The sequence below is a fragment of the Desulfomicrobium apsheronum genome (genome assembly GCF_900114115.1).
GTDB lineage: Bacteria > Desulfobacterota > Desulfovibrionia > Desulfovibrionales > Desulfomicrobiaceae > Desulfomicrobium > Desulfomicrobium apsheronum.
In genome coordinates this window covers 57672-284968 of record NZ_FORX01000003.1, presented here as the reverse complement: position 1 = coordinate 284968, position 227297 = coordinate 57672, and the positions used below count along the sequence as shown (strand labels likewise).

At 60.7% G+C, this 227297-nt stretch carries 204 protein-coding genes and 4 tRNA genes (2 of these 208 cut by a window edge); 95 read left to right on the top strand and 113 right to left on the bottom strand.

Annotated elements, in window-relative coordinates; translation table 11 throughout:
• Together BMZ40_RS05440 and BMZ40_RS05435 are read right to left on the bottom strand one after the other, a co-directional pair.
• Positions 1-725, bottom strand: partial view of a ribonuclease catalytic domain-containing protein gene (locus tag BMZ40_RS05440; RefSeq protein WP_177193030.1) — the beginning only. The gene continues 1282 nt to the left of window position 1, outside the view; only the first 725 of its 2007 coding nucleotides appear in the window; its start codon is at positions 723-725; its stop codon lies beyond the left edge, outside the window.
• A 105-nt stretch (positions 726-830) separates the two neighbouring features.
• Positions 831-2105, bottom strand: a complete 1275-nt coding sequence (locus BMZ40_RS05435) for an IMP cyclohydrolase (RefSeq protein WP_092373098.1) — start codon at positions 2103-2105, stop codon at positions 831-833.
• 271 nt (positions 2106-2376) lie between these two features.
• Here BMZ40_RS05435 and BMZ40_RS05430 point away from each other — a divergent pair, with 271 nt between their 5' ends.
• The 6 genes from BMZ40_RS05430 to pyk all read left to right on the top strand — a co-directional run bounded on the left by BMZ40_RS05430 (position 2377) and on the right by pyk (position 9558).
• A complete protein-coding gene (locus tag BMZ40_RS05430) occupies positions 2377-3651 on the top strand; it encodes an adenylosuccinate synthase (RefSeq protein WP_092373097.1) in 1275 nt (424 codons plus the stop codon).
• Positions 3652-3682: 31 nt separating this feature from the next.
• Positions 3683-4528, top strand: a complete 846-nt coding sequence (locus tag BMZ40_RS05425; protein ID WP_092373096.1) for a hypothetical protein — start codon at positions 3683-3685, stop codon at positions 4526-4528.
• Positions 4529-4532: 4 nt separating this feature from the next.
• Complete coding sequence (gene serB / locus BMZ40_RS05420; RefSeq protein ID WP_092373095.1) at positions 4533-5768, top strand: phosphoserine phosphatase SerB; 1236 nt, start codon at positions 4533-4535, stop codon at positions 5766-5768.
• The gene (locus BMZ40_RS05415; RefSeq protein WP_092373094.1) at positions 5768-6163 is read left to right on the top strand and encodes an FxsA family protein; all 396 of its coding nucleotides are present in this window, start codon (positions 5768-5770) and stop codon (positions 6161-6163) included. The genes serB and BMZ40_RS05415 overlap by 1 nt, the downstream gene beginning before the upstream one ends.
• A gap of 109 nt (positions 6164-6272) precedes the next feature.
• Positions 6273-8105: a UbiD family decarboxylase gene (locus BMZ40_RS05410; protein ID WP_092373093.1), complete on the top strand. Its 1833-nt coding sequence runs from the start codon at positions 6273-6275 to the stop codon at positions 8103-8105.
• A 31-nt stretch (positions 8106-8136) separates the two neighbouring features.
• On the top strand, positions 8137-9558 hold the full coding sequence (pyk, locus tag BMZ40_RS05405; protein ID WP_092373139.1) for a pyruvate kinase: 1422 nt from the start codon (positions 8137-8139) through the stop codon (positions 9556-9558).
• A gap of 175 nt (positions 9559-9733) precedes the next feature.
• On the opposite strand, the gene BMZ40_RS05400 is transcribed toward pyk, so the two are convergent.
• The 12 genes from BMZ40_RS05400 to ahbB all read right to left on the bottom strand — a co-directional run bounded on the left by BMZ40_RS05400 (position 9734) and on the right by ahbB (position 24305).
• Positions 9734-12715, bottom strand: coding sequence for an AIR synthase-related protein (locus BMZ40_RS05400; protein WP_092373092.1), 2982 nt, complete (start codon positions 12713-12715; stop codon positions 9734-9736).
• A 21-nt stretch (positions 12716-12736) separates the two neighbouring features.
• Positions 12737-15244 carry a sensor domain-containing diguanylate cyclase gene (locus BMZ40_RS05395; RefSeq protein ID WP_092373091.1) on the bottom strand — a complete coding sequence of 836 codons (2508 nt, stop codon included), beginning with the start codon at positions 15242-15244 and terminating at the stop codon, positions 12737-12739.
• Between the two features lie 2 nt (positions 15245-15246).
• The gene (locus BMZ40_RS05390; protein WP_092373090.1) at positions 15247-16227 is read right to left on the bottom strand and encodes a polyprenyl synthetase family protein; all 981 of its coding nucleotides are present in this window, start codon (positions 16225-16227) and stop codon (positions 15247-15249) included.
• Complete coding sequence (locus tag BMZ40_RS05385; RefSeq protein WP_092373089.1) at positions 16224-17015, bottom strand: 1,4-dihydroxy-6-naphtoate synthase; 792 nt, start codon at positions 17013-17015, stop codon at positions 16224-16226. Before BMZ40_RS05385 ends, BMZ40_RS05390 begins: the two co-directional genes overlap by 4 nt.
• Positions 17012-17707, bottom strand: a complete 696-nt coding sequence (mqnB, locus tag BMZ40_RS05380) for a futalosine hydrolase (protein ID WP_092373088.1) — start codon at positions 17705-17707, stop codon at positions 17012-17014. Before mqnB ends, BMZ40_RS05385 begins: the two co-directional genes overlap by 4 nt.
• Before the next feature lie 15 nt (positions 17708-17722).
• On the bottom strand, positions 17723-19033 hold the full coding sequence (locus tag BMZ40_RS05375; protein ID WP_092373087.1) for a nucleotide sugar dehydrogenase: 1311 nt from the start codon (positions 19031-19033) through the stop codon (positions 17723-17725).
• Positions 19034-19100: 67 nt separating this feature from the next.
• Entirely contained in the window at positions 19101-19802 is a 702-nt protein-coding gene (locus BMZ40_RS05370) for a ubiquinone/menaquinone biosynthesis methyltransferase (RefSeq protein WP_092373086.1), read from the bottom strand.
• Positions 19789-19980, bottom strand: coding sequence for a hypothetical protein (locus tag BMZ40_RS05365; protein WP_092373085.1), 192 nt, complete (start codon positions 19978-19980; stop codon positions 19789-19791). Before BMZ40_RS05365 ends, BMZ40_RS05370 begins: the two co-directional genes overlap by 14 nt.
• 189 nt (positions 19981-20169) lie before the next feature.
• The gene (locus tag BMZ40_RS05360; RefSeq protein ID WP_092373084.1) at positions 20170-21852 is read right to left on the bottom strand and encodes a hypothetical protein; all 1683 of its coding nucleotides are present in this window, start codon (positions 21850-21852) and stop codon (positions 20170-20172) included.
• A 154-nt stretch (positions 21853-22006) separates the two neighbouring features.
• A complete protein-coding gene (locus BMZ40_RS05355; RefSeq protein ID WP_092373083.1) occupies positions 22007-22435 on the bottom strand; it encodes a cytochrome c3 family protein in 429 nt (142 codons plus the stop codon).
• A 110-nt stretch (positions 22436-22545) separates the two neighbouring features.
• The gene (gene hemL, locus BMZ40_RS05350) at positions 22546-23814 is read right to left on the bottom strand and encodes a glutamate-1-semialdehyde 2,1-aminomutase (RefSeq protein ID WP_092373082.1); all 1269 of its coding nucleotides are present in this window, start codon (positions 23812-23814) and stop codon (positions 22546-22548) included.
• 20 nt (positions 23815-23834) lie between these two features.
• On the bottom strand, positions 23835-24305 hold the full coding sequence (ahbB, locus tag BMZ40_RS05345) for a siroheme decarboxylase subunit beta (RefSeq protein WP_092373081.1): 471 nt from the start codon (positions 24303-24305) through the stop codon (positions 23835-23837).
• Between the two features lie 150 nt (positions 24306-24455).
• Here ahbB and BMZ40_RS05340 point away from each other — a divergent pair, with 150 nt between their 5' ends.
• Positions 24456-25448: an NAD(P)H-dependent glycerol-3-phosphate dehydrogenase gene (locus BMZ40_RS05340; protein WP_092373080.1), complete on the top strand. Its 993-nt coding sequence runs from the start codon at positions 24456-24458 to the stop codon at positions 25446-25448.
• A gap of 1 nt (position 25449) precedes the next feature.
• Here the strand turns inward: BMZ40_RS05340 and BMZ40_RS05335 are convergent, their stop codons facing one another.
• From BMZ40_RS05335 to BMZ40_RS05325, 3 genes are read right to left on the bottom strand one after another with little or no spacing between them, the layout of a single operon-like run.
• On the bottom strand, positions 25450-25842 hold the full coding sequence (locus BMZ40_RS05335; RefSeq protein ID WP_092373079.1) for a secondary thiamine-phosphate synthase enzyme YjbQ: 393 nt from the start codon (positions 25840-25842) through the stop codon (positions 25450-25452).
• A 2-nt stretch (positions 25843-25844) separates the two neighbouring features.
• Positions 25845-26255, bottom strand: coding sequence for an ATP-binding protein (locus BMZ40_RS05330; RefSeq protein WP_177193029.1), 411 nt, complete (start codon positions 26253-26255; stop codon positions 25845-25847).
• Between the two features lies 1 nt (position 26256).
• Positions 26257-27378, bottom strand: a complete 1122-nt coding sequence (locus BMZ40_RS05325; RefSeq protein WP_245751034.1) for a PP2C family protein-serine/threonine phosphatase — start codon at positions 27376-27378, stop codon at positions 26257-26259.
• Between the two features lie 288 nt (positions 27379-27666).
• On the opposite strand from BMZ40_RS05325, the gene BMZ40_RS05320 reads away from it, so the two are divergent.
• The 18 genes from BMZ40_RS05320 (at position 27667) to BMZ40_RS05235 (ending at position 49636) form a co-directional block, all read left to right on the top strand.
• Positions 27667-27741, top strand: a tRNA-Val gene (locus BMZ40_RS05320).
• Positions 27742-27794: 53 nt separating this feature from the next.
• On the top strand, positions 27795-29732 hold the full coding sequence (gene thrS / locus BMZ40_RS05315) for a threonine--tRNA ligase (RefSeq protein WP_177193034.1): 1938 nt from the start codon (positions 27795-27797) through the stop codon (positions 29730-29732).
• Positions 29716-30237 carry a translation initiation factor IF-3 gene (gene infC, locus BMZ40_RS05310; RefSeq protein WP_092189630.1) on the top strand — a complete coding sequence of 174 codons (522 nt, stop codon included), beginning with the start codon at positions 29716-29718 and terminating at the stop codon, positions 30235-30237. Before thrS ends, infC begins: the two co-directional genes overlap by 17 nt.
• A 109-nt stretch (positions 30238-30346) precedes the next feature.
• Complete coding sequence (rpmI, locus tag BMZ40_RS05305; RefSeq protein ID WP_092373075.1) at positions 30347-30547, top strand: 50S ribosomal protein L35; 201 nt, start codon at positions 30347-30349, stop codon at positions 30545-30547.
• 77 nt (positions 30548-30624) lie between these two features.
• Positions 30625-30978, top strand: coding sequence for a 50S ribosomal protein L20 (gene rplT / locus BMZ40_RS05300; RefSeq protein ID WP_015775158.1), 354 nt, complete (start codon positions 30625-30627; stop codon positions 30976-30978).
• Positions 30978-32021 carry a phenylalanine--tRNA ligase subunit alpha gene (gene pheS / locus BMZ40_RS05295; protein ID WP_092373074.1) on the top strand — a complete coding sequence of 348 codons (1044 nt, stop codon included), beginning with the start codon at positions 30978-30980 and terminating at the stop codon, positions 32019-32021. The genes rplT and pheS overlap by 1 nt, the downstream gene beginning before the upstream one ends.
• Before the next feature lie 19 nt (positions 32022-32040).
• Complete coding sequence (pheT, locus tag BMZ40_RS05290; RefSeq protein WP_092373073.1) at positions 32041-34422, top strand: phenylalanine--tRNA ligase subunit beta; 2382 nt, start codon at positions 32041-32043, stop codon at positions 34420-34422.
• A gap of 25 nt (positions 34423-34447) precedes the next feature.
• Positions 34448-34774, top strand: coding sequence for a MerR family transcriptional regulator (locus BMZ40_RS05285; RefSeq protein ID WP_092189624.1), 327 nt, complete (start codon positions 34448-34450; stop codon positions 34772-34774).
• A gap of 131 nt (positions 34775-34905) precedes the next feature.
• Positions 34906-35376: a PilZ domain-containing protein gene (locus tag BMZ40_RS05280; RefSeq protein ID WP_177193028.1), complete on the top strand. Its 471-nt coding sequence runs from the start codon at positions 34906-34908 to the stop codon at positions 35374-35376.
• Positions 35377-35394: 18 nt separating this feature from the next.
• Positions 35395-37293, top strand: coding sequence for a GspE/PulE family protein (locus BMZ40_RS05275; protein WP_092373071.1), 1899 nt, complete (start codon positions 35395-35397; stop codon positions 37291-37293).
• A 2-nt stretch (positions 37294-37295) separates the two neighbouring features.
• The gene (locus tag BMZ40_RS05270; protein WP_092373070.1) at positions 37296-38141 is read left to right on the top strand and encodes an HDOD domain-containing protein; all 846 of its coding nucleotides are present in this window, start codon (positions 37296-37298) and stop codon (positions 38139-38141) included.
• Between the two features lie 41 nt (positions 38142-38182).
• The gene (locus tag BMZ40_RS05265) at positions 38183-39364 is read left to right on the top strand and encodes a pyridoxal phosphate-dependent aminotransferase (RefSeq protein ID WP_092373069.1); all 1182 of its coding nucleotides are present in this window, start codon (positions 38183-38185) and stop codon (positions 39362-39364) included.
• Positions 39365-39379: 15 nt separating this feature from the next.
• Positions 39380-40996 (top strand): glucose-6-phosphate isomerase, encoded by a 1617-nt coding sequence (pgi, locus tag BMZ40_RS05260; protein WP_092373068.1) that lies wholly within the window; start codon positions 39380-39382, stop codon positions 40994-40996.
• A 73-nt stretch (positions 40997-41069) separates the two neighbouring features.
• Positions 41070-42506, top strand: a complete 1437-nt coding sequence (locus BMZ40_RS05255) for a sensor histidine kinase (RefSeq protein WP_245751033.1) — start codon at positions 41070-41072, stop codon at positions 42504-42506.
• Between the two features lie 12 nt (positions 42507-42518).
• Positions 42519-43895, top strand: coding sequence for a sigma-54-dependent transcriptional regulator (locus BMZ40_RS05250; protein WP_092373066.1), 1377 nt, complete (start codon positions 42519-42521; stop codon positions 43893-43895).
• 12 nt (positions 43896-43907) lie between these two features.
• Positions 43908-46811 carry a DEAD/DEAH box helicase gene (locus BMZ40_RS05245; RefSeq protein ID WP_092373065.1) on the top strand — a complete coding sequence of 968 codons (2904 nt, stop codon included), beginning with the start codon at positions 43908-43910 and terminating at the stop codon, positions 46809-46811.
• A gap of 79 nt (positions 46812-46890) precedes the next feature.
• A complete protein-coding gene (locus BMZ40_RS05240) occupies positions 46891-48093 on the top strand; it encodes an HlyD family secretion protein (protein ID WP_092373064.1) in 1203 nt (400 codons plus the stop codon).
• Between the two features lie 4 nt (positions 48094-48097).
• Positions 48098-49636 (top strand): DHA2 family efflux MFS transporter permease subunit, encoded by a 1539-nt coding sequence (locus BMZ40_RS05235; protein ID WP_092373063.1) that lies wholly within the window; start codon positions 48098-48100, stop codon positions 49634-49636.
• 111 nt (positions 49637-49747) lie between these two features.
• Here BMZ40_RS05235 and BMZ40_RS05230 read toward each other — a convergent pair whose 3' ends face one another.
• Positions 49748-49930 (bottom strand): ferredoxin, encoded by a 183-nt coding sequence (locus tag BMZ40_RS05230; RefSeq protein ID WP_092189598.1) that lies wholly within the window; start codon positions 49928-49930, stop codon positions 49748-49750.
• 139 nt (positions 49931-50069) lie between these two features.
• On the opposite strand from BMZ40_RS05230, the gene BMZ40_RS05225 reads away from it, so the two are divergent.
• Together BMZ40_RS05225 and BMZ40_RS05220 are read left to right on the top strand one after the other, a co-directional pair.
• Positions 50070-50957 (top strand): OmpA/MotB family protein, encoded by an 888-nt coding sequence (locus tag BMZ40_RS05225; RefSeq protein WP_177193027.1) that lies wholly within the window; start codon positions 50070-50072, stop codon positions 50955-50957.
• The gene (locus tag BMZ40_RS05220) at positions 50957-51814 is read left to right on the top strand and encodes a motility protein A (protein WP_092373061.1); all 858 of its coding nucleotides are present in this window, start codon (positions 50957-50959) and stop codon (positions 51812-51814) included. The genes BMZ40_RS05225 and BMZ40_RS05220 overlap by 1 nt, the downstream gene beginning before the upstream one ends.
• A 9-nt stretch (positions 51815-51823) precedes the next feature.
• Here BMZ40_RS05220 and BMZ40_RS05215 read toward each other — a convergent pair whose 3' ends face one another.
• The 14 genes from BMZ40_RS05215 to BMZ40_RS05150 form a co-directional block, all read right to left on the bottom strand.
• A complete protein-coding gene (locus BMZ40_RS05215) occupies positions 51824-53077 on the bottom strand; it encodes a DUF190 domain-containing protein (RefSeq protein ID WP_092373060.1) in 1254 nt (417 codons plus the stop codon).
• A gap of 112 nt (positions 53078-53189) precedes the next feature.
• Positions 53190-53927 carry an ABC transporter permease gene (locus BMZ40_RS05210; RefSeq protein WP_092373059.1) on the bottom strand — a complete coding sequence of 246 codons (738 nt, stop codon included), beginning with the start codon at positions 53925-53927 and terminating at the stop codon, positions 53190-53192.
• Entirely contained in the window at positions 53924-54907 is a 984-nt protein-coding gene (locus BMZ40_RS05205) for an ABC transporter ATP-binding protein (protein WP_092373058.1), read from the bottom strand. The genes BMZ40_RS05210 and BMZ40_RS05205 overlap by 4 nt, the downstream gene beginning before the upstream one ends.
• A gap of 400 nt (positions 54908-55307) precedes the next feature.
• Positions 55308-56063, bottom strand: coding sequence for a substrate-binding periplasmic protein (locus BMZ40_RS05200; protein ID WP_092373057.1), 756 nt, complete (start codon positions 56061-56063; stop codon positions 55308-55310).
• Between the two features lie 366 nt (positions 56064-56429).
• Positions 56430-56957 carry a TonB C-terminal domain-containing protein gene (locus BMZ40_RS05195; protein WP_092373056.1) on the bottom strand — a complete coding sequence of 176 codons (528 nt, stop codon included), beginning with the start codon at positions 56955-56957 and terminating at the stop codon, positions 56430-56432.
• Positions 56954-57394: an ExbD/TolR family protein gene (locus BMZ40_RS05190; protein ID WP_092373055.1), complete on the bottom strand. Its 441-nt coding sequence runs from the start codon at positions 57392-57394 to the stop codon at positions 56954-56956. The genes BMZ40_RS05195 and BMZ40_RS05190 overlap by 4 nt, the downstream gene beginning before the upstream one ends.
• Entirely contained in the window at positions 57391-57993 is a 603-nt protein-coding gene (locus BMZ40_RS05185; RefSeq protein ID WP_092373054.1) for a MotA/TolQ/ExbB proton channel family protein, read from the bottom strand. The genes BMZ40_RS05190 and BMZ40_RS05185 overlap by 4 nt, the downstream gene beginning before the upstream one ends.
• A complete protein-coding gene (locus tag BMZ40_RS05180) occupies positions 57990-59762 on the bottom strand; it encodes a CobW family GTP-binding protein (RefSeq protein WP_245751032.1) in 1773 nt (590 codons plus the stop codon). Before BMZ40_RS05180 ends, BMZ40_RS05185 begins: the two co-directional genes overlap by 4 nt.
• A gap of 114 nt (positions 59763-59876) precedes the next feature.
• Positions 59877-61043 carry an MBL fold metallo-hydrolase gene (locus tag BMZ40_RS05175; RefSeq protein ID WP_092373052.1) on the bottom strand — a complete coding sequence of 389 codons (1167 nt, stop codon included), beginning with the start codon at positions 61041-61043 and terminating at the stop codon, positions 59877-59879.
• Between the two features lie 24 nt (positions 61044-61067).
• On the bottom strand, positions 61068-62471 hold the full coding sequence (locus BMZ40_RS05170; protein ID WP_092373051.1) for a hypothetical protein: 1404 nt from the start codon (positions 62469-62471) through the stop codon (positions 61068-61070).
• A 35-nt stretch (positions 62472-62506) separates the two neighbouring features.
• Positions 62507-62755, bottom strand: coding sequence for a hypothetical protein (locus BMZ40_RS05165; RefSeq protein WP_092373050.1), 249 nt, complete (start codon positions 62753-62755; stop codon positions 62507-62509).
• A 17-nt stretch (positions 62756-62772) separates the two neighbouring features.
• Positions 62773-63450 carry a FadR/GntR family transcriptional regulator gene (locus BMZ40_RS05160; protein ID WP_092373049.1) on the bottom strand — a complete coding sequence of 226 codons (678 nt, stop codon included), beginning with the start codon at positions 63448-63450 and terminating at the stop codon, positions 62773-62775.
• Between the two features lie 335 nt (positions 63451-63785).
• On the bottom strand, positions 63786-65060 hold the full coding sequence (locus BMZ40_RS05155) for a PAS domain-containing protein (RefSeq protein ID WP_092373048.1): 1275 nt from the start codon (positions 65058-65060) through the stop codon (positions 63786-63788).
• A gap of 273 nt (positions 65061-65333) precedes the next feature.
• Positions 65334-65420: transfer RNA gene (locus BMZ40_RS05150), tRNA-Leu, on the bottom strand.
• 202 nt (positions 65421-65622) lie between these two features.
• Here BMZ40_RS05150 and BMZ40_RS05145 point away from each other — a divergent pair.
• Positions 65623-66567, top strand: a complete 945-nt coding sequence (locus BMZ40_RS05145; protein ID WP_092373047.1) for a bifunctional riboflavin kinase/FAD synthetase — start codon at positions 65623-65625, stop codon at positions 66565-66567.
• A gap of 9 nt (positions 66568-66576) precedes the next feature.
• The gene (locus BMZ40_RS05140; protein WP_092373046.1) at positions 66577-68394 is read left to right on the top strand and encodes a chloride channel protein; all 1818 of its coding nucleotides are present in this window, start codon (positions 66577-66579) and stop codon (positions 68392-68394) included.
• Positions 68395-68560: 166 nt separating this feature from the next.
• Here BMZ40_RS05140 and BMZ40_RS05135 read toward each other — a convergent pair whose 3' ends face one another.
• Positions 68561-70282 (bottom strand): aldehyde ferredoxin oxidoreductase C-terminal domain-containing protein, encoded by a 1722-nt coding sequence (locus BMZ40_RS05135; protein ID WP_092373045.1) that lies wholly within the window; start codon positions 70280-70282, stop codon positions 68561-68563.
• 106 nt (positions 70283-70388) lie between these two features.
• Between BMZ40_RS05135 and BMZ40_RS05130 the strand changes: the two genes are divergently transcribed.
• Complete coding sequence (locus BMZ40_RS05130; protein WP_143075539.1) at positions 70389-70997, top strand: hypothetical protein; 609 nt, start codon at positions 70389-70391, stop codon at positions 70995-70997.
• Positions 70994-71767, top strand: a complete 774-nt coding sequence (locus tag BMZ40_RS05125) for a septal ring lytic transglycosylase RlpA family protein (RefSeq protein ID WP_092373043.1) — start codon at positions 70994-70996, stop codon at positions 71765-71767. The genes BMZ40_RS05130 and BMZ40_RS05125 overlap by 4 nt, the downstream gene beginning before the upstream one ends.
• Here BMZ40_RS05125 and BMZ40_RS05120 read toward each other — a convergent pair.
• Positions 71754-72047: an integration host factor subunit alpha gene (locus tag BMZ40_RS05120; RefSeq protein ID WP_092190258.1), complete on the bottom strand. Its 294-nt coding sequence runs from the start codon at positions 72045-72047 to the stop codon at positions 71754-71756. The two genes, BMZ40_RS05125 and BMZ40_RS05120, sit on opposite strands and share 14 nt — an antisense overlap.
• 179 nt (positions 72048-72226) lie before the next feature.
• Between BMZ40_RS05120 and BMZ40_RS05115 the strand changes: the two genes are divergently transcribed.
• From BMZ40_RS05115 to malQ, 7 genes are all read left to right on the top strand, one after another.
• Positions 72227-73261 carry an elongator complex protein 3 gene (locus BMZ40_RS05115; RefSeq protein WP_092373042.1) on the top strand — a complete coding sequence of 345 codons (1035 nt, stop codon included), beginning with the start codon at positions 72227-72229 and terminating at the stop codon, positions 73259-73261.
• Positions 73258-74583 carry a 30S ribosomal protein S12 methylthiotransferase RimO gene (rimO, locus tag BMZ40_RS05110; protein WP_092373041.1) on the top strand — a complete coding sequence of 442 codons (1326 nt, stop codon included), beginning with the start codon at positions 73258-73260 and terminating at the stop codon, positions 74581-74583. The genes BMZ40_RS05115 and rimO overlap by 4 nt, the downstream gene beginning before the upstream one ends.
• A gap of 159 nt (positions 74584-74742) precedes the next feature.
• A complete protein-coding gene (locus BMZ40_RS05105) occupies positions 74743-76524 on the top strand; it encodes a 30S ribosomal protein S1 (protein WP_092373040.1) in 1782 nt (593 codons plus the stop codon).
• A 92-nt stretch (positions 76525-76616) separates the two neighbouring features.
• Positions 76617-77699 carry an aminofutalosine synthase MqnE gene (mqnE, locus tag BMZ40_RS05100; RefSeq protein WP_092373039.1) on the top strand — a complete coding sequence of 361 codons (1083 nt, stop codon included), beginning with the start codon at positions 76617-76619 and terminating at the stop codon, positions 77697-77699.
• Between the two features lie 131 nt (positions 77700-77830).
• Positions 77831-77974, top strand: coding sequence for a hypothetical protein (locus BMZ40_RS19495; RefSeq protein ID WP_167364135.1), 144 nt, complete (start codon positions 77831-77833; stop codon positions 77972-77974).
• A 129-nt stretch (positions 77975-78103) separates the two neighbouring features.
• Entirely contained in the window at positions 78104-80005 is a 1902-nt protein-coding gene (glgB, locus tag BMZ40_RS05095; RefSeq protein WP_092373038.1) for a 1,4-alpha-glucan branching protein GlgB, read from the top strand.
• Positions 80002-81510, top strand: coding sequence for a 4-alpha-glucanotransferase (gene malQ / locus BMZ40_RS05090; RefSeq protein WP_092373037.1), 1509 nt, complete (start codon positions 80002-80004; stop codon positions 81508-81510). The genes glgB and malQ overlap by 4 nt, the downstream gene beginning before the upstream one ends.
• Before the next feature lie 76 nt (positions 81511-81586).
• Here the strand turns inward: malQ and BMZ40_RS05085 are convergent, their stop codons facing one another.
• The 6 genes from BMZ40_RS05085 to BMZ40_RS05065 all read right to left on the bottom strand — a co-directional run bounded on the left by BMZ40_RS05085 (position 81587) and on the right by BMZ40_RS05065 (position 86372).
• Positions 81587-81904, bottom strand: coding sequence for a TusE/DsrC/DsvC family sulfur relay protein (locus BMZ40_RS05085; RefSeq protein WP_092373036.1), 318 nt, complete (start codon positions 81902-81904; stop codon positions 81587-81589).
• Positions 81905-82103: 199 nt separating this feature from the next.
• On the bottom strand, positions 82104-82274 hold the full coding sequence (locus BMZ40_RS19490) for a hypothetical protein (protein WP_177193026.1): 171 nt from the start codon (positions 82272-82274) through the stop codon (positions 82104-82106).
• 30 nt (positions 82275-82304) lie between these two features.
• The gene (locus BMZ40_RS05080) at positions 82305-82523 is read right to left on the bottom strand and encodes a hypothetical protein (protein ID WP_092373035.1); all 219 of its coding nucleotides are present in this window, start codon (positions 82521-82523) and stop codon (positions 82305-82307) included.
• Positions 82524-82663: 140 nt separating this feature from the next.
• Positions 82664-84094, bottom strand: coding sequence for a phospholipase D-like domain-containing protein (locus BMZ40_RS05075; protein WP_092373034.1), 1431 nt, complete (start codon positions 84092-84094; stop codon positions 82664-82666).
• A gap of 39 nt (positions 84095-84133) precedes the next feature.
• Entirely contained in the window at positions 84134-85672 is a 1539-nt protein-coding gene (locus BMZ40_RS05070) for a PAS domain-containing protein (protein WP_092373033.1), read from the bottom strand.
• 181 nt (positions 85673-85853) lie between these two features.
• On the bottom strand, positions 85854-86372 hold the full coding sequence (locus BMZ40_RS05065; RefSeq protein ID WP_092373032.1) for a lipocalin family protein: 519 nt from the start codon (positions 86370-86372) through the stop codon (positions 85854-85856).
• A gap of 264 nt (positions 86373-86636) precedes the next feature.
• Between BMZ40_RS05065 and BMZ40_RS05060 the strand changes: the two genes are divergently transcribed.
• From BMZ40_RS05060 to BMZ40_RS05045, 4 genes are read left to right on the top strand one after another with little or no spacing between them, the layout of a single operon-like run.
• Positions 86637-87761, top strand: coding sequence for an efflux RND transporter periplasmic adaptor subunit (locus BMZ40_RS05060; protein WP_092373031.1), 1125 nt, complete (start codon positions 86637-86639; stop codon positions 87759-87761).
• Positions 87762-87801: 40 nt separating this feature from the next.
• On the top strand, positions 87802-90915 hold the full coding sequence (locus BMZ40_RS05055) for an efflux RND transporter permease subunit (protein ID WP_092373030.1): 3114 nt from the start codon (positions 87802-87804) through the stop codon (positions 90913-90915).
• Entirely contained in the window at positions 90915-91532 is a 618-nt protein-coding gene (locus BMZ40_RS05050) for a methyltransferase family protein (RefSeq protein WP_092373029.1), read from the top strand. The genes BMZ40_RS05055 and BMZ40_RS05050 overlap by 1 nt, the downstream gene beginning before the upstream one ends.
• On the top strand, positions 91529-92539 hold the full coding sequence (locus BMZ40_RS05045) for a glycosyltransferase (protein WP_092373028.1): 1011 nt from the start codon (positions 91529-91531) through the stop codon (positions 92537-92539). Before BMZ40_RS05050 ends, BMZ40_RS05045 begins: the two co-directional genes overlap by 4 nt.
• On the opposite strand, the gene BMZ40_RS05040 is transcribed toward BMZ40_RS05045, so the two are convergent.
• The 4 genes from BMZ40_RS05040 to BMZ40_RS05025 all read right to left on the bottom strand — a co-directional run bounded on the left by BMZ40_RS05040 (position 92508) and on the right by BMZ40_RS05025 (position 96392).
• Positions 92508-93632 (bottom strand): (Fe-S)-binding protein, encoded by a 1125-nt coding sequence (locus tag BMZ40_RS05040; protein ID WP_092373027.1) that lies wholly within the window; start codon positions 93630-93632, stop codon positions 92508-92510. The two genes, BMZ40_RS05045 and BMZ40_RS05040, sit on opposite strands and share 32 nt — an antisense overlap.
• A gap of 4 nt (positions 93633-93636) precedes the next feature.
• Positions 93637-94230 (bottom strand): MarC family protein, encoded by a 594-nt coding sequence (locus BMZ40_RS05035; RefSeq protein ID WP_092373026.1) that lies wholly within the window; start codon positions 94228-94230, stop codon positions 93637-93639.
• Positions 94231-94351: 121 nt separating this feature from the next.
• Positions 94352-95248, bottom strand: coding sequence for a DMT family transporter (locus tag BMZ40_RS05030; protein ID WP_092373025.1), 897 nt, complete (start codon positions 95246-95248; stop codon positions 94352-94354).
• 7 nt (positions 95249-95255) lie between these two features.
• Positions 95256-96392 (bottom strand): MFS transporter, encoded by a 1137-nt coding sequence (locus BMZ40_RS05025; RefSeq protein ID WP_092373024.1) that lies wholly within the window; start codon positions 96390-96392, stop codon positions 95256-95258.
• 238 nt (positions 96393-96630) lie between these two features.
• Here BMZ40_RS05025 and BMZ40_RS05020 point away from each other — a divergent pair, with 238 nt between their 5' ends.
• Positions 96631-96978 carry a GrlR family regulatory protein gene (locus tag BMZ40_RS05020; protein WP_177193025.1) on the top strand — a complete coding sequence of 116 codons (348 nt, stop codon included), beginning with the start codon at positions 96631-96633 and terminating at the stop codon, positions 96976-96978.
• A gap of 23 nt (positions 96979-97001) precedes the next feature.
• Here BMZ40_RS05020 and BMZ40_RS05015 read toward each other — a convergent pair whose 3' ends face one another.
• The 5 genes from BMZ40_RS05015 to BMZ40_RS04995 all read right to left on the bottom strand — a co-directional run bounded on the left by BMZ40_RS05015 (position 97002) and on the right by BMZ40_RS04995 (position 102963).
• Positions 97002-98270 (bottom strand): amidohydrolase family protein, encoded by a 1269-nt coding sequence (locus BMZ40_RS05015; protein WP_092373022.1) that lies wholly within the window; start codon positions 98268-98270, stop codon positions 97002-97004.
• A 145-nt stretch (positions 98271-98415) separates the two neighbouring features.
• Entirely contained in the window at positions 98416-99357 is a 942-nt protein-coding gene (locus BMZ40_RS05010) for an ABC transporter permease (RefSeq protein ID WP_092373021.1), read from the bottom strand.
• 1 nt (position 99358) lies between these two features.
• Complete coding sequence (locus BMZ40_RS05005; protein WP_092373020.1) at positions 99359-100408, bottom strand: ABC transporter permease; 1050 nt, start codon at positions 100406-100408, stop codon at positions 99359-99361.
• Complete coding sequence (locus tag BMZ40_RS05000; RefSeq protein ID WP_092373019.1) at positions 100405-101934, bottom strand: ABC transporter ATP-binding protein; 1530 nt, start codon at positions 101932-101934, stop codon at positions 100405-100407. Before BMZ40_RS05000 ends, BMZ40_RS05005 begins: the two co-directional genes overlap by 4 nt.
• 45 nt (positions 101935-101979) lie before the next feature.
• A complete protein-coding gene (locus BMZ40_RS04995) occupies positions 101980-102963 on the bottom strand; it encodes a BMP family protein (RefSeq protein ID WP_092373018.1) in 984 nt (327 codons plus the stop codon).
• A 263-nt stretch (positions 102964-103226) separates the two neighbouring features.
• Here BMZ40_RS04995 and BMZ40_RS04990 point away from each other — a divergent pair, with 263 nt between their 5' ends.
• From BMZ40_RS04990 to eutC, 4 genes are all read left to right on the top strand, one after another.
• Positions 103227-103541 (top strand): TRAP transporter large permease subunit, encoded by a 315-nt coding sequence (locus BMZ40_RS04990; protein WP_245751030.1) that lies wholly within the window; start codon positions 103227-103229, stop codon positions 103539-103541.
• Positions 103542-103634: 93 nt separating this feature from the next.
• Positions 103635-104840: a glycoside hydrolase family 3 protein gene (locus BMZ40_RS04985; RefSeq protein WP_245751029.1), complete on the top strand. Its 1206-nt coding sequence runs from the start codon at positions 103635-103637 to the stop codon at positions 104838-104840.
• A 72-nt stretch (positions 104841-104912) separates the two neighbouring features.
• Positions 104913-106271, top strand: a complete 1359-nt coding sequence (locus BMZ40_RS04980) for an ethanolamine ammonia-lyase subunit EutB (protein WP_092373017.1) — start codon at positions 104913-104915, stop codon at positions 106269-106271.
• Entirely contained in the window at positions 106268-107083 is an 816-nt protein-coding gene (gene eutC, locus BMZ40_RS04975) for an ethanolamine ammonia-lyase subunit EutC (RefSeq protein ID WP_092373016.1), read from the top strand. The genes BMZ40_RS04980 and eutC overlap by 4 nt, the downstream gene beginning before the upstream one ends.
• Before the next feature lie 30 nt (positions 107084-107113).
• Here the strand turns inward: eutC and BMZ40_RS04970 are convergent, their stop codons facing one another.
• Positions 107114-108283, bottom strand: coding sequence for a Fic family protein (locus BMZ40_RS04970; RefSeq protein WP_092373015.1), 1170 nt, complete (start codon positions 108281-108283; stop codon positions 107114-107116).
• 417 nt (positions 108284-108700) lie between these two features.
• Here BMZ40_RS04970 and BMZ40_RS04965 point away from each other — a divergent pair, with 417 nt between their 5' ends.
• A complete protein-coding gene (locus BMZ40_RS04965) occupies positions 108701-109120 on the top strand; it encodes an HIT family protein (RefSeq protein ID WP_143075538.1) in 420 nt (139 codons plus the stop codon).
• Between the two features lie 118 nt (positions 109121-109238).
• Here the strand turns inward: BMZ40_RS04965 and BMZ40_RS04960 are convergent, their stop codons facing one another.
• The 7 genes from BMZ40_RS04960 to BMZ40_RS04930 all read right to left on the bottom strand — a co-directional run bounded on the left by BMZ40_RS04960 (position 109239) and on the right by BMZ40_RS04930 (position 119827).
• The gene (locus BMZ40_RS04960) at positions 109239-111191 is read right to left on the bottom strand and encodes an alpha-amylase family glycosyl hydrolase (RefSeq protein WP_092373013.1); all 1953 of its coding nucleotides are present in this window, start codon (positions 111189-111191) and stop codon (positions 109239-109241) included.
• A gap of 11 nt (positions 111192-111202) precedes the next feature.
• Positions 111203-112036, bottom strand: coding sequence for an HAD-IIB family hydrolase (locus BMZ40_RS04955; RefSeq protein ID WP_092373012.1), 834 nt, complete (start codon positions 112034-112036; stop codon positions 111203-111205).
• On the bottom strand, positions 112033-114189 hold the full coding sequence (locus BMZ40_RS04950; protein WP_092373011.1) for an HAD family hydrolase: 2157 nt from the start codon (positions 114187-114189) through the stop codon (positions 112033-112035). Before BMZ40_RS04950 ends, BMZ40_RS04955 begins: the two co-directional genes overlap by 4 nt.
• Positions 114186-115151: a carbohydrate kinase family protein gene (locus BMZ40_RS04945; protein WP_092373010.1), complete on the bottom strand. Its 966-nt coding sequence runs from the start codon at positions 115149-115151 to the stop codon at positions 114186-114188. The genes BMZ40_RS04950 and BMZ40_RS04945 overlap by 4 nt, the downstream gene beginning before the upstream one ends.
• 467 nt (positions 115152-115618) lie before the next feature.
• A complete protein-coding gene (locus BMZ40_RS04940; RefSeq protein WP_092373009.1) occupies positions 115619-117079 on the bottom strand; it encodes a carbon starvation CstA family protein in 1461 nt (486 codons plus the stop codon).
• A gap of 246 nt (positions 117080-117325) precedes the next feature.
• A complete protein-coding gene (locus BMZ40_RS04935; RefSeq protein ID WP_092373008.1) occupies positions 117326-119032 on the bottom strand; it encodes a LytS/YhcK type 5TM receptor domain-containing protein in 1707 nt (568 codons plus the stop codon).
• 9 nt (positions 119033-119041) lie between these two features.
• Positions 119042-119827, bottom strand: coding sequence for a LytR/AlgR family response regulator transcription factor (locus tag BMZ40_RS04930; protein WP_092373007.1), 786 nt, complete (start codon positions 119825-119827; stop codon positions 119042-119044).
• 313 nt (positions 119828-120140) lie between these two features.
• Here BMZ40_RS04930 and crcB point away from each other — a divergent pair, with 313 nt between their 5' ends.
• Positions 120141-120515, top strand: a complete 375-nt coding sequence (crcB, locus tag BMZ40_RS04925; RefSeq protein ID WP_092373006.1) for a fluoride efflux transporter CrcB — start codon at positions 120141-120143, stop codon at positions 120513-120515.
• A 79-nt stretch (positions 120516-120594) separates the two neighbouring features.
• Here the strand turns inward: crcB and rpe are convergent, their stop codons facing one another.
• The 22 genes from rpe to fusA form a co-directional block, all read right to left on the bottom strand.
• A complete protein-coding gene (gene rpe, locus BMZ40_RS04920; RefSeq protein ID WP_092373005.1) occupies positions 120595-121263 on the bottom strand; it encodes a ribulose-phosphate 3-epimerase in 669 nt (222 codons plus the stop codon).
• Entirely contained in the window at positions 121260-121718 is a 459-nt protein-coding gene (gene ahbA / locus BMZ40_RS04915; protein ID WP_092373004.1) for a siroheme decarboxylase subunit alpha, read from the bottom strand. Before ahbA ends, rpe begins: the two co-directional genes overlap by 4 nt.
• 11 nt (positions 121719-121729) lie before the next feature.
• Positions 121730-122944, bottom strand: coding sequence for a heme b synthase (gene ahbD, locus BMZ40_RS04910; RefSeq protein ID WP_177193024.1), 1215 nt, complete (start codon positions 122942-122944; stop codon positions 121730-121732).
• Positions 122944-123921 carry a porphobilinogen synthase gene (hemB, locus tag BMZ40_RS04905; protein WP_092373003.1) on the bottom strand — a complete coding sequence of 326 codons (978 nt, stop codon included), beginning with the start codon at positions 123919-123921 and terminating at the stop codon, positions 122944-122946. Before hemB ends, ahbD begins: the two co-directional genes overlap by 1 nt.
• Before the next feature lie 9 nt (positions 123922-123930).
• On the bottom strand, positions 123931-125124 hold the full coding sequence (ahbC, locus tag BMZ40_RS04900; protein ID WP_092373002.1) for a 12,18-didecarboxysiroheme deacetylase: 1194 nt from the start codon (positions 125122-125124) through the stop codon (positions 123931-123933).
• A gap of 143 nt (positions 125125-125267) precedes the next feature.
• The gene (locus BMZ40_RS19485) at positions 125268-125441 is read right to left on the bottom strand and encodes a hypothetical protein (protein ID WP_177193023.1); all 174 of its coding nucleotides are present in this window, start codon (positions 125439-125441) and stop codon (positions 125268-125270) included.
• The gene (locus tag BMZ40_RS04895) at positions 125441-126379 is read right to left on the bottom strand and encodes a zinc-ribbon domain-containing protein (RefSeq protein ID WP_092373001.1); all 939 of its coding nucleotides are present in this window, start codon (positions 126377-126379) and stop codon (positions 125441-125443) included. The genes BMZ40_RS19485 and BMZ40_RS04895 overlap by 1 nt, the downstream gene beginning before the upstream one ends.
• 51 nt (positions 126380-126430) lie before the next feature.
• Positions 126431-128314 (bottom strand): asparagine synthase (glutamine-hydrolyzing), encoded by a 1884-nt coding sequence (gene asnB, locus BMZ40_RS04890; protein ID WP_092373000.1) that lies wholly within the window; start codon positions 128312-128314, stop codon positions 126431-126433.
• Positions 128315-128399: 85 nt separating this feature from the next.
• On the bottom strand, positions 128400-128810 hold the full coding sequence (gene fliS / locus BMZ40_RS04885; protein WP_092372999.1) for a flagellar export chaperone FliS: 411 nt from the start codon (positions 128808-128810) through the stop codon (positions 128400-128402).
• 18 nt (positions 128811-128828) lie between these two features.
• On the bottom strand, positions 128829-130883 hold the full coding sequence (fliD, locus tag BMZ40_RS04880; RefSeq protein WP_092372998.1) for a flagellar filament capping protein FliD: 2055 nt from the start codon (positions 130881-130883) through the stop codon (positions 128829-128831).
• A gap of 138 nt (positions 130884-131021) precedes the next feature.
• Entirely contained in the window at positions 131022-131975 is a 954-nt protein-coding gene (locus BMZ40_RS04875) for a flagellin N-terminal helical domain-containing protein (RefSeq protein WP_092372997.1), read from the bottom strand.
• Between the two features lie 147 nt (positions 131976-132122).
• Complete coding sequence (gene tsaB / locus BMZ40_RS04870) at positions 132123-132869, bottom strand: tRNA (adenosine(37)-N6)-threonylcarbamoyltransferase complex dimerization subunit type 1 TsaB (protein WP_092372996.1); 747 nt, start codon at positions 132867-132869, stop codon at positions 132123-132125.
• On the bottom strand, positions 132844-133911 hold the full coding sequence (rseP, locus tag BMZ40_RS04865) for an RIP metalloprotease RseP (RefSeq protein ID WP_092372995.1): 1068 nt from the start codon (positions 133909-133911) through the stop codon (positions 132844-132846). The genes tsaB and rseP overlap by 26 nt, the downstream gene beginning before the upstream one ends.
• Positions 133905-135116: a 1-deoxy-D-xylulose-5-phosphate reductoisomerase gene (gene dxr, locus BMZ40_RS04860; RefSeq protein WP_092372994.1), complete on the bottom strand. Its 1212-nt coding sequence runs from the start codon at positions 135114-135116 to the stop codon at positions 133905-133907. Before dxr ends, rseP begins: the two co-directional genes overlap by 7 nt.
• An 11-nt stretch (positions 135117-135127) precedes the next feature.
• Entirely contained in the window at positions 135128-135922 is a 795-nt protein-coding gene (locus tag BMZ40_RS04855) for a phosphatidate cytidylyltransferase (RefSeq protein WP_092372993.1), read from the bottom strand.
• Positions 135919-136620, bottom strand: coding sequence for a polyprenyl diphosphate synthase (gene uppS, locus BMZ40_RS04850; RefSeq protein ID WP_092372992.1), 702 nt, complete (start codon positions 136618-136620; stop codon positions 135919-135921). The genes BMZ40_RS04855 and uppS overlap by 4 nt, the downstream gene beginning before the upstream one ends.
• A gap of 9 nt (positions 136621-136629) precedes the next feature.
• Positions 136630-137184 carry a ribosome recycling factor gene (gene frr / locus BMZ40_RS04845; protein WP_092372991.1) on the bottom strand — a complete coding sequence of 185 codons (555 nt, stop codon included), beginning with the start codon at positions 137182-137184 and terminating at the stop codon, positions 136630-136632.
• 1 nt (position 137185) lies between these two features.
• Positions 137186-137905: a UMP kinase gene (pyrH, locus tag BMZ40_RS04840; RefSeq protein ID WP_092190880.1), complete on the bottom strand. Its 720-nt coding sequence runs from the start codon at positions 137903-137905 to the stop codon at positions 137186-137188.
• A 175-nt stretch (positions 137906-138080) separates the two neighbouring features.
• On the bottom strand, positions 138081-138884 hold the full coding sequence (tsf, locus tag BMZ40_RS04835) for a translation elongation factor Ts (RefSeq protein ID WP_092372990.1): 804 nt from the start codon (positions 138882-138884) through the stop codon (positions 138081-138083).
• 4 nt (positions 138885-138888) lie between these two features.
• Positions 138889-139674, bottom strand: coding sequence for a 30S ribosomal protein S2 (gene rpsB / locus BMZ40_RS04830; protein ID WP_092372989.1), 786 nt, complete (start codon positions 139672-139674; stop codon positions 138889-138891).
• A gap of 126 nt (positions 139675-139800) precedes the next feature.
• Positions 139801-141453, bottom strand: a complete 1653-nt coding sequence (locus tag BMZ40_RS04825) for a ribonuclease J (protein WP_092372988.1) — start codon at positions 141451-141453, stop codon at positions 139801-139803.
• Positions 141454-141585: 132 nt separating this feature from the next.
• Positions 141586-143646, bottom strand: coding sequence for an elongation factor G (gene fusA, locus BMZ40_RS04820; protein ID WP_092372987.1), 2061 nt, complete (start codon positions 143644-143646; stop codon positions 141586-141588).
• Between the two features lie 268 nt (positions 143647-143914).
• Here fusA and BMZ40_RS04815 point away from each other — a divergent pair, with 268 nt between their 5' ends.
• Together BMZ40_RS04815 and BMZ40_RS04810 are read left to right on the top strand one after the other, a co-directional pair.
• Positions 143915-144892, top strand: a complete 978-nt coding sequence (locus BMZ40_RS04815) for a ParB N-terminal domain-containing protein (protein WP_092372986.1) — start codon at positions 143915-143917, stop codon at positions 144890-144892.
• A complete protein-coding gene (locus BMZ40_RS04810) occupies positions 144889-145983 on the top strand; it encodes an SPL family radical SAM protein (protein ID WP_092372985.1) in 1095 nt (364 codons plus the stop codon). Before BMZ40_RS04815 ends, BMZ40_RS04810 begins: the two co-directional genes overlap by 4 nt.
• 608 nt (positions 145984-146591) lie before the next feature.
• Here the strand turns inward: BMZ40_RS04810 and BMZ40_RS04805 are convergent.
• From BMZ40_RS04805 to BMZ40_RS04730, 16 genes are all read right to left on the bottom strand, one after another.
• The gene (locus BMZ40_RS04805) at positions 146592-147137 is read right to left on the bottom strand and encodes a hypothetical protein (protein ID WP_092372984.1); all 546 of its coding nucleotides are present in this window, start codon (positions 147135-147137) and stop codon (positions 146592-146594) included.
• 90 nt (positions 147138-147227) lie between these two features.
• Entirely contained in the window at positions 147228-148235 is a 1008-nt protein-coding gene (locus BMZ40_RS04800) for a LuxR C-terminal-related transcriptional regulator (RefSeq protein WP_092372983.1), read from the bottom strand.
• Positions 148236-148262: 27 nt separating this feature from the next.
• Positions 148263-149048, bottom strand: coding sequence for a tetratricopeptide repeat protein (locus BMZ40_RS04795; RefSeq protein WP_092372982.1), 786 nt, complete (start codon positions 149046-149048; stop codon positions 148263-148265).
• A gap of 18 nt (positions 149049-149066) precedes the next feature.
• Entirely contained in the window at positions 149067-149780 is a 714-nt protein-coding gene (gene pyrF / locus BMZ40_RS04790; RefSeq protein WP_092372981.1) for an orotidine-5'-phosphate decarboxylase, read from the bottom strand.
• Positions 149777-150424, bottom strand: coding sequence for a guanylate kinase (gene gmk / locus BMZ40_RS04785; protein ID WP_092372980.1), 648 nt, complete (start codon positions 150422-150424; stop codon positions 149777-149779). Before gmk ends, pyrF begins: the two co-directional genes overlap by 4 nt.
• Entirely contained in the window at positions 150417-150674 is a 258-nt protein-coding gene (locus BMZ40_RS04780) for a DUF370 domain-containing protein (protein ID WP_028576869.1), read from the bottom strand. The genes gmk and BMZ40_RS04780 overlap by 8 nt, the downstream gene beginning before the upstream one ends.
• A 3-nt stretch (positions 150675-150677) precedes the next feature.
• On the bottom strand, positions 150678-151559 hold the full coding sequence (locus BMZ40_RS04775; RefSeq protein WP_092372979.1) for a YicC/YloC family endoribonuclease: 882 nt from the start codon (positions 151557-151559) through the stop codon (positions 150678-150680).
• Positions 151544-152107, bottom strand: coding sequence for a DUF4416 family protein (locus BMZ40_RS04770; protein ID WP_092372978.1), 564 nt, complete (start codon positions 152105-152107; stop codon positions 151544-151546). The genes BMZ40_RS04775 and BMZ40_RS04770 overlap by 16 nt, the downstream gene beginning before the upstream one ends.
• Positions 152104-153393, bottom strand: a complete 1290-nt coding sequence (locus BMZ40_RS04765; RefSeq protein WP_092372977.1) for a MiaB/RimO family radical SAM methylthiotransferase — start codon at positions 153391-153393, stop codon at positions 152104-152106. Before BMZ40_RS04765 ends, BMZ40_RS04770 begins: the two co-directional genes overlap by 4 nt.
• Positions 153383-154426 carry a tRNA 2-thiouridine(34) synthase MnmA gene (gene mnmA / locus BMZ40_RS04760; protein ID WP_092372976.1) on the bottom strand — a complete coding sequence of 348 codons (1044 nt, stop codon included), beginning with the start codon at positions 154424-154426 and terminating at the stop codon, positions 153383-153385. The genes BMZ40_RS04765 and mnmA overlap by 11 nt, the downstream gene beginning before the upstream one ends.
• Before the next feature lie 30 nt (positions 154427-154456).
• The gene (gene gatA / locus BMZ40_RS04755) at positions 154457-155923 is read right to left on the bottom strand and encodes an Asp-tRNA(Asn)/Glu-tRNA(Gln) amidotransferase subunit GatA (protein WP_092372975.1); all 1467 of its coding nucleotides are present in this window, start codon (positions 155921-155923) and stop codon (positions 154457-154459) included.
• A gap of 41 nt (positions 155924-155964) precedes the next feature.
• Positions 155965-156249: an Asp-tRNA(Asn)/Glu-tRNA(Gln) amidotransferase subunit GatC gene (gene gatC / locus BMZ40_RS04750; protein ID WP_092372974.1), complete on the bottom strand. Its 285-nt coding sequence runs from the start codon at positions 156247-156249 to the stop codon at positions 155965-155967.
• A gap of 2 nt (positions 156250-156251) precedes the next feature.
• Entirely contained in the window at positions 156252-158186 is a 1935-nt protein-coding gene (locus BMZ40_RS04745) for a type 1 periplasmic-binding domain-containing protein (RefSeq protein ID WP_092372973.1), read from the bottom strand.
• Between the two features lie 136 nt (positions 158187-158322).
• Positions 158323-160230, bottom strand: coding sequence for a molecular chaperone DnaK (gene dnaK, locus BMZ40_RS04740; protein ID WP_092372972.1), 1908 nt, complete (start codon positions 160228-160230; stop codon positions 158323-158325).
• 243 nt (positions 160231-160473) lie between these two features.
• Complete coding sequence (gap, locus tag BMZ40_RS04735) at positions 160474-161493, bottom strand: type I glyceraldehyde-3-phosphate dehydrogenase (RefSeq protein WP_092372971.1); 1020 nt, start codon at positions 161491-161493, stop codon at positions 160474-160476.
• Positions 161494-161503: 10 nt separating this feature from the next.
• The gene (locus tag BMZ40_RS04730) at positions 161504-162064 is read right to left on the bottom strand and encodes a GAF domain-containing protein (RefSeq protein ID WP_092372970.1); all 561 of its coding nucleotides are present in this window, start codon (positions 162062-162064) and stop codon (positions 161504-161506) included.
• Between the two features lie 190 nt (positions 162065-162254).
• On the opposite strand from BMZ40_RS04730, the gene ndk reads away from it, so the two are divergent.
• From ndk to BMZ40_RS04705, 5 genes are all read left to right on the top strand, one after another.
• Entirely contained in the window at positions 162255-162671 is a 417-nt protein-coding gene (ndk, locus tag BMZ40_RS04725) for a nucleoside-diphosphate kinase (RefSeq protein ID WP_092372969.1), read from the top strand.
• The gene (gene proC / locus BMZ40_RS04720) at positions 162671-163462 is read left to right on the top strand and encodes a pyrroline-5-carboxylate reductase (protein WP_092372968.1); all 792 of its coding nucleotides are present in this window, start codon (positions 162671-162673) and stop codon (positions 163460-163462) included. Before ndk ends, proC begins: the two co-directional genes overlap by 1 nt.
• Before the next feature lie 23 nt (positions 163463-163485).
• Positions 163486-164016 carry a GNAT family N-acetyltransferase gene (locus BMZ40_RS04715; protein WP_092372967.1) on the top strand — a complete coding sequence of 177 codons (531 nt, stop codon included), beginning with the start codon at positions 163486-163488 and terminating at the stop codon, positions 164014-164016.
• Between the two features lie 68 nt (positions 164017-164084).
• Positions 164085-164160: transfer RNA gene (locus BMZ40_RS04710), tRNA-Val, on the top strand.
• 61 nt (positions 164161-164221) lie between these two features.
• Positions 164222-165085, top strand: coding sequence for a class I SAM-dependent methyltransferase (locus BMZ40_RS04705; protein WP_092372966.1), 864 nt, complete (start codon positions 164222-164224; stop codon positions 165083-165085).
• 63 nt (positions 165086-165148) lie between these two features.
• Here the strand turns inward: BMZ40_RS04705 and cbiB are convergent, their stop codons facing one another.
• Complete coding sequence (gene cbiB / locus BMZ40_RS04700) at positions 165149-166120, bottom strand: adenosylcobinamide-phosphate synthase CbiB (protein WP_092372965.1); 972 nt, start codon at positions 166118-166120, stop codon at positions 165149-165151.
• Positions 166121-166135: 15 nt separating this feature from the next.
• Complete coding sequence (locus BMZ40_RS04695) at positions 166136-166612, bottom strand: tRNA (cytidine(34)-2'-O)-methyltransferase (protein WP_092372964.1); 477 nt, start codon at positions 166610-166612, stop codon at positions 166136-166138.
• A 122-nt stretch (positions 166613-166734) separates the two neighbouring features.
• Here BMZ40_RS04695 and rfbB point away from each other — a divergent pair, with 122 nt between their 5' ends.
• Genes rfbB through BMZ40_RS04670 form a run of 5 tightly spaced genes read left to right on the top strand, consistent with a single transcriptional unit; the run spans position 166735 to position 170599 of the window.
• Positions 166735-167760, top strand: a complete 1026-nt coding sequence (gene rfbB / locus BMZ40_RS04690; RefSeq protein WP_092372963.1) for a dTDP-glucose 4,6-dehydratase — start codon at positions 166735-166737, stop codon at positions 167758-167760.
• Positions 167757-168620, top strand: a complete 864-nt coding sequence (rfbD, locus tag BMZ40_RS04685) for a dTDP-4-dehydrorhamnose reductase (RefSeq protein ID WP_092372962.1) — start codon at positions 167757-167759, stop codon at positions 168618-168620. The genes rfbB and rfbD overlap by 4 nt, the downstream gene beginning before the upstream one ends.
• Positions 168617-169633 (top strand): heat-inducible transcriptional repressor HrcA, encoded by a 1017-nt coding sequence (gene hrcA / locus BMZ40_RS04680; protein WP_092372961.1) that lies wholly within the window; start codon positions 168617-168619, stop codon positions 169631-169633. Before rfbD ends, hrcA begins: the two co-directional genes overlap by 4 nt.
• A gap of 50 nt (positions 169634-169683) precedes the next feature.
• Entirely contained in the window at positions 169684-170229 is a 546-nt protein-coding gene (grpE, locus tag BMZ40_RS04675) for a nucleotide exchange factor GrpE (RefSeq protein ID WP_092373136.1), read from the top strand.
• A 4-nt stretch (positions 170230-170233) separates the two neighbouring features.
• Complete coding sequence (locus tag BMZ40_RS04670) at positions 170234-170599, top strand: CoA-binding protein (RefSeq protein WP_092372960.1); 366 nt, start codon at positions 170234-170236, stop codon at positions 170597-170599.
• A gap of 44 nt (positions 170600-170643) precedes the next feature.
• On the opposite strand, the gene BMZ40_RS04665 is transcribed toward BMZ40_RS04670, so the two are convergent.
• From BMZ40_RS04665 to glgP, 6 genes are all read right to left on the bottom strand, one after another.
• Positions 170644-171531, bottom strand: coding sequence for a rhomboid family intramembrane serine protease (locus BMZ40_RS04665; protein WP_092372959.1), 888 nt, complete (start codon positions 171529-171531; stop codon positions 170644-170646).
• Complete coding sequence (locus BMZ40_RS04660) at positions 171532-172314, bottom strand: ElyC/SanA/YdcF family protein (protein WP_092372958.1); 783 nt, start codon at positions 172312-172314, stop codon at positions 171532-171534. It lies immediately after the preceding gene.
• Positions 172311-173375, bottom strand: coding sequence for a chorismate synthase (gene aroC / locus BMZ40_RS04655; protein ID WP_092372957.1), 1065 nt, complete (start codon positions 173373-173375; stop codon positions 172311-172313). The genes BMZ40_RS04660 and aroC overlap by 4 nt, the downstream gene beginning before the upstream one ends.
• Positions 173376-173400: 25 nt before the next feature.
• Entirely contained in the window at positions 173401-174006 is a 606-nt protein-coding gene (locus BMZ40_RS04650) for a TrmH family RNA methyltransferase (RefSeq protein ID WP_092373135.1), read from the bottom strand.
• A gap of 76 nt (positions 174007-174082) precedes the next feature.
• Positions 174083-174829, bottom strand: a complete 747-nt coding sequence (locus BMZ40_RS04645; RefSeq protein ID WP_092372956.1) for a TlyA family RNA methyltransferase — start codon at positions 174827-174829, stop codon at positions 174083-174085.
• Positions 174830-174833: 4 nt separating this feature from the next.
• Entirely contained in the window at positions 174834-177422 is a 2589-nt protein-coding gene (gene glgP, locus BMZ40_RS04640) for an alpha-glucan family phosphorylase (RefSeq protein WP_092372955.1), read from the bottom strand.
• A gap of 75 nt (positions 177423-177497) precedes the next feature.
• Here glgP and dut point away from each other — a divergent pair, with 75 nt between their 5' ends.
• The 10 genes from dut to arfB all read left to right on the top strand — a co-directional run bounded on the left by dut (position 177498) and on the right by arfB (position 187112).
• Entirely contained in the window at positions 177498-177974 is a 477-nt protein-coding gene (gene dut / locus BMZ40_RS04635; RefSeq protein ID WP_092372954.1) for a dUTP diphosphatase, read from the top strand.
• Between the two features lie 26 nt (positions 177975-178000).
• Positions 178001-179194 (top strand): aspartate aminotransferase family protein, encoded by a 1194-nt coding sequence (locus tag BMZ40_RS04630; RefSeq protein WP_092372953.1) that lies wholly within the window; start codon positions 178001-178003, stop codon positions 179192-179194.
• Positions 179195-179292: 98 nt separating this feature from the next.
• Positions 179293-180147 (top strand): 50S ribosomal protein L11 methyltransferase, encoded by an 855-nt coding sequence (gene prmA / locus BMZ40_RS04625; protein WP_177193022.1) that lies wholly within the window; start codon positions 179293-179295, stop codon positions 180145-180147.
• A complete protein-coding gene (locus tag BMZ40_RS04620; RefSeq protein WP_092372951.1) occupies positions 180144-180842 on the top strand; it encodes an endonuclease III domain-containing protein in 699 nt (232 codons plus the stop codon). The genes prmA and BMZ40_RS04620 overlap by 4 nt, the downstream gene beginning before the upstream one ends.
• Positions 180839-181960, top strand: coding sequence for a murein hydrolase activator EnvC family protein (locus BMZ40_RS04615; protein ID WP_177193021.1), 1122 nt, complete (start codon positions 180839-180841; stop codon positions 181958-181960). The genes BMZ40_RS04620 and BMZ40_RS04615 overlap by 4 nt, the downstream gene beginning before the upstream one ends.
• Positions 181961-182055: 95 nt before the next feature.
• On the top strand, positions 182056-183327 hold the full coding sequence (locus BMZ40_RS04610) for a S41 family peptidase (RefSeq protein WP_092372949.1): 1272 nt from the start codon (positions 182056-182058) through the stop codon (positions 183325-183327).
• Positions 183328-183379: 52 nt separating this feature from the next.
• Complete coding sequence (locus BMZ40_RS04605; RefSeq protein WP_092372948.1) at positions 183380-184681, top strand: divergent polysaccharide deacetylase family protein; 1302 nt, start codon at positions 183380-183382, stop codon at positions 184679-184681.
• A gap of 75 nt (positions 184682-184756) precedes the next feature.
• Positions 184757-186103, top strand: a complete 1347-nt coding sequence (locus tag BMZ40_RS04600) for a diguanylate cyclase (protein ID WP_092372947.1) — start codon at positions 184757-184759, stop codon at positions 186101-186103.
• 186 nt (positions 186104-186289) lie between these two features.
• Positions 186290-186610, top strand: a complete 321-nt coding sequence (locus BMZ40_RS04595; RefSeq protein ID WP_092372946.1) for an IscA/HesB family protein — start codon at positions 186290-186292, stop codon at positions 186608-186610.
• 88 nt (positions 186611-186698) lie between these two features.
• On the top strand, positions 186699-187112 hold the full coding sequence (gene arfB, locus BMZ40_RS04590) for an alternative ribosome rescue aminoacyl-tRNA hydrolase ArfB (protein WP_092190467.1): 414 nt from the start codon (positions 186699-186701) through the stop codon (positions 187110-187112).
• Here the strand turns inward: arfB and BMZ40_RS04585 are convergent.
• The gene (locus BMZ40_RS04585) at positions 187081-189516 is read right to left on the bottom strand and encodes an acetate--CoA ligase family protein (RefSeq protein ID WP_092372945.1); all 2436 of its coding nucleotides are present in this window, start codon (positions 189514-189516) and stop codon (positions 187081-187083) included. The genes arfB and BMZ40_RS04585 overlap by 32 nt on opposite strands.
• A 159-nt stretch (positions 189517-189675) precedes the next feature.
• On the opposite strand from BMZ40_RS04585, the gene BMZ40_RS04580 reads away from it, so the two are divergent.
• From BMZ40_RS04580 to BMZ40_RS04555, 6 genes are all read left to right on the top strand, one after another.
• Positions 189676-190539: a YitT family protein gene (locus BMZ40_RS04580; protein ID WP_092373134.1), complete on the top strand. Its 864-nt coding sequence runs from the start codon at positions 189676-189678 to the stop codon at positions 190537-190539.
• Positions 190540-190622: 83 nt separating this feature from the next.
• Positions 190623-192044, top strand: coding sequence for an SH3 domain-containing protein (locus BMZ40_RS04575; RefSeq protein ID WP_092372944.1), 1422 nt, complete (start codon positions 190623-190625; stop codon positions 192042-192044).
• 284 nt (positions 192045-192328) lie between these two features.
• The gene (locus BMZ40_RS04570; RefSeq protein WP_092372943.1) at positions 192329-194416 is read left to right on the top strand and encodes a molybdopterin-dependent oxidoreductase; all 2088 of its coding nucleotides are present in this window, start codon (positions 192329-192331) and stop codon (positions 194414-194416) included.
• Positions 194417-194425: 9 nt separating this feature from the next.
• On the top strand, positions 194426-194875 hold the full coding sequence (locus BMZ40_RS04565) for a 4Fe-4S dicluster domain-containing protein (RefSeq protein WP_092372942.1): 450 nt from the start codon (positions 194426-194428) through the stop codon (positions 194873-194875).
• A 223-nt stretch (positions 194876-195098) separates the two neighbouring features.
• The gene (locus BMZ40_RS19875; protein ID WP_092372941.1) at positions 195099-197162 is read left to right on the top strand and encodes a methyl-accepting chemotaxis protein; all 2064 of its coding nucleotides are present in this window, start codon (positions 195099-195101) and stop codon (positions 197160-197162) included.
• Between the two features lie 177 nt (positions 197163-197339).
• On the top strand, positions 197340-198209 hold the full coding sequence (locus BMZ40_RS04555; RefSeq protein ID WP_092373133.1) for a deoxyribonuclease IV: 870 nt from the start codon (positions 197340-197342) through the stop codon (positions 198207-198209).
• Between the two features lie 151 nt (positions 198210-198360).
• Here the strand turns inward: BMZ40_RS04555 and BMZ40_RS04550 are convergent, their stop codons facing one another.
• Positions 198361-199413: a hybrid sensor histidine kinase/response regulator gene (locus tag BMZ40_RS04550; RefSeq protein WP_092372940.1), complete on the bottom strand. Its 1053-nt coding sequence runs from the start codon at positions 199411-199413 to the stop codon at positions 198361-198363.
• A gap of 371 nt (positions 199414-199784) precedes the next feature.
• Positions 199785-199860: transfer RNA gene (locus tag BMZ40_RS04545), tRNA-Ala, on the bottom strand.
• A gap of 224 nt (positions 199861-200084) precedes the next feature.
• Here BMZ40_RS04545 and BMZ40_RS04540 point away from each other — a divergent pair.
• The 7 genes from BMZ40_RS04540 (at position 200085) to BMZ40_RS04510 (ending at position 207645) form a co-directional block, all read left to right on the top strand.
• Entirely contained in the window at positions 200085-200696 is a 612-nt protein-coding gene (locus BMZ40_RS04540) for a YceI family protein (RefSeq protein ID WP_092372939.1), read from the top strand.
• A 54-nt stretch (positions 200697-200750) separates the two neighbouring features.
• On the top strand, positions 200751-202253 hold the full coding sequence (locus BMZ40_RS04535; RefSeq protein WP_092372938.1) for an ATP-binding cassette domain-containing protein: 1503 nt from the start codon (positions 200751-200753) through the stop codon (positions 202251-202253).
• Positions 202250-203893: a glycosyltransferase gene (locus BMZ40_RS04530; protein WP_177193020.1), complete on the top strand. Its 1644-nt coding sequence runs from the start codon at positions 202250-202252 to the stop codon at positions 203891-203893. The genes BMZ40_RS04535 and BMZ40_RS04530 overlap by 4 nt, the downstream gene beginning before the upstream one ends.
• A gap of 14 nt (positions 203894-203907) precedes the next feature.
• Positions 203908-205509, top strand: a complete 1602-nt coding sequence (locus tag BMZ40_RS04525; protein ID WP_092372936.1) for a DNA repair protein RecN — start codon at positions 203908-203910, stop codon at positions 205507-205509.
• Positions 205506-206282 (top strand): iron-sulfur cluster-binding protein, encoded by a 777-nt coding sequence (locus BMZ40_RS04520; RefSeq protein ID WP_092372935.1) that lies wholly within the window; start codon positions 205506-205508, stop codon positions 206280-206282. Before BMZ40_RS04525 ends, BMZ40_RS04520 begins: the two co-directional genes overlap by 4 nt.
• Before the next feature lie 2 nt (positions 206283-206284).
• Positions 206285-207193, top strand: a complete 909-nt coding sequence (locus BMZ40_RS04515) for a dihydroorotate dehydrogenase (protein WP_092372934.1) — start codon at positions 206285-206287, stop codon at positions 207191-207193.
• A 203-nt stretch (positions 207194-207396) separates the two neighbouring features.
• Positions 207397-207645 carry a hypothetical protein gene (locus BMZ40_RS04510; RefSeq protein ID WP_092372933.1) on the top strand — a complete coding sequence of 83 codons (249 nt, stop codon included), beginning with the start codon at positions 207397-207399 and terminating at the stop codon, positions 207643-207645.
• Positions 207646-207709: 64 nt separating this feature from the next.
• Here the strand turns inward: BMZ40_RS04510 and BMZ40_RS04505 are convergent, their stop codons facing one another.
• The 6 genes from BMZ40_RS04505 to hisS are packed head-to-tail and all read right to left on the bottom strand — an operon-like array spanning position 207710 to position 214390.
• Positions 207710-208987, bottom strand: coding sequence for a transcription antitermination factor NusB (locus BMZ40_RS04505; RefSeq protein ID WP_092372932.1), 1278 nt, complete (start codon positions 208985-208987; stop codon positions 207710-207712).
• Positions 208984-209790, bottom strand: a complete 807-nt coding sequence (locus BMZ40_RS04500) for a DUF116 domain-containing protein (protein WP_092372931.1) — start codon at positions 209788-209790, stop codon at positions 208984-208986. The genes BMZ40_RS04505 and BMZ40_RS04500 overlap by 4 nt, the downstream gene beginning before the upstream one ends.
• 4 nt (positions 209791-209794) lie before the next feature.
• Positions 209795-210799 carry a methionyl-tRNA formyltransferase gene (gene fmt / locus BMZ40_RS04495; protein ID WP_092372930.1) on the bottom strand — a complete coding sequence of 335 codons (1005 nt, stop codon included), beginning with the start codon at positions 210797-210799 and terminating at the stop codon, positions 209795-209797.
• Positions 210772-211284 carry a peptide deformylase gene (gene def / locus BMZ40_RS04490; RefSeq protein WP_092372929.1) on the bottom strand — a complete coding sequence of 171 codons (513 nt, stop codon included), beginning with the start codon at positions 211282-211284 and terminating at the stop codon, positions 210772-210774. The genes fmt and def overlap by 28 nt, the downstream gene beginning before the upstream one ends.
• Before the next feature lie 5 nt (positions 211285-211289).
• The gene (gene aspS, locus BMZ40_RS04485; protein WP_092372928.1) at positions 211290-213086 is read right to left on the bottom strand and encodes an aspartate--tRNA ligase; all 1797 of its coding nucleotides are present in this window, start codon (positions 213084-213086) and stop codon (positions 211290-211292) included.
• Between the two features lie 50 nt (positions 213087-213136).
• Complete coding sequence (gene hisS / locus BMZ40_RS04480) at positions 213137-214390, bottom strand: histidine--tRNA ligase (protein WP_092372927.1); 1254 nt, start codon at positions 214388-214390, stop codon at positions 213137-213139.
• A 147-nt stretch (positions 214391-214537) separates the two neighbouring features.
• Here hisS and BMZ40_RS04475 point away from each other — a divergent pair, with 147 nt between their 5' ends.
• The 7 genes from BMZ40_RS04475 to BMZ40_RS04445 all read left to right on the top strand — a co-directional run bounded on the left by BMZ40_RS04475 (position 214538) and on the right by BMZ40_RS04445 (position 221174).
• Positions 214538-215242, top strand: a complete 705-nt coding sequence (locus tag BMZ40_RS04475) for a molybdopterin-guanine dinucleotide biosynthesis protein MobB (protein ID WP_092372926.1) — start codon at positions 214538-214540, stop codon at positions 215240-215242.
• Between the two features lie 28 nt (positions 215243-215270).
• Entirely contained in the window at positions 215271-217061 is a 1791-nt protein-coding gene (locus BMZ40_RS04470) for a chloride channel protein (RefSeq protein WP_092372925.1), read from the top strand.
• 2 nt (positions 217062-217063) lie between these two features.
• Positions 217064-217288, top strand: coding sequence for a MoaD/ThiS family protein (locus tag BMZ40_RS04465; protein WP_092373132.1), 225 nt, complete (start codon positions 217064-217066; stop codon positions 217286-217288).
• Complete coding sequence (locus tag BMZ40_RS04460; RefSeq protein WP_143075536.1) at positions 217285-218124, top strand: HesA/MoeB/ThiF family protein; 840 nt, start codon at positions 217285-217287, stop codon at positions 218122-218124. The genes BMZ40_RS04465 and BMZ40_RS04460 overlap by 4 nt, the downstream gene beginning before the upstream one ends.
• Positions 218125-218140: 16 nt before the next feature.
• Positions 218141-218767, top strand: coding sequence for an RdgB/HAM1 family non-canonical purine NTP pyrophosphatase (gene rdgB, locus BMZ40_RS04455; RefSeq protein ID WP_092372924.1), 627 nt, complete (start codon positions 218141-218143; stop codon positions 218765-218767).
• A 2-nt stretch (positions 218768-218769) separates the two neighbouring features.
• Positions 218770-220587, top strand: a complete 1818-nt coding sequence (gene glmS / locus BMZ40_RS04450) for a glutamine--fructose-6-phosphate transaminase (isomerizing) (RefSeq protein WP_092372923.1) — start codon at positions 218770-218772, stop codon at positions 220585-220587.
• 401 nt (positions 220588-220988) lie between these two features.
• Entirely contained in the window at positions 220989-221174 is a 186-nt protein-coding gene (locus BMZ40_RS04445; protein WP_092372922.1) for a hypothetical protein, read from the top strand.
• 651 nt (positions 221175-221825) lie between these two features.
• Here the strand turns inward: BMZ40_RS04445 and BMZ40_RS20030 are convergent.
• Positions 221826-222251, bottom strand: coding sequence for a prepilin-type N-terminal cleavage/methylation domain-containing protein (locus BMZ40_RS20030; RefSeq protein WP_281243771.1), 426 nt, complete (start codon positions 222249-222251; stop codon positions 221826-221828).
• 485 nt (positions 222252-222736) lie between these two features.
• Between BMZ40_RS20030 and BMZ40_RS19105 the strand changes: the two genes are divergently transcribed.
• From BMZ40_RS19105 to BMZ40_RS04420, 4 genes are all read left to right on the top strand, one after another.
• Positions 222737-223147 carry a hypothetical protein gene (locus tag BMZ40_RS19105; RefSeq protein ID WP_177193019.1) on the top strand — a complete coding sequence of 137 codons (411 nt, stop codon included), beginning with the start codon at positions 222737-222739 and terminating at the stop codon, positions 223145-223147.
• Positions 223125-225089, top strand: coding sequence for an N-acetylmuramoyl-L-alanine amidase (locus tag BMZ40_RS04430; protein WP_143075534.1), 1965 nt, complete (start codon positions 223125-223127; stop codon positions 225087-225089). Before BMZ40_RS19105 ends, BMZ40_RS04430 begins: the two co-directional genes overlap by 23 nt.
• Positions 225090-225179: 90 nt before the next feature.
• Positions 225180-225866, top strand: coding sequence for a DUF554 domain-containing protein (locus BMZ40_RS04425; protein WP_092372920.1), 687 nt, complete (start codon positions 225180-225182; stop codon positions 225864-225866).
• A gap of 132 nt (positions 225867-225998) precedes the next feature.
• Positions 225999-227297, top strand: the 5' portion of a protein-coding gene (locus BMZ40_RS04420) for an ATP-binding protein (RefSeq protein WP_092372919.1). Its footprint extends 600 nt past the window's final position; the window shows 1299 of its 1899 coding nt (coding positions 1-1299); the start codon lies at positions 225999-226001; its stop codon lies off the right edge, out of view.

The window sequence follows — 227297 nt, the reverse complement described above, 5'->3', positions numbered from 1 at the left end:
TGGGCGCGGCAGAGGTGGAAATTGAAATGCGGCGGCACGATGCCCCAGGCCTGGGCCAGAAAGAGCGGCAGGTGCGGGTCTTCCGGCATGCCCTGGCACATGGTCTTCCACAGGGCGTCCGAATCCCGGTCGTCGGGGTTGCACAGACGGGTCATGAGCAGGTCGCGGATGCGGCCCGCCTGCTCCTCGTCGGGCTGGGGCAAGGTGCTTTTGCGCTTGCAGAAGATGTCCCACAGCCCGCGCAGAAAGACCTGCCCGAAGCCGACCAGGCGTTCGCGCTCCTGAGCCTTGCGCAGCTCTTCCTGGCGTCGCTCCACGGTCTCCTGCGGATAGATCTCGAACTGAGGCGGGGAGAACTTGAAATGGGTCTTGGTCTGCAGCAGCTTGCGCCCGAGGGCCGACAGCTGGTCGGGACTCGCGTCCTCGAAGACAAGGCTTGCGAACCATTCAATGCCCGCTTCGTCCACTTCGCCTTGGGCCAGATCCCAGATTTCCAGCGCGTCGACGGATTCTGCCAGGCGCTCCCGGCGGCCGTTGTGCGTGCGCAGCAGGTCGAGCATCTCCTGACGGCTGCTATCCGCCGGGCATTGGGGGCCAATCCATGGCAGGACGCGGGACAGGGGGAGCTTGAGCTCTCGCTGTCCCGAGGTGAAGACCCGCAGGCGAGGTCCCTGGACGTCCAGGACCCAGGCCGTGACGGGCTGGTTATCCTGCAGGAATTCCATGATGCACCCTGGCTGCAGGGATAGAGAAGAGGACATAAAAGGCCTTATGCGCTGTGCGCGTGAGCCGGCCTGGCCGGCTCGGGTGAACGGCCCTTGGGCCGTGTTCTAGTGTTTGAAGGAGCGCTGGCCGGTGAAGACCATGGCCACCTGCGGGGTGGCGCTGTTTACGGCCTGGATGATTTCCCAGTCGCGGATGGAGCCGCCGGGCTGGGCGATGGCGGTCACACCTTGGGCAATGGCCAGATCCACGCCGTCACGGAAGGGGAAGAATCCGTCCGAAACGAGGACCGTTCCGGGCAGGCCGCCCTTGTCCTGTTCGGTTTGGGCCAGGATTTCGGCCAGGGAAGAGGCCAACTCCTGGTCCGCCCGGGCTTTTTGCTTCAGCTCGTACAGGGAGAGACTGTGGCGTTCGAAGGCCTGCTTGTCGGCGTACTTGGTGTAGGCCTTCTGGATGGTCAGTTCGACGCAGCCGACCCGGTCCTGTTCGCCCGTGCCGATGGAGACGGTGGCCCCGTCGCGGGCGAAGATGATGGAGTTTGAGGTCACTCCGGCTTCCACGGCCCAGGCGAAGAGCAGGTCCTCGGCTTCGCGGTGGCTGGGCTTGCGGGCCAGGTGGGTGGTGCCGTCCTTGATCGCCTCGGCGGGCAGGAAATCTTCCTCGGTCAGGATTCTGTTTCTGAAGGAGGCCTGGATGATGAGCCCGCCATCGACCAAGGACTTTATATCCAGAAAAGGGGTGCCGACAATTTTTTCCAGCTCGGCCAGCGCCGGGATGCCGATGATGCGCAGGTTCTTTTTCGCGGTCAGGACGGTCAGGGCCTCGGCCGTGAAATCCGGGGCGGCGATGACTTCGAAGTAGCTTCCGCTTATGAACTCGGCGCAGTCCTTGTCTAGGGCGCGGTTGACGATGATGGTGCCGCCGAAGGCTGCGATGCGGTCGGAGGCGAAGGCGCGTGTCAGGGCCGTGAACAGGCCCTCGTCAGACCAGGCCGCACCGCAGGGATTGTTGTGCTTCAGGATGATGGCGGCGGGCTTGGCCGTGAGGTACTGGAGCATGTTGATGCCGTTGTCCACGTCGGTCAGGTTGATCTTGCCCGGATGCTTGCCGGACTGGATCAGGTTTTCCTCGGTCAGGCTCGACACGAGTTTGTGCTGTCCCTGCTGGAAGGCGACGCCGTCCATGTTGAAGGAGCTCTCGACCACTTCATAGAGCGCAGCGGGCTGGTCCGGGTTTTCGCCGTAGCGCAATCCTTTTTGTTCTCCACCGATGTTCCAGGTTTTCTTGGCGTAGCGGATGGTCTGTTCGCCCACGGTCAAGGTCAGGTCGGCGGGAAAGGAGTCCCGGTTCAGTGTATGATACATCTTCTTGAGATCACTCATATATATTCTCCGAAAAGAGGATTTGGCGTTGTCCGGCGCAGGTCCGGGCCGTGTGAATCCATGTGCCCCTAGCACAGGCCCGGATGGACGGCAAATCCCGTGCCGTGCCGGGGCCTGGGGCCTGACGCGCGGCCGGCGCGAATTGGCTGGTTCGAGTTTTCCCGGACCAATCGATTGCGTAAATTGACTTCGCCCCAGCCTTCTCATAAAGAAGGGAGCCATTTGCCATTGCGCTGACGGCGAATATACCAAAGACGAGGAGATCGGATTCATGGCGAATATCGTAGTCATGGGCGCCCAGTGGGGCGACGAAGGAAAGGGCAAGATAGTCGATTTGTTGACCACGGATGTGGCCGCCATCGTGCGCTTTCAGGGCGGAAACAATGCCGGACACACGCTGGTGGTCAACGGCAAGCAGACCATTTTGCACCTCATTCCGTCCGGCATCCTGCACCAGGGCAAGAAGTGCATGATCGGCAACGGCGTTGTGCTGGACCCCGCCGTGTTCTGCCTTGAGATGGACAAGCTGGCCGCGTCGGGCATCGACGTCAGCCCCGAGCGGCTTTTGATCAGCAAGAAGACCCAGCTCATCATGCCGTATCATTGCGCCATCGACAGCGCGCGGGAAAATTTCAAGAGTGGATCGGACAAGATCGGCACCACGGGCCGGGGCATCGGTCCCTGCTACGAGGACAAGGCCGCACGCATCGGCATCCGCGCGGCGGATCTGGCGGACGAAGCCCTGCTCAGGCAGAAGATCGAAAAAGCCCTGGTGGAAAAAAACGCCTTGCTCACCGGCCTCTATGGTCAGGAGCCCATGTCGGCGCAGAAGATTTTCGAGCAGCTCCTGCCCGTGGCCAAACGCCTGACGCCCTATCTTGGCGACGTGTCCTCGGCCATCCAGGAGGCCGCCGGACAGGGCGTTCTTTTCGAGGGCGCGCAGGGCACCCATCTTGATATCGATCACGGCACCTATCCCTTTGTGACCTCATCCAACACCGTGGCCGGAAACGCCTCGGCCGGATCTGGATGTTCACCGCGCATGTTCGATCGCATCGTGGCCATCGTCAAAGCCTACACCACACGCGTGGGCGCGGGCCCGTTTCCGACCGAGCAGCCCGAGGGCGCCGGAGCCTACATGCAGGAGAAGGGCGCGGAATTCGGCGCGACCACTGGCCGCAAGCGCCGCTGCGGCTGGTTGGACATGGTCGTCCTGCGCGAATCACAGCGCCTGAACGGCCCCACGGAGATCGCCCTGACCAAGCTCGATGTCCTGGGCGGGCTTGACGAACTGAAGCTCTGCGTGGCCTATCGCTACCGGGGCGAAGAGGTCGCCTATCCGCCGCAGGAAGAGAACGGCATGGCCCATGTCGAGCCGGTCTACGAGAGCATGCCCGGCTGGACGGAAGACATCACCGGATGCCGGACCTTCGCCGAACTGCCTTCGGCTACGCGCGACTACATCGCACGCATCGAGGAAATCCTGGGCATTCCGGTGTCCATAGTGTCCGTGGGCCCGGACCGGGATCAGACCATTCTTCGCTGACAATGGGAGGTTCGCCTCCCATTTTTTCATCATGTCCACACCCTGGCAGCATATCATCTCCTCCCAGCCCCGCATCGCGGGGTTTCTGGAACGCCTCGCCCAGGCTCCGCCCAATTCACTGCTCCTGGAAGGCGGAAACGCTTCCGAACGTCTGGCCTTCGGTCTTTTCTGGGCCGCGCGGCTGATGTGCCGCGAGGCGGCTCCTCCGTGCGGAGAATGCCGCATCTGTCTGCAGATCGCGGACAACGCCTGCCGTGATCTTTTTCTTCTGAACGGGGCCGAGGGTTCGATCAACGTGGATACGGTGCGCGAAGTGCGCGCCGTGCTCGGCGATCCGCCCGCTGGTCGGGGACCGCGCGTGGTCATCCTGGCCGAGGCGCAGGCCCTGGGCGACGGCGCGGCCAATGCGCTGCTCAAGTCCCTGGAGGAGCCAAGCCCGGGCAACGTCTTTGTACTCTTGGCTCCGAGCCGTGAAATTTTGCTGCCGACCCTGGTGTCCCGCAGTTTCGTGCTTACCTTGGGTTGGCCCAAGGGCGGGTTCGAAGACTCCGATCTGGGCGAGCGCCTGCGCGCTCTGTGCGAGTTCATCCAGAGCGGCAAGGGCGCCTGGCTAGAATGGACGGGGCGCAAGGGCAACGTGGACGCGCGGATGGCCGACTCCATCCTGCGCGAGGTGCAGCGCAGCCTGGTCCAGGCCGGGTATGGCAACCCCCTGACCGAGCTGGCCCGTCTGCTGGCCGCGCGGCTGGATGTGGTCGCGGTGCGTCAGGTGGGCGTGATCATCGAGAATGCCCTCGAAAGTCTGGAAGTGGGGGCCAATCCAGCCGTGGTGCTGGAGTGGGTCGCCATACGCATGTGGAACCTCCTGCACAAATAAGAAGATGCGCGAAATCATTCTCATACAAATCGCCGGCACGGACCGGGACGGCCTGCTGGCCGGAATCATGGGACAGCTGGCCGAATCCGGGGTGACCATCCTCGACATTAGCCAGTCCGTCATTCACGACGACCTCTCGCTTGGCGTGCTCATCGAGGTGCCGCGTGAGAACGAATCGTCGCCCATTCTGAAGGACCTCCTCTACTGGGCTCACAATCAGGACCTGCACCTCAAGTTTTCGCCCGTGACCGAGGACGATTACGAACGCTGGGTCGGTGTGCAGGGGCGCAAGCGGCATATCGTGACCGTGCTCGGACGAACGATATCGGCGGCCAATCTGGCGGCCATGGCCGAGGTGATCACCTCGCACGGACTGAGTATCGACTGTATCACCCGTCTTTCGGGTCGCAGATCCCTGACCAACCCCCCGGCCATGCCCCGGTCCTGCCTCGAATTTTCCGTGCGCGGAACTCCGGAAGACATCTCCGGCATGCGCGCCGCTTTTCTGGACCTCTCCCGGGAACAGGGCATCGACATCGGCTTTCAGGAAGACAACGCCTTCCGTCGCATTCGTCGGCTGGTCTGTTTCGACATGGATTCGACCCTGATCCAGGCCGAAGTCATCGACGAACTGGCCAAGCGGGCCGGAGTGGGCGAGGAGGTCGCGGCCATCACCGAGGCGGCCATGCGCGGGGAGCTGGATTTTTCCCAGAGCCTGCGTAAGCGCGTGAGCCTGCTCAAGGGTCTGCCCGAGTCCGTGTTGCAGGATGTCGCCGCGACCCTGCCCATGACCGAAGGCGCGGAAAGACTCATCCGCACCCTGAAGAGCCTTGGCTACACCATCGCCATCCTGTCCGGCGGTTTCAATTATTTCGGGCACCGTCTGCAGGAGCAGCTTGGCATCGACTACGTGCACGCCAACGAGCTTGAGATAAAAGACGGAGTCCTGACCGGCGGACTGGTAGGCGAGATCGTCGACGGCGCGGGCAAGGCCCGGCTGCTGAAGGCCATCGCCGCCGAGGAACATATCTCCCTGTCGCAGGTCATCGCCGTGGGCGACGGGGCCAACGATCTGCCCATGCTCGACGTGGCCGGGCTCGGCATCGCCTTTCACGCCAAGCCCGTGGTCCGTCAGGGCGCGGGGCAGGCCATATCCAACGTGGGACTTGACGGCGTGCTCTATTTTCTGGGCCTCCGGGACCGCGAAACCGTGGATCAACTGGCCGGAAGGGAGGGATAATGTTTGGAAAGCTGTTTTTGCTCTTTGTGTTGGTGCCGGTGGCCGAGATTTACGTGCTGGTCACCGTCGGCAGTTCCATCGGGGCCTTCCCGACCGTCGCCCTGGTCATCTTGACGGCCCTGGCCGGAGCGCATCTGGCGCGCATGCAGGGGCTGTCGACCATGATGCGCATCCGCGAGAATCTGGACCAGGGCTTCATGCCCGCCGAAGAGCTCCTCGACGGCGTGCTCATCTTTCTGGCCGGAATGGTGCTCCTGACGCCGGGTTTTCTGACGGATATCGCAGGTCTGCTCATCCTTCTGCCGGCAACGCGCAACCTGTTCAAAAAGTGGCTGCGCAAGAAGTTCGACGAATGGCGGCAAAATCCCAACGTACACATAACGTTCCACAGATAAAGGCAAGCCTCCGGCGCAACCACCCAAGCCGTCCGTCCAGTCCATTCCGTCCATAACGTCCGTAGAGTCCACCAAAAAGCTTACAAAGCCCCAGTCCCCGGAGCACCCCATGATCTACCGCAATCTCAAAACCTGCCTCGACGATCTGGAGCGAACCAAACAGCTGGTCCGCATCAATGAGCCCATTGACCCCTTTATCGAGGCCGGAGCAATTCAGCGCAGGGTCTTTCAGGCCGGTGGACCGGCACTGCTCTTCACCAACGTCAAGGGCACGAAATTTCCCATGGCCGCCAATATTTTCGGTACACTGGCGCGGACAAAATTCATTTTCCGCGCCACCCTGCGCCGCGTGGAGGCCATGCTTTCGGCCAAGGCCGATCCGGCGAGCGTTCTGAAAAAGCCCGCGCTCTGGCCAGGGCTGGCCCTTGGTGCCTGGCACACCCTGCCCAAGACCGTCAGCAACGGCCCGATCATGGCCCACACCACCAGCATTTCGCAGCTCCCGCAGCTCGTGTCCTGGCCCATGGACGGCGGGGCCTACGTGACCCTGCCGCTGGTCTATTCCGAGAGCCCTTCAAAGCCCGGATACATGGGTTCGAACCTTGGCATGTACCGCATTCAGCTCTCGGGCAACGAGTTTGAAAAGGACCGGGAAGTGGGGCTGCACTACCAGATCCATCGCGGCATAGGCTATCATCACGCCGAAGCCATCGCGCGCAAGACCCGCCTGCCCGTGAACATTTTCGTCGGCGGACCTCCGGCCATGACGCTGGCCGCCATCATGCCCCTGCCCGAGGGCATCGCCGAGATGCTCTTTGCCGGTGCGCTGGGCGGGCATCGCGTGCCCATGGTCAAGCGGCCCGGGGAGCTGCCGATCCCGGCTGAGGCGGATTTCTGCATCCGTGGATACATCGACCCCGGCGTGCAGAAGCCCGAAGGCCCCTTCGGGGACCATCTCGGCTACTACAGCCTGGCGCACGATTTTCCGGTCATGCAGGTTTCCGAGGTGCTACACCGCGAAGGCGCCGTCTGGCCTTTCACCACGGTGGGCCGTCCGCCCCAGGAGGATACCATGTTCGGCGCGTTCATCCATGAACTGACCGCAGAACTGGTGCCGCAGGTTTTCGGAGGCGTGCACCAGGTGCACGCCGTGGACGCGGCCGGGGTGCATCCGCTCCTTTTGGCCGTGGGCAGCGAGCGCTACGTGCCCTATGCGGGCGAGCGCCAGCCTCAGGAGCTCATCACCAACGGGCTTTCACTGCTGGGCACGACCCAGACCTCCCTCTCCAAGTACGTCATCCTCGCCGCTCGCGAGGACGATCCGGAACTGTCCTGCCACGATGTGCCCCGGTTCCTCGGACATGTGCTGGAACGACTCGATCTGTCGCGGGATCTGCATTTCATCACCCGCACGACCATGGACACGCTCGATTATTCCGGCATCAGCCTCAACCAGGGCTCCAAGGTGCTCTGGACGGCCGCCGGAAATCCCAAACGCGAACTCGGCACGGCCTTGCCCGCCCTGTCCCTGCCGGACGGGTTCTCCAATCCGCGCTTTTTTGCTCCGGGCATGCTGGTCCTCTCCGGTCCGGCCCATGCCCAGCCGCGCGACACCCACGACCCGGCCATGGAAAATCTGTGTCAGGTTCTGGTAAAAGCCGACCTGCGCGGCTTCCCGCTCATCGTTGTCGCCGATGACGCCGAGTTCACGGCGGATTCCTGGGACAATTTCCTGTGGGTGACCTTCACCCGCTCGGACCCAGCCACGGACACCTACGGACTGAACGGATTCACGCACTGCAAGCATTGGGGATGCACGAGCATGGTCGTCGACGCCCGGCTCAAGACCTATCATGCCCCGGCGCTGGTCAGTGTGGCGGAAATCGAAAAAAGAGTGGACGAACTTGCCCTGCCCGGCAGACCCCTGTATGGAATCATCTAATCACCCAATCAACACCAGCGGGGACATGCACATGCGTACAAAGATAGTGGCCACTCTGGGCCCGGCTTCCATGGATCAGAACGTCATGAAGGAAATGGTCCTGCTTGGCGTGCGGGTCTTCCGTCTCAATTTTTCCCATGCCGACGCGGAGTATTTCGGGCCGGTCATTCAGAAGATCAGGCAGGTCGAGAAGGAGACCGGCATCCCGCTCACGGTCATGGGTGACCTGTGCGGCCCCAAGATCCGCATCGGCGAAGTCAAGGGCTCGCCCCTGCAGATCCGCAAAGGGGCCTATGTATGCCTTGGCGGGCCGTCCATGGCGGCGACGACCGAAAGCGACATCTTCATAAGCCTCGACGTGCCGGAGCTTCTGGAGGGCCTGGAGGCGGACATGCCCGTGTCCCTGTCCGACGGCATGCTGCAGTTCAAGGTCGTGAAGGTCATCGAGCGTGACCGGCTGGTCCTGATGGAGGCCCTGAACGGCGGCATCCTGACCTCCAACAAGGGCATCGCCTTTCCGGGCAAGACGCTCAAAGTGGCGGCCATGACCGACAAGGATCGTCGCGATCTGCACCAGGGACTCGATATCGGCATTGACGCCGTGGCCCTGTCCTTCGTGCAGAGCAAGGAGGACATCGAGGATATCAAGGCCGAGATCGCGCGGCACGGGACCTGGATTCCCGTGGTGGCCAAGGTCGAGCGCAAGAATGCCGTGGACAAGCTCGACTCCATCCTGGAAGTGGCCGACGCCATCATGGTCGCCCGCGGCGACCTGGGCCTTGAATGCAGCCCGGCCGAGTTGCCCATCATCCAGAAAAAGATTTTGCGTGCCTGCCGTCATGCCCAGAAGCCGGCCATCGTCGCGACCCAGATGCTCTTGTCCATGGTCAAGAATCCCATCCCCACGCGTGCGGAATCAACGGACGTCTCCAACGCCATGATCGACGGCGCGGACTGCGTCATGCTCTCCGAAGAGACGGCCATCGGCAGCTATCCCGTCGATGCCGTGCGTTTCATCAACGAGATTGCGCAGTATTCCGAGCCGTACTACCTGGAGCGTCTTGGCGGCCCTTACATGCCCAAGGCCGAAAAGAATCCGCCCAAGTTCCTGGCCTACTCCGCCTGTCTCATGGCCGACAACGCCGACAGCGTGGCCCTGGTCTGTCACTCGACCACGGGGGCCACGGCCCGGTACATCAGCTCCCGTCGTCCGGCCCAGCCCATCTACGCCATGACCACGGACGCGCGCATCATGCGCTGGATGAACTTCTTCTGGGCCATCACCCCGGTGGCGAGCCCGCTTGAGCCCCGCAGTCATCAGAAGAGGGCGGAAAAGTTCGTGCAGGAGTACGCGGGTTTCAGGCCCGGCGAAAACGTGATCATCGCCAGCGGCCAGGCCACCCCGGGTATGGGTACGGTCATGACCAATGAAATCAAGGTGTATTACAAATAGAGGAAGGAAGAAGCCTCCGGCGGGCAGGGGACTTGTCCCCTGCACCCCTTGCAGGGGGGGGCATTGTGTGGATGCAATAAAAAACGGGCGACCCAAATTGGGCCGCCCGTTTTTTTATTGAAGTAAGTTGAATGGGGTGCAGGGGACGAGTCCCCTGCCCGCCGGAGGCATGCCTTTAAAAATCCAGCGTCTTTTTCCAGGCTGCGGCCAGGTCTTCTACCGAAGCGTTGGCCAGGATTGCGCTTCCTGCGCGCAGGGTCAGCTTTTCGTCGGACGTGGTCCGGCCGATGGCGGCCATGAAGTCTTGGGCGAAGAGGGCTTGGAAGGCGTCGCGCCTGTCATCCGGCACCGTGACAACGAAGCGGCTGGCCGATTCGCTGTAGAGGCGCTGTTCGGGCAGCGGGCAATCAAGGGCCGGGATCTTGTCCACGTCGATGTCCGCGCCGATCCGTCCGGCCAGGGCCATTTCAGCCACGGCCACGGCCAGTCCGCCGTCGGAGACGTCATGGGCCGCGCTTAAAAGGCCGGTGGTGATGGCTTCGTGCATACGCTCGTAGCGGATGCGCGCGGAAACCGCGTCGACCTGCGGGACCGCTCCGCACAAGCCCAGGGCGTCGGCATATTCCGAGCCTCCCATCTCGTTTTTGGTCAAACCAAGGACGTAGACGTTTTCGTTCGGACGCTTGAAGTCGGAGGTCATGGTCTTGTTGCAGTCGTTTATCACGCCCATGACCGAGAAGAGGACCGTGGGCGGGATGGAGATCTTGGTGCCACCGCCGGTGTAGTCGTTCTTCATGGAGTCCTTGCCGGAAATGCAGGGCACTCCGTAGGCGAGGCAGTAGTGGGCCAGGGCCTGATTGGCGCGGACCAGCTGGGCCAGTTTGTATTCGCCGTCCGGGGTCTTTTCGGACTGGACCGGGTCGCACCAGCAGAAGTTGTCCACGCCGGCCATGTGGCGGATGTCGCCGCCGGTGGCAACGGCGTTGCGTACTCCTTCGTCGATGGCGCCCGCCATCATCCAGTAGGTATCAAGGTCGCTGAGCTTCGGACAGATGCCGTTGGCCACGACCAGTGCCTTGTCGCTGCCCAGCTGGGGGCGGATTACGGCGGCGTCGGCCGGACCGTCGTTCCGGGCTCCGATGAGGGGCTTGATCACGCTTCCGCCCTGAACCTCGTGGTCGTACTGGCGGATGACATACTCGCGGGAGCAGATGTTCAGGCGGCCGAGCATGGCTTGCAGAAAGTCCTGATGGTCCGTCACCTTGGGATGCGGCGTTTCGCAGCCACAGCAGACCTGCGGTTGCCGCCAGGCGGCGCGGAGCTTCATCTGCGGACAGCCGTCATGCAGGAATTGCATGTCGAGGTCGGTCACGATTTTGTCGTTGTAGCGCACATGCAGGTAGCCCGAGTCCGTGAAGCAGCCCAGATCCGAGGCCTCGACGTTCATTTCCTCCGCCAAATCCATGAAGGCCTGCAATTTGGAAGGGGGCACGGCCAAGGTCATGCGCTCCTGGGCTTCGGAGACCAGGATTTCCCAGGGGCGCAGGCCGTCATACTTGAGCGGGGCCTTGGCCAGGTCCATGTCGCAGCCGCCGCAGTCCTGGGCCATTTCGCCGACCGAGGAACTCAGTCCTCCGGCGCCGTTGTCGGTGATGGCGTTGTAGAGGCCCAGATCGCGGGCACGCATCAAAAAGTCGTACATGCGGCGCTGGGTGATGGGGTCGCCGATCTGGACGGCCGTGGCCGGAGAGCCCTCGTGCAGCTCTTCGGACGAGAAGGTCGCGCCGTGGATGCCGTCCTTGCCGATGCGGCCGCCGGTCATGATGATGCGATCGCCGGGCCGGGCTTTCTTTTCGTAGCTGGGATGCCCGGCCACGGTGGCGGGCATGGTGCCGACGGTGCCACAGAATACCAGCGGCTTGCCCAGAAAGCGTTCGTGAAAGACGATGGCTCCATTGACCGTGGGAATGCCGGACTTGTTGCCGCCATGTTCAACGCCTTCGCGCACGCCCTCGAAAACGCGGCGCGGGTGCAGCAGGCGGGGCGGCAGTTCGTCGTCATGAAAGGGCGAGGCAAAGCAGAACACGTTGGTGTTGCACAGCAGGTTCGCGCCCATGCCGGTGCCCATGGGGTCGCGGTTTACGCCGACTATGCCGGTCAGGGCTCCGCCGTATGGGTCCAGGGCCGAGGGGCTGTTGTGGGTTTCGACCTTGATGCAGACGTTTATGTCTTCGCTGAAGCGGATCACGCCGGCGTTGTCCTTGAACACGGACAGGCAGAAGTCGTCCTTGCCCATGCGCTCCCGCATCTGTTTGGTGCTGCCCTGGATGTAGGTCTTGTAGAGACTGTTGATTTCGGCCGTGGTGCCGTTTTCAAGGTTCTCGTAGCTGATGCGGGAACTGAAGATCTTGTGCTTGCAGTGCTCGGACCAGGTCTGCGCTAGGCATTCGAGCTCCGCGTCCGTGGGCGCGGCGGGCAGCCCTTTGGCCTTGCGGTGGGCGACGACCTCGGGGCTTGCATAGTAGTCGCGGATGCAACGCATTTCTTCCAGGTTCAGAGCCAGGATGTTTTCGCGGCTGAGCTGCATGAGTGCGGCGTCATCCATGCTGTTCAAATCCACGATATCGACGGTGCTGGAGGCTTCGCCCGTTACCGCCGCCGTGCGGGCCGGAAAACCGGGGCTTGCGGTCCAGTCGTCCTTGCCCGCGATCTGGAAACGCTGGATCAGCTCGTTGGCCAGAAGGTCCTTGGCGATGTGCTCCACCTGGGCCCGGCTCAGGTCGCCGCTGATCAGATACTGGGTGGATGTGTAGACCGCAATGTCCGCGTTACGTTCCCCGAGCACTGTGCGCAGGGTTTCGCGGGCGGTGCGCCCCTCGTTGTCGGTCACGCCGGGGCGGAAGCCGACCTCGATGATCCAGTCGAAATCCGTGGCCGCCGGAGCGGTCTGGGCCGTATGCAGGACCGGGTCATGCAGGGCCCCGGCCTCGATGGCCTGGTTCACCTGGGCCTGGCTCAGTCCGTCGACGGTGAAGATCCGGATGATCCGGACCTGATCCACGGTCAGACCGAGCTCGTTTTTGATCTTGTGGGCGGTCTTGTTGCCCTGGGTATCGGTAACTGCCTTGCGCAGAGCCACTTCGACTCGGATCGGCATGTTGTTCTCCTAAGGTGGCGCTTATGGTTCAGAGGTACTGGTTGGCTGCAGGTGCACGATGGTGTTTCCGCCCTGAGCCTTGGCTTGATAATTGGCTTTGTCGCAGCGTTCAAGCAGGGATTGCGAGGTATCCTCGGGTTCGAGCATGCTCATGCCAATGCTCAATGTGACCTGGTTTTGATGTAATATACTGAATTCTCTTTGAATTCTTTCAGCGATCGTCAGCAGGTTGTCGACGGTGGAGTTGCTGGAGATGACGACGAATTCGTCTCCTCCGAAGCGGCAGGGAAAGTCCAGCCCTTTGCGCAGAATGCGGCGCAGGAGCTGCCCCAGCTCTTTTAAGGCCTTGTCGCCCCCGTGGTGCCCATGGGTGTCGTTGAAGAGCTTGAACTTGTCGATGTCGAAAAAGATCAGTCCGAGCGGGGTCTCGGTGCGTTTGGCGCGGGACATTTCCCTGTCGAGAAGCGGCTGGAGGTGATGCCGGTTGAAAACCTGGGTCAAGGAATCGAAAAGAGCCTGTTCCCGGATCTTGCGTTCCAATCTGCGAATGGCCGAAATGTTGCGGCCGACTATCAGCCCGTAGTCGGTTCCGAACGAAAAGCGTGAAAAGACGAGCTCAAGCTGCAAGTGTTCGTCGTCAAGGACAATCTGCACTTCCACCGCCGCCTGACTCTGTTCCAGAAATTCCATGTCCCATGCTTCTTCCTGCGCATTCATGGGACGGGTCAGCTGGAAGAGGTTGCGGCCGGTCAGGAACGTGCCGTGGCGCCCGGAGGCAAAGGTGATGTTTCCGACTTTGTCCGTGGTCAGGACCAGGTCCTGCATGGATCCGAGCAGGGTGTTCAGGAAGTCCCGCTGGTGCAGCGCCTCGAATTCGAGCACCCGGATTTCCGTCAGATCCTGGACCATGGCCAGAATGTTCGTTTGCGAGCCGTGGCTGATTTTGTAACCGGCCAGGGAGAAGGATGAGGTCGCGGGCTCGTTGCCTGGGCCCAGCGGGCAATGGATGGAGCAATGCCCGCTTTGGGACGGCTCGCTCAGGAAATTGCGCCACCCTTGCAGGGCCTGCATGCCCTGTTGCGTATCCTTGTCCTGGGTCAGGCGGTCTTCGAGCTGTTCCGCGTCGCCAAGAAATTTGGTGAAGGTGGGGTTGGCCCGCAAGATGCGTCCCTGCGTGTTGAGCAACGCCACCCCGGTGGGAAGAATGTCGAGCAGTTGGGCCTTGATCTCAAGCAGCCCCACGGTGCGCGACTGATGCAGAATGCCGCGAGCGAGGAGGCGCGTGTAGAGCGTGGCCTCGGCCTTGGTCCGGCAAGATTCGTTGGCGCCATTCAGGCGGAGTTCTCCGACCAGCTGTCCCTCGGCTTCCAGTGGGAAATCTGCGTCCGAAAAAATTCTGAGCTTTTCGAGGGCTGGGGCGATGTCAGGTCCGTGCACCCCGGCATCGTTCAGGACAAATCGTTCCCAGTGCCTGTTGGCGGGAGCGTGCAGGATGATCTCGGCTTTGCGGCAGCCCCAGTTCCAGCGCAGATGTCTGCCGACGCAGGCAGCAATGGCCGCGTTGCCGCCGGTCAGGCCCTCGACTTCCTTGGCCTGATGATGAAAATCCTGAATGGATTGCAGGGAGTGGGCGTATAGTCTGTCTTCCGGATCCAGGTCCTTGACGTTCATGGCTGCGGACAGTTCCGAAAAAAGAGTCGCACACTGCCGGCGCAGGCCGTCCATGCCCTCCGGTGGCAGGGCGCCGGCCTTGGCCAGGAGAAAGCTGAGTTGGTTCAAGCTGTCCGGGGCTGGATCGGTGCGAAATTCCGCCTCCGCCCATCTGGTTCCGAGGATGACCGCCTGGGTCAGGGGCGGGTAGTCGAAGACATGTTCCAGGTCGTGGTGTGCGGTGATGGCCGCGATCATGGGCTCGGGAAAATTCCACTGCGTGAGCAGTTCGGCGGTGAGGGCTGAGTGATCCTCTGGAAGATGGTCCTGCCAGGACATGAAGGTCGGGCCGGTGTTGACGAAATCCGGCCGCACGAGATGCGGCAGGAGATGTTCGGGAAAATTGGCGGCGTAGAGAAGCAGGGAAAGATCCTTGACCAGGGCGCAGATGTAGGCGGTTTCCGCTTCTTCCGGTGCCAGGCGCTGGGCGATGAGCTGCGCGCCGAGTGCCGCCCAGATGATGATGCGCCAATTGGCGAAGGTGTCGAATCCGTTTTTTTTCAGAACCGAGTTCAGGTTTTTCTGCAGGGACAAGGATAGGGCGATGCGCAGGATCTCGTTGTCTCCGAGGATGATCGCGGCACGCTGCAAGTCGGAAATCTTGCTGGTCTGTCCGTAGTAGGGCGAGTTGACAAGAGAGAGGATGGCCGTGGCCAAGGCCGGATCAAGCCGCAGTATGGAGGCGATGACACCGAAGTTCGGCTCGGATTTGACCGCCTCCTGGAGGAGTTGGGCCGTGGCCGGCGAAAAGGTCGCTTTCAGGCTTGCACGCAACGAGGTCGCGAGGTTGCGAGGGGGAAGGCGATCCTGGTTTGGCATGCTTATTTATCTCTTGTCAGGACGAATTCGATCATGGCTCCGAGCAGCTTTTTCTCCAGGCATTCGGGTAGCACGGCAAGAGCCTGGCTGGCTAGTGTCAAATAGGATTTGGCTTCGTCCCGGGTCTTTTCGGCGAAGCCCTGGTCCACGACAGCGGCGATGATCTGATCTTGCCTGACCGCGTGCAAGTTCACGTCCGTGAGTTCCCGGGTGATGATCGCGCGCTGGTCCGTGGGCAGGGATTCAAGATATAAAAGCAGGGGCAAGGTGAACTTGCCTTCGCGCAGGTCTCCGCCGAGCGGCTTGCCCGAGGTGTCGGCCCGTGACGTGTAGTCCAGGGCGTCGTCCACCAGCTGGAAGGCGATGCCAAGATTCAGGCCGAAGGTCCTGGCGCCCGTGCGCGCGCGTTCGGAGCCTCCCGCCGCGATGACGCCGAATTCGCAGGCCGACTGGATCAGGTAGGCCGTCTTGCCGGTGATGATTTCGATGTATTCGGCCCGGGTGATGTGTGCCTTGCGGATGGCGGCGATCTCCATGATTTCGCCAGTGGCCGTCTGCATAATGGCCTTGGAGATACATGAGGTCAGGGCCGGATTGTCCGTGCGGGCCACGATTTCGTTGGCCAGCGCCAGGAGCACGTCTCCGGCCAGCACCGTGGGCGTGATGCCGAAAAGGGTGTGGGCGGCGGGCTTGCCTCTGCGCAGTTCCGCGTTGTCCAGGATGTCATCGTGCATGAGGGTGGCCGAATGCAGAAATTCCAGGGAGCTGGCCAGGGTCTGCAAATTGTCTCCCCGGAAATCCAGGGCGCGGGCAAAGAGAAGCGTAAGCATGGGGCGCAGGCGCTTTCCTCCGGCCTCCATGACATGCGCGGCCACGGGTCTGACCAGTTCGGGCAGGGCGTCGATCTCTCGCGCGATGGCGGCATTGATGGCCGGCAGCTCTTTGAGGAAGGTTGCTTTGAGTTGGGCGAAGGCTTCGTTCATGAAAGATCCCGCAATGTTTGCAGCGTGTTGAGAGCGGCCTGGCCGTCTGGGCCCATGTCCAGGCTGTATTCGTTGACGTAGGCGGTAATATGTTGCTCCAGCGTGACCGCGTCAAGCTCTCTGGCCAGGGATGCGATAAATGGCATGACGGAATCCTGCCGTGCCCTGGCGTGAAGGATGCTCGCGCGGATGCTGTCCGCGATATGTGCGTGGAGGTCCGCGCCGAGTTCGTTTTTGGCCACGATGCAGCCTAGGGGAAAGGGCAGGGCGTTTGTGTGCTCGCGCCACCAATGTCCAAGGTCGAGGTGCAGGGCAAGATCGTAGCGGTCATGGACCAGCGCGGTTTCGTGGATGAGCAGCCCTGCGTCCACATCTCCGGCGCGCACGGCGTCGACGATGGCGTGGAAGATCATGGGCACCGGGACAAACTTTCCGCCAAGGGCCGCGCGCAGCACGCAGGCCGCCGTGGTGTCGAGACCGGGTACGGCTATTCTGTGCGGAGTGCCCGAAAAATCCTTGCGGGTCACGAGCTTGGGCCCATGTTCGAGGCCGAAAGCCCCGCCGCAGGGCAGGGTTGTGTACGTGTCCCCAAGACGCAGGGCCGTGGCCGCGCTGACCTTGATCACGTCCCAGGCGCCGGTGAAAGCTCCCTGGTTGAGCTCCTGCACGTCATGCCAGAAAAACCGGCAGTCGCGTCCGGCCGGGGATGCCGTGAGGCCGAGCACCCAGGCTCCAAAGATGAAGCTGTCGTTGGGACAGGGGGAAATGGCGATGCTTAAGGGAATCATGCCGAGTCTCCGGTGAGAACGGGAAGAATGTTTTGCAGGGCATTCAGCGCCAGCTTGAAATTCCAAAGGCGCTTGTCGCGGGCGCCGACAGGGTTGGACACGGTGCGGATCTCCAGAAACGCGATTCCCCGCCGCCGTGCCGCCAGCGCGAGGCTGAATCCTTCCATGTTTTCCGTGAGCCCACCATGAAGGTCGCGGAGCGATTGCGCCCGCTGCGGGTCCCCGCTCACTCCGGCCACGGTCAGGCTCGGGCCGATGACCCACTCGGAATGCAGGGTCATGCCCATGGCTGCTGCCTGAGTGACCGGATCAAGATCAAGCCGGTTGGCAGGATCAAGGGGCAGGTCGGCGAACATCCGATGCCCGAAGACTTCCTCCTCTGCCGGTGAGGAATGACGTACTCCGTACTCCGGCCAGATTTCGGCGTCGGCAATACAGGTCGAGCCCAGGGACGCGCGGGCCATGTCGAAACTGCCGCAAATGCCCAGATTCAGCACGCCGGTCACCTCGGGATGGCGCTCAAGCAGGGCCCCCACGCTGAGGGCAGCGGCCACCGGTCCGATCCCCACCGGGCAGGGCAGAAAGTCGCGGCCCCGGATGTGCACAGGCTCGAAAGTATCCGCCGGAGAAATTGTCGGCAGGTTCAGCGCGCTCCGGCATTCCAGCAGGGTTGCGCAGGCCAGGAGAATCATGGGTGGAGCCTTGTTTTAGAGACGCCAGTATTTGAATTCGCGCGACAGGGCGTCCCGGTCCAGAAATCCCTTGACGTCGATGACGATTCCGCAGGCCGGATTCTTGAACATGGCCCCGATGCGGGCCGCGTCAAGCTGTGCGAACTCGGCGTGGGAGACCGCCAGGATGAGGGCGTCAAGCTGTCGCAGTTCCGGCAAGGGCAGAAGATCCACCCCGTATTCCTCGCTGGCTTCCCGCGTGTCGGCCAGGGGGTCGTGCACCAGGACATCGACGTGATAGTCGGAAAGTTCGTGGATGATGTCCTCCACCCGGCTGTTGCGCAAATCCGGCACATTTTCCTTGAAGGTCAGGCCCAGAAGGCCAACGCGTGCGCCCTTGATCAGGCATCCGGCATCGATCATGGCCTTTATGGTCTTCTCGGCGATGAACTTGCCCATGCCGTCGTTGATGCGCCTGCCCGCAAGAATGACCTGCGGGTGGAAGCCGATGGATTCGGCTTTGAAGGTCAGGTAGTAGGGGTCCACTCCGATGCAGTGTCCGCCGACCAAACCGGGCCGGAAGGGCAGGAAGTTCCATTTGGTGCCTGCAGCCTCAAGCACCTCGTTGGTGTCGATGCTCATGCGGTCGAAAATCAGGGCCAGTTCGTTCATGAGGGCTATGTTCAGATCGCGCTGGGTGTTTTCGATGACCTTGGCGGCTTCCGCGACTTTGATGCTCGAAGCGCGGTGTACGCCGGCCTTGACGATGGACGCGTAAAAACGATCCAGAAGCTCCGCCGTGGGCTTATCCTGGCCAGCGACCACCTTGACGATGCTCTCCAGGGTGTGGACCTTGTCGCCGGGATTGATGCGCTCCGGAGAATAGCCCACGGTGAAATCCTTGCCGCAGGTCAGGCCGGATTTTTCTTCCAGTAGAGGTACGCAGATTTCTTCCGTCAGTCCGGGATAGACCGTCGATTCATAGACGACGATGCAGCCCTTGCGCATGTGCGCGCCCACTGTGGCGGTGGCTCCGACCACGGGCCGCAGGTCCGGCTTGCGGTTGCCGTCTATGGGCGTGGGCACGGCCACCACGATGACTCCGGCCCCTGCGAGCCGCGCGGGATCGTCGGTGTATTCAACCCGGGCGCAGGCCAGCCTTTCAGGCTCTACTTCCCGTGTGGAATCCTGGCCGCCTTGCAGTTCTTCGATGCGAGAGCGGGAAATATCAAAACCGATGACCTTGAAGTGGTCGCCAAGGGCCACGGCCAGGGGCAGGCCGACATAGCCCAGTCCCACCACGGCAACTTCCGATGCGCCGGATGCGATGTCTTCGAAAGTGATCATGGGAGTTCCTCGTTACAGCATGTCCCAACGGGTTGAGGGGTGATGGCAAAGCGCGGCCGGGAGGGCATCAGGACGGTTTTTGGGCCACGTGGATATAGACGATTCCCGAGCTCAAGGCCTGATAGCCGACCTGGTCGAAACCGGCGTCCCGGAGCTCTTTGGCCAGAGCCGAGGCGTTGGGAAAGGCCAGGATCGTGTCCGCCAGGTATTGGTAGGCTTCGGGATTCTTGGAAAAAAAGCGTCCAATGCGGGGCAGGACCTTGCCGAGATAGAAATTGTAGGCTCCCTGCCAGATCCTGGCCTGTCCCGTGCCGAATTCAAGAATGCACAGCCGTCCTCCGGGCGCCAGGACGCGCAGGATCTCGCTGTAGGCCTCGCTTCTGGGCAGGATATTGCGGATGCCGAAGGCGATGGTCACGGTGTCGACACATCCGTCGGGCAAGGGCAGGGCGCGTCCGTCGGCTTGGACCGGAAAAATGGCCGGCTGGCTCACGACCTTTTTCTTGCCGCTGCAGAGCATGGCTCGGGAAAAGTCCATGCTCAGGATCCTTAGCGTGGGATGACGGCGCAGAATTTCCCTGCTCACGTCCAGGGTTCCGGCCGCAAGGTCGAGCACCGCGCCCGTGGAACCGGTCCGCAGCGTGCGCACCAGACGATAGCGCCAGTAGATGTCTTGGCCCAGGCTCAGGAAATGATTGAGAAAGTCGTACCAGGTCGCGATGTTGTCGAAAAGGCTGGAGACCCGCTTTCCGTGCTCATTCGGGTTCAACGGCGCTGTCCTTCTCGATGTCCGGAATCTGACCGGTCTTGGTCACCGTGCGGTAGACGTCGTCGTAGATGGGTTCGAAGTATTCGGAAAAATTGGAAGGGGAGATACGTCCGACTTCAATGAACTTGACGACGATTTCCTTGGCGACCTGCAGGGCTTGTTTTTGGATCTGATCCATGAGTGTCTCGCTGGGTTGAAATGCAACAAAAAAACCGCCCGGGGGGAATGGTATCGACCTGCTTTGGGGGAAAACCGGGCGGTAAAAAAAGAAAGAAAAACCCTGAAGCCATCCCTTCGTTTTTTTCCTAGCTAGCACAGCCCAAAGTGGGAGTCGAGAGCCTCCCGGAGCCTTGACCCCGGGGGCGGCTCAGTCTTCCATCTCCTGGAGCAGGGCCTGAATTTCCTCGCGGATGATTTTGGCCGCGGCGGCGGGCATCTGCTGCTGAACATATTCCTGAAGTCCGCTTCTGATGGCATCCAGATCCGGGGTTGCGGCGGCCTTGGCGGCCAGGGCGTCGAGCTCCGCGCGCAGGCGATTTGCTTCGTCGCCAAGGGCGGCCATGGCGGCATCCTTGTCCGACAGGGCTTTTTGCAGGGCGCTCAAGGTTTCTTCCTGTCCGCGCACCAAAGCTCGCAGGTCCTCAAGTTCGGCTTCCATTTTCTGCATGGCCGACGCGGGCAGGGTCTTGGCCAGTTCGGCATGGATGTCCGGAATGGATTCGACCTGGCTTTGTAAGGCGTTCACTGATTCCTGCAATCCGTCCACATTGGCCGAAGACGCCAGTTCAGCAACCCTGGCCTCGACATGTTCGAGGATTTCCTGGCGCAGGGCTTCGGCCAGGGGCAGATCCTTGGGGGATTGCGGCAGGAGGGCCAGGATTTGTTCGGGCCCGGGTTCTTCCCGGTTCTGGACCAGTGAGCGCAGGTCATCAAGATCGGCCTCGATTTTCTGCATGGCCGAGGCGGGGAGGGTCTTGGCCAGTTCTGCGTGGATGTCCGGAATGGACTCGACCTGGCTTTGCAGGGCATTCACGGATTCCTGCAAGCCATCCACGCTGGCCGAAGACGCCAGTTCCGCCACCGTGGCCTCGACGTGCGCGAGGATTTCCCGGCGCAGGGCTTCGGCCAGGGGCAGGTCCTTGGGGGACTGCGGCAGGAAGGCCAGAAATTCTTCAGGACTCGGTGCGGGGGCGGCTTCGGGCCGGGATTCGAGGGCGTCGAGCCGGGCGCTGAGGATTTCGAGCTCGGCACTTGAGACCGTCGGTTCATCGGCAAGCCGCGTCTGCGCGGCTTCAGGAGCCGCCTCGGCCGGAGAGGCCGCTGATGGAGCCTGCTCTTTTGCCGGTTCAAGAGGCGCGGGCTCGTCCAGTTCGGCGAGTTCGCCCTCGTCCCCGAGAGGGGCATCAAGCTGGATCACGGGAGCCTCCGCAGGTTCTTCGGGGGCGAGGGGTTCGGGCTTGTTCGTTGATTCCAGGAGCACGGTTTCCGGGATGTCCGTGAGCAGGTCGTCGGTCAAGTCCTGGATGCTGGCGGTTTTTTCATCGCTCTTCATGCCCGGGATTTCGAGCTCGAGATCGATGGAGTCGGAGGGATAAAAAGTCTCGTCGCCTTTCTGCTTCGGTTCCGGCATGTCCCCGTCGAGAATGATGTCGAGCGCGGTATCCTCGGTGTCATTTTCTCCGATGCCGAGGGAATCGAAAAGATCGTCCAGATCCGAGATGTCCATGCCGGGTTCGGGCGCCTGAGCTTTGGTCGGGGCTGCGGGAACCTGGGGCCGGGACGGGGCGGGAGCCGGTTCGTCGAAGAGGATATCCAGATCGATTTCATCGCCGGTATCCTTGGCGGGCGCGGACTTGGGTTCGGCGTCGCGAAGCAGGTCGTCAAGTTCCTTGTCCAGGCTTTTGGCGTCAACGGCCTTGTCCATGGCGAAGTCTTCGAACTTTTTATCCAGCGGAATTCCTTCTTCCACGATCTCCGTCAGTTCAATGATATCGTCCGTCGGGTTGGTGCTTGTGGTCATGGCGTGATCCTTTCTTGGCGTTGTGGACATCGGCTTTTCCTATCAAGAAGCCTTGGCAAGGGCAATGCACGGGGCGGGTTATCTGATTTCCGACCGAAAAAAAAGCCCCCGCCACAGGGTCTGTGGCGGGGGCAACCAAAGGCCGGCCTTTGCTTGTGCTGATGTGCGGTCTCTAGCGTGAACGCTAGTTGGTGTGACACTTGCCACAGGCGGTGGGGCCGGTGGGCTTCTTGTCTTTTTTCAGAGCCTTGTGACAATCGATGCACTGGGCGTGGAACGCGTTTTCCACCAGCTTGATGTCCTTGGCATTGTCCTTGTCGCGGAACTCCAGGGAGTCGTGGCAGCCGGAAGTGGTGCACTTCTTGACCGCGCCGCCGTCGGCTTCCAGGGTGTGATGGCACTGAGCGCATTCAACCGTGGCGTGTTTGGAATGGGGGAAGGGTACAGTTTTCTGCAGAGTCCCGGGTTTGTCACCCTTGGGTTTTGCCTTCATTCCCTCGGGGGCGCTGATGACGTAGTCGTCTCCGGGAGCGTCGGCAGCGCTGACGCTCATGACGGCGCCCATGCACAGGAAAGCCGCGCAGATCAGGCTGATCAACAATTTCTTTTTCATCCTCTTTCTACCTCCAGAAAGAAAAGTTACAAAAAGCACAAGCAGGGACGTATATATCGACGGTCTTGGTCTTCAGTCAAGGACGCCCGGGAAAAGGGTTTTTGATTTTTCTAGAACTCAACCTTCCGGGCCGCCTCCAGGGTGCGTTCAAAGTCCTGCTCGGAGTGGGCGAACGATGTGAAGGCGCACTCGAATCCTGAAGGTGCAAGATAAATGCCCTGCGCCCGCATCTGCTGGTAAAAAGACACGAAAGCCTTGCTGTCGGCCGTCTGCGCCGAGGGAAAGTCGACGACCGGAGTCTTGGTGAAGAAGAGTGTGAAAATGGAGGCGATGTGGTTTCGGGTCACGGGCACGCCCTTGCCGCGCAAAATGTTCTCAAGTTCCCCGGAGAACGCATCGGTGCGGGCGGCGAGGGCGGAGTAATCCTGCCGGGCCAGCGCCTTCAGGGTCGCAAGGCCCGCGGCCATGGCCAGGGGATTTCCCGAGAGCGTTCCGGCCTGATAGACGTTGCCGCTGGGCGCGATGTGGCTCATGATCTCACGTTTTCCGCCATAGGCGCCAACCGGCAGGCCGCCGCCGATGATCTTGCCCAGGCACGTCAGGTCCGGGTCGATGCCGAAGGCCGCCTGGGCTCCGCCGAAGCTGACCCGAAAGCCGGTGATGACTTCATCGAAAATGAGCAATGCCCCATGCTTGCGGGTCAACTCGCGCAGCCCTTCCAGGAATCCGGGCTTCGGCAGGACCAGGCCCATGTTGCCGGCCACCGGTTCGACGATGACGGCCGCGATGTCGTCTCCCTGCCGTTCAAACAGGGTCCGCACGGCGTCCAGATCATTATAGTGGGCCAGCAGCGTGTGCTTGACCACGTCGGCGGGCACGCCGGGGGTGCCGGGAATCGACTGGGTGGCGACGCCTGAACCGGCGCTGGCCAGAAATGCGTCGGCATGGCCATGATAGCCGCCGTGAAATTTTATCACACCGTTTTTGCCCGTGTAGCCTCTGGCCAGGCGCAGGGCGCTCATGGTCGCCTCGGTCCCGGAACTGACCATGCGCACCATGTCGATGCCGGGGACCGCGTCTACCACGGCCTGGGCCAGCTCGACCTCAAGCCTGCAGGGCGCGCCGAAACTTGTGCCCCTGGTGGCCGTCTCGGCGATGGCCGCCGCCACTTCAGGGTGGTTGTGGCCGAGCAGCATGGGCCCCCAGGACATGACGTAATCGATGAATTCGACACCGTCTTCGGTCGTGAGCTTGCTGCCGCCAGCCGAGGCGACGAAGAGCGGATCGCAGTGCACGCTCTTGCAGGCCCGCACGGGGCTGTTGACGCCGCCCGGGATGAGGGTTCCAGCCTTCTGGAAAAGTTCCTGTGATATGGTCATGTCATCCCTCCGTGAATGCGCTAGAAATATTCCATTGATGTCTTTTTCAGCTCTTTTATGCTGAAAAGCATTTCGTACTGGGTAACCCCTGTCTGCTCCATGAGCGCCTGCACGACCTGCATGCAGTCGTCGCGGCTTTTGCCGTGGATCATCGTGTACATGTCGTAGGGCCAGTCCATGCAGTTCGGACGCAGGTAGCAGTGCGAAATTTCTGGTCGCGTGGCCATGATGCGGCCGACCTCGTCGGGATCGAACCCTTCCTCGATGTACCAGGCTACCATGGCGTTGAATCCGTAGCCCGCCTGCTGATGGCGCAGCGTTGCACCGAAGCGGCGAATCTGGCCGCCTTTTTTGAGTTTCTTGAGCAGCGCGAGGACTTCCTCTTCGGTGCTGCCGGTCTGACGGGCAATGTCCGCGTAGGGCGTGGCGCTGTCGGGCAGGGTATCCTGGACGATGCGCAGTATGTCGTGTTCGCTTTGGGTAAAATCCACTTTTTCTCCTGAGGGAGCCCGAAACTCCGGGTTTGTTTCGCGTCGGTCCTTACCTGTTTCGCCATATGCTGGCAATAGCGCCCTTTACAGAACGCGGAGCATCTTCGATAGTGGACGGGCTTGCCCAAAGATTTGCATGGAGGTTTTTTCGTGAAGATTTCAATACTTGGAGCCGGGAGCTGGGGTACGGCCCTGGCCAATGTGCTGGCCTGCAAGGGCGAGGAAGCCTGGCTTTGGGCCCGGCGGCCGGAGATCGCCGAGGACGTGAACGAGCGCTCCGCCAACAGCCGTTACCTGCCTGGTCTGCCACTTAGCCCGAGCTTGCGGGCGGATACGGATCTGGGCCGGGTGCTGGCCGGGGCCGCCTGCGTCGTGCTTGCCGTACCGTGCCAGAATCTGGCCCTTTTTCTGCGCGAACATCGCGACCTTTTTCCGGCGCGGATCGGGATCGTGTGCGCGAGCAAGGGCGTCGAGCTGGGCACGTTCCGGACCATGGGGCAGGTGGTGCGCGACGAGCTGTCCGGCCTTGAGCCTCGCTACGCCGTGCTTTCGGGGCCGTCCTTTGCCTCGGAGGTGGTGGCGAACATGCCCACGGCCGTAGCTCTGAGCTGCGCCGATGCGGCGCTGGCCGATCTGGTGCAGGGGCTTTTTTCCACGGAGAGCTTTCGCGTCTACGTCAACAATGACGTCACGGGTGTGGAACTGGGCGGGGCGGTCAAGAACATCATGGCCATAGCCTCGGGGATTTCCGATGGCCTGGGGTTTGGAGAGAACGCCCGCGCGGCGCTGATCACCCGCGGACTGTCCGAGATGTCGCGCCTGGGCGCGGCCATGGGCGCACGTCCGGCCACATTCATGGGCCTGTCCGGCATGGGCGACCTGGTCCTGACCTGTACCGGGGATTTGAGCCGCAACCGGCAGGTGGGACTGGCCATCGGCCGGGGGCAGACCCTGGAGGAAGTCCTGGCGGGAATGCACAATGTGGCCGAAGGGGTGAAAACGACCCAGGCCGTGCACGCGCTGGGGGTGAGGCAGGGCATCGATTTGCCCATCACCGGGCAGGTCCACGCCGTCCTTTTCGAGAACAAGAATCCCGCCGAGGCGGTGCGTGAACTCATGACCCGGCCGCTGCGGGAGGAATGAGTCAGCCTGTGATCCTGACCCAGAGCGTGCGCGTTCTGGGTCCGTCGAATTCCCCCAGAAAGATGCGTTGCCATGTGCCGAGCATGAGCCGCCCTTCGTGCACGATGATCTGCACGGATGATCCGAAGAGCGTCGCCTTGATGTGCGCGTCCGAATTGCCCTCGGCGTGGCGAAAGCCTGCATGTTGCGGGATCATGGTACGCAGGTGGGCCAGGATGTCCCGGCAGACATCGGGGTCGGCCCCTTCGTTTATGGTCAGCCCCGTGGTCGTGTGCGGTGTGTAGACCGTCATGAGCCCTGAAGTTGTCTCCCGGCTTTGCAACAGTTCTTCCAGGCGGGCGGTGATGTCGATCATTGCCTCTCTGGTGCCTGTCGTGATCTGAATGGAGTGCATGGCTAGCCTCGATATTCAAGCGTCAGGGCGTTGCCCTTGGTGTTGTAGCGGGCTGCCTTGGCATAATTGCGGAAAATCTCGTGTCCGCGGCCGCTGACGTCGTCGGCCTGGCTGCGGGCCTGCATGTGCCTGTCCCAGGCAAATCCGGGGCCTTCGTCCATGACTTGCAGATCAAAGCCGTCTGCGCGGGCCAGCAGCCGAAACGTCACCGTCTTGGTGCGATCCAGGTTGTTGCCGTGGATCATGGCGTTGTTGAGCGCCTCGCGCGCCAGGAGCGAGAGGGGGAAGAGATGCTCGCTTGCGTTTCTTGCCTCCAGGAAGATGCGGATCTGGTCCACGCAGCGGTCCACGTTTTCAAGGATGGTGCCCATTTCTAGGGCGAATCCCTGATCAAGGGGCGTCAGTTCAAACATGTCAGACCTCCAGGCCAAGGAGGATGGTGTCATCTTCCCGCGTTGCCCCCGGCTTGGCCAGCGTCTCGTGGATTGCATTCACGGCCTGCTCCAGGGGCAGATTCCGGTGCGCTTCGCAGACCGCGCTGAGCCGGGCCTGACCTTCCTCGCGCGTCATCTTCTTGTCTCCGAAACCTTCGATGAGGCCGTCGGTGTACATGAACAGCCGGTCGCCGGGTTGCACCGAAAGCTCCAGCGCTTCGAACCAGACGGAATCGAAGACGCCCAGAATGTCTCCGGAAGGTTGCGGGATTTCCGCGCCGCCTCCCGCCCTGAGAAGGACTGGCGCGGGATGACCCGCGTTGACGTAGGTCAGGGTCAGCCGTTCGCGGTTCAGACGGGCGAATCCGGCCGTGATGTGGGTGCCGCCGGTCAGGATGCGGGTGAGGACGCTGTTGATCATGGTCAGGCTCTCCGTCGGGGAGGTGACCAGATTGCAGTTCTGGCTGAGCAGGGCTTTCAAGGCTGAGGTGATGTAGGATGTGCCGAGGTCGTGTCCGCTGACATCGGCCACGACGTAGTCGAAGGTCGTGCCGCCGACATGCAGCACGTCATAGAAATCTCCGCCCGCCTCAAGGACCGGTTCGAAGCGGACCGCGAATCCCGCTTCGGGCATCTCGGAGGGCAGGACCAGCAGGGCTTGCTGCGCGTCTTGGACCTGGGCCAGCCTTTGGGCCTGGGCCTCGATGAGGGCGCGATAGGTGAAGCGCAGCTTCAGGTGCACCTTGACCCTGGCCAGGACCTCGGCTTTCTCGAAGGGCTTGGAGATGAAATCGACTCCGCCCACTTCCAGGCCGCGTACCTTGCTTGAGGTGTCCGTCAGGGCGGAGATGAAAATGATCGGGATTTCGGAGGTCAGCGATTGCTGCTTGAGCAGTTCGCACGTGGCGTAGCCGTCTTCGCCAGGCATCAGCACGTCGAGCAGGATGAGATCGGGGGCGTGCTCGGCGGCCAGGGCTCTGGCCGAGGGGCCGCTGGTGCAGGAAAGGGTGCGGTATCCGTTTTTTTTGAGCACGATATCAAGAAGCTTGATGTTGAGCGGCTCGTCATCGACGATGAGAATGCAGGGTGTGGTGTCTTTCACTGGCGCGCCGTGTTGCAGAGGTGTGGGATGTCATGGGGGATAGCTGAAATCGGGGGGAATGCAAAGGTTCGGACCCGGCTTTGTCCGGTGGGCCTTGCGTCAATCCAGATTTGCGATCATTATAATTGATACGAAGCGGAGTGGATCGGCCTTTGCGTTCATGAGCCTGATGCGATGTCCGCCAGACGAAGGCACGGGTTTTCGGGAGAAGTTTCAAAAAAATTGCACAACATGCAAAAGAGATATTGACAGGAGTCGAAAAGCGAAGATATATGCGGCTCTCCATTTAGGTGCGTAGCTCAGTGGGAGAGCACTTGCTTGACGTGCAAGGGGTCAGGAGTTCGACCCTCCTCGCGCCTACCAAAAAAGAACTCATAGGGAGGCACAGCCTCCCTATCGTGTTTGTGAGGCAGGGCATTATGGTTCAGATACAAGGTCAGGACGTCGAGGTTCAGGCTGGTCAGACATGCGCGGATGTGTTGCGCACTGTCCTTTCCGGCAAGAAGATGAAGGCAGCGGTGGCCTGCGCTTGCGACGGCGCGCTGCTCGATCTGGCTCGCCCGGTGCCTGCCGGAACCGCCGTCATGGAGCCCATCTTCACGGATTCCGCCCAGGGCCTGACCGTCCTGCGCCACAGCGCGGCCCATGTCATGGCCGAAGCTGTCAAGGAGCTGTTCCCCTCCGCCAAGGTGACCATCGGTCCCGATGTCGAGAACGGCTTCTACTACGATTTCGATTTCGAGCGCCCGTTCACTCCCGAAGATCTGGAAAAGATCGAGGAGCGCATGGCGCAATCCGTGGCCGCGAACCAGCCCTTCACCCGCGAGGAGATGAGCGCTGCCGAGGCCAAGGAGCTTTTTGCCTCCATGGGCGAAACATACAAGCTTGAAATCATCGATGACCTTGGCGCCGATCAGGTGTCCATCTATCGCCACGGCAATTTCGTGGATCTCTGCCGCGGACCGCACCTGCCGTCCACCGGCTTTTTGCAGGCCGTGAAGCTGACCTCCGTTGCCGGAGCTTACTGGCGCGGTGATTCAAACCGTCCCATGCTGCAGCGCATCTACGGGACAGCGTTTGCCACCCCCAAGGATCTCAAAGCCCATCTGGCCATGATCGAAGAGGCCAAGAAGCGCGATCACCGGAAGCTCGGCCCCCAGCTTGACCTGTTCAGCTTCCACGAACGCGGCGGCGCGGGCATGGCCTACTGGCATCCCAAGGGCGGCCTGCTGCGGACCATCCTTGAAGATTTCGTGAACAAGGAAATGATCCGTCGCGGCTACGGCATCGTGCGTACCCCCCAAATTTTGAAGCGCGACCTGTGGGAGACCTCCGGACACTACGCCAACTACCGTGAGAACATGTATTTCACGGAGATCGACGAGGTGCCTTACGGGGTCAAGCCCATGAACTGCGTGGCGCACATGCTCATCTACAACACCACCCAGCGCAGCTATCGCGATCTGCCTGTCCGTCTGTTCGAATTCGGCGTCGTGCATCGGCACGAGCTGTCCGGCGTTCTGCATGGCCTGATGCGCGTGCGTCAGTTCACCCAGGACGACGCGCACATCATCTGCCGTCCGGACCAGCTTCTGGACGAGATCAAGGGCGTCATGACCTGGATTCAGGATCTCATGGGAGTCTTTGGTTTCGAATATTCCATGGAGATCAGCACCCGGCCCGAGAAGTCCATCGGCTCCGACGAAGACTGGGAGCGCGCCACTGCCGCCCTCATGGACGCCATGGGCCAGATGGAGCTTCCGTATACAATCAACGAGGGCGACGGCGCCTTCTACGGTCCCAAGATCGACGTGAAGCTGCGTGACTGCCTTGGCAGGCAGTGGCAGTGTTCGACCATCCAGGTCGATTTCACCTTGCCGGATCGTTTTGACTTGTTATACGTGGGCGAGGATGGTGAGCGGCACCGGCCTGTCATGGTGCATCGCGCCATCATGGGCTCTGTTGAGCGTTTTATCGGCATCCTGACCGAACATTTCGCCGGAGCTTTTCCGGCATGGCTTGCTCCTGTCCAGGCCCGTATCTTGACAGTGACCGACAACCACAACGAATTCGCCCGCAATTGCCAGGACGCGTTGCAGCGGGCGGGAGTGCGTGTGGAACTCGATCTGCGCAACGAGAAGCTGGGATACAAGGTGCGCGAGGCGCAGATGGAAAAGGTTCCATACGCGCTGGTCATAGGGGATCAGGAAGTCGAGCAGGCCTGCGTCAACGTGCGCATGCTGGGCGGCAACAATCTGGGCGCCATGCCCATTGATGCGTTTGCCGACCTTTTGCGGCAGGAATGCGAAAAACCATTTAAACATGGAGGAATGAGATATTCTTTCAGCTGCTAAGGCCCGCCGGAACAAGCAAATCAGGGCCAAGGAAATCCGGGTTGTTGGAGATGATGGGAATCAGCTAGGTATCATGACCGTGCCCGAGGCCTTGGAACAGGCCGAGGGAAAGGGACTTGACCTGGTTGAAGTGGCGCCCAACGCCAAGCCGCCAGTCTGTAAAATTATGGACTACGGCAAGTACCTCTACGAGGAAAAGAAAAAGTCACAGGAAGCCAAGAAGCGTCAGACCCAGATCCAGGTCAAGGAAATCAAGTTCCGTCCGCATACCGACGATCATGACTTGATGACCAAGATCAAGCATATCCGCAGGTTCATCGAGGACGGAGACCGCTGCAAGGTGACAGTGTTTTTCCGGGGCCGCGAAATGGCGCACAAGGATCGAGGGCAGGTCATTTTGGACCGGATCGTGGAGATGGTTTCCGACGTGGCCAAGGTCGAGCAGACCTCCCGAGTCGAAGGCCGGACCATGTTTCTCCTGCTGGCAGGGCTTCCCAAAAAATAAGCTAGCTCCCTCTGCCGCCTTTTTAAGAAAAATTTCCCGCCACATTGGCGGGAGGGAGCAGTATTGCCGGTCGCTCACGCGGCCATTCAAGTCTGTTTGAGGAGGAACTATGTCAAAGGTGAAAACCAACAGAAGTGCGGCCAAGCGTTTTCGGGTCACGGGCACAGGCAAGGTAAAAAGAAGCCACGCCAACATGCGCCACATCCTGACCAAGAAATCCGCGAAGCGCAAAAGACAGCTGCGTCAGTCCACCATGACTGCCCAGTCCTGTGTCGGCGCGATTCGTCGTCTGGTACCGTACATTTTCTAGTTCCGGCATTGTGCCGGGACGGAACGACTCAGCGTATAGTCATTTCCCACTATGCCTGATTGCGAAAGGAGAAGATCATGAGAGTAAAAAGAGGAAAGACAGCCCACAGAAGGCACAAGAAGTACTTGGCCCTTGCCAAGGGCTATCGCGGAGCACGCAGCAAGCTGTACCGCACCGCCCGAGAAACCGTTGAGCGCGCCTTGTGCTTCGCCTACCGCGACAGAAAGCAGAAGAAGCGTGCCTTTCGGAGACTGTGGATTGTGCGCATCAACGCCGGCGTGCGTGAATACGGCCTGACCTACAACCGTTTCATGCATGGTTTGAAGCTCGCCGAAATCAATCTTAACCGGAAGGCCCTGGCCGACATGGCTGTCTATGAAAAAGACGCCTTTGCCGCGCTGTGCCAAATGGTAAAATCCAAGGCGAACTAGTGGCTAACGATATTATTCGCAAGCTTGAAAGCCTGGTCCCGGAGCTCAATGAAGCCCTGGGCCAGGCTTCTTCATTGGAAGAGTTGGAGGAACTGCGTGTCCGTTTTCTCGGGCGCAAGGGACTCCTGGCCGATCTGATGTCCGGTTTGACTGCGCTGGGCCCCGAAGACCGCCCGGCCGCAGGCAAGGCCGCCAATCAGGTCAAGGTCGCCATGACGACCCTGTGGGAAGAGCAGGTCGCCGCCCTGAAGTCGCGCGCGCGCGAGCAGGCCCTGGGCGCGTTTGACGCCTCGGTGCCGTCCTGGCAGCCCGATCTTGGCTCGCTGCATCCGGTGACCCTGGTCACCCGCGAAATCTGCGCGGTGTTCACGAGCCTCGGGTTCGAGGTCGTGTCCGGACCGGAAGTGGAGAACGACTTCAACAATTTTGAAGCGCTCAACCTTCCTCCCGAACATCCCGCCCGCGACATGCAGGACACCCTCTACATTTCGGATTCGATCCTGCTGCGCACCCACACCTCGCCGTTGCAGGTGCGAACCATGCTGGCCCGCAAGCCGCCGCTCGGCGTCATTGCGCCCGGCAAGGTCTATCGCCGGGACTCTGACATCACGCATACGCCGATGTTTCATCAGGTCGAGGGGTTGCTCGTGGACACCCATGTGACCATGGCTGATCTGCGCGGCATTCTGACCGCCTTTGTGCAGAACGTGTTCGGGCACGACACGAAGGTCCGCTTCCGTCCGAGCTTTTTCCCCTTTACCGAACCCAGCGCCGAGGTGGATATCAGCTGCGTGATATGCGGCGGTAAGGGCAAGGTGAACGGCGAGCCGTGCCGCGTGTGCAAGGAGACGGGCTGGGTGGAGATTCTCGGATGCGGCATGGTCGATCCGGCCGTGTTCCTTAAAGTCGGTTACGATCCGGAAATCTACACGGGTTTCGCCTTCGGTCTGGGTGTCGAACGTATCGCCATGCTCAAATACGGCATCGGCGATCTGCGCATGTTTTTCGAGAACGATCTGCGGTTCCTCCGGCAATTCGCCTGAGCGGACATAAGGTTTTGCCATGCTGTTAAGCTTGAACTGGTTGCGGGAATTCGTGCCCTACGAAGGGGACGTCAAGGCGTTGGGTGACAGGTTGACCATGCTCGGTCTGGAGGTGGAGGAGATCGCGAATCCCTTTGCCGCGCTGGAGAAGATCGTGGTCGGGCATGTTCTTGAAAGGGCTCCGCATCCGTCTTCGGACCATCTTTCGGTCTGCAAGGTGGACATCGGCACGGGCGAGATCCTCGACATCGTTTGCGGCGCCCCCAATGTCGCCGCCGGCCAGAAAGTGCCGGTCGCCCCGGTGGGCACGACCATGCCCGGCGGCCTGGTCATCAAGAAGGCAAAACTGCGTGGGCATCCGTCCTGCGGCATGATCTGTTCCGAGCGCGAACTGAACCTGGGCGAGGGTCATGAAGGCATCATGGTCCTTGACCAGGACCTCGTTCCGGGTACGCCGATCTGCGAGGCCCTGGGCCTGGATCAAGTCGTGCTGGACGTGAGCATCACCCCCAACCGCGCGGACTGTCTGTCCGTGCTTGGTCTGGCCCGGGAAGTGGCGGCAGCCTTCGGCTTGCCCCTGACGATCCCGCAGGCCGAACTGGTCGAGAGCGGGAAGCCCTTCGAGGGTTTCGCCATCGAGCCGGACGCCGAGCTGTGTCCGCTCTATCAGGCACGGCTGATCCGGGACATAAAGATAGCTCCCAGCCCGGACTGGCTCAGGTATCGCCTCCTGGCCGTCGGCTTGCGTCCGATCAACAACATCGTCGACGTGACCAACTACGTGATGATGGAGTGCGGTCAGCCCCTGCACGCCTTTGACCGGGATCTCCTGCGCGGAAACCGCATCCGGGTGGAACGCGCCCAGGACGGCATGACCCTGACCACCCTCGATGGCCAGAACAGAATTTTGACGGAAAAAGACGTGCTCATCTGGGATGACGAGCAGCCTGTCGCCCTGGCCGGCGTCATGGGCGGAGCCAATTCAGAGATCGGCGACGCAAGCACCACGGTGCTGCTGGAGAGCGCGGTCTTTGATCCGGCGTCCATCCGCAAGACGGCCCGGCGCCTGGGGCTTTCCAGCGACGCCTCCTATCGCTTCGAGCGCGGCGTCGATCAGATCGGGAATACGCACGCCATGAACCGGGCCGCAAGCCTCATGGCCGCCGTGTCCGGCGGCACGGTCGCTCCCGGTGTGGCCAAGGCCGAGCCCCGTCCGTTCTCGCCCAGAATCATTTCCTTCACTCCGGCCAAGGCCACCCGGCTTCTGGGCGTCGAGATGTCTCCCGAATTCTGCCGCGAGACCCTGACCCGCCTCGGCTGCACCGTTGTCGACGGAGAAACTTGGCAGGTCACGGCGCCGTCCTTCAGACTGGACCTTGAGCGCGAGGTCGATCTCATCGAAGAGGTTGCGCGGGTTTACGGAATGGACCGCATCGAGGCGGTGCTGCCCACGGTCAAGAAGAGCCTTGCAGATCTGGACAAGGCCGATCCCACCTTTGCGTTTTTAAGCCAGGTCAAGGACTGGGGACGGGGCGCGGGCCTTTCGGAAGTCGTGAATTACAGCTTTGTCGGCACGGCGGATCTGGACCGTTGCGGACTGCCCCTTGAAGGCCGGGTGAATATCTTCAATCCGCTGAGCGAAGAGATGAACGTCCTGCGCACGGAACTTGCGCCCGGGATGCTGGGCTCGCTGCGTCAGAACATGAGTCAGGACAACACCCGCATCCGCATCTTCGAGGTCGCGCATTCCTTCGTGCAGGACCCAGGCAGCGACACCTTGACCCGGGAGAACAACCGTCTTGGCGTCCTGCTGCACGGTGGCCGTTTTCCCGCCCGCTATCCTTACCCTGAGGGCCGCTTCGGATATGCCGACATCAAGGGCTTGGTGGAGCATCTGTTGCTGACGCTGGGCGTCGGCGCCGCAAGCTTTGAACGCGGCGGTGAGCATGCGTATCTGGCTCCCGAGATTTTGGTGCGCGCCGGAGAAACAGTTGTGGGCCGTGTCGGCATGATCCGCGAGGATCTGGCCGATGACTATCAGGCTCGCGGCGAGGTCTGGTACGCGGATCTCGATCTTGATCTGCTCATGGGCATGCGTCTGAACGTCGCGTTCAAGGCGATCCCCAAATTTCCGGTGGTTCGCCGGGACATGACCCTGGTCGCGCCCGAGAGCCTTGCAATCGGTGCGGTAGTTGATACGGTCAGGGCATTGCAGGAACCGCTGCTTGCGGATGTCTTTCTGGTCGATGTCTACGCCCCGGAAGGGAGTGCGGAGCGCAATTTGACCTACCGGTTTGTGTTCCGTCACGCAGAACGCACCCTGAAAGACAAGGAAGTGGAAAAAATCAATCTTCGTATTGGTCAGCATCTGGTCGAGAGGTTGTCTGTCCGTTTTTCCTGACAGGCTTCGCGGGCCAGGAGGGAACGTGCTCAAACCCGTTACGCCCGACACCGAAAAACGTTTGCGCATTGGACAGGTTGCCCGGCGGCTTGGCGTGGAGCCCTATGTGCTGCGTTTTTGGGAAGAGGAATTCCCTCAGCTGACCGCTGCCCGGACCTCCAAGGGACAGCGCTACTACACCGAGGAGCACGTCCGCGTTCTGGAACGGATTCGCCATCTTCTGTACGTTGAGAAACTGACCATCAAGGGCGCACGCCAAAAACTCGAAGGCGCGGAGTCCATCCGCGCTCCGCTGGATGCGATTCGGCGCGAGTTGGAAGAGATTCACCGCCTGCTGACCAAAAATCCCTGACTCGCATAGAGATCGGGGTTTTTTTGTGCATGGTTGGCCCTGCCATATATCTTTACATGGCGAATTCGAGACCGTAGCATTTTGTGTTGTCGGTTTTTCGAAAAGCCGAAAAAATGTCCTCAAGGAAGGCCATGCTGAAAGTTTATGCCGACAAAAAGGGTAAAGCCGTATTTCATTGTCCCCACTGCGGCTTCGTAACCAATTTTGATGCCTCGGCGTATCGGGACCGCGACAGCCGCATCAGGATCAAGTGCCGCTGCGGCGAAAGCATGACCATGCTGGTTGAATTCAGGGAATACTATCGCAGGTCCGTGGCCCTGGCGGGTTGGTGCACAGTGCATAGGACCGGAGATGATCTGGAGATGAGGGTGCGCGATCTGTCCATGAGCGGATTGTCCTTCTCCCTTGAGTCGTTACAGGAAGAAGAGCAGGCGGTTCTACAGATCGGCGACGTGGTGACGGTGCGGTTTCGTCTCGATTCTCCGCCGGAGAATCTCATCCAGCGGACGGCCTCTGTCCGCAATATCCGTAGCGGGACCATCGGCGCCAAGTTTTCCAGGAGCGAATATGACAAGGAACTCGGTTTTTACCTTCTGCATTGATCCTGTCCGGAGGGGTGCATGAACAGGGATTTTGACAACGGTAACGGCAACGGGACCGAAGAGGCCATCAATCCCATCATCAGGCTTCTGATTCGCGAAGGGCATCTGACCGTCGAGCAGGCGCAATATGCGCGGCGGGTCACGTCCAAGCTGCACATGAGCAAGCCACTGACCGACGTCGTGCGGGAGCTTGGTTACGTAACCGACGAGACGATCCGCCAGACGGTTCGGCGCAACCAGGGCGAATTGCGCATCGGCGATCTGCTGAACGGCCTGGGTTATCTGACCGACGAGGAGCTCAACCGCGCCCTCGATTTGCAGTTGCAGGGCGGGCGCCAGCAGAAACTGGGCGACATCCTCATCCAACACAAATTTCTGGCGGACGAGAAGCTGACGGAAATATTGGCCATGCAGCTCGGCTTGCCGATCCTGGAGCTTGCGGCCAAGGATCCGGATCCGGGGCTGATGGCTCGCGGGCCCGTGGAATACTACGAGCAATACCGCTTTGTGCCCTTCGACATGCAGTCCGACGGTTCGGTGCGCGTCGCCTTCGCCGATCCTCTCGATCCACGCAGTCTGGACGCGGCGCGGGATTATTTCGGCAAGAACATTGTCGTCTGCATCACCCGGGTCAGCCAGCTCAACGATGTGCTGACCAAGCGCAAGGAAGAGCTGCGCATCGGGAACGGGGCGGACCTGAACCGTCTGAACATCGTCGAGATCGCCAACTCCATCGTACTGGCCGCGTTCAAGCGTGGGGCCAGCGACATTCATGTCGAGCCCATGGCCGACCGCTTGCGGGTCCGCTTCCGCGAAGATGGCGTCATGGTCCATTTCCGCGATTATCCCATCGGTGCCGTGGCTCCGCTGGTCAGCCGTTTCAAGATCATGTGCGGCGCGGACATCGCGGAAAAAAGGCGGCATCAGGACGGGCGGCTCATTTTCAATCACATGGGCGTGCAGATCGATCTGCGCATGTCCTTTTATGTCACGGTGTACGGCGAACAGATCGTCATGCGCCTGTTGAAGAATCAGGAAGAGCTTTTGCCCATGCACGAACTTGGGATGCTCCCGGGCATGCTCAGCCGGTTCATGGAAGAAGCCCTGGACGCGCCCTCCGGGGTGATCATGGTCACCGGACCCACGGGGTCCGGCAAATCGACCACGGTCTACAGCTGCATCAATTATCTGAACCGGCCCGAGGTGAGCATCATCACGGCCGAAGATCCGGTCGAATACAAGGTGCGCGGCATCGGGCAATGTTCCATCATGCCCTCCATAGGCCTGACTTTCGAGGAGACCCTGAAGCACATCGTCCGTCAGGACCCGGACATCGTGGTCATCGGCGAGGTGCGCGACCATTTTTCGGCGGAGATGTGCATTCAGACCGCCCTGACCGGACACAAAGTTTTGACGACCTTCCACACCGAGGACAGCATCGGCGCCCTGGTCCGCCTGCTGGATATGAACATCGAACCGTTTCTGGTTTCCTCGACCCTGTCCTGCATCCTCTCGCAGCGCTTGGTGCGACGGGTCTGCCCGCACTGCGCGGTCCCTTATCAGCCCGACCTCAGCCAGCTGAGGCGCATGGGTTGCACCTACGGGGATCTGGCCGGCGCGGAATTCCGCAAGGGCCGGGGGTGCGCGATCTGCAGGCACAGCGGCTACAAGGGCCGTCTGGCCGTGTACGAGATGCTCATCCCGGAAGTTTTTATCCGGGACGCGGTCCTGCAGCGCAAGACTACCCACGATCTGCGCGTTATCAGTGTCGAGAAGGCCGGCATGATTTCCCTGATGGAAGACGGCATCACCAAGGCGGCCATTGGCCTGACCACGGTGGAAGAGGTCCTGCGGACCTTGCCCAGAGTCCAAAAACCCAGGCCTCTGGCCGATTTGCGAAGGATACTCGGAGTTTAGGAATGTTTGAAATTGCCTCCATTCATGACCGTGTGCGTGAATTTCTTGATGAACCCGGCAACGATCTGCCGGTTTTCGATCGCACGGCACTCCTGGTCCATCAGGAAGCTACCAAGGCCGACCCGGACACGGACAAGGTCATCAGCTACATCGCCCAGGATCAGGTCCTCGCGGCGGAAGTGCTCAAAGTCGCCAACTCCTCCTTTTTCCGGGGCATCAAGAAAGTCAGCCGGATTCAGGATGCCGTGGTGCGCATTGGCCTGCGCGAGGTGGTCAACAGCGTGATGATGGCCACGCAGCGCAAGAACTACAGCTCTCGCAATCCGTTTGTGCAGCAGTACACGGCCACTTTGTGGAAGCATTCCGTGGCCTGCGCTTTTGGCGCGCAGTGGCTGGCCAAGCGCTGCGATCACACCGAGCTTGCGCCGGAGGCCTTCATTGCCGGTCTCATTCATGACGTGGGCAAGCTCTTGGTGCTCAAGGCTCTGGTTTCCGTCGGCGAGAAAGACAAGGACGCGCCCCGGATCACCAAGACAGCGGCCGATGAATTCGTCGAAACCATGCATCCCGAATGCGGATTTCTGCTGCTCGAAAAATGGAATCTGCCCGAGTCCTACTGTTATGTGTGCCGGGATCACCATCGCCGGGATTATGACCAAGGGAGCATCCTGCTGGTTCTGGTGCGACTGGCCAATCTTGTATGCAGGAAGCTCGGCATCGGCCTGCGCCAGGATCCCGACCTGATCCTGGTCACCAGCAGCGAGGCCGGGATTCTCGGTCTGTCCGACATTACACTTGCGGAACTGGAGATCGCGATGGAAGACCACGTAGCCAACGCGGAAATCTGACCTTCATTCACCCCAATCGTCCCAACGGAGACACTACGACAATGAAGCTGGCGCAACGCATAACCAGGATCAAGCCTTCCGCGACCCTGACCATCAACACCAAGGCCCAGGAGCTGCGCGCCGCAGGGCGGCAGATTGTCAGCCTGGCCGTGGGCGAACCCGATTTCCGCACGCCCGAGCATGTTTGCGAGGCCGCCAAGGCCGCCATGGACGAAGGCTTCACCCGTTACACCCCCGTGCCGGGCATTCCCGAGCTGCGTACGGCCGTGGCCAAATATTTCAAGACCTTTTATGGCGTGGACGCGGCCATGGAGAACGTGGTCGTGACCAACGGCGGCAAGCAGAGCCTGTACAATCTGTTTCAGGTGCTGCTCGACCCGGGCGACGAAGTCATCATCCCTGCGCCGTACTGGGTCAGCTATCCAGCACTGGTGCAGCTGGCCGACGGAGTGTCCGTTTTCGTGGCCACGGAGCCGGAAAACAATTTCCTGGTCAGCGTGGAGCAGCTGGAGGCGGTCCGCACCCCGCGCACTCGTTGTCTGGTCATGAACACGCCCTCCAACCCCACGGGCTGCCATTACACCCAGGAGCAGCTTGACGCCATCGCCGCCTGGGCCGTGGAAAAGGGCGTCTTTGTCATCTCCGATGAAATCTACGATCAGCTGGTCTATGCTCCGGCCAAGCCTGCGTCACTGGCATCCTGGTGGCAGCGCTACCCTGAAAATTTTGCCGTGGCCAATGGCCTGGCCAAGAGTTTTGCCATGACCGGCTGGCGGGTGGGCTACACCCTGGCCCATGCGGATCTGATCAAGGCCATGACCAAGATTCAGGGGCAGTCCACGTCCAACATCTGTTCCATCGCCCAGAAGGCGGCCCTGGCGGCCCTGACCGGCGGGTGGGAGTGCCTGACCCCCATGCGCGAGGCTTTCGTGCGCAGGCGGGACCTCGGTCTGGCCATGATCCGCGCGTGGGGACATGTGATCTGTCCAGAACCGGCCGGCGCGTTCTATCTTTTTCCGCAGGTGGACTGGTTCTACACTCCCGACGTGCCGGATTCCACCGCCCTGTGCGGCTTGCTGCTGGAAAAGGCCGGCGTGGCCCTGGTGCCCGGGGCCGCTTTCGGCGACGACCGCTGCATTCGCATTTCCTATGCGCTCGATGACGAAACCCTGTCCGGTTGCCTGGACAGGATCGGCCAGGTTCTGCACGGCTTGAAAAAATGATTGGAGGTGAACTCTGTGATTGACCAGTCCCCCCCGTGGAAAGCCCTTGTCGAACATGTCGCGGAAGTAAGGCCCATGCGCGAGCTTTTTGACCGCGATCCCGGCCGGTTCGATCGTTTTTCGGCGGAAGGCGCCGGTCTTTTTCTGGATTACTCCAAGAACAGGATCACGGACAAAACCATGAACCTGCTTTTTGATCTGGCCGGGGAGGCCGATGTGGCCGGACGGATAGAGGCCATGTTTTCCGGCGTGCGCATCAACACCACCGAGAATCGGGCGGTGCTGCATGTGGCCCTGCGGGCGGATGCGGACCAGCTCATTCTCGTGGACGGGATAAACGTGGTGGAGCAGGTGCAAGGGGTGCTGGACCAGATGGACGTGTTCACGGGCAAGGTCCGCTCCGGGGAATGGAAGGGTTACACGGGAGCGCGCATCACGGATGTGGTCAACATCGGGATCGGCGGGTCGGATCTGGGGCCGCGCATGGTCGCGGCGGCTCTCGACCACTACCGCCAAGAGGATCTTGCTTTCCATTTCGTGTCCAATATCGACGGGACGCACATCGCCCAGGTGCTGGGCAAGGTGCGTCCCGAGAGCACGCTTTTCATCATCGCCTCCAAGACCTTCACTACCCAGGAAACCCTGACCAACGCGCACACCGCCCGCGACTGGTTTCTGCGGAGCGGAGCGGCGCAGTCCGATGTGGCCCGGCATTTCGTGGCCCTGTCCACCAATGAACCGGCGGTCAGGGATTTCGGCATCGATCCGGCCAACATGTTCGCCTTCTGGGACTGGGTCGGGGGGCGCTACTCCCTGTGGTCCTGTATCGGCCTGTCCATCGCCCTGGCCGTGGGCATGGAGAATTTTCGTGAGCTTCTGGCTGGCGCAAGGGAGATGGACAAGCATTTTCGCGCTACTCCCTTTGAGCGCAACATTCCGGTGCTGCTGGCGCTCCTGGGCGTGTGGTACCGCAATTTCCACGGTTTCGAGTCCCATGCCGTGCTTCCTTATGACCAGTATCTGGCGCTTTTGCCCGCGTATCTGCAGCAGGCGGACATGGAGAGCAACGGCAAGGGCGTGAACCGGGACGGAATACCAGTGACTCACGCCACGGGCCCGATCCTGTGGGGCGAGCCCGGTACCAACGGCCAGCATGCCTTTTACCAGCTTTTGCATCAGGGAACGACGGTCGTGCCCTGCGATTTTCTGGTCGCGGTCAACCCACTGCATGAGATCGGCGAGCATCACACCATCCTGCTGGCCAATTTTCTGGCCCAGACCGAGGCCCTCATGCGCGGTCGCACCCTGGCCGAGGCCGAAGCGGAGCTTGAACCCCAGGTCCGGGCTGCGCTGGCTCCGCACAAGTCGTTTCCGGGCAACCGTCCGAGCAATTCCCTGCTCTACGACCGCCTTACACCGCGCACGCTCGGCAGCCTGATCGCCATGTATGAGCACAAGATTTTCGTGCAGGGCGTCATTTGGGGGGTCAATTCCTTCGACCAGATGGGCGTAGAACTGGGCAAGCAGTTGGCGGGGGTGATCTTGCCGGAGCTTCGCGGCGGGACGGCAGGCGTACACGACGCTTCGACCCTGGGTCTTATTCGTCTCTGCATTGACCGGCGCAAATCTTGAAAACCAATACGGAATGTCCCGGGGCTGCGAGCCCCGGCCCTTGCTCTTCCACATTTTTGACCTCGGCCAAAGCATGAAGCTCAATCCCTTTCGCGTTGATCCGGCCCATCCCTTTCAGCTGGTGAAATTTCTGTCCATCAGCACGCTGGTGCTGATTCTTGCGTCAAGCAGCCTCATGTCGGTGTTCATGACCAATTACGCCAAGAGCGCGCTCCTGAAGAAAAATCAGGCGTTCGCCAGGCTTTTGGCCGAAAACCTGAACCATCAGATCTACAGGCGTTTCACCCTGCCCGTGGTGCTCGGTTTCGGGCGGGTCGAGCTCAAGCGCAAGGATCAGTACGAACGCCTGGAGCAGGTCATCGAATCGACCATCCATTCCTTTCATGTCCTTGATCTGCGCATCTACGACGAGCAGAACGAGGTTGCTTTCAGCACCGACGTTCAGCAGGTCGGGAACAACGAATTGGGCGGGGAGGCCGTGCAGGCGGCGATACAGAGCGGCAAGATCAGCTTCGAATTGCAGAACTCCCTGAGCATCTGGGATGTGCTTGCCGCCATTAACCTCGAAGACGGGGACGTAGTGCTGCGCACGGTCTATCCCTTGAGAGCCGAGCGCGATTTGCGCTTTCGGGACCAGCCCGGACCGCTTCTGGGCATTCTGGAGCTGACCCAGGACATAACCAGCGATTATGAGACCGTGCTGCACTTGCAGCGGCTCATAATCCTGACCACGTTCATGGGTTCCGCCGCTCTTTACGGGCTGATCTTCTTTCTTGTCCGCAAGGCCGACCGGGTGCTCGACGAAAGGCTGCGCGACAAGGATCGCCTGGAAAAGGAATTGCTCCAGAACGAGAAGCTTGCCTCCATGGGGCGCATGGTGGCCAGCATCGCGCACGAGATCCGTAACCCGCTGGGCATCATTCGCAGCAGCGCGGAGCTTTTGCTCAAACGGCAAAAGGCCGAAGGCGGAACCAACGTGAAGATGCTCGAAGCCATTTTCCATGAGTCCAAACGCTTGAGCCAGACCGTGAATGATTTTCTTGACTATGCTCGCCCCCGTCAGCCTTCCCTGGAGGATGTCGACCTGGAGAAGGTCGTGCGTCATGCCGTGGGATTTTTGACCCAGGAGGGCCAGGAGCACGGGGTGATGGTGGAGAGCCAGCTGCCGGAGGGGTATGTGATCCAGGGGGACCGGGATCTCTTGTATCGGGGGTTCTACAACCTGATCAGCAACGCAATCCAGGCCTGTTCCGATGGCGGGCAGGTGCGCATCATGCCAGCCTGCCACGAGAGCCAGATGGCCGTGCTGGTGCAGGATACGGGCACGGGCTTTGATTCCAAGCAGTTGGATCGTTACGTAGAGCCTTTCTTCACGACCAAGGACACGGGCACGGGCCTGGGCCTGGCCATTACAAGTTCCATATTTCAGATTCACGGCGCGGAGATGATCTTAAGGAACGGTCCCCATGGTGGGGCCGAAGCCTTGGTGATTTTTTCCGAGCCATGCTAGCGGGTATTTTACATGGGCAATCACATACTGATCATCGATGACGAGAAGAACTATCTATTGGTGCTTGAGGCCATCCTCGAAGAGGAGGGCTACACGGTCACGGCCCTTGGCGATCCGGTCATGGCCATGACCTACCTCGACGAGTCCGAAGTCGATGTGGTCGTGACCGACATGAAAATGCCCGGCATGAGCGGACAGCAGGTTCTGGAGACGGTGCGCAAGCGCCATCCCCATGTCCCGGTCATGATCATGACCGCTTTCGGCACCATCGACCGCGCCGTGGAGGCCATGAAGAGCGGGGCTTTTGACTACATCACCAAGCCATTTTCCAACGACGAGATCCTGCTTTCCGTGGGCAAGGCCATGAAACTCTCCCACGCGGAACAGCAGAACCGTCTGTTGCGGGAAAGCCTGGCTGAAAAGTTCGGCAAGGAAACCATCATCGGCAACTCCAAGCCCATCCAGGATGTCCTGACCCTGGCGGGCAAGGTCGCGCCGACGCGCAGCAACGTGCTGGTTACGGGCGAATCCGGCACGGGCAAGGAACTGGTGGCTCGGGCCATCCACATCGCCTCGGACCGCAAGGACATGCCGTTTATTTCGGTCAACTGCATGTCCCTGAACCCGGGTGTGCTGGAGAGCGAGCTTTTCGGCCACGAGAAGGGCTCCTTCACCGGAGCCATGGCCCTGAAGCGCGGCCGCTTCGAGCTGGCCCAGGGCGGGACGCTTTTCCTTGACGAGATTGGAGAGCTTTCCCAGGAGATGCAGGTCAAACTTCTGCGAGTGTTGCAGGAACGGGCGATCGAGCGGGTCGGCGGGACGGAGACCATTGCCGTGGACTTCAGGCTGGTGGCGGCCACCAACAAGAATTTGCAGGAAGAAATCGTGGCAGGCAGATTTCGCGAAGATCTCTTCTATCGCCTGAACGTGGTCAACATCCATCTGCCGCCCCTGCGCGAGCGGCGTGAGGACATCCCCATCCTGGCCAGCCATTTTCTGCGCAAGTTCTCGCTGGAGAACAACCGTCAGGTGCACGGCTTCACCCCTGGCGCCATCGACTATCTGTCCGCCTACGAATGGCCGGGCAACGTGCGGCAGCTGGAGAACGTCATCGAGCGCTGCGTGGTTCTCAGCAACCGCGACGTGATCGATGTGGACGACCTGCCGCCGGAGCTGCGCGACGAGGAGATGCAGTTCAAGAGCGCCGTTGATCTTTTGCCGCTCAAGGTCAATCTGTCCGAAACCCTGGAAAAGATCGAAGCGGCCCTCATCCGCCGGGCCATGGTCCGCTCCGGATTCGTGCAGGTCAAGACGGCGGAACTGCTCGACGTGTCCAAGAGCCTGCTGCAGTACAAGCTCAAGAAATACAAGATCTCGGCCAAGAACTAGCGCGTGTCCGGGATGAGCGAAGCCTCTGTCGCCGATTTGCTGGCCACGGTGGAGCAAACCCCCTGGCTGGCCGTGGATATCGCCGGGCGCCGTTTTTTTCCGGCGCAGGCCCCGCGATTCGCCGTCCCGGAGCGGCCCTGGCCGCCCCCGGTGCAGCGCGGTCTTGAGCTTTTGGGCGTGCGCGAACTCTACGAGCATCAGGTCCGGGCCATTGATCTGATTCGCTCCGGCAACCATGTGGTCGTGGCCACGCCCACGGCCAGCGGCAAGTCCCTCATCTACAACCTGCCCGTCCTTGAGGCCTGTCATGCGGATCGCCGCACCCGGGCCCTGTACCTCTTCCCCCTGAAAGCCCTGGCCCAGGATCAGCGTCGGGCGCTGGATTCCCTGGCCGCCGGTCTCTTTCCCACGCCCACATCGGCCATCTACGACGGGGACACCTCGGCCTCGCAACGCTTGCGCATACGCCGGGATCCTCCAAACGTTCTCTTCACCAACCCGGACATGCTGCATCTGGGGATTTTGCCCAGCCATGAAAAGTGGTCGGAATTCTTCGCCAATCTGAAATTCGTGGTCGTGGACGAGGTGCACACCTATCGCGGCGTCATGGGCTCGCACATGGCCTGGGTTTTTCGCCGTCTGGTCCGGCTCTGCCGCTTGCACGGGGCGAATCCGACCTTTGTCTGTTCTTCCGCGACCATCGCCAACCCGGAGGAGCTGGCCTCGAATCTGACCGGGCTGCCCATGAGCGCGGTTCTGGAAGGCACGGCCGCAAGTCCTCCGAAGCACATGATCCTCCTGAACGGAGTGGACGGCGCCGCCCGCAAGGCCATCGGCCTGCTGCAAGAAGGCATGAAGCTGGGCTTGCGAACCATCGTTTATTGCAAGTCGCGGCGCATGACCGAGCTTATCGCCATGTGGACGGGAGAACGTGAAGGTGAGGAGCGTGAACGCATCTGCGCCTACCGGGCCGGATTTCTGCCGGAGGAGCGGCGCGAGATCGAAGCCCGCCTTTCTTCCGGGGAGCTGTTGGCCGTGGTCTCCACCAGCGCTCTGGAGCTTGGCATCGACATCGGGGGCCTCGATCTGTGTATCCTGGTCGGCTATCCCGGCTCCATCATGGCCAGCCTGCAGCGCTCGGGCCGGGTGGGGCGCGGCGGGCGCGAGGCCGCGACCTTCCTGATCGGACACGAGGACGCGCTGGACCAGTATTTCATGCACCACCCCGAGGAATTTTTTGCCTTGAAGGCCGAGCGGGCGGTCATCAATCCGGACAATGCGGTCATCGCCGCCAGGCATATGCAGTGCGCGGCGGCGGAAGCCTCGTTGCATCGGTCCGATCCGCTGGTCCGGGAAAATGCCGGGCTGGTGGCGGATCTGGTCCGTGGCGGCGAGCTGCTGCAGAGCCTGGACGGGGAAGAGTTCTTCTCCAAAGCCAGGCAGCCTCATCGGGGCGTGGCCCTGCGTGGCACGGGCTCGACCGTGGTCATCATGGACATGGACAGCGGCGAGCGCATCGGGCTGGTGGACGGCTTTCGCGCGGTGCTTGAGACCCACCCCGGCGCGGTCTATCTGCATCGGGGCGTGACCTACGTGATCGCCGATCTGGATCTTGAGACCCGGATGGCCAAGGCGCGGCGAGCCAAGGTCTCCTACTACACCCGCGTGCGGCACGAGAAGAGCACCGAGATCATCGAAGTGAGCGCCACCCGACCCGTGTTCGGGGCCATGGTCAGCCTGGGGCGGCTCAAGGTCACGGATCAGGTCACGGGATACGATCGCATCAGTACGCGTGGCGGACGGAACCTTGGCACCGTGCCCCTCGACATGCCTCCGCTGGTCTTCGAGACGCAAGGGGTCTGGATCGCAATCCCCGAATCGGTGCGCAGACAGGTGGAAGGGGAGATGGCCCATTTCATGGGCGGCATCCATGCCCTCGAACACGCCGCCATAGGCATGATGCCCCTTCTGGTCATGACGGACAGGAACGATCTGGGCGGGATATCCATTCCGTTTCATCCCCAGGTCGGCTCGGCGGCCGTGTTCATCTACGACGGACTGCCCGGTGGATGCGGATTGGCCGAGCAGGCCCACGCCGAATACGAGACATTGCTTGAGCGCACCGCCCGCGTGATCCGGGACTGCGCGTGCGAGAACGGGTGTCCGGCCTGCGTGCATTCTCCCAAGTGCGGCTCCGGCAACAGACCCATCGCCAAGGGTGCGGCCTTGATGGTGCTGGAGGGAATCATGAACGCCGCCCCGCCGGTCGAAGCCGCATCGCAGGAGTTCGTGCCCCCACGCATCGAGATGACCGAGCCGCCTGCCGCCTCCGTGCAGGATACAATTTTGAACCCGCTGCCGCCGGATTTTCGCTACGCGGTGCTGGATCTGGAAACCCGGCGTTCCGCGCAGGAGGTCGGGGGCTGGCACCGTGCCGACCTGATGGGAGTCAGCTGCGTGGTTGTCTATGATTCGGGGGCCGATGATTTTCGCGACTACGGGCAGGAGGACGTGCCGCGTCTGGTCGGGGAACTGGTGGAGTTCGATCTGGTGGTCGGGTTCAATATTCTGCGTTTCGACTATGCCGTGCTGGGTGGTTTGAGCCGTTTTGATTTTTCAAGCCTGCCCACCCTGGACATTCTGGGGAGTATTCATGAGACCCTAGGGTATCGCCTGTCCCTTGATCATCTGGCCCGCGAGACGCTGGGCGCGGCCAAAAGCGCCAGCGGCATGCAGGCCCTGGCCTGGTGGAAGGAGGGGCGCATCGCCGATATCATTTCCTATTGCCGCCAGGACGTGGCCGTGACCCGCGATCTTTTTCTCTTCGGCGCGAGGCACGGGCACCTGCTCTTTCGTAACAAGGCTGAAAAGATCGTTCGTGTGCCCGTGGATTGGGGCGTAAAGTTGGGGGGATAGACGTGGCAGGGTCTTGCCAAGGGAGGCGGACAGGTTTACCGCCCTCCATGTTTTAATAAAACGTGAAAGGGAAAATTTCATGACCACCACTCCAGATACCGCCCCCGCCAATGGCCGTGCAGGTCGCAAGCGTTTCGTCGTATTGATCGTCTTCCTTATCATCCTCGGGATCGGCATCCTGCAGTACGTGCGCGGCCTGGGACGGGTGTCCACGGACGACGCCTTTGTCGATGGCCGGATCTATCAGATAACGCCACGGGTGGACGGGTACATCTTGCAGGATCTGGTGGAGGACAACCAGCTCGTGGAGGAGGGGCAGCCGCTTCTGGTCCTCGACCCCGTCGGTTACGAGGTGGGGGTTGCCCAGGCGCGGGCCGATCTGGCCACGGCCGAGGCGCAACTGGAGTCTCTGCGCAAGGGCGTGCCCCTGCAAAAAAGTCAGACCGAATTTCAGGTCATGGGCGCACGCGCCCAGCTCGACAGCTTGATGCGCAGCCTGGATCAGGCCCGCCTCGAAGAGGCCGCAGCCAGACAGATGGTGCTGCAGGCCGAGGCGGAGCTCAAGAATGCGGAGCTTGGTTTCAATCGTCTTTTCGAATTGCGTCAGGGCGGGGTCGTTGCCGAATCCGCTTTGGACGAGGCCCGCTCCGGCCTGGACAGTGCCCGCGCAAGGACTGCCGCCGCCCGTGACAAGGCGGATGCGGCGGAGCGCAATCGGGCTTCGCTGCGCGAAAATGTGGCGCGCCTTCAGGCCAATATCGGCCTGGCCCAGACCGGGCACGAGGTGGCTTCGATCAAGGATCTGGAGGTGGCGGCCCAGGAGGCGCGGGTGGACCTGGCCCGGGCGAAGGTGCGCAAGGCCGAACTCGATCTGGACTACACCCGCATCCTGGCTCCGGCAAAAGGGCATGTGACCAAGAAGCGGGTTCAGGTCGGACAGAGCGTGACAGCAGGGCAGCCCATCATGGCGCTTGTGCCCCTGCACCAGGACCAGCTCTGGGTGACTGCCAATTTCAAGGAGACCCAACTGACCAGGGTGCGACCCGGACAGCGGGTCGATATCAAAGTGGACAGCTTTCCCGACCGGGAGCTCTCGGGCCGGGTGGAGTCGGTCATGGCCGGAACGGGCGCGGTTTTTTCCCTCTTTCCCCCGGAGAACGCCATGGGCAACTACGTGAAGGTAGTGCAGCGCATTCCGGTCAAGATCGTTCTTGAATCGGCCAATGCGACGGACAGCCTGCGGCTGGGCATGAGCGTCGTTCCGACCATCCATCTGGACTAGATCCATGGCTCCCGCGCGCGCCACGGGCAAGTGGCTCATCACCCTCAGCGTCATGATCCCGACGCTGCTGGAAATTCTCGATACGTCCATCGCCAACGTGGCGCTGGGGCATATTCAGGGCTCCCTGTCCGCTGGTCAGGACGAGGTGACCTGGGTTCTGACCTCCTATCTGGTCGCCAATGCCATCGTCATTCCCATGAGCGGCTGGCTGGCCCGGATCATGGGGCGCAAGAACTACCTCATGGCCTCGGTGACACTGTTCACACTGGCCTCCATGCTTTGCGGCCTGGCTCAGAGCCTTGAAGCCCTGGTCGTGTTCCGGATCATCCAGGGCATCGGCGGCGGCGGCCTGCAGCCCATGTCCCAGGCCATTCTGCTTGAGACCTTTCCGCCCCGGCAGCGCGGGCTGGCCATGGCCATCTTCGCCATGGGCGCGGTCCTCGGCCCTATCCTGGGGCCGCTGCTCGGCGGGTACATCACGGACAACTATTCCTGGATCTGGATATTCTACATCAACGTGCCGCTGGGCATTCTGTCTCTTTTCATGTGCTGGTCCTTCATCTTCGACCCCTCCTATCAAGAGCGTCGCGTGGCCGGGGAAAAGGTGGACTATCTGGGCCTTGCACTCCTGTCCGTGGGGCTTGGCTGCTTGCAGATCGTGCTCGACAAGGGGCAGGGAGACGACTGGTTCGCCTCGCAGCACATCGTGATACTGAGCATCCTGGCTGCGATCTGCCTGTGCGCGCTGGTCTGGTGGGAGCTTCGGCATTCCAACCCGATCATCAATCTGCGCACCTTCCGCTACCCCAATTTCGCGGCCGGCAACGTGGTCATGTTTTTTGGATTTTTCGCGTTTTTCGGGTCCATCGTGCTTTTGCCCATGTATCTGCAAAACCTGATGGGCTACACATCGTATCTAGCGGGTCTGGTTCTTGGGCCAAGCGGAGCCATCATGCTCCTGCTCCTGCCCGTGGCGGGGAAACTCACGGAGAAGATCGACGCCCGTTTTCTGCTTTGTTTCGGACTGACGGTCTCGGGGTTCTCCCTTCTGTTCATGTCCAATTTCACCCTGCAGATCGACATCGATACGGCTATTCACGGGCGTAACATCCAGGCCATCGGCATCGCCTTCTTCTTCGTGCCGCTGTCGTATCTGACCATGGCCTTCATCCCGCGCGAGAGCATGAACAACGCCTCGGCCCTCTTCAATCTGCTGCGCAATCTGGGCGGTTCCTTCGGCACGGCCTTCGTGACCACGATCCTGGCCCGCCGGGCCCAGGTGCACCAGCATCATCTGGTCGAACACCTGACGCCCTACGATCCACCGTTCACCCAGGCCCGCGACGCCCTGGAAAAATTCATGGGGCTTGATCCCGTGCAGGCCGCAGGGGTCATCTACAGCCATGTGCTCAAACAGGCCGCATACATGGCCTACGTGGACGTCTTCTACATCCAGGCCCTGTTCTTTTTTGGATTGGCGGTGTTCATGTGGATCATCAAAAGGCCCAACCACGGCACGCACATGCCCGAAGGCATGCACTAGGACCCAGGCTTTGAGGGCAGGAAGACGGCGCGGATTTGCGTCTTGTGCTCCATCGGTTGGCGTCAAAGAAAAAGGGGAGCCGAGCCCCCCTCTTCAGGTTGAAAAGCCGGGTTATTCCTTGCTGATGGCTTCGACGGGGCAGGCGTCGATGGCGTCCTGGGCGCATTCGGCTGTGGAGTCCGGGGCCGTGACCATGGCTTTTTCTTCGCCGTCGATCATGGCAAAAACTTCAGGACAAAGTTCCACACAACTTTCGCAGCCGATGCATTCTTCGTGGTCGATTACTATGGTCATGATTCCTCCAGGTTGGGGTTACGTTTGGTTTTTGCCATACAGCTTTCCAGATGTCCGTGCAAGCCGTGGCGCGTTTGGGATTGGTAGATCCATTTCTTCGTTGGCATGAATTTGGCTCATGCTTAGGCGGAGGATTCCCATGCGAGAACCAACACCTGAAATCATGCGCGACGTGTCGGCGCGGCTTTCCCGGCCCGGGCCTGGCAAGCGGGCCATGGAAGGCGCGGCAGAGCCCTTTGGCGGTATAAACGGCGGTGATGGAGAGCATCCCGGCGGGAACGCTTTTGGTCAACACTTTGACATTTTTGCCCGGGAGCAGCAGTTCCGGCCCGCCAGTTGGGTCATTTGCTGGTCGGATCTGATGATGACCATGTTCATCATGTTCGCCGCCCTTTATATTTTTCAACTGCCCAAGATCCAATACAAATCGGTTTCGGAATTCTCCGTGCAGGCCTTGCCGCTGGGGACTGAGACCGTTCCGCCCCAGGCTTTGGCCGGATCGATTCTGGATCGTCTGCACGACCGGTTGCGTGACCTGATCGCGCGCGATGGGCTGCAAGCCGTGGTCACGGTGCAGTCGGTCCCGGGAGAATCACTGCATGTGGTGCTCCCGGGCGATTTTCTTTTTGAAGGAAGCGGCACCGTTCTGCGGGGCGATGTCAAAAAAACGCTGCTGGACATGGGCGAAATCCTGGGCAGCGCGCCGCATGTTCTGTCCGTAGTCGGCCATGCGGCGCCCGATGGCGCGGCGGTGGGTGCCATGGGGCCCTGGAAGCTGTCGGTGGCCATGGCCTCCGATGTGGCGGATTTTCTGATGCGGGACGCGGGTCTGCCCGCCGGGCGCATGCTCGTGGCCGGTTACGGGGATCAGCGCCCGTTGGTGGATGGTGACGGAATCCGTGTCGGCTGGCGGGTGGAATTGGTCTTGAGTTCGGAAAATCCGACAGAGCCCCTGCCCACGGTGAATGCCCCGACCGGAGAAGGGTTTCGGCAATGGCTTGCCGCATCGAAGCCAGGAGGGCAATGATGGAAGGAAAAACGATTCTGGGCCTGCTGCTCTGCGGCCTGATTTTTGGAGCCGGTTTCGTGATCAGCGGTGATGTGGGGCAGTATTTCAACCTGTCCGCGTTCCTGATTGTCTTCGGCGGCTGCCTGGGCACGGCCATCGCCAGCTTCCGGATGGAACGCCTCGGGTTCGTGAGCAAGGTGCTGCGCAATTCCTACCGCTCGCGAATGAAGGAGCCGGCCGCCATAGTCGAGATTTTGGTGGACCTGTCGGTCAAGAGCCGAATTCGCGGGTTGCACACCCTGGTCGAAGACGAGCGCGAGACCTCCATCATGTTTCTGCGGCGGGCACTGGGTTTTGTGGTCGACAACTACTCCCGGGAGCAAACCACCGACATCCTGAACACGGAGATGTATTTCTTCAAGCAGCGCCGCGATGAATCCGAGCGCGTGCTGCGGGTCATGGCCGACATCTGTCCGGCCATCGGGCTGGCGGGCAGCGTGGTGGGACTCATCGGCATGCTTTCCGGCGTGAATGACACGGGGGTTGTGCTGGCGACCATCCCCATTGCCCTGACTTCGACTCTTTACGGCGTCATCCTGGCCAATTTCGTCTTCCTGCCGCTGGCCGCCCGGATTCGCGAGGTCACGGACCACGAGCTTCTGCTTCAGAAGATCATCATCGAGGGCGTGCGAGCCATTCAGAGCGAACTCAACCCCCGCGTGCTCGAAGTGAAGCTCAAATCCTTTCTCACCCCGTCGGCGCGAGAGGGGCAGCTTGTCTCACTGGCACGCATAAAGGAACGCTTCCAGATCAGGGAACGCGAAGAGGACGCCCCGCGCATGGCTGCGCCGGAGGAGGTGGGAGCGGCCCTGTGATGCGACCGCTCAAACTTCAGGCGAGCTCTGTCCGGCCAGCGCCTTCAGAATCACGTCCCGGTCGACCATGCCGAGCAGGCGCCCTTTTTCGTCGGCGACCACCAGACGCTTGACCCCGTTGTCCACGAGGGTGCGGATGACTTCGCTCAAGGGGGTATCGGGACTTACGCTGAGCACTTCGTGGAACATGACTTCCTCGGCGGTGCCTTCAAGCGTCGTGGGCACGGCCTCGCGCTGAGTCAGGACGCCGAGGATCTTGGCCACCAGGGTGGGAGAGTTCTGACGCACGAAGCACTGCAAGAGATCCCAGTCGTGAATGATGCCACGGATCGTCCTGTCCGCATCCACGATGACCACTCGGCGTAGAGGAGATGCGACAAGCTTTTTCAGAATGTCGGTCAGCGGCGCGTCCGGAGCGGCGGTGGGCACGTCCGTGAACAGCACGTCACGGGCAAAGGCGTGCACGCCTTCGGGCAGGACGTCGAGATGCGCCGCCACTGCGGATGTGCGCCCGATGGCCGCGAGCACGTCCGCGCGGCTGACGATGCCCATCAGCGTCCCGTCTTCGGCCGTGACCGGTAGGCGCTTGATGTTGCGGGTAGCCATCAGCTTCAGGGCGTCCGTGACCGTGGTCGTGATATTGAGGGTCGTGACCGGAGCCGACATGATGTCGCGCGCTTTGAGCCCTTCGAATTCCAGGCAATGACTGTGCTTGTGGCGCAGTCCGGACGGCACGCGACCGTGCATGTCCAGCCGCAGGGGCATTCGCGCACGGGACAGCAGGTCGCCGCCGGTGATGATGCCGGCAATACGCCCGGCTTCCATGACCGGGACGGCTTTTACCTCCCTGTGCAGCAGCAGATCCACCACCTCGTGCAGAGGCGTCAGGGTGTCCACGGTAACGACCTGCTCGGTCATCACGTCGCGGATGCGCATGGGCAGGTGGAAGATGGCCTGGCCATCCTGGACCACGATACTCCCTTCCTCGACGAGCGCGTCGACCACGGGCAGAAAATCGGCGATGCGCGACGGCGTGTCCACGATCTCCACGATGATCGGCAGATCCTCGGCCAGCCGCAGGATCTTGGCCGTGTGCAGAAGATTGCTTGCCCCGAAGCCCATGAAGCCCCGGCAAACCGAGGCCCCGGCCATGCCGCGTCGGCGGGCCTCATCGACAATGACGTCGTGGAGCGGAGAGCCTTTGTGTCGTGCCGCCTCGCCTACGAAAATCTTGAGAATCCTCACATCGATCAACTTGACCATCGGGTGCCTCCTTTGATGAGCGCTGCCTGGACTTGTGCCGCGAACATCAGTCCCGGTTGTGCGTTCGGGGCGTGTTTGGTCCAGGAAGCCTGCGCGGCTACGGGTCCTCTGCTCAGACAATCCATTTGCGTTTGATATTCCATAGGCTCGCCGTGAACAAGACCGCGCAGAATCCGCCCAGCACCAGATAATTCAGGTTCATCGGCAGCACGTGGTTTCCGTTTACCGCGCCATGCAGGGCGTCGGCCCCGTAAGTCAGGGGCAGGGCGTAGGAAACTGGTTGGAGCAGAAGGGGCAGCTTGGCGATCGGGAGAAAGAGGCCGCACAGGAAGATCATGGGAAAGCGGAAGAAGTTGGAAAATGTCTGCGCCTCGAAGACTTCGCTTACGGCCACGGCGATGAAGAGACCCTGGAAAGTGGAGGCCACTGCGATCATGATCGCGGCCAGGGCGAAGGAGCCCCACGCTATCTGGCCCAGATCCGCAAGCCATGCGGCCAGAAGCACGGGGACGAATGCGTTCAATGTGCCGAAGACGATGGCGCCGCTGGTCTTGGCCAGCATGAGCAGGGTCAGCGGGATGGGGGCCAGGAGCAGGCGTTCGAAGGAGCGGGTCTTTTTTTCAAAGGTTATGGTCACCGCGAGCATGGAGGTCGTTCCGAAGAGGATGGACACGCACACCACGCCGGGAAGCACGGTGGAGATGCTTTCGATGCCGCTGCCGGTCTTGATGAAGAACATGCCTGTCCAGGCCAGGGGGAAGATAAGTCCCCAGCTCAGGTTGGGCGGCTTCAGATAGTAGGTGCGCACGTCCTTGAGCAGGATGTTCCAGAATGCGATCCAGCGCTTCATTGCCGACCTCCCTTTTTTTCCTTTTCTCCGCGCAGCACCTTCGCCTCAAGGCCGGTCACGCGCACGAACACGTCCTCCAGGGACGGTCGCAGCCTGCGGGCTTCGGCCACTTCGCCCCCGGCATCCTCCAGAAAGCGCACCAGCGGCCCGACGCGCACCGGAGCGCCCGAGTCCACACGTAAGAGTTCCGGTTCCAGCAGGGAAAAATCAAGATCAGCGAACGTTTCCCTCAGGGCGGCGACGATGCCGGGCGGCATGCCACTGCACTGGATGCGCATGGAATGGCAGGCCTGCACGGGCTGAAGCAGTTCCTCGACGGTTCCGGTGTGCACGATGCGCCCCTCAACAATAAAGGCGATACGGTCGCACAGGCGTTCGGCCTCTTCGATGTAGTGCGTGGTCAAAAGAACCGTGGTGCGAGTCTTCTTGAGGTTCATGACGATCTGGCGCAGCTGCCGGGCGCTGCCTACGTCCACTCCCGTGGTGGGTTCGTCCAGGAAAAGGATGTCGGGTTTGTGGATGATGCCTGCCGCGATGGTCAACTTGCGCTTCATGCCTTTGGAATAACCCGCGAATTTGCGATCCGCCGCATCCGAAAGCCCGAAGGTTTCGAGCAGTTCGCGTGCCCGCGCCACGCGTTCGGGTTTGCGCAACCCGTAAAGGGCGGCGCAGAAACAGAGATTCTCGAAGCCGGTCAGTTCCGCATACAGGTTGCTTTCGTCCGGCACCACTCCGACCAGATGCTGCGCGGCCCGCAGGTTGGCCGTGCAGTCGATGCCCTTGATGCGAAAGGTTCCGGCATCGGGCCTGGCCAGACCGGTCAGCATGTTGATGGTCGTGGTTTTGCCCGCCCCGTTGGGACCCAGCAAGCCAAAGACCTCGCCCTGTTCCACGGTAAAGGAGATGTCCGCGACCGCGTGGACGGCTCCGAAAGATTTTTTAAGGCCTTTGACCTCGATGGCGGTGGTCGATTCGTTCATGAGCAGCCTCTGATGAATGTCTGGTCTGAATGCGACAAGCTGGTAAAAATGTGACGCCGCTGTCAATGCAAAAATCTCTTTGCATGAAAGTTGATTGCCGATCAGAAGGGAACGATGGGGAAATCATGCGATTAGAGTGCGAAATAGATATTTCATCCTGACTTATTTCGGACTTATAAGGTCGTATTAATTTATTTCATTTGTGTCATAAATTGGACATATGTTGTTTTACAGTCGTATTCTTCTCATATCCATATGCGCAGGCGGTCGGCAAAAGCATGGTTCTGTGCTTTTCAGGAGGGTGGGCTCAAGGTGGTCAGCATTCGGTGAGTACAGATGGTCAATTTTCGATTGTCACGTACTGGAAAACTTGCGCGTTGTGTCGGAGATGGCGACCGGGCTACTGCCCGTTTGGGAGCATGCCGATTTCGGTGACAATGGCTTGGTCGATTCTGCGAATGAGATCGGGGTCCACGGCTTTGGAATATATGATGTAACGAAGATTGCCCTGCGGGATGTCGTTCATTGCGCGCAGCTTGAATTTGTCCTTGGACGTCTGGGCCGCCTGCAGGAGGACATCGACTTCCTCGGGCGGTATCAGCATGAAGTCGAAGCGTCTGGATTCAAGCATCTTGAGCAGACGTATGGTATCAGCCGCGACCTGTACCGTTTTGTCTTGGTACTTCGAGATCATTTCGTCGAGCAGTGCTCCTTCCGAGAACCCCTGTACCCTTCCGAAAAAAAAGCTTCCGTTCTGCAACAGCCCTTCGAGGGTGTCGTATGGGCGGAATCTTTGTTCATTTTCCCGCAAGAAGAATACCCCCACTGGCCGGTTCACGTAGATCGGTAGAGAAAAGTGGGCGAACTGTTCGCGTTCGGCGGTCTTGAACCAGCCCAGGGACGCTGCCGGACGACCGCTTTGTATCTCATGCAGGATTCTTTTGGCGGGCACGAAGGAAAATTTCGGCTCGACCCCGGCCGCAGCAAAAACTTGGCGTGCGAGATCGACAATGATTCCAGATGCCTGGCCATTCGCAAGTTGGTGGTAATAGGGAGGGTATTCAAAGTAGTAGATGTCTAGGGATTCTGCGATGGCGCTTTGGGGCCGCATGCACATGAGCAGGAATCCGAGACACATCAACGCTTTTTTCAGCATGGGCCCTCCTTGGAAATGAAGGGAGAGGTCGTCGTTTCCGAGGTGTGTCTGTTTACCATGTGCATTGTCATACGTACAGACCGGCTCGGTCGGCAACCATTAGTTCTGCAGGATCAGGTCTTGAATGTGTCAAATCGATATTCTGAATACTTCAGGGACGTGCTGCTCTGTGTCTCATGATCGCTGGTTTCTGCTGGCCAGATTTCAAGATTCAGACACGTGATTTTTCTGGGTTGATTGAAGGCAAGGGGCGCGGTTCGACAAGGATGAGAAGTATTTTGCGGGAAGGCTTGTCCATGCTGGTAGACGAGCTCGGTTTGTATCAACCATCCGTTCGCTTCAGTTTTCCGGACATGGTGGGCGTTTCTATAGCGAGTGCTGGTATTTGACGGTTACGGAGAGGTGAAGGGGGGCGTTGCCGATGATCTTGGGGCGCTTTACCACGCCGCTGGCCGCGAGGATGCCGAGCTGGGCCGTGCGGTCCAGCAGGGCATCGCCAGATGTGCGGACCAAGCGAATCTCGTTAAAGGAACCATCTGGAGCGATGGTGACGGAGTAGCGCGCGTTGCCGATCAGGTTTTCCAGGCCCTGGCGGCGTGGTTGGAATTTGCGCTGTTCGATGGCCTCGCGCACGCAGGCGACGTATTGGCGGAGAGCCTGTCTGCGTTTGTCCGGGTTGTTTTTTTCTTCGTTGTCATGGCCCGCAGCCTGCTCAACCGTACGGCCCAGGCCCAAAGGATCGACGCTGGAGAGTGCGGCCACGTCGAAGTCCGCAGGCACAAGAATCTGATTTGCATCCCGGACCGAGGCAGAAGGACCGCTCATGTGGATCAGCAGGAAGTGTGCGAACAGAGAGAACGCTATGGATGCGGCCAGCACTGGTCTGCGTATCACCGCATGTCTCCGTCCAAGCCGGGTGGGGATGTGTTGACGCGTGTGCCGATGATCAGGTTGTTGAATCCGTGCTTGCGCACCATGTCCACCACCTTCACAAAAGGGGCCACTTCCGCATCGGGCGAGGCCTTGAGCAGGATTCGACCGGGTTGGCTGGCTGGAGCCAGGACCGCCGCACGGTCCAGAATGAAGGAGAGGTCGCGCATGGTAGCCGGAGTACCGTCGCAGGACAGGGACCCGTCCGACCTGAGTTCGATTTCCAGAGACTTACCTGACACCGGATGCGCCGTCTCTGCATCCGGTAACGCCATGTCCATGCCCCTGGCCGTGAATACCGCTGAAATTACGAAGAAAATCAAAAGAATGAATACTACGTCCAGAAGGGGAGTGATGTCCGGGGCGGCGGGGTGCCGGGAGCTGTGTTTGAACGAGATCACGGCTCATTCACCGAGGAGATCTGGTCCAGGAGCAGGGCAGCCGTTTGTTGCATGGCGAAGGCTGTTTTTTCATGCTGGCGGAGGAGCCAGCGGTGGGCCAGGAGCGAGGGGATGGCGATACCCAGTCCTGCGCCCGTAGTCAGCAGCGCCTGCCAGATGCCGCCAGCCAGCATGGTGATGTCCACGTTGCCGGAGTTTGCCAGTCTGGAAAACGCAGAGATCATACCCATGACCGTGCCGAGCAGACCCATGAGGGGGGCCGTTGTGGCGGCTGTGGCCAGGAAATCCAAGCGGCGGCTCAGTTCGAACAGTATTTCCTCCCCGGCGACCAGGGCACGTTCCTCGCGTTGTCGAGGCGTGCCTTTTGTGAGCAGGGCGGCGAAGAATTTTGTGAAAAACGGTGCGTTGTTTTCAACCAGTTCAAGTGCGCCATTTTTTTTGTCCTGGCGGAGCATGTCCAGGATGGACGTGAGCATGTCTCGGCTCGGGAATCGTGTCGTGGTGAATATCACGAAGCGTTCTGCCATGACTGCGAGAGCTGCCGTGGATATGGCGAGAAGCGGCCACATCATTGGTCCGCCCTGCTGGAACAGGTTCATGTGTGCGCCTCCTGAAGTGCCGCGAGCGGGGAGAGATTCATGTTTTTGCCGATGGCGACCAGGAAGGATTGGTCCTCGAACTTTTTGCCAAGACTGGACAATTCATGCCTTCCCGCAACGTATTGCACGACCTGAGCATGGTCGTGCCCGATCAGCGACACGATCCCCTTGAGTCGAAAAACTTCCGAGGGGAGAAGGTCAAGGGTCCGGATTAGGGCTTCCCTGTTCAAGGGTGCGTCAAAGGTAAAGCGTCTGGAGGTGAATTCTTCCATCGCATGGATATGTCGAGGGCAGGGGGTGGATATGGACTGGAGCCCGGGCGCGTCGTGCTCGAGGGGGTCGGAATCGTACAGGGTCGCTGGATTAATGGCCGCGTATTCAGTTTCTGCTATGTGCGCGCGGGAATTCAGGGTGCGGAGGCGATGGAAAAGAGAGGCTCGCTCTTGGTCGGTCACCAGGTCGCACTTATTCAGCAAGATGATGTCCGCAGCCTTGACCTGGTTCATGGCGATATCGCTTGTATCCAGTAGTTGCTGGGCGTTGACCGCATCAACCAGTGTCGTGACCGAGTCCAGGCGTGCCAGGGAGCGAAGCGTGTCGAGTTCCTTGAGAATGTTGAAGGGGTTGGCCAGACCTGTACTCTCCAGGACAATGACTCTGGGATTGAACCGCGTCTTGAGTTGCTCAATGCCCTTGGACAGGTTCCCGGCCAGGGTGCAGCACACGCAGCCTTCGTCAATTTCTACGATGGAATCGTCTCCTTCCAGAAGTTTGCCGTCCACTCCGGTTTGTCCGACTTCGTTTTGGATGATGGCCACGATTTCATCGCGGGACGCGTGGTACTCAAGCAATTGGTTCAGGAAGGTGGTCTTGCCCGCTCCCAGGAAGCCGCTCAGCACGATGAGTCTGGGACGGGTGTCGAAAGCGTAGGCGTATTCCGCATCTGAGCCCAGGGTTGTCAGGTCGTGAGTTTTCCAGAGCAGGGCCGAAGCAATGGCCTGTGGCATGGCGCCGACCTGGTCGGGGGTGAGCGCGTCTTTTTTGAGAAGGTGGGACGCAAGGCGACGTGCCGAGTCGTCTTCTCCCCAGACGAGAGTGTCGGTGATGACCGTGTTTGTTTTGTCAAAATGAATACGTTCGCCATTGCGGGTGTAACCAGGGATCATGCTCGGCTGTTCCTCACGGGCATAGCGTGCCGGGCTGGAAGCAAGGCTGTTGGATACCGCAGCGCCAATGACCAGAAAAACATCCGTGGTGATGTCGTGGGCCGGGAAATCCTCTTCGGGTGCCCCCGGGGCGATGACCCACTCGCCGGACTCCGTGGTGACGCCGTCCTTGGCGATGCAGATTTTCCGTTCAAGGGCTTGGGCTTGGATGGCAAGAGCGGTTTCGTTACGGAGGAGATGGACGCTGACCGCCCCGATCCGAAACGGCGCGGCCCACTCCAGCGAGGTCGAGAAGGTGCGGACGCGTGCTATGTAGTCCGGCTGGGTTGCGGCCAAGTTCGCGGCCAGGGACATGTGTTCGAGAAGCGGTTCGTCCTCCGCCGGGAAATAGTACAGGCCAATTTTGGCGTTTCGGGAAAATTCGTCCAGCCCGGTTGCTTCGGCCAGCAGCCCATACACGCCGGGACGGCCGCGGAGTTTCATGGTCCAGGCGACAGTGCCCCTGGGGCAGACGGCCATTCCTTTCCAGCCGACGAGCCGTTTGAATTCATTGTGCCGGCAGGCTGCAAGCAGACTGTTCAAGAGCAGGACGGGCGTGTCCACGGGCTGGCCTTTGGGGCGTAAGGGGGGGAGAATGGATGATAGGTTCATGTCCGAAGATTTGTGATGCGCGCCCGGCTCCGAAGGGCCGGGCGCTGTGTGCATGGCGGCGTGGTGTCAGCCGAAGGTTATCTTGTCGCCGTTGCCGAGGTAGTCCTCGGAAGCGGAGCGGAATCGTGCAGTGCCGCGCACCACGGGGTAGCCCGCCTCGACGAACTTCTTGGCCGTGAGATGCCCGGTGCAGTGGTTGCAGCCGATGAGTTCGAAACCCCACTGGCCAAGGGCAATGACAAGATCGTCGTATTTTGGATCCCAGTCCTCGAACGGGGAGATGTGAAGCCCTCCGTAGATGCCGTAGAATTTGTCATTGTCATACTTCAGATTGGTGAAGGCGAAGTCCGCAAACTGGAGAATTCCCTGGTGGTTGCACCCCGAGACCAGGACCAACCCCTTGTCCTTGATGTTGAAGGCGAGAGAGGTTTCGCCAAAGACGCGATTGATGATGGGCACATCGAATTTGAGCAGGGCCATGCCCGGGGCTATCTGGGTCACGGGCTTGTTTACGATGACCGGCTCGCCCTTATATCCGGAGTCTTTGATGTATTGAAGGCCTTCCTTGTAGAAACCGTCGTGCACGTACAATGGGATGCGGTTGTCATACTTCATGGTGACAGGCAGGCCCCAGAAGTGATCCCAGTGCTCGTGGGAGATGAATAGCGCCTCGATTTCCTGATCGCGCAGCATTTGGTCGATGCCCTCGCGTTTAAAGCAGCTGTCCATCCATTCGTAGGACCAGCCGGTGTCCAGCAGGAATTTGCGCACAGTGCCGTCCAGAGCCTCTACTTCGAGCAGGCAGGAGTAGCCGCCCGGATTCTCCGGGTGCAGGGAGAGCTTTTTCTGGATTTCCCATGCTTTTTCAAGATCATGGGGCAGCAGGTCCTTGATGGTACTTATGCCTTCCTCGTAGGATCCTTTGCCAGATCCTTTGCCATTGGCGAGAGGGGCCCAGTTCAGAGTGTACTGGTTCACGAGCAGTCCGCCCGCTTCGTGGATATCGCCGATGAGATGCGCGTTATTGAACCAGCTCGTTTCCGAGATGTTGGTCACGCGTACGCTTCGGCACGTGCCGAAGTCCTGTTGATTGCGCTGCGTTTTCGGAAGCTGGCTGTAGGCCCACGGGCTGTAGGAGTACATGCCCATGCTTGCGAACGTGCCGGCCACCAGCCCGGTAGCAGCGCCCTTCACGAAGTCGCGTCTGCTTATGTTATTTCTGTTTGTGCTCATTGTTTCTACTCCTCTTTCCCGTGCTTACTTGATGATGGTGATGTTGGCACCCACCCAGGGCAGGGCTTTGATGATGGCGAAATAGAGCAGCGCTCCCGCGACAAGGCCGATGCCAAGGCCTTTGGCGATGCCCTGCGTCCACTTCACGTCGCTGGCCACAACGTCATTCTGGTGGTTTTCCAGTTCGGCCTCGGTCTTCTGCACGGCCTTCCAACCTGGCCAGCCGTCCATGAACCAGACGTTGATCAGGAAGATGTTGATAAGCCAGATCATGGGAATCATGGGGAACTGCTGGGGATGGGAGAAGCCTTTCTGCGTGCCCAGGAACAGATGCGAGGTCTTGTAGTAGATCACGTACACCACCACGGCCAACGCAGCGGTCAGCAGGGTGCGGATGCAGACATTGACAGGGCGGCTGAATTTGGTCGGCCAGTTGTTGCAGTAGAAGTTCAGAAACAAGGTGGGCACGAGCCAGAAGATCGCCATTTCACCGACATGCAACCAGCGCCAGTCCGGAGCCATGAGGCGGCGGGTCCCGCGAATGGTCGCGCCCCAAACAAGATCCTGGGCGTAGAACAGGAAGAAACACAAGGCCACTGCGATGGCGATGATGCCGAAGAAGGAGGTGACGCGGCGTAGTCCGTCATGTTTGATCAGGTTGAAGGGGTAGCGTTCCCAAATGGTTTCGTACAGCCAGACCACCACGGTACAGCACATGATCCAGGCTATGTGGAAGTTGCCGGAAACCGTGTTGGCGAATTCTTCCCAGTAGGGCGGACAGATGGCCGTAAACTTTTGCCAGGGGTAGAAGAGGATGGCCATGTGGGAATGCATGGTCACAAAGTACACAATCATGCTGAGGAAGAAGGTCACCAGAACGATGGTGATGCCGCGCGCTGGCTGGCCAAGCTTCTGCCACGGGGCGTTTTCACAGGCCACCACCCAGCTCGGAGAGAGCCAGGATGCGATGGCCGCAAACATCATGATGGCTTCCGCCGCATACTCGATGGCGTAGAATTCCGTGATGCCCATGGCCATCAGCCGGTCAGGGTTGAAGTAGGCGATGCCGAAATTACCGAGGATTTCAACAAAGAAGCCCTTCATCAGGATGATCATGGCCGCCACGCTAACCAACGTGAGTACCGCCCCTTTGATCAGTGGATGGGTCTTGTTGAGCCAGCTTCTTTTGAATGGCCAGAAGTCGAAAATGTAGGCCAGCCAGATGAAGAGGATGAGGAGCCAGCGGCAGACCATGTAGCCCACATATGGGGTATACATGCGCATCAGGCCGCGTGGGTCCTGGAATATCCACCACGTGGCGTAGAAAAACGCCAGGATGAGGAATGTATTGACCAGTGCCGGGATCGGGCCGCTCCAGCGTTTGACCAGCTTCCGGCTTTCAAGGTAGCTCACGCTACTATTGTCCATGTCGTAACTCCTTAGCGAGTTTCCAGGGAGGATGATCAAGCCTCGCTGTCCAACTGCTCTTTCTTCGATGGTGTTGATTGTAGTTCCGGGTCCGGAACCAGGTTTTCCAATTGCCCAGGCGTCACAGTTGCCGGATCGATCCCCAGGGCCATGGCGCGGAGAAAACGTTCATTCTCGGTCAGGCGGATCCGTGTGGGCAGTACCGTCTGCTTCGGTGTTTTCGCTGCATCCACCGTCTGGTCCAAGACGGGAACAAAACGGCTGAAAAATTCTCTTCGCTTCATTTCAGCTTTCCGTTCGGTCATTCCCCGGGAAGCACGATGGAGGCAAAGGTGTGCATGCACTGAAGGGCCAGTTTTTCGGCCTCGTCGGCTCTGGAACTCTTCAGAGCGTTGAAAAGCTCCACATGGTACTCGAAGAGAAAGCCTGTCTGCACTTCGGCCAGCCCGGTTCCTGCGTGCTCCAGGTTGTGCGCCGCAGCCTGGAGTTCCTTCATGAGCAAGATCAGGTAGTCGTTGGCCGAGATTTTCGCCAAAGCCAGAAAAAAGGCGATGTAGGCCCGGGTGAAGACGGTGCTGTCGAAATTGACGATGGCTTCGCCTAGGCGGGCAGTGGCGCTTTCCAGCGTATCGACATCCGAGGTGGTTAACCGGGAGGCCTGTTCGCGGGCGAGAGTTGGAATCACCAGAGTCAGGGTGTCCAGAATCTGCCGCGTGGCGATTTGCGACTTGCGTCTGCGGAGTTGATTCCAGCTGATGCGGCCATCCTTGCTTTTGAGGTAGCATCCGCTCTTTTGGCGAATTTCCACATAGCCCATGGTTTCGAGGTTGCAGAGCACTTCGCGAATGGTGTTGCGGCTGGTGTCGAACATCTCCGCGAGGCGGCGCTCGCCGGGCAGCCGGTCTCCAACGGAAAAAGATGTCCCTTTAAGCATGTCTGCGACTTTTTGACAGAGAATGGGGCGTTGAGTTGATGCCATATCTGGTCCAACCAGTTTTGAGTGTTTGTGATGTTTTGTGTCTTTCAAGCTTCTTTAGCGAGGGGGTGTGGATTGACGCAAGCGTTTGTTATTAATTTCACACAAATCTGGTTGGGCCAGTTGTGGGGTGGACAGAGAGTGAGGCTGGGGTAGCGGTTTATGTCTATGAAATATAGGCGGTTAAGAGTTGTCGGGGAACTCAGGCGTGAACGTGCGAAAAAAACGCACTGAGGTGTTTCAGTGCGTTTTTCGTGTGGAGGAGAATTTTTGGTTGGACCAGTAGGGGGCGTTCTTGGGCAAATTTGGAGCTTACGGTGCTGGCGTGCTCGGCGTCGCTAACCGGCCGCCTTGAGGCAACGTTTCAAACCATTGAGGAATTCGGGATAGAGTTCATGAAGCGGGGCTGGGGCGTCCGGGTCGTAGTTTCCGGGCAGGCTCGAACAGAAGATCAGCACGTTGGTCAGAACGTCGTTATCGAAAAAAGGTTGTGCATAGTAGGAGTGAATGCCTCGCGGAATGAACAGGGCCCAGTCGATGGGTTTGATGCTCTTGGACGTTTCCATGACCACATGGTGCGGTAGATTGAAGCGGACGATGTTTTCAGCGATGGACCCCTCGTAAGGATGTGTGTGATTTTCTGGAATGGTTTCGAAGGGCCCCCCCGCGCCGGTGACCAGCACCTTGTTTTCAGCGATGAAGATGCGTGAAAGCATGATGGCGTCCGTGGGCGAATTCGGGGGCAGGGCGTTGAGCATGGTTTGCAACAGATCCTTGATGGTCGTGCACGTGCCCATGGCTTCGCTGATTTCCAGGGATGGCACGGATTCGTTGCCGCGCACGGGTACTCCTTTGCATGCCAGGCAGCTGTTCATGTGAGTCAGCGTGACCCATAGCAGATTTTCTTCGTCTCGGGCGATCGCTTGGATACGGGCCATGCACTGGTGATGCCTGCCCATGCTGTCGGTCACGTTCAGTTCACCGTTCCAGCAGTCGGAAAAGATCAGCCCCTCATATATCTGGAACAGTTTTACCCCGGAATTTTTTTGGAGTATCCTGTCTAAATCCAGGGTCGGAATGTCCTTGGCGGGGTAGTGCAGCATTCTTTGCGCGGCCTGGTTGGCCATAAATACTTTGCGATCGGAGAAGCGGATGAGCAGGACCGGATCGTCCAGCAAGTCGATTTTGTCGCTTAGACCCGGACGTCCCTCGATGGAAAGGATTGTGTTCACGTGAGGACCGATGTCCATGAGCAGTCCTACAGAGCAGGTGGGAAACGCCGGGTCGGGCATGGCCATGATCTTGAGCCAACCCGTAGTGCCGTTTGAAGAGCGCATGCGGAAGGTGCAGGCTGAGGGCTGGCGATTGCGAATTTGATCGAAACAGTGGAAGAACCGTTCGCGGTCTTCTTTGAAGATCATCTGTCTGGCAAGTCCGGGATTCTGGAGAACCGACTTTGCCTGCTCCCCGAGTGAGGGGATGGTGTGCGCGTTGAGGAAGGTGATATCATTGCGCACGATGTCGACGCGCCAGGCAAGAGCTGGCAGCATGGCCAGATAGGCGGCCATGCACTCGTCGTCCCGTGCTTCCGTGCTTTCAAGGGGCGTAGGCATTAGTGATTCCTTGTTTGTGTGAGTGCGACTGCGGATTGCGCACGTTACTCTTGTATTGCCTCTGTTGGCAAACCTTCTGATGCGTTGGTCCTACCAGCTCGTGCGCAGGCTACGCGTTCCGCTTGCTTGGGTTCGCCACACTGTCTTCATCGAATCCGCTGTGGACAAACGAGAAGATCGTTTGCTTTTTGTAATGGATTTATTGGGCTCGTTCCTTGGAAAAAAGCAAAAGAAAAAGGGTTGCAACATTTCTGCTGCAACCCTTTGACTTACTGGTGCCGAAGAGAGGACTCGAACCTCCACCGGGGAACCCCGACTAGACCCTGAACCTAGCGTGTCTACCAATTCCACCACTTCGGCGTGACGTGAGAAGCGTGTTTATGTGAGAGGTTTGGGTTTGGCAAGGGTTTTGTTGGCTTTTTTTTAATTAATTTTTTTTAATACGTGATTTCAGGGTTTTGGGTTGGCTCAAGAGCATTTTTCTCGTGCCTGTGCCTGTGTTGAAGCCTGGGTTCTTTTGGTATAGAGGCAAGCCAGCTTGTTGCCTGGAGGAAAAAATTTCATGCATTGCGTTACTTGGCCGGATCAGATCAGCGGCCTGGAAAAAGGGTCCTGCGTCACCATCGGCAATTTTGACGGGGTCCATATCGGACACCAGCGTCTCATTGCCCGGGTGCGGGACCTGGCTGCCGGTTTCGGCCTGCCGTCGGTGGTCATCACCTTCGAGCCCCATCCCCTGCGTTTTTTTACGGGAAAGAAAACCCCGCCTTTCATTACACTTTATGAACAACGGTCCGAACTCATCCGTGCCCTGGGCATAGATCATCTGCTCTGTCTTGAATTCAACCAGGAACTGGCGAGCATGAGCCCCGAGGATTTCGTGCGCCGCATTTTGGTTGAAGGCCTGCATGTCAGGGAATTGGTCATCGGTTATGACTACGCGTTCGGCAAGGGCCGGGGCGGCAATTACTCCCTGCTCACTCGGCTTGGGCAGCAGTGGGGCTTCGGCGTCGAGCAGCTTGAGCCCGTGATGGTCGATCAGGCCATTGTCAGTTCAACGCGCATCCGCGATCTGGTCGAGGCCGGGGACGTCTGGGCAGCCAAACCCCTCCTGGGACGATTCTACCGCGTGTCCGGAACCGTGGTTCACGGACAGAACCGTGGCGGGCGTCTGCTTGGTTTTCCCACCGCCAACATGCATCTTGTCGATGAGCTTTTTCCCAAGACGGGCGTGTACTGTTGCTGGGCCGAACTGGATGGAGAGCTTCATCAGGCCGTGGCCAACATCGGTTACAACCCGACCTTCGGCAATGATGTGCTTTCCGTCGAGGTGCATATCATGGATTTGAACGAGGACCTGTACGGACGCGCACTGAAGGTGCATTTCGTGCAGCGCCTGCGGGGTGAACGCAAGTTTTCCGGGCTCGATGAACTCAAGGCGCAGATCGGCAAGGACATCACCCTGGCCCGGACCATCCTGGTCCTGCCCGAAGCCAGGCTGGTCTGAGGCGGATACATGCGCGCGTTTTTCAGGTCTTTGTTCAAGATTCCCATGGAGCTGGCTCACAGCTACCATTCCGTACTGAGTTTCAAGTGGTTGGCGCTCGGAATCGTGGTCGGGGCCATGACGGGCCTCGGGGCCGTGCTCTTCTATGTCGCTATCGAATGGTTGCAGCATCTGCTGCTTACGACCTGGGCCGGTTTCAGCCTGCCGGTGCCGGCGGGGGAGAATCTGTTTTCAGGCGAGGCAGGAGCTTTTCGGCCCTGGCTGCTCTTTGTCTTTCTGGGCGTGATTGGCCTTTTCACGGGCTACCTCCTGCGGCGCTTCGTGCCCCAGACCCGTCACGGCGGCACGGACGGGACCGACACCATGATCAAGGCCTTTCATCATCAGGAAGGGCACATCACGCCTTCCGTGCCGGCCATGAAGGTGGGTACGTCCATCCTGACCATCGCCGCCGGAGGCAGCGCCGGACGCGAAGGGCCCATCTCCCTGCTCGGGGCCGGATGCGGTTCCTGGCTGGCCGGCAAGCTGCGTCTCTCGGCCAAGGAGCGGCGCATCCTGCTTCTGGCGGGGGCGGCCGGAGGCCTTGGCGCAATTTTTCGCGCTCCCCTGGGCGGTGCGCTCACTGCTGTCGAGGTCATCTACCGAGAGGACTTCGAGGCCGAGGCGCTGCTCCCTTCCATTATCTCCTCCGTGGTTTCGTACTCCCTCTTCACCCTGGTTTTCGGGTCCGAGCCCATTTTCGGGATTCCCAAGTTCGAATTTTCCGACATCCGCGAGCTTCCCGTCTACGCAATCCTGGGGCTGGTTTGCGCGGCCACGGGTTGGTTTTACGTACGCACCTTTCGCTTCATCAAGTTCAAGGTGTTCTGGCCCCTGACCGATCGGTTCGGATTTGTACCGGCAGTGGCCTTGGGCGGATTGGGCATGGCCAGTATAGGCTACCAGTTCCCGGAGCTGCTGGGCGGCGGGCAGGGCTGGCTGGAGCTGGCCATGCTCGGCAAGCTGTCCGTGACCATGATGGCCGGGATGATCGTGGGCAAGACGCTGGCCACATCCGTGGTTCTTGGTTCGGGCATGAGCGGCGGCATGTTCGCCCCGGCCCTCTTTGTTGGCGGCATGAGCGGCGGCGTGGTCGGCACCTTGGCCCAGCGCCTGTTTCCTTCCGTGGTGGTCGAGCCGGGGGGCTATGTTCTGGTGGGCATGGCGGCCTTTTTTTCCGGTGTGGCCAATGCGCCCATCGGCCCGCTGGTCATGGTCTGCGAGCTGACCCAGGGCTACGGCCTGCTCGCTCCGCTGATGCTGGCCACGGCCATCGCGCTGGTTCTGGGGCGGAACGTGTCCCTGTATGAAAATCAGGTCGACAACAAGTTCGAGTCCCCGGCCCATGTCGGCGACGCGACCATCAACATTCTTGAACGGGAAAAGGTCGAGGCGCACTACAAGCCGAGCCGGGTGACCATCGTGGAGGAAGGGACGCATTTCGGCGCCCTGACCGACATCATCGTCAATTCCAACGAATTGTGTTTTCCGGTGCGCGGCGCGGATGACAGGATAACCGGGATGCTTGCGGTGCAGGATCTGCGCAAGGTCCTGTTCGAGGATACCTTGTGCGAATTGCTCGTGGCCGGCGATGTGGCCCGAAAGGTCGTCGTGTTGCGGCCTGACGAGGACCTGTACACGGCCCTGCTCAAATTCGTGGAATCGGATCTGCCCCAGCTGCCCGTGGTGGACAGCGAGAATCCCACCAAGGTGCTCGGCATGCTGGCCAGGGAAGACGTATTCACGGCCTATGCCAAGACCTTGAGGACCATGAAGGAACTGACCTGACCCTTGCCCCGCCGGACGCGGAGCGACGGCGGCACGAGCCTGTGTTTGTGCGGGCACGGGCGTGCGGTTTTGGATGGTCTGCCTGGTTTGCACGGGCCAAAAAAGAATCCCCACTTCAAAAGCGGGGATTCTTTTTTTTCAAGCAGTCCGGTGACGGGCCGGAAACCTAGACCTTGGCAGCCTGCAGTTCCTCGGTGGAGTAACCCCAGCCCACATTGTGCGGAGCGAGGAGTTCTTCGCGGAAGAAGCGGGGCAGCTGGTCGTCTTCGTCGGTGAAGCCGGCGCGCTTGTTGAAGTCCAGTTCGTCCTTGAGGCAGTTCACGCCGATACCGATCATCTCGTCGACGCTCATCTCCTTGCCGGTCAGGCCGGAGATCAGCTTGGCCATGCAGGGCACGCCGCGTGCGTCGTCAAGAATCGCAAAGGCCACGAACAGGCACAGGCCCAGCGAGTCGACGGCCGCAGTGGCGATCTGAAGGTTCTTGGAGATCTCGATGTTGCCTTCCTTCTTGTGACCGTCGACGTCGCCGCCGACTTTCAGCACGTTCTGGCATACGCCGTAGCCGGCGGTGTGGTCAGCGCCCATGGGGGTCGTGGCGTAGGTCACGCCGACGCCCTTGACCGCGCGCGGGTCATAGGCGGGCAGGGCCTGGTTCTTGACCACGGGGATGCGGTCTACGCCGAAAGCCTTGGCCGTGTAGGAAGTGCCGTTGCCGTAGATGCGGCCCAGCGGATCACTCGTGCCGACCTTGTTCAGTTCGGCCAGAACGCCCTTGCTGTCGCCCCAGGCGAGCGTGCCGCCTTCCATGGCCATGGCCATGGTGTTGGCCATCTCGATGGTGTCCACGCCCACTTCGTCGCAGGTGCGGTCCATGGCGGCGATGTCGTCAAGGTTGTCGATCAGCAGGTTGGCGCCGAAGCCCCAGATGGTCTCGTACTCGAAGCCGGTGGTCAGGTACTTGCCGTCCGCGCCGTGGTAAACCTGCGAGCACTGGATCACGCAGCCGGTGTGGCAGCCGTGCTTGACCTTACCGCCGCGCTTCTCGATGTTGGCGGCCAGGGTCTCGCCGGAGATCTTCTCTGCGCCGTCGAACTTGCCCATGCGGAAGTTCTTGGTCGGCAGGGCACCGGCCTCATTGATGACGTTGACCAGAACGGCGGTGCCGAATCCGGGCAGGCCCTGGCTGGTGACGGGATGATTGCGCAGCACGTCGACCCATTCCTTGCGGGCTTCCTTGAACAGTTCCTCGTTGCCGTAGACGGTTTTGGCGTTGGCGTCGCCGTCAAGGATGATGGCCTTGACGCCCTTGGAACCCATGACCGCGCCCAGACCACCGCGACCGGCAGAACGGGAAGGCAGACCTTCGGGATCGGAGAACTGAATGGTGGAAGCGCACAGGCACTGCTCGCCGGCAGGTCCAACCAGGGCGGTCACGGCCTTGTCGCCGTATGCGGCCAGGAGTTTTTCCTGGGCGGCGTAGTTGCGCATGCCGGTCACGGTGGAATCCTTGAAAACGACCTTGTCCGCAGAGATGAAGATCTCCTGCATGGGGGAACCAGCCTCGGGCTTGTCTTCGAGGATGACGGCCAAGAGGTCCAGCTTGGGCAGGGTGTGCGCGAACTGTCCGCCGGAATTGCTCTCCTTGATGCCGCCGGTCAGGGGCGACTTTGCGCCGACGGAGATGCGGCCGGAGTTGGCGGCATTGGTCGGGGCAAGCACGCCTGCCGCGAAAATCAGCTTGTTTTCGGCGGAAAGCGGGTGACAGTTTGCCGGGACTTCCTTATTGACCACTCTTGAGGTCAGGGCACGACCTCCAAGACCGGCTAACTCGCCGAGTTCTTCAAACTTGAAGCTTTTGGTTCTGGTATTGATTCGTAGGATTTTCATGAAGACTCCTTGAAGGTTGAGCGCGGTTGCGCGTGTTGAACTTGCTTTTAAGAGCATGTTAGCAGACAGTCTTCATGGAAAGTCAAGAAAAAAGGGGGTTTATGTCATGGAAGGCATAACTTGTGCGGCGTCAAATCAATTGGTTCTGACCATCCCGGAAACTTCAGCCAAAATCTGGCACGGCTTGCTCAGGCGCGGGGTGGGTGTTTTTCTGGAGCAGGCGGTCAGTGTGCGCGATTTCATGACCGAAATCCTCGGAATGGATTTGCACTATGCGACCAACAGCGTTCCTGGACTCTTTTTAAACAACGCACCCGTTGACGAATGGCGGGAGGAGTTTGTCGGCGACGGCGACGAATTGGGCATGAGCGGGACCATGCCGGGCCTGTGCGGCATAGCCTTGCGCCGGTCGAGTCCCATCCGGGCCTTTCGCCCCGATCTGGTCAGTCGCCATGACGATGAGAAAAGCAAGGGCGGAGTGGCCGTGGTCAAGATGTTCAATTTCGTGGCGCTGGATTGCTTCAAGCCGGTCCTGAAGCGCGGGGTTGTCGTCTCCCCGCAGGCCGTGTTGCAATACGTGGACGATCAGCAGATCGATCTGCAAGAGTGTGATTGCGAGTGGAACGGATCTTCCGCGAGTCCCTCCGAGGTGCGAGAGATTCTGGCCGGAGCGTGCGAGGACATTACCCTTGTGGTAAGGATGAACGCTGCATGATCCCGGACATGTTCCGGGGACGTGGTGGTTGCGGATGGCTGGCCGCGTTGCTGGCCATCGCGCTTTTGTGCGCAGGCCTGAGCGGATGCGGTTCGAAGTATGTTCCCGGAATCAGCATTCCCCCGGCCCCATCGAAGAAGGCCCCTCCCGCGCCTGCCGGCAAGGGAGGAACATACAAGCCCTACACCGTGCTCGGACAGACCTATTATCCGCTGGGTTCCGCCGAAGGATACTCCGAAACGGGGATCGCCTCCTGGTATGGCTCGGATTTTCACGGTAAGAAGACGGCTAACGGCGAGCGCTACGACATGTATCAGATGACGGCCGCGCATCGCATTCTGCCCATGCACACGCGCCTGGTGGTCAGGAACCTGGACAACGGGCGCACGACCGAGGTGCGGGTTAACGACCGCGGCCCGTTCGTAGGCAATCGCATCATCGATCTGTCATATGCGGCGGCGAGCGTTCTGGGAGTTGTCGGCCCGGGGACGGCGCGGGTCAGTTTGCAAACCATTGCCGGGCAGCGCATTCAGTATGTGGGACCGTTCTATGTGCAATATGGGGCGTTCGTGGTCGAGGAAAATGCGCGCAGACTCAGATCGCGTCTTGTTTCCCGGGGTTTTGCGGGCACCAGGATCGCCAAAGGCGAGTTGCACGGCACTACGTTCTGGCGGGTGCAGGTCGGGGCTTTCTCCAGCCTTGGCGAAGCGGAGTCGATGCGGCTGCGCTTGACCAAAGAAAGCCCGGGGTGCTTTATTATTGCGGATTGAGCTCGGCTCGTAGCTTGCGCGAAATTCGGAAGACCACAACCTTGCGCTCGGACAGGATTATGGATTCGCTGGTCTGGGGGTTGCGGCCCTTGCGCGCGTCTTTTTCGTAGGCTTCGAACTTGCCGAACCCGCTGATGAGAAGGGAGTGGTCTTTCTTGACCGCTTCCTTCATGATGTCGAGCATGGTTTCAACCTGCGCCTTGACCTCGGCACGATTGCGCTCCGACTTTTCGTAAATGTTGTCGACAATTTCTGCTTTCGTCAGCGTATTGTTGCTCATCAGTCCTCCTGGTCCGGGAACTTCCCGGATGACGATATGTCTATCTTCCTGAAATAAAGACGATTTTTGGAAGAATGGTCGTAAGTTGCCGCTTGAAATGGCTATTCTTGAATGTGCAATATCCAACGTAGATTTTTTTTTCAAGCCTAACAGCTTGTTTTTTTTTCTTTTTGGCAAATATGACAAAAATTTCGAGGCATCATTTTTCCCATCCTGAACCGTCGCAAAAGAGACTCAGGCTTCTTCCGGTTTTTTTGCCCTTCGCCGGCTGTCCCAGCCGTTGCGTTTTCTGCGATCAGCATGCCCAGACAGGGCTCGGGGGCCTTCGGCTTGAAGACGCCCTGGATGCCCTGCACGAACGTCTGTCCCTGGAGAGCGGGCCATTTGGGCTAGGCTTTTTTGGGGGGACGTTCACGGGCCTTGATCTTGCCTGGCAGGAACGTTTTCTGGAGCTTGCGGCGCGCTTCGCGGGGCCGGGCGGGCTGGTCCATTTGCGCGTCTCCACGCGCCCCGATCGCGTGGACCTTCAATCCCTCGGGCGGTTGCGCGAGCACGGCGTGTCCATGATCGAGCTTGGCGTGCAGACCTTCTCCTCTCCCGTGCTGGAAGCGAGCGGGCGGGGTTATGACGGGGCCGTGGCCGAAAGGGCCTGTGCCATGGTCCGGGAGGCCGGCCTTGAGCTTGGCATCCAGCTTCTGCCGGGGCTGCCCGGACATGATGCGGCCTTGTGGCGGGAGGACGTGCGCAGGACCCTGGCCCTGGGCCCGGACGTGGTGCGCATCTATCCGTGCGTGGTGGTGCGGGGCACTGGCCTTGCGGACATGTACCTTCGCGGCGAATACGCGCCCTGGTCGCTTGAGACCGCCGTTAACGAGAGTGGCCGGGCCCTGCTTGATTTCTGGAAGGCGGGAGTGCGGGTCATCCGTCTGGGCCTCGCCGGAGAACCGGGGCTGCTCGAACGCCTGCTGGCAGGCCCCTGGCATCCGGCCTTCGGCAACATGGCGCGCTCCCTGGCCTTGAGGCTTTTTCTGGAGGAGAGGCTCGCCGGTCGGACCGGACGGGTGACAAAAATTTTTCTGCCCTTACGTTTAGGCGGCGAACTTTGGGGGCATGGCCGGGTCAATGCCGAGGCGTTGGCCCGGCTTGGCATCGTGAGGGAAAACGTGAATTTCTGGTCCGAGCCGGACATTGCCCTGGAATTGGAGGAACAATGAAACAAGTGCGTATACATACTATAAGTCTGGGCTGTCCGAAGAATCGGGTGGACACGGAATGGATGCTGGGCGGGTTCGGCTCGTCGTTTGTCAACATCGCCGAACCCGATGGCGCGGACGTGGTGCTGATCAACACCTGCGGCTTCATCGAGCCCGCGGTCAGCGAATCCCTTCAGGTCATTCTCGACATGGCGCGGCATCTGGCCGACCTTGATCCCCGGCCCAGCCTCGTGGTCACGGGTTGCCTAGTGTCCCGTTACGGTCAGGACCTGCGCGGAGAATTGCCGGAAGTTGACCTTTTCTTGGAAATTGGCCGTCAGGGAGAGCTTGGTCAGCGGTTGCAGGAGCTTGCCGCGCTGCGGGAAAACGTGCGTCCGGGGCTTGAGTCAGCTCTTGGTGGGTTTTCGGCGGCGCGTCTTTTGACCACGCCGCCGAGCTTTGCCTACCTGAAGATCGCCGAAGGGTGCGACAATCGGTGCCGCTTCTGCACCATCCCCTCCATCCGCGGTCCGCTGGTCAGCCGGGACGAGGCGCGGATTCTCGACGATGCGCGGCGCTGCCTGGATCAGGGCCGCAAGGAACTGGTGCTCATTGCCCAGGATGTGACCGCCTACGGCCGGGATCGGGGGCAAAAGGCATTGCGTGGCCTGCTTGAAAAGCTTGCGCCTCTGAACGGGCTTGAATGGATGCGCCTCATGTATCTGTACCCGGCCGGGCTTGACGGCGACCTGCTGCGTTTTCTGTCCGAGCTTGGCAAGCCCTTCATTCCTTATTTCGACATCCCGCTGCAGCACGCCCACCCGGACATCCTGGCCTCCATGGGACGTCCTTTCCAGCGCGATCCCAGGGCCGTCGTGGAGCAGGTCCGTGAATTTTTCCCCGAGGCGGCGCTGCGCACGACCTTCATCGTCGGCTATCCCGGAGAGACCGAGGAGCGTTTTCGGGCGCTTGAATCTTTTGTGCGCGAGGCGAGGTTCATGCATCTGGGGGTCTTCCCCTACTACGCTGAGGACGGGTCCGAGGCTGCGCTCCTGCCGGATCAGTTGCCTGAGGAGGTCAAGGAGGAGCGCCGGGATCTCATCATGCAGATGCAGGCCGAAATCAGCGAGGATCTGCTTGCCGGATTCGAGGGGCAGGAGCTTGACGTGCTGGTGGACCGGGCTCATGAGGAGTGGCCCGGGCTTTACGAGGGCCGGGTCTGGTTTCAGGCCCCGGAGGTGGACGGGATCACCTATGTCAGCGGCGATATGGTCGGGCCCGGCAAGATGGTCCGGGCCGTGATCGAGGAGGTCAAGACATACGATCTGGTGGCCCTGGCGTAGGCGCCGAAAGAGGTATGAAGTGCGTTTTGCGCCAAAATGATTTTTGATCTCAATGTATTATATACATGAATTGGATATTTTTCCGGAGATTATTCTGGTTGTCAAGGTAGATTCACTCTGCTAGGACTGCCCAAATTTATTTTGTTAGGGGGTAAACATATGAACAACACTCAAACCACGCCAGAGTCCATGAACGATTTCGACATGGAGATGGATTTTGAGTCTCAACTCGAGAACTATCTCAACTCCGATTTCGGTGATATCGAAGAGGGAGTGATCGTTTCGGGCGAGGTCGTGAAGATTGATGACAGCTACATTCTCGTGGATGTCAATTTCAAGTCCGAAGGTCAGATTCCGCTCGATGAGTTCATGGAAAACGGCCAGGTGACCGTCAAAGTTGGCGACACAGTCGACGTATATGTTGTCCGTAAAAATGAGCGTGAAGGCTCCATTGTCCTGTCCAGGGAAAAAGCCAAGCGCATGCAGGTCCTGGACGAACTGGAAAAGTTGCTCGACTCCGGCGATGTCGTGGTCGGCCGCATCGTGCGCCGCATCAAGGGCGGCTATGTTGTAGAAATCAAGGGGATCGAGGCCTTCCTGCCCGGCTCCCACGTCGATCTTCGTCCGGTTCCGGACATGGATGCCCTGGTCAACCAGGATTTCGAATTTCGCGTGCTGAAGATCAATCGCCGCCGCAGCAACGTTATTGTTTCCCGTCGTGTGCTTCTTGAAGAAGATCGCGACCGCAAGCGCGGCGAATTGCTGACCACCCTCGAAGAGGGCCAGTCCGTTAGCGGCGTGGTCAAGAACATCACCGAATACGGTGTGTTCATCGACCTCGGCGGCCTCGACGGTCTGCTGCACATCACCGACATGTCCTGGAAGCGCATCAAGCATCCCAAGGAAATGGTCCAGCTGGGCGACGAGCTGACCTTGAAGGTTCTGTCCTTCGACAAGGACGAAAAGAAGGTTTCCCTGGGCCTCAAGCAGCTGGTTATGGATCCTTGGGCCAACATCTCCGAGAAGTACCCCGAGGGCCACAAGCTCACCGGCAAGGTCACCAACTTGGTCGACTACGGTGCGTTCGTGGAACTGGAAGCCGGCGTCGAAGGCCTGGTGCACATCTCCGAGATGTCCTGGACCCGCAAGCTGCGTCACCCCTCCCAGATGGTCCGTCCCGGCGACGAAGTGGATGTCATCATCCTTGGCGTCGACGTGGACCGCAAGCGCATCTCCCTTGGCATGAAGCAGGTCGCCCCCAATCCTTGGGATCTGGTGGCCGAGAAGTACCCAGAGGGCACCATCCTTGAAGCCAGCGTCAAGAACATCACCGAATTCGGTCTGTTCATCGGCATCGAGGACGGCATCGACGGTCTGATCCACGTGTCCGACCTGTCCTGGACCAAGAAGATCCGTCACCCCAACGAGCTCTACAAGGTGGGCGACGTTGTCCGCGCCAAGGTTCTGACCGTGGACAAGGAGAACGAGAAGTTCACCCTGGGCATCAAGCAGCTGGCCGACGATCCGTGGCTGGACGTGCCCAACCGCTACCCCGTGGGCACCATGCTGACCGGCACCATCACCAACATCACGGATTTCGGTCTGTTTGTTGAGGTCGAGGAAGGCATCGAAGGTCTGGTTCACGTCAGCGAGATGAGCAAGAAGAAGATCAAGAGCCCCAAGGAAGCCTTCAACGAAGGTGACTCCATCGAGGCCAAGGTCATCCATGTCAGCGCCGATGAGCGCCGCCTGGGTCTTTCGCTCAAGGCGCAGGAGCCCGAGCGTAAGCGCAGTGGTGGCGCCGGTGAATTCCGCACCACCCAGAGCGGTTCCATGACCGGCAGCAACCTCGGCGACATGATCCGTCAGAAGATGGAAGAGAATGCCGAAAACGGCTCCGAGCCCGAAGCCGAGACCGAAGTCGGGACCGAAGAAGAATAGCCTGACGGCAGCTTCGTGCCCGTTATCCAAGCATGACGCGAGGCTGCATCCGTAAAGGGTGCGGCCTCGCTTTTTTTTAAAGGACCATGAAGATGATTGAAAGCAGACTCGACAGTTCCGCCAAAAAGCGGCTGGCCACGTTGAAAGCCGGAGAGCGCATCGATCCGGAATTCGCCCTGAAAATTGCACGCGAGGCCTCGGTGCACGAGTTGGGCGAGGCGGCCCTCAAGCAGCGTCGGGCGCGGCACGGCGACAAGGCCTACTACGTCTACAACCAGCATCTCAACTATACCAACGTGTGCCGCAATCAGTGCCGCTTCTGCGCATTCTTCAAGAAGGCCGGGGAGGAAGGGGGGTACACTTACTCGCTGGAAGAGGCCAGAAAGCGCCTCATGGACCGCATCCACGAACCCATCCGCGAGATTCACATCACGGGCGGCCTGAATCCGGATCTGCCCTATCAGTACTACCTCGACCTTTTGGCCCTGTGCAAGGAAGTGCGGCCCCAGGCCGTGGTCAAGGCCTTCACCGCCGTGGAGGTGGCTCACTTCGCCGACACTTTGGGCACGGACGAGGCAACGGTGCTCCGCGAGATGAAGGCCGTGGGCCTGGACGCCCTGCCCGGCGGCGGCGCCGAGGTCTTTTCTCCCGCCATGCGTGAGCAGCTGTGCCCGGAAAAAGTCACCGCCGATCGCTGGCTGCATATTCACGGCCTCGCTCACGACATGGGCATGAAGACCAATTCCACCATGCTTTTCGGGCATATCGAGTCCTGGGAGGACCGCATCCACCACATGGAACGACTGCGCGTCGCCGAGGACGAGAAGCCCGGCTTCATCGTCTTCATTCCCCTGGCCTATCAGCCGCACAACAACGCGCTGGGCGCCGCCGGTCCCACGGGTGAGGAATACCTGCGCACCATTTCCGTGGCGCGCCTCTTTCTGGACAATATTCCGCACATCAAGGCCTACTGGGCGTTTTCCGGCATCAAGGCCGCGCAGATGGCACTCTGGGCCGGAGCCGACGATTTCGACGGCACCATAGTGGAAGAGAAGATCGGGCATGCGGCAGGCGCCGATTCGCCCAAGGGGATGACCATCTCCGAGCTGGTCGAAACCATCTCCGCCACGGGTTTTACCCCGGTGCAGCGAGATACGTTCTTCCGCGAATTGTAGGCCCCTGTCCGGCTGTCGCCGCAGAGCAGGCGAGAGCAGGATCGGGCCTTTTTCCTTGACTTTTTTGGTCAAGATATGGTTGTGAAAAGTTCCACATACGAATTTCTGGGACACGTTACGAGGAGGGAGTCATGCTGGGTGAGCTTTTTGGGAACATGCTGCACAGTACGGTGCAGGGCTTCATCGGGGTCATCGGGATTTTCACGTATCTCGCGGCCATTGTCATTGCTGCGATTTACCGCATCAAGGAAGGCATGAAGGAAGGCCATCATTAGAAAGGCTTCCTTGCGGGATTTTTTAAGCGCGGCTCTGTCCGCGCTTTTTTTATGTCCATTCCTCATCCGGCCTTGCCAATAGACCTCTCTCTTCCCTATCGTGACAGTCAGAATCATCGGAGGTTATTCATGGACGCAAGGCACAGTCTCGGCGATCTCGACATTTATCTCTTCAAACAGGGGCGGCATACCCGTCTGTACGAACATTTCGGAGCGCACCCCGAGTCCCTGGGGCCGGAATCAACAGGAACCCGTTTCGTGGTCTGGGCACCCAACGCCGCGTTTGTCTCGGTCATCGGGGATTTCAATGCCTGGGACCGCAACGCCGCGCCCATGACCATGCGCGCGGACAGCTCCGGAGTGTGGGAATGCTTCGTGCCCAAGGCGAAACACGGGCAGCGCTACAAATACTATCTTTCCTGGCCTGGTGGTGAAGGGGAACGGGCCGATCCCTTTGCCCTTTTGAGTGAGGAGCCTCCAGCCACGGCTTCCATCATCTGGGACTTGAATTATGTCTGGGAGGATGGGGACTGGATGCAAACCCGCTCCGGACGCAACGCCCTCGACAGTCCATGGTCCATTTACGAGCTGCATCTGGGATCCTGGCGGCGCGACGAGCACGGGAATTTTCTCGGCTATCGCCAAATGGCTCATGATCTGGCTGCCTACGTCAAGGATGCCGGCTTCACCCACGTGGAGATCATGCCCGTGGCGGAGCATCCTTTTTACGGTTCCTGGGGATACCAGAGCACCGGCTATTTCGCGCCCTCCAGCCGTTACGGCTGTCCGCAGGATTTCCGCTACTTGGTCGATGTCCTGCACCGCGAGGGAATCGGGGTCATTCTGGACTGGGTCCCCGGACATTTTCCCACGGATGTGCATGGCTTGGCCAACTTTGACGGGACGGCCCTGTTCGAGCACGCTGACCCGCGTCAGGGTTTTCACCCTGAATGGAAGAGCGCCATTTTCAATTACGGTCGCTACGAGGTGGCCGGATTTCTCATCTGCAACGCCATGTACTGGATTCGCGAGTTTCACCTCGACGGACTGCGCGTCGATGGTGTGGCATCCATGCTGTATCTTGATTATGCGCGGCAACATGGCGAATGGGTGCCCAACCGCTACGGGGGGCGCGAGAATCTCGCCGCCATTGAGCTTCTGCAGGAGCTCAACAAGGCCATCTACGAGGAATTTCCCGATGTGCAGACCATCGCCGAGGAATCCACCTCATGGCCCATGGTTTCAAAGCCCGTCTATCTGGGGGGGCTTGGGTTTGGGCTTAAATGGAACATGGGATGGATGAACGATTCCTTGACCTATATGGAGCTCGATCCGATTTTCCGCAAATTCCACCACAATCTGCTTACCTTTGCCCTGTGGTACGCCTACGCCGAAAACTTTGTGCTGCCTCTCTCCCACGACGAGGTGGTCTACGGAAAGAAGTCGCTGCTGTCGAAGATGCCGGGGGATTACTGGCAGAAGATGGCCGGGGTGCGGGCTCTTTTCGGTTACATGTACGGGCTGCCGGGCAAGAAGCTGCTCTTCATGGGTGCTGAATTCGGACAATGGCGAGAGTGGAACCACGACCTGTCCCTGGATTGGGATCTGCTGAATTTTCCGGCTCATGACGGTATCCGCGCCTGGGTCCGGGATCTGAACCGGGTTTACCGGGAATGCAGGGCCCTGCATGAGCTTGATTTCAGCCCGGAGGGATTCGTCTGGGAAAATTGTCATGATTCCGACCAGAGCGTGCTGAGCTTCTTCCGCAGGGACAAGGCGGGGCGGCCGGTCTTGGTGATCTGCAATTTTACTCCGGTGCCCCGCGAAAACTATGCCGTGGGCGTGGACACGGGCGGCACTTGGCGCGAGATCCTGAACTCCGACAGCCATGCCTACGGTGGCAGCGGGGCTGGCAACATGGGACAGGTCCGGGCCGAGCCCATTCCCGTGCACGGTTTTGCCTACTCCGTGAACCTGATTCTTCCGCCCTTGAGCGTGCTCTTTTTTGAGCCGGTAGAGGGGGGCGCATGAATCTTGCGCGAAGATGCGGAGTGCTGCTGCATGTCTCTTCCCTGCCAAACCGGCACGGGGTCGGTGATTTTGGTCCCCGCGCCCATGAATTCATCGATTTTCTGGCCGATGGCGGGCAGGAGGTGTGGCAGATGCTCCCTCTTGCGCCCATCAATGCCGGAGCGGGCAATTCCCCATACAGCAGCTACTCGGCCTTTGCCGGGAACACGCTTTTCATAAGCCCCGAGCTTTTGGTGCGCCAGGGCGTGCTCCGGTCCCGGGACGTGGAGCCGTTGCCCGATTTTCCCCTGGACCGGGTGGACTACGGGGCGGCTGCCGCCTGGCGGGAAAAGATTCTGGAGCAGGCCTTTGACAATGCATTCCCCGGCTTGCGCGCGGACTCGGGCTTTGACGCCTTCTGCCGCAAGGCGGATTTCTGGCTTGACGACTACTGCCTGTTCGCGGCCCTGAAGCGTGAGCACAAAGGGGTACCGTGGCTGAGCTGGCCGCGCGGTCTGCGTCTGCGGGAGCCTGACGCACTGGAGCAGGCCCGCGAGCGCCTTGGGTACGATATTTTGCGGGAACGCTATTTTCAGTATCTTTTCAGCCTGCACTGGAAAAATCTGCGCGATTATGCGGCTACGCGCGGGGTATCCCTGCTCGGGGACGTGCCTATCTACGTCAGTCTCGACAGCAGTGACGTCTGGGCACACAGGGAGCTTTTTGAACTCGACCGCGAAGGCCTGCCCATCTACTGCGCCGGCGCGCCCCCGGATTATTTTTCCGAAACCGGGCAGATGTGGGGCAATCCCGTCTATGACTGGGCTTTTCAGGAAAAGGACGGTTTTTCATGGTGGGCCGAGCGGCTGCGACACGAGAGCGAACGCTTCGACATGATCAGGCTCGATCATTTTCGCGGATTTTGCGGGTTCTGGCAGGTGCCGGCCTGTGAGCCTACGGCGGAGAACGGACTCTGGATTCCGGGGCCTGGAGCGCGGTTCTTCAATGCCATGAAGGAGCGGGTGCCGGGCTTGTGCATTCTGGCCGAGGATCTGGGCGTCATCACCGAGGACGTGGTCGCGCTCATGAGCGAGTTCGAATTTCCCGGCATGAAGATTCTGCAATTCGCCTTTTCTGCGGACATGGGAAAGAACTCCTATATTCCGCACAACATACCCGTGCAAAGCGCGGTTTATACCGGAACTCATGACAACAACACCTCTCGGGGCTGGTTTTCGGACGAGCTGGATGAGGAGGGGCGGAGGCGTTTTTGCGATTATGCAGGTCGGCATGTGTCCGCAGATAGCGCGGCCGACGTCATGATCCGAATGGCGCTCGGCAGCGTGGCCTCCCTTTGCATCATTCCCATGCAGGATTATTTGAACCTTGGCGCGGACGGTCGGATGAATATGCCGGGAGTCGCGGGTGGCAACTGGGGCTGGCGGTTGCGTTCTGATATGACCACGAGGGGACTGGCGGAAAGAATGCTTTTTCTGGCCCGGATTTATGGACGCACGGAAGGCTGATTCATGTGTGCAGGGCTGGTAAAAGCATAAAAAAAACCCTGCGTGAGCAGGGCTTTTTTTTGGAAAAACAGCTGAATTAAACGCAGCCGGTGGGCTTGGGCAGGCCGGCCATCTTGCAGGCGCCTTTGCCGGGGCCGGAGGGGAAAAGTTCGTAGATCTGCTTCAGCTTGTAGCCGGTGGACTTGGAAAGAATACGGACCATGGGGGCAATACCGTTCTTCTTGTAGTAGTCCTGCAGGAAGTCGAGAATCTGCTGGTGAGCTTCGGTGATTTCGGAAATGCCTTCGCTCTCCTTGACGTATTCAGCCCATTCCGGACCCCAGTCTTCAAACTTCAGCAGAAAACCGTCTTCGTCGATTTCGAAACTTTTACCCTGAAATTCGATCATTGCCATGCTCAATTCCTCCTTAGATGTTGTTCCTCAAAATTTTTCCTTCCGGAAAAAGAGTTTGCAAAGACTCCCCCTATGGGGAAGGACTATTTTTGTCAATGAGAGTCGGCATCCTTCCCCGTCAAGTCAACACTACCGGCCTCTCTAGCAGATAGGGGACTATACTTCAACAGGAAAGACGAAAGTCGGTCCGGGCGACGAGCTACTTGAAATCCCGGATAATTATCTGTTCCTTGCGCATTCTGCACCAGGTGGGGCGCTCGTCTTCCTCTGGGATGGGACGCTGGCTCGGTGGCCCGACATTGCAGACCCGCTGACCTTCCACATAGCTGAGTAAGGGACAATTCGCGCATTTGGTCACGACGAAAATCATGTTTTTTCCGTGGTTTATGAAGTTTACGCCCTAGACGTCGGCGGGCAGGGGGATTTCATGACAGTACTCGTCCCACTCCGCGCAGGCCAGGCCCACGGGCTGTTCAAAACTGGCCTGACAATGGGCGCACAGTATCTTCAAGGTCGCATCATTTCCGAACGCTTCCTGCATGGCCTCTTTCGTGTGATGCGCCTCGGTGCGATGTCCGCACTCGGGGCAGGTGGCGGATACGGTGAATTCCTTGGTCACGGAGTTTCTCCTTTAGGATGGTGAATCTGTATCGGGAATGAATGACTCATAAGTACTCGCGGCGTGCGCGTCAAAGTCAAATCCGGTAAGTTTCGGAAAGCCGTGTGGCAAAGAATTCGTCCGGCTCTGCGCGAAGCGGGCTAAAGATAAGGCGAAAAGAGCCAGAAAAAGGCGTCCCTCAGACGTACGGGCAGGGAACGTCCGGCAAGTTCCTGTCGGGTTATCGGGCGACTCCTGGCCATGATGGTGTCGAAATGCCGCGTCAACTGGATGGCCAGGTGCTGGTCCAGGACTTCCAGGGTCAGTTCGAAATTGAGCCGCAGGCTGCGGCTGTCCAGGTTGGCTGAGCCAAGGTGCACGTAGCAACCGTCCACGAGCATGAGCTTGGTGTGATTGAAGGGCGCGGGCTGGAAGGCGATGCTGATCCCGGCGCGTAGCAGTTCGTCGAGGATGTGGCTGCAAGCCCAGTGCACAAAGGGGATGTTGTTGCGGCCCGGCAGCAGGATCTCGACCGTGACCCCGCGGTAGCGGGCCGACATCAGGGCGCTCAGGAACGTGCGCGGGGGAAGGAAGTAGGGCGTCATGATCCTGATGCTCGTCGTCGCGGCGGAGATGATCCCGGTCAGCAGTGTCTTCAGATGATCTTCTTCGAAATTGGGTCCGTCGACAACGGTGCGGCACAGGCAGTCACCCGTCGGTTCCGTGAAGAGGACGGGCGGATGGATGCGTTCCTTGGTCGCGAAAAACCAGTCATCGACAAAGGTGTCCTGCAAAAGGTTCGCGACCGGACCGTGCACGATGAAATGCAGATCCTTGACCGGCCAGGGCGGATTGGCGCCAAGCACATGCTTCTGGCTTATGTTCATGCCGCCCGTGAAGCCAAGGCAACCGTCGACGACCAGGACCTTGCGGTGATTGCGCAGATTGAAGTGCAGGTCGGGCGGGAAAAGGCGAGGCGGGATGAAGAGGGCGTTTGGCACGTCTTTCTTCGCGAGCATCCGGGAGGCCCGGGGCCATGAGTACTTCTCGCCCACGCCATCGACGAGCACCCGCACGTCCACCCCACGATGCACGGCCCGGGCCAGGGCGTCGATGAATTTGAGGCCGAGGTTGTCGGTGTCGAGAATGTAGGTGGTCAGGTAGATGCTGTGCCTGGCGTCTTCCATGGCCCGCAGCATGACGGGATAGGCCTCGTCGCCGTTGAACAGGGGCTCGACGCAGTTGCCCCCGACCAGTGCCGTGCCGAGGATGTTGTGCCCGACGCGCTCCAGGCGCTGGAACGCGTGGTGCAAAACTGTGGGATTGATGGCCGCGCTCGGGTACGAAGGGACGGCCGGGGGAACGTTGGCGGCCAGGGCGTCGACCTCTTTGCGCATGCGCGAGGCGCTGCGTCGGACCCGGTTCACGCCGAAGAGGATGTACAGAATGGGGCCGGCCAGAGGAAAGGTCAGACAGACGCCGACCCAGCCCAGAGCCGAACGGGAGTCGCTTTTGCGCAGCAGGGCGTGACCGGCAGCGCCCAGTGCCAGGGCGGCCAGGAGCAGCAGGCCGAGCCAGTTCAGGACGTGCATGCCTCACTCACCAAGGGTAGAGTGGAAAAGCCGCGTGTGTCATTCATGCTCATCCTTTTTTCTGTCCGGGAGAGCTTGCCTGCTGCATTCCAGCGGGTCTCCCAGGCAGGAATTGAAGATGTCGAGGATGGCCTTGTCCAGATAGGATTCCTCCTTGTAGGTCAGGAAGGCGGAGTTGAAGGCCTTGGTCACGGCCGTGATCTTGCGGTAGGCAAGGTCGAGCCCTTCGCAATAGGCGTGCAGGGAAGACGAGGCGGCTGCCCATGTTGCCCTGGTATTTTCGGGCAGGGCGTTTGCGGTTTCGTCCAGGGTTTCGATCTCTTCCCGGATGCCGTCCTTGGCGTTGACGATGTGCATGAGGTGTGTGTTCAAATAGTGGCACATGCCTCCGGCGGCATTTCTGAGCACCCGGTTGCGCTGGTCTTCCATGGCCTGGGTGATGTTGTGCGCGATGCCTTCGTAGTAGAGCAGGTATCCGGAGTCATCGTTCTTGGCCCGGGCGGTGATGGCTACCTCGATGGATCTTCCGTCCTTGAGGCGGAATCGGATGTGCTTGTCCGTGACAAAACCCTCTTCGTTGATCTGGGCCAGCAGGTCGGCGCGTTCGGATAGATTCTCGTAAAAATCCCTGAGGTTGGAACTAAGGGCCTCCTCGCGACTGGAGAAGCCCAGCATCTGGATGCCGGCGTCGTTGATGTCGATGAAGGTGCCGTCCGGGGTCATGGAGTAGGCCATATCCTTGGTGCTCTGGAAAAAGTCGCGGTATTTTTCCTCGCTGCGCGTCAGGGCGTCCAGGGCCTCCTTTTGCTCGGTGATGTCGCGGATGACGTGGTCGAGGCGGCGCATGGACCTGGTGGTGCAATAGACCAGCTGTCCTTCGTCGTGCACCCATTTGATGCGTCCGTTGCTGCTGATGATGCGGTACTGCATTTCCCCGAATTCGTCGTCCACCAGGGCCCGGTAGTACTTGCTCACCGCCTCCCGATCCTCGGGATGAACGAAATGCATGAGCTGCATTTGTCCGGCGTTGAAGGCGCGTCTGGGGATGCCGTAGAGGGCTTCGGCGGCAGGGTTGATGGCCAGGATGGAATGATCCGTGGGAGAAATGGAAACGACCACGTCATTCAGGGCGTGCAGGATGCTTTCCAGCCTGTCTTTCACGCGCTGAAGCTCGATGCGGGTCTTGCGGCGCTCGGTGATGTTCGTGATGGCAGCCAGAATGGCTGGCGCGCCTCCGCAATCGACCACGGTCAGCTTCATCTCCACGATGGCGTCCTCGCCGGGCCGTGAGATGGAAAACTCGATCCGGTCCGAGAGGTCGGAGGTGTAGAGCTTGTCAACGCAGTGCCGAAGAACGCGATTCTGGTCTTCGGGAATGACAAAGTCGGCAAACGGCTTGCCCAGAAGCCCTTCCAGATCGGTGCCGACGATTTCGCAAAACGCGCCGTTGGTGAAGACGATGTTGCCTTCACGCAGGATGAGCACACCGTCGTTGATGTGTCTGACAATGCCCTGGTAGTCGATGCTGTCCAGGCAGACATTCAGCAAATTCGCTTCTTCGAAACAAGATCCGTTCATGCCCCGTGCTCCTGATTCCCGACGGATTCATCGTTTTCGGTTGCCGTCGTTCCTCTCTCAATATGCATTTTGACCCGAGCAGGGCCAGCAATTTTTTGCCAACCCCCGGTTTGTGGGGATTTCATCGGGTTTGGCCGCAGGCGCTGGCGGCCGCTGACGAACGGGGTGCGGAACACGCACTTCAATCATGCTCGTGCTCGACGAAGATCAGGGCGCTCGTGTCGAAGCCGCGTGCGGCGGCCTTGGCCACGAGTTCGCGCCTGAGCGCGTCATCCAGACGCTTCTCCCTGGCCAGTATCCATAGATAGGATGTGTCCGGCCCGCTGACCACGGCGTGGCTGTAGCCTTCGTGATCAAGTTCAAAGATCACGTAGGCGCCGTAGAATGGTCCGAAAAAGGAGACCTTGAGGAATCCCGTTTGCGGGTTCTCGACGAAAAACGCCTTTCCTTCGGCTTGTTCCCATTTTCCAGTCAAGGTGTTGTAGCCTCGATTGACGACCCGAACCCCGCCATCCTCACGCAGGCTGTATTCGGCGCTCACGCGGCTCAGACCCCGCTCGAAGGAGTGATCCAGACGCGCGATCTCATACCAGGTGCCAAGGTAACGCTCCAGCTGGAAATTTCCGACGGGGCGCACTGTGTCCGGCATGCCTACGCATCCGCCAAGTAGCAGGGCGAGAATCGCGACGAGTGTCTTCATGTTTCCTCCAGGGGCCGTATTTTGAACGAAAAGGCGAAAATCTTTTTACCAACGTGGAGAACTTCCCCCGGCATTGGGGGTGATGTCAATTGTGACGTGCATTTTGGATACGCAGTCGTTCGTATTTTTTTTAAACAAATTGCGTTCAACCTGTACGAAGATGCAACACTGAGTGGGTGGGTTCTTTACGATGAGTGGGATTGAATGTAAGTGCCAGTATTAGCCGCACTGGGCGGGTCGCATCAACTCAAGCCCCGGAATGTCATGATCAAAAAAATATTCATCGCCATCTTGCTTGTGGCCGTCGTGGCCGGTGTCCTTGCCGGAATCAAGGCCATGCAGATCAGGGCCATGATCGCCCAGGGAGAATCGTTCTTCATGCCTCCGGCCGTGGTTTCCTCCGTGAACGCCAGTTCCGCCCTTTGGGACACGGTTTTCACCGCCGTGGGTTCCGTCACCGCCGTGCAAGGCGTGACCATGACCGCCGAGATTCCGGGCAAGGTCGTGCGCATCGATTTCGAGTCCGGGGACCGGGTCAAAGCTGGGGATGTGCTCGTACAGCTCGACATTTCCGAGGAGGCGGCCCGGTTGCGGGCTCTGGAGGCCACGGAAAATCTGGCCCGTCTCAACCTGCGACGCATCGAGTCTTTGGTGGCCCAACGCTCCACGGCCAAGTCCGAATATGACGCGGCCCTGGCCGAGCACCGTCAGATTCTGGCCCAGATGGATGCGCTAAGGGCCGTCATCGCCAAAAAGACCATCCGTGCGCCTTTTCAGGGAGCCCTTGGTATTCGCCAGATCAACCTGGGGCAGAATCTCGGGGACTCGGACGTCATTGTCTCCTTGCAACACCTGGACCGGGTGCACGTCGAATTTGCCCTGCCGCAGCAGCAGGTCGGGGCGGTCCTGCCCGGGGCCACGGTGCGTGTGACCAGCGATGCCCTTCCGGGACAAACCATCGAAGGGCGGCTCTCGGCCGTGGAACCGCTGGCCGACAGCGCCACGCGCACGGTGCGAATGCAGGCCGAACTGGCCAATTCCGAGGAGATTCTGCGGCCGGGCATGTTCGTCAATGTGGCCGTGGTCCTGCCGGAGAAGCGGGAACTGGTCCTGATTCCGGCCACGGCTGTGCTCTATGCCGCGTACAGTGACTCGGTTTTCATCGTCGAACCGGCGCAGGGGAACGGCACGGAAGGTCTTGTTCTCAGGCAGCAGTTCGTGACCCTGGGCGAGCGGCGCGGGGATTTCGTAGCCGTGGCCCGGGGGCTTGCGCCGGGTCAGACCGTGGTCAGCACCGGCGTCTTCAAGTATCGCAATGGGCAGTCCGTGGTCGTGGACAACTCTCTGGCCCCGGAATTCAACATATCCCCCACACCGGAAAATTCCTGATGCGGGCCGCCGGGAAAGAGCTCCGATACGGAACGACCTCATGAAATTCACCGACATCTTCATCCACCGCCCGGTCCTGGCCATCGTCGTCAGCCTGCTCATCGTCATTGCCGGGCTTCAGGCCGCCTTCACTCTCACGGTGCGGCAATATCCACGCAGCGAAAACGCCATGGTTTCGGTCAGCACGACCTATGTCGGGGCCAGCGCCGAACTCGTGCGCGGGTTCATCACCACGCCTTTGGAGCGGGCCATCGCGGCGGCCGACGGCATCGACTACATCCAGTCCGAGAGCGCGCAGAACCTCTCGACCATCAACGTGCGCCTCAAGCTCAACTACGATCCCATCAAGGCACTGTCCGAGATCAGCTCCAAGGTCGATCAGGTCCGGGGCGACCTGCCGCCCGAGGCCGAGGTGCCGATCATCAACGTGGAGTCGGCCGACAGCCAGTTCGCCTCGGCCTACCTGAGCTTCACCTCGCCCGATCTGGATCAGAATCAGATCACCGATTATCTCATGCGCGTGGTCCAGCCGCGTCTCTCGGCCCTGGAAGGGGTGCAGCGGGCCGACATCCTGGGCGCGCGTACCTTTGCCATGCGCATCTGGCTCAAGCCCGACCGCATGGCCGCGCTGAATGTCAGCCCTGCGGCCGTGCGCCAGGCCCTGGCCGCCAACAACTACCTTTCGGCCCTGGGGCAGACCAAGGGCCAGCTCATCCAGATCAACCTGACCGCTGACACGGACCTGCGCTCCGCCGAGGAGTTCCGCCGGCTCGCCATCCGTTCGCAGAACGGCGCGGTGGTTCGGCTTGACGACATCGCCGACGTGGTCCTGGGCGCCGAGGATTACGGCGCCGAGGTTCGCTTCACCGGGCAGACGGCCGTGTTCATCGGCGTCTGGCCGTTGCCCAATGCCAACTCCATCGAAGTGCTGGAGCTGGTGCAGGCCGAGATGAAGGAGATCCAGAAATCCCTGCCCTCGGGCATGGAGGGCAGGGTCGGGTACGACGCCACCGAGTACATCAACAACGCCCTGAAAGAGGTGCGCACCACGCTGGTGGAAACGTTGGCCATCGTCGTGGTCATCATTTTCCTTTTTCTGGGATCCGCGCGGTCCGTGCTCATTCCCATCGTGGCCATCCCCATCTCCCTCATCGGCGGCGTGTTTCTCATGCAGGTCTTCGGGTTTACGATCAACTTGCTGACTTTGCTCGCTTTCGTTCTCTCCGTTGGCGTGCTGGTGGATGATGTCATCGTCATCGTCGAGAATGTCTCAAGGCACCTGAGCGAGGGCAAGACGCCCCTTGAGGCGTCTCTCATCGGCGCGCGTGAGCTGGTGCGGCCCATCATCGCCATGAACGTGGTACTCATCGCCGTCTACGCGCCCATCGGATTGCAGGGCGGGCTGACGGGTTCGCTCTTCCGGGAGTTCGCCTTCACCCTGGCCGGCACCGTGGCCATGTCCGGGGTGGTGGCCTTGACGCTTTCGCCGTTCATGGCCTCGCGCATTCTCGTCGCGGGCATAGAGGAGCGGGGGTTGTCCGGGCGCATCTACCGCGACTTCAATCGGCTCAAGAATTTCTATGGTCGCCTCCTGGCCGGGACGCTCAGATCCCGGCCGGCAGTGTATCTGGTCTGGGTCCTGATCGCCGTGCTGACAGTGCCCATGTTCATGATGTCGTCCAAGGAACTCGCCCCGTCCGAGGACCAGGGCGTCATCTTCGGCATTCTCGATGCCTCGGCCGATGCATCCCTCGATCAGACGAGACAGTCCGCAGCGGCAGCCAATGATGTATTCATGAGTACGCCCGAGGCTGAATTCACGTTCCAGATCACCTTTCCTTCCAGCGGATTCGGCGGTTTGGTGGTCAAGCCGTGGGAACAGCGCGAGCGGACCGTCGCGCAGATCCTGCCCGAGGTGCAGGCCGGTCTGGCCGCCATTCCGGGCATCCGGATGTTCCCGGTCACCCCGGCGGCGCTGCCGGGCGGCGGAGATTTTCCCGTTGAGTTCATTATCGCGTCCACGGCCGACCCGGAGCAGATCCTGGCCTTCGCCGAACAGATCCAGCGCAAGGCCACCCAGAGCGGCATGTTCGCCTTTCCGCCGCTCATCGACGTGAAGATCGACAAGCCCCAGGCCGAGCTGATCATCGATCGCGACAAGGTCGCCGCCATGGGGCTGAGCCTCGCATCCGTGGGCTCAGACGTGTCGGCCATGCTCGGCGGGGCCTACGTCAACCGCTTCAATATCGACGGGCGCAGCTACAAGGTCATTCCCCAGGTCCAGCGCGTGGATCGCCTGACCCCCGATCAGCTGAAAAATATCCATGTGACCGGACCAAATGGCGAGCTTGTGCCCCTGTCCTCGATGGCGACCATCAAGAACACCACCGTGGCCCGTTCCCTGAACCGCTTCCAGCAGCTCAACGCCGTGAAGATCAGCGGCGTCGCGGTGCGCCCCCTGGACGAGGCCCTGCGGTTCCTTGAGGACGAGGCCGTGAAGATCCTGCCCCAGGGCTACGTTCTCGACTACACGGGCGACTCGCGTCAGTTGCGTACCGAGGGCAACACCTTTCTCTTCTCCTTCGGACTGGCCGTGGTGCTCATTTTCCTGACGCTCGCGGCGCAGTTCAACAGCTTCCGCGATCCCTTCATCATCCTGGCCGGGTCCGTGCCTCTGGGCATGTTCGGGGCGCTGGTCTTTACATTCCTGAAGATGCCCGACCCCAACGTCGCCTTCTGGACAGAAGGCTGGACCACGACCCTGAACATCTACTCCCAGGTCGGGCTGGTCACGCTGGTCGGGCTGGTGGCCAAGAACGGCATCCTCATCGTGGAGTTCGCCAACCAGCTCCAGCTCGGCGGCATGCCCAAGCTTAAGGCCGTGCACGAGGCATCCATGACCCGCTTGCGGCCCATCCTCATGACCGCCGGCTCGACCATCGCCGGGTTCTTTCCGCTGGTGCTCATCTCCGGCGCCGGGGCCGCTGCCCGGAACTCCATCGGGCTTGTCCTGGTGGGCGGCATGACCACCGGCACGCTCTTCACGCTCTTCGTCATCCCGTCCATCTACGTGCTGGTGGCCCGCGACCACTCCGTGGACAGGAAAAACGACGAGGTCTCCCTGCACCTTGAAGACGGGGGGCAGCCGGGGTGATGTCCCTTGCCCTCCTCGCCCTGGGCTGGGCAGTGTGGGGGGGCCTGCACAGCCTGCTCATCAGTCCGTCCTGGATGCGGCTGGTCTCGAACCGCTTTCCCCGGCTTTGTCCATGGTACCGGCTGGGCTATAACATCCTGGCGGTCCTGAGCATCCTCCCGCTGTTGTATTTCAAGGAGGCGCTGGCCGGTGACGCGCTCCTCGGTTGGGGCGGCGTCCTGGCCTTGCCGCGTTTTCTGCTGCTGGGCGCGGCCCTGTGGCTTTTCTGGGCCGGGGCCCGTGAATACGATCTGGGCGTGGTCGGAGGGCTGGCGCAGCTGCGGTCGAGCTGCTCCTTTGCCGGCAGCCCTTACGCCGAGGAGCTGCGCACGACGGGCATCCTGGAGCGTGTGCGCCACCCGTGGTACGGCGGGGCGCTCCTGCTCCTGTGGACTCGCACCGGAAACTTCGATGCGGCGGAGCTGGTCACGAGTCTGGTTTTGACCGGATACGTGCTGGTCGGCGCCTGGCTTGAGGAGCGCAAGCTCCTGCATGTTCACGGCCAGGCTTACCGGGATTACCAGCGTGGCACGCCCATGTTCTTTCCCTGGCCGCGTCGCGGGGATGGCAGGCGATGAAGCGCGTCTGGTGGTATCTCTCGGACTACATCAGTCACCGCAGGGCGGGTGAGGCCTACAGGAAATGTCTGGCGCTGGCCGGATTTGAGATCGTGGAGAGGCCCGAGGAGGCGGATCTGGCCGTACTGCATGATGATCCGATGAACTGGTCCGATATCCTGGATCGATACCCAGCCGCCCGCACGAAGCCCAAAGTCGGGTTTGCGGTCTGGGAAGGGCTTGCGTTGCCCGATGTCTATCGTGCGGGATTTGCATTGGTGGACGAGATCTGGACGGCGTCGGCGTTTTCCGCTGAAGCTCTCGGCCAGGGGCATGCCCGGGTGAAGGTGCTGCCGCATGTGGTCGAGCTTGCGACGTTTACGCCCGAGGACCTGGAGTGGGCGCGCACTCGCTTGGGTGTGCAGTCCAAGGGACGTTATTTTTTCAGCATTGTCGATGCGATCAATCCGCGCAAGAACCTCGATGCGTTGTTGCGGGTCTTTGCTCGATTGGCGCATTCCAATCCGGATGTATTTCTTGTTCTCAAGCAGTATCGGATGAGCGTGTCTTTCGGCGGGGGCGCGCAGATCGTGAGCATTGGGGAGAGCGTCAGCGATGCCCGCATGGCCGCCCTGCACTCGGGGGCTCTGGCCTATGTAGCCCCGCATCGGGGCGAGGCCTGGGGGTTGGGGCTCAGCGAAGCCATGAGTCACGGGGTGCCGGTTCTGGCCACGGGCTGGTCCGGGAATATGGAGTTCATGGACCAGCGCAACTCCGTGCCCTTGCGTTTTGAACTGGAGCCGGTGGGGGAGCGCATGTCGAGGATGCTGCCTCATTTTCGGCCCGAGATGCTATGGGCTCGGGTCGATGAGGAGCATTTGCTGCGGGAGATGCTGCGCCTGGTTCGGCGCGGCCCTGATCCGGGCATGTGCGAACGGGCCCGAGCCGTGGCCGAGAGATTTTCGCCCCGCCGTGTGTCCAGGATCCTAACCGGACTTATCCGCGAGTTCGAAGAGAGAGCAGGCTAGGTATCGACAAGGCCTTCCATTTGAAAAGCAGGCGGTGCAGATAACTGCCCAGGCCCCTGGGTCTGGAGAGTGTTCCGCGCCGCGCCGCCTGCGGGAAAAAGATCAGATCCAGCAGATGGATGGTGCGGGTATGTCGCGAAAGGGTCTGGACGCACCCCGCGCATGAGGTCAACACAAACCGTCCCTGGGCGCGCATCTTTACTTCCCCGGTCCAGTTTTCCGCGTAATCCGTTCGTAAAGGGGTGACGGCTCCGCCAGCTCCGCAACATGGTGCCAAGGCTCCGTCCTGCCTCGTCTTCTCCACATCCAGGCCCGATGCGCGGGCAACTCCCAGAATGTCTTCCTGAATCTTTTTTTCAAATCTCAAGGGGCACGGCGTGTGCACAATGGCCGTACCACGCTGCCGGGGGCGGTCTGCGGGAAGATTTTCGGCCAGCGTCTCGACCACGCTGCGCACCGCAAGTCCGTCTCCGTATTGGTCGAATATCTTGAAGCAGTTGGGGCAGGCCGTGAGTACCGTGCGCACTCCGCGCGACAGGAGCTTCTCGCGCAACGCGCCAAAACGCTTCTTGAAGAAGTCTTGCCGTCCAAAGTCGTGCGAAGGTTTGAAGCAGCAACCCAGAACCAGCCCCAGGGCCGGGTCGCTTGCGCGCAGGTGCTTGTAAAGGGCAAGGGCTGTGTCCGGGTGGGCGCCGGGAAAGGCGCAGCCGGGGAAAAGGACGGTGTGCCCCCCGGCAGGAAGCTTGAAAAGGCGGAACAGGGCGGAGGCTCCCACCGCTTCATAGTTCAGTATTGAACGGTATGGAGTCAGGCTGACTCGCCCTTCCTTCAGCGCGGCCCGGCGCATGGCCAGGAAAAAGTCGGGCAGGGCCAGGCCCAGGGGACAGGTGGCTTGGCACAATCCGCACAGGCTGCATTCATAGGCGCGGCCAAGTCCGGTGCCGCTTGCGAGCAGACGTTCGGCAAGCTCTCCGGGCGTGCCGTGCTCCTTAAGGAACGCGCAGCGGATCTGGCAGGCCAGACACCGCGTGCATTTTGAGGAAATGTTCCGGGCCAGCGTGAGCAGTTCTGGAGGCAGCTTCGGGATATTCATGGACCTACTGAAGGAAGTTCCTGATCCCCGTGAAGACAATCTGCGCAGCCATGGCCGAGAGGACAAGCCCCGTGATCTTGGTCATGACGGACAGGCCCACGGAGCCGAGCAGCTTTTTCAGGGGCCTGGCCGAACGCAGCAGCACTCCCACGGCCAGGCAGGAGCAGACCAGCGCTCCAGCGCCCACGGCTCGTTCTGCGGCACCGCCCAACTCCGCGCCGAGGATGAGCAGCGTGCCGATGGTGGCCGGGCCCACGGTGATGGGGATGGCCAGGGGCACCACGGCGAAATCCACGTCGGGAGCCGCCTCCTGTGCGGAGCGCTTGCCCGAGACCAGGGACACGGCCGAGAGGAACAGCAGGCTCCCCGCGCCGATGCGGAAACCGTCCAGGGTGATGCCCAGGGTGGAGAAGATTGGGTTTCCTGCGAAATAGAGGATAAGGCTTATGACCATGACGGCCATGGTGGTGCGGATGGCCACCTTGCGCTGCTCGGCCTTGGTCATGTGCTCGGTCATGGACAGGAACACGGTCAGGACGAAGAAGGGGGTGAGCAGAAAAAAGAGTTTCATGCTCAAACTGATGAAAAGGGTGATCATGGCTGTATCCATCTGCGCCGCAAGGCGCGGTTGTTCGTTTGGGTCACGGCCGGATGCCGGGACGAGCCGTCTTTAGAACCGGCGTCGAGGAAAGGCAATACCGGGAGAGACCCTAGAATCTTTATCCGCGCGTGGCCAGCAGAATGCCGCCGAGGATGCAGCCGGCGCTGGTAAGATGGATCAGCCCCATGGGCTCGCCAAGCAGCACAAAGGCCGAGAATCCGCTGAAAAGCGGCAGAGTGTAGTAGATGAGTCCGGCCAGGGACGGGCCGATGGAGGTCACGGCGCTGTTCCACATGGCGTAGGCGGCCAGGGACGCGCCGAGGCCGACGTAGAGGATGGCTCCTGCCGCGCCCAGGGTGATTGTCGGGAGTCCGTGAGTGAACACTTCCCATCCGGTCCAGGGGATCAGAAAAATGATGCCCGTGCCGAAAAGCGTCAGCAGAAACACGGACTGGCTCAGGCCGCCCGGGAAACGGCGCACCAGAATGCTGTAGGCTGCAAAGATCACGGCGGCCAGGCTCATCCACAGATCCCCGATGGAAAATTCCAGGTTGGTCAGGCGCTTTGGGTCGCCGCCGGTAATGAGCAACACGACTCCGGCCAGCGCAACGGCCAGACCGGTCATTTTCCGGACGGTCAGGCTTTCGCGCAGAAAGATGCGGGCCAGAAGAATGATGAACACCGGCGTGGACGTGGCGATGAGCGAAAGATTCAGTGCCGAGGTGGTGTGCGCGGCTTTGTAGAGCAGGGCGTTGAAGGTCGTGACGCCGAGGAGCGCCATGGGAATCATGGCCGGCATGCTTTGCTTGATGGCCGCGCGCTGTGACCATGCCGCGCGGCAGGCGAACGGCAAAAGGCCCAGAAAGGCCGTGGCCCAGCGAAGCAGGGACAGGGTGGCAGGTTCGATGCTCTGGTTCAGGCTGCGGGCCACGATGAAGTTGCCTGACCAGATGATGGTGGCGCCAAGGGCGAAGAGGATTCCTTGCAAGGAATTCGGAGGTGTTTGGTGCTTCATGTCGGACTCACGCCTTCTCCGTGCGGATGCACTGCACGAAGGCCAGGGATACAAGGCTCAGCACCGCGCCGCTGACGAAGGGGATGCGGTAATCCACCATCCAGAGCAGGCCGCCCGCGATTGGAATGATCACGGCCGCAATGTGGTTGATGGTGAACCCCACGGCCATGCTTGGAGCGATGTCGCGCGGGTCGGCGATCTTCTGGAAAAAGGAGCGGATGGCCATGGCGAAATTGTAGAAGATGTGGTCCAGAATGTAGAGGACGGCCACCAGGAGTTTGCTGTCGGTCAAGGCGTAGCCGAGAAAGATGAAGAGCAGGGCAGAGTACTCAAGGGTCAGCACCTTGCGTTCACCGAAGCGGTTCACGGCCCGGCCGATCATGGGGCTCAGAAAATAATTCACGGCGTTGTTGAGCATGAACAGCAGCGTGATCTCCGTGACCGTATATCCGAACTTCGAGACCATCAGGAACACGGCGAAAGCCACGAAAATCTGCCGCCGGGATCCGGACAAAAAGGTCAGCACGTAAAAAAGCCAGTAGCGGCGGCGCATGACCATGCTCTTGTGCTGCAACGGCAGGTCCGTGCGTGTGGGCTTGGCCAGCAGGAAGAGGCTGGCCGCCCCAATGATGAAGATGCCGAGCAGCATATACAGGGTCTGATAGGTGGCGTGGTTCACGGCCACCAGAAAGACGAGTCCGATGACGATATTGCCCGCCGAGCCCATCGCACGCAGACGGCCCATGACCACCGGGCTCTGGGTGACACTGAAGTATTGCAGGGTCAGGGATTGGCTCAAGGTCTCATAGTAGTGGAATCCGAAGGACATGATCAGGGTGGTCAGAACAAGACCGCCGAAGCTTGGCATCATGCCCGTCAGCATCAATCCCAGCCCCATGACCATCAGCGAGAGCACGGCCAGGCGATGCTCGCGCACGAAGAGCAGCAGGTAGATCACGAGCAGCGCCATAAAACCCGGCACCTCTCGCAGGCCCTGGATGACGCCCATCTGCTGGCCGGTTACCTGCGCGATTTCCACGGCGTAGTTGTTGAAAAGCGTGCGCCAGCCCTGGAAGCCGAGGGCGCTCAAAACGGCAAGCCCGAGGAGGAAGAGATACATGGGCCGGTTTTGCGGGGTGTTCATGGGCGTATATTCCGATGCGCCGTCAGGCGTGGATGGTTGTTCATTGCCGTGGAGATGACCTGAAGCCGCGCCTCATGGGGCGGGCGCATGGCCGACGGAACGGCATGAGACGGTTGGCGGCGGGTGTCAAGTTCGGGAGCGGGTGAATTTCCCGCCGGTTTGCCTTTGCCTCATGCATGCGGCACAATATGAAGTCCGCCGGCAGCCAAGCCGCCCGGGAAAACAGAGGAGATTCATAATGCAGGATGGCATGTACTGGCTGCGCCTCGTGGCCTACGACAAGTCCGAAGAAGGCGTGGCGGTCGTCAGGCAGGGGCTGGTGAACGGCGGCGGGCCTGGTTATGTCTGGCAGGGTCGCCTGATATCGGAGGATGGGACCGTGCGTGGGAATCTGGTCGTGCGCAAATGGAATCCGCAGACACCGCCGGACCTTGGCATGTTCAAGACGGCCAATCTGGGTATTGATGGCCGCCATGATGCATCAGCCCGCTCTTTTGAACTGGAAGGGCACGCGCATGGGCACCATGTGGTGCATCTGCACATCAGCGGGCATTGGCTCGGAGAATTGACGGATGGCGGCCTGTAACGGACGCCGAGGCAATCCTGTCGTTACGTGAAGTCCACCAGTTCCTCGCCTTTGCCCAGGTCCACGCTCGCCATCACCTCCGGGGTCCGGCTTATGACCTTGCCCCGGCGAATGACCCACAGCCGTGCCGGACGCAGGCGCAGAGCCTCGAGTTCGTTTGCCGCCTGCAGGATGACCATGTCGGCCTTGCAGCCGGGTTCAAGTCCGTAACCGTCCAGTCCCAGAGCCTTGGCGCCGTTGGTGGTCACCGCCGCGAACATTTTTTCAAGCCCTTCCGTTCCGGTCATGTGCAGGGCGTGCGCTCCCATGTGCGCCACTTCGAGCATGTCGTGGCTACCCATGGGGTACCACGGGTCCATGACGTCGTCGTGGCCGAAGGCGACGTTGATGCCCATGGCCATCAGTTCCGGCACGCGCATGAGACCCCTTCTCTTTGGATACGTGTCGTGCCGGCCCTGCAGGTTCATGTTCACCAGCGGGTTGCACACGCAGTGCATCCGCGCTTCCGCCATGAGCGGCATCAGCTTCGACACGTAATAATTGTCCATGGAATGCATGCTCGTCAGGTGCGACCCAGTGACCCGGCCGTGCAGCCCAAGCCGCTGCGTTTCTTGGGCCAGGCTCTCCACATGCCTTGAGAGTGGATCGTCGGATTCATCGCAGTGCATGTCCACCATGAGTCCCCGTTTCTCGGCCAGTTCGCACAGCACCCGTACCGACTCCCGCCCCTGATCCATGGTCCGCTCGAAATGCGGGATGCCGCCCACCACGTCCACGCCCTTGTCCAGCGCCCGTTCCAGCAGTTCCAACCCGCTTGGCGAACGAAGCACTCCGTCCTGAGGAAAGGCCACCAGCTGGATGTCCACGAAATCCTTCATCTCGTCGCGTACTTCCAGCAGCACATCCACGGCCATGAGGCTCGCGTCCGTGGTGTCCACATGCGTGCGGATGGCCAGGTTGCCTTTGGCCACGGACCAATGCAGCAGTTTCATGGCCCGGTCCTTGATCGCCTCGGCGTTAAGGTCGGGCTTGAGTTCGCCCCAGATGCGGATGCCTTCCAGCAGCGTGCCGGTCTCGTTCCTGCGTGGCAGCCCTGCGGACAGGGTCGCGTCCATGTGAAAATGGCTGTCCACGAAAGGCGCGGTGACAAGATATCCCTTGGCGTCAATGACCTCGGCAGCCTCGGCCTTGATGCTCGGTTCGACGGTAACAATCCGGCCGTCCTTGCAGCCGATTTCGGCCAGAGAATCCTGCCCGGGCAGGGCGGCGTTGATGATAAGCAGATCCAGCATTGTAATCACCTCGATTGAATAAGAATGCCTCCGGCGGACGGGATTCGTCCTCCGGGGAGATTATCCCCCTGACCCCTGACAGGGTCAAGGGGCGCGTCCCTTGCGGGGTGCGGGGCAGCGCTCCGCGTCTCTTCACCTTCCCTCTCTACCTCTCTCCCTTGCGGAAGGGAACCAGCAGCGCCTTGGGATAGGCGGCTTTGCGGGACATGACGATGAGGGCGAGAATGGAGCAGATGTATGGCAGCATCAGGTAAAACTGGTAGGGGATGCCGGTCATGGATTGCTGCTGGACGCGCATCTGGATGGCGTCGAAGGCGGCGAAGAGAAGCGCGCCGAGGAGCGCCTTGCCTGGCTTCCAGGAGGAGAAGACGACCAGCGCGATGCAGATCCAGCCGCGTCCGTTGACCATGCCGATGTAATAGGCGTCGAAGGCGGCCAGTGTCAGGAAGGCACCGCCAACAGCCATGAAGGCCGAGCCGACCATGACGGCGCCGGTGCGCAGGCCCAGGACCGAGAGGCCTTGCGCCTCGGCGGCCAGCGGGTGTTCGCCGACCATGCGCAGGGCCAGACCGAGCGGTGTGCGCAGCAGCACATAGGCGACGACGCCGACCAGGACGAAGGCCAGGAGCGTCAGCGCGGTCTGGCTGAAGAGGACCGGGCCGATGAAGGGCAGGGCGGAGAGCACTGGGATGTCCAGCGGCGCGAAGGGGGTGATCTTGGGCGGGGTGGTGACCTGGGGCAGGAGCATGCGGAAGACGAAGGAGCTTAAACTCGCGCCGAGCATGGTGATGCCAAGGCCCGTGACATGCTGGGAGAGGCCCAGATGCACGGTGAAGACCGCGTGCAGGAGACCGAGGCTCGCACCGACCATGGCGGCGAAGAGGACTCCGCCCCAGAGGGTTCCGCCGAGGAAGACCCAGGTCCAGCCGGACATGCATCCGGCGGCCATGATGCCCTCGATGCCGAGGTTCAGGACTCCGGCCCGTTCGCAGATCAGTTCGCCCATGGTGCCGAAGATGAGCGGGGTGGCCATGCGCACGGTGGCCAGCCAGAATCCGGTTTCGAGAAAAAGGGAGAGGATGTCCATGTTATTTCCAGCGGATGCGGTAGCGGGTCAGAAACATGGCCAGGAGCACCATGAGCAGGCTCACCGCCGTGGTCACGTCCGCGATGTAGTTGGAGATGGTGATGGCGCGGCTCATGGAATCGGCGCCGATGTAGATGACGGCGATGAAGATGGCCGAGAGCACCACTCCGAGGGGATGCAGGGCGGCCAGCATGGCCACGACGATGCCGGAATAGCCGAACCCCGGGGACAGATCGAGGGTCAGGTAGCCCTTCACGCCGCACAGTTCGCTGACTCCGGCCATGGCGGCCAGTCCGCCGCTCAGGAGCGCGGTGCGGATGATGGTGGCCTGTACCGGCATGCCCGCAAAGGTGCTGGCTTTGAGGCTCGCGCCGACGGCCCGGATTTCAAAGCCCCAGATGGTGAAGCGCATCATCCACCAGACCGCCAGGGCGCAGGCCAGGGCCAGGATGAACCCGAGGTGCAGGCTCGATTTGGGAACCAGGATGGGTAGCATGGCCTGATCGATGACGGGGGCGGCCTGGGGCCAGCCCATGGCCATGGGGTCTTTCCAGGGTCCGAATACCAGCCAGTTGACGACCAGCAGGACCACGAAATTGAGCAGCAGGGTGGTGACCACCTCGTCGGCCTTGAGGTGCGTCTTGAGCCAGGTCGGAATGAGCAGGAACAGGCCTCCGGCCAGGGCGCCGGACAGAAAGAGAAAGGGGATCATGAGCCATGCGGGCAGGGTGATCATGCCCGTGCCGACCCATGTGGCCATGCAGGCGCCGACATAGAACTGGCCTTCACCGCCAATGTTCCAGAGCTTGGCTCTGAAGGCCACGGCCGCAGCCAGCCCGGTGAAGATGAGCGGGGTGGCGCGGGTCAGGGTCTCGGTCAGGGCGAAGGTTGAACCCATGGCCCCCTTGATGAGGAGACGCCAGGCGCTCAAGGGGTCCGCCCCGGCCCAGAGGATGAGCCCGGAGCAGAGCAGCATGGCTCCGAGCACGGCCAGGAGCGGCGCGCCGACTTGCCAGCCGAGGGACACGGATTCGCGTGGTTCGAATCTCATGCGGCGCCCCGGTTTTCGAAGGTTTGCCCGCTCATCATGAGCCCGATTCTGGCCCGGTCCACGGTAGCCGTGTTTTCCGGAGCGGAAAGACGGCCCTGGTACATGACCTGGATGCGGTCGGAGAGTTGGAAGAGTTCGTCCAGGTCCTCGGAAATGAGGACCACTCCGGCCCCGCGCCGGGCAGCGTCCAGAAGGTGCTGGTGCACGGCGGCCGTGGCCCCGACATCAAGGCCCCAGGTCGGCTGGTTGGCCAGGATGAGGTGGGGCCCCTGCGACAGGACCCGGGCCAGGATGAGTTTTTGCATGTTTCCGCCGGAAAGTTTGCGCACCGGGGCGTCCTTGCCTGCGCAGCGAATGTCGAAAACCTCCATGAGCTGCGCGGCCCGGGACGACAGGGCCTTGAAATTGAGCATGCCGCGTCTGGAAAATCCGGGCAGGCGGTAGATCTCCGTGGACAGATTCTCCATGACCGTCATGTCCGCCACCAGGCCCGTTCCGGTGCGGTCGTCGGGCACGCGGCCGACGCCGGCGCGGATCATGGCCGCCGGGCTTGGGCGACTCACGGTCTGTCCGCGCAGCACCACGCTGCCCCCGCTCGGGGCGACAAGGCCGGACAAGAGGTCCGCCAGCAGCGCCTGACCGTTGCCGGAGACGCCCGCGATGCCGAGGACTTCGTGGGCCTTCACGGAAAGGCACAGTTCGCACAGGCCCGGTCCCCGGTCCGGGGCGGCGGCGCGGACGTGGTCCAGGAAAAGGACCTCCTCGCCGGGCGTGAGCTTGCCGCGTGTGGCCTTCGGGATGTTGGCTCCGACCATGGCCTTGGCCAGTTCTTCGGCGCTGGTCTGTCCGGTGGCGGTCTCAAGCACCACGCGGCCATGGCGCAGTACCACGCAGCGGTCGCTGGCGGCCATGACTTCGCGCAGCTTGTGGGTGATGAAGATGACGCTCAGCCCTTGCTCGACGAGGCTGCGCAGGGTGGCGAAGAGATGGTCGCTTTCCTGCGGAGTGAGCACGGCCGTGGGTTCGTCGAGGATGAGGATGCGCGCGTCCCGGTACATGACCTTCAGGATTTCGACCCGTTGCCGCTCGCCCACGGACAGGCCGCGCACCTTGGCGTGCGGATCCACGTGCAGTCTGAAGCGGTCCATGAGCGACCGCAGCTTGGCCAGGGCGCGTGCCGAGCCCCGGCGGAGCCCCCACAGGGATTCGGTGCCGAGCATGATGTTTTCGAGCACTGTCATGTTTCCGGCCAGGGTGAAGTGCTGGTGCACCATGCCCACGCCCGCTTCGAGCGCGGCCCTGGGCGAGCCAGGGGGCAGGGGTTTGCCCTGCACTTCCACGCTGCCGGCGTCGGCCACGTAGTGTCCGAAGAGGATGGACATGAGGGTGGTCTTGCCTGCGCCGTTTTCTCCGAGCAGGGCCAGCATTTCGCCTTGGGCCAGGGTCAGGGAGATGTCGTCGTTGGCTTTGAGCGCACCGAAATTCTTGGTTATGCCGGAAAGTTTCAGCAAAGGTGTGGTGGACATGATTGACCGGAAAAAGGAGGCCGAATGGTTTCGGCCCCCTTGGGATCAGAAGGTGGATTTGGGTTCGTCGTCGTTGATTTCGATGACCAGGGTTCCGGCCTTGATGGCGGCCTCGGCCTCGGCGACCTTGGCCTTGACGTCGGCGGGGACCTTGTCCTCGAAGTCGTGGAGGGGCGCCAGGGAGGCTCCGCCCTTGGCCATCATGGTCCATTCCCGGTAGTCCTCGGCGGCGAAGGTTCCGGCCTTGACCCGCTCGATGGCGTGGTTCAGGGCCGCTTCCATGTGCCACAGGGCGGAGGTCACGACCACGCCCTGGCCGTTTTCTTCCTTGTTCATGTCATTGACGTTGCCGAAGGCGACGATGCCCTTTTCGCGGGCTGCGTCGACCACGCCGGAGCGTTCGGCGTAGAGCACGTCCACGCCGGATTCGACCTGGGCGTAGGCGAATTCCTTGGCCTTTGGCGGATCGTACCAGGAGCCGATGAAGGAAACCTTGAACTGGACGGCCGGATTGACGGCCTTGGCGCCGGCCATGAAGGCGTGAAAGAGGCGGTTCACTTCGCCGATGGGGTAGCCGCCGACCATGCCGATTTTATCGGATTTGGTCATGGAGCCCGCGATCATGCCCATGAGGTAGCAGGGCTCGTGGATGTAGTTGTCGAAGACGGACAGGTTTGAGCCGTCGGGGCCGAAGGTGTCGCCCATGAGATAGGCTACGTTCGGGTAATCCTTGGCCACCTTACGCACATCGCGGGAGATGCCGAAGGCCTCGCCGACGATGAGTTGCACTCCGGCTTCGGAGTATTCGCGCAGGACGCGGATGTAGTCGGTGTTGGAGACTTTTTCGCTCCAGACATACTCGATTTCACCGGCCGCTTCGGCCTTTAAAAGCGCCTTGTGCAGGGTCGCATCCCATTTCTGCTGGATGGGCTGGGTGTAGATGCCCGCGACCTTGATTTTTTCGGCCATGGCCGTGGTGCCCATGAGCAATGCCAGGCCGAGCACGGCCAGGAACAGGGTACGTTTCATTTGTGTCCTCGTGTTTCAAAGTTGTGTGGAGAAGGGCCGGACCGGCAGAAGCAGTATGCATGCCAGAGCATTCCGGCAGGCATGGCGCGGTGTGCCTTCGGTCCGCACCCGGTCCGCGAAAGGTGAAAGACCGGACTTTGTGTCATACGGCTGATGCCCAATGGCGCAACTTTTGTCCATGAAAAAAGGGTGTGCGCTGCTCGGAACCGATCGATTTCGCAGGTATTCATGGATGGTACGGGCCGTACTTGGAAGCTATCATCATGGGTATGTTTCTGGACGACACGGCCATGCTGGTCATCGTCGCGCCGCTGTACATTCCGCTCATCATCGCTCTTGGATTCAACCCCATCTGGTACGGGGTGCTCTATACGGTGACCTGTCAGATCGCCTACATGACTTCGCCCTTTGGCTACAATCTCTTCCTGATGAAGGCCATGGCGCCAAAAGAGGTCATCCTGGTCGACATCTATGGTTCCATCGTGCCTTTCGTCACCCTGATGGTGATCGGCCTCGGTCTGATCATCGCATTTCCGCAGATCGCCCTCTACTTGCCGGAGCTGTACTTTCCCAAGTAACACATGCGCGAACACGGCCGGGAGGCTCCCTCCCGGCCATCAGCAAGGGGGAATGACATGACGCGAGGGATGGCTGGGATGTTTGAGAGGCCCGTGGGCAAACGTATTTTCAGAGGGGTGCGGCAGCCGGGGCCTGCCGGTGTTTTTCATGACAGCAACTCATCCATCGGGATGCTTTTTTTTCTTGGAGCGATGCTGCTCCTGGTCCCGGCCTCGTCCGGGTACGCCATGGATACGGCCTCGTTGCGGGCCATGGCGGGGCAGATGCTGCTGGTCGGCTTTCGCGGGACGGCGGTGAACAATGACTCGCCCATCCTGCGTGACATCCGGGAGTACAATTTGGGGGGTGTGATTCTCTTTGACCGCGACGTGCAGCTGAAAAGCACGGAGCGCAACATTCAAAGCCCCGAGCAGGTCAAGGCGCTGACCGCGAGCCTGCAGGCCAACGCCCGAACCACGCTGTTTGTAGCCGTGGACCAGGAAGGCGGAAAGGTGCGGCGCTTTCGGGAGGAACGGGGTTTTGCGCCGAGTCCCTCGGCCAAGGTCATGGGGCAGGGCAGTCCGGAGCAGACACGACTTGAAGGCGAACGGACCGGGAAGCTTCTGGCGGGCCTTGGCGTGAACCTGAATTTCGCACCCGTGGCGGATGTGGACGTCAATCCGCAAAGTCCAGCCATCGGAGCCCTGGAGCGCAGTTTTTCCGCTGATCCGGATCAGGTCGCGCTCCATGCCCATGCCTTCAGCCGGGGACTGCTCTCGCAAGGGGTGCTGCCCTGTCTCAAGCATTTTCCCGGGCACGGCAGCGCCACGGTGGATTCGCATCTAGGACTGACCGACATCAGCAAGACCTGGACCTCGGCAGAGCTGCGACCCTATGAGCTCCTGATTCCGCTGAAGGCCAGTCCCCTGATCATGACCGGACACCTCTTTTTGCGCCGGTTCGACGAGGTTCATCCGAGCACCCTGTCCAGGGCCGTGCTCACGGGGATTTTGCGGCAGCGACTCGGGTTCGAGGGCGTGATCGTTTCCGACGACATGCAGATGCGAGCCATTGCCGAGCATTATGGCCAGGCCGAAGCGATTCTCCTGGCTGTCGAGGCCGGGGTGGATATTCTGGTTTTCGGCAACAATCTGGACTACGACCCCGACATTGTGCCCAAGGCCGTCGATGTCCTGGTCAAGGCCGTGGAGGAGGGACGTCTCTCCGTCGAACGGATCGAGGCCTCGCATCGGCGCATTCAGGCCGCCAAGCAGCAGCTTCAGACCAGCCTTGCCTGGGGGCCGCAGGCACAGCCATGACCACGCCCGCGATTTGCGGGCGTGAAGAAAGACCAACGGCGCACGGCTTCGCCTTGCCCGACAGGACATGAAATGAAACGAACTTTGAAGGATGTGCTGGCCAAGGCCTCGCCCCTGCGCTCGGGCGACGTCCTGGCCGGAGTGGCGGCCGCCACGGAAGAGGAGCGGGTGCTGGCCCAGATGGAGCTGGCCGGGGTGCCCCTGACCCGCTTTCTGGAAGAACACGTCATCCCCTACGAGGAAGACGAGGTCACGCGGCTGATTATCGATACGCACGACCAGATGGCCTTTGCGCCCATCCGCAGCCTCACCGTGGGCGAGTTCCGGGACTGGCTCCTGACCGATGAGGCCGACAGCGATACGCTGGCCCGCCTGGCCCCGGGCGTGACACCGGAGATGGCCGCGGCCGTGTCCAAGCTCATGCGCCTGCAGGACCTGGTGCTGGTCGGCTCCAAGTGCCGGGTCACGACCCGCTTCCGGAACACCATCGGCCTGCCGGGCACCTTTTCGGTCCGCCTGCAGCCCAACCATCCCACCGATAACCTTTCGGGCATCGCGGCCTCGACCCTGGACGGCCTGTGCTACGGCTGCGGCGACGCGGTCATCGGCATCAACCCGGCCACGGACAGCCTGGACAACATCTGCCGCATCTCCGACATGCTGGGCGGGCTCATCGCCCGCTACGCCATCCCGACCCAGAGCTGCGTGCTGACCCACGTGACCACGACCATGGAGGCCATTGAACGCGGCGCGCCCGTGGACCTGTGCTTCCAGTCCATCGCCGGGACCGAGGCCGCCAACGCGAGCTTCGGCGTGCGGCTGTCCCTGCTGCAGGAGGCGCTGGAGGCCACGCGGTCCCTGGGGCGCGGCACGGTGGGGGACAACGTCATGTATTTCGAGACCGGCCAGGGCAGCGCCCTCTCGGCCGGGGCGCACCACGGTGTCGATCAGCAGACCTTGGAGGCCCGCGCCTACGCCGTGGCCCGCCGGTTCGAGCCGCTGCTGGTCAACACGGTGGTCGGGTTCATCGGGCCCGAGTATCTGCTGAACGGCAAGCAGATCACCCGCGCGGGGCTGGAGGACCATTTCTGCGGCAAGCTCCTGGGACTGCCCATGGGCGTGGACGTCTGCCATACCAACCACGCCGAGGCCGACCAGGACGACATGGACGCCCTCTTGACCCTTCTTGGCGCGGCGGGCTGCACCTTCGTCATGGGCGTGCCCGGGGCCGACGACATCATGCTCAACTACCAGTCCACGTCCTTTCACGACGCCGCCTACCTGCGCAAGCTCCTGGGCCGCAGACCCGCGCCGGAGTTCGCGGCCTGGCTTGAGTCTTCGGGCGTGATGGACGGGGACGGACGTCTCGTGCCCATCGAAAAAAGCAACCGTCTGCTGGGCCTGCCGGGCGCCATACGGGAGGACTCATGAGCGATCGGACCACGGCGCCCGTTACGGTTTGCGCAGACCCCTGGGCGGAACTCAAACGTTTTACAGCGGCCCGCATCGCCGTCGGGCGGAGCGGGTCGAGCCTGCCCCTGGCCGAGAGCCTGGCCTTCAGGCTCGATCACGCCCGGGCCCGCGACGCCGTGCACACCCCGTTCCGACGGGCGGAGCTGGCTGAGAGCCTGCGCGGGGCGGGCATCGCCTGCGTCGAACTTGAGTCGGGAGTGGGCGGACGGGAAGAATACCTGACCCGGCCCGACAAGGGCCGGCGTTTGAGCGAGAAGTCGGTTGCGGTTCTGCAGGGGCTGGACAAGGGCTTCGACATCTGTCTGGCGGTGGGCGACGGCCTCTCGGCCCGGGCTATCCACGAGAACGCCCCGGATTTCGTGTCGGCCTGCGTACGCATGTTCGTGCAGGCCGGCTTCAGCGTGGCCCCGGTCTGTCTGGTGGAAAACGCACGCGTGGCCGTGGCCGACGAGATCGGAGAAATCCTGCGGGCCCGGCTGTCCGTCATTCTCATTGGCGAACGCCCGGGTCTGTCTTCGCCCAACTCCATGGGCGTCTACCTGACCATGAGCCCCCGCACGGGCACCACGGACGAGGCCCGCAACTGCATCTCCAACGTGCGCGATGGCGGTTTGAGCCTGGTGGAGGGCGTGCGCAAGCTCGGGTATCTGGTGGAGGAGGCTTTCCGGCTCGGATTGAGCGGGGTGGGACTCAAGGACAGGATGGCGGCGGGGCATCTGCCCTTCGGTCTTTCGGAGTCGGCGATTACGGGCGGGATGCCGAAAAGTTGAGGGGGACAGGGCAGGATCAGGCTGCGCCGGTTAGCGCTCGGGCAACTCCGTGCCCCGATTCATGATTTTGATATACTCCGCGTAGCTGAACAGTCGGTTGCGTTTCCGGGCCGTGAGTTCCCTGACGATGCCGAGTCGTTCCAGATGCCCAAGGGCCTTGTTGACGGTGGCGGCCGTGAGGCCTGTTTTTTTCGTCAGCCAGTTCGAGGTGGCGATGGGGTGTTCCATCATCGCCCGGTGTACTTGCAAGGTGGACGCGGCGGCGCGGCCGAGGCTGCCGATGGCGTCGCGGTCGGCGGCGGCGACGCTGTGGAGCTGGCGGGCCGTTTCCACGGCCTGCCCCGCAGTGACGATGACGGCTTCAGCGAAGAAGTCGAGCCAGGCTTCCCAGTCGCCCGTCAGGCGGACGGCGTTGAGCAGTTCGTAGTAGCGGCTGCGGTGGGCCTTGAAGAAGAGGCTGAGATAGAGCAAAGGCTCCCGCAGGACTTTCCCGTCGCACAGCAGCAGGGTGATGAGCAGGCGGCCCAGACGCCCGTTGCCGTCGAGAAACGGGTGGATCGTTTCGAACTGCACGTGGGCCAGGGCGGCCTTGACGAGGGGCGGCGTCGGCTCCGGGCGGTCATGCAGAAAAAGCTCCAGGCTGCCCATGCAGTCCAGGATTTTTTCGGGCGGCGGGGGTACGAAGGCCGCGTTGCCAGGCCTGGTGCCGCCGATCCAGTTCTGGCTGCGCCTGAACTCCCCGGGCGCCTGATGGTTGCCCCGCCCTTTGCTCAGCAGTACGCCGTGAATTTCCCGCAACAGCCGTAGCGAAAGCGGGAGCCCTTCCGCCAGCAGTATCAGGCCGTGGGCCAGGGCGGCGGCATAGTTGCTGACCTCCTGCACGTCATCCAGGGGCACGCCCGGCTCCTGCTCCAGTTCGAACAGCAGCAGGTCCGCCAGCGACGACTGGGTGCCTTCGATCATCGAGGACAGCACCGCCTCCTTGCGCACGTACATGTACAGGAACAGCGCCGTGTCCGGCAGCAGTTCCGAGACGCTGTCCAGGCGGCCCAGCGCCAGCAGCGCTTCGTCGAACCTGCCGCGCAGCTCCGGCGTCCAGTCGATGGGTGGCCGTGGCGGGAGCGGCGCGGGGACAAAGGCCCTGACCTTTTCGCCGACCGTGGTCGTGGTCACGTATCTGCCCTGAAGGGAGCGTTTCATCCGGTTGCTATCCTCAAATAAGAATGCTCGTTATTTTACGTTAATAGATAAACGTAAAATAACGAGCGAAGAGAGGAAAGGCAAGGGGGGAATTTCGGTGCATCTCCCTTGCCTGCACAACGACAGAGGGGTGGCTGCGGCGAAGGCCATGGGGGCCATGACTCCGATCGGCAGAACGAGGCAAGGTGTCCAGATGCGCACGCTCAGATACCTCCGTACGTGTTTTGCAGAAAATGTGACGCCATGGACTGCGACTAGCACCGGATTACGTTGCCTGTAAGGTGTTCGTCTTTTTATGCCTGTTGGGAATTGTTGTGTGCAGACAGATTAGTACATTTCTGCCGAACAGATGGCGTATGTTTCGGTATGCCAAAGGAGCGTCTTGCCGCCCGGACCCGCCTGCCGTAGCGTGTGTCCATGATTGAATTCACGCTTCACCCCACTCTGGCCACGGATTGCCATGTTCTCGGCAGCTGGCGGGACATCCGCCTTCTGCTGCACCGGGACGCCCAGGTGCGCTGGCTCATTCTGGTGCCCGAAACCTCGGCCGGGGACTGGCACGAGCTGCCCGGCGGCCTCCGGGACCGGCTGGTCGCGGCCTCGTCCGCCTTGTCGGCCATGCTCAGGTCGGACTTCGCCTGCGACAAGGTCAATGTCGCCGCCATCGGCAACCTCGTTCCGCAGTTCCATTTCCACGTCATCGGGAGATGGCGGACCGACCCGTACTGGCCGGGCGTCGTCTGGGGCAGGGTTGTGCCGGGGTGTGTCTACGAAGACGGTGAGGTTCGGCGCGTGAAGGCGCGGGCGCTGGAATGCCTGCCGGGGAGCGGTGCGTGACCGTGTCCGGACGCCCCGACACCGAGGACGTTCTCCCGGACCACGCCACGCCCGCCGTCGCAGATGTGCATCTTCCGGCCCCCCGCTTCAGGGGCAGGTCCGGAGGGTTTTTCGGGCGTCAATCTTTGAGCCAATAAAAAGAGAGGGCCGGGATCAGGAGTTGCCCATCCTCCACGGGCACGCGCTCGCCGGTGCACAGGTCCGTCATGCTTTCGTTTGTGAAGAAGCCGTGCGGCGTCAGCGCGTCAACGGGAAGCGGCTGTGCTTCCACATTGAAATTGTTGATGACGAGCACCCGACTGCGACAGTTTTCCGGGTCCGTGCGGTAGAAGACCAGCAGGTTCGGGTTCTCGATGAGTAGCAGGTGGCGATTGTCGAAATCCGCGAAGGCCGGGATTTCCTTGCGCATGGCGATCATCTTTTTGAGCGAAGAGAAGATCCGCTGTTCGACCGTGCCGCTTTGATGTCGCTTTTCGGCCTTGTCCCAGTCGAAATGGGAACGATGCACCCAGCGCGAGTCGTGCTGGATGGCCGGATCGGACAGGAATTCAAGATTGTTCAGCGTGCCAATGGCGTCGCCGTAATACATGAGTGGCAGACCGCCAAAAGAGAGAATTACGCTGTGCAGCAGCGTGATGGTCTTGATCGCGGCGGTTATGGCGTCCTCGTCCTCGGACTCCAGCGCCGATTCCAGCCCGACCAGGGAAGCCAGCGAACCGGAGATGCGGGCGTCACCGGTTTTCAGATTCGTGCCGAATGGCATGCCCCTGGCCGGTGATTCCGGAAATCTGCCCGTGAAATAGTCGACCAGAAAGGCCCGGTGCAGGGTCGGATCGTATCCTGCCTGGGCCACGTCGCTGTCGTCGAAGCCAAGCCCGATGTCGTCATGGCAGCGCACGTAGTTGAGCCAGGTCGCCCGTTCCAGCTTGTTCGGCAGATTCTTGACCCCCAGATTGAGCAGGGTGGCGTTCTTGGTGGCCACGGCGTCCCAGAGCAGGGCCATGAGAGAGGCGTTGTAGGCGATCTCGCATTCCTTGGAATAGATCGCGTCCTCGCCGAAATATTTGGCGATTTCACCCGGCGCGACGATGGCCTCGGCGATGAACAGCACGCCGGGAGCCGTCACCTGGCAGCAGTCTTTCATGAGCCGCAGCAGCAGATGGGCTTCGCGCTCGTTCTGGCAGGTGCTGCCGATCTTCTTCCACAGGAAGGCCACGGCGTCGAGACGCAGGATGTCCGCTCCCTTGTTGGCCCAGAAGAGGATGATGTCGAGCATTTCAATGAGCACCGCCGGATTGCGGTAGTTCAGATCCCATTGGTAATTGTTGAAAACCGTCATGACCCACTTGCCCATGGTCTCGTCCCAGGTGAAGTTTCCGGGCGCGGTGACCGGAAATATTTCGGGCATGCCTTCTTCGAAGGCGTCGGGGGTTTCGCGGTTGTCGAAGACGTAGTAGTAGTCCTGATATTTCTTTTCACCCTGGCGCGCCCGCGTCGCCCATTCGTGTTCGTCGGAGGTGTGGTTGACCACGACGTCGAGGACCAGGAGGATTTCGCGGTTCTTGAGCGTGGCCGCCAGTTCCTCGACATCCCGCAGGGTGCCGTAGCGGGCGTCGATCTTGCGGAAGTCCCGCACCGCATAGCCGCCGTCATTGTTTTCCGGTGGGCAGTCGAGGATGGGCATGACGTGCAGCATGTTCACGCCCAGTTCCTGAAAATAGGGGAGTTTTTCGCGCAGCCCTTGCAAGTTGTCCGCGAACCGGTCGCAGTACAGGGCCATGGCCACCCACTTCTGGTTCAGGAACCAGTTGTAGTGCACTTCACGCGCCAGGTCGGATTTACGCAGGGCGGGGGGGCGCTCCATGTAGCGCAAGGCGAGGGTCTCGACCAGACGAACCATCTGTTGTTTGAAGTCGGGACGGTCTCCGTAGAGCAGCTTGAAGAGGGAATATATGGCGTAAAAATTTGCGCCCAGCCGGGTATAGAAATGGCGCAGCCGGAATTTGCCGATTTCGGGCCTGAGTCCGGCCAGGATTTCGTTCAGCAGGGCATGGGAAGCTTGTTCGTACATGTATTCATCCTTTATGATTCAGATTCTTGCAGCCACGCAGCGGCCTCGGGCCAGAAATGCGCCACTCCTTCCAAAATTCCTGCGCTGTAGTTCCCGTTCATGCCAAGATATTCGCCCGTGGCGATGTACAGCGCTTTGCGTCCTGTTGTCGCTACCCGCGATTTGATTTCGGGGTCGGCATTGGCCACCAGCACCGCCGGAATGTCGCTCAGGAGCACATCCAGGTCGTTGCCGCTGTCGCCGGCGAAGAGGGTGTCGTGCAGGGAAAAGTGTTGCCGCTCCATCATGAAGCGGATGGCGTGCAGCTTTCCGGCGCTTTGCGGCAGGACATCGAGCAGGCCGATATGCGCCAGTTCGTCGATGCTCCAGATCAGGTTGGCGCGGATGCCCTCGCGTTGCAAGCGTTCGTGCATCCGGGCCGTCAGCGCACTGGAGTCCACATCCAGATGAACATAATAGCTGAGCTTGAAGGGGGCCTGCTTTTCCCGCTCCTGCATGTGCAGTTCGGGGAAGCCGCGCAAGAGGCTCGCAAGACCGTCGGAGTGCATGCCGCCCCAATCCGGCGCGATGTGCCCTTCCCATTTGTTCCATAGTCGCCATTCGTCCGCTCTGATCTGATAGATGCTCGCGCCGACGTCGGCGATGGCGAAGTCGGGACACGGCAGGTCGAATTCCGCGATGGCGTCTTCGATCAGGGCGCGGTGGCGTCCGGTCACGTAGGCCAGACAAATTTCCTCGCGTGCCGCCAGTTTCCGAAACAATGCCTTGGCCGACGGCCACGGGGGATTTGGGCCGTTGGGGATCAGGGTCCGGTCCAGGTCGGTGCAGAGCAGAAACCGTTTCATGACGCGCCTTCCTCTTGGGCGGGAAATTGGTAATGGGCCATGGCGTCGAGAATCCCTGCCGCAAAGGAGGCCTCCGAGAAGTGGATGCCCTCGATGTTCGCAAGATCGGACAGTTCAGTGATATGCCGGTTGTCCACCACGGTGCCCAGGGTGTTGCCGCGCAGCATGTCGGCGTCGGCCCCGGTGACTCCGGCCACCAGGGTGCTCTCCAGCGGAAAGTCGAGCTGCTCGGAGCACCAGCGCAGCGCCAGGCCCTTGGAGGCCCGAAGCGGCAGCACGTCCAGGTATTGGCCGAAGGAGACGAGCACGTTCACGGCCTGCTCGTTGTGCTGGAGCAGCTGGCGAACCTGCTGTCCACTGATCACGGAGGTATCGATGTAGTAGCTGATCTTGAACGCGCTCTGGTGCTTCTTGGGTTGCAGGGACAGACCCGGAATGTCGCGTAGCGTCTTGCGCACTGCCCGAGGATCCCAGAGGTGGTTGATGTGTTGTTCCCAGATTGTGTCCTGGGTGAGGTTCGGTGCGTAATGGATTTCCGTCCCCTGGCCGGAGATAAGCACATCGGGCTGGGGGATCCTGTGCTTGCGCAAGGTGGCCAGGGCGTTGTCCAGGCGGCGTCCGGTGACGATGCCGAAGAGGACGGTCTTGCGGTGGGCGTGCAGGGTCTGCAAGAGCGCCGTGAGCGAGTAGTTTTCGCCGATGAGGCTAAGATCCAGTTCCGCGAAGAGCGCCTGCTTGCGGGAGATGCCCCTGCGTCGGATCGGAGCCATGCGGATCAGTGGTGCGGTTTTTTCCACCAGCGGACGGACAACATCCAGATATTTTTCCACGTGCGCCTGCCATGAATAGTGACGGCGCACGCCGGACAGGCCATTCTTGGCGAAGGTGCGCCACTCTTTTTTATCGATCAGGGTGCGCAGGATCGTTTCCGCCATGGACACCTTGTCGAGGGGATCGATGAGGTGACCGTTGCGGCAGTTTTTGATGATGTCGATGGGGCCGCCTTCCTCCGTGGCCACGATGGGCAGCCCGCAGGCAGCGGCTTCAAGCAGGGTCAGGCCAAAGGGCTCGGTCAGCGCGGGGTTGACGAAAACTCCGTGCGATGCCGCAGCCAGACGAAAAAGGGTGGCCACTTCCTCCGGTCGGTGGTGCTTGGGATAGGCAACCTTGCCGTAGAGATCGTGGCGGTCGACGGCGAGCAGGATGTCATTCAGGACGCCTCGCGCCCCTTCATCCATGTCCTGAATATCGTCGCGGTTGCCGGCAACGATGATCAGGTTGGCGGCTTCCTGCAACTGAGGGGATTCCGCGTAGGCATCAATGAGTGTCACGATGTTCTTCTTCGGATCAGGCCGCGAGAGCGCGAGCACCATGGGTCTGGTGGGCCGTTGCAGGAATCGTTTCAATTCAAGTGCGATGGAGCTGCTCTTTTCGCTTTCGCGGGGCGGGTAGAAATGGGTGAGGTCCGTGCCCGGAGGAATCACGCACATGCGTTCGGGCTGGTAGAAATCGTAGAGGCCGTATTGCTCCTCGATCTCCTGCCCGGTGCTGGTGATGATGCGCTCGGCCGCGCCGAGCGTGGTCTCCTCCGCTTCGATGCGGCGCGACATCTTGTATGTGTCCTCGATCTGCCCTCTCGAAATGCCGCTGGCCAGGAGCCTAAGGCGCTTGCTGCGACCCAGGGAGTGCCCGGTATGCACGAGCGGGATGCCAAGCTGGTGCGAGAGCCTGGCTCCGACATAGCCCGCGTCGGCGTAATGGCTGTGCAGCAGATCGGGGATACGTTCCTGGCTTTTGAGAAAGGTGAAGACGTTGTCGGAAAAATTGTCCAGCGAGTCCCACAGGAGCTCCTTGCGCAGGTATTTTTCCTCCCCGCATTCGATGCGCACGATGCTGGCCTTGTTGGACAGTGGCTCGGTCACCTGCGCGTAGTCGGGGCTGACAGCGTCGTCGACAACCCTGCGCGTCAGCAGGATGGCCTTTTCCACATCCGGGCGTTCGCCAAGGGCGCGGGTTAGTTCGACCACGTATTTGACCTGTCCGCCGGTGTCCGCGTCGCGGCCCAGTTCCATGTCATGTCCGCGCACCAAGCCGTGAATGCTGATCAGCACGATGAAAAGTGGTTTTTTGACGGGCTGTCCGCGTGTCTTCACCGTGTCCACTCCTTGGCAAAAGGCTGGTAGAATTCAGGATCTTCGGGAACAGCGCCTCGGATTTCGCAGATGGCGGAGGCAAAGTCGTCGGCACGCTTCAGGGCGGTGGTTTCGGGCCAGCACAGCAGCATGCCAAGGATGCACACGGCGGAAAAGGCGTCTCCCGCACCTACCGTATCCACGATGTGCGAGGGCTCCTTGCCGGGGGAGGCGATAAAGAGCTCATTGTCGCTGTCCAGTTGCCAGGCTCCGTATTTTCCGCAGGTCACGATCAGGCGGCCGATGTCGAACATGCGCTTCAGTTCGGCTCCCTGCGCCTGCGCCAACCCTTCACCCGCCTTGAGCATGCCCGTCAGGGTGCGCAATTCCTCGTCGCTTAGCTTCACGATATCTGCACTTTGCAATGAAAACCGGACCGTGTCCTCGTCAAACCAGGGTTCGCGCAGGTTGATGTCCAGAAACCTTGGGGCTTTGATGTTTGGCAGCATCTCCGACAACGCCTGCCGGGTGACGTGATGGCGCTGGCTCAGGGTGCCGAAATAGACGAGCCCTGGTGCTTCGATCGCGGTCGCCGCGGCCGAAGCGTCGGCCGGGTCGATGAAGTCGTAGGCCTGCCGGGGCAGAATCTCGAAGCGGTGTCCAGCGTCTTCGATATGGACCTGTACCTGTCCCGTGGGCAGGTTGCCGTCGATCTGGATTCCCGAGACATCCATGCCCTGTTCCTTCATGCCGGCAAGAATTCTGGCGCCAAGGGCGTCGTCCCCCAGACGGGAGATCATGAGTGGTCTCAGACCGAAGGCCGCAAGGTGCCGGGCGACATTGAAGGGCGCACCGCCGAGAACAGCGCGATCGGGAAAGACGTCCGCCAGAATTTCTCCGAAAAGGATGATGGCAGGGCTTTGGCCCTCAGGGGCGGAGTCTTGATGCGCGGCAGGTTGCTGTGGGCTTGTCTTGTGTTTCATATGGCGGATGTCTCGTCATTATGTCGAATTTACAGGATGTTTGTGTGCCTCATGTATCATTGATGAATGATCTTAATCAGTCTTTGCTGTTGTAACTTCATATCCAGTGAAGTGTCTGGAAAGCTGATTGACGTTTTATCATGCCGATAAATTTGAGATCTATTTTTAGGGATGTGTAGCTGGAGGATCAATAAAAAAGCAGATGTAAATTCTTTTGTTACATTTTTTATGCGATTGATGTCAATAAAAGCAGGAACTGTTCATTTCTCGCACAACAGATGTGGATGTGGACAGCGTGCGGAAGTTTTGGATCGGGATGTTCGGGGCATGCCCGGAAGGATGTCCTGGAGGGCGACCGGGACGACAGGTTCAAGTCTGGGCGGGGGCTTTGGGCTTGGCTGGTCTTTGGATAAGAATGAAAAAAGGGAGCTGCGGGCTCCCTTTTTTCATTCTTATGCTTGATCAGTTCAGCCGATGACTCCGGGCGAGTCGACGGGGTTTTCTTCAATGGGCGTGTTGCGTGCCGCGAGCATGAACCAGACGAAGCAGGCCGCAGCCACGGCGATGCCGATGGGATAACCGTAATCGGAACTCAGGTGCAGCGGAAATTCCGGAGCCACGCAGAGGTAGGTGGAGCAGACCGCTGTCATGAAGGTCGCGGGGACGCTGGCGATCCAGTGCGCCTTGCCGTGACGGACCAGGTACATGGCCGAGGCCCAGAGCACGATGGTGGCCAAGGTCTGGTTGGCGAAGCCGAAGTAGCGCCAGATGACGTTGAATTCCGTCTTGGTGATGATGAAGCCGATCACGAACAGCGGCACGGCGATCATGAGGCGCTTGATGACGGACTTCTGCTCGACCTTGCTGAAGTCGGCGATGATCAGGCGCGCGGCGCGGAAGGCCGTGTCACCGGAGGAGATGGGCAGGATGATGACGCCGATGATGGCCAGGAAACCGCCGATGGGTCCCATCAGTGTGGTGGCAACCTGGTCAACCACCGCAGCGGGGCCGCCGCTGGCCAGGGTGGCCTGCAGGGCTTCGGGGGTCTGGTAGAAGGTCATGCCCAGGGTGGCCCAGACCAGGGCGATGATGCCCTCGCCGATCATGGCGCCGTAGAAGATGGGGCGTCCGCATTTTTCATCGGGGATGCAGCGGGCCATCATGGGCGACTGCGTGGCGTGGAAACCGGAGATGGCTCCGCAGGCGATGGTGATGAACATCAGCGGCCAGATGGGCAGGCCCTTGGGATGCACGTTGGCCAGGCCCACGCCGTTGGGGAAGAAGGTGTAGCCGTCCACGATGAGCATGGCAGAAAGACCGAAGGCCATGATCAGCAGACAGGCGGTGAAAAGCGGGTAGAGACGGCCGATGATCTTGTCCACGGGCAGGATGGTGGCCAGGAAGTAGTAGGCGAAGATGATGCCGGTCCAGGCCACGACAGCCATGTTCTTGTCCAGGTTGAAACCGATCTTGACCGCCAGAAGCTTGGCAGGTCCGAGGATGAAGACCACGCCGACCAGGAGCAGCAGGATGACGGAGAAGACGTTCATGAACTGCTTGGCGAATTTGCCGAGGTTGTGGCCCACGGCGTCGGGGATGGATTTGCCGTCATAACGCACGGACATCATGCCGGAGAAGTAATCGTGCACCGCGCCTGCGAAGATGCTGCCGAGTACGATCCAGACCAGTGCGGCCGGGCCGTAGAGGGCGCCGAGAATGGGGCCGAAGATGGGTCCGAGTCCCGCGATGTTCAGGAGCTGCACCATGTAGATGGTTTTCGGATTCATTTTGACATAGTCGACTCCGTCCGCGAGACGGCAGGCCGGGGTGGCCTTGCAGGAGTCGACACCAAAACTGGATTCGACGATCTTGCCGTAAACGAAATAGCCGGTGATGAGCGCCGCGACGGCGAAAAAGAAGTAAAACAAGTGTCCCTCCTTGGAAAAAAGTTGGTTGCGCCAGATCTCTTCAAATCAACTTTCGGTCATGCTGCCATGACCGGGATGGCTTGCCGGGTCGAACTCGGCGGATATGACGCGCTTTAGGCCAACAGAATGCATGGGGACAAGAAGACTCGTTTCAAATGTCTTTTTCAGCGTCTGAAGAGCTCGGCAGGAGAGCCGAAACGTCTTGTACGTGATCGGAATTGTCGGTGCCGATGAGGAAACGGGGGCTTAGACCCGGGCCGGCATGGGCAGCATGAAGTCGATACAGGTGCCCTGACCGGGCGCGCTGACGACCTGCGGCAGGTAGGACGGTCCAAAGATCTGTTCCAGCCGCTGGAAGCAGTTGCGCACGCCGATCCCGCCTGAACGCGAATCCAGCCTGGTCTTGGCGAACAGCCGGTTGACCTGGGTCTGGTCCATGCCCACCCCGTCATCCTTGACCTCCACATGCAGGCAAGCGCCTTCCTTGCGCACCTGCACGCGGATCTCGCCGCCGTTTTCATGGGCCAGGATGCCGTGGCGCACGCTGTTTTCGACCAGGGGCTGGATGATCAGCGGCGGGATGGGCCAGGATTCGCATCCTTCCTGTACGTCGAAGTCGATCCGGATGCGTTCGCCGAAACGGGCCTGCTCGATGGCCAGATAGCAGCGGATCTGGTCCAGTTCCTCGGACAGGGGCACGAATCCCCGGCTGGCCTCCAGGCTCTTGCGCAGGTAGCTGGACAGGTCCTGGAGCAGGCTGCGGGCCTTTTCAGGGCTGGTGCGGCAAAAGGAAGTGATGGTGTTCAGGGAGTTGAACAGGAAGTGGGGATTGATCTGGGCCTGGAGGCGGCGGATTTCGGCATGGGCGAGCATGCGCTCGGTGATCTGGATGTTTTCCAGTTCGAGCTGGGTGGAAAAGAGGTTGCCAAGCCCCTTGCCCAGCTCGAAGAGCAGCAGGTCGAGGGATTTGCTGGCCGTGCCATAGAATTTGAGCGTCCCGGCGACGCTTCCGCCCTTGGTCAGGGGCACGATGATGGCCGAGGCAAAGGGACAGTTCGGGTGTCCGCAGCCGATGCCCTCCTTTGCGCTCAGAAACATGGGCTGTCCGGTTTCGAGCACGGTCCGGGTGGCCTCGGTGATGATGGGCCGTCCGGCCAAGTGATGGTCGTCGCCGACGCCGATGTGGGCCAGGACGTTGGTTTCGTCGGTGATGGCCACGGCGCCGACCGCGACCCGGCTGTGGATGATGCGCGCCGTGGCCAGGGCGCTCTCCGGGGTCAGCCCGGAGCGCAGGTGACTCACCGTTGAGTTGGCGATGTCGAGGATTTCCTGGGCTTGGACCGAATCCTGCCTGGCCCGGTACCGGAAGACCACGTTGATGACCTGTACGAAGGTGGCCGCGCCCAGGGTGTTCAGGATGATCATGGGCGCGGCGATGATGCGCACCAGTTCCACGGCTTCCGTAAAGGAGTGGGACAGGGCCAGGACCATGCCCATGTGCAGCGTCTCGCCGCCCAGAGCCAGCCCGGCCGCCCAGCGCCAGTCCACGCTGCGTTCCTTGAGGTAGAGGGTCAGCAGCCCGGCGACCGCGCCTTCGATCATGGTCGACAGGCCGCAAGGCACGGCGCTGAATCCGCCGATATCGATGAGGATGCGGTGTCCTCCTGCGATCAGTCCGGAAGCGATGCCGACCACGGGGCCGCCGAAGAGGCCGCCCGTGATAACGGCCATGGCCCGAAGATTGGCCACGGACTGGGAGACGAGATTGCCCCCGTACGTGCCCAGGATTCCGGCCGCGCCGAAGAAGAGGATCTGCAGCAGCGTCGAACGCCACGAGGGGCCCTGGCGCAGGCGCATCTTGTGGATGGGGGTGATGGTCAGGAGCAAAAAGGCTCCGGCCACGATGAGTCCGAGGCGTTCGGCCAGGGCCAGGATGAGGGCGTCGGAATTCATGGCTATCCTTTACGCAAGGCCGAGCTGGTCGCGAAAATCGCGCACCCTGGCCTTGCTGACGGTGATTTCGGTGGCCGCGTGATCGCGCATGGTCAAAAGATATTTGCCGTTGAACCAGGGCGCGAAATCCCTGACCTGCGCCAGATTGACCAGCTCGCCCCGGTTGGCGCGAAAGAAGGACAGGGCTGCGAGTTTTTCCTCCAGGCGATCCAGGGTGCCGGGACCGTGGTGCACGTACTGCGTGTCGCGCGTGTGCACGAGTGTGCGGCGTCCTTCCGTGCGGATGACGACGACATCGGCGTGCCCAAGCAGCAGCACGCGCCCCCGGTGCTCCACGGAGATGCGTACCAGCGGTTGGCCGAGCCCCATGCCTTTCAGCAGCTCTTCCAGCTTCGGCTGCGCGGCCTGGCCCGGGTTCATGTGGCGCAGCTGGTTGCGCAGCCGCCCCAGGCAGTTGGCCAGGCGCTCGCGGGAGACGGGCTTGAGCAGATAATCCACCGCGTTCTCCTCGAAAGCGCGGATGGCATATTGGTCGTAGGCCGTGGCAAAGACGAAGAGCGGCGGCTCGGGGCATTTAAGCGCCCGCTCCAGAACATGGAAGCCGGTCGCGCCGGGCATCTGGATGTCCTGAAAGACCACTTCGGGGCGCAGTCGCACGATTTCTTCCATGGCCTGCGATGCGGACATGGCCGTGCCGACGATCCGCACGTCTTCAAAACCGGACAGAAGATAGGACAGCTCGTCCAGGGCGGGCGGTTCGTCATCGACAAGCAGGCAATGGATAGGGGATGTCATGGGGTCTCTCATGGTGTTTGCCGCGCCTTTATCAGAATCGTGCGCAAAACGCATCAAGGACGTAACTCTCTGTTTTGAAATGAGATACAGCCCGCATTGATGTCTGAGCGATTCTGCGACAGAAATAATTGCCCATGCGGGATAGCGCTCCACAATCATCCGTGGCTTTGATAAGCGAAGTCTTCGCCATGCCGAACCTGCGCGTTCCGGATCAGCCGAGGCTTTTCACGGTGGATCAGCATGGCGTTCCCGCTTGTGCACGCGACTGCCCAAGGACTCGATGCAGCAAGCGAATCAACCGCGAGGAAAACTCATGTCGAAAATTGCCTTGATAGCCCTGGCCGGGGCGTGCGGAACACTGTGCCGCTACTGGCTCTCGGGGCTGGTCTACGATGTCATGGGGCGGGATTTTCCCTGGGGCACCTGGGCGGTGAACATCACGGGCTGCTTCCTGTTCGGGCTGGTCTGGATCCTGTCCGAGGAGCGGGGCCTCCTGTCGGCGCAGGCCCGAATCCTGATTCTCACCGGCTTCATGGGCGCGTTCACGACCTTCTCGACCTTCATCTTTGAAAGCGGCGGCATCCTTGGCGACGGACAGTGGCTCAAGCTGGCCCTCAACCTGGCAGGGCAGAATGTGGTGGGGTTCGCGGCCCTTTACCTGGGTACGGGTCTGGGCAGGATCGTTTAGCGGCGAAGCCCGCGCGAGCATGAAAAAGAAAACCCCCGCTGCGGGCGAGGGTTGGTCGAAAACGAGGAATTGCCAGCGCCTATTTCGCGCCTACGGCTTCCTGGAATGCCTTGTGCCGCTCGGCATACGGCGGGAACCCGAAGAAGGCGGAGCCTGAGACCAGAACATCTGCCCCAAGGTCAAAGAGTTCCTTCGCGTTGTGCAAGGTCACGCCTCCGTCGACCTGGATCAGGGTCTGTAGCCCGCGTGAGCGGATCATGGCGGACAGGGTCGCGATCTTGTCCTTGCAGAACGGAATGAAGGACTGGCCGCCAAAACCCGGATTCACGCTCATGATGAGCACCATGTCCAGCTGGGGCAGCAGATACTCGACGACACCCAGCGGCGTGGCCGGATTCAGCGACAGCCCGGCCTGCATGCCAGCCTCGCGGATGGCGCTGACCGTGCGTTCGAGGTGCAGCGTGCTTTCGGCGTGGATGCACAGCAGATCGGCGCCCGCGTCGGCGAATTCCTGAATGTAGCGTTCGGGACGTTCGATCATGAGGTGCACGTCGAAGAAGAGCCCGGAGGTCTTGCGCAGGCGCTTGATGATCGGAGGGCCGAAGGTGATGTTCGGCACGAAGGCTCCGTCCATGACATCCCAGTGCACCCATTTGAGGCCGGCCTCTTCAAGGGCGGTCAGCTCGGAGCGCAGCGCGCCGAAATCCGAGGACAAAAGGGATGGCGAGAGAATGAATTCGCGCATCATTCCTCCCTGTCGCCCATCTTGAAGTCGACCTGAATCTTGTACATCTTGGTCGCGGGCAGGTTCAGGATGGAGATGCCCGTCTTGCGGGTGATTTTGGCCAGGGTCTCCTGCACATCTTCCCAGGACGGGCCGATGAAGGTGAACCAGATGTTCTGACGGTGCTGGCGCAGGTAGTTGTGCGTCACGCCGGGAAGTTTGTTCACCTCTGCGATGAATTCGTCCAGCTTGTCCTCGGGCACGGCGGCGGAGCACAGGGTCGAGTGCCAGCCCAGCTTCTTGGACTGGAAGTTGGCCCCGATGCGGCGGATCACGCCTTTTTCCGTCAGCGCCCGTACGCGGGCCAGAGTCTCGGCCTCGGTCAGGCCGACCTTGAGGCCGATCTCTTCATAGGGCCGGGCTTCGAGCGGGAAGCCGGTCTGGATCATGTCCAGGATCTTCTTGTCAAAATCATCCATGCTTCCACCCATCAGGCTTTGCGCCGTTCGGCGAGTTTGGGAATGTACGTGCACAGCGGTTCTTCGCCCATGTAGTTGTCGTTCATGGAGTACGCCCTGGCACGGCAGCCGCCGCAGACCTTGTGGTATTCACAGATGCCGCACTTGCCTTCGTATTCATCCTGGGTGCGGAACTGCTTGAACTGCTTCGACGAACGCCAGATTTCAGGGAACGGGGTGGTGCGGATGTTGCCGCAGTCAAGCTCCAGGTAGCCGCAGGGCTGGACCTGGCCGACGTGGGAAATGAAGCAGAAGCCCGTTCCGCCGAGACAGCCACGGGTCATGGCGTCGAGGCCGAAGTTTTCGGGCGTGACCGGCACGCCTTCGGCCTTGGCCCGCTGGCGCATGATGCGGTAGTAGTGCGGGGCGCAGGTGGCCTTTAAGTGCATGTTCGTGGTCTTGCGGAAATCGTAGAACCAGTTGAGCACGTCCTCGTATTCCTGGCCCGTGATGACCTCCGCCCCGAGCTGGGCGGCCCGGCCCGTGGGCACCAGCAGGAAGATGTGCCAGGCCACGGCTCCTATGTGTTCGCAAAGGTCGAAGATCTTCTTGAAGCTGCTCAGGTTCGCACGGGTCACGGTGGTGTTGACCTGGAATTCGATGCCGGCTTCCTTCAGGTACTCGATGCCGCGCATGGACGCGTCGAACGCGCCCTGCACGCCGCGAAACTCGTCGTGGCTCTGGGCGTCGGGTCCATCGATGGAAATGGAGCAGCGCTGCACCCCGGCCTCGCGCATCTTCTGCGCGGTTTCCGGAGTGATCAGCGTCCCGTTGGGCGACATGACACAGCGCAGACCCTTGTCGGTGGCGTAGCGGATGAGCTCATAGACATCGGCGCGCATCATGGGATCGCCGCCGGTGAAGATGATGATGGGATTGCCGACCTGCTGAAAGGTGTCGATGAGCGCCTTGGCCTCGGCCGTGTCCAGCTCGCCCTCGTAGGGCTCCAGGTGCGCTTCCGCACGGCAATGCTTGCAGGCCAGGTTGCAGGAGCGGGTCACTTCCCAGGCGATGAGCTTGCAGGCCGGAGTGCCGTCGGACAGGGTCGTGACCATGCCGCCCGGGTGTCCGCCGGGTTTGCCTCCGGGATGTCCGCCCGGGTGCCCACCCTGATGACCACCGGGATGCCCGGCAGGGGGCCCGTCCAGACCTGAGGGGCCCGCGCCGTGATGAGGATGTTTTTGCATTATATGTGTCCCGCCTTGAGCAGGTCTTGGGTGAAGTAGGAAAGGATCAGGTCCGCCCCGGCCCGCTTGAATGCGATGAGGCTTTCGAGCGCCACGGCGGTTTCGTCGATCCAGCCGTTCATGGCCGCGGCCTTGATCTGGCTGTATTCCCCGCTGACCTGATAGGCGGCCACGGGCAGGTCGAAGTTGTCACGGACCAGACGGATGATGTCCAGATAGGGCAGGCCCGGCTTGACCATGAGGATGTCCGCGCCCTCTTCCACGTCGGCTGCGGCTTCGCGCAGGCCTTCGCGCCAATTGGCGGGGTCCATCTGGTAGGTCTTGCGGTCTCCGAATTTGGGCGCGCTTTCGGCCGCGTCGCGGAAGGGGCCGTAAAAGGCCGAGGAATATTTGACCGCGTAGGACATGATGGGCGTGTCCAGGAAGCCCTTTTCATCGAGGGCTTCCCGGATGGCCGCCACCCGACCGTCCATCATGTCCGAGGGGGCGATGATGTCCGCGCCGGCCTGGGCCTGGGCCACTGCCGTGCGGGCCAGTAGCGCCAGGGTCGGATCGTTCTGGACCACTCCTTCGGGGGAGACCAGTCCGCAGTGCCCGTGGGAGGTATATTCGCACAGGCAGGTGTCCGCGACCACGATCAGCTCGGGCCAGCGGCTCTTGATGCGGCGGATGGCCTCCTGCACGATGCCGTCTTCGGCATAGGCCTGGGTGCCGGCCGGATCTTTTTCAACGGGGATGCCGAAGAGGATGAGGCTTTTGAGACCCGCATCCACGGCCGGACCCACTTCGTTCAAGAGCTGGTTCAGGCCCAGCTGGAACTGGCCGGGCATGGAACCGATGGGCTTCTTGAAGTCTGGGTCCGCTTCGACCACGAAATACGGCTGGATCAGGTCCTCCCGTCCCAGCCGGCTCTCCCTCACCATGTCCCGCAGGACGCTCCTTGAACGCAGCCGGCGGCCGCGATGAAAGGTGTTCATGCCGTCCTCCTAGAGCTTTTCGCCGCTGATTTCCTCGTCGGTCAGATAACAGGCCGGATCGTGAGCCCAGAAGTCGTCGTAAAAGGCTTCGGCGCGGGCCCGGAAGTTGCCGCCGCAGATGTTCAGGAAGCGGCAGGTGGCGCAGCGGCCTTTCACATGCGGGCGCTTGTCCTTGAGCTTGTGCAGAAGCTCGATTTTCTCGTCGACCCAGATCTCGGAGAAGGGGCGCTCCAGCACGTTGCCGAAGGTGTGGTGACGCATGAACTGGTCCGCGTGCACGGAGCCGTCCCAAGAGATGCAGCCGATGCCGCGTCCCGTGGAATTGCCTTCGTTCATCTTCAATAATTCCATGACTTCGGCAGCGCGCTTGGGGTCTTCCTTGAGCATGCGGAAATAGACGTAGGGACCGTCGGCGTGGTTGTCCACGGTCAGCACTTCCTTGGGCTTGCCCTTGTCGTGCAGGGCGCGGGTGCGGTCCATGATCAGATCGACCACGGCGCGGGTCTCGGCGTGATCCAGATCTTCCTTGATAAGTTCGGAACCGCGGCCCGAATAGACCAGGTGATAAAAACAGATACGCGGGACTTCCAGGGATTCGACCAGATCGAAGAGGTGCGGAATCTCGGCGGCGTTGCGCTTGTTGATGGTGAATCTGAGTCCCACCTTGAGCCCTTCGGCCTGACAGTTTTCCACGCCCTTGAGCGCCAGTTTGTAGGCACCGGTCACGCCGCGAAACTGGTCGTGCACAGCCTCGGCGCCATCAAGAGAGATGCCGACGTAGGACAGTCCTACTTCCTTGAGTTCGCGGGCCTTGGCCTTGGTGATGAGCGTCCCGTTGGTGGAGATTACCGCGCGCATCCCCGTGGAGGTGGCGTATTTGGCCAGGTCCACCAGATCTTCGCGTACCAGGGGTTCGCCGCCGGAAAAGAGGATGACCGGCGCGCCGAACTTGGCCAGGTCGTCGATCATGGCCTTGGCCTGATCCGTGGAGATGGGGTCCTTGTGATTGCTCGGCTCAACGGCGTGGGCGTAGCAATGCACACATTTGAGATTGCAGCGCTGGGTCATGTTCCAGACCACAACGGGCTTTTTGTCCTTGGCGAACTGCAGCAGGTGAGAGGGGAGTTGGGCGGAATTGCGTCCGTAGCGAAGTGCATCGGAAGGTTCCACCGTGCCGCAGTATAATTTTGAAATACCGATCATGGTTGCCTCATGTGAACGCTGGGGTTCGTCGGGGTGATGTGCGATCCCGGCCGCGCCGGAAGGTGCGGTCGGGTCCGTAAAAAACGAGAAAGCCGAAGGCTTGTCCTAATGGTTGCCATTGTCAAGTCAAGGGGTGAAAACGCCTACTGCAGGGTGTGGGTGGGAGGCTCGGCGTTTAAAAGCGATGCCGTGTGGTCCTTGGAATCCCCGGCGCAGGGCTCGCGTCTTGTCGAGGGATTGTCCGTGCCGCTGCGGGGTTCGCGGCGATCCTTCGGCCTGTTCAGGGCCGTGCGCCACCAGGCTTTGAAGTTGCGCATCAGATCCCTCCGGTCAACAGCGTCAGGACGATGGCGACGGTTATGGCCAGCAGCATGGGCAGGATCAGGACGGCCAGCACCTGTTTGTTCGTGGCGCCGTGCACATGGCGCAGTCCCAGGAATTTGTACACGACCACTCCGATCATGGCCAAGGGCAGGCCGATGTACGGGACGATCATGAGCAGCATGGGCGCCGCGCTGTAGGTCTCGGCTCTGAAGGTGCCCTCGAAGCCTTTGGTGTCCGCCTTGAAGAGCCGCAGAAAGAAGTGGTTCATGGCGGTGTCGAGAAACAGGAAGATGCAGACTTCAATCGGGTACAAAATGAGCGAGAGCGCCGCCTGCAACGTGTTGTCCAGATTCTCGGTCAGCGCGTTCGGTGGGATGATGCCCAAGAGCTGCCAGATGGATTGGGACAGGGCCACGGCCTGGACGATGATCAGGAAGAAAAGCAGCGGTTTGACCATCCCGTATCCGACAGGCATGGCCGAGAAAAAGGCCTTGGGATTGGCCAGCACCTCAAGGAAGGTCTGGGCGAAAGCGCGCGGATACCCGGAGCTGACACGCTCCCACAGCGGCAGGGACGGTTCCGGCCGGTACTCGGCCTGGGAATCATCTTCCTCCTCGTCCTCCTTGAGCGCGGCCAGTTCGTTCCAAAGATCTTCGTCATGCGGAGGCGTGGGCGATTCGACGGGTCCGTGGGGCGCCTGCTCCGGCTGGACCGGGCCTTGCGCCTCTTCCTGCGTGCCCTGGTTTTCAGGGGCGAGCGCTGGTGCCGGGAGCGGGGAATCGGTTGTTGGTTCAATATGTTCTAGCGGAGCTATTTCACGGAATTTGAAGCGATTCCGGCACTTGGGACAAGTGGCCATGACCGCTTTTGGAGGCAGCTTCTCTTCGTTGACAGTGCGTCCGAATCCGCACTTGGGACAGATGATGTTCATGGTAAATGCGTTCTCCTCTTGCGAGAAGGCTGATACCTGCTCTTGTCTCGATTAGCAACCGCGCGGGGATTTGGCGGACACGAAGAGGTCGTCGAAGAGATGCACGAAGAGGGCGACAATGATCACACCGCTGTAGTCCATGGGGCTGTCCGCATCGAACTCGCGCAGCATGTGGTCCGTGAATTCGGGCCTGAAATAGCCCTTGTCGCGCACGCTGGCGGCAGAGAGAACATCACCGATCATGCCTCTGAACATGCGCACGAACCACTTGCTCGGAGGAGCCAGGGGCTGCTTGCGGCGTTGGCTGATGGCCGGGGGCAGGAAGGTGCGGAAACTCTTTTTGAGTAGGTACTTTTCATTGAGGCCGCGCATCTTGAGATGGCTGGGCAGGGAGAAGACGTACTCCACCAGCCGGTGGTCCATGAACGGCGAACGCAGTTCGACGGAGTTGGCCATGCTCATGGTGTCGGCCAGGGCCAGGGTCAGGTTCGGCAGGCGCATCTTGGTCTCCAGGTACAGGGCCTGGTCCATGAGGGGTCTGTCTCCCGGAACGACTGGCAGTTCGTCGTCCCTGGCACCGATAATGGGCAGCAACCGGTTCACGAACCCGTCGCTCATGAGCTGGTTCTTGAATTGGAAGGCCTGGAATCTGTAGGGCAGAGCCGGATGCGCGGCAGGATAGCCTTTGAGGGCGGCATACTGCATCCAGGCCTGCTGCTGTGAGGTGATGCCGGGAAAGACCCGGCGCAGCAGATTTGCGCGGCCGGCGCTTTCGTTTCTGCCGATGAAGTCCATGAGCTTTAAGAGCTTGAAGTAGTCGTACCCGCCCAGGATTTCGTCTGCCCCGTCTCCGGACAGGACCACCTTGAAGCCCATATCACTGATTTGTCTTGATAAAAGATAGAGGGGCAGATTCAGGAGGGTGACCAGCGGGCTCTCCAGATGCCAGACCAGCTTTTCGATTTCTTCTTCCGCAATGGCGCAGAGGAATTCGTGGTGGCTGGTTCCGAACGAGCTTGAGACCATGCGCGCGAAATGGCGTTCGTCATAGCCCGCGTCCTCGAAGGCGATGGAGAGGGTGTGGACGGGGGCGTTCGAGAGGTGCGCGTAAAGTCCGGTCACGCTGCTGGAGTCGATGCCTCCGCTGAGGTACGAGGCAACGGGCACGTCGGCCACGAGGCGATCGCGCACGGCTTCGACCAGATGATGGCGCAGACCCTCGGCGGCTTCGTCCTCGGATATTTTGGCCACGGGCCGGTCCATGGGGATGTCCCAGTAAGGGGCAGTCCGATGGCCGCTGCCGTCTGCCAGCAGGGTGTGGGCGGGTGGAACCTGGCTGATTCCCTGCAGGAACGTATCCGGAGCCAGGTTGAATCCATAGTCAAGCAGCCGGTCCATGGCCAGGGGGTTCATGCCGCGCGGTACACCTGGAAAGCGCAGGATGGCCTTGATCTCGGATGCGAAGATCAGGGTTCCGTCGGGCAGGAGCGTGTAAAAAAGTGGTTTCTTGCCCATGCGGTCCCGGGCCAGGAAGAGCGTTTGCGCCCGAGGGGTCCAGACCGCGAAGGCGAACATGCCGACCAGGCGGCGCAGGCATTTGGCGCCCCACTGCAGGTAGGCCGCGAGCAGGACTTCAGAGTCCGAATGGGTGCGGAAAACATGGCCAAGACTGGCAAGTTCGGCCCGGAGCGGCTGGTAATTATAGATTTCGCCGTTGAAAACCAGGACCGCCCCGGACGGTTCATGGACCACGGGTTGATTGCCCCCCGCCAGATCTATGACGGAAAGCCGTCTGTAGGCCAGGGCGCAGCAGCGGTCCTGGAACAGGCCCTGGTGGTCCGGTCCGCGATGAGCCAGGGCTTGGGCCATGGACGAAAGGACGTTGCTTTGCGGAGAGATTCCGCTCGGATTGAAAAAACCGGCTATGCCGCACATGCGCGCTTTTCCTGTTGAAGTGTGATCTGGGAAAGCGGATGCAGAATGCGTGCCTTATATGTTGGTCAGGACAGGGCGCCCCGGCCTATCTGGCGTAATAGGCGGCCGCCCTGGGAGGCGCCTGGTGAGCCGGGTTCTTGGAAATCTCCGAAAAGGCGGATCTGAAAGAGGACAGGATGCCGATCACTTCGTCCACCATTGCGATATCCATCTTGAGGTTGGCCTGCAGCAGGCGGGTGCTGCAATACACGTAGAGCTTGTGCAGGTTCCGGGCGATCTCCCCTCCTTTGTCCGCGTTCAGGGAGCCGTCGAGCTCGGCTATGATATCGAGAGCCTGGGAAATGAGGATGCCCTTCTTGGCAAAGTTTTTCGCCTCGATCTCTCCCTTGGCCTGCTCCAGGAAGGTGATGGCCCCGTCGTAAAGCATGACCACGAGATGGCCGGGGGTTGTGGTGGTGACCTGGGTCTGCATGTAGGCGTTGGCGGCTTTGTGCACTGTGCGAACTCCTTTCTATCACTTGCCGGACAAACTGCTGATTTGCGAGCTGATCTGGGTGGAAATGTTGTTGTACGTACCTAGAACGCCTTCAAGCTTGGCAAAGCGCAGCCGCAGGTTTCTTTCCAGGAGGGTCAGGCGGCGTTCTTCATAGGCGATCTTGTCGTCGATGGAATCCATGATGTCCTGATAGTTGTCTTTGAGGACTTCAAGGGTTCCGGTCGTTGGGTCTGTCAACCTTTTGAGTTCGTCAATCAGTTCCTGGGTCTTGCCGGACTTGATCTGGACCGTGCCGGAATAGGAGCCGGCCGTCAGGTTGATGACTTCAATGGAAAGGCCTCGCGCCGCATTTCCATCCCCCATGGCCACGAGCTTTGTGCCGTCGATGCTGGCCGGGTATCCGTTGATGCTCGCGGCACTGATGTTGCCGCCGGCGTCCACGGTATAGTTTACGGAATACTCCCCGGCTTGGGTCACGCCCTTGATGGACGAGTCGAAATTGAAATTCGAGGATTCCACCGCGATCCCGTTCACAATTTCCTTGGTTGACGGGTACTGGTCGGCACTGAAGAGACGGGCCACGGCGTCGGGGTCGGTGTTCAGGGCTGCGGAAAAGGCACCGGGATCGAAAATGAGCAGGCCGAAAGTCGGAGAGCCCTGGCTGGTGTCCGTGGTGATGCCCACGCTGCCCAGGGAAACGATGGGGTCCATGTCGTAGTCGAACCCGACTCCTTTTTCCGCCAGGATATTCTTGAGCTTCTGCTGAATCATCTGCATGCCGTAGTTGCCGGTCAAAAGAGACCCGGAAACATTTTCACCGACTGTCGTGACCTGGGTCTGGTCCTTGATCTCCTGCAGCACCGAATTCACGGCCTCGACAAAGGTCTGCACCTTCTCGGCGACCGCTTCCGGGTCGAGGCTGGTGGTGATGGTCGAGCTGCCGATGCTGGCCAGATTCAGGGTCACGCCGGAGATGATATCTGAGATGGAGTTTGAGTTACGCTCGAAGTAGCCGTCGGTGGCTCCCTGGATCTGCGTGAACGCTGCCGGTTGAAGTTCGCCGACCGTGGTCCCGGGGGAATTGATGATGGAAATCTGTTTGTCCGAGCCCGCCGCGCCCTTCAGGGTCAGTTCGACATTGCCGGACACGTCCTCGGCCGTGGCTATGGGGGTGCCCACGGCGGTGTTGATTTTGCCGGCCAGATCTGCGTAGGTGTCCGCGGCCGCAACGGCGACGGAATACAGCGTTCCGTCATAGGCGAACTTGAAGGTACCGTCGGTGGTGGTTATGGTGTCCGCCGTGGTCTTGCCGGTAAAGGTGGCCTTCAGGATCTCTTGGGTGGCTGTGGGAGTAAGAGGAAAGCCATCGACCCGAAGCTTGGCGTTGGCGGCATTCTGGGTTTCAATGAACTGACTTTGGCTGAAATTTGTGAGCAGGTTGGCCGAGGTCGAGGATTCATCGACAATGAAGTCGTTGCCGGCGCCAAGATCCATGCCCCGAATTTGCAGCCGGTAACCGCTGCCGTCGTTGACCACGCTGGCACGTACGTAGTTGCGATTATCCGCGTCGGAGTTGATGAGACTGGCGAACTGATTCAGGGTCGTGGTGCTGGTTACGTTGACGGAGACCTGCCTTGAGCCGGCCGTAAAGACGAATGTTCCCGCCGCGCCACCACTGATGACTTCATCCGGGGAGGAAAAAATTACCGCCCCCATGTGCATGTCGTTGGTCGCCAGGGACAGCACATCCACCTGGTGGGTACTTTCTTCCGCGTTGCTGCCCGCCTTTGCGGTCACGGCGGTGGTGTTGGAAGAGATCGCATTTTTGATCAGGAACTCGTCCGTGGTGTTCATGGTATCCAGGGACGACTTGAGGGAAAGCATGTTCGAAGAGAGCGAATCAAAGGCCTCGCTCTTTGCTTCCCACCCCGCCCGCCAGTACTCGAGCCGCTTGGTTCGGGTTTGTTCGACTTCGATGAGCTTGGTCACCATGGCGTCGAAGTCCGTCCCGGACCCGAGGCCCGTGAAGCGGATGGCTCCGGAAATAAGCGAACTGGTCAGGTCATCAGCCATGTCATTCCTCTGGTGCGTTGGGTTGGACGAATCTGTTCATGCTTCGAGCAAACCTGGTGCCAGAATCAATATTCTCAAGTTAAAAAGGCCGGGCCGCTTTCGCGACCCGGCCGGGAAAGAGGTTCTACGAAGCTGTTACTATCCCTGCATGAGCTGCAAGGCCATCTGTGGCAGGCTGTTGGCCTGGGAAAGCATGGCCACCGCGGACTGGGTCAGAATCTGGTTGCGCACGAAGTTGGTCATTTCCGTGGCGACGTCGGCATCGGAGATCTGGGACTCGGCTGCCTGCAGGTTCTCTGCCTGGATCTGCAGGTTGGTGATGGTGTTCTCAAGACGGTTCTGCAAGGCGCCGAGGTTGGCTCGGATGTTGTCCTTGGAGGTGATGGCCGAGTTGAGGGCCGCCAAGGCTTCCTGGGCGCCCTGCTGGGTGGAGATGCTGTAGCCTCCAGATGCCGCGTTGCCGGTTCCGTTGGCCCTGGCGGCGTCTGAAGCGTTGCCTACTCCCAAGGCCGAGGCGGTGGAGTTGCCGATGGCGATGTAGTAGTAATCTTCCGCAGAGTCGTTGCCCGTGCCAAAGTGAACCTTCAGGGGGCCGGTTGAGGCCAATCCGCCGCCCTTGTGCTCATTGCCCCAATTCGCCACTGCCGCGTTTGTGCTGGACGCGGAGAGGTTGCCGTTCAGCAGGTAAATTCCGTTGAAGTCCGTGGCGTTGGCGATTCGGGTGATTTCCGAGGCCATGGCCTGGTACTCCGAGTCGATGATCAGACGCTGGTCCGAAGCGTAGGTGCCGGTGGCCGCCTGGGTGGCCAGTTCCTTCATGCGGATCAGCTTTTCGTCGATGACGCCAAGGGCGCCGTCGGCGGTCTGGATCATGGAGATGGCGTCATTGGCGTTTCTGACACCCTGGTTCAGGGATGCGATATCCGCACGCATGAGCTCGCGAATGGCGAGGCCTGCCGCGTCGTCGGCGGCGGAGGTGATGCGCAGGCCCGAAGACAGGCGGCTGACGGATGTCGACAGGTTGCCGTACGCGGATGCCAGGTTGCGGTTCGCGTTCATGGCCATCAGGTTGTGGTTGATAATGAGTGACATAAAAAATTCCTCCTTGAAAAATTAGCGGCGTCCTTGCCTTTGAATCGAGCAGTTTGCGGGCCTTGCTCATTGTTCTTGATGAGTAAATCGGCAGGGCGGGGAATTTCTTTAGAGGAATTTTGTCCAACATCACGTGTCGGACAAAGATTATTCGAAATCGGGGATGTGCTTGCGGGCCTCGGCGGCGGGAATGCCGCGCGAGCTGGCGATGGATTCCAGATTGTCCTCGGCGTCGGACTTGCGAAGATACAAAGGCTGGGGCGCCCGGCTTGAATACTCCGCCGCGCATGCGGCGGCCAGTAGGATGGACGGTAGGGGCGTATCGAGAAATTGAGGCAAGGCCGTGGCCTTCGGCAAGGCCGACAGTTCGGGATTTTTGCGCAGGCCGCTGCCGAGCAGGAAGATGTCCGCCGGACGTGACTGCAGCAGTTCGTAAGCCCTGGGAACCGGCAGCGGCCGGACAGGAGCCAGGGGCATGCCGGCCTTGAAGCCCTGGATGTAGACCTGCCCCTTGCGGGCGTAGGTCAGGATCCAGAGTTCAGTGCCGCCCACAAATGGTTCGGCCTGGGCGGCCAGGATTTGCGGATATTGCAGCCCGGCCATGGGGATGGCGTGCGGACGCGACAGCCCGTGCATGGCCGCGTGGGCGATGCGCAGGCCCGTGAACGATCCCGGCCCGCGCACACAGGCGATGCCAGAAAGCTCGGCGGCCCCCATGGACGGAACTCCAAGGGCGCGCGCAATGGCCGTGGGCAGATGGCGGATGGATTGCCCGGGGCAGAGAATCTCCTCGCTGAACATGACCTCGCACGGGCTGCCAAGGACAACCTGAATGCGTTCCTCGGCGCAGTTCAGCGCGAGATAGCGGCTACCTGAAGTGTCGGAGGATATCATTGAATGTGGCCAGGATCATGAGCATGAGCAGCAGCATCATGCCTATCTTCAGGGCAAATTGCTGAACGCGCGGACTAAGCGGTTTGCCGGTGACGGTTTCCAGGAAAAAGAACAGGATGTGCCCTCCGTCCAGGACCGGGATGGGCAGCAGGTTCAGGATCCCAAGGTTGATGCTGATCAGCGCGGTCAGTGCCAGCAGGTTGACGATGCCGTTTTGCGCTTCCTTGTGGATCATCTCGGTGATGAGGATGACCCCGCCCATGTCCGACATGGGGATGACCCGCTCGATGAGCTTGACGATACCCATGACCATCAATCCGCTGACTTCCCAGATTTGGCGGGCGCCCTGAACTGCGGCGTCAAAAAATCCAAGCTCGCGACTCAGGATTTCGCCCTTGGGAGCGATGCCGAGCATGGGCATGGTCTTGATTTCGCCGAACAGATTGCGCTTTTCCTGCAATCGCGGGGTGACGTGCACGGAAAAGAGCTCGCTGCCCCGTTGCACGGTCAGGAACATCGAATCGCCTTCATTGGCTTCGATGCGATCGACCAGGTCTTCCCAGACCTCGATCCGTACTCCGTCGATTTCGATGATCTGATCTCCGGGGACGATGCCGGCCTCTTCGGCCGCGCTTGAGTTGGTCACCTGGCCGATGACGGGCAACAGCTCCTGCGCGCCCTGGCTGTAGGCCAAGCCCCAGAAAATGAACCAGGCCAGGATGAAGTTGAACACGGGCCCGGCCAGCACGACCAGCATGCGTTGCCAGGGCGGTCTGCGCGAAAATGATTCCTCCGGGCCAAATCCTTCGGGAAGTTCGGCATCGACGGATTCGCCCACGAGCTGCACGTAGCCGCCCAGGGGAAAGGCGCAGACTCGGTAGTCCGTCTTGCCCCGGGTGAAGCCGAAAAGCCGCGTCCCGAATCCCAGGGAAAAGACGCTCACTCCCATGCCGAGGCTGCGAGCGACCACGAAGTGGCCCAACTCATGAAAGAAGATCAGTCCGCCAAGGACCACAACCACAGCCAGAATACTGGTTACCATTCGCCTTTTCCTATGGCCTCTTCGGACCGAGTTCGTGTTTGCGCATCAAGGTCCAAAATGTCCCCCAGATCATGCATCAAGGTCAAGGAATGTTTGCCAAGCATCATTTCGATGAGCCGGGCAATGCCCGGAAAAGAGATGCGCCCGTCAAGAAATGCCTGAACCGCGATTTCATTGGCGGCATTGAGCACCACGGGGTGGCTGGGACCGGCTAAGAGCGCCTCGCGCGCCAGATTCAGACAGGGAAAGCGCAGCGGATCGGGAGTCTCGAAAGTCAGGGTGCCGATCCGGGCCAGATCGAGGCGCTCAAGGCCGATGTGCAGCCTTTTGGGATAGCCGAGGCAGTAGCCGATAGGGATCTCCATGTCCGGCATGCCAAGGTGGCCCAACTGCGAGCCGTCTTCGTACTCGACCAGGGAGTGGACGATGGACTGGGGATGTACCACTACGTCCACCTCATCCAGAGACGCGCCGTAAAGATGCACGGCCTCGATGATCTCAAGACCCTTGTTCATCATGGTCGCGGAGTCGATGGAAATTTTCGCGCCCATGGACCAGTTTGGGTGCCTCAGGGCCTGAGCAGGAGTCACGGCCTGGATTTCATGCAGGCTTTTTGTGCGAAACGGTCCGCCTGACGCGGTCAAGATCAGGCGGCAGGCCTGTCTGCCCTCATGGCCCGTGAAGGCCTGAAAAAGGGCGTTGTGTTCCGAGTCCACGGGAAGAATGACGGCACCGCTGGCCTGGCAGACACTGCGGAAAAGGTCTCCGGCAAGAACGAGGGCCTCCTTGTTGGCCAGGCACAGCACCTTGCCAGCTTTGGCTGCGGCCATGGCCGGGACCAACCCGGCCGCGCCGACCTGGGCGGCCAGGATGAGGTCGGCCTCGGGCAGGGTGGCCATGGTCGTGTACCCTTCCTGTCCAACGAGAATGCGCGGGTTGTAACCTTCAGGGAGCAGGGCGGAGAGTTCGTCTGCTTTTTCCTTGTTCAGGACACCCAGGTATTTCGGACGGAAGATTTCGGCCTGCCTGGCCAGCAGCTTTATGTTCCTGGCTCCGGCCAGGGCCACGACATCAAGGTCGTCGCGGTTCTTGGCCACGACCTTGAGCGCGCTTGTGCCAATGGACCCGGTGCTGCCCAGAATGGCGAGGGTGCGCTGGCCGGGGCGGTCGAAAACCGGGGATGAGAGGCCTGAAATGTACTTCATGGCTTTTTGCCTCAGGCGAAAAAGGAGAACAAGGCGGTCAGCCCGCAGTACAGGGGAAGGGTGAAGAGCAGGCTGTCGATGCGATCCAGAATCCCGCCGTGCCCGGGCAAAATCTTGCCGGAGTCCTTTATCCCGCGCCAGCGTTTCAGGGCGGATTCGAAAAAGTCGCCAATCTGCGCGGCAATGTTCAGGGCCACGCCAAGCAAGGCGAAGCTCGTCCAGTGCGCGTTGCCAAAGGAAAGGCCCATGGCCGTGCAGACCAGGACGCTCGCGCAGAGGCCTCCAAGGCTACCCGCCCAGGTTTTTTTCGGGCTGACCGAAGGCCAGATCTTGGGGCCGCCGATGAAGCTTCCCGCATAGTAGGCACCGGTGTCGGCGGCGAAGGTGGTCAGCAGCACGAGTCCGATCTCCGGCGCGGAGATGGTCCGGAACAGACGCAGGATAAAGGGCAGGTACAGAAGGCCGAAGAGCAGTGTCTGACTGTCATTAAAGGCGTCGGGAGATTTTCCTCTGTCGTGGGCGATCAGAAACGAAACGGCCACGACCAGCATGGCTACTAAAGCCAGGGCCGCGCCGCTCCAGGCCAGGGGCGCCCAGACCATGCCCAGGGCAAAGAAGAGACCAAGGGCCTTCCAGAGAGGCTTCTCCCGTCCCGGCCAGAACATGGCATAGAATTCCATGAGCCCAAGACCGGCCACGGCCGTGATGGCGATGCTCAGGACCGGGTCCCCGCTCAAGATGGCCCAGCCGAGCAGGGGCAGCAGCAATAGGGAGGTCAGGACGCGTTTGAAATGCGGACTTTTCATGCGGTCTCCTCCCCCGTGGTCCCGAAGCGGCGCTGACGGGACGCATAGTCCTCCAGTGCGGCGTGCAGTTCGCCGACATGAAAGTCCGGCCAGGGCACGGCGGAGAAATAGAGCTCGCTGTAGGCGCTTTGAAAGAGCAGATAGTTGCTAAGCCGCAGTTCGCCGCTGGTGCGCAGGATCAGATCCGGGTCGGGCATGCCCGAGGTGTAGAGTTCGCCGGCGAACATCTCCTCGGTCAGTTCCGACGGGTTAACCTGCTTCTTCACCAAGGCCTGGCAGGCACGCAGAATTTCAAGCCGTCCCGAATAGTTGAGGGCCAGGTTCAGGTTCATGGCCGAGCAGGTGGCGGTTTTTTCCATGGCGTGGCGCAGCACTTGTCTGGTGGGCAGGGGCAGCTCGTCCAGATCTCCGAGCACGTTCAGTCGGATGGACTGTTCCAGCAGGGAGGGAAGCTCCGCGGTCAAAAAGTCCTTGAGCAGGCCAAACAGAAAACTGACCTCCTGTTTGGGCCTGGACCAGTTCTCCTTGGAGAAGGTGTAGAGCGTCAGGTAGGGAATGCCGAGTTTTCGGCATTCCTTGACGATTTCGCGGGCGGTTTCGGTGCCGGCCTTGTGGCCGGCGCTGCGGTCAAGACCCCTGGCGCGAGCCCAGCGGCCGTTGCCGTCCATGATGATGGCGAGATGATTGAGCGGTGGCATGGACTGGATCTAGATCTCCATGATTTCCTTTTCTTTTTCGGTAAAGACCGCGTCAGCCTTCTTCACGAAGTTGTCGGTGGTCTTCTGGACCTCGTCCTGGCCCTTGTGCAGATCGTCTTCGCTGATTTCCTTGGCGGTGTGCATTTTCTTCAGGGCGTCGTTGACGTCCCGGCGCACGTTGCGGATGGCGACCTTGGCATCTTCGGTGTATTTTTTGGCCATCTTGACCAGGTCCTTGCGGCGTTCCTCGGTCAGAACCGGGATGTTGATGCGAATGGCGCGGCCGTCGTTGATGGGAGTGAGTCCCAGGTCCGACTTCATGATGGCCTTCTCGATGCTGTTGAAGGCGCTGCGATCCCAGGGGGAAATGGAAATGGTGCGGCTGTCCGGGATGGATACGGAGGCAACCTGATTGAGCGGGGTCGGGGTGCCGTAGTAATCGACCCGGATGCTGTCCACCAGCGCCGTAGAGGCCCGGCCGGTGCGCAGCTTGGAGAAATCCTTTTCCAGACTGTCGATGCTTTTCTGCATCCTGTTGGTGCAATCCTGTGTGTGCTTTTCCATGTCATTCTCCTTGAACAATTGTTCCGACTTCCTCGCCTCTGACCACCCGCTGGATATTGCCGGGCACAAAGAGGTTGAAGACCCCGATGGGGAGTTTGTTGTCCATGCAAAGGGATATGGCCGCGGAATCCATGACCTTGAGGCGACGCTGCAGCACGTCCAGATAGGTCAGTTTGTTGAACATGACGGCGTCGGAATGTTTTTCGGGATCCTTGTCGTAGACGCCGTTGACCCTGGTGGCCTTAAGGATCGCCTCGCACTTGAGTTCCATGGCCCTGAGCGCCGCCGCTGTATCCGTTGTGAAATAGGGAATGCCCGTACCGGCTGCGCAGATGACCACGCGGCCTTTTTCGAGATGACGGATGGCGCGGCGCCTGATGTAGGGCTCGGCCACTTCCTTCATGTCGATGGCGGTCATGACGCGGGTCGTGATGCCCAGTTTTTCCAGGGCGTCCTGAACCGCCAGGGCATTCATGACCGTGGCCAGCATGCCCATGTAGTCGGCCGAGGCGCGGTCCATGCCCTTGGAGGAGACGGAAATTCCACGAAAAATGTTGCCGCCGCCGATGACCATGCTGAGCTGCACGCCCATGGAGGCCGCCTCGGCAAGTTCACGACAGATGGATTGAATGGTCTGGGGTTCGATGCCGAAGCCCTGCTCTCCGGCCAGGGCCTCTCCGCTCAGCTTGAGCATTACTCTGCCGTATCGGAGTTTCTCCATTGTATAGGTACCTCTTGGGTAAGCGGTGAACGAAAAGGAGGCCGGGATGCCCAGGCCTCCTTCTCGGATGATCGTATATCCATTTCGCGCATCCGCTGCAACAGTAGGCGTGAAGCGGGGCGGTGCGGGGCTTGACGATCTGAGGGCCAAAAAAAAGGGCCTTGCGGCCCTTTGCTTATGCGCCGATGGCGAACCGGAAGAACCGGACAATATCGGCGTTTTTTCCAAGAAGATCCTTGATGGTCTTCTTGTCGTCCTTGATGAAGAGCTGTTCGCGCAGACACACTTCCTGATAGAACTTGCGGATGCGCCCCTCGACGATTTTCTCGGCGATCTGGGCCGGCTTGCCTTCTTCCTTGGCCTGGTTCAGGTAGATTTCCTTCTCCTGGGCCAGGGTTTCGGCCGGGATCTGATCCGGGCCGACGCAAAGGGGATTGGCGGCCGCGATCTGCATGGCCACGTCCTTGGCCAGCTCGGGAGTGACCTGACCGGACAGTTCGACCAGGACGCCAAGCTTCTTGGTGGAGTGGACATACGTGCCGATGGCTCCGTCGCCGGTGAAGGACACGTAGGCCAGGCGGCCGACCTGCATGTTCTCGCCGATCTTGCCGATGAGGCCAGTCAGATCGGAGGCTTCGGCAGGCAGCGCTTCCAGGTCGTCGGTCTTCTTTTCGAGCGCGAGATTGGCCAGGACTTCAGCCAGGGCAATGAATTCCTCGTTCTTGGACACGAAATCGGTCTCGCACTTGAGTTCGCTCATGGCGGCGGACTTGCCGTCAGCGGCGACGACAACGGTCACGAGGCCCTCGGAAGTGGCGCGGCCCGCTTTCTTGGCGGCCTTGGACAGCCCCTTTTCGCGAAGCCATGCAATGGCCTTTTCTTCGTCGCCATCGCATTCGGTCAGTGCCTTTTTGCAATCCATCATGCCCACGCCGGTGCGTTCGCGCAGGTCCTTAACCATCGCTGCGGTAATGCTCATCGTATTATACCTCTTCGTCTGTATCTACGGATTCTGGCTCTGCGGAACCGGCCGGAAGCTCAACTTCGGGAACCTTGGTGGTCTTGGGCTCTTCCACGGCGTCCTTGGTGCTGGCGGCGCCTTCCATGCATGCATCGGCCATTGCGCCGGCAAAAAGCTTGATGGCGCGGATGGCGTCGTCGTTGCCGGGGATGATATAGTCAATCAGGTCGGGATCGCAGTTGGTATCGACCACGGCCACGATCGGGATACCGAGCTTGCGGCATTCCTTGACGGCGATCTCTTCGCGATGCGGATCGATGATGAAGGCGGCCGCAGGCGGCTCTTCCATATCTTTGATGCCGCCCAGGGTCAGGTTCAGCTTGGTGACTTCGCGTTCCATGCGCACGACTTCCTTTTTCAGGAAGCGGCTAACAGAGCCGTCTTCGAACATGGTTTCAAGCTTCTTCAGGCGGGTGATGCTGGTGCGGATGGTCTGGTAGTTGGTCAGCGTGCCGCCGAGCCAGCGGTTGGTGACGTGGTACATGCCGCAGCGCTCGGCTTCGGTCTTGATCACGTCCTGGGCCTGGCGCTTGGTGCCGACAAAAATGATCTTTCCGCCGCGTGCAACGGTATCCGCGATGAAATCGTGGGCCTTGCGGTACAGCTTCACGGTCTGCTGCAGGTCGATGATATGAATGCCCTTGCGCGCGCCGAAAATGAAGGGGCGCATCTTGGGGTTCCAGCGGCGGGTCTGGTGGCCGAAGTGGACTCCGGTTTCCAGCATCTGTTTCATACTTACATAAGCCATGGTAATCTCCTTGGTTTTATTCCTCCGTCCGCAGGAGCCCGAATGGGCCAAACCAAAAGTGCGGACGTGTGGAGTGTTTGGGAACTGAAGTCGGTACGCGAGAGCTTTATGCTTGGCAAGAAAAAACTACACCCGGGCGATGAGGGGAATGACAATGGGGTCGCGTTCCAGGACCTTGCGGAAAAAGCGGCGCAGGGAGGACCTGATCTTCTCTTCCAACTTGTAGGCCTCGCAGCCGGGATTGCCTTCCATTACATCAAGTATGATGCACTTGGCATCTTCAAGGATGTGGGAGAAATGCTGCTCGAATATGAAGCCCTTGGACTGGATGCTGGGGCCGAAAACGATGGTCCCGAATTCGTCCTGCACCAGGAGCACGATGACAAGCCCTTCCCCACCCAGGATCTGGCGTTCCTTGAGCACGCTCTGCCCAACGTCGCCCACGCCCTTGCCGTCGACGAGGATGGACTCGGCGAAGACCGCCTCCTCCAGGCGGATGCCTGAGGGCGAAAGGGTCACGGGCTGACCGTTCTCCAGGATCAATGCGCGTTCCGGGGCGATGCCGCGCGAAACGGCCAGCTCGGCGTGCTTGAAGAGGTGGCGGTATTCGCCGTGCACGGGCACGAAGAACTTGGGCCGGACCGTGTCGAGCATGATCTTGAGCTCTTCCTGGTGGGCGTGGCCCGAGGCGTGGATGGCCTGCACCTTCTCGTAGAGGACGCTCGCGCCGTGCCGGTAGAGATCGTTGATGACGCGGGTGATGGCCCTGGTGTTGCCCGGGATGAAGCGCGAGGACATGACCACGGTGTCGCCCTTGTGGATATTGATCTGTCGGTGCTCGCTCCTGGCCACGCGGCTCAGGGCCGAGAGGGGCTCGCCCTGGGAGCCGGTCAGCAGGATCACGATCCGGCTGTCGTCAAGGTAGGCCAGCTCTTCCATGTCGCACGAGTTTTCGCGGTTGAAGCGCAGATGCCCGAGATCCTTGGCGACCTCGATGTTGGTGACCAGACTGCGGCCCGTGAAGGCCACCTTGCGGCCATGCTTGGCGGCAAGGTCGAAAATTTCCTGCATGCGCTGGATGTGCGTGGCGAACAGGGTCACCAGGATACGGCCCTTGGCATCGGCAAAGACCTCGTCCAGGGAGTCCTGAATTTCCTGTTCGGTCAGGGAGAAGCCTTCCCGCTCCACGTTGGTCGAGTCGGAGAGCAGGAGCAACACGCCGTCGTCCGAGAATTTTCTGAAGGCTTCAAGATCGGTGGCGTGCGCGCCCTGGGGATTGCGATCGATCTTGAAATCCCCGGTGTGCACGATGCGTCCGGCCGGAGTTTCGATGCCAAGGCCAAAGCCTTCGATGATGCTGTGGCAGACCGGCATGAAGGTCACGGCGAACTCGCCCAGGTCGACCCGCTCCCGGGCGCGCACCGGGTGCAGCTTCACGTGGGAGTCGAGATTGCGCTCCTGCAGGCGTTTCAGAGCCAGGCGCAGGGTGAACTCCGAACCGTAGAGGGGAACCTCCTGCAGGTAGGGAACAAGCCAGGCCAGCGCTCCGATATGGTCTTCATGCCCGTGGGTCAGAAAGATACCCTTCAATTTGTGCTTGCGGCTGACGATGAAGTCCATGCGGGGGATGACCACATCTACTCCATAGAGGATGACATCCGGAAACATGAGCCCGCAGTCCACCAGGATCATGCTCTGCTCGGTCTCCAGGGCCATGCAGTTCATGCCGATTTCTCCCAGCCCGCCAAGAGGGGTCAGGGTCACGTGCGATTCGGGCATTAAGAGGCTCCGGTATGTTGAGGTGTTATGTGATGCTTGCGCATCCTGACGGAAACTAAGGGAAGTGGCGCCCAAGGACAAGACCAAAAAAAAGGCCGCAGTGAAGCGGCCTTTTTTGTGTGGAAGACGGGATTAATCTTCTTCCTTCTTGCTGTCGGCGATGACCTGTTCGGCCACGTTGGGTGGGCACTCCTCGTAATGGGCGAATTCCATGGTGAAGGTGCCCTGACCGCCGGTCATGGAGCGCAGGTCCGGGGCGTATTTCATCATTTCGGCCATGGGCACGTGAGCCTTGACTTCGGTCACGCCGCCGATGGAATCGGAGCCAAGGACCCGGCCACGCCTGCTGGAGAGGTCGCCGATGACGTCGCCCATGAACTCGTCCGGAATGAAGACGGCCGCGAGCATGATGGGTTCGAGCAGGATCGGGTTGCACATCTCGACGGCTTTCTTGAAGGCCAGCGAACCCGCGATCTTGAACGCCATTTCCGAGGAGTCCACGTTGTGGTAGGAGCCGTCGTAAACCGCCACCTTGAAATCGACCAAGGGATAACCGGCCAGAAATCCGCGCGCCGCCGCTTCCTGGACGCCCTTGTCCACCGCCGGGATGTAGTTGCGCGGGATGGAGCCGCCGACGATCTCGTCCAGGAACTCGTAGCCCGCGCTGCGGGCGTTGGGCTCCATGCGGATCCAGCAGTCGCCGAACTGGCCGCGTCCGCCGGACTGCTTTTTGTGTCGGCCCTGGACCTGGGCCTTGCCCTTGATGGTCTCGCGGTAGGGGATCTTGGGGGTCTTCAGGATGATGTTTGTCTTGTAGCGGCGTCTGACCTTTTCCACGGCCAGTTCGATGTGCAGCTGTCCCATGCCGGTAAGTAGCATGTCGCCGGTCTCATCGTTGCGGACCAGATGCAGGTTGATGTCTTCGTCCAGCAGCTTCTGGACCGCCGCGAAAACCTTGTCTTCCTCGCCTTTTTCCTCGGCGGCCAGGGCATAGGAAATGATGGATGGGCTCAAGGCCGGTTTGGGCAGGATGAAGGGGGCCTTTTCTGCGCACAGGGTGTCGCCGGTGGCCGTGTTCTTGAGCTTGGCCACGGCCACGATGGCTCCGGGGCCGACTTCCTGCTTGCAGGGCGTCTGCTTTTTGCCTTCCAGAAACAGGATCTGGCCGATCTTTTCCTTTTCGTCCTTGGTTGCGTTGAGGACGACGGCGTCGGGGGAGAGCACGCCGGAGAGCACGCGCAGCACGGAGAGCTGCCCGGCGAAGGGGTCGGCGATGGTCTTGAAGACAAAGGCGGCAAACGGGGCGTCAGGGCTCGACGGGCGTTCGTTGCCATCGGCGTCGAGCCAGGGCTCGTGCTCAAGCGGTGAGGTCATGAGATTCTGGATGGTGTCCAGGAGCGTGACCGCGCCCTTGTTCTGCATGGCGGCACCCACGCAGACCGGGACCAGCATGCGTGCGGCGATGCCCGCGCGCAGACCGGTGGCCATCTCTTCGTCCGTGAGCGAGCCTTCCTCCAGGTATTTCTCCATCAGTTCTTCGCTACTTTCGGCGATGTTCTCGATGGCGATTTCACGCGTCATGGTGACTTCGTCGGCCAGGTCTTCGGGCATGTCGATGGGAGTTAGACCGCCATTCTCATCGAAGGCGTAGGCCTTGTCGGCCAGGACATCGACCATTCCCCGAAAGTCGGCTTCGCTGCCGATGGGTAGAAAAAGGAGGACGGGCTTCATGCCCAGGACGTCGATCAGGCCTTGATAGGCCATCTGGAAATTTGCGCGTTCACGATCCATCTTGTTGATGAAGACCATGGCAGGCAGCGAGGCCTTGACGGCTTCGGACCAGATCTTCTTGGTCAGCGGCTTGACCCCGTCGATGGCGTCGATGACCAGGACCACGTTGTCCGCGCCCTGCAAGAGATAAGGGAGATCGCCTATGAAGTTGTTGTCGCCGGGCGTGTCGATAAGGAAATTCAGGTTCTTCTTCCAGGGGAGCTGTGCAAAGCCGGGTTGAATACTGCCCCTGCGTTTGGTTTCTTCGGGTTCGTAGTCGAGAACCGTCGAGCCCTCGTCGATCTTGCCCAGCCTGGTGATGGAACCGGCAGCGAACAGCAGCATTTCGGCCACTGAAGTCTTTCCGGTTCCTCCATGCCCTATCAGGGCGAAAGTCCTCTGTTTTTGAAGTTGATCCTGCATACAGCCCCCTTATGCAAAGTATTACGCAACCATATGGCTACAGGGTATAAGATCGTTCCTGTCTTTCGGGATGAAGGACGGGAATTCGCTTGCAAAAGAGAAGAAATTGGATGAAAGTCCCACGCTCTATAACCTCTGGGTGCTTGTAACCCGTCTGCGATCCTGAACTTTTTCAAGAAATACCCCTATAGGGAGGGGGCTTGGAAGTTGTCAAGGGCAATGGGATTTTAAGCACTGCGTAATTCTTCAAAATCTTTGAGAGAAAATCATGAATACGGTCGACACACTGCCCCGGGATCCTGCATGCGCCGCGCTTCTGCGCTGCCGCGCCGAGGATATGGATGCCGATGGGGCCTGGCTTTTCTGGTCCAATCCGCCCTCCCCGGCCCTCTACCGCAGTCTGAAGGATCATGGACAACTTGTGCCTGTGCTGGTCGATGGCAAAGGCGCGCGGCCCGTGCTCGTTGCGGGCGCGGCCCGGGTGGTCGCCCTGGCGGAGCTTGACCGCGAAATTCTGTGCATGGATCTGGGGCTCCTGAGCGCCGAGGACAGAGGATTGGCCTATGTACAGTCCAACGCCGGAGCGGAGTTGTCAGACGGGCAGCTCGTCCTGGCCCTGCGCTATTTCAACGCCCTGCCGGACGTGAACATGGAGCGGGTTCTGGAGACGCTCGGTATCGAGGCTCGCTCCAAGCGGCTGCGCCTGATCCGTTCCTGGCTGACGCTACCTGCGCGCTGGGATGCGCTTCTGGTCGCGGGGGCTGTCCCCCTGGCCTGTGCGGACGTTCTGGAAGCCTTTGCCGCCGATGACCTTGAAGCCCTTGAGGCACTTTTTGCAACGCTCTCCTGGTCGCGCGGGAACGCGGTCAACGTGTTGACCTGGATTCGCGAAATCCGCGCCCGCGACGGTGTTTCCGTGGCGCAGGTGCTGGAGGACGCGGGCCTGAGGGAGATTCTGGCTGCCGGGCTCTCGCCCAAAGATGCCATGACCCGCATTCTCCATGAAATCCGCCTGCGGCGCTACCCGGTGTTGTCGGACATGGAGCGCGATTTTATCGACACCGTCCGCCGGGTTTCGGCCGGAACGCGCTGGAGGATTGTGCAGCCGGACGTGTTCGAGAGCAACGCGGTGGAACTGAGCGTGCGTCTGACGAGCCCGGACGGGCTGCGTGCCGTCAGCGCCGAACTTGCCCGTATCGCGGCCCGTGAAGATCTGGACAGCCTTTTTCCGCTGGGTGGCAAATGAAGACGCTGCCCACCTATCTGCAGGGCATCAGCCGGGTAGTGGTCGATGCGGCCGTGGCCGATTCCCCCGTGGCGCAGCGCGTGCGCCAGAAGCTGCCCCACCTGACGGCGGAAGTGCTGGCCGAGGGCGAAGCCCTTTCTTCCGGGCTGGCGCGCGAAGACATTCTTTATCTGAAACGGTACCGGGGGCGTTTTTTGCGTCATTGTCCCGGCACCAGTCATTATCGCTGTTGCGGGTACCAGATCGTGCACATCGGCGAGAATTGTCCGCTGCGCTGCTCGTATTGCATCCTGCAAGCCTATTTTCAGGATCGCGTGCTCAAGGTCTGGGCCAACCAGGATGATCTGTGGCGTGAGCTTGACCAGGCCTTCAGCGCAAACCCGGATCGCCGCTATCGGGTCGGCACCGGGGAGTTCACCGATTCCCTGGTTCTTGAAGCCCTGACCGGCTACAGCCGGGACCTGATCGAGTTCCTGGGGAGCTATCCGCAAGTCTGCCTTGAACTCAAATCCAAGGTCGTGGACCTGTCCTGGATGGACGTGGTGCGCGATCCGTCCCGGGTTCTGCCGGCCTGGTCCATGAACGCGCCGGCCATCGCCGACCATGAGGAACAGGGCGAGTGCGCGAGCCTGGAAGAGCGCCTCGCAGCGGCGAGGACCTGCGCCCGGGAAGGTTTTCGGGTCTGCCTGCATTTTGACCCCATGATCCATTTTTCCGGCTGGCAGGAAGGCTATGCCCGTACCGCCGAGATGATCTTCGACCATCTGCGTCCCGAAGAGATCGCCTATGTAAGTATGGGCTCCTTTCGGCACATGCCGGACCTCAAGCGCTGCATCATCGAGAATTTTCCCGGGTCAGGCTACATTCACGGAGAGTTCATAACCGGCATCGACGGTAAACAGCGCCTGCTGCGTCCCTTGCGGGTCGAGCAGTTCCGTTTTCTGGCCGACGCGTTGCGCCGGGGCGGGCTTGATCGGCAGCTGTATCTTTGCATGGAGTCGGACGAGGTTTGGCAGGCCGTATTTGGTCGGACACCGGCGGATCTGGGGGGGCTTTACCGGCATCTGATGGCGCAGGCTTTTGGCGAATAGGGGGAAAGGGTCGGGGGGGGGCAGGCTGGGTGGTTTTTGGTTGGCGGACTGCGGCCCGGTGTCGCCATGGCCTTGAGGCCCGCCGGAACTCCTTCGCGGGCCTCGTAGAGTTGAATCGTTGCGTGCAGGGCGGAAAATTTCGATCAGTACGCCCGGCAACGATTCAACAAACGATGCCTGGCTCAGTCAGACAGCCGACGCGCCTCAAGACCATGACGACACCGTGCCTTGAGACGGTGATGGAAGGTGTTTTTTTGGTGAAGAGTGAGGCGTTGTTTGGGTTGTTTTTTTAATTGACGGACTGCGGCCCGGTGTCGCCATGGCCTTGAGGCCCGCCGGAACTCCTTCGCGGGCCTCGTAGAGTTGAATCGTTGCGTGCAGGGCGGAAAATTTTGGTCAGTACGCCAGGCAACGATTCAACAAACGATGCCAGACTCCGTCAGACAGCCGACGCGCCTCAAGACCATGACGACACCGTGCCTTGAGGCGCTGATGCAAGGTGCTTTTTTGGTGAAGAGGGGGAAAGGGCCTCCGGGATAGGGGAAGCCCAGCAGGTTGGATGGACCCTCGATTATCGGACCTTGCCGAGTCGTCGAAACTAAAAAAAATCATTCCGCCTTGGGTTGTGGCTTCATGATGCCGCCCAGATCCAGATTCATGTTCTTTATGCAGCTGTCCTTAAGATGGCAGCGTTCACATCCATAGCGGTGGGGGTAGGGGGTGATGGTCGCGTATTTGCGGTCCAGGGCCCCTGAATCCTGAAGGTTCAGGCCGATTTTTTCAAGCGTACGGCACAGGGGCTTGGTCGGTTCGGGAACCGGCGCGCACTGTTTTTCTCCAAGCTCGGGCATCAACGCCTTCAAGGTTCCCATGATCATGGTCTGGGCGATGGCCTCGTGCTTGAATCCCTCGGAAGGGGACTGCTTCCAGATTTCGTCAACCTGATCCTCCACCTCGCTTTCAAGAAACACAACCACATGCTCCTTGCGGTCGCCGAGCTTGTAGACCTTGAGTAGGGGCAGCCATTTCTCCCAAACGTCGAGCACGGCGATCATATCGCGCGGGCCGAGTTCGTCGATCTGGGACAGGAAAAGAAACGTGGGGAAATCGAACTCCGGCTGCACCGGCAGTTGCGTGATGGACAAAGTCTTCATGGGTACTGAAACCTGTGGTCTAGGGTGTCTGGGAAGCCGGACGTCGGGGCCTTGGCGTGGATTGGTCCTTGATATACTTGCGCGTGAAACTCAAGGATTTTCTCTTGCTCCAAGGTGTCTGGCCGCCCACAGCGAGGCTTGCAGACGGTTGGGCACGTCGATTTTCTTGTAGATGTTGTAGATGTGCGATTTGACGGTGTTGAGGCTCAGGAAAAGCTTTTGCGCGATATCCTTGTTGGTCGCGCCGGCGGCGAGCATGAGCAGAATTTCCTGTTCTCGCTGGCTCAGTTCCGCCTGTCCGTCTTCTGGGGCGATCAATTCGGCGGGGCGGTTCTGCTTGCCGAGCAGAAACGCGGACATGGCCTCGCGGGAGAACCAGAGCTCGTTTTCGAGCATGGCGCTCACGCCTTTGACCATGAGCCTGAACGGGGAGTTGCGGTAAAAAATGCCGCGAATGCCGGAATTGATGGCTTCAAGTTCGAGGGAGCGGTCTTCGGGGACGTTGAAGAGGGCCACGGACGTGGACATGAACGGTGAGTCCTCGCCGTTTGCCGCCTGCAGGAGTTCTTCCATGGACATGCCGGTGCAATCGAGGAGGGTCAGGTCGGGCCGGGCGGTTTCAAGAATTTTGGGCAGCGAGGGGGAGTGGCTGCAGCTTACGCCGGTTTCCTGGCTGAGTCTGGCTGCCAGAAGGTCGTTCAGGAGCGGATCTTCTCCGACGATTCCGAGCATGGCCGGTCCTGCCTGGCCGGGTTTTTTGCCGGTGTTGACGCGAATGGAGGTGACTTTGGTAGGATCGAAGGCGATGGCCATGCCGCTCTTTTCCGAGCGCACCACTGTTCCCTCGACCCGAAATCTGGCTTGCGGCTGGCCTGCTTTCATGCCGCCGAAATCAAGGGAGATGTTGAGTGTCACTGCCGTGCCGGCGGGATATGTCTGCCCGGTTTCAAAAAAGACCCCGCCGGCGGAAATGTTTGTCGTCGCCAGCTCCTGGTCCGAATAATCATGCATGATCGAGCTCACTTTCGAGGGGATGCTCATGGAAAAACGTTCAATTCCGCGTCGATTATCCTTTTTAGACGCCGTACTGTTGTTCATGTTTCCTCCGTGCGGCTTCGCAACGTTTTAGTCCGATACTTTTACTTCCGCGGCGGAGATGTCTTGCGGCAACAGATTGTTTTTCTTGAGATACTCTAGGAATTTCTTGGCAATTTCCAAATTATTATTGAGGCGCAGGGCCGTGCGCAGATGTTCGATGGTTTTTTGGATGTCGGCCTTGGCGAAGCAGGCCCGGGCCATGTTGTAATGCAGGTTCTCGTCGGCCGGGGAAAGTTCCAGCGCTTTGGAATAGTACTCCGTGGCCTGTTCGTACATTTCATTTTTGCGCAGGCTGATGCCGAAATCATTGAAGAGATGTTTGTGCTCGGCCTCGAAGGTCGCCTCCATCTTGATCAGACGCTGGAAGATGTTGTCGGCCTTGCCCGTTTCTCCCCGGTCCAGATAGGTCAGGCCCAGACCGAAATTGGCCCTGATGTTTTCTTCATCGACGCGCAGGGCGTTGCCGAATTCGTATTCCGCGCTGTAGGTCTCGCCGTTGACCCGGAACCGTTCGGCTTTGGCGATGGTCTGATTGAGTTTGCGGATGCTTGGATAAACCTTGCTTGAATAGAACTCGGGTTCGGGTGAGTACTGCTCAAGGAATTCTTCTTTCGGGATTTCCTGCTTGGGACCCGAGGGGACGTAGTTCGGATTCAGAGGCTGAATGGTGATCACGCCCTGGTCATCTTCCTCGGCAAACCAGTACATGGTTTGCGTGGTTTTGCGGACGGTCGCACCCGCACCGACCTTGGCAATTTTTTCGGAGGAAAAAACCCCCTTGATCCGTGCGCGTTGATTCTCGGTTTCCGACATGGGCGTCCCCCGCAGAAATTATGTTATTGTCTTCAAATAGTCCCGAGCCGCCTGCACAGGGTTGTCCGACCGGGTGATCGGTCGGCCGACGACAAGGTAGTCGCTGCCGTCAAGGGCTGCCTGAGCCGGCGTGCAGACACGGGACTGATCTCCGGAGTCGGCGTCGGGCAGGCGAATTCCGGGAGTGAGAAGCTGAAAATATGCTCCACATGCCTGACGTATAACACGAACTTCCCTGCCTGAACAGACCACGCCGTCGAGTTTCCAGTTTTGGGCGCTTCGCGCCAGGTGAACGGTCAGATCACGCAGATTCTCATCGGTGGCGTCCGGGTTCCAGGCCAGATCTTTTGGCCCAAGGCTGGTCAAGAGCGTCACGGCCAGGATGCTGGGCGGTGCCTGTCCTGGCGCAAGGCCTTGGTCCCGGCCTGCCGCCGCTGCTTCGCACATGGCGCGTCCGCCAAGTGCGTGGATGGTCAGCATGTCCGCGCCCATGCGCGTGGCCTGGGCCGTGGCCGCCTGCACGGTGTTGGGGATGTCCATGAACTTGAGATCGAGAAAAACCTGAAATCCCATATCCTTGAGCTGGGCGATCAGTTCCTGCCCTGCACTCAGGTACAGTTCCAGGCCGACCTTGACCCATGGCACGACGCCTTGCAGGCGGGAAGCCAGGGACAGGGCCTGGGCCGTCTCGGGAAAATCCAGGGCCACGACCAGGGCCGGTGAGGTTTTCATGAGATCCCCCATTGACGGATCAGGGCGGCTTGCCACGATTCCTGGTAGGCCGGTTTGGTTTTCTCGGCCACATAGATGGCGCGCAGTTGCTCGTAAGCCAGGTTCAGATTGTCGTTCACGATCCAGTGGTCGAACCACCGGCTGTCCGCGATTTCGTCCCGGGCGGCGGCCAGGCGGCGGATGATGGTGGCCTCGCTGTCCGTGCCCCGCCCGTTCAGGCGCGCCTCCAGAGCTTCGCGTGACGGTGGGAAGACGAACACGTAGCAGCCCTGCCCCATGTTGTTCTTGATCTGGCGCGCGCCCTGCACGTCGATGTCGAAGATGACGTCGCGTCCGTTGGCCAGCAGGTCCATGGTGGTCTGCCTCGGGGTGCCGTAGAGGTTGCCGTGGACTTCGGCCCATTCGGCGAAAAAGTTCTCGTCCCGGCGGAGTTCGAACTCCTCGCGGGTCAGGAAATGATATTCCCGGCCGTCGACCTCGCCCGGGCGGGGGGCGCGGGTGGTGCAGGACACGGAAAAGGTGAAGGCGCTGAATTCAGCGGTCAGGCGCCGGATGAGGGTGCTTTTTCCCGTGCCCGAAGGGGCGCTGATGACGAGCATCATGCCCACGTTGGTTTGTGGGGGATGGGTGCTTGTGCTATTCATCACTGCCTCCAGCGGTGAAGCGTTGACTGATTGTTTCGGGCTGGATGGCGGACAGGATGCAGTGGTTCGAATCGGTGATGATCAGCGAGCGGGTTTTGCGGCCCTGCGTCGCGTCGATGAGCCGTCCGGCCTGTTTGGCCTCCTCCCGCAGGCGTCGCATGGGGGAGGAGGTCGGGCCGACGATGGCCACCACCCGGTTCATGACCACGGCGTTGCCGAAGCCGATGTTCAGGAGTTTTTTCTTTTCCACTGCCTACTCCAGATTCTGGATCTGCTCTCTGCATTTTTCGAGTTCGGCCTTGAAGGTCACCACCAGCTGGCTGATGCTCGTGTTCTGGCTCTTGTTGCCGCAGGTGTTGATCTCGCGGAAGCACTCCTGGACCATGAAATCGAGTTTGCGGCCCACGGGTTCGGTCTGGTTGAAGTATCCGTCGATGCCCTTGAGATGAATCTCAAGACGCGTCAGCTCCTCGGACACATCGACCCGGTCGGAGATGGTGGCCAGTTCCTGCAGCATGCGGTCCGGATCTATCTGGGCACCGCTGTCGAGGAGCAGCTTGGCGACCCGTTCCTGCAGCAGGGCAAATCGTTCCGGCGCGGTCTGGGCCGCGAGGACCCGGATTTCCTCCACCAGCACGGTCAGGCGCGCAAAGCGCACTCGCAGATCCTCCTCCAGAGCAAGCCCTTCCCGGACCCGCGTTTCGTCCCAGTCTTCCAGGGCCTTCTTCAGGGTCTCGGTGAGGCTTTCAATGAGTTGCGGGTTGTCGATGCTGCCGGAGTCCTTCCAGAGGGAGGGGATGTTCAGCAGTCGGTTCAGGTCCGGTGTATGCGGGACCTCCATCGATGCGGCCAGGCGCTTAAGCTCCTGCAGCATGGAGGCCGCCATGGTCCTGTCCAGGCTTAAGGACTGCAACTCGGGATTGTTGATCTTGAGTCCGAGAAAAAGCTCCACTCCGCCACGGTTGGCAATGGTGCGAACCTCGTTCTCCCAGGTTTTCTGGTGGGCGTAGAGGGTCGGTGGAATCTTCCATTTCAGGTCCAGGTGGCGGTTGTTGAGACTGCGGATTTCCCAGGACAGGTTCCAACCTTCTTCCTGGGCGCTGGCACGGCCGTAGCCGGTCATACTCTTGGGCATGGCATATCCTCTGATGATGTTAAATGCTTGAGGGATTCCCTGTACATGTCCCGGATGCGGGTCAGGTGCTTCTTGACCTCGGGCGCGGCGTAGTCCGGGAAGGTCCAGGGGAGGTCACACCAGTCTCCCTGTTGAAAGATGAGAGTCAGATCGGCCCAGATTCCCGATGACAGGTACACCCGGTGCGTGAAATTCTTGCCCGTGGCCAGGACCAGACGTTCCTGGGTGACGTAGCCCGGGTCGAGGTTGAAAAGCCTCCTGCCGTCATGAGCCCATCGAGTCTCCAGCCTGTTGGTGCCCAGCTTGATCTCGGCCAGACCGTCGAGGGGCAGGGGGCGTTCAAAGGACAGGATGTAACGGAAAATGGGCGTTCCCAGCTCCGAATCGTAATAGCTGGTCCGGTTGAAGGGGATGGGCTGCGACTCGTAATCGATGCGGCCCATGATCTCTTCAAGGCAGGGGCGAAGCTCCGGCCAGACCTCGTCACGGCGGGCGCTCAGCACGGACAGGAAGGCGCGGCCCGGAAGGGGCGACGCCGGGATGCTCATGCGCCCTCCCGTTGCTCTTGGGCAAGCTTGGCTGTTAGTCCCGAAGAGGTCAATCCCGTAGGGACTACGCGCAAAAGCTCCCGGGCCCGGGAGGGGGCGTCGCTGACCGAGCACTCGACGTAGAATTCGTTCATGCCCGTGCCGCCGTCTTCCAGGGCCACGTCCATGGCCGGGAGTTTGAGCAGTTCGAGCAGAAAATCAGCGCGTTTGCGGGCCACCGCCTGGCGTAGGGTCTTGGCTCTTTCCCGGCGGATGTGGCCGGGCACGGAGCCCTTGAAGAGCACGGCCGGGGTGCCCGGGCGCTCGGAATAGGGGAAGACGTGAGCGTAGGAGAGGGGCAAACGCTGCACGACATCCATGGTTTCGTCCGCGTGCGCCTGCGTTTCGCCGGGAAAGCCCGCGATGAGGTCCGCGCCCAGGCCGAAGACCGGCCAGATCTCGCTCAGGTCTTGCAGAAAATCGAATATCTGTTCCGGTCCGTAGTGCCCCCTGCCCATGCGCCGCAGCACTTCCGGGCTGCCGCTCTGCAGGGAGATGTGCAGGTGCGGAGTCATGAGGCGGCTTTGCGCCAGGGTGGAGAGCGCCTTGGCGTTCAGGTCGCCCGGTTCCAGGGAACCAAGCCGCAGCCGGGCCCGGCCTGCCCAGCGGGGGGACAGGGCCTGGTCCACCGCAGCCAGAAGATCCCAGAAATCCTCTTTTGCGGGCAGATCCCGGCCGTAGTGGCGCAGGTTGATGCCGCACAGGGATATTTCGCGGATGCCGGAGTCAAGCAGGCGCGACGCTTCGCTTATGATCTCTTCGGAAGGGCGGCTGACGGAGCGTCCGCGCGTGGTGGGGATGATGCAATAGGTGCAGCCGTGGGAGCAGCCGTCCTGGACTTTGATTACGCCCCGGGCGCGGTTGTAGCCGGAGATGGCCAGTGCGGGAAAGGGGGCTTGAGGCTGGTCCGGGCTGCCAAGGCGGGTTTTGTCTTTCTGGGCGATGATCTCGTCGACGGCGTCCATGGCCAGGATGCGTTCCCGGTCGGCCTCAACGGCGCAGCCCATAACGACAATCCACGGCTTGGGATTGGCCGAGGCGAGGCTCCGGACCAGCTTGGCCAGATCGAGCACTGCGCGTTCGGTCACGGCGCAGCTGTTGATGAGCACGATGTCGGCCAGGGCCGGGTCGTGGGTTTCCATCAGTCCGTCCGTGACAAGAGCTTCGCGGATGGCCTGGGATTCGTACTGATTGACCTTGCATCCCTGGGTGGTCAGAAAAAATAGCTGTCCGGGTTCACGCCGCATGGATTGCCTCCTGGATCACGCCGCCGGCCAGGACCTGTCCTTCCGGCGAATACACGGCAGCCACCTGTCCGGGGGTGGGAATGGCCCGCGGCCCGGGGAAGGCGATGGTCATGCCCGATTGATCCACGGTCACGTGCGCCGGTTCGGGGCGCTGGCGGTAGATGGTCTGCACGAGAACCTCATGGGGCCAGAGTTCGGGCGGCAGGAGCAGGTTGGGGATGTCCGTGCGACAGCCGGACGACATGGCTTCTGCTTTGGGGCCGACGAGGAGTCGGTTGCGCGCGAAGTCCTTGCCCGTCACGTAGAGGGGCTCGCTGTAGGCGATGCCGAGGCCCTTGCGTTGCCCGAGGGTGTGGTTCCAAAGGCCCGCGTGGCGCCCCAGGACCGTGCCGTCGGCCAGTGCGATGGGACCGGGCCCGCCGAGCCGGACGTTTCTTTCCCGCAGAAAGTCCCTGTAATCGGCGGAAATGAAGCACACCTCCTGGCTTTCGCGTCCGGCTGGGGGCTCCATGCCGCGCTCGGCCAGGGCCAGACGCACGGCGTTCTTGGTCCAGCCGGACAGGGGAAAGAGGACATGTGCGAATCGTTCCCGGGGCACCCGGGACAGAAAATAGCTCTGATCCTTGTCCGCATCGAGCCCTCTGTACAGGGCCGGACCCTGCGTGGTGTGCAGCAGGCGGGCATAGTGGCCCGTGGCCAGCCGATCCGCGCCCAGTTCCCGCGCCCTGTCCAGCAGCAGGCCGAATTTTATGGCCGGATTGCAGGTCGCGCAGGGGTTGGGGGTCAGCCCGGACTGATAGGCGCGTACAAAAGGGGCGATGACCAGTTCCTCGAATTCACGCCGCAGGTCCACCAGATGAAAGGGCACGGAAAGGGTGGCGCACAGACCGCGCAGCCGTTCGTGCAGGGCTTCGTCGTCCGCGCCCAGAAAACGGGCGTGCACGCCCATGACCTCGGCCCCGGTTTCCCGGAGCAGAAGCAGGCTCATGAGGGAATCGGCCCCTCCGCTCAGTGCGATCGCAGTTTTGTGCATGTAAAAAAAGGCCGGAAGATCCGGCCCGGGTTAAGCAAGTGGCGGTTCGGGCAGCTTTGGCAGATGCGTTTCCAGAGTCTGGGCTGCGCGCAAGAGGCTGGCTTCTTCCATGTTGCCAGCGAAGAGTTGCAGGCCGACCGGCATGCCGGTGTCCTTCCCGAGCCCGACGGGCAGGGAGAGCCCCGGCAATCCGCTCAGGTTCAGGGAGATGGTGAAGATGTCCGTCAGGTACATCTGCAGCGGATCGGAGGTGTTTTCTCCGATGGCGAAGGCCGTGGTCGGGCAGGCCGGACCGCAGATCAGGTCGCACTGGCCGAGGGCGTTCAGGAAATCCTGGCGGATCAGGCGCCGGACCTGGGCTGCCTTCCTGTAGTAGGCGTCGTAGTATCCGGCCGAGAGCACGTAGGTGCCGAGCATGATGCGGCGCATGACCTCTTCCCCGAAGCCTTCGGAGCGGGAGCGGGTGTACATGGTCGCAAGGTCCTGGGTCTGGCTGCTGCGGCGGCCGTAGCGCACCCCGTCGAAGCGGGCCAGGTTGGAGCTGGCTTCGGCCATGGCCAGGATGTAGTAGGTGGCGATGGCGTATTCGGTGTGCGGCAGCGACACGGGCACTATCTCGGCGCCCAGGGCGTTGGCAAGTTCGACGGCGCTTCGGCAGGCCGCGTCCACCTCGGCCGAGAGGCCTTCGCCCCAGTACTGCTCGGGCAAACCCAGGCGCAGGCCCTTCAGGGATTCGCCCCGGCTCAGGGCTTCGAGATAATTGGGCACCGGCGCGTTGACGCTGGTCGAATCCTTGGGATCGTGACCGGCGATGACCTGCAGGATTTCCGCCGCATCGGCCACGGTGCGGGTCATGGGACCGGCCTGGTCCAGGGAGGAGCCGTAGGCGATGAGGCCCCGGCGGGAAACACGGCCGTAGCTGGGCTTCAGCCCCACGATGCCACAGAAGCTGGCGGGCTGGCGGATGGAGCCGCCCGTGTCCGTGCCGATGGAGGCGAAACACTGTCCGGCCGCCACGCTGGCCGCAGAGCCGCCGCTGGAGCCGCCAGGAACCCGCGCCGTGTCCCAGGGATTCTTGGTGACCTTGAAGGCGGAATTCTCCGTGGACGAGCCCATGGCGAATTCGTCCATGTTGGCCTTGCCCAGGATGATGGCCCCGGCGTCTTTAAGTCTGGTCACGCAGTCGGCGTCGTAGACCGGAACGAAGTTCTCGAGAATTTTGGAGCCGCAGGTCGTGGGCATGCCCACGGTAGCCAGGACATCCTTTATGATGACGGGCACTCCCCACAGGGGTCTGGCTGCGTCCGGTCCCTTTTTGTCCATGGCCTCGGCCTGGCTCAGGGCTTCTTCCCCGGAGACGTGCAGGAGGGCTTCAAGCCGTGGCTCGGTCGCGGCGATGCGCTCCAGGCAGGAGGCGGTCGCCTCCTGGGCGGTGACTTCACCTGCGCGCAGGAGATCGCGGACCTCGGTCAGGGAATGATGGAAAATCTGTGACATGAAAAATTTCCTCTTGGAGCTGTTCTGAAATGCGCCGTCGATCAGACGATGCGCGGTACGATGAAGTATTCGCCGTCGGTCTCGGGAGCGTTGCGCAGGATTTCGGTGCGCTCGAAATCCTTGCGGACTTCATCCTCGCGCAGGAAGCCGGGCTGCTCGACGGGGGTGTACATGGGTTCGACACTGCTGGTGTCCAGCTCATTCAGTTTGTCCATGTAGCCAAGAATGTCATCCATCTGGACGCTGAGGCCGGCGGCCTGCTCGGGGCTGATTTCGAGCCGGGACAGGTTGGCGATGGCCAGGGCTTTTTCAGGGCTTATTTTCATGCTCATCCTTGCTGCTTCTTGTTTTGAAGTTGGATTCGGCGTTCTTCGCGGCGGATCTGCCTTTGCTCCCTGGCCTGACGGATCTTCTCCATGTCCGCCCGGATCATACCCGAGCGTGTCGGCTGGAACAGGAACAGGTCCTGGGAGGCCTGGCCTGCGTCCCAGTGCATGGGCGCCAGGGTCCAGGGCATGCGGCTGGCGGCCTCGGCCAGCGCCTGGTTGAAGGCCGAGACGGAGCTTTGGCCGCCTCCGAGCAGAGCGGTAAAACGCACGAAGTCGTAGCCCAGCGCCGCCCACATGTCCGCCTCTTCCCCGCCGCCCTCTTCCATGCCGCGCTTCAGGCCCTGGGCGCTCTGCGAGGTAAGGTCGGTGCTCCAGGCCCCGGGAAAGAGCGTCAGATCGAAGTATTGCGTTTCCAGGTTGGCCTCGTTCAGACTCTGGCCCCAGAGTTGCGGCCCCAGGAAAATGAGCCGCGTCTCTTCGTAGTAATGGAAAAGCGGGGCCAGCTGCTGCACCCGGAAAAGGGAATCGGGCAGAAAAACCGCCTGAAAGGGAGGTTCGGGGTTCAGGGTGTCCTTGGCTCCGCTGGCGCCCAGAATGGCGGCCACGGCCTTGCCCCAGGTCGGCGGGTTCTGGATGTCGTAGCCTCTGATCGTGGAAATGCGGGCACCCAGAATTCCGGCCTGTTCCCGAAAGATGTCGGTCATGGCGGTGCCGAATCGGTCCTGGGGATGCAGGATCGCATAAGACGTGATTCCCAGCTGTTCGCAGCCCCGGATGACGGCCCGGACCTGGTCGGCGGGGGTGCTGAAGAAACGCCAGGCCTCCTTGCCCTCGTCCTCGACGCTGGGCATGAAGGTCAGGAATCTAGATGTGCGGTGCAGGCCCGCCAGACGGATCTGTCCCCAGATTTCCTTGCGCAGCGGGCCGCCGATGATGGGCACGCCGCTCACGGCGCGCAATTCCTCCAGAAAGGTCGGAGATTCGGTGTTGATGAGCTTGATCGCCGGAGCCTCGGTCTGGGCCCGGCTTTCGCGCCAGGCAGTGTCGGCGCCCTTGGCGATTTTCCAGCCCACCTGCGCGTACGGTCCGGAAAGGGGCAGGAGCAGGACCAGGCTCTGCCTGACCGTGCCCATTTCCTGTTCCAGGGCGCGCAGCTGGGCGGCAAAGAACTCCCTGTTGGCGAGACCGCCGCCGCGTACGATGGTGGACAGGCTGGGCCACACGGCCGCCCAGTTGTCCCTGTCCTGCGTCAGAAGCTTCATGCTCCGCGCCCAGACCACCATGGACCAGGGATAGGCGCTCGGGTCGGCGTCAAGGGCGCTGGCCAGGATCTTGCGCAGCTCATCTGCCGGCAGGGATTCCGCCCGGCGCAGGGCGTCGGCTTCCAGCGCGCCACGGGTCGCGTCGTCGGGTGCGGCCTTGTAGATGAAGCCCATGGTGTCAAAGGCCAGCCCATATTCGGGGATGGCCCAGAAATGATCGACAAGCTCCATTCCGGCCGCCTCGCGCGTGGTCCAGTCAAGGTCGGTGCGGCCGGCGAGGTCGATGAGGTAGCCGACATAGGCGTCCTTGCCCTTGCGTGCCAGGAGAAGCTGGGCGTTGGCCTGGTTCCAGTCCCAGGAGGACGTGGCGGTTTTGTTTTCCGCCTGCCATGCCTGCAGGTTCTTTTCCGCCAGCTCGTATTCCCCGAGCTGCACCGCGCTGCCGACGGTATTGCGCCAGGCCTCGCCGCGGCCGGGATCGCCCACGCGGCTTGTCTCCAGATACTTGGTGTAACGCTGGAGTGCTTTTTGCGGGTCCGCGGCCTTGTGCCCGGGCAGTCCGGAGGCGGACTTTGCGTCGGGAGTCGAGTACACGATTTTCTTGGCGCAGGAGGCGGAGCCGAAAATCAGGGCCAAGATGATGAGGCAGGAATAAAGTGGTCGGATTTTCATAAGGTATGGAGCCTGACACGGGTCTGACGGGGTGTCCCGGTTGAATAAAAAAAAGCCTGGCCCCGTCAAGGGCCAGGCGTGGAGTATAGGGACCGGCAAATTGCCGTGTCAAGCCAATGCTTGTCGTGCTCCGTACTTACTTTTTCACTTCCGTGTAGTCGGCGTCCACCACGTCTTCGTCGTCGTTTTTGGCGCCGCCGCCCTGTCCGGCGTCCTGCGGGCCTTCATGGGCTCCGGCGTCGGTCTTCTGGGCGTAGAGCTTTTCGGCCAGCTTGTGCGAGGCCTGGGCCAGTTCGTCCATGGATTTCTGGATGGCATCTACGTCTTCGCTCTGCAGGACGCTCTTCAGGGCCTCGGCCTTGCCTTCGATGTCCGCCTTCATGGCGGCGTCGATGTTCTCGCCCAGATCGCGGATGGATTTCTCCGTGGTGTAGATCAGGGTGTCGGCGCTGTTGCGGACTTCGATGAGCTTCTGCTTCTTCTTGTCCTCTTCGGCGTTGGCTTCTGCTTCCTTGACCAGACGTTCGATGTCCGTGTCGCTCAGGCCGCTACTGGCCGTGATGCGGATGGACTGTTCCTTGCCCGTGCCCAGATCCTTGGCCGAGACGTTGACGATGCCGTTGGCGTCGATGTCGAAGGTGACCTCGACCTGCGGCACACCGCGGGGAGCGGCCGGGATGCCGGTCAGCTCGAAGCGGCCCAGGGTCATGTTGTCGGAGCACATGGGACGCTCGCCCTGCAGCACGTGAATGGACACGGACGGCTGGTTGTCGGCGGCCGTGGTGAAGGTGTTGCTCTTGCGGGTCGGGATGGTCGTGTTGCGGTCGATGAGCTTGGTGAACACGCCGCCCAGGGTCTCGATGCCCAGCGACAGCGGGGTCACGTCGAGGAGCAGCACGTCCTTCACGTCGCCGGCCAGGATGCCGCCCTGGATGGCCGCGCCCATGGCCACGACTTCATCGGGGTTCACGCTGCGGTTGGGCTCCTTGCCGAAGAATTCGCCGACCTTCTTCTGCACCAGAGGCATGCGGGTCATGCCGCCGACCAGGATGACTTCGTTGATGTCGCCGGTCTTGAGGCCCGCGTCGGCCAGGGCCTTGCGACAGGGCTCGATGGTGCGGCCCACCAGCGCTTCGCACAGGGATTCCAGCTTGGCGCGGGACAGCTTCATGGTCATGTGCTTGGGACCGTTCTGGTCGGCAGTGATGAAGGGCAGGTTGATGTCCGTCTCCATGGAGGAGGACAGGTCCTTCTTGGCCTTTTCGGCGGCTTCCTTCAGGCGCTGCAGAGCCATTTTGTCCTTGGCGAGGTCGATGCCGTTCTCCTTTTTGAATTCATCGACCAGGTAGGTGATGATTTCGTGGTCGAAATCCTCGCCGCCCAGGAATGTGTCGCCGTTGGTGGCGCGCACTTCGACGACGTTGTCACCCACTTCGAGGATGGAGATGTCAAACGTGCCGCCGCCGAGGTCGAACACGGCGATCTTCTCGTTGGCCTTCTTGTCCGAGCCGTAGGCCAGGGAGGCGGCGGTGGGTTCGTTGATGATGCGCTTCACTTCGAGGCCGGCGATGCGGCCGGCGTCCTTGGTGGCCTGACGCTGGGAGTCGTTGAAATAGGCCGGGACGGTGATGACCGCTTCGGTCACGGTCTCGCCCAGGTAGGTCTCGGCGTCCTTTTTCAGGCGCTGCAGGATGAGCGCGGAGATTTCGGCCGGGCTGTACTTCTTGTCTCCGATTTCCACGTAGGCGTCGTTGTTGGCTCCGGCCACGATCTTGTAGGGGCTCTTGGATATCCAGCTCTTGAGCTTGGGATCGTCGATCTGGCGGCCCATGAGACGCTTGACCGCGAAAATGGTCTTGTCGGAGTTGGTGACGGCCTGGCGCTTGGCGATCTCACCCACCAGACGATCCTGATCGGTGAACGCAACAATGGAAGGAGTCGTGCGCCCGCCTTCGGGATTGGTGATGCATTTGGCTTCCTTGCCTTCCATGACATAGACACAGCTGTTGGTCGTACCCAAATCTATTCCGATAATCTTACCCATTGTGGTCTCCTCTGCGGTATTTGAAATAATTATGTAAAAATCGGGCACAAATTAACGCCTAAAAATTGCTTGTAAAGGGCAGGGGAGGCATTTTTTTTGGACTGAGGGGTTCGCGGGCGAGAATGGGGGCGCTTTAGGAGCGATGTTCAAGGGGGCGACGAGGGGCGCGTGGGCGACGCGTGAAAAGGCCCCTGCCGCGTGTCGCGGCAGGGGCCTTGATTCGGATCGTTCAGGGCGGATGGATCAAAGGCCTTTTTGCGCCATGAGATGAGCCAGGTCGGCCACACGGCAGGAATAGCCCCATTCGTTGTCGTACCAGATCAGCACCTTGGCCAGGTTCCCGGCCTGGACCGTGGTGAAGTCTGCGTCCACCACGCCCGAGTGCGGGTCGGCGATGAAGTCCGAGGAGACCAGGGCCTCTTCGGCGTAGCCGAGTATGCCCTTGAGTTCATTCTCGGAGGCTTCCTTGAAGGCGGCTTTCAGTTCCTCGGCCGTAGTGTCGCGTTCGAGTACGGCCACGAAATCCACCAGGGAGACTGCGGGCACGGGCACGCGTACCGAATAGCCGTCAAAGCGCCCGGCCATCTCGGGGATGACCTTGGCCACGGCCTTGGCCGCGCCGGTCGAGGTCGGGATCATGTTGCAGGCGGCGGCTCTGGCCCGGCGCAGATCCTTGTGCGGCAGATCGAGGATGCGCTGGTCGTTTGTATAGGCATGGACCGTGGTCAGCACGCCCTTGGCCACGCCGAATTTGGCATGCATGACCTTGACCGCCGGTGCCAGGCAGTTGGTCGTGCAGGAGGCGTTGGAGACGATGTGGTGGATGGCCGGATCGTACTTGTCCTCGTTCACGCCGATGACCACGGTCAGATCCTCGTCCTTGGAAGGCGCGGTGATGATGACCTTTTTGGCTCCGCTTTCAAGGTGCTGCCCTGCTGTGGGCCCGGTGCGGAAAATGCCCGTGGATTCGATGACGATGTCCACGCCGCACGACTTCCAGGGGATGAGCTTGGGATCGCGCTGGGCGAAGCTCTTTATCTCCCATTCGCCGCCTACCCGGATGGTATCCGCGTCTGCCTCCACCGGAGCCGCGAAGTGCCCGTAGGAGGTGTCGTGACGGAGCAGGTGGGCGTTGGTCTGGGTGTCGAAGAGGTCGTTGATGGCCACGACTTCCAGGGTGTCGCGGTGGCGTTGCCAGATGGTCTTGAGCACCTGCCTGCCGATGCGTCCGAAGCCGTTTATTCCTATTCGTGTTTTTTCCATAAGATGCTCCCTAGTCTTCAAAAACCTGGTAGTCGTAAGCGTTTATGAGTTCCATCTGGCGCTTCAATGTCTGGTGCATGCGCGCGTTTTCGATGGCGATGGCCGAAATGTTGGCGATGGCCTGCAAAAAACCGATCTCTTCCTCGTCAAACTCGCGGCGCTCACCCGTGTAGACCCTGAGCACTCCGATGGGGCGGCTGCCTTCCACGAAAAGCGGGGCCACCAGCACGGAAACAAGCCCTTCCTTGGCCGCTTCGTCGCCATATTGAAAGCGCGGGTCGGACCCTGCGTCGGCAATCTGGACCACCTTGCCGGTGAAGGCTTCGCGGTCCAGGCCGCTCTTGGCCACCTCGACCACGCCTTTTTTGGCGTAGCGTTCGCTCAGGCCAAAATAGGCTGCGGGCTTCAGGACCTTGCCGCTGCGGTCGAGGAGCCGGATGAAGCATCCCTTGACGCCCATGGCCCGGGTCACCTGTTCCGCGATCCGGCTCAAAACCTCGCTCGGGTCGAGGCTTGAGTTCACTGTACGACTGACTTCGTAAATAATTTCGTAGAGGCGTTTTTTACTCATGATTTCCTCCGTTCATGTCTAAAACTTCGCGAAAGCCATACATGACGAAGGCGCAAGAGAACAACACCTTTTCGCTTCTGGAATAAAAATGCGAATTGAATGATCAAACAAGAGTGACTTTTTCCGCGTGTGTCTTGAGTTTTCCACATGCAGAGGATACGAGGCCCCAAAATCTTTTACAGGAGTATTTATGGAACGTACCTTTTCCATCATCAAACCCGACGCCGTCGCCCGCAACCTTCAGGGCGAAATCATGGCCATGATTCAAAGCGCGGGGCTGCGCGTCGTGGGCATGAAGATGATCCAGCTGACCAAATCCCAGGCCGAAGGCTTTTACGCCGTGCACAGCGAACGTCCCTTTTTCGGCAGTCTTGTCGAATACATGTGCTCCGGCCCGTGCGTGGTCATGTGTCTTGAAGGCGATAACGCCGTGCAGAAGTACCGCGACCTGATGGGCGCGACCAACAAGGACAACGCCGCCGAAGGCACCATCCGCAAGAAATACGCGCTGGACATCGAAAAGAACTCCTGCCACGGTTCCGACGGTCAGGATACCGCGGCGGTCGAAATCGCTTACTTCTTCAACGCACTGGAGCTGGTGGGATAATGAAAAGATTCGGGTTCATCGGGCTTGGGAACATGGGCGGGGCCATCGCCAGAGGCCTGGCATCGGGCGGAGCTTTCGCCCTGCACGGATTTGATCCCAGCGAGGGCATGTGCCGCAGGAATGCGGACATTATGACCATCCATCCGACTGCCCTGGAGCTGGCCCGGAATTCGGACTATGTCCTGCTGGCCGTCAAGCCGCAGGTCATGCGTCCGGTGCTGACCGGCTTGGTCCCGGCCCTTGGACCCGAAACCTGTCTTGTCTCCATCGCCGCCGGGGTCACCCTGGACCAGCTGGTTGAATGGTCGGGAAGGAAATGTCCCGTGGTGCGCGTCATGCCCAACACTCCGGCCATGGTCGGCAAGGGCGTGTACGCTCTGTGCTTCGACCACGAACTCCTGGACGAGGGCCGCAGGCAGACCATGCTGGATGTTTTTTCCTCCATCGGCCAGGCCCACGTGCTGCCGGAAAAACTCTTCGACGCCTATACCGGCCTCATCGGTTCCGGCCCCGCCTACGTCTACGCCTTCATGGAAGGCCTCATCGACGCCGGCGTCACCCTCGGGCTGACGCGGGCCCAGGCCACCAGCATGGTCTCGGGGCTGGTTTCGGGGTCGGCGCTCATGGCCGAGGCCGAGGGCGCCCATCCGACACTATTGAAGGAAATGGTCACCTCGCCCGGCGGGACGACCATCGCGGGCCTCAACGCCCTGGACGAACACCGCTTCAAGTTCGCGATCGGCCGGGCGGTCCGGGCGGCCGCCGAACGCAGCAAGGAACTTGCGGATTAGGGCGGCCACGAGCCGCCTTTTCTATGCCGTATTCATTTCGTAGCGCACGCATTCTCGCCCAGCCCGTAACCGGGGCCGAGACTCCGGAAATAGAGACTGTCTATGCCGGAAACAGGGAGCTGCTGCTCCTTCTGGACCGCGAAAACGATCCCCCGGTCCTGGCCCGCCGCTTTGTCGAGCACCAGAACCTGCCGCCGCGCGGTTGCCCGTCCTCCCTGCACAACCTCATCCTGCGCGAACCCATGGACAGCGATGTCATCGGGCTCTTGAGCCTGTACACCGGATATCCCAAGGGCGATGTCGCCTATGTCGGCGAGCTGTTCCTGAGTGCCGAATTTCAGGGCATCGGTCTGGGCCGGGAGGCTTATCTCAGCCTGGAGGCCATGCTGCGTCCGGGACCCATGACTCGGGTGCGGGTGGGGGTGGGCCTCAAGAACTGGAATGCCCTGCGGTTTTGGATCAGGCTTGGTTTCATGCACGTCACCGGGATGAGCGGTGACCGTTTTTTTGGCCCCGGCAGGCACGCTTTCCTGGAACTGCAGAAAAATCTGTGATCCCGGACGGATCAGTCGGCGGTAATATCTTGACATGACACGTGAGGCGGGGCTAAACGCAACTCCTCGGGCGATTAACTCAGCGGTGAGAGTGCCACCTTCACACGGTGGAAGTCACAGGTTCAAATCCTGTATCGCCCACCACCGACCGCACAAACCCTTTCAGGCAGCCGCCCGGAAGGGTTTTTTCGCTTATGGAGCATCCATGCAGATACAGGACGATTACGAACTTCTCGACAGCGGAAACGGACAGAAACTGGAACGCTTCGGCTCCGTCATCCTGGCCCGCCCATGCGCTCAGGCCGTATGGGAACCCTCGCTGCCGGCGCTCTGGGAGTCCGCCAGCGCCACCTTCGACCGCAAGGACGGGCTCAACTGGCACGGCCGGGAACGTCTTCCCGAGGAATGGGTCGTGACCGTGCGCGGGGTGCGCATGCGTCTTTCGACCACGGATTTCGGACATCTCGGCATTTTTCCCGAGACGCTTGATCTGTGGGAGTGGATTGCCGCCGCCGTGCGGCAGGGTGCGGCCGAGCGCAAGGAGGCCCCGCGTTTTCTGAACCTCTTCGCCTATTCCGGGGGCGCGACCCTGGCGGCGGCCCTGGCCGGGGCGCAGTGCTGCCACCTTGACGCGTCAAAGGGCATGGTCGAGTGGGCACGCGGCAACGCGGCCTTGAACGGCCTTGAGGATTCTGGGACCAGGTTCATCGTTGACGATGTCGGCGCCTTCCTGAAACGCGAGGTGCGTCGCGGGCGCAAGTACGATTGCGTTCTTCTCGACCCTCCGTCCTTTGGGCGCGGCAAGCGCGGCGAACTCTACAAGGTCGAAAAAAACGTGCAGGAGACTCTTGATCTGGTGCGCCAGGTTTTGAGCGACGATCCGCTTTTCGTCATCCTGACATCGCACACGCCGGGATTTTCACCCATCGTGCTCAGGAATCTGCTGGAGCAGACTTTCGGAAAAGGAAGGCTGGGGTGCGGAGAAATGCTTCTGCATGGCGCAGAGGAGGTTCTGGATCTGCCCAGCGGCACATGGGGACGATGGGAAGCAAAGAGCTCCGGCATTTGAGCTTTCAGATTCGGGATTTGAAATCAAGAGGGCCAAGCCCCCGATTTTTGATTGCGGATCGCGTCAGCCGAGGCTCCACCAGCCAAGATAGCTGCCGGTGATGGTCAGGACCACGGTACACAGCAGGGCGGCGGGCAGCAGGGTGCGCAGCATGCCGCGAATGCGCGCTGGGGACCAGGTCACTCCGAGCGGGCCGAGGAAGGGTTTGTCCTTGATTTCCCCGAAGTAGCGGGTTGGACCGCCCATGCTCACTCCGGCCACATGGGCCGCGGCGCTCATGGGCCAGCCGGCGTTGGGGCTGTCCATGCTCCGGGCGTCCCGCGCGATGCGTTCCCAGGCGGCAGGGCGCAGCAGCAGCCATCCCGTGGCCCAGATGGAGATCGCGGCCAGCCGCGCGGGCAGCCAGGCCAGGATGTCGTCGGCCCGCGCCCCGGCCTTGCCGAGTTCCTCGAAACGCTGCGTGCGGTAGCCCCACATGGAGTCCACGGTGCTCACGGCCTTGTAGGCCCACAGCGCGGCAGGGCCCATAATGCAGAGCCAGAAGAGGGGGGCCACGAAGCCGTCATTGAAGTTTTCGGCCAGGGTTTCGCCCAGGGCGCGGCAGACCTCGTCCTCGGTCATGTCTTCCGTGTCCCTGCTGACCAGCCCGGCCAGATGCGCGCGGGCTGCCGCCAGCCGCCCTCCTTCGAGCAGGGCCAGCACGGTGTTCGTTTCCCGCACCAGGCAGCCAAGGGCCAGACCCGCATAGCCAAGATAGAGGGCCAGGATCTCGCCCACCAGGGGCAGTCCGGTCAGCAGACGGACCATCAGCGCGCAGCCCAGGGCCACTGCGGCGACGCTCAGTGCTCCGCCGATGCGTGGTCCAAGGAAAAAGGATTTTGCCCAGTCTTCAAGACGCTCAAGCATTTTGCCGATGAGCCGCACCGGGTGCGGCCAGTCCCTTGGATCACCGAAGAGCAGGTCCAGGGCCACGCAGCCCAGCAGAAAGACAAGCAGTGACAGGTTCAGCGGCAGATTGTAGAGCGTGTCGGGCATGCGCGTCTCCGGTGGTTACGGGGCGTCCGGCCGGTCCTCTCGCAGGTCCAGCTCCCCGGTCTGACGATAGGCCTCGTAAAGAAGCACGGCTGCGGCATTGGCCAGGTTGACGCTTCTGACCTCCCCCCAGATGGGGATACGGATGAGATCGGCGGCGTCATGCAGGACTTCCGGGGGCAGGCCCCGGGTCTCGGGGCCGAGCACGATGATGTCGTCGGCCCTGAAGGAAAAACGGTGATAGGCCACTCCCTGGCGCGCGCTGGTGAAAACCAGCCGTCCCGGATCCCGGCCCTCCAGGAAGGCGGCCCAGGACGGCCAGATGCGCTTGTCCACGTGGGGCCAGTAGTCAAGGCCAGCCCGCTTCAGGTACTTGTCGTCCAGGCTGAAGCCCAGTGGCTCGATCAGGTTCAGGCGGGTGGTGGAGGCGGCGCAGAGCCGGGCGATGGTCCCGGTGTTGGGCGGGATTTCCGGCTCGTAAAGGGCGATTTGCATCTTGGAGTCTCTTTAAGTATTTTTCATGGCTGTCACGGCCGGCGCACGGACGCGTCGCCGACTCGTCATCCACTTGGCTTTCAAACCCGCTTCCGTCAAGAACAGCGAAGTCAGGAGAACACATGCATCTGCTCGTCACCGGAGGCTGCGGCTTCATCGGTTCCAATTTCATCCAGCACATGCTTGCCACGCACGACGATGTGGTCATCGTCAACCTCGACAAGCTGACCTATGCGGGCAACCGCCGCAATCTGGCCGAGGAAGAGGCCCTGCACATGGGTCGCCGCTATCATTTCGTGCATGGCGACATCTGCGATCAGGAGCTTGTGCCGGAGCTCATGAAGCGCTTTGCCTTCGATGCGGTGCTCAATTTCGCGGCCGAATCGCATGTGGACCGCTCCATAAGCGACCCCTTTCCCTTTGTCACGACCAACGTGCTGGGCACTCAGAACCTGCTGGAGGCCGCAAGACGGGCTGAGATTCCGCGTTTCGTGCATATTTCCACCGACGAAGTCTACGGCACCCTGGGGCCCACCGGGCAGTTCACCGAGGACACCCCCCTGGCGCCCAATTCCCCGTACTCGGCGTCCAAGGCCTCCTCGGATCTCCTGGCCCGAGCTTATTTCCACACCTACGGGATGCCCGTCATGGTCACCCGCTGCTCCAACAACTACGGTCCCTACCAGTTTCCGGAAAAGCTCATCCCCCTGGTCTATCTGAAGGCCTCCCGGAACGAGTCCATCCCAGTCTATGGCGACGGGCTGAACGTTCGGGACTGGATCTATGTCATGGATCATTGCCGGGGCGTGGAGGCTACGCTCTTCAAGGGCAGGCCCGGCGCGGTGTACAATTTCGGGGGGGACGCCGAGCGGACGAATCTGGAAGTGGTGCGCCTCATACTGCGGCTGACGGGCAGGAGCGAGGATCTCATCACCCATGTTACCGACCGGCCCGGCCATGATCGCCGTTACGCCATGGCTTTCGAGCGCTCCACGGCGGATCTGGGCTGGACCCCGCAACACTCTTTCGAGGACGGCATGGCCCGCACCCTGGCCTGGTACAAGGCCAACGAGGCCTGGCTTGACGAAGTGCAGAGCGGCGCCTATCGCCAGTTCATGGATGCATGGTACCAAAAGAGGCAGGCATGAAGAGCGCGGTCGTACTGGGCGGCAAGACCGGCCTGCTCGGACAGGCGCTTTGCATGGCCCTGTCCCGGCGGGGATGGACCGTGAATGCGCCGGGGCGCGACGAGCTGGACCTGTTCGAACGTCCGGCCGTGGAGGAATACCTGGCCCGAACCGAAGCCGCGGTGGTTTTCAACACCGTGGCCTACACCAAGGTCGATCAGGCCGAAGACGAACCGGCCGAGGCCTCCAGGCTGAACCGGCAGCTGCCGCTGGTTCTGGGCAAGGCCGTGCGGAATGCCGGGGTTGCCCTGGTCCATTACAGCACGGATTTCGTTTTCAACGGCAGAAAGACAAGTCCCTATGCCCCCGGGGATCAGCCCGCGCCCGGTTCGGTCTACGGCCAGACCAAGCTGCAGGGCGAGCGGGAGCTTTTGGCACTTGATCTGCCGAGTCTGCTCATCATTCGCACCTCGTGGCTTTTTGGTCCGTGCAAGACCAATTTCGTGACCCGCATCCTGGAGCTGGCCGCGACGCGGCCGGAACTTTCCGTGGTTCATGACCAGATCGGCAGCCCCTCCTACACCCCGGATCTGGCCGCCGGTTCGCTGGCGCTGCTGGACAAGGGCGCGACGGGCATCTTCCATCTGGCCAACGCGGGCCAGGCAAGCTGGTGCGAACTGGCCACGGAGGCTGTCCGAGGGGCGGATCTGGCGTGCCGGATCAAGCCCATCCCTTCGTCCGAATACCCCCAGAAGGCCTGCCGTCCGGCGTATTCGGTCCTGGACCTGAGCGCCTTCACGGCCGTGACGGGCATTGCGCCCCGTCCGTGGTTGCAGGCCCTGCGCGAATTTCTTTTCTCCCGGGAAGACTGCCTGTCATGATCCTGAGCAAGCGCGAAACCGCAGTCCTCACCGCAGTGGTCGAGACCTATGTGGAGACCGCCATGCCCGTGTCGTCCCAGGCTCTGGCCGTGGGCCTTGGACTGAGCCCCGCGTCGCTGCGGTCAACCATGGCCGCCCTGACCGAGAAAGGATATCTGCAGCAGCCGCATACGTCCGCCGGACGGGCTCCGACGGTTCCGGCTTTTCGCTATTATCTCGACCAGGTATTAAAGCTTGGTCCCCTGCCGCGCAGGGAACAGTCCCGCCTGCACGACCACATCCAGCCGGGCGCAGGGGATTTGCCCCAGGTTCTGCGCCGCGCCGTCCGAACTCTTTCGACCCTGACCCGTCAGGTGTGCGTGATCATGGCCCCGCGTCAGGACCTGGCCCGCTGGCGGCAGATAGATTTCGTCCTCTTGCGGCCGGGCATGATCATGGCAGTGCTGGTCATGCAGGGCGGGCTGGTCAGCAATCGCCTGGTGCAGATGGACGAGAGCCTGAGCGCCGATGATCTCGTGCGCTACGGGAATTACCTGAACAGCCTGTTCGAGGGCCGTACCACCCATGAGGTGCGCGGCGAGATCGAGCGTCAGCTGCACAACGTGCGCAAAACCCTGGATGCCTATCGCAGGGCCTGGGAGCTGGCCGCGCAGGCCCTGTCCGAGGAAGAACAGCCCGAGGTCTTCGTCGGTGGCGCGAGTCATCTCACGGATCAGCCCGAATTCACGGAGCTGGAGACCATCCAGGAGCTGTTGCGACTCATCGAGGAGCGCTCGCGCCTGCTTGAACTCCTGGACAAGACCTCGGCCAGCCAGTCCGTCTCCGTTAGCCTGTCCCAGGACATGCCCGGACTTGCGGGATGTTCGCTTGTGGCCTCTCCCTACAGCGCTTTTTCCACCAATCACGGCACCTTGGCCGTGCTTGGGCCGGTGCGTATGAACTACGCACGCATCATGCCCATGGTTGACTTTGCCGCTCAAATACTTAGTCAGTGCCTCAAATCCCGCTTCTAAGGATACTCGTGAAGCGTTTTATCAAATATTTCAAGGATCAGGAGTTTTTCATGTCCAATAAGGAAAAAGAGGGCCAGAACCCGGAAGAAGTGCAGACCGAAATGCAGACCGAAGAAACGCCGGAGCTGACCCTGGAGGAGAAGTACGTCCAGGCCCTGGCCGACGTGGAGGAGCTTAAAAAAGACAACCTGCGCGTCCTGGCGGACAGCGAGAATTTCAAGAAGCGTTTGCAGCGCGAAAAGGAAGACTATTTCAAATTCGCCACCTCCGCCATCCTCGAGGAGATCATTCCGGTCATGGACAACCTCGACCTGGCCCTGGCCCACGGCAAGCAGGCCGAGGCCTGCAAGGATCTGGTCACGGGCGTCGAGATGACCATGAACATTTTCCTCGACACCATGAAGAAGCATGGGCTGGAGCAGATCGCCGAAGTGGATGTGCCTTTCGATCCCGCGCGCCACGAGGCCTTGGGGCAGGTCGAGCGGGATGACGTAGGTGAAAACACGGTCTGTCAGATGCTGCAGAAGGGCTACATGCTCAAGGACAGACTGCTGCGTCCGGCCAAGGTCATGGTCAGCCGCAAGGCGGGGGCCTGAGGCCATGGCACAGATTGTCGCGGTGCTCGGAGCGAGCCACAAGCCGGAACGCTACTCGAACCAGGCCGTGCGCATGCTCAAGGAGCACGGGCATTCGGTCATCCCGGTCACGCCGGGTCGATCCGTCATCGAGGATCTGCCCGTCGTGTCCAGCCTGGACGCCATCGATGGCAAGGTGGACACCCTGACCCTTTATGTCGGGCCGGAGCGCAGCGCGCAGCTGCAGGATTCCATCCTGGCGCTTAAGCCCGGACGGGTGATCCTCAATCCCGGCACGGAATCGGCGACACTGGAGCAGGCCCTGACGGACGCGGGCATTCCCTGGGAGCACGCCTGCACTCTGGTCATGCTTAGAACCGGACAATTCTAGACGACACATCTCTAATCGGGGAGCCCCTGTGGCTCCTCGACTTTTCACCCCGCAAGCGCGCCGTTTTCCAGGGCCAGGGTCCAGGCCCAGACCGCAAGGGCCAGTCCCGCCGCGCCGCACATAGCCCCGACCCGCGCCTTCCATCCCGTTGCCCCGTGCCAGTCGCCGACCAGTAATCCAAAGGGCAGACCACAGCACATACCGAAAAAATGCGCGCCCAGGTCCACGCGTTCCTCGCCCGCGCCAAGCATGGCCAGCAGGCTGAAACCGAAGCCCAGAGCCAGCAGCAAGACTTGCCCCCGTGAGCCGCGCTCGGCCCGGCACGCGCCTCCGGCCAGGACGCCGATCAGTCCGAACACGCCTGTGGACGCGCCCACGCTCAAGTGATCGGGCGCTTGTGCCCAGGCGTTCAGGGCATTGCCGAGGCCACCCGAGAGCACAAAGAGCCCCCAGGTCAGACCCGATCCGATGCGGCGCGCCAGGAGCGAGGCGAGCACCGCCAGCGCTCCGGCGTTGGCCAGCAGATGCCCTGCGTCGGCGTGCAGGAACAGGGCGGTCACGCAGCGCCACCACTGTCCTTCAAGGATGAGCCCAGCGTCGGCCCGGCCCGCGACATGCCAGGAGATGCGCCTGCCCAGTCCCTGGGTGTCGAGCCACATGGTCAGGCCCAGGAAGGTGGCGATGACCAGCAGGCTGACCCAGGAGTTGTCGGGCAGGGGAGCCGGGCGGGATCGGGGCCGATTTTCCTCTTCGTAGGCGATGATTTCGCGCACCGCGAGCGATGCCAGGGCTGGTGCGACCAGCAGTTTTCCATGATCGAAACGGTGCAGGAATCTTCGACTGGACAGGACCAGGGCCCAGGCGCGGATGGTGGCCTTGTCCGGGCTGTGCTTCGAGGTCGCCAGGGCCAGAGTGGGCAGGATGTCGATCACTTAAAAAATGGAAATCTGCCCGCGCACGAAGGACCAGGCCAAGCCCAGGTATTCGTGCACGGCCATGTTGCAGGTCTTGATGTTGTCCGCGCCGGGCAGGAAATACTCGGGCTCGCCCTTGTCACGGTAGCAGGTCGGAGCGGGGATGGGCCTTAGTCCCTGGTTTTCGAACAGCTTGACGGCGCGGGGCATGTGCGAGGCCGAGGTCACCAGTACAAAGGCGTCGGAACCGGCCAGGGTCTTGATGTGAATAGCTTCGTCGTGGGTGTCGAGGGCCTTGTCCGAAAGCACGATCCGGGCCGGGTCGAAGCCCAGGTCCACGGCTGCTGCGGCCATGACCTGGGCGCTTGACTGCTCGTCTTTGTATTTGCCGCCTGAAAGAACAAGGATGGAACCCCGAAACCGGTTCGCCACCCGAATGCCTTCGGTGAGCCGGTACAGGGCCGCCTGTTCGAGCATGGACCCGGGGGAGAGGCGCTTGTCCGTCCAGTGTCCCGCACCGAGCACTACCACCCATTTGACGGGCTTTTTGACGATTTCCGCACTGGCTAGATTCAGGGGCGGGTAGGCATCCTCAAGGGGACGGATCATGTACCCTGAGACGGAATTGAGGGAAAAGGCGTAGAGCAGGAGCGCGCCCATGACAAAGGGGGCGATGGCGTCCTTGGCGCGGCGCAGCAGCACGTAGAGCATGCCGAGGGCGAAAAGAATCAGACAGATCGCCAGGGGCATGAAAAGCGTGCCCAGGGCTTTCTTGAGGATAAAGCCCGCGCCCACGCTCATGTGCCGACTCCCATGCGCCGTTGCAGCAGGACCATGTCGGCCAGGACCAGTCGGACCATGGCCGAGAGCACCGGGACCACGCGCGGGATGGCGCAGATGTCGTGCCGTCCGCCGACGCGGATGGTCCGCGCTGCCCCGAAGCGGTCGCGGGTGTGTTGGTCGAGCGCAATGGAGGGGATGGGTTTGATGGCGGCGCGCAGCACAATCTCCTGGCCGCTTGAGATTCCGGCCAGGATTCCACCGGCGTTGTTGGACGCAAAGCCCGTATCCAGCATGGCGTCGTTGTTTTCGCTGCCGCGCATGCGGCTGGCCGCAAACCCGCTCCCGATCTCGACTCCCTTGACCGCGCCCACGCTCATGAGCGCAGCGGCCAGGCGGGCGTCGAGCTTGTCAAAGACCGGTTCGCCGAGCCCCGCAGGCACGCCCTGGGCTCGGATTTCGACGATGCCGCCCAGCGTGTCGCCTTGGGCCGCGACCTCCTTGACCAGTTTCTGCCAGCGCAGGACCGCGTTGTCGTCAGCCGCGAAGAATTGGCGGTGCTCCGCGCCCCCCATGTCCAGGCTCTCGGCCGCGATGCCGCCAAGTTCCACGGCGGCGGCCCGGACAGTGATCCCGAGCGGCTCCAGAAACGCCCCGGCCACGGCTCCACCCGCCACGCGCGAGACGGTCTCCCGGCCCGAGGAGCGGCCTCCGCCGCGATAGTCGCGCAGCCCGTACTTGGCCTCGTAGGTCATGTCTCCATGACCCGGCCGGAAAACGTCTTTTATATCGCCGTAGTCGCGGGAACGCTGGTCTGTGTTTTCGATGGCGAAGCCGATGGACGTGCCCGTGGTGCGGCCCTCGAAGACGCCGGACAAGAGCCGGATGCGGTCCGGTTCGTTGCGGGCGGTGACGGCCAGGCCGCCCTGACCGGGTCTGCGCTTGTCGAGTTCCGTCTGAATGGCGGCCTCGTCCAGGATGATCCCGGCGGGACATCCGTCCACCACCCCGCCCAGGGCCGGGCCGTGGGATTCGCCGAAGGTCGTCAGTTTGAAGATGCTGCCGAAAGTGTTTCCCGCCATGGGTTCTCCAGGGGCCAGGCCCCGGCTAGTAGTCTTTGCCGCGCTTGCACCAGTCGGCGTATACGTCTTCGAATTCTTCCTCGCTCAGCGGGCTCTGATCGTACATCCCGGCGGCCAGGCGCTGGCGCATGGCCTCGTAGAGGATGGTCGCGGCGGCCACGGACACGTTCAGGCTCTGAACCATGCCGAACATGGGGATGTAGATTTCGTCCGGTACATGGATCTTGACGTCGGGGTCCATGCCCCGGTGCTCGTTGCCGAGAATGATGGCCGTGGGTTTGGTGAAATCGATATCCATGATGGGCCTTGCCGTGGAGCTGAAGCCCGTGCCCACGATCTGCATGCCCCGGTCGCGCAGGCCCTGGATCATGGTTCCTGCTTCGCGGTGGCGGGTCAGGTCGATCCATTTCTTGGCGGAACCGGAGGAGCTGTTGGCCAGGGATGGAAATTTTTCCTTGGTGTAATAGAGGTGCACGCCGAACACCCCGAAGGCGTCGCAGCTGCGCAGGATGGCGGACACGTTGTGCGGGTCGTGGATATTGTTCAGTACCAGCGTCAGGTCGGGCTGGCGTTTGGCCAGTACGGCTCTGAGCTTGGTTTTGCGGTCTTCGGTCAGAAATCTGTCAGGCATGGGCTCGAATTTGGTTGAGGTGTTGATGATGAACGCGGTCTGTACCCGCATCGGCCTCTCTTGGCAAAGTCTGAACTCAGCGTCGTAAATGGAGGAGGTATTCCTGGTTGCCCTTGGGGCCCTTGATCCCTGCCGCGACGGAGCCCAGGACGCGCAGTCCGAGCTCCTCCCGTGCGAATTCCTGTATTTCGGCCACGGCTCTGAGCTGCAACTCCTCCGAGCGGACTACTCCCTTGACCGCGTGCTCGGGCCCCAGTTCGAACTGCGGCTTGACCAGGGCCAGGATCTGCCCTTCGTCCTTCAGGAATTGCAGGCAGGAGGGCAGGATGAGTCGCAGGGAGATGAAGGAGCAGTCGGCCACCACCAGATCCACTTTTTCGGGAATGAGGTCGGCGGTGGCGTGGCGCAGGTTGACCCGCTCCAGATTCACGACGCGCGGATCCGTGACCAGCTTCCAGTGCAGCTGGGCGTGCCCCACGTCCACGGCGTAGACCCGCGCGGCCCCGAATTGCAGCAGGCAGTCCGTGAATCCCCCGGTGGAGGCCCCTGCGTCAAGGGCGACCATGCCGCTCACGTCCAGGGCGAAATGCCCAAGGGCCGTGAGCAGCTTGTAGCCGCCGCGCGATACGAAACGCTCCGCCTCCTTGAGCTCCAGCCGCGCATCGCGCGGAATCTGCTGCCCGGGCTTGGCCACGGGGGTCCGGGCCTCGCCCTGGAGCAGCAGAACCTGGCCGGCCATGATCATCCGCTTGGCCTTTTCGCGACTCTCGACCAGCCCCTGTTCGGCCAGGACCACATCGGCCCGATCGACTTTCTTGGCCATCCCTCTACCCTTGGAGTTTTGGCGCGGGCTCGTCGGCCCAGAAGATCAGGCCCAGGCTGTGTGCGTCGCGCAGCAGTGGGTGGTGCGGCAGGATGCGCACGGTAAATCCGAACTTGCCGGTGGCCATGGGCATGGCCTTGCCGCGATACACGTACCAGCCGTCCGCCGTGCGTTCATCCGGACTCATGAGGAAGGTGGACCTGCTCGCGAATTTGCCGGTGTGATCGAGGGGGCCGGTGTAGATCTCCACGCGGATGTCCTGGATGCCGAGTCCCTCGACCTTGACCTCGGCGCTGACCTCAAGGTTCTCGCCGACGAACATCTCATGGGCCGTGATGCACTGCACGTTGCGGATGTCCAGCCCGCCCCAGTGGGTGAGCAGGTTCATGCGCCACTCGGCCAGTTCCATGACCGGGCGGTACTCGTTGGCCGAGAGCTTGCCGTAGCTGATGTTGGACGGGAGATAGGCGCGTTTGGAATATTCCTCGACCATGCGGTGCCCATTGAAGACCGGACCCAGGGTTTTGAGCGCCTGCTTCATCTTCTGCACCCAGCGCCTCGGGAAAGAGCCCTGTGCGCGGTCGTAGAAGAGCGGGATGACGTCTTTTTCGAGGATGTTGTAGAGGGTCTGGCTCTCCACGAAGTCCTGGTATTCGACATCGTCGTATTCCTCGGCGTTGCCGATGGCCCAGCCCACGGAATTGTCCGGGCTCCAGGCTTCGTCCCACCAGCCATCGAGGGTGCTCAGGTTAAGGACGCCATTGGCCATGGCCTTCATGCCGCTGGTGCCGCAGGCCTCAAGCGGGCGGCGCGGGTTGTTGAGCCAGATGTCGCAGCCCTGAACCAGATAGCGGGCGACCTGCATGTCGTAGTCTTCCAGAAAGACCATGGACGCGCGGCTTTCGGGGGACTGGCAGAGGCTGATGAGCTCCTGGATGATTTTCTTGCCCTCGTTGTCCCGGGGATGAGCCTTGCCAGCAAAGACGAACTGCACCGGGCGGGCGGGGTCGGTGACGAGGCGTTTCAGGCGGTCATCGTCCTTCAGGAGCAGGTAGGCGCGCTTGTAGGACGCGAAGCGCCGGGCGAAGCCGATGGTCAGGGCCTCGGGATTGAGGACATTGTCCGCCACTTCGAGCTCCCAGCTGCGGCCGCCCCGGGACATGATCTGCTGCTGTAGCCGGCGCCGCACGAAATCGACCAGGTGTTCCCGCAAGCGCTCGTGGGCGCGCCAGAGCTCGATGTCCGGGATGGATCCGAATTTTTCGCCGACCCTTTCGCAGTCCGGGTCTTCGCGCCAGGACTGGCCGAGGAAGCGGTCGTAGAGAACGGACATTTCAGGCGCCACCCAGGTCGGGAAATGGATGCCATTGGTGACCCAGGTGATGGGCACGTCCTCTTCGGGGTACTGGGACCAGACATTGGCCCACATCTTGCGCGAGACCTTGCCGTGCAGTCGGCTTACGCCGTTGTTGAACCGGGACAGGCGCAGGGCCAGGATCGTCATGCAGAAGTGCTCGGCCTCGTCGCGGGTGTTTTCCCGGCCAAGGGCCAGGAAAACCTTCCAGGAGAGTCCGAGGTCTGCGGAGTATTCCTGGAAGTATCTGGCCATGAGGTCCGGGGAGAAACGGTCGTTGCCCGCCGGAACAGGCGTGTGCGTGGTGAAGACCGAGCTCTGGGCGACCAGTTCCAGGGCCGCCTCGAAAGACAGGTGCCGGTCCTGCATGAGCACGCGGATTCTTTCCAGACCGGCAAAGGCCGAATGCCCTTCGTTCATGTGGATGACCCGGGGCGAGAGGCCCATGGCCTCCAGGGCCTTGATGCCGCCGATGCCGAGCAGGTATTCCTGCATGAGGCGCATTTCCAGATCGCCGCCGTAGAGCTGGGAAGTCAGTTCCCGGCGCTCGGGCGTGTTTTCGGGGATGTTGGTGTCCATCAGAAAGAGTGGCACGCGACCCACGTCGGCCCGCCAGACGCGGAAATAGAGGGGCTTGCCCTGCATCTGGAAACGTACCTTGAGCGGCAGGCCCTCCTCGTCGAGCACGGCAAAGAGGGGCATCTGCTCGAAGTCATTGGGCTGATAGCGCTCCTGCTGCCAGCCGTCGTGAGTCAGGTACTGGCGGAAAAATCCGCGCTGGTAGCAAAGGCCGATCCCGACCAGTGGAATGTTCAGGTCACTGGCGGATTTGAGATGGTCTCCGGCCAGCACGCCAAGCCCTCCCGAATACACGGGCAGGCATTGGGCGATGCCGTATTCGGCGCTGAAATAGGCGACCACCGGCCCGCTATCGAGGGCGTCGAGCCCGGTCATGGGGCCGCGCTTGGAGATGTATTTTTCGAAACCCGCCGCAATGGTTGACAGACGGTCCAGAAAGAATTCATCCTCGCCCAGTTCTTCCAGTGTGCTCTGAGGCAGATGGTTCAGGAACCAGACCGGATTGTGTTCGCTTTTTTCCCACAGTTCGCGGTCTATCTGGGCAAAGAATTCCTCGATTTCATGCTGCCATGAAAAATAGAGGTTGCTTGCCAGCGTCTTGAGCGGCAGAAGTTTTTCCGGAAGCTTGGGCACAACTGTATAGACATGCAATGGTTGCATAAATCCCCCTGTCATAAATTTGTAACGCATCCCTGCATGCGCTTGGAGTACAAGCTAGCATGCCCAGGAGAAGAAATGAATCCCTGTTCCGGAATTGTCAGCATGCCGGTCAAGGTCCGTTTTTTATCGGAAACGTGCCCGCCGGAGAAGTTCAATTATGCCACTTCGGGATCGGCCGGTATTGATCTGCGGGCTTGTATGGCGGAAGCGGAGGTTTTGATCCCCCCCGGAGGAAGGCACCGCTTTCCAACGGGCATCGCCGTGGAATGCACGATGCCGGGAGTGGCCGGTTTTGTCTATTCCCGAAGCGGCCTGGGAACCAAGGACGGCCTGGTTGTCAGTCAGGGGGTTGGGGTCATCGATCCGGACTATCGCGGTGAGATCCTGGTCAGCCTCCTGAACACTTCGGACCAGACCCGCACCGTGACCCGGGGACAGCGCATAGCCCAGCTCGTTTTTCAGCCTGTCGTGCGCGCGGAGATCATCCCGCAGGAAAATCTTTCGGACACCGCACGCGGTGCCGGAGGATTCGGGCACACCGGCACGATCTGATCCAACTCATTTGCGAGGAGAATTTCATGAACAGCGAAGATATAAAACAAGGCGAAGCCTCGGCCCTGTGCCGGACCTATGCACGTTATCCCCTGGCCGTAAGCCGGGCCGAGGGGACCAAGCTCTACACCCCCGAGGGGCGCGTCTACACCGATCTTCTGGCGGGCATCGCAGTATGCAATCTGGGACATTCCCATCCCGAACTGGTTGAAGTCATCCGCGCCCAGGCAGGCAAACTCATCCACGTCTCCAATCTTTTCTATCAGGAAGAGCAGGTCGCCCTGGCCAAAAGCCTGCTAGGCACCTCGCACCTGCAACGGGTCTTTTTCTGCAATTCCGGCGCCGAGGCCAACGAGGGTGCCATCAAGCTGGCCCGGCGCTACATGCGCGAGGGCCGGGGCGAGGAGCGCTACGAGATCATCACCCTGAGCGGTTCCTTCCATGGCCGGACCCTGGCCACCCTTACGGCCACGGGGCAGGACAAGATCAAGACTGGGTTCGGGCCGCTGCCCGAGGGTTTCATCACCGTGCCCTTTGCCGATCTGGAGGCCATGGAGGCGGCCATGAACGAGCGGACAGCGGCGGTGCTGATCGAGATGATCCAGGGCGAGGGCGGGGTCAAACCCCTGCCCGAAGATTACGTCCGTGGGCTGGCCGCGCTTTGCGCCGCCAAGGGCGTGCTGCTGATTGTCGATGAAATCCAGACCGGCGTGGGCCGGACCGGAAAATTCTGGGCGCACCAGCATGCGGGCCTCAAGCCGGATATCGTCACCGTGGCCAAGGGCCTGGCCGGGGGCCTGCCCATGGGCGCGGTCATGTGCACCGAAGAGGTCTCCAAAGGATTTCCTCCGGGCAGCCATGGAACGACCTTCGGCGGCAACGCGCTTATCTCTGCCGTGGCGTCCAAGGTTATCGAGATCATCGAACGCGACGATCTCTGCGGCCGGGCCGCGCGCATGGGCGACTGGCTGCGCGGGCGGCTGGAAGGGCTCAGGAGCAGGTTTCCGGAGAAGATCGCCGAGGTGCGGGTGCATGGCCTGATGGTCGGCATCGAATTGACGCATCCCGGGGCCGAGGTCTGGAAGGAACTGCTCGGGCAGGGCTTTGTCCTGAACCTGACCCAGGACACGGTGCTGCGTCTGCTGCCGCCGCTGGTCATAACCGAGGAGGAGCTTGAGGCATTCTGCTTGGCTTTGGAATCCATCCTGGCCAAAGGCTAGCCGTTGCCTTTTTTGTTCGCGGGCCCTTTTCCAGTCTGAAGCGGGCCCTTTTTCAAACTTCAAATTCCAGCGGTGTCATGCCGTTGTCAGGTTCATACATGTCAAACAAACTCGCCCGCCTTGCCCTCGCCTTTGCCCCGGAAAACGAGGATCTTGTCATCGGACTGCTGTTTCTGCACACCCCGTGGGGCTGGGAGGACGGCGGCACAAAGGACGGCCTGCGCCACCTGACCGTGCATTTCGATCGGCCGGAGCAGTCCGCCGAGACCGAGGCCGCGCTTCAGGCCGCGTGTCCCGAGGTGCGGCTCGAAAGGGCCAGCGTGGACAACGCGGACTGGACCAGCGCCTGGAAAAAATACTTCACGCCCATCCCCATCGGATCGCGGTTCGTGGTTCTGCCTGCCTGGCTCAAGGACGAGCCCTGCACGGCCCAGCCCATTCTGATCGAGCCCAAGATGGCCTTCGGGACGGGACACCACCAGACCACGGCCCTGTGCCTTGAGGCATTGGATCGCCTGGCGACGGAGGGCGTGCTGACGGCGGGGCAGTCCTTCCTTGATCTGGGCACGGGCTCGGGTATTCTGGGCATCGCCGCCGTCAAGCTCGGGCTCGTCGGCCAGGGCCTGGACATCGACCCCGTGGCCATCGACAACGCCCGCGAAAACGCGGCCCTGAACGCGGTGGAAGGCGCTTTCAAAACCGCCACCGGAAGCGTCACGGACATCCCTGCGGAGCAGCGCTTTGATTGCATTCTGGCCAACATCCTGGCCAATCCGCTCATCGACATGGCCGAGGACATCAGCGCCCGTCTGGCCCGGCCGGGGGTGCTCATCCTGTCCGGCATCCTGCGCGAGCAGGCGGACCGCGTCGTGCAGGCCTATGTCGGGCAGGGGCTTGCGGCTCCCGAGATTACCTACTCCGGGGAATGGACCCTGCTCGTCTTTCGAACATGAACCGGGAAGCCGTGCTGCTCGGCTACTACCGTGCGATGCAGGCCGAGCTGGGCCCAAGCCGGTGGTGGCCGGGAGACACGTCTTTTGAAATCGCGCTTGGCGCCATTTTGACCCAAAACACGGCCTGGGCCAACGTGGAGAAAGCGATGCACAACCTGCGCGAATCCGGCCTGCTCGAACCCGGGGCGCTCGCCCGGTTGAACGACGATGAGGTCGCGGCGCTCATTCGCCCGGCCGGGGCCTTTCGGGTCAAGGCGGTGCGGGTGCGCAATTTTCTGAATTTCCTGCACGAAAAATGCGATCTGGACATGGATGGATTGCGCGGCGAGACGGTGGAAGGGCTGCGCCCGGCTCTGCTCGAGGTTTCCGGCATTGGTCCGGAGACGGCTGATTCCATCCTGCTCTATGCGCTCGGCCTGCCGTCCTTTGTGGTCGACGCGTATACGCGGCGCATCCTGGGCAGGCACGGGCTGATCCCCGAAGACATCGGGTACGGGGAGCTGCGCGATTTTTTCATGGATGTCCTGCCGCCGGATGTGGCTTTATATAATGAATACCACGCCCTCATCGTGCGTACGGGCAAGAATTGGTGCGCAAAGAAGGCGGGAAAATGCGCGAGCTGTCCCCTGGCGGTGTTTCTGGAAGAGTTCAGCCCCTTGACCTGCGTGGGAAAAAGCATCATCCCTCACCCATGAATCGTCCGTCATCCCGCCTCAAGCCGCGCTTTTTCGCGATCATCCTGATGCTCCTGGGCGGTCTTGTGTTCACGGCCACGCTCGGCTTTGCCTCTCTGGAAGAAGAGATGGCCGCCAAGAACAAACAGTTGGCCGAACGCAAAAAAGCCATCCAGAGCCTGACCGAAAAAGAGCGCAGCCTGCACAAGGATCTGGCCAAGCTCGAAGGTTCGGTCAAGCAGGCGGCGTCATCCCTCCAGAAGCTCGAAGACGAACTTGCCGTTCTTAAAAAAGAGCAGGCCGAAGGCGCCAGGCGCCTTGATGCGCTGCTGAAGGAGCGGGAAAAGACCACCGGCCGTCTACAGGAGTTGATGCGAACGCTGTGGCCCATCTATCTGACAGCCAAGGAAGAAGGCTTTGCCTCTGCGGAGCGGTGGGCAGAAGCCAACCGCCGGGAGGCCTGGCTGACGGCCCTGTATGGCGAGGCCCAAGCCTTGCGGGAAGATATCGAGCGTCAGAGCCAGATCGTGGCCGACCAGCAGTCGGTTCTCGATCAGAATGCGGCCCAGGCCGAGGCCCAGCTGAACAAGATCAAGGCGTCCAGGGCCGAACTGGAAAAAAAGAGAACGCAGTACGAACGCCAGATTGCCGAAGTGCGGGTCAAGAAGAAGGAGAGCGAAAAGGAAATCCAGAACCTGATGGGTTCCATCGCCGGCATCCGCCACAAGATCAGCCTGCAATCCTCCAAGAAGATTTCAAAGTTGCAGGGCAAGCTGAGCTGGCCTGCCAAGGGCAAGCGGGTCGTGTCCTTCGCGCCGGACGGAAATCCGCCCAGCAACGGGATTGGCCTGGCCCTGTCTGCCGGCACTCCGGTGCGCAGCGTCTCCTGGGGCAAGGTCGTGCACAACGACCAGTTGCGCGGGTTCGGACAGGTTGTGATTGTTTTTCACGGTGAGGATTATTATTCGCTGTATGCCTTTTTGTCCGACGCCCCCATTCCGGTAGGCCGGGAAGTGGAGCGCGGACAGCAGATCGGCGTGTGCGGATTCTACCCGGCGGCCAAGGGCGAAGGCCTCTATTTCGAATTGCGTTACAGGCAAAAAGTCATTAATCCTTTAAAATGGTTACAGTCGGGGTGAAAAGTGGGTTCGCATTTTTTCGGACAGGACTGCACCACGGTATCCGCTTTCAAGTGATTCCAACAATTTCTCGCCATTCCCTCAGGGAGGATATCATGCGTTTCAGCCATTTTCTTGGCACGATGATTCTTCTGGTCGGCCTTTGCGGCACGGCCTCGTCCAGCCAGGCCCGTGATACTGATCATTATCAGGCCTTGAAGCAGTTCAGCCAGGTTCTGGATCTGATCGAAAAGAATTATGTTCAGGAGGTCGACCGTACGGATCTGATCCACGGGGCCATCGAAGGGATGCTCAATTCCATTGATCCGCATTCCACATATATCGATCTCGACAAGTTCAAGATGATGCAGGAAGAATTTCAGGGTGAATTCGGCGGCATCGGCATCCAGATCGGTGTCCGGGACAAGCGCCTGACCGTCATCGCCCCCATTGAAGACACCCCCGCCGACAAGGCCGGTCTCAGGGCCGGAGACATCATCCTTGAGATCAACGGCGCTTCGGCGCTGGACATTTCCCTTGAGGACGCGGTGTCCAAGATTCGCGGCCCCAAGGGAGAGGCCGTGGAGCTGACCATCCTGCACAAGGAGTCCCAGGCTCCGGAAAAAGTGAGCATCGTGCGCGGCACGATTCCGCTGGTCAGTGTCAAGTTCAAGGAACTCGAACCCGGCTACGTGCATCTGCGTCTGACCGATTTCAAGGCCAACACCACCGACGACATGCACGGCAAATTGCGCGAGTACTCGGCCAAGCAGGAGCTCAAGGGCATTGTCCTTGATCTGCGCAACAACCCCGGAGGCCTTCTCAATCAGGCCATTTCCGTGACCGACACGTTTCTGCGTGACGGGCTCATCGTCTACACCCAGGGACGCGATCCCAAAAGCAGAAAGGACGAGATGGCGTCCCGGCAATCGACGGACGTGACCTGCCCCGTGGTGGTGCTCATCAACTCCGGTTCAGCCTCGGCCTCGGAGATCGTGGCCGGAGCCCTGCAGGACCGCAAACGCGCCATCCTGATCGGCGAGCGCACCTTCGGCAAGGGCTCGGTGCAGACCATCATGCCCCTGTCCGACGGTTCCGCAGTCAAGCTGACCATCGCGCTTTACTACACGCCAAACGGTCGCTCCATCCAGGCCGAGGGCATTGACCCCGACGTGGAACTCCCCTTCACGCTCGCGGCCGAGGATGCCGCCGAGTTGCGTGATTTCAGGGAGGCGAACCTGTCCAAGCATCTGGACAATCCCAATGGGGATGCGGTGCTGGACCCGGGAGCGCTTGATGCCAAGGAAGCATTGGCCAAGGACAACCAGCTGCGCATAGGCCTGAGCATGGTCAAGTCCCTGCCGCGCTTCATGCAGCTCACCAACTGATTCTCATCGAAATGCGGGACGGCTCCTGCCGTCCCGCGTTCTTTCCACCTCCATGCCCCCAAAAAAACGAAAAAAGAAGAAGCCAGCGGCCAAGGCGTCCGGCTTTTCGCTGTTCAAATCATTGCTCTGGATTTGCGTCGTTCTCCTGACCGGTCTGACCCTTTTCGTGGCCATGCATCTGCCGCTCAGAAACGCTCCGAACAAGTCCGGGAACGTTCAGCCGCCGGTCGCACACAAGACGTCCGAAAAGCCCGCCGCGCAAAGCCGCAAGGAGGCCCGGCCCGGGCAGGTTCCCGCCAAGGACGCTTCGGTTCAAAAAAACCAGTCGCTGGCATACGAAGCCCAGATCGACGATTTTGACGCCAAGGTTCGCAGTGTCGACCTGGCCATACTGATGGGCCTTGCCGCCCAGGGCGAATCCGAAAGCCTCATGCGTCACCGAACAGTTGAGGTGCGGCGTCATGGCGGTCAGGAGTTCTATTATCAGAACCTGACCATCAATCTGGGGCACGAAGTTTTTCCCTTCCTGGCCGAACTCAAGAAGAACCTGGATCAACTCGGGCCGGATTTTAGCCTGAAGACCGTGGACAGCAACCCGCGCGATCTTGAGATTTCCATCCTGGGCGAGGCGACCCATCACATCTTTCTGCCCCTGTCCCTGGTTCCCGAGCCGGAGCCCGAGGTTCCGACCGTGAGAGCCCCAAGGCTCGTCATCATCATCGACGACCTGGGCGAGAGCATGTCCGTGGCCAAGCGGCTGGCCGACCTGCCTTTCGCGGTCAGCTTTTCGGTGCTGCCGCACAACACCAAGGCGCGTCAGGTGGCCGACCTGGCCAGGCAGGAAGATCTTGAGCTGCTGCTGCATCTTCCCTGCGAGCCGGAGGGCTATCCCAAGTCGGCCAATTCCGGTCCCGGCACCTTGCGCGTGAACATGAACCCGGCCGTGCTGGAACAGACCCTGGTCGACAATCTGGCGCGCCTGCCGGAAGTGGACGGGGCCAACAACCACATGGGTTCGCGTCTGACCCAGGACAAAAAGGCCATGACTGTCGTGCTCGCTCATCTGCAAGGGCGCGGGAAATTCTTCGTGGATAGCCTGACCACGCCCAAGAGTTGCGTGCGCGACGTGAGCAAAACCCTGGGTCTGCGTTACTACAGAAGGCATATCTTTCTCGACAATACGGCAAAGGAGCATGCAATCCTGCTGCAGCTCAAAAAGGCCGAGAGCCTGGCCAAGCGTACCGGGCTTGCCGTGGCCATCGGGCATCCCTACCCGGCGACGCTGTCAGCGCTTGAGTCATGGGCAAGAACCCGCGACATGAGCGTGGTTATCTGCAAAATACAAGATATTTGACAAATTCCTGCTTTTTCTCCAAGTAATGAATCCTGTACATAGAGATGTATTTCCGCTCACCAGCAGGAGCCAAAGATGGAGCCGCTTACCCCTTCTTCGTGCATAAACGTCCTTCTCGGGATTTCCAGAGGACTTTCGCATCGCACCAGCATTCAAAAAACACTCGAAGAAATTTGTGTCCACGTGGAGAGCTTTTTTTCTCCCAGGCATCTGGCGTTTTTACTTGTGGATCCGGACACCGGGGATCTGACTTTCAATCACGTCGTGGGTGAAAAGACCGATTTGGTCAGCGGCAAGAAATTGCGGAAGGGCACGGGCCTGGCCGGATGGGTCGCGGAGATGGGAGAAGCCCTGCTGATCGAGGACACTGCGCGGGATCCGCGCTTCACTACACAATTTCTGACGGCCAAGACCAAGGGCTGTTCAACGGTCATGGCCGTGCCGCTAAAGAGCGGAGATATGGTTTACGGTGTCCTGGAACTCATCGACACCCAGCACGGGGAGCCTTTCACCAAGAGGAATCTGACGGACTTCGCGGCCATTGCCGAGGTTACCGCCGTGGCTCTTGAGCGGGCATACTATTTCCAGGCCATGAGACGCATGGCCGAAACGGACCAGCTCACCGGCCTGCCGAACAAGCGGACTTTCGATCGTTACATGGAGCGCGAGATCGAGGTCTGCAAACGCTATGGAACTCCGTCGAGCGTGTTGATGGTCACGATCGAGAATTTGCGCAGGCTCAACGAAGAATATGGCCCGTCGAGCGTGGACAAGATCATTCAGATGCTCGCCGGGGTCCTTGGAGACGAAGTGCGCAAGGTTGACGTGCCGTGCCGCATCGCCTCAAACAAGTTCGCGGTGATCATGCCCAATACGGCCAGGCCCGCCGCTCTGGATGTCAGCCAGCGCATCAACACCAAGATCGCCCAGCAAAGCGCCACCAGGCAGATGCCCTATTTTTCGGTGCTTCTCGATGTCGTGTCCGGCATTCAGGACGATGTCGCCCCGCTGCTCGGAATTTGCGACACGAGCAGGACCACGACCCGGGGCTTTCGCAAATTCCGCAATGTGGCCGCAAACCTTGTGCTGCTCCTCAACGAGGAAAAGCAGGCCATGGAGCGCAGGCAGTATTACCGCAAGAACGTGCAGCTTGCCGGGCTGTTCGAAAATCCCGAAACGGGCGAGACGGGTGATTTTTTGCTGGAGAACGTCTCCCTGAATGGCGTCGGCTTCACGACGTTGCTCAGTCACCGCCTGGTCCGGGGAGCGCTGATCAAGATCCGTTTCCGTCTGGATGATTCAAGGCGCACGGAAGTCACCCGGTTGACCCGGGTCAAATACATGAGCGAGCGGTATGTCGGATGCCAGTTCGCGGACCAGAAAAGCTACGACAGCGACCTTGGTTTTTACCTGATGCGTTGATTGCTTGAGCGTTGCATTTGCTGGAAGCGGGCCCCGGGTCCGCTTTTTTTGTCAACGCGACTGGTTGTCAACGCGACTGGTTGTCTGCCGGATTGACGCCGGATTTTGGGTGTTCGATGCAAGAGGGTGTTGACATATTGTCTGTCGGGATTAGATTTTCCTCTATTCAAACTATAGGAGGCATCTATGTTTACTCTCCAACCGGCGGCAAAAGCGCAGCTGGATGAGCATTTCGGCGGCAAGGACAAGGAACCCATTCGAATATACCTGGCTTCCGGCTGCGGCGGACCCCGTCTCGGGTTGGCCCTGGACGAGCAGAAAGACAACGATCAGATCTTCGACGTGGACGGATATTCCTTTCTGGTCGAGGGGGCCCTGTTCGAGCAGGCCAAACCCATGACGGTTCTCTTTGACCAGAACATGGGCTTTACCGTGGAATCGAGCATGGTCTTCCCCGAGGGCGAAGGCGGGTGCTCCTCCTGCGGATGCGGCGGAAGCTGCGGCTGATCACAAGGAAAAACATCAAGCGCGAAAAGGGCGGCCAAGGCTGCCCTTTTCGCTTTCGGAACCAAGACATTTTCGGTATCCACTCCCCATGTTCATCACACCCCGCGTACATATCGAAGACGAGGACATCCGCCTCGAATTCATCCGCTCCTCCGGTCCCGGCGGCCAGAATGTGAACAAGGTGGCCACGGCCGTGCGTCTGCGCGTTCGCCTGGACGCGATTCGCGGACTGGACGAGGACGGGATGGCCCGTCTTGAAGCGCTGGCCGGAAAGCGGCTCACCGTGGACGGTGAGCTGGTCATCCGGGCCGAGTCGCATCGCACCCAGGAGGCCAATCGCAAGGCTGCCCTTGAGCGCCTGGCGCATTTGGTGGCCCAGGCCGCCGTGCGCCCCAAGCCTCGCCGGGCCACGAAACCCACCCGGGCTTCCAAGGAGCGGCGTCTGGCATCCAAGGCCAAACAGTCACGTCTCAAGAATCTGCGCCGGAACGCAGAGGACTAGCCTTTTTTTCTTCCACGTTTCCTCCTCTCCTGCAGCGCAGGTTTTCCGCTCCAAGTCGGGCCTGAACATACAGCCCGAGGGCCCGCACGGCCCTGTCCGCATCCCTGAACACGGGCATGCCCCGTTCGCGCAGCATGGCCGCGAAGGGGTTGTACATCTCGCCGCCGTCGACCACGGCCACGATGGGCTTGGGGCTGTGGCGTGCGATGGCGCCGATGCGCTCGGCGATGTTCTGACTTGCGTCCATGTCCAGGGAGGACAGGGACGGAGTGAGCGGAATCATGCCGACAACGGCCAGATCCACGCCCGGGTCCGCCGCCAGCGCTTCCACGACCTCCGTGAAAAGTTCGTCGGTGGCCGCGGGGTTCATGTCCAGCGGGTTCTTGACCTCGACCAGCCTGTCGAGCCCGCAGTCCGCCAGGGCCCTGGAGATGCGCTGCCTTGTGGCGGGACGGAACGCGGCCATGCGCAGCTCGAAGTCGTCGGCCGTGATGTTGTCGGCCATGCCCACCGCCTCGTATCCGGCCGTGGAGACGGCGGCCATGCGGTTGCCGGCAATGGCTTTGCCATGCAGCCCCTTGGCCAGCATGTAGAGTTCCGTGAACTGGTTGAAGGATCTGGCCACCATGGCCCCGGCCTGGGTCAGGCAGGATTCGCAGACCGTGTAGTCTCCCGCCAGGGAGGCCGTGTGGCTGGATGTCGCGGTCTTGCCCTCGGGCGTGCGCCCGGCCTTGTAAAAGATGATTTCCTTGCCGGCCAGGACCGCCTCCCGCACCGCGCGGGTGAAGTGCACGCCGTCAAGGTCATTGAATCCTTCGCAGTAGACCCCGATCACATCCGTGTCCGGATGGCTCTTGAAATAGGCCATGAAGTCACCAAGGGTCAGGTCGTTCTGGTTGCCAATGGAGATCAGATAGGCCGGGTCCAGCTCCGGGGCGCGGCTCATTCGTGTGGCCATGAACGCTCCGGACTGGCTGATGAAGGCGGAGTTGCGATGGTGCTGTCCCCGGCCCTTGGGCAGTTTATTTTCGGGGATGAACCAGGTGTCGTAATTCCCGGGGTGGGAAATGACGCCCATGGAATTGCCGCCCAGGAAGACGGGCCCATCGCCCTGTCTGTGGCCGTCGTCGATCCTGGACATGATCTTCTCGGCCATGGCCCTGCTGTCCTGCGTTTCACCCAGGCCGCCCGGGATGAGCAGTACGGATGCGGCTTTTTTGCAGTTCATGATCTCTTCGATCAGTTCCGGCAGGTTTTCGGCCGCCACGGCCACTACGAAGAGGTCCACCGGTTCGCTGAGGGCAGACAGCTCCCGGGCGCAGGCGACGCCGTCGATTTCCGTGGCGGACGGATGGATGACCGTAATCCTGTCCGCCGGAAAACCGTGGGCCAGGACGTTCTGCAGGATGACGCGGCCAAAGTTCTGGCGGGATGTGGACACCCCGATGAGAGCGATGCGGACCGGATGCAGCAGGGTGTGGATTTTTTCCACTGGCCTGGGGGCGGCCAGCGTCTTTTGCGGCAGCGAGAACCGGCACATTCCGTCAAGCGGCACCATCATGAAGTCCGAAAAGGCGAAGGGATTGATCTCCAGTTCCTCGATGACAAAGGGGGCGTCCCCGGCCGTGGGCGAAAAGAAGTTCCCGACCTGGATGAAGGCCGAGAAGCATTCGATGAGCTGTTCGTCGGCGACCGCGCGTTTCTGCCCGCGCGTCTTTCCGGCCAGGACCTTGTAGGCCACGGTGCGCCTGAAGAGTTCAAAAAAGGACTCGCCGTCGTTGAGTTCGGTGGAGGCCGAGACGATGCTGCGGTTCTTGCGGAAATTGTCGGCCAGAAGCTCCGTGTCCGTGCCGCCGACTCCGGCGGTGAGGACCATGCCGAATTCACGCGTGGCGCGCAGGCCGACAATGAGCTCATTGCCGAATGAGGTGGCGTCCGGCGGAATGAACTGCACCAGGAGCACGCCCTGAATGTCCTGGGAGATGGCCGAGACCAGCGCGTCGCCGGTCAGTCCCTGATAGTGCGCCGGGGCATGGGTGGGGCGGCGTTCGATGCGATCGGCGTAGTTTTCGGCGACCTCGTACATCATGCGCCGCCAGGTCGAGCGGATCTTGTCCGGATGCTTGGGGACGATGCGCACGCCGCCGACGTCGCTCTTGTGCACGATGTAGGGCGAGACGATCTTGAGCACGACCCTGTCGCCGGGCAGGGCCAGCAGTTCTTCGTCAGAAGGGCGTGTTCCGGCCAGGAGCAGGAGGCTGCGCGGCGGCGTCTCGGAGCCGAGGTTGCGCAGCAGGCTGTAGACCTCGTGCTCGTAGAGGAGGTCTCGTCCCTTGCGCTCGGCCTGCGCAAAAATCTGGGTCATGGCCGTGAAATCGATATGCGTGGCGACTTTGATGCTCATGAAAGTGCTCCCAAGGATGGATTTGCAGTAGCGTAGCGCAGGGGATGGCGACAGGACAAGAAGAGGTTGGCGAATCCACGCGGATGGGACTCGGGCTTGTCACGGTGTTGTCTTGGCAAAAGGCTGGACATTTCCGTTAAACGCGGCATGTTGGCATCCATGAACTCCAAACTTCGGCTCTACGCCTACTCCATCCCGTGGAACATATTTCTCCTGACCGTGGGCAGCTTCCTTGTCGCCATGTCCATCAAGTCGGTGGCCGTGCCGCACGGATTCGTGACCGGTGGCGTGTCGGGCATCGCCCTTTTGATCTACTACTTCACGGCAACGCTGACTCCGGGACTGTGGCTCTTCGTCCTGAACATTCCCATCGCCGTGATCGGCTGGGTCATGATCAGCCGCAGATTCGTGCTGTATACGGCCTACGGCATGTGCGCCATCACGGCCTGGATGGAGATCATCAGCTTCACCCTTCCCGTGCACGACCATCTGCTCGCGGCCATTGCCGGCGGGGCCATGCTCGGCGCAGGAGCGGGAATAAGCATGCGTTCCCTCGGATCTACCGGCGGACTCGATATTCTCGGCATCCTCCTGCACCAGCGTTTCGGATTCCGCATCGGCCAGGTCAGTTTCATTTTCAACGCGGCCCTGTTCACCATCAGCTTCTCGCTGCTGGAGACGGACATGGTGCTCTATTCCCTGATCATGGTTTTCGTGACCAGCCAGATCATGGATTATGTCCTGAGCATGTTCAATCAGCGCAAGCTCGTGTTCATCATCTCCGATCACGCCCAGGTCATTTCGGACGCCATCATCAAGAGCGCCAACCGGGGCGTGACCCTGCTCGAAGGACGCGGCGGGTACACCGGGCAGCCCAAGCAGGTGGTCATGACCGTGGTCAACAACGTGCAGCAGAAAAAGCTTGAGGAATTGATATTCACTCTCGATCCCGACGCTTTCGTCATTTTTGAAAACACGTTCAACGTCATCGGCAAGGGGTTTTCCCGGCGCAAGGTGTATTGAGCGCAGCCGGGGGGCAGGAGCGTGCAGCCCCGGCCGGTGCCGGACGGACTGATTTTCGCACATCAACGCATGGGTCAGGAAACATGAAGACAATTTTGCGCGGTTTGATTCTCGGGGTGTGGGCGGCGGTTTTCATCACGCTCCTGAGCGCCTGTGCCGGCAAGCCAGGGTCCGAAATCAAACCTGACTCTGGGCCGACGCTGGTGGAGAGGGACGAGACGCCGCAGGGTCCGGCCCTGCTTTCGGAAATCGTCCTGGCTGTGCCGCAGCGGGCAAGCCTTGCAGTGCCGGTGTCGGATCAGCCGCTCATGGCCCCGGCGGAGCAGGCCGCCATGCACAACCAGGCCCTGGAGCGCTTTTTTGCGCCGTGGAAGCAGGTGCGTGCGTCATTGTCCGCGAAAGACATTTCCTGGGGCGTGCGCGGCCTTGGATCCAAACAGGGCTACGCCGAAAATCTGCAGCCGTATCCGCAGGACAGGTGGGTGCATGTCGTGGCCTTGCAGGATCTGCCCACATATCCCTCCTTGAGCGCTCCGGCCATCACCGTACGCAACACCGCCATGCGCGTACTGCCCTCGAATCGGCCGTTTTTTCTGGATCCGAAACGGCCCGGCGAAGGCTTTCCCTTCGACTATTTTCAGAACACCGCCGTGTGGATGGGCACGCCCGTCTTCATCACCCACGTCTCTTTGGACCGGGCCTGGTATTACGTCGAGACGGCCTTTGCCAACGGCTGGGTGCGTAGCGAAGACGTGGCCCTGACGGACGCGAATTTTTGCGCGCAATACGAATCAAGGGCCATGGTGGCCCTACGCAAGGACGAGACCTCGCTGGTCGGGCAGGGCATGTTTCTGGGGCAGACCCATATCGGGGCCATTTTTCCCCTGCATTCCCGGGGAGGGCAGGGTTTCATGGTCAAGGTCCCTGTCCGGGACGCCACGGGCCGGGCGAAGGTGGCCCTGGCCGAGCTTGGCTATCTGCAGGCGTCGCGCATGCCCCTGCCGTTGACTTCGCGCACCGTGGCGGAGCTGGCCGACGCCATGTCCGGGCAGCTCTACGGATGGGGCGGCATGTTCGAGAATCGCGACTGCTCATCCGCCATGCGTGATCTGTTCCTGCCCTTTGGCATCTGGCTGCCGCGCAATTCCTCGCAGCAGGCGAAACACGGAGGAGAACACCTCTCCCTGGAGGGGCTGGACGCTGCCGCCAAGCTGAACGCCATCCGCACCCAGGGCGTGCCGTTTGCCTCCCTTGTCTGGCTGCCGGGCCATATCGGACTCTATCTCGGCACAAGCGACCGGAATGAACCGCTCATGCTGCACAACCTGTGGGGAGTGCGCACCGTTTTGCCGGAAGGGGGCGAAGGGCGGGCCGTGGTCGGACGTCTCGTCATCTCGACCCTGCGGCCCGGCGAGGAGCGGGACGATGTGGGCCGGGACGACTTTCTGGACAAGGTGCGCGGATTGACGCTGATCGGCGCGAAGTCTTCCATGATCGAGAAATAGAAACGCGCGGATGTTCGTCAGAACGATATGCGGATTCACGCCAATTAAAAAAACGACCGGCGTATGCTTAAGAACGAGAAGCAGGAGCTACGAGGAATTGATACAAGCCCGGAAAAGAAAAAGGTCTGAGCGGGGGGTTGCCCAGGAGATGATTGTGAAAAAAGGGTCATTCCCCGAGTGTGTTTTCCTTGTCACCTGTCTGCAGGTAGTGACAAACAATCATATTGAATAACCATCAGCGGGGCCCGATTTCGGGTTTTGCGCCTTATCAGCGGGAGATGGCCATGACGGCAACAAAATCAGTGTTCAGTGTCTGCGGCATGTGCACCGTGCGCTGCCCAATCCAGGTGGATGTGCAGGACGGCAAGGCCGTTCGCGTCCAGGGTAACGAATTTTCTCCGCTCAAGAAGGGACTTTGCGCCCGTGGGGCGGCAGGTATCGCCCTGGAGCAGGATCCGGAAAAGCCCCAGACTCCGCTCATTCGCGTGGGCGAGCGCGGCGAAGGCAAATGGAAGGCCGTGTCCTGGGACGAAGCCCTGGACTACGTTGCCGACAAACTCAAGGGCATCATGGCCGAGCACGGCCCCCGTTCGGTGTTGTGGAGCGATCGCGGAGGTCCCTTCCCGGATCTGCATCAGGCCTTCATGCGCGGCATCGGCTCGCCCAACTATTGCAACCATGACGCCTCCTGCGCCCGCAACGTGCAGCACGGCGCGCAGTCCGTCATCGGCGTGGGCCGCAAGATGGTGGCCTATGACCTGCGCAACGCCAAGCACATCATCCTCCAGACCCGCAATATCATGGAGGCCATCAACGTGGCCGAGGTCAACGCCGCCCTGGATGGCATCGCCGGGGGCGCAAAGCTGACGGTCATCGATATCCGCGGCAACGTCAGCGCGAGCAAGGCCGACAATTTCTTTCTCATCCGCCCGGGTACGGACTACGGCTTCAACCTCGGCGTCATTCACGCGCTCATTTACGAGGGTCTCTACAACAAGGAATACGTCGAGCAGTTCGTGGACGGCTTCGAGCAGCTCAAGGAATTCGTGAAGCCCTACACGCCCGAGTGGGCCGCCGCCGAGACCGGCGCTTCGGCCGAGGCCATCGTCGATCTGGCCCGCCAGCTGTCCGCAGCCGCCCCGAGCGTGGTCTGGCATCCCGGCTGGATGGTCGCCCGCTACAACGACTCCTTTCAGGTCTGCCGCACAGCCTACATCATCAACGCTTTGCTCGGTTCCATTGGTGCCAAGGGTGGACTGCCGTTCGTCAACGCGGCCAAGGAAGTGGGCCGCAAGGGCTTGAAGAAGCTGGTCGATCTTTTCCCCAAGCCGGAAGAGAAGCGGGCCGACGGCGTGGGCTGGAAATACCCGCAGTTCGATGGCGGCCCGGGCCTTGTGAACCTTGCCTATGACGCCATCGTCACGGGCGAGCCGTATCCCGTCAAGGCCTACCTGTGTTTCCGCCACGATCCGCTCATGGCCATGCCCGATCCCGAGGCGCTGAAGAAAAAATGGGCCGGGCTCGACCTTCTGGTCAGCATCACCTTCTCCTGGTCCGACACGGCCTGGAATTCGGATGTGGTCCTGCCCCTGTCCACCTACCTGGCGCGCGAGAGCATCATCGCCGGCAAATCGGGCCTCAAACCCCAGTTCTTTGTCCGCCACCGGGCTCAGGAGCCGACCTTTGACTCAAAGGCCGACTGGGAAATCATCTGCGGTCTGGCCAAGCGCCTGGGTCTTGATCCTTTGGCCTTCGAGACTATCGAGGACCTCTGGAACTACCAGTTGCAGGAAACCGGCGTGAGCATCGAGGACTTCCAGGCCAAGGGTTTTGTGGAATTGGCCGACAAGCCTCTGTACCGCCCCATGTCCGAAATCAAGCTGCCCACGCCATCGGGCAAGATCGAGATGTCGAGCGGCAAGTGGGCCAAGGCCGGGCATGACACCCTCCCTCCGTACATTTCTCCGGCACGTCCGCCGCAAGGGATGTTCCGCATCGCCTTTGGCCGGGTCGGCGTGCACACCCAGGGGCACACGGTCAACAATCCTCTCCTGGCCGAACAGATGCCCGAGAACGTGGCCTGGATTCACACCAGTCGCGCCGCCGAGATGGGCATCGCCGACGGCGACCTGGTCGAGGTCTTCTCGGTCAGGGGCGAAAGCGGAAGGATTCGAGCTTTTGTGACGGATTGCGTGCATCCGGAAGCCCTGTTCATGGTTCACGGATTCGGGCACAAGTTGCCGGTCGAATCGCGAGCCATAGGCAAGGGCGCGGCCGACCATGAGCTCATGCCCGGCGGTCTGGAAAGCTGGGACAAGGGCGGGGGATGTCTCTCCATGCAGGAACATTTTGTCGGCGTGCGCAAAATCTAGGGGGCAGCGATGAGCAATTACAGAATGAAACTGGACAAGAAGCGTTGCATTCACTGCAAGGCCTGTGAAGTGCACTGCAAGGTCAAGAACAATAATCCCGTCGGGATCAAATACGCCGTACACACCTCCGGCAAGCCGGAACTCAAAGACGGCAAAATCGTGATGAAGGCCTCTTTTCGAAGCTGCTATCATTGTGACGACCCCGCCTGCGTTGCGGCCTGTCCCACGGAAGCCATGGTACGCCGCGAGTCCGATGGACTTGTGTACGTGGTCAAGGAATTGTGCATCGGATGCGAGGCGTGTATCGAGGCGTGTCCCTGGAACATCCCCGTCCTGCACGAGGAAGAAAACATCGTCGGGAAATGTGATTATTGCATGGACCGCCTTGATGCCGGTCTGGAACCGGCCTGCGTGACTGCTTGCACCACGCATGCGCTGTGTCTGGAACGCAAAAAGTAAGATTTGCTGTTTTTTTGGTCATGTTGACGCCCCTGGACTGGATGCAGTGCAGGGGCGTTTGTTCTGAAAGTGAGCTTGATGTGTAAGCCCAGGGTCTATGTAAGAAAAGGGCCACTTGATACGAATTAAATGAACACGAGATGTTGAAGTCCCCGGATTGCTGGGTTATGCGGGAGTAGTCGCTGAAAAGGCTTGTGTTCAAATCAAACAGTTGGAGTGTGGCATGAAACTCAGATTCAAATTTGTCCTCCCGCTTTTTATTTCGGTGGTTGTCCTTGGCCTTGCAGGTGGGCTGCTCATCCGATCGCAGCTGACTGATTTTCAGGGGCAACTGCTGCGCTCCATTGCCGAGGAGAAATCGCGCGAGGTGGACACCGCCATTACCACGCTGGCCAACCAGGGACTTGAAAAGGCGGCGCTTTTTTCCCGGCGCACGGATGTTGTGCAGGCCTTTGAGCTGGCTCATATGGGCAATATCGAAAATGAAGCGGACCCGCTCATGCAGCAGGCCCGCGACGAACTGCGGCGGTTGCTTGCAGATGATCTGGCCGGGTTCAAGAGCATCTCGGGCAAATCCATGCAGCTGCATTTTCACCTGCCCAAGGCGCGCAGCCTGGTGCGTCTGTGGCGGGAGAAACAGACCAAGCGCGGCGGGGAGTGGGTCGACATCTCCGACGATCTGACCTCTTTCAGGGAGACGGTCGTGCAGGTCAACGCCAACGGCAAGTCCATCAAGGGTATCGAGGTCGGCAGCGGCGGCTTCGCCATCCGCGGCATAGCTCCGGTAGTGGATGCAGACGGCCAGCAGCTGGGATCGGTCGAGACTCTTGAATCTTTCGAGTCCGTCATCGAGGGCGCTGCATCCGGGGAAGGGCAGAGCATGGTCGTGTACATGAACGCCGCGAATCTGTCCGTGGCCACGGCCCTGCAAAATCCGGAAAAGAACCCCCTGGTCGGCGACAAGTTCGTTCTGGTCACTCCCACCGAGGACGGCCGGGTCGAGGGGCTTGTGACCCTGGATTTTTTGATGAAAGGACAGCAGGGCACTGTTTATGAGCGATACGGCGATGCCGCGCTGGCAGCTTTCCCGGTCAGGGATTATTCGGGCGATCAGGTCGGCGTTCTGGTCTATGCATTCGATGCGTCCTCCTGGACCACGGCGATCCGCGATGTGGGATTTTATATCCTGGCCCTCATGGCGGTTGTGCTCATGGCTGCCGGATTGATCAGTTCGTTCGTGCTCATGCGCCTCATCATCCGCCCGCTGTCGCTCATGAAGACGCGCATTGTCGACATTACGGAAGACCGGGCCGACCTGACCGACTGTCTTGCGGTCACGTCCAGCGATGAGATCGGCGAGCTGTGTTCCTGGTTCAACAAGCTCATGGACAAGATCCGGAACATGCTCGCGAATGTGGCTCAAAGCTCGAATCAGGTGGCGAGCGCCTCCCAGGGGCTGTTGCAGCTGGCCGGCAGCCTGAACGGCTACGCGGATTCGATGACGCAAACTTCCAAGGCGGCGGCGTCCTCCACGGATGACATGAGTTCGAACATGAATACCGTGGCGGCGGCCATGGAGGAATTCACGGTCAACATCGGCACCGTGGCCACCAATTCGGATGAAATGAGCGCGACCATCTCCGAAATCGCGGTCAGCACCGGCAAGGCCAAGGAAATGACCGTTCGGGCCGTTTCCGCAGCGAGCAAGGCCACGGCCCAGGTCAGTGAGCTGGGCGCGGCTACGAGGGATATCGGTAAGGTGACCGAGTCCATCACCGCCATTTCTTCCCAGACCAATCTGCTTGCGCTCAATGCCACCATCGAGGCGGCCCGGGCCGGCGACGCCGGGCGCGGCTTCGCGGTTGTCGCCAACGAGATCAAGGAGCTGGCCCAGCAGACGGCAAGGGAAACCGAAGAGATCCGCAACCGTATCCAAGGCATCCAGCAGGCGACCGGTCATACGATTTCGGAAATTGCAGAGATCACGGAGGTCATCGGCGATGTGGACGTCATCGTGGGTTCCATCGCCGCAGCCGTTGAAGAGCAGTCCGTGACCACGCGCGACATTGCCGAAAACGTCGGGCAGGCCTCGGTCGGGGTTCAGCAGGTCAATGAGAGCGTGGCCCATGTGGATTCGGTGGTGCGCGACATCGCCAGGGACGTGGGGCAGGTGCGCAACGTCGCCGAGGATGTTACCTCCACGGCAAAATCCGTGCACGAGAACGCGCAGAACCTGTCCGGCCTGGCTGAGGGCCTTGACACCATGGTCAGCAAGTTCAAGATTTAGGAGCGTAAAGTTCCAGGTCCGGTTTTATGGAGAACACGCCTGGCGTGTGTCGTGAAGAAATGATTGGCAGGAGAGTCGTCCTTTGGGGCGGCTTTCCTGTTTTTTGGGATTCTCTGCTCCGTCCGGCACTTGGTTATGGGCTGGGCCTGGGGCGTCATTAAAAAAAAAGGACGCGTGATGCTCAATATCGGATGTCATCTTTCCTCTTCCAAGGGCTTTTTGGCCATGGGACGCACGGCCATTGAAATCGGTGCGAGCACGTTCCAGTTCTTCACCCGCAATCCGCGCGGCGGGAAGGCCAAGGATATCGACCCGGCGGATGTGGCCGTGTTCAGGGCGTTGGCCGCAGAGCATGGACTTGGTCCCTTCCTGGCTCACGCGCCGTACACGCTGAATCCGTGCTCGGCCGACGCCAAGGTCAGGAACTTTGCCCTGGAGACGATGCGGGACGATTTGGCGCGCATGGAACATCTTCCCGGAAACATGTACAATTTTCATCCTGGCAGCCATGTGGGGCAAGGGGTGGACGAGGGAATACGGCTCATCGCGGCGCAACTGGGCGTCGTGCTCACGTCGCAAACGACGACCTTGGTCCTGCTTGAAACCATGTCCGGCAAAGGCAGCGAGGTTGGGAGCACTTTCGAGGAATTGCGGGAAATCATGGACCGTGCGCGGATGCCGGAAAAGATCGGGGTCTGTCTGGACACATGCCATGTTCATGATGCGGGATACGATATCGTAGGAGACCTGGACGGCGTGCTGGCCGAATTCGATCGAGTCGTCGGTCTTGAAAATCTGCATGCGATTCACTTGAACGACAGTCTGAATCCCAGGGGCAGCCGCAAGGATCGTCACGCCCGGATCGGCGAGGGGCATATCGGGCTGGCGGCATTCGGACGCATCGTCAACCATCCGCGCTTGCGGAACCTGCCGTTTTATCTGGAAACGCCAAACGAGCTGCCGGGGTATGCCGAAGAGATCCGGCTGCTACGCGGGATGTGGCACGAACGATCCGCCGACCAGGCCGTGACGCGAAAAGCGTTTTGAGCGTTTGCTTCGGGACCAGGGCCTGCTCTGAACGACGGGGCTTGAGGATGTTTGAACCCGTGCATGTCCCGGAGTAGGATTTTGCCAAGATCCCGTTTTCGCGTCTTGCCTTTCGAGGCCGTAGAAAGGCGATGGTTTGATTGGCTGCGCATCATGTGGGCAAGAAAATGCTGATCACGATCTTGTCGTCCTTGCTGCTCACGATGGCGTCCCCGCCGTGCGTCCTTGCGATAAGCCGAGCTGAATATGTTTTGAGCCCGGTTCCGTGTTTTTTGTCGCCCGCGTATTTTTCAAAGAAGATATCCCGAAGTTCCAGGGGCGCTTCTGTCCTGCCGGTGATGTCGATCCGAATCATGCTCGGTGATGTGGATTCAACGGACACCAGAACGATGTCCTCTCGCGGGGAAGCTTCCACGGCCCAATCGACGATGTTCCAGATCATGGAGTGGCAGAGCAGTTCCTCGCCCATGAAATGAATCGGGGCGGGGATGTCAGCGCCGTTGACGACCAGTTGCAGCTTGATGTCTCGCATCCGGGCGGTATCTTCGAGAGCCGAGAGGACCATGCGCGTCACGGCGGTCAGGTCCATTTTCGCGCGAGTCAGGGTGTAGGTTTCCTGCTCCATCTTGAAGAGCACGGAGGCGAGATTGTTCATGGCCAGGAGCGTGCGCCCGGCGTCCTCGATGCGCTGCAGCATGTCGCGCAGGCGGTCGGAAAGATTTTCGCTCAAGAGCATGCGCTTCGGTAGGTCGATGACCGTGTTCAGGGGGGACTTGAGGTCATGCCGCGTGATTTGCTCCACATCTGCCTTGAACCGGGCAGCTTCGCGCAGGGCGAGGTGATTCTTGACCCTGGCCCTGACCACCGCGCTGCTGAAGGGCTTGGTGATGAAGTCGGCGGCGCCGAGGTCAAATCCCTGGGATTCGGTGGTGATGTCGGAAAGGGTGGTCACGAAGATGATCGGAATGTCTGACGTTGCCGCATCGCCCTTGAGCTTCTCGCAAACTCCAAAGCCATCCAGTCCGGGCATCATGATGTCGAGCAGAATGAGGTCTGGGGGGGTGGCGGCGACACTTTCCAGGGCCGTGAAGCCATCGGATGCCGTGCTGACATCATATATGTCGCCGAGAAATTCCACCAGAATGTCGATGTTCACTTCAGTGTCGTCGACAATCAGGATTTTGGAACGTTTCTTTCCGATCATTGGTTATCTATCCATAAGGCCCTGCGGGCCTGGTTGACGGGAGAATTTTTTCACATCGCGGAAAAAAAGCATAGGACCATTCAATAATCGATAATGCCTGATAACTGTACATAAAACAATTGAATGCTGTTGGCACATGTGGGTTGCGTGCTTACAAAACAACATGTGAATACGGTAAGATGTGTCACGCTCGGACTTGCCAATACATTTTCCTTTCAAGAAAAAGCAAACCGTGCGCCACTTCATGGCGTATCATAAAGTCTTGACCCGCTGGAAGGATCAACGGCGGCCGCAAACAAAAAAACCGTCATCTCTGACGGTTTCGTTGTTTGCGGCATTCAAGTAAACGTAATGTTTTTTAAGCGTTTAAGTGGTGGAGCTACGCGGGATCGAACCGCGGACCTCTTGAATGCCATTCAAGCGCTCTCCCAGCTGAGCTACAGCCCCACAACGCGAAGCCGCCTTTTGATACATTCGGCACCGGCTGTCAACAGGAAAAATTGTCATACGCTCAAGTATGGCGCAAAAGGCTCGTCCCTGATAGGGGGGCCTGACAAATCCGGCCTTGAGGGCTTTTAAGATTGAAGTGATTCAAAGGACCCAGGCGGCCGGGGCGGGCTTTTTCCGATGTAGGAAACCAGCCTGTCGCAACCTTAGCGGAGATTTTTTTGATGCGATTTTTTTTGAAGATGGTTCTTTTCACGCTTTTTTGTATTCTGGGACCCGGAGTGCTCTTGGCCGGCGAGAAGGCTGCCGGGCAATGGGATATCGATATGGAGCATTCTTCCGTGGGCTTCCGGATTCGTCATATCGTGGGCTATGTGCCCGGCGTCTTCAGCCGGTTTTCCGGCCAGGTCGAGTATGATGCCGCGCGGCCCGAGAAAAGCCAGTTCTATTTTTTGATCGACAGTTCAAGCGTTCATACCGGCGTACCCGCTCGTGACGATCATCTGCGCAGTCCGGATTTTCTGGACGTGGAGAAATCGCCCCGGATGATTTTCGCTTCCAGAAAAGTTGTCCCCGAAGAAGGCGGCGTCCTCGTCGTCATCGGAGACTTGACCATTCGCGACGTGACCGCCGAGGTCAGGGTTCCGCTACAGGTGCTCGGCATCGTCCCGCATCCTATCACGGACCAGATGCCCGGCACCAGGGTGCTCGGCCTGCATGCAGAGTTTTCCATAAACCGTCTGGATTTCCACGTGGGCTCCGCAGAATGGACACGGATGGGAGTCATGGGCGAAACCATTGACCTGACTATCGACATGGAGCTGCTGCAACGCTAGTACTGTCCTCCGGTCCGGGAGCTCCCGGTCAACTCGCCCGCAGCCAGAGGAAGCATGGACAGTCTTGAGATTCATCTTCGGCACGTCGATGTGGATTTGGGCACAGCCCGCATCCTGCACGACCTGAACCTGACCATTGGTGGTCGCGAACATTTCGCCGTTCTCGGCGACAACGGGGCAGGCAAGACCACCTTGCTGCGCCTGCTGGTCGGCGAGCTGTGGCCTTCGCAGCGAAGCTCCGGCCAGCGCATCTACCGCCTTTTCGGGGAAGAATCGTCCTCGCCCATCGGCGTGCGTCCGCATGTGCGCCTGGTCACGCCTGCCATGGCGGACTGGTATCTGCGCCATGACCTGCGCGTGCCGGTCTGGGAAATCATCTGCGCCGGACTGCACAACACCCCCTTTCTCTATCATGAGCCAGCCGAGTCAGAACGCGAAAAAGCGCGCGCCCTGGGCCTTGAAATGGGCCTGGGGCTGGTCCTTGATCGGCCCATGCGGGCGGTGTCCACGGGGCAGGCCAAACGCGCGCTTCTGGCCCGCGCGCTCATCGCCTCTCCAAAACTGCTCGCCGTCGATGAGCTGACCCAGGGGCTGGACCGGCAAGGGCAGCTGAAGCTGCTCGACGCGCTGAACCGCATCGCGGCCACGGGCCGCACCCGCCTTCTGGTCAGCGGTCACGGACTGTTGCCGGTGCCCGAAGAGGTCCGGGGGCGGATATATATTGAGCACGGACGTCTGGTGGATCGGCCATCGCAGGTACGACCTGGCGCCCTGGAACTGCCGCAGGGACAGGCCGCCTCGTCCCGGTCAGGCGCAGTGGTTGAGCTTGAATCCTGCACTGTGGTCATGGAAGGCCGCGCTGCCGTGGACAACCTGAGCTGGACGGTCAACACCGGTGAATGCTGGGGCGTGCTCGGGCACAACGGCGGTGGCAAGTCGACTCTGCTGCAGCTTGTCACCGGATATCGAAGGCCCTGGCCGGGAGGCGAGGCGAGATGGTTCGGGCGTTCGGGGCTCACACGCATGGCACAGATCCGGGGCCGCATAGGCATTCTGGCTCCCTGGATAGGGGAGCGCATCGAGCCCAAAGCCACCTGTCGCGACGTGCTTCTTTCGGGCCTGTGCGACGGCCTTGGTGTGCATCGCGGTCTTTCCGAGACGCAAGTCAGCCAAACGCGGGAGCTGGCCCGAGCCTGGGGCATGGAGGACTGGCTGGACCGGCCCCTTGGGTCGCTTTCCTACGGCCAGGCGCGGCAGGTCATGCTGGGTCGAGCCGTTGTGCATGGCCCGGATTTCTTGGTCCTGGACGAACCTTTTTCCGGCCTCGACGCCTCCTGGCAGGCGCGCATGGTCGAACTGCTTCGGCATTGGGCCGAGCAGGGGCGCACCCTGGTGCTGGCCACCCACTCTCCGGAATACATGGACGAGCTGCTGACTCACGGACTCATCCTTGACCAGGGACGGCTTGTGGCCGCCACGGAATGGTCCGCATTGCGGCAGACTCCCGCCTTTGCCGCTCTTTTCGAAAGTGCGGAGCGGTCGGCAGGCGGATCATGAACATTGTCTGTCTGGATTCGAGCCTGTGCACGGCCCTGTCCGACCTCGGACACACCGTGAAGGACCTGCGTCCGGGGCCGGGCATCGTGCGCCTTGCCCCGCTTCTGGGGGATTTTGTTCCCGACCTCCTGATCCAGCAGGAAGCCCTTGGGCCTCGGACCCTCGTCATAGATCTCGACGTTTTTTCCTGCCCCAAGGTTTTCTGGTCCATAGACACGCATTTGAACAGTTTCTGGCATCAGTATTACGCCCGCCTTTTCGATCTCTTCTGCACAACCCAAAAGCATTGGCAAGCCTGGTTCCGGGAGCGAGGCACGGCCCGGACCCTGTGGCTGCCCTGGTATGGCTCGCAGCGCGCCCTTGCGCCCTGGGACGAGCGGCGCAGGGGCTTGGGGTTTGTGGGCCGGGTTACCCCGGAGAGGCCGGTCCGGGGATGGTTTCTGGACTGGCTCAAAGAGTTGGGGCCGCTTGAGGCGCGGGTTGATCTGGGCTTTGCGCCCATGCTCGATTTTTATGACCACAGCCGGATCGTGCCCAACGAGTCCATTTTCGGGGAAGTCAATTTTCGCCTGTTAGAAGCGGCTTCCTGCGGATGCGCCGTGATCAATCCGGCCACTCCCGGCCTTGAGGAACTGTTCATCCCGGACGAGGAAGTGGCCGTGTATCGCGATGGCGCGGAGCTTGCCGCCTGGGCCCGGCGGCTGCTCTCGGAGGATCTGCTGGCCCGCAGCATGGGTCTGCGTGCCCGGGAGCGGGTCCGGCGCGAGCATCTGCCAAAGCATCGCGCCACGGCGCTGCTGGCCGCGGCCGAGGATATCGGCGACCGATCAGCGGCGAGCGGCGTCGAGGGGCGGGTGGCCTGGTGGCTGACGCTGTACCATCTCTGGGAGGCTGGGCGCCTGGACATGGACGCAAACGCTCTTGCGGCGGGGCTCTCGGCCCTGCCCGTAACGGAAGAGATTCTGGCCGTGCTGCTGCGATTGCGGGCCAGGCTCGGCCGGGACGAGTTCATGCGTCTGGCCGTGCCGGTGGCGGAGAAAGGGCAATACGAGTCCTCGCTCGAAGTCAATCTGGCGGGCGGTATGGGTGCGCTTCTGTTTGAGGATGTGCGTCTGTCGCGTCTTTTTTTCCTGCGCCACAGGCGTCACTGCGCGCCATCGGCCCCGGACCCGGGGGACACCCCGCTTTTGATTTGCCTTGCCTGGGCCAGGGAGCTACAACGTTTCAGGCGGGTTTTCAGGCCCGGATTCGTGTTCAATCCCAGGAAGCACCTGCCTGCATCGAGCCTGGAATGTCTGGTGCAGGCCAGCGAATTCGATCCGCAAAACACGGACGTGTACCGGGAGATGGCCCGAATCCTTGCCCGCGACAGCGGATGGGACGGCCTGCGACTCAAGGCCCTGTCCTATCTGTCATTGCGCGAGCGTGCGAACTGGCGGCTGACATTGGAGCTCGGGGCCACCAATTGCCGCGCCTTTCGCGTCCGGCAGGGCCTCGAAGAACTGCTGGCGGCCAGGGAAGAAGCCCTGCGCCAGGGTCAGGAAGATCGTTTTTGGCGGCGGCTTGAGGCCCATGACGAATCCGGACGGATCCGGGACCTGCTGCGCCCCGCGATCGACCCGGGAACGCACGCAACCTAAAGCACAAGGCGGATATGCTCGAAACACTGCGCATTCGGAATCTGGCCCTCATCGACGATGTCGAGCTTGAATTTTGTCCGGGACTGAACGTGCTCACGGGCGAATCCGGCGCGGGCAAGTCTTTCATCCTTCGCGCTCTGGATTTCATCCTCGGCGAGCGCATCGCTGCCGACCTGGTCCGCCCTGGCCGTGAAAAGGCCCTGGTCGAGGCCGTGTTCCACCTTGACGGCGAGGAACTTTTCCTGCGCCGCGAGCTCTCCGCCAAGACCGGCCGCAGCCGCCTCTTCATCAACGACGACCTGGGTTCCCAGGAACGCCTGGCCGAGCTTCGCCCCCGCCTCCTGATGCACACCAGCCAGCACGGTCAGCAGCGTCTGCTTTCGCCGGAACATCATGTCGAGATCCTGGATGCGTTTCTGGCGGACCCGCAAATCCTTGTTTCCCAGCGCGAGGCCCGCGAGGCCTTGCAGGCCATTCTGGCGCGCAAGGCCGAGGTGCAGCGGCGCATGGCCGGGCTGCTGGAGCGGCGCGAATTTCTGGAATTTCAATTGGCCGAGATTCGCAAGGTGGACCCCCGTCCCGGCGAGGAAGAGGAGCTGCTGCGACTGCGCGATGCTTCCCGTCAGGCCGAGAAGACCCATGCGCTGGCCGATGAGGCCCAGGGGCTGCTGCTGGGCGAGAACGGGCTGCAGGACGTTCTGACGTCTCTGGAGCGGACGCTGGCCGGACTGGGCGAGGCGGACGAGGGATTTGGCGAGCATGCCAGGGAGGTCGGGCGTTTTCGCGATGGCCTGTCCGACATGGTGCGCGACCTGCGTGCCCTCGGTTCGGACCGGAACGCGGATTTCGATGCCGAAAAAGTGGAGAAGCGTCTGTGGGAGTTGCAACAGCTGCAGCGCAAGCTCAAGCGATCCCTGGATTCCATCGTGGCGCTTGGCGAGGAGATCGAGGAAAATCTGTCCTTCCTGGACGAAAGCGGCCTTGCCTTGCAACGTCTGGAAAAGGACGAGGTTCAGGCAGCGAAGGCCCTGGGGCTGGCCACGGCGGCGCTGAATTCCGCGCGGGAGGCGGCCTCCGTGGACCTGACCGCAGGGCTCAAGAGCGAGCTCGTCAATCTGGGATTTTCGGAGCATTTGCGGGTGCTGGTCGATTTTCGGACCCTGACCATCCATGCGGGGATTGACGAACTCAGGCCCCGGTTTTTATGGGTGCCCAACCCCGGTCTCGATGCCCAGCCCCTTGATCGCATCGCCTCGGGGGGCGAGCTGTCCCGTTTTCTGCTGGCCGTGGTCAGCCTGCGGGCCAGGGATCAGCTCCCGGCCCTGCTTTTCGACGAGGTCGATTCGGGTATAGGCGGGCAGACCCTGATCAAGGTCGCCGAGCGCATCCGCCTTTTGTCCGCGCGCCAGCAGGTCATCCTGATCACCCACTGGCCGCAACTGGCCCGGTTGGCCGATGAACATTTCGCCATCCGCAAGGAAGTTCACGAAGGCGTGACCTACACCTTGTGCACAAGCCTCTCCCCAGCCGAGCGTCAGGCCGAGCTGGCCCGCATGGTGGGCGAGGCTCCACCAATCACCCATGAGTCAGGACAAGCGTCCGGGAATTTCATATGATCGACAGTCAAACACCGTGCCGGGATCTGGAGGTTCTGTCCTGCCGTCCCGGAAGCGATCCCACCCTCATCGACCTTGTTCTCGCTGCGCCGGGCTGGACTTGCAAGCCTGGGCAGTTCGTCATGATACGCCCCGCGCATTGGGGCGTGGAGCTGGTCTGGCCGCGTCCCTTTTCCGTCTGCGACGTGTCCGACAAGGGCTTGCGCATCATTTTTCAGACCGTGGGACGCGGCACGCGCAAGCTCGCTGAGCTCGAGCCCGGACAGAAAGTCACGGTCTGGGGCCCGCTTGGGCGCTGGTTCCGCATCGACGAGGCCCGTCCCAACCTGATCCTGGCCGGAGGAGTGGGCATCGCCCCCTTTGTCATGCTTGCCCGGCGCGAGCGCACGGACAATCTGTCCATGCTCTTCGGGCATCGCCTTGACCTTGAACATTATCCGTACGCCGAGATAGCGGCCCGCATCAAAAGCGAGGCCATGCAGCAGAAAACCCCGGCCGACATCGCCCAGTTCGAGACGGTGCTCTCGGAGCGCATCAAGGCCCTGGCCGGTGTGGGACAGGTGCTGGCCTGCGGGCCGGAGCCCATGCTCAAGGTCGTGCGCAAGTACTGTCTTATGCACGGCACGGACGGTCAGGTTTCCCTTGAAAATCGCATGGGCTGCGGTGTGGGGGCGTGCCTTGGTTGCGTCTGCAAGACCACGGCCGGGGACTACGTGCAAAGCTGCGTGCATGGTCCCGTCTTCGACGTGCGCGACATCGAGCTGGGGGTATAGTCATGGATCAGAAAGTACAGCTTGGCCCCCTGACCCTCAAGAATCCAGTTATCACCGCATCCGGCACCTTCGGGTACGGCCTTGAATTCATGCGTTACGGCGACCTGTCCGCCATCGGCGCGATCTGCCTCAAGGGCATCTCCCTGGCTCCGCGCGCGGGCAATCCCATGCCGCGCATAGCCGAGACTCCGTGTGGCATGCTCAATGCCATCGGCCTGCAGAACGTGGGCGTGGAAAAATTCCTGAAGGAGAAACTGCCCTACATCCCGGCCGGGGCGACGCTCATTGCCAATCTCTACGCCCAGACCCCCGAGGACTTCGGCGAGCTGGCTGGCATTTTTGCGACCGAGGACAAGATCGCGGCCCTTGAGGTCAATATCTCGTGCCCCAATGTTCGCGAAGGCGGAGTCCAGTTCGGCCAGGATCCGCACATGGCGGCGGCTGTCGTCGGCGCGGTCAAGAAACGCTCCGGATCCAAGCCGGTCATCGTCAAGCTGAGCCCCAACGTGACCGATGTGCGGGTCATCGCCAAGGCTGCCGTGGACGCGGGGGCGGACATGCTCTCGCTCATAAACACTCTCTCGGGCATGTCCGTCGACATCCGTACGCGCAGGAGCCGTCTGGCCAACGTGGTCGGGGGGCTGTCCGGCCCGGCCATCAAGCCTGTGGCTCTGCGCATGGTCCATCAGGTGGCGCAGGCCGTGGATGTGCCGATCATCGGCATGGGCGGAATCACCAGCGCCGAGGATGTGCTGGAATTCATCCTGGTCGGCGCGCATGCGGTGCAGATCGGCACCTACAATTTCATGCGCCCCGACAACGCCTTCCGCCTGGTTGAAGAAGTGCGGGTACTGGCCGAGTCCCTGGGGATAACGTCGTGGGATGACTATCGGGGGACGCTTCAGGTTTGAGCGGTTGCAGAGGAGTACTCAGAGAAATGCATGGATTCCCGCCTTCGCGGGAATGACATGGGTGACCTGCGTTACGTCAGCCGCTTGCCCATCTGTGGGAAAAGGCATGACCGCATATCGTGACGTCATCCCCGCGAAGGCGGGGATCCATGCCTTACTGAGCGCGTCGCCCGTTAACGAGGCATCACCCAAGGAGGGAAGGGATGATCAAGAGATTCTGCGACATCTGCAGTGTGGAAATCCAGGGCCTCAAGGATGGAATCTACGAGGAACGCTACACCCTGGTCATTGAGGACCCAGCCAATCTGACTCGCCTCGGCGGGCAGCTCGGAAAGATGAATCCGGTCATCGAGATGAAGCTCCAGAACAGCAACAACACCGATATTTGCCGAGAATGTCTGGAAAAGATTCTGGTCAAGGAGTTCCATCGGCGGGCCAGAAAGCCGGAGTAGCATGGCGGAGAGGTCTCTTTGTCCGCGCCTTTTGCCTTGAGCGAAGATGCGGGGGCGGCCTTTTTCAGCTTTTACGCAGGACCGCGCCGTAGAAAAATTCACCCAATCCTTCCGCTGGATCGCTTGTCGATTGGCGCAGGCAGGTGAAAGCGGGGTTGTCGCGGGTGAAACGTTCGATCTGCTTCTCGTTTTCTTCGGGATTGAGCGTGCAGGTCACGTAGACCAGGCATCCTCCCGACGTGATGATATCGCCCGCAGCCCTCAGAATTTCTCCCTGCAGGGCGACCAGCCCTGCACAATCGGATGCGGTACGCTTCCACTTGATGTCGGGCCGCCGGGAGAGAACGCCAAGGCCCGAGCAGGGCACATCGAGAAACACGGTGCGGGGCATCTGCCGCAGGGGATATGGGCCTTGCCCCTGGGTCCGGAATGCCGGGATGTCAAAGCCAAGCCGCGCGCCTTCGGCCTTTAGCTGCCTCAGACGAAAGACATTGACATCCGACGCCCAGACGCTTTTGCCCCGTTCGGCCACCAGGTACGTCTTGCCGCCGCGACCGGCGCAGGCGTCGAGCACGGGGGACGGCCAATGGTCAACGCCAAGGAAGTCCATGATTTTTTGTGCGGCAAGGCTCTGACGGGTCGCCGCCCCCTCGCTAACTGCCTGTTGCAGGAATTCCGGCCACTGCGTCACGGCAAATCCCCAATTCGAGGAATCCAGTTTCAGAGGCTGCAGATTGCTTCGCAGCTCTTCCGCCCGGGCGTGCCCGCGGTTGATTCTGACTCCCAGCGGCGGGGCGGTGAGCGTTGCCTGCAGGAAGGCCTGGGTCCGCTCCTTGCCGTAACTGTTCAGCCACATACGCACCAGCCACTTCGGGCAGGAATACCAGGCGGAAAGGAACTGGTCGTGACCGGCGGTCTTGGTCTGGTAATAATCCTCGAAGCGCACGGCCAGCCCAAGGCGCAGAAGACTTCGCAGCACGCCATTGGCAACTTTGCCCATGGTCTGGTTCAGTCGCTCGCGCACCAGGGTCACGGCCCAGTCCAGGGTCGCGTAATCGGGGATGCGGCTCAGGAAAAGGAGCTCGTACATCGCCACTCCGAGAATGCGTTTCATGACGGGAGAGGTCTGGACCGGGTTTTTTAGCAACTGGGAGAGAAGAAAATCTATGCGTCCGCGCATGCGCAGATAGCCGTAGGCCAGTTCCGTGGCCAGGCCCTTGTCCTGTGGGGACGCGGCCGCCGCGGACAGTACGTCGTCCACGGCGGCCTGCAGATCCTGGTTGTTGTCCAGGGTGCGGCGCAGGATGTCCATGGCCAGGCGGCGGGCCGAGGGCGTGCTCATGCCAGAAATTCTTTGATGGCCCACTCGACCTTGTCCAGGGCGACGTCGGTATCCAGGCAGGGGCCGAAGGGGCGGGAGTTCAGGATGCCGTAAACGGGTAGCGGGTGGGTGTCCTGGATGCCGCTGGCCAGGTCGCGCTCGCAGGCCACTGCGATGATGAGCTTGGGCCGATGCTGAACCACGATGCGCCGTGCGATGGTCCCGCCCGTGGCCACGGCAAGCTTGATGCCGTATTTGTCGCGCAGGTTCAGCAAGCCCGCCAGGGCGCATTCGCCGCAGCGCTTGCAGTTGTCGATGTCGTAGGTCAGCCGATACTTGCAGCGGCTGTTCTGGATGCAGTGGGGCATGAGCAGCAGAAGTCTGTCGGCGGGGTAGCGGTGCCCTTCGCCCCGGACCAGCTCGTTGTTAACCTTGATGAAGGAGGCCCGCACCGTCTGTTTCGGGATGCCCACCGCACGTCCCAGCAGGGTCATGAGCGGCAGGAAGAGCTTGACCGTGATGCCGCGCAGGCGCTTGGCGAAGAGCACGGGGCGGCCGAGCAGGATGTTCAGGACCAGGGCCAGGGCCGCCCAGCCTATGGCCAGGATCAGGGCGACGGTGATGAAGCCGAAAACCCAGGGTGCGGCGGGATGGATGGTGGTCAGCCCGACAAAGGGGATGAACCAGACCATGGCCAAAAAGAGGCAGATCAGCACCGAAGAGCCAGTGATCAGACCGATGAAGACACGCTTGCGGGTCTTAAAGGAATCCCGGATCTCCTGTTCCAATGGGCTTCTTGTTTTGGCGCTCTTGGGACTGGCCATGGAATTATTCGCCCGGGCAGGTTGGTTCGGGTTTGAGCAGATGGTCGCCGGAGCAGCGGCTCAGGTAGCCGCAGTAGAACTCCCGGCCCCGCAGGGGCTTGCTGTTTGCAGGCTTGATGACCGGCACTGCATACAGACGGTCGGCGCAGGCGATGAGCACGCTGTCGTCGGCCACGCCGTGGATTTCACCAGGCTGCACGCCTTCGGGCAGCGGGTCGCCGATAGTTCCCGGGTGCACGGTCAGGCGCAGGGTCTTGCCGGGCATGCCGTCCCAGTCGAACCAGGAGCCGGGCCAGGGGAAAAGGCCGCGGATGCGGTTGTGCACGTCCAGCACGGGCCGGTTCCAGTCGATGCGCCCCTCTTCCTTGGTAAGCTTCGCCGCATAGGAGGCCCGGGCGTGGTCCTGGGGGATGCGCACGAGGCGTCCCTGATCCATCTTTTCCAGAGCGTCGACAAGAAGCTTGCCGCCCATCTCGGCCAGTTCGTCGTGCAGGGTCTGGGCCGTGTCCATGATGCCTATGGCGCGGCTGCGCTGCAGCAGGATGTCGCCGGTGTCGAGGCCTGCCTCCATCTGCATGATGGTGATGCCCGTCACGGGCCGTCCGTCCATGATGGCACGCTGGATGGGGGCCGCGCCCCGGTACTCGGGCAACAGGGAGGCGTGCACGTTGATGGCGCCGAGCCTTGGGATCTCAAGTACCGTGCGGGGCAGGATCAGTCCGTAGGCCGCGACGAGCAGGAGGTCGGGCTCAAGGGCCGCGAGCTGGTCCACGTCCGCCTGCTCCTTGAAGTTCAGTGGCTGGAATACGGGGAGCCGCGACTCCATGGCCAGCAGCTTGACGGGTGGGGGCGTGCAGATCTGCCCCCGGCCGCAGGGGCGGTCGGGCTGACAGTAGACTCCAACGACGTCGCAGCCGCCCCAGTCAAGGAGATGTTTCAGGGACGCGGCCGCGAAATCCGGCGTGCCCATGAACACCACTTTCAATCTTCGTTTTTCTCTTTCAGCCATTTTTTGAGCTTTCTTTCATACAGGGTGCGTTTCAATTTGCTGATCTTGTCGATGAACAGCACGCCATCGAGGTGATCCACTTCGTGTTGCAGGCAAATGGCCATGAGGTCGTCCGCATCCATCTCCACCGGGTTGCCGTCCAGGTCCGTGGCGGAAAGGTGCAGGCGCTCGGCGCGTTTCACCGTGGTGCGGTAGCCGACGACGGACAGGCATCCTTCCTCGGATTCCACCGAGCCTTCGAGGTTCGACAGGACGGGGTTGACGAAGACCAGCGGGTCTTCGCGCTTGTCCGGCCCGCTAAGGTCCACGGTAATGAGGCGGATGCTCTCCGCCACTTGCGGGGCCGCCAGCCCGATGCCTTTGTCATTATACATGATTTCCAGCATCTCGGCGGCCAGGGCGCGTATTTCGTCCGTGATCTCCGTCACTGGCGCGGCCTTTTTGGCCAGCACTGGATGGGGATAGGTAATGATCGATCTCGACATGATGTTTACTCTTTGGGCTTTTCTCTCAGGCGCAGGCCCAGGTCGCGCAACTGTGTATTTTCGACCGCCGACGGGGCCTCGGTCATGAGGCAGGTCGCCTTTTGGGTCTTGGGGAAGGCGATGACGTCGCGGATGGACTTGGCTCCGGTCAGGAGCATGATCAGACGGTCCAGGCCAAAGGCGATACCGCCGTGGGGCGGGGCGCCGAAGACCAGGGCGTCGAGCAGAAATCCGAATTTGGCCTGGGCCTCCTCGGCATCAATGCCGAGCGCGGCAAACATCTGCTGCTGGATCTCGGGGTTGTGGATGCGAATGGAGCCGCCGCCGACCTCGGTGCCGTTGAGCACGAGGTCATAGGCCCGGGCGACCGCCGACCCCGGATCGGAGGCCAGTGCGTCCATGTCCTTGGGGGCGGTGAAGGGATGATGCATGGCCACCCAGCGCTTTGCCTCGGGGTCCCATTCCAGGAGCGGGAAATCCGTGACCCACAAGGGCGCGAAGGTTCCTTCGGGGATGAGGCTGAAGCGCTCGCCGAGCCTTAGGCGCAGGTTGCCGAGCGCGCTGTTGACCATGTCCGGGGCACCCGCCTGAAAGAAGACGATGTCGCCGGGCTTGAGGCCCAGGGCCTCGGTCAGTCCGGCCCGTTCGGCATCGCTCAGGAACTTGGCGATGGGGGACTGCCAGCCGTCCTCCTTGATCTTGATCCAGGCCAGGCCCTGGGCGCCGTAGATCTTGACGAACTCGGTGTAGTCGTCGATCTCCTTGCGCGAAAGCTCGGCGCCGCCGGAGACGGGCAGGGCTTTTATCAGGGCGGCCGTGGCGAAGAGCTTGAACTCCGAGCCGCGCACGATTTCCGTCACGTCGGTGAGCTTCAGGTCAAAGCGGATGTCCGGCTTGTCCACGCCGTATTCGGCCATGGCCTGCTCGTACTTCATGCGCGGGATGGGCAGGGCGAGCTCCTGGCCCAGTGACTCGCGCAGCACGCGGGCGATCATGCCCTCGGCCATGTCCATGACCTGCTCTTCGTCCACAAAGGACATCTCGATGTCGATCTGGGTGAACTCGGGCTGGCGGTCGGCGCGCAGGTCTTCGTCGCGGAAGCATTTGACGATCTGGAAATAACGGTCCATCCCGCCGCACATCAGGAGCTGCTTGAAGAGCTGGGGCGACTGGGGCAGGGCATAGAATTGGCCCTGATTGACGCGGCTCGGCACCAGAAAGTCGCGCGCGCCCTCGGGGGTGGACTTGGTCAGGACCGGGGTCTCGATTTCAAGGAAGCCGAGCTCGTCCAGATAGCGTCGCACGGACTGGGAGACGCGGCTCCTGAGGATGAGATTGTCGGCCATGGCCTTGCGGCGCAGGTCCAGAAAGCGGTACTTGAGGCGCAGGTTCTCGGAGACGTCCACGCGATCCTCAATGGGGAAGGGCGGAGTCTTGGCCGTGTTCAGGAGCTTGAACTCCGTGACGTAGACTTCGATGGCGCCCGTGGCCAGCTTGGAATTGACCATATCATCGGGGCGTGCACGGACCACGCCCTTGATGGCCAGCACGAATTCCGTGCGCAGCACATGGGCGCGGGCGTGCGCCTCGGGAGCGACCTCGGGGGAGAAGACAACCTGGGTCAGGCCGTGGCGGTCGCGCAGGTCGATGAAAATCAGTCCGCCGTGGTCGCGGCGGTACTGTACCCAGCCCATGAGGCAGGTTTCCCGGCCCAGCTCTTCCGGTCCGAGATCCGCGCAGGTGTGGGTTCTGCGCCAGTCGCCGAGGGAGTCCATCCCGAGTTCCGTGTTTCTGTCATCCATATATGTTCCTCGCTTGGGTACGATAAGCTGCAAACTGTGTGTGTAAAGCCCTAGGGCTTGCGAAAACCCAGGGCCTGCTCCAGGTCATCCTGGCCGATATTCTTCTGCACGCCCGTGGCCATGTCCTTGACCACGATCTGTCCTTTCTCCATTTCGTCCTGTCCAAGGATGAGGCAGGTCTTGACGCCGAGCTTGTTGGCCTGGCGCATCTGGGCCTTGATGCTGCGCGCCTCGAAGGATACCTCTCCGGCGAAGCCCCGCTCGCGCATGCGCTGGGCCAGAAGCAGGGCCGTGTTCAGTGCACGGGAGTCGAGCACCGCCAGGTAGAAGTCCGGGGCCGGGATTTGGGCCTGGCCGTAAAGCAGGGCCAGACGTTCCATGCCGCAGGCGAATCCGATGCCCGGCAGGTCGGGGCCGCCGAGCTGCTTGATCAGTCCGTCGTAACGGCCTCCGCCGGCCACGGCGGTCTGGGCGCCGATCTCGCCGGAGACGACTTCGAAGGTGGTGCGCTGGTAGTAGTCCAGGCCCCGCACCAGTCGTTCGTTCAGGCGGTAGGGCAGGGCGGCGCTGTCCAGGATGTCGCGCACCTGGGCGAAATGTTCGTCGCATCCGGGGCACAGGGAGTCGGCGATGCTGGGGGCGCCTTCGACCAGTTCCTTGCAGGCCGGGACCTTGCAGTCCAGGACGCGCAGGGGGTTGGTTTCACTGCGGCGCTTGCAGTCCTCGCACAGCTTGGACTGGTCAACTCCGGCCAGGAAGTCCCGCAGGCGCTGGTGGAAGACCGGCCGGCACTCGGGGCAGCCCAGGGAGTTGAGCTCCAGGGAAAGATTTTTCAGGCCCAGCTTGCACAGGAAGGTCCAGAGCATGAGCACGACTTCGGCGTCGGCCTGGGGCGCGTCCGTGCCCAAAACCTCGACGTCGAGCTGATGGAACTGGCGCAGGCGGCCTTTCTGCGGGCGCTCGTAACGGAACATGGGGCCGCAGGCAAAAAGCTTGGTCGTGCCTTCGGACCCGCACTGGCCGGATTCGATGAAGGCGCGCAACACTCCGGCCGTGGCTTCGGGGCGCATGGTCAGGGAGCGTCCCTTGCGGTCGGCGAAGGTGTACATTTCCTTTTGTACGACATCGGTTTCTTCGCCGATGGAGCGGGCGAAAAGCTCTGTTTTCTCCAGGATGGGCACGCGCACTTCCTGGCAACCGTATGTGGCGAAAACCTGGCGGGCCAGGTTTTCCATCAGGGTGTGGACCGTGCTCTCCGGGCAGAAGAGGTCAGAAAAGCCTTTAATTTTCTGAATTTTAGACATAGAAAATATCTGTCCTTGACGAATGGGATGGGGGATGCGCGCCTTGAGCCAGGCTCCGTTTGCGATGGGGCGGGACTTGCGGCGATGCGCATGGGAAAATTGAATTGGGTAATTGATGAACGAAGGATTGTCAAAGACGGAGGGGCAATGTTCAAGGCTGTTTCAGTGGTGGGTTTCAAGAAATCGGGTAAGACCACTCTTGTGCTCGACCTGGCCCGTGAATTGACGGCGCGGGGACGAAGAGTGGCGGCGGTCAAGTTCACCCATCACGGGCTGGATCTCGATGGCACGGATACGTCCCGTTTTGCGCAGGAGTGCGTCAGCGTTGCAGGCATCGGTCCCAGGACCACTACCTTGCTCTGGAATTCGGCGCGGCAGCTGCAGGACATTTTGCCTCTGCTGGATGCGGACATCGTGCTGGTCGAGGGCGGCAAGTCCCTGACCTGGCTGCCCCGGATCGTGGCCCTTGGCTCCGGGGAAGACGAGTCCATGCTGGACAATGGCCTGGCCCTGGCTTCCTGGGGAACCGGAGCATTGCCCGGAGTGCGCAAGGCCGACTCCGTGGCGGACCTGGCCACACTGGCCGACAGCCGGGCCTTTTCCCTGCCCGGGCTTGATTGCGGAGCATGCGGCAGGGAGTCCTGCCTCGCACTGGCGCGGGAAATCGTGACCGGCAAGGCCGACGCGGATTTCTGCGTGGCCATGCACGCCAAACTCTGCATCCGGATTGGAGGCAGGCGTCTGGCACTGAATCCTTTTCTGGACAGGCTGGTCACGGGAACCATTCGCGGACTTTTGACCGAGCTCAAGGGCAATGTGCCTGGGCAGAAGGTTGAAATCATCCTGGAATAAACCCGCGAGCAAATGGCGAGGAGAATTCATGCGCAGAGACCCGGCTGAATACGACCGGATCATGGCCATGGGCAGGTGGCTCCTGAATTTTGTGCTCATCGGCGTGGTCAGCGGCTTGGGGGCGGTACTTTTTCATCTATTGTGCGAAGGCGGCAATTTTCTGTTCATGGACATGCTGGCCGGCTACCATCCGCCTGCACCGGCGGGTGAGCGGCATCTGCTGCCCAGTTCAGGGAACGAGTTCAACAGGTACATGCTCCTCGTGCTCCCGGCTTTGGGCGGCCTGGTCAGCGGCTGGCTGGTGTACACGTTTGCGCCGGAAGCCGAAGGGCACGGCACGGACGGCGCCATCGACGCATACCACCGCAAGGCAGGGCACATTCGCGGGCGCGTGCCCATCATCAAGACCCTGGCCTCAGCCATAACCCTGACCTCCGGAGGCTCGGGGGGGCGCGAAGGCCCCATTGCCCAGATCGGGGCCGGTTTCGGATCTTTCCTGGCTACGCGGCTGAAGCTTTCGGACCGGGACCGGCGCATCATGCTGGCTGCGGGCATGGCCGCCGGAGTGGGCAGCATTTTCAGGGCACCTCTGGCCGGGGCGCTGTTCGCGGCCGAGGTGCTGTATCGCGATCCTGAAATAGAGGGGGATGTGATCATCCCTGCCGGCCTGTCCTCGGTGGTGGCGTACTGCATTTTCTGCATGTTTTTCGGCTGGGGGAATCTTTTCAGGGCTCCGCATATGGAGTTCTCCAACCCCCTGGCGCTGGGTCCGTATACGGTTCTGGCCGTTGTTCTGGCCGGCGTGGGCTGGCTTTACGTGACCAGCTTTCATCGCATCACCGCCTTTTTCAGATCGCTGCGCATGCCCCGGCACCTGCGCCCCGCCCTCGGGGGGCTTGCCGTGGGAGTGATCGGCTTCTGGCTGCCCCAGACCCTGGGGTTCGGGTACGGTTTCGTGCAGATGGCCCTGGATGGCGACGCGTCGCTATGGCTGCTGGGGACGGTCTGTTTCGGCAAGATTCTGACCACTTCGCTGACCATCGGTTCCGGCGGTTCTGGCGGCGTGTTTGGTCCTTCCGTGGTGATCGGCGGCGCCGCCGGGGCGCTGGTCGGGATTTTCTTTCATCATTTCATGCCCTCGGTGGTTCCGCAGCCCGCGGCCTTCGTGCTGGTGGGAATGGCCGGATTTTTCACAGGAGTGTCCAACACTCCCATTTCAACCATCATCTTCATCAGCGAGATGAGCAATTCCTACCAGTTGCTGTTGCCGAGCCTGCTGGTCTGTTCCCTGACCTACCTTTTGTCCAAGCGCTGGACCATCTACACGTCGCAGGTGGACGGGCCTGTCGATTCTCCCGCGCATGCCGGGACGCTCTTCGTCGATGTGCTGCAGAAGCTTAAAGTAAAGGAATTGCAGGACCGCCTTACGCCGCCCTGTCTCATTCCGCAGAATATGACCCTGGCCCGCTTCAAGGAACGTTTTTGCACCACCAAGGAACACTATTTTCCCGTGGTGAATGGCGACGAACGCATGGTCGGGATCTTCTCCGTCAATGATGTACGCGAGTTTCTTTTTGAACCGGGTCTTGACTCCCTGGTGGTCATGTCGGAATTGGGTACTAAGGGCGTCATATCCACCACGCTTGACGAGGACCTCAATTCCGTTCTTTCCAAGGTGACGGTGAAGAATATTGACTCCATACCGGTGGTTCGGGATGATGACCCCGCTATTGTGCTGGGCATGCTCAGCAGGAGGACCATCATCGACTTTTACAACAGGCGTCTGGGCGCGCTTCGCCAGCGCAAGGAAAAGGGGTGACCATGCAGATACGGATCAAATGTTTTGCGACGCTCAGCGACCATACGCCGCAAGGCGGCAGCCTGCAGTTGCCCGACGGCGCGACGGTGATGGACGCCATGACCCTGGTCGGGCTCAAGGAGGCGGATGTGAAGCTGATCTTCGTCAACAGCAAGAGCGCGGGGCTCGATACCGTGCTGGCCGATGACGATCAGCTGGGCATTTTTCCGGCGGTGGGCGGGGGATGAGCGATTCGTTTGCGCGCGGCCTTGAGCGGGTAAGCGGCCATGACGCCCAGCGGCGGGTGCGCACCGTGTCGTTGGCGGAGCTTGGCGCGTTGTGCGAACGCGAGGGCATGACGCCGGCCCAGGGAGGGCGGCAGGCTCTGGCGCATGACGTCACGCCCTTGCCGCTACTCAAGAGCAGGCACGGCATCAGCCGGTCCGAACAGCTAGCGCTCATGGACTCGGCCGTGCTGCTGGTCGGGGCCGGAGGGCTGGGCGGGTATGTGCTTGAACTGCTGGCCCGGTTCGGCGTGGGGCACATAGTCGTTGCAGACGGCGATGTTTTCGAAGAGAGCAATCTCAACAGGCAATTGCTCTCCAGCGTGGCGGATCTGGGCCGCAACAAGGCCAGGGTCGCGGTGGAGCGGGCGGCGCGCATTGCACCCTTGGTGGAAGTGCGGGCGCTTGAGATGTTTCTGGACCGAAGCAATCTGCCCCAGGCCCTGCAAGGGATCGGGGTGGTCGTCGATGCACTGGGCGGGATAGAGCCGCGTATCGCACTGCACGATGTGGCGCTGGGTCTTGGAATTCCGGTCGTGGCCGCAGCCGTGGCCGGATGGACGGTGGTGGTGGGCAGCGAGACTAAAGCGCGCCGGGGCATCTCGCGCATGTGGTCCGATCCCGGCGCTTCGGACGCGGAGCACACCCTGGGCAGCCTGGCCCCGGCGGTTTCGCTGGCAGCGGCGCTCATGGCGGCTGAAACCTCCCGCTATCTGCTCAAGGGCGAGCTTCAGTTGGCCGGGCGCATGCTGCACGCCGATCTGGCCTCCTTTTCTTTTGAAATCTATGATCTTGAATAAGATACGAGACAATGAGATGAATACAATCGTTTTGGCGACGAACAACGCGGGCAAGATCCGAGAATTGGCGGCCATGCTGGCCGAACAGGTGCCTGATATCCGGGTTCTTGGACTGTCCGATTTCCCCATGATCAAGGACATCCCCGAGACGGGAGTGACTTTCGAGGAAAACGCGCGCATCAAGGCCGTGGCTGTGGCCCAGGCAACGGGGCTGGTGGCCGTGGCCGACGACTCCGGCTTGGCCGTGGACGCTCTTGGCGGTGCTCCGGGTGTTTATTCCGCCCGTTACAGCGGCGAGGGCGCAACGGACGAAAAGAACGTGGTCAAGCTGCTTGATGCTTTGGCGGGCGTGCCGGATGCCGAACGGGGCTGCCATTTCGCCTGCGTCATGCTGGCCGCCACCCCTGGCGGAGAGGAATTGATCGGTCGGGGAGCCTGGCAGGGCCGCGTGACCTGGGCGCCTTCGGGCAGCGGCGGCTTCGGGTATGACCCTGTATTTTTCGACGAGACCTTGGGTGTGACGGCGGCACAAATGGAAGCGCAGGTCAAGAATGCGCGCAGTCATCGCGGCCTTGCCCTGCGGGATCTGCTGCGCGGCTGGCCCGAATTCTGGAAAAAAGCTCAGCTGGAACTGGAGAAATAAGCATGTGCGGAATCATCGGATATACGGGGCATCGTCCGGCCATTCCGGCCATTGTCGAAGGGCTGCGACGCCTGGAATACAGGGGTTATGATTCGGCCGGGGTGGCTTACGAAGAGCCGCAGGGGCTGCGTGTCATCCGCGCCGAAGGCAAGCTCGGGGCCTTGGACCAGAAGATCGCGGGGCTGGACACGGCCTCTTCCGTCTGCGGCATAGGGCACACCCGCTGGGCCACCCACGGGCTGCCCGTGGAGCGCAACGCCCATCCGCACATGGATGGGGACTGTCGGTTCGCCCTGGTCCATAACGGGATCATCGAGAACTACGCCGAACTCAAGGCCGAGCTCATGGCCGAGGGGCATGTCTTCATGTCCGAGACGGACACCGAGGTGCTGGTGCACGTCATCGCCAAGGGCGTCGATCTGACCGGCGACGTGCGCCGCGGCATCTCCTGGGCGCTTTCCCGGATAGACGGAGCCTACGCCTTCGCCCTGCTTTCGCGCGAGCATCCCGGAAAGATCTGGGCCAGCCGCAAGGCCAGCCCGCTGTTGATGGGCATCGGAACCGGCGAGAACTTCCTGGCTTCCGACATTCCGGCCTTCCTGCCGTACACCCGAGAGGTGGTTTTTCTGGACAACGGCGAGCTGGTGGAGATCGACGCCGGTTCCTGGCAGGTTTTCGATTCCTTGACTCTTGAGCCCAAGACCAAGGAAGTGAAGCACATCTCCTGGGATGTGCAGGCCGCCCAGAAGGATGGCTTCAAGCATTTCATGCTCAAGGAGATCTTCGAGCAGCCCAAGGTCATCCGCGACTGCCTGACCGGGCGCATCCAGAAGGGCCGGGTCGTGCTGCCCGAGCTCGATGCGCTGGACATCCCCGGCCGCCTGACCATAGTGGCCTGCGGAACCTCATATCATGCCGGGTTGTGGGCCAAGTATCTGCTTGAATCCTGGGCCCGCATCCCCGTGCAGGTCGAGATCGCCTCGGAGTTCCGCTACCGCGACAGCGTCTTTCTGCCCGGCGACCTGGTCCTGACCATCAGCCAGTCCGGCGAGACCGCCGACACCCTGGCCGCCATCCGCATCGCCCGCGAGGCGGGAGCGCCCATCCTCGGCCTGTGCAACGTGGTCGGGTCTTCCATCGCGCGCGAGTCCGACTCGGTCGTGTACACCCAGGCCGGACCCGAGATCAGCGTAGCCTCGACCAAGGCCATGTGCAGCCAGATGGTCCTGTTGCTGCTCATGACCCTGTCCTGGGGCGTGCGCAAAGGCGTGCTGCAGGGTGACATCCTGGAGCGCTGTCTACACGATCTGCCCCTGCTCCCCGATCAGCTGGAGGCGGAACTGTCCACCATCCGCGAGAAGGCCAAGGCCTTGAGCCAGGATTACGCCGACGCCCGCAGCTTCTTTTTTCTGGGGCGCGGACTGAACTTTCCCCTGGCCCTTGAGGGTGCGCTGAAACTTAAAGAGATTTCCTACATCCACGCGGAAGGGTACGCCTCCGGCGAGATGAAGCATGGCCCCATCGCTCTCATCGACCAGCATTTCCCGACCTTCGCCATGGCGCTGGGCGACGAGTTGCTGCAAAAGGTGGCCTCGAACCTGCAAGAAGTGCAGGCCCGGGGCGGACGGATCATCGCCCTGGTCAACCCCGGGGCCGCGCCTGCCGTCGAGGACCCATGGGTCCTGCCGAACATGTGGGGCCCGCTGAAGAGTTTTCTGGTGCTGCCGGCAGTGCAGCTTTTCGCTTATGAAATGGCCGTCTACCTGGGCAAGGACGTGGACCAGCCCCGGAATTTGGCCAAATCCGTGACTGTGGAGTAGTCTACCTATAACAAACCGTTTTCAAGGATTATCATGTAATTTCAAAGCGGTAGTTGCCACCAGAACGCTTTCGATCAACAGACTCGCAGGCGGGCAAGATTACAGACTACAACTGATCAACGAGCTATTCACAAAGGGCTATTCCGACACCGGGATAGCCCTTTTTCTTAATAATCTCGGGATAATGTCTCAGAGCGGTCGCCAATATTACCCGAAACTAGTGAACATGACACGCAAGAAATACGACATAAGAAACATCCGGATGAACGATTATAGGATACAGTTTTTGGATTATGAGTGGGGCATAGCTGTATGACTATCTATTGATTCAACTTCTCTTCTAAAAATTCATTTATAGACGCAATAAATATCTATGAAATCAAATCAGAAAAGGAGTACTTATGAATCAATACGATCTAAAGAAAGAAATATCTGCATCAGGTAATCACATTCTGTCTGGAGTATTTTCATTATTCCAGAAGAGCTTACAGCAAGAATGTGCAAGTTTTATCAGGCAGGTTGAAGCAGATGCGAAAAGACTGAAGAAAGGAAAAATTATTCTGGTAGCGATAATCAAAGAAGACTGAAAAAAGAGTTCAAAAATGGAAAAACTAATTTTAGAATATATTATGTACAGGCTAAATGAAAAAGAACTGGCGGAAGATGAAAAATATAAACTATGTTATATCGCAGACTTGATACTAGACATGCATGTCATAGAGAACCAGTGAAGTCTGAGAATATTCGAATCATGCTGAGGACTTCAAGAAAGAGACTAGAAGTCTTCAGTGCGTTGGCAGACATGGAAGGCATTGATCGAGATCAGGCAGTGAATGATGCGATCTTTGAGTGGGCACAGGATCGAGTGGAGAGCACGATGGAGAGGCGACTGAGGGAGATCTTCTATGATGATTAGTGGCAGTCACCGATCAGGATCAACTCGCCCAGACTGAACTGGCGGACCGTGATCGTGATGAGTGGAAACAATAGGTGTATTAGAGAGTGATGACGAAGGCGTTGTCAGAAGGTGACTGAAAAATGAGAAAATCGGCAGGGTGCTCGGCAAAATTCAAAAGAAGACCTGCCCCCTTTTCTTCCGTAAAAAACCAGCTTCATGAACACGAATGCATCGTTCATGAAGCTGATTCATTTGGAAATCTGCGCGACAAATGCCGTTTGTTGCGCTACGGGATAGCTAAACGCGAGTTCATAGTGGAAATTGAATATCTAACTAGTAACTAGAAAGTACAATTAGCACTATTATCTAGAATTCCAGCTGTCATACTTATTCCGTAATATTTATCATTAAGAGCAGCCGTCGTCCCGTCAGTTTCTACTTCTTCGTCTACATCTGCAATTGCATTAATCTTTTCGCCAACAACGAAAGTTCCATTTGCAGTTGTGGATACAAAAATATTTTCTAGCTTGTTACCAGGTATTTCAGCAAAACATTCAAGGCTAAATCTGGATGAATTCAATGCATACTGTGCACCCACTTCAGACATGCAGTTACGCAAATCAGACTCGCAAGCCGACTTTGATGCATTTCTCTTATACTTCGTAAACTGCGGAATCGCGATCGCTGCCAAGATGCCAATAATCGCCACGACGATCAAAAGTTCGACCAGGGTGAAACCTTTCTCATTCTTCCTGAACATGCCCATACATACCTCCCAAAATTGTTATAAATCCACGCTTGTGAGGAGCCTCTATCACTATCCGTGCCAAGTTGTCTCGTGCTTTTTTACGGGCACTTACAGCACACACAAAGGTCTAGGGCTAGCTCAGTTGACAATATTTGTCACATAGATGCCAAGACTTGTCAGGCTAATTCATTGCTTGGCTAGGTTGGTCTAACAACAGCATTGCATCTCGACTCAACTTGAAGTAAAAAAAGGTCAGTCACGACGCTCTTCCATGCTTGTAACCGGTTCGAGTTGTCGTGATTAAACGTGATCTGTGCTGGGTTGCACGGTCACGCCGTTTTTTATATCAAGATTTGATAAAAGACAAGGTGGTGTAACTGGATATAGACATAAAAGAGTGTACAAAATCAATTATAGAACTTGAAGCGAATAAAATCATCAATAAAAGAACACAGGATGAGACTGAACAAATTATACTAAAAGTTGAGAAAGCGCGCATAGACATGGAAGCAGAAAGAGAATCGCTTATAAACAATCTGGAAATATGTCACAAAAAAGAAGGTTTTCTCTCGTACATGGCAGAACTGAAAGAATCACTATGTGAAAATCAAGAACTAACTCTGGAAGAGAAGAGGAACATTCTGTCTAATGTGATTGAAAGCATTCACGTCAGGACTCTGGACAAACAACAACACGAACTTACAGTGAATTTTCACCTTGCTTATGCAACCGACTCAAATTACGAGAAGGTTCTTGAGAACTCATTTTTGAAAACGTCTTCAGCTTGGAGAAGTCACTGCGACACTCACGGAACGGGAGACACTTCAGACGCTTCTCAAACTCTAACTTCTGGAAATTATAGCAAATGTATTTCTTCACCGTGGAATAAGGATGTCTTTACGAAAACCGCTTGAAATCGTTTTTGCCCTGGTGCTGGTGCTTGGGTTTGCCTGCGTTGCCCTGGCTTCGGCCAAGAGCGAGTATACGCGCGGGGTCAGCGCCTTCAATTCATTGCTGGCCAACGAAAAAAGGGCCGGGCTGCGGGCGGAGTGGGAAGCGGTCATGAAGCCGTTTTTGCGCTCTCTTGGGGCTGATCCCAAAAGCGAGTATGCGCCCCGCTCCATGTTTTTTCTCGGCAGATGCTATGAGGAACTGGCCCGTCGTTCTTTTTCCCGGACCGACCGGCTCAAGGCGCTCGAAGCCTACGACCGCATGCTCGCCGTGTACAAGACGCATGGCTGGGCCGATGACGCCCTTTTTCGCATGGGGCTGGTCTGGCTGGAACAGTTCAAGGATTCCGCTCGGGCAGCCAGGGTTTTACAGGCCGTCATCGACGACTACCCCAAAGGCGACAAGGTCTCCGAGGCTCGCGAGCTCCTGGCGCGAATTCAGGGCGGTGGACCTGCAAGGCCCGAGGCAGCCGTTCAGGCCAAGCCCGAACAGACAAAGCCCGAGCAGCCAAAGTCCGCAGGGACAAAACCTGCGGAGATTCCGAAGCAGGCCGCTGTTCCGGCGGCAAAGCTCAAGGACGGGCTGACCCTGCTTGGCATCCGCCATTGGTCCAGCCCGGATTATACCCGGGTGGTCATGGATATCACCCAGGATGCGCACTATGAACGCGCGCTCGTGGAGAAGGCCAAAAACGGCAACAAGCAGTTGCAGATCACGTTGCAGCAGGCCGGTATCGCGGCCGATGTCATGCCCGTGCGCAGCATCGAGGACGGAATTCTTTCCAAGATTCAGGTTGCTCCAGATCCGGCTGGAGGAGCGCTCATCACCTTCGATCTGATGGCTATGGATCACTACCGGGTTTTTACCCTGCCGGAGCCGTACCGCGTGGTTATCGACATCTACGGCGCTGCCGGAGGGACTGCTCAAAAATCTCAAGCCGTCGCCGCCGCATCGGACGCGGAGGTGGACCATGTGCAGGCGGCTCTGGCCGAGTTGCAGGCAAAGCAGGCACAGCCTGCCACCCCCAAGAAGGACGCCACGATAAAGCAGACCGGCAAGATTCCGGCGACCAAGAGCACGGCCGCGAAAAGCAAGCCCCCCGTTCAGACGGCGGCCAAGGGGACCACCCCCCCGGCGGCCAAGACGCCGGAGATCAAGGTCAGTTCGACGCAGAAAAAATATACCGGCTCCCTGGTCGAACAGCTCGGACTGAAAGTCCGCACCATCATGATCGACGCCGGACACGGCGGCAAGGACCCCGGCGCAGTGGCCAACGGTCTTCATGAAAAAAAGCTCAATTTGCGCATGGCCAAGATTCTGGGGGAGATGCTCAAGGAGCAGGGCTTCGAGGTGCATTATACGCGCACTGGGGACACGTTCATCCCTCTGGAGGAGCGCACCGCCATGGCCAACGCCAAGAACGCGGACCTGTTCATTTCCATCCACTGCAACGCCCACAAGGACAAGACAGTCAACGGTCTTGAGGTCTACTACCTGAACCTGGCCACCGACGCACAGGCCGTACGTGTCGCGGCCCGTGAAAACGGCGTGTCCGCCAAGAAGATCAGCGACATGCAGTTCATTCTCTCGGATCTCATGCTCAACTCCAAGATCAACGAGTCGCGGCAGATGGCGGCCCTTGTCGAAGAGGAGACCTTGCGAATCATGCGTCCCAAGTATTCACTGTCCAGTCATGGTTCGAAGGGTGCTTTTTTCTACGTCCTGACCGGGGCGCGCATGCCGTCCATTCTGGTGGAGCTCGGCTACCTGACCAATGCCAAGGAGGCGGGCAGACTCAACACGGATGCCTATCTCAAAACCATGGCTCAAGGGCTGACGCGCGGGGTGCTGGCGTACAAAAAGAAACTGGAACGATTTGCCCTCAACTCATCGGGCAAATCCTGAAGAATCGTTTCCGGCGAGATCTTTGCCGCCCATGCTCCGTATTGGGGTTGGGCGGTCTTTTTTTAACAATTTGCAGCGGAGTCACGTGTCATGGTTTTTCCCCTCGGTTCGGTGATCAACGCGCTGGCCATTTTGGCTGGTGGCGCTTTGGGGCTGCTTTTGCATGGCCGTTTGCCCGAAAAAATGCGGCAGGTCGTTTTTCAGGGCCTCGGGCTTTGCGTTCTGGTCATCGGCATGCAGATGGCTCTGCAGGGAAAGAACGGATTGCTTGTGGTCCTTAGCGTCCTCATCGGCGGGGTGGTGGGCGAGGCCCTGCGGCTCGAAGACCGATTCGCGGGCCTGGCCGGGAAACTCAAGGGGCTGGTGCGCTCAAACAACACCCGCTTCGTGGACGGCATGGTCAACGCGTCCCTGATCTACTGCATCGGCGCCATGGCCATTCTCGGTTCGTTTGATGAAGGCATTCGTGGCGACCACTCGATCCTTTTCACCAAGGCGCTTTTGGACGGATTCGCCTCCATCGCCCTGGCTTCGACCTACGGGGCGGGGGTGCTCTTTTCCGCCTTGCCGGTCCTTGTCTACCAGGGCCTTTTGACCCTTTTCGCCGGTTCCTTTCAGTCATATTTTTCGGATTACCTCATCGCCCAGCTCACGGCCACAGGCGGGACCCTGATCCTTGGCATAGGCATCAATTTGCTGGGGCTGACGGCCATTCGCCTGTCCAGCCTGCTGCCGTCCCTGGTCGTGATCGTCATCCTTTCCATCATTTTTCCGTAAGGGGGAGACGGTCCTTCCTGGCGGAGAAGAGTTTTGCTTTTCAAAGTCTTGCCGATATGTTTAAAAAAGAAAGGTCAGAGTCGGTTTTTTCCGCTCGGGCATGTGTGGAGTCAAATTTTTAACGGTGGGCAGATGGCGACCTCCTCAAGAATTCTTCCAACCGACGTCAGCGGTCGACTGGGTCGCAAGCTGCTGCTCTGGATACTTCTCGGGAGTACCGTGTTCACGGTGCTCGGAACGGTGGTGCAGCTCACTTTTGATTATCGCAACGACAGGGAAGCCATGCTTTCGCAGCTTGAGCAGATCCGCACATCGCGCCTGTCCAGCCTGACCAGCGCCCTGTGGCATCTGGACGAGGTGCAGATTCTGGTTCAGCTCGAAGGGGTTCTGGAGATGCGCGACATGATGTACGCCGAGGTCATCACTCCAGAGGGGATACGGCATTTTCGCGGCGTGCAGGCCGAGGAAAAGAACCTGATCGTTCGGAAGTATCCTCTCCAGTACAGGGTGTTGGACCGCATCGACATGATCGGCACCCTCGTCGTGGCCGCCGACAAGAGCGCCCTGTGGCGCAGGCTTCTGGACAAGAGCCTGGTCATCGGCATCACCCAGGGCGTGCAGATCTTCCTGGTGGCCATCCTTGTCGTCTTTATCTTTTACATGCTGGTCACGCGTCATTTGCGTCGAATGGCTCTCTACACTTCCGGGCTGACCATCGACAGGCTGCAGGAGCCGCTTCTGCTGGACAAGTCCTCGAAATGGCCCGACGAGATCGACATCGTGGTTCGCGCCTTCAACGACATGCGCGAAAACCTGCTCCGGGATATCAAGCAAAGGGAAAATGCCGAGAAGAAGCTCAAGGAGGCGGAAGGGTACATCCGCAACATTCTTGATTCGATGCCCTCGATTCTGGTCTCTGTCGATGTGGATGGCCGTATCACCCAGTGGAACCAGCAGGCGGTGCTTAAAACCGGCGTTTCGGTGGAAGATGCCATGGGGCGTCAGGTCGCGGACGTATTTCCCGGGGCTCCGGTCAGCATGGATCAGATCAGGGCGGCGGTGAACACCAACCTTCCGGTCAAGATCCCTAAGGTGCCAAGAATGAATGAAGACGTGGTGACCGAGTATGTGGACGTCACGGTCTATCCCTTGACGACCAACAACGCGCAGGGCGCGGTCATACGCATAGACGACGCCACGGAGCGCGTGCGTCTCGAAGAGATGCTCATCCAGTCGGAGAAGATGATCTCCGTCGGCGGCCTGGCCGCAGGCATGGCCCACGAGATCAACAACCCCCTGGCCGGAATTCTGCAAAACGGGCAGGTCATCCGAAACAGAATTTCCCCCGAGTTGCCCGCGAACAGAAAACTGGCGGAAGAGTTGGGAACGGACATGGAACTGATCAGTGCCTATTTTGAACGTCGCGGCTGC

Excerpts from the sequence above, each read along its gene's own strand:
- BMZ40_RS19875 (WP_092372941.1), top strand. The coding sequence starts at position 195,099 with ATGAAACTCAGATTCAAATTTGTCCTCCCGCTTTTTATTTCGGTGGTT.
- BMZ40_RS05375 (WP_092373087.1), bottom strand. The coding sequence starts at position 19,033 with ATGATCACTTTCGAAGACATCGCATCCGGCGCATCGGAAGTTGCCGTG.
- BMZ40_RS05145 (WP_092373047.1), top strand. The coding sequence starts at position 65,623 with ATGCATTGCGTTACTTGGCCGGATCAGATCAGCGGCCTGGAAAAAGGG.
- BMZ40_RS05040 (WP_092373027.1), bottom strand. The coding sequence starts at position 93,632 with ATGAATATCCCGAAGCTGCCTCCAGAACTGCTCACGCTGGCCCGGAAC.
- ndk (WP_092372969.1), top strand. The coding sequence starts at position 162,255 with ATGGAACGTACCTTTTCCATCATCAAACCCGACGCCGTCGCCCGCAAC.
- fmt (WP_092372930.1), bottom strand. The coding sequence starts at position 210,799 with ATGGCTGAAAGAGAAAAACGAAGATTGAAAGTGGTGTTCATGGGCACG.
- tsf (WP_092372990.1), bottom strand. The coding sequence starts at position 138,884 with ATGAGCATTACCGCAGCGATGGTTAAGGACCTGCGCGAACGCACCGGC.
- malQ (WP_092373037.1), top strand. The coding sequence starts at position 80,002 with ATGAATCTTGCGCGAAGATGCGGAGTGCTGCTGCATGTCTCTTCCCTG.
- dut (WP_092372954.1), top strand. The coding sequence starts at position 177,498 with ATGAATCCCTGTTCCGGAATTGTCAGCATGCCGGTCAAGGTCCGTTTT.
- BMZ40_RS05335 (WP_092373079.1), bottom strand. The coding sequence starts at position 25,842 with ATGCACTCCATTCAGATCACGACAGGCACCAGAGAGGCAATGATCGAC.
- BMZ40_RS04705 (WP_092372966.1), top strand. The coding sequence starts at position 164,222 with ATGCAGATACAGGACGATTACGAACTTCTCGACAGCGGAAACGGACAG.
- hrcA (WP_092372961.1), top strand. The coding sequence starts at position 168,617 with ATGATCCTGAGCAAGCGCGAAACCGCAGTCCTCACCGCAGTGGTCGAG.
- BMZ40_RS05255 (WP_245751033.1), top strand. The coding sequence starts at position 41,070 with ATGAAGCTCAATCCCTTTCGCGTTGATCCGGCCCATCCCTTTCAGCTG.
- pyrF (WP_092372981.1), bottom strand. The coding sequence starts at position 149,780 with ATGAAAACCTCACCGGCCCTGGTCGTGGCCCTGGATTTTCCCGAGACG.
- BMZ40_RS05160 (WP_092373049.1), bottom strand. The coding sequence starts at position 63,450 with ATGGCATCAACTCAACGCCCCATTCTCTGTCAAAAAGTCGCAGACATG.
- BMZ40_RS05235 (WP_092373063.1), top strand. The coding sequence starts at position 48,098 with ATGGCTCCCGCGCGCGCCACGGGCAAGTGGCTCATCACCCTCAGCGTC.
- BMZ40_RS04475 (WP_092372926.1), top strand. The coding sequence starts at position 214,538 with ATGTTCAAGGCTGTTTCAGTGGTGGGTTTCAAGAAATCGGGTAAGACC.
- BMZ40_RS05250 (WP_092373066.1), top strand. The coding sequence starts at position 42,519 with ATGGGCAATCACATACTGATCATCGATGACGAGAAGAACTATCTATTG.
- BMZ40_RS05225 (WP_177193027.1), top strand. The coding sequence starts at position 50,070 with ATGCGAGAACCAACACCTGAAATCATGCGCGACGTGTCGGCGCGGCTT.
- crcB (WP_092373006.1), top strand. The coding sequence starts at position 120,141 with ATGTCGAAAATTGCCTTGATAGCCCTGGCCGGGGCGTGCGGAACACTG.
- proC (WP_092372968.1), top strand. The coding sequence starts at position 162,671 with ATGAAAAGATTCGGGTTCATCGGGCTTGGGAACATGGGCGGGGCCATC.
- BMZ40_RS04795 (WP_092372982.1), bottom strand. The coding sequence starts at position 149,048 with ATGTCGGAAACCGAGAATCAACGCGCACGGATCAAGGGGGTTTTTTCC.
- BMZ40_RS04465 (WP_092373132.1), top strand. The coding sequence starts at position 217,064 with ATGCAGATACGGATCAAATGTTTTGCGACGCTCAGCGACCATACGCCG.
- BMZ40_RS04615 (WP_177193021.1), top strand. The coding sequence starts at position 180,839 with ATGAATCGTCCGTCATCCCGCCTCAAGCCGCGCTTTTTCGCGATCATC.
- BMZ40_RS04645 (WP_092372956.1), bottom strand. The coding sequence starts at position 174,829 with ATGGCCAAGAAAGTCGATCGGGCCGATGTGGTCCTGGCCGAACAGGGG.
- tsaB (WP_092372996.1), bottom strand. The coding sequence starts at position 132,869 with ATGATATCCTCCGACACTTCAGGTAGCCGCTATCTCGCGCTGAACTGC.
- fusA (WP_092372987.1), bottom strand. The coding sequence starts at position 143,646 with ATGCAGGATCAACTTCAAAAACAGAGGACTTTCGCCCTGATAGGGCAT.
- glgB (WP_092373038.1), top strand. The coding sequence starts at position 78,104 with ATGGACGCAAGGCACAGTCTCGGCGATCTCGACATTTATCTCTTCAAA.
- BMZ40_RS05070 (WP_092373033.1), bottom strand. The coding sequence starts at position 85,672 with ATGAACGGATCTTGTTTCGAAGAAGCGAATTTGCTGAATGTCTGCCTG.
- BMZ40_RS04540 (WP_092372939.1), top strand. The coding sequence starts at position 200,085 with ATGCGATTTTTTTTGAAGATGGTTCTTTTCACGCTTTTTTGTATTCTG.
- BMZ40_RS04875 (WP_092372997.1), bottom strand. The coding sequence starts at position 131,975 with ATGTCACTCATTATCAACCACAACCTGATGGCCATGAACGCGAACCGC.
- BMZ40_RS05240 (WP_092373064.1), top strand. The coding sequence starts at position 46,891 with ATGACCACCACTCCAGATACCGCCCCCGCCAATGGCCGTGCAGGTCGC.
- BMZ40_RS04695 (WP_092372964.1), bottom strand. The coding sequence starts at position 166,612 with ATGCAAATCGCCCTTTACGAGCCGGAAATCCCGCCCAACACCGGGACC.
- BMZ40_RS04515 (WP_092372934.1), top strand. The coding sequence starts at position 206,285 with ATGGATCAGAAAGTACAGCTTGGCCCCCTGACCCTCAAGAATCCAGTT.
- BMZ40_RS04445 (WP_092372922.1), top strand. The coding sequence starts at position 220,989 with ATGAATCAATACGATCTAAAGAAAGAAATATCTGCATCAGGTAATCAC.
- BMZ40_RS04955 (WP_092373012.1), bottom strand. The coding sequence starts at position 112,036 with ATGAAACGGTTTCTGCTCTGCACCGACCTGGACCGGACCCTGATCCCC.
- pyrH (WP_092190880.1), bottom strand. The coding sequence starts at position 137,905 with ATGGAGAAACTCCGATACGGCAGAGTAATGCTCAAGCTGAGCGGAGAG.
- BMZ40_RS04715 (WP_092372967.1), top strand. The coding sequence starts at position 163,486 with ATGCCGTATTCATTTCGTAGCGCACGCATTCTCGCCCAGCCCGTAACC.
- BMZ40_RS05030 (WP_092373025.1), bottom strand. The coding sequence starts at position 95,248 with ATGAAGCACCAAACACCTCCGAATTCCTTGCAAGGAATCCTCTTCGCC.
- BMZ40_RS05120 (WP_092190258.1), bottom strand. The coding sequence starts at position 72,047 with ATGAGCAACAATACGCTGACGAAAGCAGAAATTGTCGACAACATTTAC.
- BMZ40_RS05155 (WP_092373048.1), bottom strand. The coding sequence starts at position 65,060 with ATGCCTACGCCCCTTGAAAGCACGGAAGCACGGGACGACGAGTGCATG.
- uppS (WP_092372992.1), bottom strand. The coding sequence starts at position 136,620 with ATGCCACCGCTCAATCATCTCGCCATCATCATGGACGGCAACGGCCGC.
- BMZ40_RS04945 (WP_092373010.1), bottom strand. The coding sequence starts at position 115,151 with ATGAAACACAAGACAAGCCCACAGCAACCTGCCGCGCATCAAGACTCC.
- BMZ40_RS05005 (WP_092373020.1), bottom strand. The coding sequence starts at position 100,408 with ATGAGATTCGAACCACGCGAATCCGTGTCCCTCGGCTGGCAAGTCGGC.
- BMZ40_RS19490 (WP_177193026.1), bottom strand. The coding sequence starts at position 82,274 with ATGATTTTCGTCGTGACCAAATGCGCGAATTGTCCCTTACTCAGCTAT.
- glgP (WP_092372955.1), bottom strand. The coding sequence starts at position 177,422 with ATGCAACCATTGCATGTCTATACAGTTGTGCCCAAGCTTCCGGAAAAA.
- BMZ40_RS04800 (WP_092372983.1), bottom strand. The coding sequence starts at position 148,235 with ATGAACAACAGTACGGCGTCTAAAAAGGATAATCGACGCGGAATTGAA.
- mqnB (WP_092373088.1), bottom strand. The coding sequence starts at position 17,707 with ATGATTCTCCTGGCCTGCGCAACCCTGCTGGAATGCCGGAGCGCGCTG.
- BMZ40_RS04550 (WP_092372940.1), bottom strand. The coding sequence starts at position 199,413 with ATGATCGGAAAGAAACGTTCCAAAATCCTGATTGTCGACGACACTGAA.
- BMZ40_RS05210 (WP_092373059.1), bottom strand. The coding sequence starts at position 53,927 with ATGAAGCGCTGGATCGCATTCTGGAACATCCTGCTCAAGGACGTGCGC.
- rfbD (WP_092372962.1), top strand. The coding sequence starts at position 167,757 with ATGAAGAGCGCGGTCGTACTGGGCGGCAAGACCGGCCTGCTCGGACAG.
- BMZ40_RS05355 (WP_092373083.1), bottom strand. The coding sequence starts at position 22,435 with ATGAAAAAGAAATTGTTGATCAGCCTGATCTGCGCGGCTTTCCTGTGC.
- BMZ40_RS04895 (WP_092373001.1), bottom strand. The coding sequence starts at position 126,379 with ATGAACATCATCTGTCCCAAGTGCGGATTCGGACGCACTGTCAACGAA.
- pyk (WP_092373139.1), top strand. The coding sequence starts at position 8,137 with ATGCGTACAAAGATAGTGGCCACTCTGGGCCCGGCTTCCATGGATCAG.
- BMZ40_RS05125 (WP_092373043.1), top strand. The coding sequence starts at position 70,994 with ATGATCCCGGACATGTTCCGGGGACGTGGTGGTTGCGGATGGCTGGCC.
- BMZ40_RS04510 (WP_092372933.1), top strand. The coding sequence starts at position 207,397 with ATGATCAAGAGATTCTGCGACATCTGCAGTGTGGAAATCCAGGGCCTC.
- BMZ40_RS05245 (WP_092373065.1), top strand. The coding sequence starts at position 43,908 with ATGAGCGAAGCCTCTGTCGCCGATTTGCTGGCCACGGTGGAGCAAACC.
- mnmA (WP_092372976.1), bottom strand. The coding sequence starts at position 154,426 with ATGCACAAAACTGCGATCGCACTGAGCGGAGGGGCCGATTCCCTCATG.
- BMZ40_RS05165 (WP_092373050.1), bottom strand. The coding sequence starts at position 62,755 with ATGAAGCGAAGAGAATTTTTCAGCCGTTTTGTTCCCGTCTTGGACCAG.
- frr (WP_092372991.1), bottom strand. The coding sequence starts at position 137,184 with ATGGAAAAGCACACACAGGATTGCACCAACAGGATGCAGAAAAGCATC.
- BMZ40_RS05140 (WP_092373046.1), top strand. The coding sequence starts at position 66,577 with ATGCGCGCGTTTTTCAGGTCTTTGTTCAAGATTCCCATGGAGCTGGCT.
- BMZ40_RS05015 (WP_092373022.1), bottom strand. The coding sequence starts at position 98,270 with ATGCTGGATCTGCTTATCATCAACGCCGCCCTGCCCGGGCAGGATTCT.
- BMZ40_RS05000 (WP_092373019.1), bottom strand. The coding sequence starts at position 101,934 with ATGTCCACCACACCTTTGCTGAAACTTTCCGGCATAACCAAGAATTTC.
- BMZ40_RS19105 (WP_177193019.1), top strand. The coding sequence starts at position 222,737 with ATGGAAGCAGAAAGAGAATCGCTTATAAACAATCTGGAAATATGTCAC.
- BMZ40_RS05045 (WP_092373028.1), top strand. The coding sequence starts at position 91,529 with ATGAAGCGCGTCTGGTGGTATCTCTCGGACTACATCAGTCACCGCAGG.
- hisS (WP_092372927.1), bottom strand. The coding sequence starts at position 214,390 with ATGTCTAAAATTCAGAAAATTAAAGGCTTTTCTGACCTCTTCTGCCCG.
- BMZ40_RS05415 (WP_092373094.1), top strand. The coding sequence starts at position 5,768 with ATGTTTGGAAAGCTGTTTTTGCTCTTTGTGTTGGTGCCGGTGGCCGAG.
- BMZ40_RS04570 (WP_092372943.1), top strand. The coding sequence starts at position 192,329 with ATGACGGCAACAAAATCAGTGTTCAGTGTCTGCGGCATGTGCACCGTG.
- BMZ40_RS05105 (WP_092373040.1), top strand. The coding sequence starts at position 74,743 with ATGAACAACACTCAAACCACGCCAGAGTCCATGAACGATTTCGACATG.
- BMZ40_RS04555 (WP_092373133.1), top strand. The coding sequence starts at position 197,340 with ATGCTCAATATCGGATGTCATCTTTCCTCTTCCAAGGGCTTTTTGGCC.
- BMZ40_RS05385 (WP_092373089.1), bottom strand. The coding sequence starts at position 17,015 with ATGATTCCCTTAAGCATCGCCATTTCCCCCTGTCCCAACGACAGCTTC.
- BMZ40_RS04425 (WP_092372920.1), top strand. The coding sequence starts at position 225,180 with ATGGTTTTTCCCCTCGGTTCGGTGATCAACGCGCTGGCCATTTTGGCT.
- BMZ40_RS04995 (WP_092373018.1), bottom strand. The coding sequence starts at position 102,963 with ATGAAACGTACCCTGTTCCTGGCCGTGCTCGGCCTGGCATTGCTCATG.
- dnaK (WP_092372972.1), bottom strand. The coding sequence starts at position 160,230 with ATGGGTAAGATTATCGGAATAGATTTGGGTACGACCAACAGCTGTGTC.
- BMZ40_RS04650 (WP_092373135.1), bottom strand. The coding sequence starts at position 174,006 with ATGCCTGACAGATTTCTGACCGAAGACCGCAAAACCAAGCTCAGAGCC.
- cbiB (WP_092372965.1), bottom strand. The coding sequence starts at position 166,120 with ATGCCCGACACGCTCTACAATCTGCCGCTGAACCTGTCACTGCTTGTC.
- BMZ40_RS05265 (WP_092373069.1), top strand. The coding sequence starts at position 38,183 with ATGAAGCTGGCGCAACGCATAACCAGGATCAAGCCTTCCGCGACCCTG.
- BMZ40_RS05230 (WP_092189598.1), bottom strand. The coding sequence starts at position 49,930 with ATGACCATAGTAATCGACCACGAAGAATGCATCGGCTGCGAAAGTTGT.
- BMZ40_RS05435 (WP_092373098.1), bottom strand. The coding sequence starts at position 2,105 with ATGAGTGATCTCAAGAAGATGTATCATACACTGAACCGGGACTCCTTT.
- BMZ40_RS05280 (WP_177193028.1), top strand. The coding sequence starts at position 34,906 with ATGCTGAAAGTTTATGCCGACAAAAAGGGTAAAGCCGTATTTCATTGT.
- BMZ40_RS04520 (WP_092372935.1), top strand. The coding sequence starts at position 205,506 with ATGATCGACAGTCAAACACCGTGCCGGGATCTGGAGGTTCTGTCCTGC.
- rimO (WP_092373041.1), top strand. The coding sequence starts at position 73,258 with ATGAAACAAGTGCGTATACATACTATAAGTCTGGGCTGTCCGAAGAAT.
- gatC (WP_092372974.1), bottom strand. The coding sequence starts at position 156,249 with ATGAAAATAAGCCCTGAAAAAGCCCTGGCCATCGCCAACCTGTCCCGG.
- gap (WP_092372971.1), bottom strand. The coding sequence starts at position 161,493 with ATGGAAAAAACACGAATAGGAATAAACGGCTTCGGACGCATCGGCAGG.
- BMZ40_RS04855 (WP_092372993.1), bottom strand. The coding sequence starts at position 135,922 with ATGAAAAGTCCGCATTTCAAACGCGTCCTGACCTCCCTATTGCTGCTG.
- BMZ40_RS05050 (WP_092373029.1), top strand. The coding sequence starts at position 90,915 with ATGTCCCTTGCCCTCCTCGCCCTGGGCTGGGCAGTGTGGGGGGGCCTG.
- BMZ40_RS05085 (WP_092373036.1), bottom strand. The coding sequence starts at position 81,904 with ATGGCAATGATCGAATTTCAGGGTAAAAGTTTCGAAATCGACGAAGAC.
- BMZ40_RS05360 (WP_092373084.1), bottom strand. The coding sequence starts at position 21,852 with ATGTCCACAACGCCAAGAAAGGATCACGCCATGACCACAAGCACCAAC.
- BMZ40_RS05130 (WP_143075539.1), top strand. The coding sequence starts at position 70,389 with ATGGAAGGCATAACTTGTGCGGCGTCAAATCAATTGGTTCTGACCATC.
- BMZ40_RS04965 (WP_143075538.1), top strand. The coding sequence starts at position 108,701 with ATGATTGAATTCACGCTTCACCCCACTCTGGCCACGGATTGCCATGTT.
- BMZ40_RS04580 (WP_092373134.1), top strand. The coding sequence starts at position 189,676 with ATGAACTCCAAACTTCGGCTCTACGCCTACTCCATCCCGTGGAACATA.
- BMZ40_RS04470 (WP_092372925.1), top strand. The coding sequence starts at position 215,271 with ATGCGCAGAGACCCGGCTGAATACGACCGGATCATGGCCATGGGCAGG.
- BMZ40_RS05115 (WP_092373042.1), top strand. The coding sequence starts at position 72,227 with ATGACAAAAATTTCGAGGCATCATTTTTCCCATCCTGAACCGTCGCAA.
- BMZ40_RS04805 (WP_092372984.1), bottom strand. The coding sequence starts at position 147,137 with ATGAAGACTTTGTCCATCACGCAACTGCCGGTGCAGCCGGAGTTCGAT.
- serB (WP_092373095.1), top strand. The coding sequence starts at position 4,533 with ATGCGCGAAATCATTCTCATACAAATCGCCGGCACGGACCGGGACGGC.
- BMZ40_RS04970 (WP_092373015.1), bottom strand. The coding sequence starts at position 108,283 with ATGAAACGCTCCCTTCAGGGCAGATACGTGACCACGACCACGGTCGGC.
- BMZ40_RS05025 (WP_092373024.1), bottom strand. The coding sequence starts at position 96,392 with ATGAACACCCCGCAAAACCGGCCCATGTATCTCTTCCTCCTCGGGCTT.
- BMZ40_RS04730 (WP_092372970.1), bottom strand. The coding sequence starts at position 162,064 with ATGAGTAAAAAACGCCTCTACGAAATTATTTACGAAGTCAGTCGTACA.
- ahbC (WP_092373002.1), bottom strand. The coding sequence starts at position 125,124 with ATGATCGGTATTTCAAAATTATACTGCGGCACGGTGGAACCTTCCGAT.
- gatA (WP_092372975.1), bottom strand. The coding sequence starts at position 155,923 with ATGTCACAGATTTTCCATCATTCCCTGACCGAGGTCCGCGATCTCCTG.
- BMZ40_RS05365 (WP_092373085.1), bottom strand. The coding sequence starts at position 19,980 with ATGGATCAGATCCAAAAACAAGCCCTGCAGGTCGCCAAGGAAATCGTC.
- BMZ40_RS04595 (WP_092372946.1), top strand. The coding sequence starts at position 186,290 with ATGTTTACTCTCCAACCGGCGGCAAAAGCGCAGCTGGATGAGCATTTC.
- BMZ40_RS05075 (WP_092373034.1), bottom strand. The coding sequence starts at position 84,094 with ATGCACGTCCTGAACTGGCTCGGCCTGCTGCTCCTGGCCGCCCTGGCA.
- rpsB (WP_092372989.1), bottom strand. The coding sequence starts at position 139,674 with ATGGCTTATGTAAGTATGAAACAGATGCTGGAAACCGGAGTCCACTTC.
- prmA (WP_177193022.1), top strand. The coding sequence starts at position 179,293 with ATGTCAAACAAACTCGCCCGCCTTGCCCTCGCCTTTGCCCCGGAAAAC.
- mqnE (WP_092373039.1), top strand. The coding sequence starts at position 76,617 with ATGATTGAAAGCAGACTCGACAGTTCCGCCAAAAAGCGGCTGGCCACG.
- aroC (WP_092372957.1), bottom strand. The coding sequence starts at position 173,375 with ATGGCGGGAAACACTTTCGGCAGCATCTTCAAACTGACGACCTTCGGC.
- BMZ40_RS05400 (WP_092373092.1), bottom strand. The coding sequence starts at position 12,715 with ATGCCGATCCGAGTCGAAGTGGCTCTGCGCAAGGCAGTTACCGATACC.
- BMZ40_RS05205 (WP_092373058.1), bottom strand. The coding sequence starts at position 54,907 with ATGAACGAATCGACCACCGCCATCGAGGTCAAAGGCCTTAAAAAATCT.
- BMZ40_RS04935 (WP_092373008.1), bottom strand. The coding sequence starts at position 119,032 with ATGAATTCCGACGCCCTCATCCTGGCCCTGGCCGAACGCCTCGGACTC.
- BMZ40_RS05060 (WP_092373031.1), top strand. The coding sequence starts at position 86,637 with ATGATCAAAAAAATATTCATCGCCATCTTGCTTGTGGCCGTCGTGGCC.
- BMZ40_RS05270 (WP_092373070.1), top strand. The coding sequence starts at position 37,296 with ATGTTTGAAATTGCCTCCATTCATGACCGTGTGCGTGAATTTCTTGAT.
- glmS (WP_092372923.1), top strand. The coding sequence starts at position 218,770 with ATGTGCGGAATCATCGGATATACGGGGCATCGTCCGGCCATTCCGGCC.
- BMZ40_RS05275 (WP_092373071.1), top strand. The coding sequence starts at position 35,395 with ATGAACAGGGATTTTGACAACGGTAACGGCAACGGGACCGAAGAGGCC.
- BMZ40_RS04930 (WP_092373007.1), bottom strand. The coding sequence starts at position 119,827 with ATGACATCCCCTATCCATTGCCTGCTTGTCGATGACGAACCGCCCGCC.
- BMZ40_RS04670 (WP_092372960.1), top strand. The coding sequence starts at position 170,234 with ATGGCACAGATTGTCGCGGTGCTCGGAGCGAGCCACAAGCCGGAACGC.
- BMZ40_RS19495 (WP_167364135.1), top strand. The coding sequence starts at position 77,831 with ATGCTGGGTGAGCTTTTTGGGAACATGCTGCACAGTACGGTGCAGGGC.
- BMZ40_RS05020 (WP_177193025.1), top strand. The coding sequence starts at position 96,631 with ATGCAGGATGGCATGTACTGGCTGCGCCTCGTGGCCTACGACAAGTCC.
- BMZ40_RS04565 (WP_092372942.1), top strand. The coding sequence starts at position 194,426 with ATGAGCAATTACAGAATGAAACTGGACAAGAAGCGTTGCATTCACTGC.
- BMZ40_RS05410 (WP_092373093.1), top strand. The coding sequence starts at position 6,273 with ATGATCTACCGCAATCTCAAAACCTGCCTCGACGATCTGGAGCGAACC.
- BMZ40_RS05430 (WP_092373097.1), top strand. The coding sequence starts at position 2,377 with ATGGCGAATATCGTAGTCATGGGCGCCCAGTGGGGCGACGAAGGAAAG.
- BMZ40_RS04775 (WP_092372979.1), bottom strand. The coding sequence starts at position 151,559 with ATGCCCAAGAGTATGACCGGCTACGGCCGTGCCAGCGCCCAGGAAGAA.
- rpe (WP_092373005.1), bottom strand. The coding sequence starts at position 121,263 with ATGATGCGCGAATTCATTCTCTCGCCATCCCTTTTGTCCTCGGATTTC.
- BMZ40_RS04530 (WP_177193020.1), top strand. The coding sequence starts at position 202,250 with ATGAACATTGTCTGTCTGGATTCGAGCCTGTGCACGGCCCTGTCCGAC.
- BMZ40_RS04505 (WP_092372932.1), bottom strand. The coding sequence starts at position 208,987 with ATGAGCACGCCCTCGGCCCGCCGCCTGGCCATGGACATCCTGCGCCGC.
- BMZ40_RS05185 (WP_092373054.1), bottom strand. The coding sequence starts at position 57,993 with ATGAACCTGTTCCAGCAGGGCGGACCAATGATGTGGCCGCTTCTCGCC.
- BMZ40_RS20030 (WP_281243771.1), bottom strand. The coding sequence starts at position 222,251 with ATGGGCATGTTCAGGAAGAATGAGAAAGGTTTCACCCTGGTCGAACTT.
- rfbB (WP_092372963.1), top strand. The coding sequence starts at position 166,735 with ATGCATCTGCTCGTCACCGGAGGCTGCGGCTTCATCGGTTCCAATTTC.
- aspS (WP_092372928.1), bottom strand. The coding sequence starts at position 213,086 with ATGGATGACAGAAACACGGAACTCGGGATGGACTCCCTCGGCGACTGG.
- BMZ40_RS05330 (WP_177193029.1), bottom strand. The coding sequence starts at position 26,255 with ATGTTTGAACTGACGCCCCTTGATCAGGGATTCGCCCTAGAAATGGGC.
- rseP (WP_092372995.1), bottom strand. The coding sequence starts at position 133,911 with ATGGTAACCAGTATTCTGGCTGTGGTTGTGGTCCTTGGCGGACTGATC.
- BMZ40_RS04535 (WP_092372938.1), top strand. The coding sequence starts at position 200,751 with ATGGACAGTCTTGAGATTCATCTTCGGCACGTCGATGTGGATTTGGGC.
- grpE (WP_092373136.1), top strand. The coding sequence starts at position 169,684 with ATGTCCAATAAGGAAAAAGAGGGCCAGAACCCGGAAGAAGTGCAGACC.
- BMZ40_RS04990 (WP_245751030.1), top strand. The coding sequence starts at position 103,227 with ATGGGTATGTTTCTGGACGACACGGCCATGCTGGTCATCGTCGCGCCG.
- fliD (WP_092372998.1), bottom strand. The coding sequence starts at position 130,883 with ATGGCTGATGACCTGACCAGTTCGCTTATTTCCGGAGCCATCCGCTTC.
- BMZ40_RS05200 (WP_092373057.1), bottom strand. The coding sequence starts at position 56,063 with ATGCTGAAAAAAGCGTTGATGTGTCTCGGATTCCTGCTCATGTGCATG.
- BMZ40_RS04605 (WP_092372948.1), top strand. The coding sequence starts at position 183,380 with ATGCCCCCAAAAAAACGAAAAAAGAAGAAGCCAGCGGCCAAGGCGTCC.
- BMZ40_RS05065 (WP_092373032.1), bottom strand. The coding sequence starts at position 86,372 with ATGAAGACACTCGTCGCGATTCTCGCCCTGCTACTTGGCGGATGCGTA.
- hemB (WP_092373003.1), bottom strand. The coding sequence starts at position 123,921 with ATGAACACCTTTCATCGCGGCCGCCGGCTGCGTTCAAGGAGCGTCCTG.
- ahbD (WP_177193024.1), bottom strand. The coding sequence starts at position 122,944 with ATGCAAAAACATCCTCATCACGGCGCGGGCCCCTCAGGTCTGGACGGG.
- BMZ40_RS04610 (WP_092372949.1), top strand. The coding sequence starts at position 182,056 with ATGCGTTTCAGCCATTTTCTTGGCACGATGATTCTTCTGGTCGGCCTT.
- BMZ40_RS05425 (WP_092373096.1), top strand. The coding sequence starts at position 3,683 with ATGTCCACACCCTGGCAGCATATCATCTCCTCCCAGCCCCGCATCGCG.
- BMZ40_RS05135 (WP_092373045.1), bottom strand. The coding sequence starts at position 70,282 with ATGAAAATCCTACGAATCAATACCAGAACCAAAAGCTTCAAGTTTGAA.
- BMZ40_RS04500 (WP_092372931.1), bottom strand. The coding sequence starts at position 209,790 with ATGGCCAGTCCCAAGAGCGCCAAAACAAGAAGCCCATTGGAACAGGAG.
- rpmI (WP_092373075.1), top strand. The coding sequence starts at position 30,347 with ATGTCAAAGGTGAAAACCAACAGAAGTGCGGCCAAGCGTTTTCGGGTC.
- BMZ40_RS05035 (WP_092373026.1), bottom strand. The coding sequence starts at position 94,230 with ATGATCACCCTTTTCATCAGTTTGAGCATGAAACTCTTTTTTCTGCTC.
- BMZ40_RS04620 (WP_092372951.1), top strand. The coding sequence starts at position 180,144 with ATGAACCGGGAAGCCGTGCTGCTCGGCTACTACCGTGCGATGCAGGCC.
- BMZ40_RS04575 (WP_092372944.1), top strand. The coding sequence starts at position 190,623 with ATGAAGACAATTTTGCGCGGTTTGATTCTCGGGGTGTGGGCGGCGGTT.
- BMZ40_RS05055 (WP_092373030.1), top strand. The coding sequence starts at position 87,802 with ATGAAATTCACCGACATCTTCATCCACCGCCCGGTCCTGGCCATCGTC.
- BMZ40_RS04745 (WP_092372973.1), bottom strand. The coding sequence starts at position 158,186 with ATGAAAATCCGACCACTTTATTCCTGCCTCATCATCTTGGCCCTGATT.
- def (WP_092372929.1), bottom strand. The coding sequence starts at position 211,284 with ATGTCGAGATCGATCATTACCTATCCCCATCCAGTGCTGGCCAAAAAG.
- hemL (WP_092373082.1), bottom strand. The coding sequence starts at position 23,814 with ATGACCATATCACAGGAACTTTTCCAGAAGGCTGGAACCCTCATCCCG.
- BMZ40_RS04660 (WP_092372958.1), bottom strand. The coding sequence starts at position 172,314 with ATGAGCGTGGGCGCGGGCTTTATCCTCAAGAAAGCCCTGGGCACGCTT.
- BMZ40_RS05170 (WP_092373051.1), bottom strand. The coding sequence starts at position 62,471 with ATGGACAATAGTAGCGTGAGCTACCTTGAAAGCCGGAAGCTGGTCAAA.
- BMZ40_RS04770 (WP_092372978.1), bottom strand. The coding sequence starts at position 152,107 with ATGAGCATCCCGGCGTCGCCCCTTCCGGGCCGCGCCTTCCTGTCCGTG.
- BMZ40_RS04525 (WP_092372936.1), top strand. The coding sequence starts at position 203,908 with ATGCTCGAAACACTGCGCATTCGGAATCTGGCCCTCATCGACGATGTC.
- asnB (WP_092373000.1), bottom strand. The coding sequence starts at position 128,314 with ATGTGCGGCATAGCCGGTTTTTTCAATCCGAGCGGAATCTCTCCGCAA.
- BMZ40_RS05220 (WP_092373061.1), top strand. The coding sequence starts at position 50,957 with ATGGAAGGAAAAACGATTCTGGGCCTGCTGCTCTGCGGCCTGATTTTT.
- arfB (WP_092190467.1), top strand. The coding sequence starts at position 186,699 with ATGTTCATCACACCCCGCGTACATATCGAAGACGAGGACATCCGCCTC.
- BMZ40_RS05215 (WP_092373060.1), bottom strand. The coding sequence starts at position 53,077 with ATGGTCAAGTTGATCGATGTGAGGATTCTCAAGATTTTCGTAGGCGAG.
- BMZ40_RS04600 (WP_092372947.1), top strand. The coding sequence starts at position 184,757 with ATGGAGCCGCTTACCCCTTCTTCGTGCATAAACGTCCTTCTCGGGATT.
- BMZ40_RS04765 (WP_092372977.1), bottom strand. The coding sequence starts at position 153,393 with ATGCGGCGTGAACCCGGACAGCTATTTTTTCTGACCACCCAGGGATGC.
- BMZ40_RS05175 (WP_092373052.1), bottom strand. The coding sequence starts at position 61,043 with ATGAGCACAAACAGAAATAACATAAGCAGACGCGACTTCGTGAAGGGC.
- BMZ40_RS19485 (WP_177193023.1), bottom strand. The coding sequence starts at position 125,441 with ATGCGCAACTTCAAAGCCTGGTGGCGCACGGCCCTGAACAGGCCGAAG.
- eutC (WP_092373016.1), top strand. The coding sequence starts at position 106,268 with ATGAGCGATCGGACCACGGCGCCCGTTACGGTTTGCGCAGACCCCTGG.
- dxr (WP_092372994.1), bottom strand. The coding sequence starts at position 135,116 with ATGAAGTACATTTCAGGCCTCTCATCCCCGGTTTTCGACCGCCCCGGC.
- BMZ40_RS04815 (WP_092372986.1), top strand. The coding sequence starts at position 143,915 with ATGAATACGGTCGACACACTGCCCCGGGATCCTGCATGCGCCGCGCTT.
- BMZ40_RS04630 (WP_092372953.1), top strand. The coding sequence starts at position 178,001 with ATGAACAGCGAAGATATAAAACAAGGCGAAGCCTCGGCCCTGTGCCGG.
- rdgB (WP_092372924.1), top strand. The coding sequence starts at position 218,141 with ATGAATACAATCGTTTTGGCGACGAACAACGCGGGCAAGATCCGAGAA.
- BMZ40_RS04960 (WP_092373013.1), bottom strand. The coding sequence starts at position 111,191 with ATGTACGAACAAGCTTCCCATGCCCTGCTGAACGAAATCCTGGCCGGA.
- BMZ40_RS04460 (WP_143075536.1), top strand. The coding sequence starts at position 217,285 with ATGAGCGATTCGTTTGCGCGCGGCCTTGAGCGGGTAAGCGGCCATGAC.
- BMZ40_RS04980 (WP_092373017.1), top strand. The coding sequence starts at position 104,913 with ATGAAACGAACTTTGAAGGATGTGCTGGCCAAGGCCTCGCCCCTGCGC.
- rplT (WP_015775158.1), top strand. The coding sequence starts at position 30,625 with ATGAGAGTAAAAAGAGGAAAGACAGCCCACAGAAGGCACAAGAAGTAC.
- ahbA (WP_092373004.1), bottom strand. The coding sequence starts at position 121,718 with ATGGATGATTTTGACAAGAAGATCCTGGACATGATCCAGACCGGCTTC.
- BMZ40_RS04585 (WP_092372945.1), bottom strand. The coding sequence starts at position 189,516 with ATGAGCATCAAAGTCGCCACGCATATCGATTTCACGGCCATGACCCAG.
- BMZ40_RS05010 (WP_092373021.1), bottom strand. The coding sequence starts at position 99,357 with ATGGACATCCTCTCCCTTTTTCTCGAAACCGGATTCTGGCTGGCCACC.
- gmk (WP_092372980.1), bottom strand. The coding sequence starts at position 150,424 with ATGAATAGCACAAGCACCCATCCCCCACAAACCAACGTGGGCATGATG.
- BMZ40_RS04825 (WP_092372988.1), bottom strand. The coding sequence starts at position 141,453 with ATGCCCGAATCGCACGTGACCCTGACCCCTCTTGGCGGGCTGGGAGAA.
- pheT (WP_092373073.1), top strand. The coding sequence starts at position 32,041 with ATGCTGTTAAGCTTGAACTGGTTGCGGGAATTCGTGCCCTACGAAGGG.
- BMZ40_RS04430 (WP_143075534.1), top strand. The coding sequence starts at position 223,125 with ATGTCTTTACGAAAACCGCTTGAAATCGTTTTTGCCCTGGTGCTGGTG.
- BMZ40_RS05395 (WP_092373091.1), bottom strand. The coding sequence starts at position 15,244 with ATGCCAAACCAGGATCGCCTTCCCCCTCGCAACCTCGCGACCTCGTTG.
- BMZ40_RS04810 (WP_092372985.1), top strand. The coding sequence starts at position 144,889 with ATGAAGACGCTGCCCACCTATCTGCAGGGCATCAGCCGGGTAGTGGTC.
- BMZ40_RS05390 (WP_092373090.1), bottom strand. The coding sequence starts at position 16,227 with ATGAACGAAGCCTTCGCCCAACTCAAAGCAACCTTCCTCAAAGAGCTG.